Raw genomic sequence first — 172,831 nt, 5'->3', positions numbered from 1 at the left:
CAGGACCGCCGCGCTTGCGGCACGGGCGGTCCGTGCCAGCCGATCACCCGATGCGGTGCTCGCCCCGGATCCAGCGCGCGTCCTCGCTGGTGGTGCGCAGGACCGCCGCGCTTGCGGCACGGGCGGTCCGTGCCAGCCGATCACCCGATGCGGTGCTCGCCCCGGATCCAGCGCACCGTGCCGGACGAAGCCCGCATCACCACGCTCTCGGTCGTGAGGATGGTCTCGCCGGTCGGCTTGCGGCGGCGCTTGACACCCTGGAGCAGCGAGCCGTCGGTGACGCCGGTGGCCGCGAAGATGCAGTCGCCCCTGGCGAGGTCCTCGAGCTTGTAGATGCGGTTGAGGTCCTCGATGCCCCACTTGGCGGCGCGGGCCTTCTCGTCATCGTTGCGGAACACCAGCCGGCCGTTGAATTGCCCGCCCACGCAGCGCAGCGCTGCCGCGGCGAGCACGCCTTCGGGCGCGCCGCCCTGGCCCATGTACATGTCGACGCTGGTCTCCTCGTCGGTGACCGCGATCACGCCCGCCACGTCCCCGTCGCCGATCAGCACCACCCCGCAGCCCAGGCCGCGCAGTTCGGCGATGAGTTCGGCATGGCGCGGGCGGTCGAGCACGCAGACGTTGATCTGCGAGGGATCGACGCCCTTCGCCGCCGCCACCGCGCGCACGTTCTCGGACGGGCTCTTGGCGAGATCGATGATGCCTTCGGGATAGCCGGGGCCGACCGCGAGCTTGTCCATGTAGACGTCGGGGGCGTTGAGCAGGCAGCCCTCCTCCGCGGCCGCCAGCACCGCGAGCGCGTTGGGCCCGGCCTTGGCGGTGATGGTGGTGCCTTCGAGCGGGTCGAGGGCGATGTCGATCTTCGGCCCCTTGCCCATGCCGACCTTCTCGCCGATGAACAGCATCGGCGCCTCGTCGCGCTCGCCCTCGCCGATCACCACGGTGCCGTCGATGTAGAGGTTGTCGAAGGCGCGGCGCATGGCTTCGACCGCCGCGGCGTCCGCCGCCTTCTCGTCACCGCGGCCGACCATCGTCGCCGCCGCGACCGCCGCCGCTTCGGTCACGCGCACCATCTCGAGCACCAGGACGCGCTGGATGGCGTTCTCGGTGGCGGCTTGTGCGGTCATGGCAAGGCCGGTATCGGTCGGTGAGTTCATGGGAAATTCAGCCCCCTGTTGGTCTGGTGCAGCGCCCGGCCACGGCCGGTGATGAGAATGCCCCGGCGCATAAGCGGATGGAGACCGGTTTGTCGAGCAAAGCCATGCCTCACCTGCCGGGTTTTCGTCACACCCTGCCCGCTGTCGCCCTGGGAATTGCCGCCATCGCCCTGACCCCGCTTGCCGCGCAGCAGGCCGCGCCTGGCGCCTCGCCGACGCCGGGTCCCACGCCGACCCCCACCCCCACCGCCACCGCCGCGCCGACCCCGACGGGGCCGATCAACCTTGTCGTCAGCCGCCCGCGCGGCGAGGTCAACAAGGCGCAGCAGGAGCAGTGCCGCCGCGAGGGCGAGGCCGGCACGATCAGCGGCGAGATCGTGGTCTGTGCCGAGACCACCAAGGACGACGAACGCGCGCTGACCGGCACCCGCGCCGAGACGCAGAAGCGCTATGCGCAGGAGACGATGAACAAGGGCAAGCCCCCTGCCCCCGACCTGTTCGGCATCCCCGACAACGGCAAGGGCATCGGCTTCGGAAAGGCCCCGCCGCCTGCAATCACCGTCGATTTCGCCGCGCTTCCGACCGCGCCGGCCGGCTCCGATGCAGACCGCATCGCGCGCGGGCTCGCCCCGCTGGGCCAGGAAGAGGAACTGACCGAGGAGCAGGAGCGCGCGCGGCGCGAGGCGGCCGGGATCACCACCACCACCCCGCCACGCCCGGCCGGCAAGAAGAAGAAGGGCCGCTAGCGCGCCATGCACGGGATCGGGCGCGCCGCCGCCGCCTTGCTTGCGGGCTTCGCTGCGGCCAGCACGGGCCTAGGCCAGGAGCTTGGCCCCTCCCGCCTGCCGCCGCCGCGCGCACCTGCCGCCCTTCCGGCGAACCCCGTGCCGGCGCGCGTGCCGATCGATCTCGGCCCCGATGCGCCCGCCGCCGCGCCGCCGGAGAAGATCGACATCCTCGCCCCCGCCCCCACCAGCGAGGCGGCGAGCGAGGCCGTGCTCAAGGAATGCGAGGACCAGCGCGAGGCCGGGGTGGTGGCGGGCGAGATCGTGGTGTGCCGCGAGCTCGCGGTGCCGACCGACCAGCTCTACAGCGGCAGCCGCGAGGCGTGGCTCAAGGACTATGCCGAGCGCACCCAGAACGCGGGCACCCTGCCGCCGCCCGACGTTGCCGGACCGGGCATCTTCCGCGGCCCCGCGACGGTCAGCGGCCTGTGCTTCATCCCGCCCTGCCCCAAGGACGCGGCGCTGATCGTCGACGTGGCGGCGATTCCCCCGCCGCCCGCAGGCTCCGACGCCGAACGCGTGGCGCAGGGCCTCGCCCCGGTAGAGGGTGACGCCGCGCCCCTCGACGACGAGGCCAAGCGGCGGATCGCCGCGCAGCTGGGACTGCCGGAGGCGGCGAAGGAATAGGCCTTCCTCCCCCCTCCCCTCGGGGAGGGGCCGGGGGTGGGGGCTCTGCCCTGCCGAGCGCCGTTGCACCCATTCCCAACCCCCTCCCTCAGGGGAAGGGGCTTTCCATTAAAGCGGCAGGATCGGCAGCACCAGCGGGGCCGAGGTGAGGCTGTCCGAACCCTCGAGCAGTTCGAGCGCCTTGGCGACGCATTGCTCCGGGCCCTCGTGAGTGACCATCGCCACCATCACCTCGCCGCCGCCCTCGGCGCGGCCGCGCTGGATGAGGCTTTCGATCGAGACGTCCCCGTCGCGCATAGCCGCGGTGATCTCGGCGAGCACGCCGGGGCGGTCCTTGACCATGAAGCGCAGATAGGTGCGCTCGGTGCGGTGGCCGGGCTCGGCCGGGGGCAGCGCGGCGAGATGGGCGACCGGGATCGAGAAGGGCGCGCCCACCTCGTCGCGGGCGATGTCGATGAGGTCGGCGGCGACCGCGCTCGCCGTCGGCCCGTCGCCAGCGCCCGCGCCCTGGAACAGCAGGCGGCCGGAGAAATTGCCCTCGGCGACCACCGCGTTGGTCGGCCCTTCGACCGCGCTCAGCGGATGGCCGCGCGCGACGAGGCAGGGGCGCACGCGCTGGAGCAGGCGGGGGCCTTCGGGGGTGTCCTCGACATCCGCCTCGCCGATCAGGCGGATGACGTAGCCCAGGGCATCGGCCTGCGCGATGTCGGCGGCGCGGACCTGCGTGATCCCGCTCACCCGCACGCCCGCAAAGTCGATCCGCGTGCCGAAGCCGATCGCCGCGAGGATCGCGAGCTTCTGCCCGGCATCCACGCCCTCGATGTCGAAGGCCGGGTCCGCCTCGGCAAAGCCGCGCGCCTGGGCGTCGGCGAGAACGTCGGCAAAGTCGGCGCCGGTGCGCTCCATGGTGGAGAGGATGTAGTTGCAGGTGCCGTTGAGAATGCCGTAGACCCGGGTCAGCGCATTGGCGCTGGTGCCTTCGCGCAGGCCCTTGATGACCGGGATGCCGCCCGCCACCGCGGCCTCGAACTTCAGGGGCGCATTGTGGTCTTCCGCGATCTCGGCGAGCGCGAGGCCGTGGGTGGCGATCATCGCCTTGTTGGCGGTGACGAGGCCCTTCCCGCCCGACAGCGCCGCGCGGCTGAGGGCGAGCGCCGGGCCGTCCGACCCGCCGACCAGTTCCACCACCACGTCGACATCGCCGCGCCGGGCGAGCGCGGTCATGTCGTCCTCCCAGGCGAAGCGGGCGATGTCGACGCCGCGATCCTTGCCGCGGTCGCGGGCGCTGACGGCGACCACCTCGATCGGCCGCCCGGCGCGCGCGGCGACGAGGGCGGCGTTGGTATCGAGCAGGCGGATCACGCCCGCGCCGACCGTGCCGAGCCCGGCGATGGCTATTCGAAGCGGTGCAGCGGTGTCGGTCAAGCGGGCCTCCCTTGCGCAGGTCCGCCGGCGCTTAACCGTGCCGGGCGCGCGGTCAAGCGTGGATCGCCCGCGTCAGCCCGGCGTGATGCGCCGCTCGCACGGGCCCAGCGCCTCGCGCACGAAGGCATAGTCGCTGGCCGCGAGCCGCCGTTCGTCAGGATTGCGCGACAGGTTGGCACTGCTCGGCAGCTGCGCGGGCAGAGCGCAGGCGAGGCGATACCAGCGCAGCGTGTCGCGCTGCGGGGGCACGGCGGCCGAATCGATGATCTCGCCCCACGACACGCCCCATTGCGGGCGCTGCCCCGGGCGGCGCAGCACGGTGATCGAGACCGGCGAGCGGTTTTCGGTTGCAAGGAAGATCTGCGTCTCCGATTCGCCCGTCAAGGTGCCCGGCACCGCCAGCGCCTCGCTCACCCGGGTGATGCGCGGCGGCACTTCGGGGGCGTAGATCTCGGTGAGGATCGGCCGCAGCCGTGCTTCGAGCTCCGGCGTGAAGGCAAGCTGCGCGGTGGGCGAGATGAGCTGCACCTCGCCGGGCTTCCCCGGCACCGGCCGCGCGAACAGCACCATCTCGCGCTTGGTCAGCTTGGGGACCTTGCCCTTCGCATCGAGCGGCACGTCGACCAGATAGGCGAAGCTCGCCGGCACCGCGCTGCGCCCGGCGATCACCGCGACGGTCTGCGCCTCGATGTAGAGCCGCGCGAATCCCTGCGCGAGGCCCGGCGAACGGTCCGCCTTCAGGGCGCTCTGACGGCGAATCTGTGCGCGGATCACCAGCGGCGCGGCATCCGAAAGGGTTGCAAGATCCGCAAAGGTGGGCCCGGCAGGGCCGGTCGCGGCCGGAACCGCCGGAGCCTGCGCAGCCGCCGTCACCGGTGCCAGCAGGAGTCCGCCGAACGCAGCAGCACGAACCTTCAGAGATTTGAAATTGGACATTAATTCCTCTTTAACCTGTGTTCGGGGCGCGGCCCTCAGGGCGGCTACGTAGGCGGGGGCTTTAGCAAACCTGCTTGAACATGGCTCGCAGTGAATCCGGTCTGAACCGCAAAAGCGTTTGATCGGCTAGGGGATGCCCGTTAAAGCCCGGAGGACTGAACGCGCGGGACTGGGGACATTGCCGCGGGATCAGTTCAGGTTGCGTGCTGGGCCTGCGTGTCCAGAACGTGCCAGCCGGAGATCACACGGGCCGTGCAGCGAACGCCGGCCCGTTTGCTCGTAACCGGCGTGGGAGGACCGAAATGACCGGGATCCGCTCGCCAGCCGCTTTCAAACGGCCGGGGGGTGGGGAATGTGCCGACCCTAGATCGGCGAGTATTTGGAGAGAAAGCGCTGGATGTCCTACGCTAGCCAACAACAAGGATTGACCGGGCCCAAGCTAGTCGCAATGATAATCGCGCTGTCGATTGTCGGACTGGTTGGCGCGGGCATGGTCATCTATCTGGCCGTCGACGCCGTGAAGAAGACGATCGAACGGGTCACCACCGTCGACGTGACGGAAGAGCCGCCGCCGCCCCCACCCGAAGAACCGCCGCCGCCCGAAGAGCAGCCGAGGCCCACTTCGCCCCCGCCGCCGGTCGCGCCGCCGCCGCCGTTCAACATCGCGCAGAATCCGCCCGAGATCGTGACCGTGCAGACCCCGCCGCCCCCGGCGCCGGTCTTCCGCGAGGCGACCACCGCGCCGGCCGCGCCTCCCGGACCGCCGACCCCGCCGAAGGTTTCGAAGGCGCGCGGCGTCCAGCCCAAGGGCCAGCGCCAGTGGGCCGCGCGCATCCAGGAAAACTATCCGCGGCGTGCCGCGCAGGAAGAGATCGAGGGCACCGTCGGCGTGCGCGTCACCGTCACGGCCGACGGCCGGGCGACCGCCTGCTCGGTGACCTCCTCGAGCGGTTCGTCGATCCTCGACCAGGCCGCCTGCACCGATCTCGAGCGCTACGGCCGTTTCGAACCTGCGCTGAACGATGATGGCGCACCGATCAGCGCCAGCTGGTCCACGCGGATTACCTACAAGCTGAACTGATCAACCGGCCTGCGGCACCGGGACATCCCGGGGCGCCGGCTGCACCAAGACCCATTCTTTCAAGAGGACTTTCGCAATGACCCTTACCCTTCTTGCCGCCGCCGGTGGCGCCGCTCCGGAAAGCGAATTCGGCTTCATCCAGGCGATGGAACAGGGCGGCCCGGTCGCCTGGACCATCCTGGCGATCATGGTCATCATGTCGGTCGGCTCGTTCTACATCCTGTTCACCAAGCTGTTCGAACAGAACAAGGTGCTCGGCCAGTACAAGAACGTGCAGACCCAGTTCTGGCGCGCCTCGAGCCTCAAGGAAGGCGCGACCAAGCTGGAGAAGGACAGCCCGTGGCGCCAGCTCGCCGACGACGCCGTCAAGGCCCAGGAAGACCACGGCAAGATGACCGACGCCCTCGAATCGCATGACTACATGCACGGTTCGCTCCAGCGTTCGGAAGATTCGATCAACGCCGTGCTCAACGGCGGCCTCGCCTTCCTCGCGACCGTCGGTGCGACCGCGCCGTTCGTCGGTCTGCTCGGCACCGTGATCGGGATCTACCGCGCGCTGATCAACATCGGCATCGCCGGCAACGCCTCGATCGACAAGGTCGCCGGCCCGGTCGGTGAAGCGCTGATCATGACCGCGATCGGTCTGCTCGTCGCGGTGCCTGCGGTGTTCGCGTTCAACTGGCTCCAGGGCCGCAACCGCAAGATCGCGGCGCTGCTGAGCACCTTCTCGACCGACCTGCTCGCCTACATGAACTCGAACGGCGCGGTGAAGCCGGCGGTGACCGCTGCGGCTCCGGCGGCCAAGCCCGCTGCCAAGCCGGCCGCCGCTCCGGCCCCGAAGGCCTGATCGCCACAGCCGCACATCCGCGGGGGCGGCTCCGCAAGGAACCGCTCCCGCCGCTGACCGGAACGCCCACCCGTGGGGCACCGGCCCGGCAACAGACGTCAATGTTTTGACAGGCTAGGAATTCACAATGGCGATTTCTACGGGAGGTGGGGCCGATACCCCGATGTCCGACATCAACACCACGCCGCTGGTGGACGTGATGCTGGTGCTCCTGATCATCTTCCTCATCGCGGTTCCGGTGGCGATCCAGACGATCGAGAAGCTGCGCATCCCCGTCTTCGAATCCGTCGAATCGAAGGACAAGGTGGAGAACCTGCTGCTCACCGTCAGCACCACCGACGCGGGCGGCCGCAGCGCGGGCGAACCGGGCTTCGAGGGTGCCTCGCGCGACGGCGAATGCCGGGTCTACATCAACAACATCACTCCGGTGACGGCGGACGAACTCGAAGAGCAGGCGTTCAAGCGCCTCGACGCGATCGTCCAGCGTGCCGGCGGCCCCGAGGCGCTGCTGGCCGACCCCGAGAAGATCCCGCAGGTCCACATCCGCGGCGACGCCAATGCCCCGTGGAAGTGCGTGGCAGGGTCGATCTACCGGGCCCAGCGTGCCGGCTATCCGATCGTCGGGTTCATCTCGAACCCGGTCGACCCGAACTGACGCCCCCAGGCCACTTTTGAGGAGTAACTGACATGGGTATGTCTGGAGGCAAGCTCGACGGCGAGCCGATGATGGAAATGAACATGACGCCGCTGATCGACGTCCTGCTCGTTCTGCTGATCATGTTCATCATCACCATCCCCGTCGCGACGCACTCGGTCGACATCGACCTGCCGCAACCGAACCCGAACCCGCCGCCGGTCACGATCGAGCCGACCAAGAACAAGCTCGTGTTGACCGCGCAGGAGCAGATCCTGTGGAACGGCCAGCCGATCACCGAGGGCGACCTCGTCACGATCCTGCAGAACACGCTGAACGTGCAGCCCGAGCCCGAACTCCAGTTCGAGCCCGAGCCGCAGGCGAGCTACGACCTGTCGGCCAAGGTGCTGCAGATCATCAAGGCGTCGGGCGTGACCAAGTTCGGTTTCGTCGGCAACGACAAGTATCGCGACTTCGGGAAGTGATCCCCGGGCCACCCGGCCCGACGCATCAGGAAAGGGCGCCGCGAGGGATCGCGGCGCCCTTTTTCTTTGGGTGGTCTCAAGGGGTGCCAGACCCCCTCCAGACCCCGGTCAGACCCCCTCCAGCCTCGCCTTGCTGCCCCCTTGCTGCCGGTTTGCGGGGCGTTTGCGCGGTGTTTCACGTGAAACATCGCTGCCGGGGCGTCAGTCCCCTTCCCACGCCTCGTCCGGACGCATCGCCGCGGCGATCAGCCCCTCGGCCTCGAGCAGCAATTCATCGTCCACCGCCCCCTGCGGCACCGCCTCGCGCCCGATCATCGTCATCACCGGCACCGCCAGCGGGGAAACCCGATCGAGGGTCACGTGAACCAGCTCGCGCTCGGACCGCTCCAACAGCTCGGCGATGCGCCCGACATCGGTCATCCGCGACCGGGCATCGGCCCAGGCGGCCTCGATAAGCACATGATCGGGCTCGTATTTCCTGAGGACGTCGTAGATCAGATCGGTCGAGAAGGTGACCTGCTTGCCGGTCTTCTTCTGCCCGGGATGCTGCCGCTCGACGAGGCCCGAGATCACCGCCACCTCGCGGAAGGCGCGGCGCAGCAGGTAGCTTTCGGTCACCCACTCGGTGAACTCGTGGGTGAGAATATCGGGCGATAACAAGGGGGCAGGATCGGTGACCGGCTTCAGCCCCCACACCGCCAGCGTGTAATCGTTGGCGACGAAACCGCCCGGCAGCAGCCCCCGATCCTCCATCCGCCGGGTGATGAGCATCCCGAGGCTCTGGTTCGCGTTCCAACCCTCGAAGGTGTAATAGGCGGTGTAGTGCTTGCCGCCGTGCGGGAAGCTTTCGACCAGCAGCTCGCCGGGTGAAGGAAGCTGCGAGCGGTGATCCTGCATTTCCAGCCACTCGCGCACGTCGTCGGGAAAGCGCCCCCACCCCGCGCGGTCGGCGAGCATGGCCTGCACGCGGGTGGCGAGGTGCGTCGTCAGCGGCAGGCGGAGGCCGCCGTAGGAGGGGATGGTGGCGCTCTTCTTCGCCGCGCGGACGGTCACGTCCATGTCCTTCACCCCTTCGACCTCGAGGCTCATGCCCGCGAAGAAGAAGGTGTCGCCGGGGGAAAGCTGGGCGGCAAAGCGTTCCTCGACCTTGCCGAGACTGCGGCCGTTCCTGAAGCGCACGGTCAGCATCTCGGAATCGACGATGATCCCCGCATTCATCCGGTGCCGCTGCGCCTGGCTCGGGTGCGAGAGGCGCCAAGTCCCTGACTTGTCACGCACAATCCGCTTGAAACGGTCATAGGCCTTGAGCGCATAGCCGCCGTCGGCGACGAAGTTCAGCACGCGCTGGAACGTCGTCTCGTCCACCCAGCTATAGGCGAGCGCGCCCCGCACCTCGGCAAGCAGCGCGTCCTCCTGGAACGGCCCAGCGCAGGCGCAGGCCATGACGTGCTGGGCGAGCACGTCGAGGCTTCCCGGGCGGAACGGCTCACCGTCGCGCTGGCCCTCGTCGACCGCGTCCTTGGCGGCCATCGCCTCGAGGAACTCGAAGCGGTTCCCCGGCACCAGCACCGCGCGGCTCGGCACGTCGAGGCGGTGCCCGGCGCGCCCGATCCTTTGCAGGAGCCGCGAGGAACCCTTGGGCGCTCCCATCTGCACCACGAGGTCGATATCGCCCCAGTCGATCCCGAGATCGAGGCTTGCGGTGCACACCAGCGCGCGCAATTCGCCGCGCGCCATCGCCTCCTCGACCTTGCGCCGCGCCTCGGTGGAGAGCGAGCCATGGTGGATACCGATGGGGAGGTGATCCTCGTTCACGTCCCAGAGGCACTGGAAAATGAACTCGGCGAGGAAGCGGGTGTTGGTGAAGACCAGCGTGGTGCGGTTGGCCAGAATCGCCTGGTAGAGCTGCGGGACGGCCCAGCGCCCTGCGTGCCCGCCCCAGGGGATGCGCTCCTCGATGGGCAGCAGGATCTCGACCTCGGGCTCGGCGCCGACCTCGCCGAGGACGAGGTCCGCGGCGACGATCTCGCCGGTGTCGCCCGCTTGCGGGGCGAGCCACTCCTGGAAGTCGCGCGGGTTCGCGAGGGTCGCCGACAGCGCCGCGCGGGTGGCGCCGGGCGCGAGTGTCTGGAGCCGCGCCATCGAGAGCGCGAGGAGATCGCCCCTCTTGTCGGTGGCAAAGGCGTGAACCTCGTCGATGACGATGCGCCTGAGGCCGGCGAACAGATCGGCGCTCTCAGGGTAGGAGAGCAGCAGCGAGAGGCTCTCGGGCGTGGTCAGCAGGATGTGCGGCGGCCGTTCGCGCTGGCGCTTCTTGCGATCGGACGGCGTATCGCCGCTGCGCGTTTCGACCCTGACGGCAAGACCCATCTCCGCGATCGGCGTCAGCAGGTTGCGCTTCACGTCCTGCGCCAGCGCCTTCAATGGCGATACGTAGAGCGTGTGCAGGCCCTCCCCCGGCGGCGTGTCGCCGGCGAAGTCGCACAGGGTCGGCAGGAAGCCGGCAAGCGTCTTGCCCGCACCCGTATCGGCGACCAGCAGCGCGTGGCGGCCCGCGCGCGCCTTCTCCAGCATCTCCAGCTGGTGCCGCCGCACCCGCCAGCCGCGGGTCTCGAACCAGACGGCGATCGCGGGCGGGAGCGGGGGGACGGGGTCTGCGGTGCTCACCCCCGCCATGTGGCCCCTCCGCCCCGTCCCGACAAGCGGCCGGTCAGTGCCCGACGCTCTCGCCGCGCTCGAGGCCCGAAGCAGCGAGCTGCGCATCGATCTGAGCGAGCAGGCGCTCGAGGCCCTCCTCGCTGTCGCTTTCGGCGCGGGCGACCAGCACGTCCTGCGTGTTCGAGGCGCGCAGCAGCCACCAGCCGTCGGCGGTGTTCACGCGCACGCCGTCGGTGGTGTTGACGCTCTCGACCTCGGGGCCGGGGCTCGTGGACAGGCGCCCGGCGATCTCCTCCATCGCGGCGAACTTGCGGGCTTCGTCGACCTGGAAGCGCATTTCGGGGGTGTTGAGCATCTGCGGCATCGCATCGCGCAATTGGGTCACCGAGCGGCCCAGCCGAGCGGTCGCGGCGAGCAGGCGAATCCCGGCATAGAGCGCATCGTCGAACCCGTAGTAATCGTCGGCGAAGAACACGTGGCCGCTCATCTCGCCGGCCAGAGGCGCGGCAGTTTCCTTCATTTTGGACTTGATGAGCGAGTGGCCGGTCTTCCACATCAGCGGGCTGCCGCCGAGCTCTGCGACGCGGTCGAACAGCGCGCGGCTGGCCTTAACATCGGCGATAACCGTCGCGCCGGGGCGGGTTTTGAGGGCGTCCTCGGCATAGATCATCAGCAGCTGATCGCCCCAGATCACCCGGCCCTCGCCATCGATGGCACCGATGCGGTCTCCATCCCCGTCGAAAGCCACTCCGAAATCGAGTTTCTTTGCCGCGACGAGCGCACGCAGATCGGCAAGGTTCGCCTCGACTGTCGGATCAGGATGGTGGTTGGGAAAATGACCGTCGACTTCGGTAAAGAGCAGATGGTGTTCGCCGGGCAGCCTCGCGGCCAGCGCCTCGAGCGCGGGGCCGGCGGCGCCGTTCCCGGCATCCCAGCCGACCCGGAGACCCTTGAGCTTGGCGGGCTCGATCCCAGCCAGCCCCTGGAGCAGACGCTCGACATACTCGCTCAGGATGTCGCGCGAGGTCACCGTCCCGGCACCGCTGGCGAACGCCCCGTCTGCTGCCAGTTTCCCGAGCTTCTGGATATCGGCGCCGAAGAACGGACGCCCCAGAAATACCATCTTGAAGCCATTGTAATTGGGGGGATTGTGGCTGCCAGTTATCTGAATGCCGCCATCCACCTCTTCGCTTGAGGCTTCCGCGTAATAGAGCATCGGGGTTGCCCCCAGCCCGATCCGCACCACATCGCAGCCGCTGGTGGTAAGCCCTTCGACCAGCGCGTGCTCGAGCATGGGCGAGCTGACCCGCCCGTCATAGCCCACCGCCACGGTCTTGCCCCCCGCCTCCTGCAGCAGCGTCCCGAACGCGCGGCCGATCGCGCGAGCATCATCGGCGCCGAGCGTCTCGCCGATGATGCCGCGAATGTCGTATTCGCGAAGGACGGTCGGGTCGAACTGGTGTTGCATGACGTCAGGATCTCCTTGGCGCGTCGGACCACGCTCGCAGGACGCAATCGCGGGGCGGCGGGCAAGGACCGGGGGGCGGCTGATGGCCCGTCCGAGGCAGGCATCCTGCTGCGTCCGATCCGTGGTCGCCGCCCTTGCGACAAACGCTTGGCGCAGGTTTGTGTCAATCCCGGGATGTTGGCAGCGGCGGCACTAGGCCCCGGTTCGGTCCCGCTGTGCGGGCAGTTCGTCGAGCAGCAGATCACGGGCGGCATTCGCCTCCTGCATCGCCGAGTTCGATCCACCCTTGTCCGGGTGCACGCGCGCGGTGAGCCGGCGGTGGGCGGCGATGATTTCCTCGCGCCCCGCACCGGCCTCGACCCCGAGCAGGTGCCGCGCGCGCTGGACGGCCCGCGGGCGGGCCGGCGAGACGAGAAAGTCCCACGGCAAGCGTCCCACGGCCCAGCGGCAGAACAGGCTGAGCAGCACCACCACGATCACCGCTTTCAGCATCAGGCGAGCTCCAGCTCGCCGCCGCGGGTGAACTCCGGCAAGGCGAGGGCCTTGACCAGCGCGCGCAGCTCTTGCCGGGCGACGAGATGGCTGGTGCCGAGCTCGCCCAGGTGCCCCTTGTCGAGCAGCGTCAGGCCCGAGGGGAACAGCTCGCGGTAGATGACGCGCTCGGACAGGCCTTGCGTCACGCGGAAGCCGACGCGCTTCGACATCTCGCCCAGCGCCTTGTGCAGCCGCGCCTGGTTGCGCGCCTCGACATGGCCGGTGCGGTTCCGAACCACGATCCAGTCCATCTCGGGCCGCTGCTGCTCGATGGTCATCCGGCTGCGCTTCATCCGCGCTTCCCAGATCAGCTCGGCGAAAAAGGACAGCTTTCTGACCTTGAAGGTTTCGGGATCCACCTGCCCGATCAGGTCGAAGTCGACGAAGCTGTCGTTCATCGGCGTGACCAGCGTGTCGGCGTGCTCGACAGCGATGCGCGCGAAGGGATCGTCGCGGCCCGGGTTGTCGACGATCAGGAAGTCGCAATTGGCTTCGAGCCGGCGGATCATGCCGAGCAGGTCGCCGGTGGTGCTGCCGCGGAACACCTCGCAATCGGGCGTCGGCAGCGTCAGCCCGCGCTTCTCGAGGGTGCCCAGGCGGTTCTCGATGTAGCGGTGGGTGGTGCGCTGGCGCGGATCGAGATCGATGCAGGACACCCGCGCCCCTAGGTAGGACAGCGCGACGGCGACGTGCACCGCCGTGGTCGACTTGCCGGTGCCGCCCTTCTCGTTGGCGAACACGATCCGGTGCGCGTGGCTCTTGCGCGAAGGACGGGGCTCGGAAGGCTTGGCAGCGCGCTCGGCGGGCGACATGGCGGGTCTCTCGTTGGGGCACGGGCGGCGCCGGCACCCGGGCGGCTTGAAATGGGACAGTCAGCGCCGCTAGGGCGTCCTTAACGGTTTATCCTTGGAGGCGCGAGCGTGCAAACGGTCAACACCCTGCATATGTTGAGAACCGCTTTGGCACAATTGCGGGCCAGCCCCGGGACGAGGATCGCGCTCGTGCCGACGATGGGCGCACTCCACGAGGGGCATCTGACCCTGGTCCGCGAGGCCCGCAAGGCGGCCGATCACGTGGTCGCCTCGATCTTCGTCAACCCTCGGCAGTTCGGTCCGAACGAGGATCTGGACGCCTACCCCCGCCAGCTTGCCGAGGACGCCGCGATGCTCGCCGCGCAAGGCGCGGCGCTGTTGTGGGCGCCGAGAGTGGAGGTCATGTATCCTGCCGGCTTCGCCACCAACGTGAGCGTCGCCGGGGTCAGCGATGGCCTGTGCGGCGCGGCGCGCCCCGGGCACTTCGACGGCGTGGCTACGGTGGTGTTGAAGCTCTTCAACCAGGTCGCCCCCGACATGGCGTTCTTCGGCGAGAAGGACTTCCAGCAGCTCGCCGTGATCCGGGCGATGGCGCGCGATCTCGACCTTGCCCGGCCACACGTCGACGCCATCATCGGCGTGCCGACCGTACGCGAGGCGGACGGGCTCGCGATGTCGAGCCGCAACCGCTACCTGTCAGGCGAACAGCGCGCCGCTGCCGCCGCGCTGCCGCACGCCATGCGTAAAGCGATCGCCGCGATCGAGGGGGGCACCGACCCGCGCGCGGCTCTGTCCGGGCTCGAAGCCGAGCTCGTCGCCGCAGGCTTCACGAGCGTCGATTACGCCGCCCTGGTCGACAGCCGATCGCTCGCGCCGCTGCAGGCGCTCGGCAGCGCGCCCGCCCGGCTGCTGGTGGCGGCGAGGATCGGCGGGACGCGGCTGATCGACAACATGGCGGTCGGCGAAGCCTGACCCCGCGCGCTGCTGCGAAGCAGGCCCGGGTTGCCTGGGCACCTGCCGCGTAACGGTTGACGCGCGCCCCTGCCTGATGGCATTGGCGCCCCTGACCCGAGCGGGTATAGCTTAGTGGTAAAGCTCCAGCCTTCCAAGCTGGCTATGCGGGTTCGATTCCCGCTACCCGCTCCAGCCCTCCTCAACACCCTGAAAAACATCGTAAAACTGCCTCTGGGCAGGCGAAATCGCGCGTGTGCAGCACAGGGGTGTCATACAATCGTGACGCCGATTCACGGATAACGCTCTCAGATCGTTCAAAAAATCGTCGCGCGGACTGTCATACACGACTGCCATACAACCCGCCTGCGCGGGGCGTTTGGCTGAGGGGCGCAATCTACCAGTTTCGGGTGAGGGTTCCTGCCGATCTGCGGGATGCTCTCGGGTGCGTTCACGTGGACCGTTCCCTGAGGACGGACAGCAGATCGTTGGCGGTCAGGTTGAGCCGCAAGGTCGCTGCTGAGGTAGATGCAATCTTCGAGGCAAAGCGTCTTGAGATCGGCTTGGCGGTAGAAGGTCGGTTGCTCTCCTCGCCCTCAGTGCCCGCGACAGTTGAGAAGACGATCAAGCCACGATCTGAAAAAGCGTCCGCCGAGACGATCGGTCCATCGCTCTCGCAGGTCTACGACCGTTATCTCGCCGATCCGACCAAACGACGATCAGCGCGGACAATGCTGGCGCACCAGACCACGCGCCGCGTGGTGGAGGACGTGCTCGGAGCCGAGACACCGATTGCGGACATCACGCGGGACCAGTGCCGCGACCTGCTCGAAACCCTGCGCTGGCTGCCCGTCAATTTGAGTAAGAAGTTTGGTGATGTTCGTGTCCGTGACGCGGCAAAAGCCGCGAAAGCCGACCATTTAATCCGCACCATCAACGGCACCAATCTCAATGCCTACATGGCGCGCTTCGCGACCATGATGAACTGGGCGGTCGCTGAGGAACTCATCGGACGCAACCCCGCGCGCGGGCTTCAGATCGCTGAGGCCGTGCACCCTCAAGATCGTCGTAAGCCGTTCGAGCTTTGGCAGCTACAGCGCATCTTCAACGCTCCGATCTATACGGGCTGCAAAGACGAGCAGAACGGCTATTCCATAGTTGGCTCTCACATCGCTGTCGGCGCGAGGTTCTGGGTTCCGCTGATCTGCCTGTTCTCGGGTATGCGCCTCAATGAGGCTTGTCAGTTGGATGTCCAAGACGTGAGAGAGATTGAGGGCGTTCTATGTTTTGTCATCAGCGCGAAGAGCCTCGTCGGCACGCGTGACAAATCTCTCAAGACCAAATCGAGCGAGCGGATTGTCCCCGCGCATCCTGAACTACTGGCTACTGGGCTCACCGCATTCGTGGAAAGGAAGCGAGGCGAAGGTGCGGTGAAGCTCTTCGACGACCTTCCTCTCGGGAAGCGGGGCTTTCGATCCGTCGCCTTCTCCCGCTGGTTTACGAGGTTCTTAGTAAGCATCGAAGCATCGTCGGACCTGACCTGCTTCCACTCATTCCGTCACGGCTTTCGGGATGCGTGCCGAAATGCCCAGATCGACCGAGACATCGCGCTGCGCCTCGGAGGTTGGATCACAGGCGGTTCCCACAGCGAAACTGCCGATGATTATGGGTCTGGCTACCGCCCACAGTTGTTGTTCGAGGCGATCTCATTGATCGACTATCAGGGTTTGAATCTTTCGCATCTCCAGCATCCGAGAAACAGAGCGGATTAGCATCTGATCGCATGCTTCAATTTTCGCCGCTCAACACGTATTTCTCAGTCAGCCCTTTTCGATTGAAGAGTTCTTCTTGCTTTCGGGCCGAAACGAGCAGGCTATCGATCTCGCTATCGGGATCGTCCCACATCGGATGAGAGAAGAGACGCCTCAGACAAGTCCGCACGATATCGAGACGATCTTGGGCGATTTCGGGACGATAGAGTAGATGCTCTCGCTCCTCGCTCGTCATGCAGTGGAGAGCAAAATAGAGGACGCTCTTCAGGTATGGCGACCTTGTGAGCACCGAGCCCTTATGCCAAATACGTCGCGCCTTCAGTTGCTGGTTGCTCAAGGTCTTCCCCTTCGCATGAGGCACCCAGTTTTCGATCTGAGTCTCCTCAATCACGATTTTGAGAACAGCAGCGAAGTTAGCGGACTCTGCGTTGCGGAAATCCTTCTCGGAAGTGAACCTTGCTGTCGATGGCTCAAGGTAGAGACATGATCGAAAGATAGTATTTCCAAGAAGGTCCATTGTCATCGGGAATGAAGCGTCCTTCGACGCTGCCGCGACATATTCCTTTAGTTCAGAGCTTTCCAAGGCTGCCACTTTGATCGTGCTGCGAAGCATTTCCTTCGCTTGTGCTGATGGCATAGATTTAACCGTTGAGAGGAAGCGAAGGAACCTCTCCTCAGTATGGTCCTCAGGAGGCGTTTCAGCGATGAACTCGTCGAGCATCTCCTTGTATATTACTGACAAACGATCGAGCAGCGTAGAGGTGTAAAATGGAACTTGCTTCAGCTTGGAATGAGCTTCGAGATTGGTGATCATCAAGCCGTCAAACAGCTTCTTGGCGCGCTCTGGCTCATCGGGAGATACGTATACCTTGATGTCGATCTCAGTCTGATTGTTCAACACCTGAGCAGCGAGCTTGTGCTGGCCATCAAACAGCTTGAGCTTGGTGCCCAGCAACCTCCCAATCGAAGGAGCAAGCTGAGGGTGCGACTTTAGATGATCGCGGATCGCTATCAGTCGCTTGTAGTCGATAACACGCGGTTGCAGACCTTCTTGGTCGTCGTTCTCTAACCACCGAACGGGGATGCGCCCATAGAAGTAAGGCACATCAAGGATGGCGTCGTGGTAGAGTGGGAAAGTCACTTTCTTTGACCCATCTTCCACCGAAACTTCAGTGCCATTAATAGTTGCAGCCGTAGATTGCTTCTGAATGTCCTTAAGCTCGAATATGTCCTGAAGGCGGATGTTGTTTTTCCGCTCCTCGAATAAGCGCTCAAGCTTCAGGTTGTCGCGAACGTCATAGAGGCTTTCTGCCGCTTTGCGGCGGTTCAGCTTTTTTATAACCATGCGCATGTTCGCAAGACTGGTCTCGCCGTCTTTCGAGTAGGGATGAATGTGGTCGTATTCGACCTCATCTTCATCACCTATAATCTGCCCCGAGATGAAGCAGCGCAGCACGCCCTCGCTATCAACCTGCTGCTTTCTAACTTCGAGCTTCTCACTGTCGGTGAGCAAACGCCTCATCCTAATTTCCCCCAATCTCGCGGGTTCGAAAGCACAGCCTTCGCCCATTTCACATCTGACGGCCAAAGCCCAATTATTCAACAGCGTTTAGAGCAGGCTGTTGCCGCCAAATTATCGTGAAATCACTAAGTTGCAGGAACCTAAACGAGGCCGAGCAAGCGATGCGAAGCTGCTTTTGCCTTCTATGCCCTCTACCGCCAAGCCGATCTCAAGACGCTTTGCCTCGAAGATTGCATCTACCTCAGCAGCGACCTTGCGGCTCAACCTGACCGCCAACGATCTGCTGTCCGTCCTCAGGGAACGGTCCACGTGAACGCACCCGAGAGCATCCCGCAGATCGGCAGGAACCCTCACCCGAAACTGGTAGATTGCGCCCCTCAGCCAAACGCCCCGCGCAGGCGGGTTGTATGGCAGTCGTGTATGACAGTCCGCGCGACGATTTTTTGAACGATCTGAGAGCGTTATCCGTGAATCGGCGTCACGATTGTATGACACCCCTGTGCTGCACACGCGCGATTTCGCCTGCCCAGAGGCAGTTTTACGATGTTTTTCAGGGTGTTGAGGAGGGCTGGAGCGGGTAGCGGGAGATTGCGCAGTTGCTGGGTTGGATTCCCGATCTGGGTGACGGTTTTCCGCCGTTTCTGGATGATCTGAGTGTGGCGACGGTAGCGGGAACCGAACCGCCGCCATTTTGCTCACCGAGGCAGCAGTCTCGTTCAACGGTCTTTGATCATCCGCACGATCCGTCGATGCATTTACCGAGCATGGCGCGATCATCTCGTATGATTGTTCACCGTCAGCGGTGACGATCTGGGGAGCGTGCTTGTCGATCATGGGTTGAGTGTCGCACAGGCGCTTGAGGCGTCAACGAAGTTCGACCGATGATTGAGGCACGCTGGGGGATCGACGAGGATGGTCATGCTGCCAGTGCTCGGTAGACCGATGCGCGACCGATCTTCATGGTCTTGGCGATGTCGGTGGGACGCATGCCCTCGGCGTGCAGTTCCTTGACCTTGTAGAAGTCGATAGTCGCAGGCTTGCCTTTGTAAGCATTGCGGAGCTTCGCAGCTTCGATCCCACGCCGCTGCCGTGCCTTGATGAAGTGCTTCTCCATCATGCCGATCATGCCGAACAAGGTGAGCATCACCTCCGCCATCATGTCGGTGCCGTCGAACACGATCTTGGGATCGTCGATCTTGAGGATCGCACCACGTTCGACGACGCGCTTGGCGATGGTCAGGAGATCGCCAGTGTCTCGGGCCAGACGGTCGGGGTGCAAAGCCAGAAGTTCGTCACCCTGTTCGAGCAGACGGATCGCGGCTTCAAGCTGGTCACGACCGTTGAGGGATGATCCGTTGCCAGTGTCGCAGAACACCACCACCGCACCGAGCTTCTCAAGCTTGGCTTTCTGGCTCTCGATATCCTGCCCCTGATCCGAACTGATCCGTGCGTAACCCAGCGTCTTGCCCATTCAGTCTCCGTGTGTCTCGTATGGTCCTAAGACCTTCTCACAGAACTGTATTTTGGCAAGAAAAACCACCCATATGAGACGCGCATGATGTCTCAGCAGATGTCCCGTTGAAGGTTACCCATATGGACGCGGGTCGGCGCATCAGTGCCTGACGCGAAAAAGAACGGCGTCTTCGAGTTCTTCGAACTCAAAGACTGCTGACGCGCCTCTGGCAACCTGTCGCCATTTCCCTTCGCAGTTGTCTCGGCACCATATGCGTGCGTCATCGCCAAGCTGTTCAGGGCATTCGTCATGCCTGATGTAGAGGGTCACGGATGTCACAGGCGAGAAGGCATGGCTGTAGCGGGAGGCGATACGTTCGCAGAGGGCGGCGATAGGGTGGCGTGTCATCCTGTATTTAGCCAGCGCGCCCAATCCGCGCCCAGCTTCGCATGATCATGACTGTCCGATACTTGGGTTCGGTCAGGTGCTGGCCTTTTTTCTCACCTCGGATGCCGCAGCTTCGAAGGCATCTTCCACCGACAAGCCATCTACGAGCAATTCGATGATGAGTTCGCGGTGAGCGTCGATTCCCTTGGGTAGGGCGGCACGATGCTGCTGGTAGTGTGCGGACATAAGATTCTTCGCCTCGTCACGTTTCCGCTTTGGACGCGAACGGGCCGCTGCTTCCTTCCGCAGACCATCGATGTGCAGGTCGAACTCCTCGGACACGGTGCCCCAATCGAACGCGGCCACCTGTTCGCGGACGTGAACGGGATCAGCGCCGAACGCAGAACCGACCTCGCCCGTGTCAGCATTCACCACCAAACTGGTGAGGTCTGGCAGGGCATGCTCATTCAGGAACATCCGCACAACATCGAGCCTGCGACCGAGTGAGATCGGTATGGCCCGCAGGACAGCTTCGTTCTCGGGGAACCGCCTTTGTGCCTCAGCGAGAAGCTGGCCATAGGTCAACTTTCTCGGCGGCGACTGTCGCGCGCATTCCACCATGACGGGATACAGCGCCGACGCGATGGCAAGATCGGTTTCGGTGACGTTCAACGGGTGGTCTCCTGAGCAATCACCTTGTCATCCTCCCAATCTGTGAGGATCGTTTGCAAATGGAGGCTTGCCATATTCTGCACGGAACTCGGCCAATAGCTGCGCCTCATAAGCGAGTGGATCGATCTCGGGGGTCGGCTTCCAAGCTACCAGCAGCCGCGAAGATTCCTCCAACTGCCAGATCAGCCGACCGCCCCAGTGGCCAATCTTGTGGCCAGCGCCGAACTTTGCGAACTCTTTGAGGCGGCGACGGATGCTGTTGGCCTTGCCGATGTAGACGATCTCAGCACCCTCGACCCAGTTGGCCTGAAGCTCGCCAATGCTGATAGTTGGATCGCGATCTTTGAACCAGCCCCCGCAACTCTTCGTCAGAAAGGTTGGAGCGCAGACTTCAGCGCGAGCCACGACATAGACGCCGCCGACATCGGGGCAAGGATCGGTGCTTCGCAGGATCGCAAACGTCACCCAACCCGAGAATCCATTTGCCGTCAGATTGGCTCGCGTGAAGGTGATTGCCATTTCACTCCTTCCCCGACAGCATCCGCGCGGCAATCGACTGCAAAGCGATATCAGGCGGTCCATCGTCTCGCACGATGCCATCAGCCGTAGGCCTGAACAGAGCGCCGAGAATGATCTGCTTGTCGGCATCTGACGCCGCCCCCTTCTCGGTAAGGGCGAGGTAGGTCTTGATCATAGTGGCTCGCTCATCCGCATCAGTCTTGAGGTGGTGCTGACTGAGGTAAAGCTTTGTGAGAAGACGCCCGATCCAAAAGCCAATCGTGGACAGAACAGCGAGACCCGCTGAGATGAGCACGTAGAGCGCCACGGGTTCATTCTCTGCATCGTGGACGGAGACAACGAGGCACCCCGCCGAAACAAATGCGGCGAGAAGCAAAAGCGTTAGCCCGATGAAGTAGTTGCGCAGGTTCTCGTAAGCCGTGGCTTTCTGCGTCGAATGATCGGTGCTCTTTCCCGTCCAGTAGTCCACGGGCGCGCGAAGCTGCATGAACTGCGAGTAGGTGTTTTCCGTGTTTCGGATGCTTGCCACGGCATCGTCCGCCCGCTTGCTCCATAAGCGGCCTGACTCATTCCATCGGTCGCGACTATGCCTCAGAACCCGCATCCCAAGACCTCTGGCTCTTCCCAAGAGGGCGTGCCAGTCGTCTTCGCTCTCCGCTTGAAACGCTTGGACGCTCTGCATCGCAGACCGAAGGGAATTGCGATAATTGGCCCGCTCTTGCCTAAGACGCGTCTCAAGCGAAGCCGCCTCTCGAAAATCGGGGAAGGCGGTCAACATCACACCGCGTAAGGCGACGGGAGACCTCACCTGTTCGAGAGAAATCCGACTGGTCGCGAAAGCGGCGGCCCAAGCGGCTTCGGCCTCCCCGACTTGCGACCGAATATCCAGAATGAGTGCCCCTACCTCGCCCTCGTGATGCGGAAGGCTGCCTGAAATGAGATCACTGACGATCTGGTGCGCTTCACCGATATTGCTGCCTCGGTTCTGACGCTCGATGGCGGTGCTTATCATCGAAGACCACTGATCTCTGATGCTTCGCCCCGCTCCGTTGGGGTTCGTGTGATCGCCGCCAAGCCACTCCCAGTAAGACGCCTCCTTCCGAAGAAGCGCGATCAGATCATCCCAGTTCTCGAAGGAATAGGATGGTCCGCCGTGAGCGATCTCGAACTGCATCAGTCTTGCCCCTGCTATTTCCTCCCAAGTGTGGGCTATGGCTTTGATTTCCGCAATCTTCGGCAAAACAGCATTCCACGGCTTGGCGCTGTGCGAGACGTAGCTTACTCATCGGCCCATGAACCCCGTCGAGATCGAAGAAGCCGTCACCCAACTCGCCTCGGAGCCGTTTGATCGGGCCGAGTTCCCGTTCCAGTTCCTCACCGCTTTCGGGAACAAGAAGACCACCATCGACCGCCTTCGGAAGGGCAACACCAACCAGTCCGATCTCAGCGGCGGCGTGCTCCAGCGCAGCAACATCCACATCGCCACCTGCGCCCCCGGCGCGGCGGGCGAGACGCTGACTGCCCTGCGCACCAGCCCCAAGACCGCCACCAACAAGGTCAAGTTCATCCTCGCCACGGACGGCGTGGAGTTTCAGGCGGAAGACCTCAACACGGGCGAAACCGTCGCCTGCGACTACCCCGATTTCCCCGACCACTTCGGTTTCTTCCTGCCGCTGGCGGGCATCACCACGGTCGAGCAAATCCGCGAAAGCTCGTTCGATATCCGCGCGACCAGTCGCCTCAATCGCCTCTATATGACGCTGTTGCAGGACAACCCTGACTGGGCGAAGGCTGAGCGCCGCACCGACATGAACCACTTCATGGCGCGGCTGATCTTCTGCTTCTTCGCCGAGGATACCGACATCTTCCACCCCAGCTATCGCTTCACCGCGACGGTCGAGAAGATGAGCGCGGGCGGCGCGGACAACACCGCCGATGTAATCCGCGAACTGTTCCGCGCGATGAACACGCCCCTCGCTAAGCGTGGGGAAGAAGGCATTGCCCGCTGGGCCGATGGCTTCCCCTACGTGAACGGCAATCTGTTCTCGGGCGGGCTCGATGTCCCGCGTTTCAGCAAGATCGCCCGATCCTACCTCATCCATATCGGCAACCTCGACTGGACCAAGATCAACCCCGACATATTCGGGTCGATGATTCAGGCCGTCGCCGATGATGAGGAGCGCGGCGCACTTGGCATGCATTACACCAGCGTGCCGAACATCCTGAAGGTGCTGAACCCTCTGTTCCTCGACGATCTGCGCGCCAAGCTTGAGGAGGCAGGCGACAACTCCCGTAAGCTCCTCAACCTGCGCAACCGCATGGCGAAGATCAGGGTCTTCGACCCCGCCTGCGGCAGCGGCAACTTCCTCGTCATCGCCTACAAGGAAATGCGGGCGATTGAGGCGGAGATCAACAAACGGCGCGGCGAACCCGACCGCAAGACCGAGATTCCGCTGACCAACTTTCGCGGGATCGAACTGCGCGATTTTCCTGCCGAGATCGCTCGTCTCGCGCTCATCATCGCCGAGTATCAATGCGATGTGCTCTATCGCGGGCAGCAGTTCGCGCTGGCCGAGTTCCTCCCACTGAACAACGAGAATTGGATTTTTGCGGGGAACGCGCTTCGGATCGATTGGCTCGACTTGATGGATGCCCACGGGGGCGGCGTAAAATTACGAGCCGACGACCTTTTCGGCACCCCACTTGATCAGCCCGAAATCGATTTTGAGAGCGAAGACGGTGAGTTCTATATCTGCGGCAACCCTCCTTATCTCGGTCGCAAATATCAATCGGCGGATCAGAAGGCTGAACTGCAAGACGTATTCGCTGGAAGAACCAAGGACACTCTCTCGCTCGATTACGTTGCTGGTTGGTTCATCAAGGCCGCAGACTTCATCACGAAGACTGGCTCGGATGCGGCGTTTGTTTCCACAAACTCGATTTGCCAAGGTGTTCAGGTGGCAAGCCTTTGGCCAACGATTTTCCGCACGGGAGCAATCATCAGGTTCGCCTTGCCGTCATTTAAATGGTCGAATCTTGCCAGTCATAATGCTGGCGTAACAGTCTCCATCGTCGGGCTTACTGGCAAGTCGAACCCGAAGCGGCTGTTGTATGTTGTGGACGATAGCGGCGGGGACTCACAGGTCGTCCGCAAGGAGGTCGAGAGCATCAATGGCTACCTTGTGGCGGGCGCGGATGTCGTAGTTACTGCACGCCCGAAAGCTCCTGATGATCGGTCTCCGATGCAGTTCGGCAACCACCCGTATTATGCCAACGATTTGATGCTTCAAAAGCAGGAAGCCCGAAAGCTGGTCGAGACTGACGGGCAGGTGGAGCCCTTCATTCGCCCCATCTATGGGTCGCAGGAACTTATCGCGGGAGTGCCTCGATACTGCATTTGGATTAGACCAGAAGAGCTTTCGGTTGCTCAGAGCATTCCAAGCCTCGCGAAACGCATCGCCGCCGTAAGAGAGGCTCGATTGGAGAAAACCAACGACGCTCAGGCGCAAAAACTGGTCTCGGCTCCCTTCCGCTTCCGCGATCAATATGAGGCGAAGCAATCACTCTTGGTGGTGCCGATCGTTAGTTCTGAGAACCGCCCATACCTGCCCGTGGACTATGTAACTCGCCGCGCCGTCGTCCATAACAAGGCGTTCGCGATCTACGACGCCCCCCTCTGGAACATGGCCCTGATTGCATCTCGCCTGCATTGGGTCTGGATCGGGACGGTTTGCGTTCGGATGAGAACTGACTTCTCATACTCGAACACGCTCGGTTGGAACACCTTCCCGCTCCCCAAGCTGACCGAGCGGAACAAGGCCGACCTCACCCGCTGCGCCGAGAACATCCTGCTCGCTCGCGAGGCGCATTTCCCCGCCACCATCGCCGATCTCTACGATCCCGAGGCCATGCCCGAAGACCTCCGCCGCGCTCACGAGGAGAACGACGAAACCCTCGAACGCATCTACATCGGACGCCGCTTCCGCAACGACACCGAACGCCTCGAAAAGCTGTTCGAACTCTACACCAAGATGACGGGCAAGAAGGCGGCATGAGCAAGCCTGATCGCGTCTTCTTGCAGATGTGGGGGCCGACGCGTGAGCACCTGATTGCAAGCCACGAGTTTTATGTGGGAGAGGCCAAGCAGCGCCTGCTCGACCCGTTTACCGACGAAAGCATGGCGGAAGATGCCAATGCGTTCGCCGAGGCTTGGTTGGCTCGCATACCTTTCGACCCTGATCGCGATGACCCCACTGGCCACTATGAGCAATCATGGGATGAGAGTGTCAGCTTCTATCAGAGGCTCGCTGATCTGAGGGACACCACGCGGTTGAGCATCATCGCAGGCATGTTCCACGAGTGGGAAAAGCAGGTGCGAGACTGGCTTGGTCGTGAGCTTGGCCACCACGGGTTCGGCAAGCATGCTCATGGGGCAGTCTGGTCGGCGACTCTCGATGATCTATTCGATCTCTTCGAGGCTTGCGGTTGGAATGTGCGAACGCTCGGTTTTTTCGCGCAGCTACACCGCTGCCAACTGGTCACCAACGTCTACAAGCATGGCAATGGCCGCTCGTTCGAAGCCCTGAAAGCGGTCGCGCCCGATCTGATCGGCAATACCGATGGCCTTCCAGCGTTCTTCGTTTCGGCATTGGACTACTCGTCCCTGTCCGTCAGTGACGATGATCTGGCGCGTTTTGCAGAAGCCATCACCTCGTTCTGGCGCGAACTGCCCGAGAATATCTTTTTCTCTCAGGTAAAAGAGGTGCCAAAGTGGCTCGAACGCGCGCTCCGAAAGGAACGCGAGGAGAAGCGATGATGCTAACGGACGTCGATAGGCGAGGCGCAGGATGAGCGATGCGATCATCGGCTTCGCAGGCGTGCTGATCGGCGTCATTGCCACCATCGGCAAAGACGCGGTTTCCCATTGGATTGGAAAACGCAATTCTGGGCGATACGCTGCCGTTCGCATTGTTTGCATTCTCGACCAATATGTCGAGAAATGCGTCGAGGTCGTAGCTGATGATGGCACGGCGGAAGGCAGGCCAGCGGGCAGAACCGAAAGCGGCGAAGAATATTACTGCGCACAGGTCGATTCACCCGAGCCGCCAACCTTTCCCGATGACGTCGAATGGACTAGCATCAGTCCCGAACTCATGTATCGCATACTTGCTTTACCCAATCTGGCGCTTGGGACCGAGAGGTTCGTCAAAGCAGAATCCGAACATTCTTTCCCTCCCGACCATAGCGAGTTCTTCCAAGCGCGCTGGGAAGGCTACGCCGACCTAGGTCTTGAAGCGCTCGAAATTATCGCGGCGCTGAGGCGCAAGTTCGGTTTGCCCAAGCCCTCTATTGCGATGGGCAATCTTGATTGGGATGCGGCGAGATTTCTTCGGCAAAAGAAGGACGAAGTGCAGCGCTTGAGAGAGGCTGAGCGGACCGCCAACAGTGCTTTTCTGGCCGAGATGATTGAGAAGACAGAAAGCCAATGACCACATCAAAGCCCCTCCCCGCCGTCTCATTCCAGACTGCTCGCACTGGCGCGTCCACCAACGCGAACGAGATGGGCATGCGCCCGATGCAGGAGCGCGCCTACGCCAAGCGCGGCGAGCAGTATCTGCTGATTAAGTCGCCCCCAGCCTCGGGCAAGTCTCGGGCGCTAATGTTCATCGCGCTCGACAAGCTCCACAATCAGGGGCTTCAGCAGGCGATTATCGTCGTTCCTGAGAAGTCGATTGGTGGCTCATTCATGGATGAGCCACTCTCGAAGTTCGGGTTCTGGGCGGATTGGGAGGTTCGCCCGAAGTGGAATCTCTGCAATGCGGCAGGGCCAGATGAGGAGCGGGCTGATCCGTCCAAGATCAAGGCCGTGGGCCAATTCCTCGCCAGCGAGGACAAGGCGCTGGTCTGCACGCACGCGACCTTCCGCTTCGCCGTAGAGCAGCTTGGGATCGAAGCGTTCGACAACCGCCTGATCGCGGTGGACGAGTTCCATCACGTGTCCGCCAGCGTGGACAACCGCCTCGGCAGTCAACTTGCCCAGTTCATCCGCCGTGACAAGGCGCACATCGTCGCGATGACAGGGAGCTACTTCCGTGGGGATGCGGTTCCCGTCCTGACCCCCGAGGACGAGGCGAAGTTCGAGACCGTCACCTACACTTACTACGAGCAGTTGAACGGCTACGAGCACCTCAAGGCGCTCAACATCGGCTATTTCTTCTACACGGGCCGCTACCTCAACGCGATTGAGGCTGTGCTCGACCCTGCCAAGAAGACCATCGTTCACATCCCCTCGGTGAACTCGCGCGAGAGCACCAAGATCGGCAAGGCGACCGAGGTCGAACACATCATGGAAGCCTTGGGTGAATGGCAGGGTGCCGATCCCCAGACAGGGTTCCACCTTGTGAAGTTGGCGGACGGTCGGATCATCAAGATCGCCGACCTCGTTGATGACAGCGATCCCGCACGGCGCGGCAAGGTGCTCGCGGCGCTGAAAGACCCCGCGCAGCGCAACAACCGCGACCACGTGGACATCATCATCGCGCTCGGCATGGCGAAGGAAGGCTTTGACTGGATTTGGTGTGAGCACGCCCTGACGGTCGGCTATCGATCCAGCCTTACCGAGATCATTCAGATCATCGGGCGCGCCACTCGGGACGCGCCCGGGAAAGAGAGCGCCACCTTCACCAACCTGATTGCCGAACCAGATGCGTCGGAAGCGGCGGTGGTCGGTGCGATCAACGACACGCTCAAGGCCATCGCTGCGAGTTTGCTGATGGAGCAAGTTCTCGCCCCGCGCTTCACCTTCACGCCGAAGGACAGCGGTCCGCTCGAAGATTTCGACTACGGCCCCTCAGGCTATCGGGAAGGCGAGACCAACGTTGGCGTCCGTGAAGATACGGGCCAGCTTCACTTCGAGATCAAGGGGCTGGTCGAGCCCAAGAGCGACGAGGCCCAGCGCATCTGCAAGGAAGACCTCAACGAGGTGATCACGCAGTTCGTGCAGGACAAGACGGCCATGGAGAAGGGCCTCTTTGACGGCACGCAGGCTGGCGGTGAGACGTTGGCGCAGGAGCTTACCCAAGTGCGCATGGGGAAGATTGTCCGTGACCGTTACCCTGAGTTGAGCACGGAAGATCAGGAAGCCATCCGCCAGCACGCTATCGCTGCGCTCAACCTCACTCAGAAGGCCAAGGAAATCGCCATCGGCATCGACGCTGCCAAGGGCGAGGACGAGAAGGTCAACACTGCGCTGATTGACGGCGTTCGCAAGTTTGCGATGGATGTCCGCGATCTCGACATTGATCTCATCGACAGCATCAATCCGTTCGAGGCGGCTTATGCGATCTTGGCAAAGTCGATGAACGAGACCGTCCTCAAGCAGGTTCAGTCGGTAATCTCGGCGAAGAAGGTCAAGATTTCGCCTGAGGAGGCTCGCGACCTCGCCGAGCGTGCGCTGAAGTTCAAGAAAGAACGAGGAAGGCTGCCCGACATCACCTCGCCCGACGCTTGGGAAAAGCGCATGGCGGAAGGGGTTGCGGCATTGGCTCGTTACCGTGCACAGGCGGCTAATGGCTGAACTGTCTGATGATGAACTGCTCGCCGAACTCGGCGTCGAGATCGAGCAACCGAAGGCGCGCACCTACACGTCACAACAAGAACGGATCATCGCTGGGTTCGAGGATATCGTCCGCTTCTATGAGGAGCATGGCCGAGCCCCACTGCATGGTGAAGACCGTGACATCTTCGAGCGGCTCTACGCCGTGCGGCTCGACCGTCTGCGAGAGCTTGAGGAATGCCGCGAGCTTCTCAGTGCTTTGGACAAGCACGGGCTGCTGACGGGCAGGCAGGCAGAGGATCAGGTTTCCCCGTCCGAGATTGATGACGATGCGCTCCTCGCCGAGCTTGGCATCGAACCGACTGCCGAGGATGACATCCGCGTTCTCCGCCATGTGCCCAGCGCTGAGGAGCGCCGCGCAGCGGAGGAGATCGCCAACCGCAAAAAGTGCGAGGACTTCGCCAAGTTCAAGCCGCTGTTCGAGCAGGTTCAGCGCGACCTCGATAGCGGTGCGCGCGAGACGCGGCGGTTTGTAAGGGATGCTGGGTTCCTCAAGGCCGATATCACCAAAGGCCAGTTCTTCATCCTCGGTGGGCAGATCGCCTACATCGCCGAGGTGGGAGAGACCTTCAAAGCACCCAATGGCGAATCCGACGCCCGCCTCCGTGTCATCTACGCCAATGGCACCGAGAGCGACCTGCTTCGGCGTTCGATGCAGCGCGCCCTCTACAAGGATGATGCGGGCAGGCGAATTACCGAGGTCGAGGCTGGCCCGCTGTTCGCCGCCGACCCAGAAGAGGGCGATCTCGAAAGCGGCACGATCTATGTCCTGCGGAGCAAGTCCGACCATCCGATGGTCGCGCAGAACCGTCACCTCATTCACAAGATCGGCGTGACGGGCGGCTCAGTTGAGACCCGCATCGCTGGTGCCGACAAGTCAGCTACCTACCTGCTGGCAGGGGTCGAAGTCGTTGCGACCTACAAGCTCTTCAACATCAATCGCGTGCAGCTTGAGGGCCTGATCCACAAGGTCTTCACAGGGGCAGCGCTCGATCTCACGATCCCAGATCGGTTCGGCAATCCAGTGAAGCCGCGCGAGTGGTTCCTCGTGCCACTGAGCGTTATCGACGAAGCGGTTGAGCGCATCCGCGACGGCTCGATCACGCGCTACCGCTACGAACCGACCGAAGCGCGGCTCATTGAAGGCTGAGGCGCGCGGAGCCAGAGCGAGTAAGGGGAGGATCGAATGCCTACGCGCCACATCCGCAAGTTTGTCGGAGAACTGACCGAAGAGAACTTCGAGCGAGTAGCGTCAGTGATCTTTGAGGACGCCATCGTGGGCCTCGACTTGCTGATCGATCGCGACTTGTTCGACGATGATCGGAAAGAGTGCGCACCCAAAGCCTCGGCTTACGATGGAAAAATCATCCTATCGCGATCTACTCTGGAAGAGGGCGGAATCGAGATAAACATCAACGAGGCGTTCAGCCCGCAATGGGGCACCTATCGTGTGGATGGAATCTTCTCGGTCAAGTCTGGCGGTATGTTCCAAGGAATTGTCTGTGTGGGGCTGATCCCCACAGATGAGGCGCTGGTTCGATTGAATCCAGAGGTCAGGATCATCAACATCAAGCTTTAAGATGCCTCAGAAGCTCGCCAAGTCGGGATGCACGTAGTCGATCTCATACTTGGAGCAACCAGCCCAGACTTCCATCGTAGCGTCATCGATCAAGCACTCGATTCCCAACTGGCGGCAAACTTCGCCCTTCCAATAAAGGTAGCGATCGCTGCCGCTGAGCCCGAGGACGAAAGCCTCATAGACTTCATCGGGCACACCATGGACGCCCCGAAACTGGAACGGAAGTAGCCGACAGCCCGCTCGTCCGAGGTCATGCCAAATGCGGTCGAGGAGCCGACCCGTGCGAAAGGTCACGATGTGATGGGTTTGGCAATGACGATTCTCGTGGATGTAGTCCCAGAACTGCTGAGACCGCTCATGACCATGGAGGGTCATATCGAAGTCCCATCCAAGCGCGCGGTATTGAGTGATGTCGTCCATCACCTGCATATCTCATGAAATCGAAATCTGTCGAGATTTTGCTTGCGCTCCGAATCATCTGAGGTGCGCACGTCGAGCACTCATAGAGTTCCTAAGCGCTGAAGCGTTATCTTGCCATTGAAGGCTTCGCCTTCGGCGAGCCCCAGCCTGCATATTGGTCTCAGGCAGAGCCTTCGCCCAATATTTGGCTGAGGTCCGTCGATTTGTTTTGATTTTAACTTTCTCGACATCTCACAGGTAGAGCGCGCATATCTCTATCCCCCCTCCACCAGATGAGCGGAACCATGAAACACAGGTTCAGAATCGCTGATTTGGTGGAGGGGAGAAGATCGCGTCCTCATCTCACGAGGCATCGGCGGCTCGAACTTCGGCGGCTTTCCGCGTTTACCGCGTAGCAGGTGGTCGCCCAAAACCCTGCATTGCCGCCGTCTCCAGATCATTCCTGATCTCGACGGTTATCGCCCCTCGACAGGGCGAAGCACTCTCGGTCGGCACGTTCGATGCATAAACCTCCGAGAGCCAGTGGTTGTGATGACGCACAGAGCCACTGTCTTTGTGGAGCTTTGTTTATTGCGGCACTCCCGACCGCTCGCTGCTCTCGCGTTTCCTCCTGACACACAGCCCCCCTTTTGGGGCGCTTACCAAGTGCCAGACGTAGGTATCGGCGGGGGCAACTGCCGAATTAAACCCCTGAGCTATATGACAAATCTGGTTATACCAGCAGCGGCTGACCGCTGCCAATATTTATCTTCGCCGAAAATGGCCGCTCTGCGACTTGGGTGCTCGCCCATGCAGCCTGTCGCATCATCGCTGAACGGGAAGATTCCCGTTCGGAATCAGTCGATCACGAGGTGTGGCGTCCAAGGTGACGGGCTTGGCGAAGAACAGCCGCGCGGCTACTGTCGCAATCTACTCAGGGGGATCGAATGTCCACACCGCTGCGCCAGCTACTCGAAGAGTCCCGCATCTCGTCGAAGTCAGAACGCGAAAAGGGCCTTTACCTCGACGCGCGGCTCTCCCTGCCGCAGCTTGGCGATCTCTAATGAGCAACGTCAACATCAAGCGGTTGGTCGAGAACATTCGTTCAGGCACTAACAGCTACACTCCGCTGGTCGAACTCGTCGTCAACGGCATTCAGGCGGTCGAACAGAAGAAAGAGGGGCACGGACTCGTTGAGATCGAGGTGCTCCGCAACGGTCAGGCAGACCTGACTGACCGCATGGAAGACGTGGACGGCTTCATCGTTAGGGACAACGGGATCGGGTTCACCCAGCGCAACCGCGATGCCTTTGACACGCTCTACACTGATCTGAAAGCGCAGGAGGGAGGCAAGGGCTTCGGACGCTTCACCTGCCTAAAATACTTCGAGCGGCTGAATGTCGTCAGCACGTATGAGACGGATGGGGCCGTCCGCCAGCGAACATTCTCAATGGGACTGGGCAACGACATCATTGTCGATGAGGTGGACACGCAGTCAGATTCCAGCAGCACGGGCTCCGCCGTTGAGATATCTGGCGTGAAGTCGGTCAAGTTCCCCGACAAGGGACTGGAAGTGATCAGTCGCGTCCTTGTCGAACGCCTGCTCCCCTACTTCGTGGACACCTCATGCCCTCGCATCGTCATCCGCGATGCTGGCACATCGGCACCGCCTCTGCCGCTTAACGATTATCTGAGCAGCGAAGCATCCCAGATCGTTGAGCTTCCCGTCCCCGATCCGACGTTCACATTTCCTTCGACGGATGGAGCGAAGACCTTCAGGGTTCGAATCTTCAAGTTCTTCGCTCCGAGGGCAAGCCGCAGCAAGGTGAGCTTGGTCGCCCATCGCCGCGAGGTTACCGAGAACCAATTGCAGAATTATATTCCTGAGTTTTCGGAAGAGTTCTACGAGCCAGACGCTGATGAAGGCGCGACGAAGGGGCGCAACTTTGTCATCAAAGTCTATGTCTTCGGCGACTACCTAAACGACAACGTGTCCCTTGAACGGGGCGAGTTCCGTTTTCAGGCTGACTCCGATCTCTTCAACGGCATTTCGCAAAGCCAAATCGAACAGCGGGCCGCAGAGATCGCCCAGTCGGTTGTCGGCGATGAGATCGCCGCTCGCCGCAAGCGCAAGCAAGCCAAGATAATCGATTATGTCGAGACGCAGGCTCCGTGGCATCGAACGCTCAGCAGGGAGACCGATTTCAGCGCGCTCCCGATGAACCCCACTCCTCGGGACATTGAGCTTACCCTACAAAGAGCGAAGTTCGAGAAGGAGGTTTCGACAAGAGATCGCGTGTCCGCAATCCTGAGCGCCGACGAGAGCAGCGACCTCGATGATCAGGTTGCAGCGGTCGTGGCGAGCATATCGGAGACCAGCAAGAGCGAGCTAATCCACTATGTCTCCCTACGGCGATGCGTTTTGGACCTGTTCGCGCGCGCATTGGAAGTCGGAGAAGATGGAAGATATCGATCCGAAGGCGATGTGCACGACATCATCATCCAGAGGCGGTCCGACAGCGACGAGTTGGACTTCGACTCACACAATCTCTGGATGCTCGACGAGAGACTGAACTTCGCGTCCTATGTGATCTCGGACAAGCCCGCCGAAGCTTCGAGCTTGGATCGCACCGACGTTACGATCTTCAATCGACCCGTGGTCTTTCGGGGTGAGAATGAAGCCAGCAACCCTGTTACGATCTTCGAGTTCAAGAAACCGCAACGCGATGATTTCGTGAACGCCTCCTCGAAGGAAGACCCGATTGAGCAGATCGTTCGCTATGTGAATCTGATCCGCGATGGCGCTGTCCGCAGCAGGGCAGGGCGGAACATCAATGTTGGCGAGACAACGCCATTTTACGGCTACGTAGTCTGTGATCTGACGCCCAAGGTGCAAAAGTGGCTTGAATACACGAAGAACTTCACGCCGATGGCAGATCGGCAGGGTTGGTATGACTGGAGGAAGAACATCAACCTGTATATCGAGGTGATCAGTTGGGATAAGCTCCTGAAGGACGCCCAGATGCGCAACGCGATATTCTTCGAAAAGCTCAAGATCGGCTGAGCAGCGATCGATCCTGCGTGGTGTGCTCTGCGCTTCAGCCGCCCGCTCCGAGGCCCGATACTCGCCGACCCGCGTCCATATGGGTAACCTTCAACGGGACATCTGCTGAGACATCATGCGCGTCTCATATGGGTGGTTTTTCTTGCCAAAATACAGTTCTGTGAGAAGGTCTTAGGACCATACGAGACACACGGAGACTGAATGGGCAAGACGCTGGGTTACGCACGGATCAGTTCGGATCAGGGGCAGGATATCGAGAGCCAGAAAGCCAAGCTTGAGAAGCTCGGTGCGGTGGTGGTGTTCTGCGACACTGGCAACGGATCATCACTCAACGGTCGTGACCAGCTTGAAGCCGCTATCCGTCTGCTCGAACAGGGTGACGAACTTCTGGCTTTGCACCCCGACCGTTTGGCCCGTGACACTGGCGATCTCCTGACCATCGCCAAGCGCGTCGTCGAACGTGGTGCGATCCTCAAGATCGACGATCCCAAGATCGTGTTCGACGGCACCGACATGATGGCGGAGGTGATGCTCACCTTGTTCGGCATGATCGGCATGATGGAGAAGCACTTCATCAAGGCACGGCAGCGGCGTGGGATCGAAGCTGCGAAGCTCCGCAATGCCTATCGCGGCAAGCCTGCGACTATCGACTTCCACAAGGTCAAGGAACTGCACGCTGAGGGAATGCGCCCTACCGACATCGCCAAGACCATGAAGATCGGTCGCGCTTCAGTCTACCGAGCACTGGCAGCATGACCATCTTCGTCGATCCCCCAGCGTGCCTCAATCATCGGTCGAACTTCGTTGACGCCTCAAGCGCCTGTGCGACACTCAACCCATGATCGACAAGCACGCTCCCCAAATCGTCACCGCTGACGGTGAACAATCATCCGAGATGATCGCGCCATGCTCGGTAAATGCATCGACGGATCGTGCGGATGATCAAAGACCGTTGAACGAGACTGCTGCCTCGGGGAGCAAAATGGCGGCGGTTCGGTTCCCGCTACCGTCGCCACACTCAGATCATCCAGAAACGGCGGAAAACCGTCACCCAGATCGGGAATCCAACCCAGCAACTGCGCAATCTCCCGCTACCCGCTCCAGCCCTCCCTTCCTGAACAGCCCTCGGAAGCCTCAAAAACCCTTCAAAATCGCAGGGAATTGCGATTTCGTCAGCCATCGACCGTTGGTCGCATGGATTGTTTGCGCGGTGCGCAACACGGCGCCCCAATCAGCTTGGCCAGAACGGTTGCCCCCCCCCCGGACTCGGTCTTCCCGACCAGGGCCATGAAGGTCTGATGCGACCGACAGGCTTTTGGGATCGCCGATCGGCCACCCTTGTGGCCGAAGCTGGGTGGATTCGCGAAAGTCCGTCCCTGAGAGGCTGCAGCAGGTGTGTTGCCTCCGCTCGCTGTCTGGCAAACAACAGATCGCCTAGAAATCCGCCGACAGCGACAGGTTGAACCTGCGCGAGGGGATGAATTGGAAGCCCCCGCCGCCGGTGACGTTCCAGCCGAAGGTGTTGGTCAGGTTGGCGATCTGCGCGCGCAGCACTGCGGGCGTGCGGCCCAGCTTGAAGCGGTAGCGTGTGCCGAGGTCGATGATCGCGCGCTCGGGGATGAACAGGCTGTTGTCGATCCGCGCCGCGCGCGCGCCCGTGTAGTTGATCCCGAGATCCACCGACAGGGCGTCGAAAGCGGGCGGCTGATAATCGACCCTAAGGTCGAGCGTCGTCCCCACCCGGCCCAGCGGCCGCTCGCCGAGGCGCCCCTGCTCGACCGCCGCGCCTGTCACGCGCGGACGCATCAGGACCGCACCTGCCACGAGATTGAGGCCTGCCACTGGCCTCGCGGTCAGCGAAATTTCCGCGCCCTGGTGCTTCACGTCGCCGAGCACCCGGAAGACATTGTCGCTGTCGAGCTCGAAATAGGGGCGGCGCACGTCGAACAGCCCGGCGATGAGCTTGACGTCCTCCGCCAGCGTCCAGCGCACCCCGGCCTCGACCTGCCGGGTGCGCAAGGCGGGCAAGGTCAGGTTGGCATTCGCCGCAAAAGAGGGCGCGGTGCCGCTTTCCTCGAGACCCCGGGTGGTGGCGGCGTAAAGGGCGATGCCGTCGATCGCGGTGATCGCGGCCGAGGCGTTCCAAAGGATCGGGCTGTCGGCATTGGCGGTGGGCGCCAAGCCGGGCGCGCGCACTTCCTTGCGGTAGCGGGTCTTCTGCACCCCAAGGTTGATCTCGCCCAGCCCCTGCCACTGCATCCCATAGCCGAGCGCCCCCGTCTCCTGCCGGATCTCGTCGCGGGTCAGTGCGCCGAAGGTGATTTCGGGCTCGGGCACCGGATCGGCGACGTCGATCATCCCGGGGCCAAGACTGCGGAAGGCGAAGCCCCCAAGATCGTCATCAACCCGTCGGAACCGCGCAGAGGCCAGCACGCGGTGCCGACGCGGACCCTCGGTGAACTCGCGCTCGACCAAGAGCTCTCCGGAATAGGATTGCGAGACCTGATCGCGGCCCAGCAGCACCTGCCGCTCGGTGCTGCCGTCGGTCTGGGTGCTGGCAAAGAAATTGGCCCCGAACTGGTCGATGGTGAAGCGCGAGGAGAACAGCCCCAGCCCGATCCGCCACGGCCCGCGCGCGACCTTCGCCATGCCGCCGAAATTCTGCGAGTGGCCCGCCCAATCGGCCCAGTCCTGCCCGTAGAAGCGGTTGCGGGCGATGCGGCGGGGGAGGAAGGCCCCGGCGGTGAAGATCACCGGCGTCGTCTCCTCGTCGAAATAGTCGTAGCGGCTGAAGAACCCGGTCAGTTCCACGCCCTCGGCAGGGCGCCAGCGCGCGACCCCTCCATAGCGCACGAACCAGAAATTGGCCGCGTCGGGATAGACGAACTCCTCCACGCCAGCGCCGATGTTAAGATCGAGGCTGGCGCTGAGCGGAAGTGCGGCATCGACCGTGGCAAAGGGCGCGAAGAAATCGCCGAAGCCGGTGCGGGCGCTGACCACCGGTTTCTCGCCAACGCGCCGCAGGGCGAAGTCGACGATGCCGGTCGGGGCGGGGAAGGGGTAGCCTAGCGCGGAGATGCCGACTTGGATCGTCGATCCCGCGCGCACTGCATCGCTGAAGGCAGCCTGGGAATCGAAGTAGAGCCCCTCGATCCGCACGTTCTGCGCCGCGAAGGCGGAAAAGCCGCGCACATTGCCGCCGCTGTAGAGCCCGATCGTCTCGTCCCCGACGCTGGTGCCGAAGGCGTCGGAGGCCTGGGTGATGACGTTCTCTTCCGAGCGGTTGACCAGCGCAATGTTTGCGCCGGCGTCACGCTCCTGAGCGGTTGCCGCAACCGGTTCCTCCGAGGCGGGCGGATCGCCCTCCTGCGCGACCGCCGGACGGAGCGGGGCCAGCAGCAGCGCCGATGCCAGCAGCACCGCGTTTCGCATTTGCCCCGTCGTCACGCGAGCTTGAGGCGCGCAAAGCGCCGACCTGCCAGCAGCATCAGACCGGCGGCAAGCGCGGCGAGGGTCGCGATCGCGCTCCAGGGCATCACGCGCTCGGGCGACCAGGCGAAGCGCGGCATCTGCCCTGTGTCCGCGGCCCCGATGATGGCGCCGCGCTCCACGAACCCGCCGCCGAACCGGCGCAGCGCGGCGCGGTATTCCTCGCTCGCCGCCCGGAAGGCTTGCCCGGCGGCGGGATCGGTGCCAGCCACCTGATCCAGCGCGCCTTTGGCCACCAGCGCCGGCGAGGCCCACGAGAGCGCCTCGGCAAAGCGTTGTTGGGCGGCGAGTTGCTCGGTGAAGCGCCGGTCGATGGGCGCCGTCGCCGCCTCGACCTTCTGCGCCACATCCCAGGTCTTGCGGATCGAGGCGAGGCGGCCCTCGAATTCGCCTGATGCGATCTCGGGATGATCGTTCTCGTAGGCCTCGGTCGAGGCGACCTCGGCGGCGCGGGCCGCGGCGATCTGCTCGAAGCGCGAAGGGGGTGGGTAGCTCGCCTGCACGATGGCCGAGAAGGCGGCGGGCAGCACCAGCGTGACGAGTGCCCACAGCGCGACCAGCGCGAAGGCGGCGGTCTCGGCGCCGACCTTGAGAGAGTTGATCCACGCCCCGCAGGCGGCCCATAGCAGCAGGAACAGGGCCGCCACCAGCAGCCACACGCCGGCCGCCTGCCAGCGGCCCGGCACATCCGGCCCGCTCGCCAGCATAACCAGCACCGCCGCCGCGATCATCAGCATCACCAGCGCAAGGCGCGGGAGGATGCGTGCGATCACCAGACGGACCGGATCGCCCGCCTGCGCCACGATCAGCCGCGCCATGCCGCTGTCGCGGTCGGCGGCGAACAGGCCGTAGGTGAGGCCGATCAGCACCAGCGGCGCAAGCACCACCACCACGAAACCAAGGTCGATCCCGCCGCGCACCAGCAGCTCCGGGTTGTCGAGCCCGCTGCGCTGGAACAGCGTGTCGCGGCCGGTGCGCATGGTGACCGTGGTCGCATAGGGATCGAGCGCCGCGCGCCCGACGCTCAGATCGGAAAGGAGGGGAAGCGGAGCAATCAGCACCTGGCGCAGGCGATAGGGGGTGAGGATCGCCTCCTCGGGAGGAAGCTCGGCATCGGCCAACCGCTCGCGCAGTTGCTCGGCCGCCTCGCTCTGGCGGAGTTGGGCGGCGGCCCGACCGTCGATCTGGCCCTGCATCAGCGCCGCGCCCGACAAGGAGGCCAGCACCAGCGCGCCCGCCAGCACCGCCAGCAGGGCGAGCGCCGCACGGTCGCGCAGCATCATGCGCAGCTCGAGCGCGATCATGCCCAGCACGCTATTGCCCCGCACCGTTCAGCCGCCGCGCCGAGCGCAGCACCAGAACCATCGCCCCTGCGAGCCAGACGAGCAGGATCAGCGCCTCGCGCCACAACCCGGCCAGCGTCTCGCCCAGCGAGGGCGGGGCGAAGGCGAAATCCTCGACCTCGGACCACAGCTTCGGATCGGCGAGATAGTCGAAATCGGCTCCGGCGCCGTTGCGGATCAGATCGGTGTTGAGCTGTGTCACCACCGCGCGGCGGCGGCTTTCGGCCTGCTCCTGAAAGGCGATCTGATGCGGCATGTCGGTGCCGCTCAGCGCCATCGAGATGTTCTGCAAGGCGGGGAGCGGGGAGACGAGGCTTGCCCAGCGCAGCACCGCACGCTGGGCATCGTAGACGGCGAAGAGCGCACGGAACCTCTCGTCATAGACCTTGTTACCGAGCCGCTCGTCCTCCTCGAGCTGGAGACCGCCGAAGCTGACCGGCAGGTCCTCGATCCGGCTGACCCCGTATTGCGCCATCACCTTGGCCGCGAAGGCATCCATCCCCTCGGCAAAGGGGCTGGGATAGGCCGCCTTGGCCGCGGCGACATCGGCCCAGAACTCCTCGCCGGTGGGTGCAGGAGCGGCGTAGTCGGCGAGCGACGCGGCGGCGCGGGGGGTCAGCACGATGGCGAAGAGCCACAGCCCGGCAAGCACCATCAGCGCCTGCCCCGAGGAGCGCGCGTGCAGCGACACCGTCACCGCGATCGCCGCCACGATCGCGAGGAACGCGGCATAAGCAAGGAGCCAAACGCCGAGCCGCGCCGGATCGATGTGACCCGCCCCCGCTGCGGCGATCACCCCGACGAGGCTGATCGCGCCGCCCAGCGCCAGCGTCACCGCGCCCACCGAAGCGAGCTTGGCCCAAACGAGGCTCGCCGCGCCGACTCCGCTCGCCAGCATAAGCCGCAGCGTTCCCCGCTCCCGCTCGCGCGCGACGCAGCTGGCGGCTATGACGGCGACGAGCAGCGGCATCAGCACCTGCAGCACCCAGGCGAGGCTGAAGTCCCCGCTCGGCAGGAGAACGGCCTGGTCGTCGATTGGCCGGGCGACTGCGGGGTTGCGGTTATGCGCCTCCATCCACACCGCGCTGCCCGAAAAGGCCGCGATGCCGGGGTCAAGCACGGCCTCAGCGGTAAGCGGCTTGAAGGCCCATTTCGAGAAATGCGCCGCGCTGTGGGGATTGCGCGCGCCCTGTCCTTCCCATGTGGCGCGGTCGGCGGCAATGGTGGCGGCGCGGTCCGCTTCATGGGCGCCGATGCGGGCATAAGCGGTCAACAGCGCGGTAATGGCCAGCGCAAGCACCAGCAATGCCATGACAACCACCCGTCGATCCCGCCGCAGCTCGCGCAGGTCCTTGGCGATGATCGCGGCGGTGATGCTCATGCCGCGCGCTCGGCCATGTGGGTAAGGTAGATCGCCTCGAGCTCGCTGGCGGAAAGCGTTGCAGGGTCGATCATGGCGAGCAGCTGCCCGTGACGCATGATGCCGATGCGGGTCGCGACGTCCTTGGCGCGGAAGATATCGTGGGTGGAGATCAGCAGCGCCGTCCCGCCCGCCGCAGTCTCGCGCAGCACGGCCACCAGATCATTGGCCGCCGCCGGATCGAGGCCGGAGAGCGGCTCGTCGAGGAGGATAGCTTTGGCCCGTTTCATGAGGGCAATCGCAAGGCCCAGCTTCTGGCGCATCCCCTTCGAATAGGTGCCTGCGGGGCGATCGATGGCGCCGTCGGGGAAGCGCAGCCGCGCCAGGATCGCATCGCGCATCGCACGGTCCACCCGCTCACCCGCCAGCTGGGCGAAGAAATCGAGGTTCTCCGCGCCGGTCAGCGTCGGATAGAGCGCGACGACCTCGGCCACATAGCCAAGCTTGCGCCGCGCAGCAGCAGGATCGCGGGCGACCTCCACGCCGTCCACCAGCGCCGCGCCTGCCGAAGGCTCGAGGAACCCGAGGAACAGGTTGATCGTCGTTGTCTTGCCTGCTCCGTTGGCCCCCAGCAGGCACACCGTCTCACCGGCCGCGACCTGAAGGTCGAGGCTGTCGAGCGCGACAGCATCGCCGAACCGCTTGGTCAGGCCCTTCGCTTCCAGCACCGGGGGCTGCATCGCGATCAGAGGGCCGCGAACAGTGTGAGCTGCACCTGCCGCCGCTCGCCGAAGAACACGGCGCGGAAATCCCCGTCGGTAATGTAGGTCTTGTCAAACGCGTTCTTGACCTTGAGCGAGGTGTGGCCGACATCGCGATTGTTGCTCGCCCGCGCCCTGGCATCGAGATGGGTGTAGCCTTCCTGGACGATCAGCGCCTCGCCGGTCTGACCGCTCAGCTCGATTTCGGTCCTGCGGTGCCGCGCATCGAAGCCCGATCGGCCCGAAACCTCGGCGTGCACCGCGGGCACGTAACGCAGGATTTCCTCGACGCTGGTGACGTTCTGACACTCAAGCGTCTCTTGCGTGATGACGGTGATATTCTGCGGAGTTCCAGCCAGCGGCACGTCCAGCTTGGCGACGGCCGTCGCGGTGACGACGATCTCTTCCGTTCTCTCTGCAATGCTTTGGTTTCCTGCATGCGCCAGCAGCGCATCCGGCAAGGTCGGCACGGCGGCAGCCGAGAGAATGTTATTCATGTCGTTCAGCACGCCCTGCCGTGTTTTTCTACTCACACAGAATATGTGATAACATCACATACGGCAATGCTGATGTTCGCAATCCTGCGTCGCTGCGACGAAAGGCCGCGCCATGTTCGATCCCGAGGCGCAGATCCTGCTCGCGCTGCTGAGCGCCGGGGCGATGCTGTCCGCCGCCTGGCTGGTGCTGCACGTGCGCGACGTCGCGCTGCTGCTGCGCCCGGTCTTCCCGCGGCTGGCGCCCGGGACGGGGCGGTGTCGGGCGAGCTTCCGGGCGCTTTGCGCGGGGCTCACAGTCCTCGGCTACAGCCTCGTCGGCCAGGTATGGGCGATCGCCCGCGCGGCGGGGCCTGACACGCGAAAGGGGGCAGCCGGCCCGTGACCGACTGCCCCTCCTGCGACCCTCCCTGAGCGACTTGCGTCAGAAGCTCAGGCGCACGCTCGCGCGGAAATTACGCCCGATGAGCGGCACGAAGTCCTTGGTGAAGCTCGCGTGGCGGCGGCCGTTGACGTCGAAGATGTTGTCGGCCGCGACCTGCACGGTGACATTGCGGTTGTCCTTCAGCGGACGCCACGCGACCATCGCGTTGACCAGCGCGAAGCTGTCGGTCGGCGTCTCGAAGGTCGTCACGCGGTCCTGTTCGGCAAACCACTGCACTTCGCCGCGCACGTCGAAGGCGTCGGTCTGCGCCTCGAGCGCGCCGAGCAGGCTCAGCGGCGGGATGCGCGGCACGGCGGTGCCGTCGGCCAGTTCGGCCTCGACATAGGAGGCGCGCAGGTCGCTCAGCAGACGGAAGCTGCCGGTGTCGACCAGCGGGTAGCTGAGTTCCGCCTCGACGCCCCAGAAGTCGGCGTCCTGCTGGAGGTACTGGAAGACCGGCAGGTCGTCCTCTTCCTCGCCGGTTTCTTCGAGGAAGATATAGTTGTCGAACCACTGGCGGTAGGCGGTGAGGTTGAAGGTGCCGGCGCCGATCTTGCCGCGGGCATAGGCCTCGAGGCCCCAGGCGCGTTCGGTCCTGAGGTTTGCATCGCCGATCTCGAAGGCCTGCGTCGCGATGTGCGGGCCGTCGGAGAACAGCTCCTCGGCGCTCGGCGCGCGGGCGACCCGCGAGCCGTTGACGCCGATCCGCACGCCCTCGATGCCTTCATAGACGACGCCGAGCGCACCCGAGAAGGTGTCGAAATCACGCTCGATGCCGAGAGTCTGGGCCTTGACCTTGGTGAACTCGCCGCGCGCGGCCGCCTCGATCTGGACCGGACCGGTGCCGAATTCCTGGAGAGTGAAGACCGCGACCTGGTCGGTGAGGTTCGGCGGGACATAGGCTTCCTCGCCGACGGCGAAGAAGTCGCGGTGCATGTACTGCACCCCTGTCGCGCCGCGCAGGACGCCGCCGGTGTTCTGCACCAGCTCGAGGCGGCCCTCAATGCTCTTGCTGTCGAACACCGTGCCGACTTCGCCCGGGCCTTCGAATTCGGTGTGGGTGTAGTCCGAGTAACCGACGCGCATCTTCAGCCGCTCGAAGGCGCCCTCGCCGAGGTAGACGTCACCCTTGAAGTCGGCGCGGAACTGCTTGAGGTCGATGCGGACGTTCTCCTCGCCCTTCTCCTCCTCCTCCTCGCCTTCGCCGCCATGCTCGTGCTTGAGGCCGGGGCGCTTGATGACGCCGTAATTGGTGTCGTACCAGCCGATCGCCGCGCCGAAGGTGCTCTCGCCCAGCACGAGGCCGAGGCCTGCGTTGACCGTCCAGCTCTCAACGTCGCTGTTGGGGATGAAGCCGCTCTGGCTGGCATCTTCCAGCAGATCGGCGGCTTCCTCGCGCTCGCCCTTCAGCCGCTTCTCGTTGGCTTCCTCGATCAGTTCGTCACGCAGCGGGCGGGCCAGCTGGAGGCCGCCGATCTCGGCATTGCCGGTCTTGCGGTAAGAGCCGTCGACGTGGAACACGAGGTTGTTGGTCAGGCCGACATCGAGCGAGGCCGCGCCGGTGCGCAGATCGGTCGCGCTGTCCACGCCCGCGAAGGCATCGAGGTGGAAGGCCTCGTCGGGCATGCGGGTGGGGATGCGCTTGTCGATCACGTTGACCGCGCCGCCGATCGCCTGGCTGCCGTAGAGCAGCACGGCCGGGCCGCGCAGCACCTCGACGCGCTCGACGGTGATCGGCTCGATGGTGGTGGCGTGGTCGACCGAGGTGTTCGAGACGTCGGCCGTGCCAACGCCGTCGACGAGCACGCGCACGCGCTCGCCCTGCTGGCCGCGCAGCACCGGACGCGAGGAGCCGGGGGCGAAGCTGGTCGCCGAGACGCCCGGTATCTTGGTGAGAAGCTCGCCGATCTGGCCGGTCACCGCGTCGCGCTGGATCTGGGCGATGTCGACGACGCTGGTCCCGGCGAGCACGTCTAGCTCGCGCAGGCCCGAGGCGCTGACGATGATGTTGCCGACGGGCTGGTCGTCGCTGTTGTGGAGGTCGTCCTCCACCCGCTGCGCGGCGGGCGTGCCGGTGGGTGCCGTCTGCTGCTGTGCAGCGGCGGCGGAGGCGAGAGTGGTGCCGCACACGGTCGCCAGGGCGAGGCGCGAGGCGGCAAGGGCAAGCTTGCGGTCGATCATAATGGAGGGGATCCGTTGCCTAATGTGATAACGTATCATGCGCCTAGCGCCGGGCGCAGTCGGATGGCAAGCGGAAATTGTATGACAGTCGACGAGCACCGACAGACGACATGAACGTCGTGCATTCGTGCAGAGGAACGGCTGCATCGCATCCGGCCGCAACGGCATCCGTCTGGAAGGAAACTGGAGCGGGCGAAGGGATTCGAACCCTCGACCCCAACCTTGGCAAGGTTGTGCTCTACCCCTGAGCTACGCCCGCTCACTGGCGCTGACAGGAACCGCCCGAAAGCGTCTTTCCCGCCGGAGAGGCGGCGCGATTAGCAGCGCCTGCCGGAGCCTGCAAGGACAAAAATCGCCCACATTTGGGCTTGATCGACCGGGACCGAGAGGCCAGCACATCGCGGCGCTTCACATCCGCGCCGCGCGCCCCACATGGGGGCCGGACCGGCGCGCGCGGCGCGCGAGGCACAGCAGGAGCATCGACCTTGGCCAGCATGGGATTGAGCATCGAGGAACAGAAGGCGGTCGACCGCTTCCGCAAGGCGGTGGTGGAGCCTTCGCAGGGCAAGCTCGTCATCCTCGATTTCTGGGCCGAGTGGTGCGGGCCGTGCAAGGCGCTCACCCCGGTGCTCGAGAAGGTGGCCGCGGAGTATGCCGACAAGGGTGTGTTGCTCGCCAAGATCAATGTCGACGAGGAACAGTTCATCGCCGCGCAGTTCCAGGTGCGCTCGATCCCCACGGTCTACGCGATGTTCCAGGGCCAGCCGGTCGCCGATCTCACCAACGCCCGCAGCGAATCGCAGCTGAAGGCGGTGCTCGACCAGCTGCTCGCGCAGCTTCCGGTGCAGGGCGGCGCGGCAGAGGGCGCTCCGCCGCAAGGACCCTCTCCCGAAGAGCTCGCGCAGTTCGTCAAGATGGGCGAGGAGGCGCTGGCCGCAGGCGACGCGCAGCGCGCCGCGAGCATCTTCGCGCAGATCACCGAATTCGCCGAAGACAACGCGCCTGCCCACGCCGGGCTGGTCCGTGCGCTGGTGCAGATGGGCGAGATCGAGCAGGCGCAGCAGGTCATGCAGGTGGTCGATAGCGATCCCCGCCTCGCCGCCGATCCCGCTGTCGGCCCGGCACGAAGCGCGCTGGAGCTCGCCGGGACGCGCGTCGACGACGGCGAACTCGCCCGGCTGCGGACGGCCGCCGAGGCCGCACCCGCCGACATGGACGCGCAATTCGCCTATGCCGAAGCGGCCTTTGCGGCAGGCGAGCGCGATGCCGCCGCCGACACCCTGCTCGCGATGATTGCCGCCGACCGCGAATGGAACGAGGGTGCCGCCCGCGCGAAGCTGCTCAAGATCTTCGAGGCGACCGGGCTGGAGGACGCGTGGGTGGTCGGCGTCCGCCGCCGCCTGTCGCGCGTATTGTTCGGATGACGATGACCCGGCGCCTCTCGATCTTTCCTCTGACCGGCGCGGTGCTGTTTCCCGGAATGCAGCTGCCGCTCCACATCTTCGAGCCGCGCTACCGTGCGCTGGTCGGCGATGCGCTGATCCGCGACCGGCAGATCGCGATGATCCAGCCACAGCGCCCGGTGGAGGGCGCACCGCTCTACACGGTCGGCTGTGTGGGACGGATCGGCGAGATCCAGGCGATGGACGACGGGCGGTACAACCTCATCCTCGAAGGCACCGCGCGGTTCCGGCTGGTGCGCGAGCTGGAGGTGACCACCGCCTTCCGCCAGATCGAGGCGGAAATCTGGGCGGAGGACGAGGACGAGACCCTCACCCATGCCCAGCGCGGCGGGTTCGAGCGCGAGGCGCGGGCCTTCGCGGATTCGCAGGGTTACAGCGTCGACTGGGACTCGGTCGGCCGCCTCGACGATCGCTCGCTGATCAACGGCGTCTCGCAGATCGCGCCCTTCGACCCGGCGAGCAAGCAGGCTTTGCTCGAGGCGCGCACGCTGACCGACCGGTGCGAGCTGCTCGTCCAGCTGATGCAATTCTACGGCCGCCACGACGGCGGCGAGGAAATCGTCACGCTGCAATAGGGCGAGGCTAGGCCGTGGCCTTCTGGCGAACGGCCAGATTGCGCAACGCCGCGGCCAGCGCGACGGGGTCGACCGGCTTGGTCAGCATCGGCGCGAGCAGTTCGGGCGCAATCTGGAGCGCGGGTTCGGCGTAGCCGGTGCAGTAGACGAACGGCACCCCGGCATTCCGCAGCGCCTCGGCCACCGGGGCGCTGCCCGAACCGGCGATGTTCACGTCGATTATCGCGAAGTCGGGCGTCTCGTCGCGGATTAGGCCGAGCGCCGCCGCCACGGTGTTCGCCGGCCCGAGGATGTCGCATCCGAGGTCGCGCACCGCGTCCATCAGGGTCAGCGCAATCAGCGCCTCGTCCTCGAGGATCAGCACCCGCTTGCCTTCCAGCGCGACCTCGCCGTCGGCATCGAAGGTCGGCCGGACCAGCGCGGCGGGATCGGCTTGGGGGGGTGCATCCCCCGCCACGTTACCCAGAACCGGGAAGGTGATCCGGCAGGCAAGTCCCGTCGCCGCCCAGTCGATATCGATTTCGCCGTCCAACTGGTGCTCGATCGCGCCCCGGATCGCTGTGGAACCGAAGCCGGGCGAGGCCGGAGGTTGAACCGGGGGGCCACCCGTCTCGCGCCAGTTCAAGACCAGGTTGGGGCCGTTCCCCTCCTCGACGCGGTGCCACGATACGGCAAGCCGCCCCTCCTCCACCGACAAGGCGCCGTACACCGCCGCGTTGATGGCCAGCTCGTGCAGAGCCATGGCGAGAGCCTGCGCGGCGTTCGGCACGAGCATCACCGCCGGCCCGTCGAGGGCCACCCGCTCGGAATTGTCCCGGGCGAAGGGGGCGATCTCCTCGCGCAGCAAGGTGTCGATGTCGACCCCCTGCCAGCGGTTCGCGGCGAGCAGCGTATGCGCCCGGGCGAGCGCCTCGATGCGCCCGCTGACCGCAGCCTTGAAGGCCTTCACGTCCTCGACCTTGGTGAGCCGCACCAGCGAGAGCACCACACCCAAGAGGTTCTTGGCGCGGTGATCCACCTCGTCCGCAAGGAAGCGCAGCCGCTCCTCTGCCATGCGCCGGTCCGTGACATCGAGCGAGATGCCCATGATACCCTGCGGCTGGCCTGCCGCATCGAAGAAGGGCGTCTTGACTGCCAGCCAGTGCGACATTTCCCCATTGGGAAGCACGAGCTTTTCCTCGATCTGGCGCATTTCGCCGGCCGCGATGATGGCTTGATCGTTGGCCATGATAGTGCGTGCCACTTCCTTGTCGGCGAGCACCTCCAGGTCATCGCGGCCGAGGAAGAACTCCGGATTGTGGCCCACCGCGCTCGCGAAGATTGGGTTTCCGAGCAGGTAGCGGCCCTCCAGATCCTTGGCGAAAGCCGCGCCGGGCAGGCTCTCGAAGAAGGTATGGAGCAGGGAGTTCGCACGATCACGCTCGTTCTCAGCGGTGCGGATGGGGGTCGCGTCGAAGTTGATGCCAAGCAGCCGTGCCGGCCGACCGGACGCGTCGCGCAGCAATTCGGCGCGGCCTGCCAGCCAGATGATCGCACCATCTTTCCGCCGGAAGCGGAAATCGATGTCGAGGCGGTCGAGACCGCGTCGCGCATCCTCGAAGCATTGGCGCGCGCGCTCCCGGTCCTGTTCGACGATGCACGCCATGAAGGCTTGCACCGAGGGGACTTGATCGACGCCGATCCCGGTCACCTCGCGGAAGGACGGTGACCACCACAGGCTGCCGGTCCTGAGGTCGAGATCCCAGATGCCGATCCGCCCGACGCTCTGGGACAGGTTGAGGCGTGCCTCGCTTTCGCGCAGGGCACCGAGCGTCCGGCGTAGCCATTGGGCCACGAAGATGTTGATTGCATTGCTCAGCAAGAACAGCACGAAGCTGATCGCGGCCGGTCCGGACTTCGACCATTGGCCGATCGGCTCGACCCAGAAATAGACGGCGGCCGCGCTGCTCAACGCCAGCGACAGGATACCGGCCCCGGTCCCACCGAACAAGGTGCACACCAAAACGACCGGGAAGAAGATAGCGTAGGGCACGATGCCGGTGCCCAAGTCGTCAAGGGCCATGCGGAGCAGGATCGCGCCAACGGTGACCAGGATGGTGACCGAGAAGACGGTCAGAGGGGAATGCCGACCGTGAAGCGCAAATCGCTCGTCGATGCCCGAATAGAAGTAAGGCACGGGCGCAGCCACATCATCGGGTTGGCGGGGATCGCCTCCGGACGCCGGCGCTGCGCCCAGCCCGGAAGACTGCGAGGTTTTGTCCAAGACGTCCTCTTTTCGAGACTCGTGGTCAGGAATGAGGCCACTCGATTGCGATTACGCCCCCTTGGCGGCACATCATTTGGTAAATTGATCCGCCACTCCCTAATCTATGTTGCCAAACTGGCGCCACTCGTCGCACAAGGCGGTCCAAGGTCGGCGGAATGCCTTTGGATGATGCGCAATTTGCGGCTATCGCCAAGCCCGAGGGCCGTCCGGGCGCTGGCTAAGGTGCGGGGAGATCAGAGTAGCATTCGAGGAGCTTGGGATATCCTCAGGCTTGTCCTCCTTGTGGCCGGCTCCAGAGAGTCGGCAGCAGGGCATTTTCGCGTCTTGCGCAGGCCGCATCCTGGCAGGCGTCCAGCAATCCCGAGCGGCCCTCGGCAAGGAGTAGAGCGATGGAAAGCCATGTCGTCGCATATGGGGAATATATGCCGCACGGGATGTGCCTTCTGTGGGAGCCGTGGCTGGTCTTGCTGTGGGCCGGTTCCGACTTCCTGATCTTCCTGTCCTACACCGCCATTCCCTTTGCGCTGTTCCTGGTGCTGCGCCGCCGCACGGAAGTGCCGCAGGCGCCGCTGATCGCGCTGTTCGCCGCCTTCATCCTGCTGTGCGGCATAACCCACCTGTTGATGATCGTGACGCTCTGGGTGCCGATCTATCCCTTCGTGGGATGGGTGAAGCTCGCCACCGGCCTCGTCTCCATGGCGACGGCGATCATGCTGTTCCGGCTGGTTCCGGCGCTCGTGCGCCTGCCGTCGCCTGCCGCGCTCGCAATCGCCAATCGCGATCTTCAAGGAGAGATTGCCGCGCACCAGGCGACGCTCGCCTCGCTCGATCAGCAGGTGCGCGAGCGCACCGCAGCGCTCGAAGCGGCGACCACCGCGCTGGCCGTTCAAGCGCGCGAGGCGGTGCACCGCAGCAGCAACCTGCTGGCGGTGGTCCACACCCTGGCGGTGCAATCCGCCAAAGGCGCCGGCAGCCTCGATGCCTTCCTCCCGCCCTTCCTCGGCCGGTTGCGCGCGCTGGCCGATGCGACCCGCGCCATTGCCAGCGAGGAGCAGATCGCCGCGCCTCTCGAGAAGGTCGTGGCAGCCGGACTGCGGGTGCTGCAGGAGACCTACGGCGGCCGGGTGAGCGCCTCGGGCCCGGCGCTCTCGGTCAATCCGACCGCTGCCCAGCACATCAGCCTTGCGCTGCACGAACTTGCTACCAACACTCTGAAATATGGCCTCGGTGCCGCAGAGTTGGGCGAGGTCGAGGTGCGCTGGACCGTCGACGGCGGAGAATTCGTCTTTGCATGGCGCGAGCATCCCGTCGCCCCGGGCACCGACGCGAACCCGGCTGTGGCGGGGTTCGGTACCATGCTGCTCACTGCGATCGTCCCCTCGACGCTCGGCGGCACCGCGACGCGCACCATCGAGGACGGTGCGCTGGTCTATCGGCTCACCGCCCCCCTCGCCACGATCATCGCACGCCGGCATATCGAGGACGACACGAGCCTCGCCGAAAGGATCATCGCGACAAGCTTCAGCGGTTGAGCCAAGCGGAGCGGGGGCGGCAGATCCGGTGATCGGAACGGCGCCGCCATGCTGCGCCGGGCGGGGCTACTAACTCCAGCCCTGTTCGCGCAAGCTCGCCAGCATGGCGCGACTGACGGGGACGGTAAGCCCGCCTTGAAGGGTCAGTGCGGCCTTCCCCTCGCGCCGCGCCAGCGCCTCCACGGCGCCGCGTGCCGCCCACCAGCTGCGATGCACCCGCGCGCCTGCCGCCTCGGGCAGCAACGCGCAGGCATCGGTCATGCGCATCAGCACCAAATCGCTCCCGGCCTCGGTGTGGACGCGCAGGTAATGGTCTTCGGCCTCGATCGCGATGAGCCGCGCCTGCCTGAGGCGGACGGGGAGCTTCTCGGCAATCAGCTCGGGCAGGACGGGGAGCTTTGGCTCTGTAGCGGGAGCGGCTTCGGGTTCCGGCGCGCTGATCTGAGCGGCGGCGGGCACTTCCGGTCCGAACGCATGAGGCGGCTCTGCCTCGGGGGACGCGGCCAGGAAATTGATCGTGGTCAGCACCAGCGCCACCATCAGCACCGTCAGGCCGAAGAAGGCGACCACTCCCGGCGTGATCGCGCCGATCCCGAAGAACAGCGCGGTCGCGACGATCACCATGAAGGTGTGCGGCACCGACACCAGCAGCGCGACCACCAGGATCTCGATCCAGCGCCTTCCCGCGAGCCCGCCCCAGGCGCTCACCGCCGTCTGCACAGCGATGCCGAGCAGCGAGCCGGGCAGGATCACGCTCGCCCAGTAAAGGAGCCGATAGCCGAAGGCCGCCTGCCCCGTGTTCATCGCGCCGAGCACCGCCAGCACCACCGCCGCGGCCAGCCCGATTCCCAGACCGCGCAGCGCGCGGGCACGCAGCGGATGTGCATTTGGCGAAGCGTGAAATGCAGGCAGGTTCATCTCGCGTATCCGGCGCCGCAGCTTGCGAAAGTTGGCGCGACGCCGCGCCTTAGCGAGGGCATCGGGGGTCTCGCAAGGCCCGCTTCGAGAGGGCCGAGATCAAGGAGAACCGACCAATGACTTTCCGCCTCGTTACCCCGCTTCTGCTCGCCGCCGCCGCGCTGCCGCTGGGCGGGTGTGCGATCTCGATCAACGACCCTGGCGCCCCCTCGACGTCGATCGCACGGGGCTCGGCCGCAAACCTGGCGATCCGCTTCGAAGGGATCGAGACCCCCAAGGGCCAGATCATGCTGAGCGTCTTCGACAATGCCGCGGCGCACGACCAGAACGGCGCTCCGGTGCGCGTCGCCGCGGTTCCGGTCGATGGCACGACGGCCATCGCCAGCTTCGAGGGCCTCGCGCCGGGCGATTATGCGGTGAAGGCGTTCCACGACATCGACGGCGACGGCAAGATGGGCACCAACCCTTTCGGCATGCCGATCGAGCCCTATGCCTTCTCGAACAACGCCAAGGTGCAGGGCGGCCCGCCGCGCTGGGAGGCGGCGCGTTTCCCCGTCGCCGCCGGGGCGAACACCATCAGCATCGCCATCAAGTAAGGGAGACAGGGACCATGCTCGACCGCCGAGAACTGCTCTGCCGGGGGATGCTTGCCGCCGGGGCCGCTGCGATGCCGCAGATGCTCGCCGCGCAGATGAAGCCCGCCGCAGACTGGACGCTGGGCCTAACCGACGTGATGGACGACATCGCCCCGCAGCCGCTCACCCGGCTCCACGGCAAGGCGCCCGCGCTCGCCGGCACGCTCTACCGCAACGGCCCGGCGCGCTTCCGGCGCGGGGCGAGCAGCGTCTCGCACTGGTTCGACGGCGACGGGCTGGTGCGCGCGTGGCGGATCAGGGGTGACAACGCGAGTCTCGCCGCGCGCTTCGTCGACACGCCCAAGCGGCGGATCGAGGAGCGGCTCGGCGCCATCGTCCAGCCCGGCTTCGGCACCCCCGCGCGCGCCGGCAGCGAGCTCGGCGGACCGGACGATGCCAACGCCGCCAACACCCACGTGATCGCCGCGGGCGGCCAGCTACTCGCGCTGTGGGAGGCGGGATCGCCTTTCGCGCTCGACCCCGAAACGCTGGCGACGCGCGGGCCCGTTACGTTCCGCGCGGACCTCGCGCAGATGCCCTTCCTCGCCCATCCCCGCATCGAACCTTCGGGCCGAATCTGGAACATCGGATCGGGCGGCGATCATGCCTTCATCTGGCGCTTGTCGCCAACGGGCCAGTTCGAGGCGGGCGAGACCGTCCGCCTGCCAATGGCGAGCTACATGCACGATTTCACCGCCACCGCGCGGCACCTCGTCATCCTCTGCCAGCCCTGGGTGCAGACCTCTCCCAGCGTGCCCTATATCCGGAGCCTCGCTTGGCAGCCCGAGCGCGGCAGCCGCGTGCTCGTAATTGATAAGGACGACCTTTCGAAGCGCCGCGAATACGAACTGCCGCCGCTGTTCTTCTTCCATCTTGGCGATGCTTGGGAGGAGGCGGACGGCACGATCCGCTTCGACGGGTGCTTCCACAAGGACCCGGTCTTCCCGATCCTCGGCGCGTCGGCGTTGGTCGAGGGGCGGCACGAGCATGGCGAGATGCCCGCGCTCACCCTCGTCACGCTGCGCCCCGATGGCCGGGCGGAGCTGGCCGAAGCCGGGATCACCGCCGAATTCCCCCGCGCCGCCCCGGAAATCGCCGGGCTGCCGCGGAGCCAGACGGTCTTCGTCGGTGACTATGGCAACGACCGGCCCTTCGCGCGCGTCGTCGGCATCTGGGACTGGAACAAGGGCCGCTCCGACCGCTTCGACTTCGGGCCGCAGCAGCTGGTCGAGGAGTTCGTGCCCGTCGGCGACCACCTGATCGGCACGACGCTCAATCTCGCCGCGCGCGCAAGCGAGCTGCACGTCTTCGACGCCCGCCGCATCGCCGATGGCCCCGTCGTGTCGTGGCGCAGCGATGTGGCGCTGCCGCTGACCTTCCACGGCAGCTGGGTGGCGACCTGAACGAGAGGGGATCTGACCACACGAGAGCGCCAGTTCGACCCTTCATCATCCCGGTCTCGCCTGCCTTAGCCGATAGAAGATCCCGCTTTCATCGTATCCGGTCAGTTCAAGCACGCCGCTCACTGTGAACACGCGCGTCTCGCTAGTGGGGAAAGCGGTATCGGCGTAGACGTCGATGAACTGGTTGGGCGCGGCGTGGAAGTGGAAGGGGCAGCCGGGCGGATAGCCGAGCAGCACGAAGCGCTTTTGCGTGCGTCCGGCGCTGAGCGGCATCATCCAGCCTGCGACGGTGATCCGCTTGCCGGCCAATGCCTTCACCTGCGGCGTGAATTTCGGCTTGGAGACGATGTAGCCCTGTGCATCCTTACGGGTGGTTTCGCCGGTGGATTCGAGGACTTTCCATGAGACACCTCCCTTGGGCGTGGCGGCTGGCTTCCAGATGTCCTCGACCGCACGGCCGGATTTGTAGTCGGGGGCCTGCGCGGCGCTGTATGTCTGCCGGGCTTCCTGGATGACTGCTGCATCGCGCTTGGTCCCTTGGACGGCGGCGGTGATCGCCTGCGCGACATTGACACTGATCACGGTGGCAAGGATCAGCATGGTCGCCTTCCAGCTCATCTCCGCAAGCTCCTCTCTGGTCATCGTCAGCTGGCCCGCGCGAGCACGCGGGCGGGATCGAGGTTGTAGACGCGCAGTGCCGGGACCAGCGCAGCCAGTGCGCCGATGCCGATTACGCCTGCGACCAGCGCCACCTCGCCCGGCAGCACGCGCCAGGGCGAAAGGCCGAGCTCCGCAAAGGTCGGGAAGCTCGCCCGCGCGACCATGAGGAGCGTGTGTGCGCCTGCCCAACCAGCCAGCGCCCCTAACAGCGCCGTGACGACACCTTCGAGCATCACCGTGCCGAACACCTGGTAGCGGCTTGCCCCCATCACACGCAGCAGCGCCAGATCGCCCTCGCGGCTGCGCACCATGCCGACCAGCGCGACCAGGATCGCAAGGCCGCCGGTGGCTGCGAGGAGCCAGGCGAAGATGCGGATCCCCTCGATACTCGCGCCGACGAGGTCGAGCAGGCGCGCGGTCTCGGTCGCGGGAACGGCGGCCTGCAGCGCGCTCTGACGGTTGATCATGGCAGGGATGCGCAGGGCACCGGCTGCGCTACGATAGGTGACAAGCAGGGCGGTGTATTCAGGCTCCAGACCTTGCGCGCCGGTCTGCGCCTGAAGCGGAGCTGCCGATCCCTCTTCATGCTCATGCGCGTGGCCTGCCGCGTCCTCATGGCCGGACACGCCTACGTGCGCGTGCGCACCGATCCCGTGCACCGCCCACACGCTTTCGACCGGGGTCAGGATCAGGCGATCGGCCACACCGCCGGTGGGCGCGAGGATACCGACGACCACGAAGGGCGCATGGTCATGGCCCTGCGCGCCGTCCTCGTCTTCGCCCAGCCCGTGGCTGCCGACGAATTTCTGGCCCAGGCCCGCTCCGGTTGCGCGCGCGACCTCGGCCCCGATGACGGCATCCATCGGATCAGCGAAAGCGCGGCCTTGGGACAGCTTGGTGCCGTAAAGCTGGCCGAAGCCAGCATCCGTGCCCACGATCCGGTAGCCGCGGAAATTGTCGCCGAGCGCCAGCGGTATGACCTGCGCCACCGCAGGATCGCGTTCCAGCAGGGTGCGGGCTGACAGGGGAATGTTGCCGGTCGGCTGATCGATGTGGAACACGCTCGACAGGATCAGCTGGAGCGGCGAGCCTTTGGCCCCAACCACCAGATCGATCCCGCGCGCGTCCCGATCGAAGCGCTCGCTGGCCTGCGTGCCGAGTAACAGCAAGAGCACCAGCATCGCCACCGCGATCGCGATCAGCAGGACATTGAGCGCCGTCGTCAGCGGTCGGTCGCGCAGATAGGCGAGCGCAAGGGAGATCATGCGGTCAATCTACCCTCGTCCAAGGTGAGGGTGCGCGCAAAGTGAGGGCGCAAGCGTTCATCATGGGTCGCGACCAGCAGCGCCGCGCCCGTTTCCTGCGCCAGTTCGCCGAGCAACCCGGCGACCGCGGCGGCGTTGGCGGCATCGAGTGCGGACGTCGGCTCGTCCGCGATCAGGATTGCCGGGCGTACCACAAGCGCGCGGGCGATGGCGGCGCGCTGCGCCTCACCCTGGCTCAGTTCGTGCGGGCGGGCATGAGCGCGGTGGGCGATACCGAGGCGGCCCATAAGCGCATCGATCCGCGCCGGATCGCTGCCGCCCGTCTGGAGCTTCTGCGCAAGCGCAAGATTGGCCCGCAACGAGAGGGCCGAGACGAGCCGAAGCGATTGGAACACGATCCCGAAATGCCGCCGCCGCACTCCGTCGTCGATCGGTGCATCGCCCAACGTCACGCGCCCGCTGTCTGGCCGCTGCAAGCCGCATAGCAGGTTGAGGAGCGTCGACTTGCCCGATCCCGAAGGACCGAGCAGCAGCGCCCGTTCGCCGGCCGCGAGGGTGAAGGACACGCTCGCCAGCACCGAGCGGCCACCATAGCTCTTGCAGAGGTCGCTTGCCGTCAGGTGCATCGTCAGTGCGGATGGGCCTTGCGCAGCCGGCGCCAGTGCGCGGCGAGCAGCAGCAGCGTGCCGGCGACCGTCAGCGCGACCTCGCCCGCTTCGCTGGCGATGAAAAGGCCGCCGATCAGCGCTACGAATGCGGAGATGACGAGCAGGCTTTGCGCAGCCCCCGGTTGTCCGCGCAGCAGAACCGGTCCGCTGACCAGCAGCACGGGGGCAATCAGCGCGGCGTGCACCCATGCGTTCTCGCGCAGGCCCTCCGGCAAAGTCGCGAGGATAGCGATCGGAAGGCTCGCCAGCAGCCATGGCAGGGCAAGGCAGTGCAGCAGACACAGCACCGAAAGGCTCATCCCCAAGCGGTGCCATGGGGCCTCGTGATTGGCGCTGGCTGCTGATCCTGACATACGTTGCCCCTATTGCGTGATGTTACAACATTACTTAAATGCTGATCGCGTCACCGCAAGCCCCCAGTCAAGGATTCGCCCGATGAACGCCACGCCTGACCGCCGCCTGCCAGTCACCGTGCTCTCCGGCTTCCTCGGGGCGGGGAAGACCACGCTGCTCAACCACATCCTCGCCAATCGCGAGGGCAAGCGGGTGGCGGTGATCGTCAACGACATGAGCGAGGTGAATATCGACGCCGATCTGGTTCGCGGCGGCGAGGCGGCTTTGAGCCGCGCCGAGGAAAGCCTCGTGGAGATGACCAATGGCTGCATCTGCTGCACGTTGCGCGACGATCTGCTGAAGGAAGTGCGCAAGCTCGCCGAGGAAGGGCGGTTCGACTACCTCGTGATCGAGAGCACCGGTATTTCCGAACCCCTGCCGGTCGCCGCGACCTTCTCGTTCCGCGACGAAAATGACGAATGTCTGGGCGATGTCGCGCGGCTCGATACGATGGTGACGGTGGTCGATGCGCTCAACCTGCTGGCTGATTATTCGAGCACCGATCTGCTCTCTGCACGCGGCGAGACGGCGGGAGAAGGCGATGACCGCAGCCTTGTCGGCCTGCTCGTCGAACAGATCGAATTCGCCGATGTGGTGATCGTCAACAAGGCCTCAGCCGTCAGCCCCGAACAGCTGGCGACGGTCAAGCAGGTGGTCGCCTCGCTGAATGCCGATGCCCGCATCATCGACGCCGATTTCGGCAAGGTCGCGCTCGACACCATCATGGGCACCGGCCTCTATGACGAAGAGCGGTCCGAACAGCACCCGCTGTGGATGAAGGAGCTTTACGACTACGCCAGCCACCGCCCCGAAAGCGAGGAGTATGGCGTCGAAAGTTTCGTCTACCGCGCCCGCCGCCCGTTCCACCCGGCGTCGTTCTACCGCTTCCTGACGGGGGATGCGCTCGACAAGGTGATCCGCGCCAAGGGGCATTTCTGGCTTGCCACCCGCACTGATTTCCTCGGCGAGCTGGCGGTTGCGGGCCACCAGAAGACCGTCAGCCGCATGGGCCGCTGGTGGGCCGCCGTGCCCAAGAACCGCTGGCCCGATGACGGCACATTCGAGGAATTCGTCATCCGCCACTGGGACGCGGTGTGGGGCGACCGGCGGCAGGAACTGGTGTTCATCGGCATCGGGCTCGACAAGGCGGCCATCACCAAGGCGCTCGACGCCTGCCTTGTCCCCACCGACGAATTCGCTCCCGAAAAGTGGGAGCGGCTCAACGATCCCTTCCCCGCTTGGGGCGAAGCGCAAACGAGCCTCGAGCCGGCCGAATAAGCACCGCTGCCGCCTCCTCCCCCGCGCTGAATGATGGGACGGCGATCCACCTGCCTGTGTCGCCTTAGCCTATGCTGCGAGGCTGGTGATGTGCGAAGCTTGCGGCTCGATCGAAACGATCGAGGGCAGCAAGGTGGCTGAGGCACTCGAACAGCAAGGCTGGGCCGCGCACTTTGGTTCACGGCGCAAGGTGATCGAGGTGGCCGGGCTTTGCCAGTCCTGCGACGAGCTCGCCGTCCGTTTCCGAACGGCGGTCGCTAGGTGATCCTACGCTTCGACGGCGAAGGTCAGCTCGGCGTGCTCCTCAAGCCGCTTGACGAGGTCCTCGCCGAGGAACGCCCCCGGCGTGCCGATCCCGCCCGGCTTGGTGCAGGAGAGGAGCGCGATGCCCGTCTCCGAGAGCATCCGGCTGGTCGAGCCGTAGCCCGGATCGTAGCGGCCCTTGACGCCGTATTGCAGGCGCTGGCCGTCGTCCATGTCGGCGACGAACACGACGTCATAGAAGCCGTTCTCGCGCTCCTCCTTGCTGGGGCCCTCGCCCGGCTTGGGCGGCTTTGCGCCGAAAGGGTTCTTCATGAACTCGAGCGCCGCCTGCGCCGCCGCCTTGCCCGCCTCGCCGGGGCTGGTCAGCATCATCTCGTCATACTGGAAATCGGTGCCGTAGGGATGGCCGAGCAGGAAGTTGGTGCGGTGGACGTTCTTGGTGTTGATCGGCGCCATGACGAAGGGCGCGGACCATTTGCCGAGATCGTCCTCATAGGACGGGATCATGCCCGAGGGCTGATCCGGCCCCTCGAAGCCCGGGGTGAGCGCGAAGGGGTTCCGCAGCACGTTGATGAGCGAGACGTCCTTCGCCGCCGCCTTCATCGTCGCTCCGAGGCTCGCCGCCGTCCCGCCCGAGAACGTGCCCTGCATCGCCCGCACGCGGCCCCTGATGCGGGGCGCGGGCTTGCCGAAACGCTCGACGCAGGCCTTCTGGGTCATCATCACGCCGAGATCGAAGGGGATGGAATCGAACCCGCTCGAAAAGCAGATGCGCGCGCCCGAGGCCTCGGCGGCGGCCTGGTGCTCCGCAATCTTGGCCGCCATCCACGCGGGCTCGCCGCACAGGTCGGCATAGTCGGTGTCGGTCGCCACGCAGGCCGCGACCAGTTTGTCCCCGTAGAGCTGGTAGGGGCCGACGGTGGTGAGGACCACGCGGGTGCGCGCGCACATCGCCTCGAGATCGGCAGCATCGTCAGCATTGGCGACGACAAGCGGCGTGTTCGCAGGCGCGCCGATCAGATCGCGCACTTCCTCGAGCTTGGCGAGGCTGCGACCCGCCATCGCCCACTTCGGCCCGTCGTCCCGCGCACCGTAATGCTGCGCCAGATATTCGGCGACCAGCCGCCCGGTGTAGCCCGTGGCGCCATAGACGATGACGTCGAATTCGCGGGTGCTCATGATCCAGTCTCCGTTCGCCCCGAGCTTGTCGAAGGGCTGCTTCTCTTGTTCGCCGTTGAAGAGGAAAAACGGTGCTTCGACAAGCTCAGCACGAACGGAAGTCGGCTACAGCCGCGGCAGCGTGACCCCGCGCTGGCCCATGTATTTGCCCGCGCGGTCCTTGTAGCTGGTCTCGCAGCGCTCGTTGCCCTGAAGGAACAGGAACTGGCACGCGCCCTCGTTGGCGTAGATTTTCGCGGGCAACGGCGTGGTGTTGCTGAATTCCAGCGTCACATGGCCCTCCCAGCCCGGCTCCAGTGGGGTCACGTTGACGATGATCCCGCAGCGCGCATAGGTCGATTTGCCGAGGCAGATCACCAGCACGTCTTCCGGCACCCGGAAATATTCCACCGTGCGGGCGAGCGCGAAGGAGTTGGGGGGGATCACGCAGACATCGGTCTCGCGGTCGACGAAGCTGTTCGCTGCGAAGTCCTTGGGGTCCACCACCGCCGAATCGACATTGGTGAAGATCTTGAACTCGGGCGCCACGCGCGCGTCGTAGCCGTAGGACGAGAGGCCATAGGAGATCACCCCGTCGCGCCGCTGCGCCTCGACGAAGGGCTCGATCATGCCATGCTCGAGCGCTTGGGTGCGGATCCATTTGTCGGAGAGAATCGCCATGCCAGAGGGATTCCCGATGGCGGGCGCCGGAGCAAGGGCAAGGCCCGTTCTATCCCCCTTCGCCTCACCGGCACTTGAGCCGGATAACCTCCCAATCCAATTGGCTCGGGTGGCCGCCGACGCGGCGCACTTCGGCATCGACGCATTTCTCGGCGGTTGAGCGTGTGTCGAGCGACGCTCCGCGAACCCGGCGATCGAAATCAATCACGTCCTGCAAGTCCTGCGCGGTAAGATCGTGCGCCGCGAGACGACCGGCGCGCAGCGCCTCGTAATGCGCCCGCGCACGCAGGATGCGCGCCTGGTAGGGGTCGGACACCTCGTGGGGAGCAGGCTTGGCGCGCATCTCGACTTGGGCCGTGGCTCCGCTGGCCGGCAGCGCCAGCAGGCAGGGCAGCATCATCCGCACGGGCGATAGCTTCATCACGGCTCTCCTCGCGATGCACGATCCGCCCCGGAAGCTGACCCCATCCTGAACTCGGCCCAGACCGGCAGATGATCCGACGCGTTGGCGGCCAGCGCGCTCCTGTGGACGCCGCAGTCCGTCGGGGTCAAACGCTCGCAATGCATGATCCGGTCGAGCCGCCCCAATGGGCGCCGACTCGGGAAGCTCGGCCCCGGATCGAGCAGCGCGAAGTGCTTGCCGAATTCGCGGAAGCAGCCGGCGACAGAGCGCCATTCGTTGAGGTCGCCCATCAGCACCGTCGCCCGCTCGGCCCGCGCGGTCGCGGCGAGCGCGGCGATGGCGCGCGCCTGGCGCACGCGCCACAGGCCGGAGAGGTCGAGGTGCATCCCGAACACGCACAGCTGCGCGCCGCCCACATCGAGCGTGGCCGTCACCACCCCGCGCGGCTCGAGGCAGGGGATGTGGAGGATATCGTGGCTTTCCACCGCGATCCCGCGCCGCACGAGGATCGCATTGCCGTGCCAGCCCATCGAATCGTGCTGCACATCGAGAGGGACGGGCTCGTAATCGGTGTGCCCCTCGATCAGGAACCGCGGGAGCACGCTGGCGCGGGTGCCGAACCGCAAGTCCGCCTCCTGCAGGCACACCACGTCCGCATCCACCTCGTTCAGCACGTTGAGGATGCGCGCCGGATCGCGGCGGCGGTCGGTGCCCACGCCCTTGTGGATGTTGTAGCTGGCGACCTTGAGGGTCCGGCGCGGCGAGGTTTGATCGGGCATGGCCCGCCAGGATAGCCGCCACCGTTCTAATTCGATAGAGGCGCGCGCGCGGCTCGTCGTAACCGAGCGGCATGACGTATGGCGCGCGGGTCTTCTGGTCCTTCGATGGCGGCGCCCGGGGTGACTGGGCGGTGACCGGGATGACCACACTGGCGGGCGAAAGCCTGCCGCCGGTTGCAGGCCTCTCGGTGCGGCAGGGCGGCGGCTGGTTGGAGGCGCCCGCACCCGTCTGGTCCCTCTGCGGCGTTGCCAGCCACCTGCGCTACACCTTGCGCGACGAGTTCAGCGCCCTTACCGCGCGCGGCAGCCCGTTGGGCCGGGCCGAGGCACGGCGGGCGGCGTTGATCCCGATCAGCAAGAGCGAGGCGTGGTGGGCGCTCGCGCAGGACGAGCGGCGGCGCATCTACGAGGAGCAGTCGCGCCACACCAGCATCGGGATGGAATACCTCCCCCGGATCGCCCGACGCCTCCACCACGGCCGCGATCTCGGCGAGCCCTTCGACTTCCTGACGTGGTTCGAATTCGCGCCCGACCATGAGCCCCTGTTCGACGAGCTGCTCGCGCGGCTTCGGGCGAGCGAGGAGTGGACCTACGTGACGCGCGAGATCGACATTCGGCTGACGAAGCGTTCGTAAGACCTCGCCCGACGGCGCGGCTCAGAGCGGGCGCACCCCGAGCCGGGGATTGAGCGCGGCGATGTGGTTCAGCCACTTCTTCGGCCGTCGCAGCATATCGGCGGGGTAGTCCACCTTCAGCCCCAGCAGTTCCGCCATCCGCCCGACGAAGTGGATGCAGTTGCGGGTATCGAGGTCGTAATGCCTGCCCGGTGCGCTGCGCCACGCCTCGACCTCGGCGACGATCCGGCGATACTGCGCGTCGGTGAGCGTCAGGGTGAAATGCCGGTTGGTGCGCCTGATCTGCTCGGGCTTTTCGGTGAAAACGATGTGCTCCACCGGCCCGCGCAGCACAGCTGGACTGACCGAGCGGGCGGAAAAGCCGTAGTTCTCGTTCACCACCGCGCCCGTCTCCTCCAGCGTGCCGTCCAGCACGATGAAGGTGTGCGGGTAGCGGCCGAACATCACCGAGCCGTTGAAGCTGTGGAAGTGAATCCGCACCTCGCCCAGCACCGGCCCGGGCAGGGCCAGCGCCAGCACGAGGACAAGGCGCTTCAGCAGGCCGAGCATGGGCAGCGGCTCAGCTTGCCAGCAGGGTGGCGTTGCCGCCTGCCGCGGTGGTATCGATGGTGGTCACCCGCTCGGTCGCGAAGCGGGCAAGGTAGTGCGGGCCGCCCGCCTTGGGCCCGGTGCCCGACAGGCCCTCGCCGCCGAAGGGCTGGCTCTCCACCACCGCGCCGATCTGGTTGCGGTTGACGTAGAAATTGCCGACCCGCGCGTGTGCCTGCACATAGCGCCGCGTCTCGGCGATGCGGCTGTGGAGCCCGAGGGTGAGGCCAAAGCCGGTCGCGTTGATGTCCGCCACCACCTGCGGCAGCTCGCCCGCGCGGAAGCGGACGATGTGGAGCACCGGGCCGAAGTTCTCTTCCTTCAGCACGGACAGGGACGGCACCTCGATGATCGTCGGCGCGACGAAGCTGCCCTTCCCGCACGCCTCGGGCAGCGGCAGGCGGGCGACGGGGAAGCCCTTTGCCTCGCAGTCGGCGACGTGCGCCTCGAGACGCTCGCGCGCCGCCGCGTCGATCACCGGGCCGACATCGGTCGCGAGGTCGGAAGGATCGCCCACGGTGAGCGCCTCGAAACCGCCCCGGATCATCTCCAGCATGGCGTCGGCGACGTCCTCCTGAAGATAGAGCACCCTGAGCGCCGAGCAGCGCTGCCCGGCGCTCTGAAAGGCGCTGCCGACCACGTCGCGGACCACCTGTTCGGGAAGCGCCGAGGAATCCACGATCATCGCGTTCTGCCCGCCGGTCTCGGCGATCAGCGTGGCGATCGGCCCGTCTCGGCTCGCCAGCGCGCGGTTGATGGCGCGGGCGGTGGCGGTCGATCCGGTGAAGGCGACCCCGGCGAGGCGCGGATCGGCGGTCAGCGCCGCGCCAACCTCGGTGCCGCCGGGGATCAATTGCAGGACCTCGGGGGGGATGCCCGCCTCATGACACAGCTTGATGGCGAGCGCCGCGATCAGCGGGGTCTGCGGCGCGGGCTTGGCGAGCACGGCATTGCCGGCCGCGATTGCCGCCGCCGCCATGCCGATGAAGATCGCGAGCGGGAAGTTCCACGGCGCGATGGTGACGAAGACGCCGCGTCCGTGGAGCGCGAGGGTGTTCTCCTCGCCGGTCGGTCCGGGCAGGACGATCGGCGCGGCAAACTGGCGGCGCGCCTCGGAAGCGTAGTAGCGCAGGAAGTCGACCGCTTCGCGCACCTCCAGCACGGAATCGAGCAGCGTCTTGCCCGCCTCGCGCTGGCAGAGGCTCAGGAACTCCGCTGTGTGCGCCTCGAAGAGGTTGGCGACCTCCTCCAGCAAGAGGGCCCGCTTTTCGCCGCCGAGGGCATCCCAGCCGGGCTGGATCTCGGCGGCGCGGGCAAAGGCGGCGTCGATCTCATCGGCAGTGGCTTCGCGCACCGTGCCCACGGTGCGGGCGCGGTCGTGCGGGGAGGCGACCTTCGCTGCCGTGCCGGACCCTCCGAAGGTTGGCACGGCCTCCCACTGGCGGTTTTCGAGCGCCTTCAGTTCGGCCAGCAGCGGCCCCAGCACCAGCGGGTCGGAAAGATCCACCCCGGCGCTGTTCTGCCGCGCGCCGAAGATTGCCGCCGGCAGCGGGATCGCCGGGTTGCGGCGCGGGTCCATCGCCGCGAGCTCCGCCACCGGATCGCCGACCAGTTCCTCCGCCGGAATGTCGGCATCGCCCATCCGGTTGACGAAGCTGGTGTTCGCCCCGTTCTCGAGCAGGCGCCGCACGAGGTAGGCGAGCAGCTCCTTGTGCCCGCCGACGGGCGCGTAGATCCTGACCGGCGTGCGCTGGTTGCCTTCCAGGACGTGAAGTGCGTCGTAGACCTCCTCGCCCATGCCGTGGAGCCTTTGAAACTCGAAAGGCTTGCCCCCGGCGAGGTGCTTGATCGCCCCAATCGTGTAGGCGTTGTGCGTCGCGAAGGCGGGGCGGATCACGTCGGCGTGCTCGAACAGCCGGGCGGCGCAGGCGAGGTAGCTGACGTCGGTCGCGACCTTGCGGGTGAACACCGGGTAGTCGGTGTAGCCGCCCACCTGCGCGAGCTTCACCTCGCTGTCCCAGTAGGCGCCCTTGACGAGGCGCACAAAGAGCTTCCTCCCGTGCCGCCGCGCGAGCTTGCCCGCCCAGTCGCACACCCACAGCCCGCGCTTGGAATAGGCCTGGATGGCGAGGCCGAAGCCCTCCCAGCGGCTGCCGTCGGGGCGGCGGAACAGCGCGTCGTCGGCGACCAGTTCCTCGATAATGTCGAGGGAGAGCTCGAGCCGCTCGGCCTCCTCGGCGTCGATGGTGAAGTGGATATCGGCATCGCGAGCGCGCAGCGCGAGCGCCCTCACCATCGGCACCATCGCCGCCCTCGCCTTGTCGGCATGGAAAAAGTCGTACTTGGGGTGCAGCGCCGAGAGCTTCACCGAGATCCCCGGCGAACCTGCCACCCCCGCCCCCGCCTCGCGCGCCAACCGGTCGAGCGCGCGCTCGTAGGCCTGCCGGTACTTCTCGGCATCGGCGAAGGTCATCGCCGCCTCGCCGAGCATGTCGAAGGAGTGGGTGATCCCCCGCGCCCGCTCCGGCGCGGCGCGCTTCAGCGCCTCGTCGATGGTGCGGCCGAACACGAACTGGCCGCCCAAGATCTTCATCGCCTGGCCCGTCGCGGTGCGAATCACGGGCTCGCCCAGGCGGTTCATCGCCCGCTTGAAGGCGCTCCCCAGCCCCTTCTGCCGCGCGTCAGGCGGATCCAGCACCTCGCCCGTCAGCATCAGCGAGAAGGTCGCGGCGTTGACGAAGGTCGAAGAACTCTCGCCGAGGTGCTCGCCCCAGTCGATCTGCCCGATCTTGTCCTTGATCAGCGCATCGGCCGTCGCCGCATCGGGCACGCGCAGCAGCGCCTCGGCGAGGCACATCAGGGCGATGCCCTCCTCGGTGTCGAGGCCGTATTGCTGGAGGAAAGCGTCGATCCCGCTCGCCTTCTTGGCCCGCGCGCCCTCGATGAGGTCGATCGCCAGTCGCGCCGCCGCCTCGTGGACGCGCGCCGCGGGCGCCGCCTGGGCGAGCCGCTCGGCGATGCAGGCCTCCTCGTCCTGGCGATAGGCGCGCCTCAGGTCGGTGCGGTCGATCGCGGCGGGAGCGGCGGCGGAGAAGTCGGCCATCTGGTTTCACCTGAAACGATTCGAGGGTCTGAAGGCGGCGCTCTGAACCCACCGAGGCTGCGCTTCAAGCGCCCACTTTGCAATGCGCGTCCTTGACCCGCGCGGCGCCCTGCCGTTAGCCTTGCCGCGTCGCGACCATCGGGAGGCTTCACACCATATGCGGATGTTCTGCTTCCACTGCCGCGACGGCGAGGACGGCGGGCGCCTGCGCGCGATCCACAGGCCTGCCCATCTCGAATTCGTTCACGCCAATGCCGAGCATTTCGTGATCGTCGGCCCGCTGAAGCGCGCGGATGGCCTGATCATCGGCTCGCTGCTGATCGTGAAGGCCGAGGACGAGGCGGCGGCGCGCGCGATCCTTGCCGAGGACCCCTACCTCACCGGCGGGGTGTGGCAGCTGATCCGGGTGGACGAATTCTCGCCCCTGCTCGGCGACTGGGCCTGACCCGGAAGCCCCCCGCGAAGCCGCAGGCGAGCGCCCCCTCCCTCACCGCGAAGCCGTCAGGCGAGCGCATCCTCGGGCTGCGCGCCGCCGTTGGCCCGGTTCCACCTCACCGACGACCAGAAGGCGAGCCCGATCAGCACCGCGCCGATCAGCCCGGTGATGACCTCCGAAATGTGCATGAAGGTGTTGAGGTACATGATCACCGCGAGCGCGAGGATCGCGTAGAAGGCGCCGTGCTCGAGATAGCGGTATTCGCTCATCGTCCCCTTGTTGACGAGGAAGATCGTCATCGAGCGAACGAACATCGCGCCGATGCCGAGGCCGATGGCGATGACGATCAGGTTGTTGGTGAGCGCGAAGGCGCCGATCACCCCGTCGAAGCTAAAGCTCGCATCGAGCACCTCGAGATAGAGGAATGCGCCGAAGCCCGCCTTGGCAACGTCGCCGGTGGTGGGCGTCGGCGGTTCGAGCAGGTGGTTGACGATCTCGACCGCGAGATAGGTCAGGAGGCCCGCGATGGCGGCGATAAGGAAGGTCAGCGCCTCCTCCGCAGGGAGCACGCTCGACACCGCCCAAGTGCCGGCGAGCACCACACCGATGGCGATGGCCTCGATATTGGCGACCTTGGACAGCGGCCGCTCGATCGCCTCGATCCAGTTCACCTCCTTCTCGGCGTCGAAGAAATACTTCAAGCCGACCATGCCGAGGAACGCCCCGCCGAAGCCCATCAGGCCGACATGGGCCTCGCTGACGATACGCTGATATTCGGCCGGCTTGCCAAGCGCGAGCTCGATCGCCTCGATGGGGCCGATTTGGGCTGCGACCATGACAATCACGAGCGGGAAGACGATCCGCATCCCGAACACCGCAATGGCGATCCCCCAGGTGAGGAAGCGGTGCTGCCAGACCGGGTCCATGTCCTTGAGAATCGAGGCGTTGACCGCGGCATTGTCGAAGGACAGCGACACCTCGAGCACGGCGAGCACCGCGCAGATCCACAGGATGCCGAGCATCCCGTCAAGGGTGCCGGTCAGCTCCCAACCGTACCAGCCGCCGATCGCGAGGCCCGCGAGGGTGAAAAGCAGCGAGCCGCCGAAATGCTTGAGCATGGATGATCCTGTGTGAATGACCGCGCGCTCATAAAGCGCCGCGGAGCCGCCCGCTAGAGGCCGAAGCTGCCCTTGAGGCCGTCGATCACATATTGTGCGGCGAGCGCTGCCAGCAGCACGCCGAGCAGCCGGGTGATGACCGCCTCGACCTTGTCGCCCGCGAGCCGGATCAGCGGCCCCGCCGCGAGCAGCGCGGCCGCCGTGATCGCCAGCACCGCAGCGAGCGCGGCGAGCACCTGACTCATCGCCGCCCAGTCCCCGCCCGCCTCGTTCATCAGCAGCATCACTGCCGCGATCGCGCCCGGCCCCGCCAGCATCGGCATCGCCATCGGGAAGACCGAGACGTCTTCGATCTCGGGCGTTGCGGCGACCTTCTCGGCACGTTCCTCGCGGCGCTGGGTGCGCTTCTCGAAGACCATGTCGAAGGCGATGAAGAACAGCATAAGCCCGCCCGCGATGCGGAACGAGTTCAGCTCGATATGGAGCGCGCCCAGCAGTTCCTTCCCGAACAGCGCGAAGACCAGGAGGATCGCCGAGGCGATCCCGGTCGCGCGCAGCGCCATGCTACGCGCCTGCTCGCGGGAAGCGCCCTTGGTGAGCCCGGCATAGATCGGCGCGCACCCGGGTGGGTCGATCACCACGAACAGGGTGACGAAGGCAGACAGGAAGGTCTCGGTGAGGGCCATGTGGCGGCGCCCCTCACATCATTTGGGGTCCGGGGCAAGGCTTTGTTCCAACGGCGTGGTCCAGCGGCCCTCATAGAAGTAGTCGGCGGCGATGAAGCGCGTGCCGTCGGCCTTGTGCTGCCAGCGCCAGCGCAGCGTGCCGTCGCGCGAGAGGCCCCCGCCCTCGGTGCCGTCCGCGCCGATGGGCAGCGCGGGCGGTGGGGCGACGGGGACGCCGGCGCGCGGGCAGGACGCGATCAGGCCCTGCACCGCGTCGATGGCGGTGACGATGATGTCGCCCTCCTCGATCCGCTCCCTGGGCGGCGGCTGCGGGTTGTCGTCCCCGCCGGCATCGAAAATGTAGCGATAGTCGCCATTCGCCTGCCGCTCCCAGACCGTGGCGAAATTGCCGACCGTGCCGTCAGGGTTGCGGAAGCGTCCCTTGCTGACCGCAAGCGAACCGTCGCAGCTCATCACCACGACGCGCGGGCTCCATTGGACGGCCTGCGGCGGATCGGTTTGCGTGGCGAGCCACGGCAGGATCGCGAAGGGGCCGCTCCCGCCGTGCAGCATCGCACCCGGCGCGGCAAATTCGCGGAAGGCGGTCCACTGCCCGCGCTCGCGTGCGGCGCGGCTGAAGGCAAGTTCGGCGGCGACGATGGTGCTCGGCTGCGCCGCCCCCGGCGCGCGGGCGAGCGCGCGGTCGATCATCGCCACCTGCCGTTTGGTCGGCTTGGGCTGCCCGCCGCTTCCGGTGCAGGCGGCGAGCGCGAGGGTGCTGGCGAGGATCAGCGCGGGGGCGAGGATGCGCATGGAATGCTCCGGGGCTGGCGACAGGGAATGCCGGTCTGGCGCAAAGCGCAGGCCACGACAACAGGTTCCGGATTGGCGCGGAGCCTTGCGGACGCCATGATCGGTGCGAGCCGCCGGGCGGCGCAACGGCGATGAAATCGAGAGGACGCGAACCATGGACGTATCGAAGCTGATGTTCCGCGAAGGCCTGATGGCGGGCGAGCGCATTCTCGTCACCGGCGGCGGCACCGGGCTCGGGCGGGAGATGGCCGAGGCCTTCCTGAAGCTCGGCGCGACCGTCTACATCTGCGGCCGCCGTCAGGGGAAGCTCGACGAGACGGCTGAGGAACTGACGAAGCTGCACGGCGGCAAGATCGTGGGCCACGCCTGCGATATTCGCGATCCGGACGCGATCCATGCGATGGTCGACAGCATCTGGGCCGATGGCGGCGCGCTCACCGGTGTGGTCAACAATGCCGCCGGCAACTTCATAAGCCGCACCGAGGACCTTTCGGTGAACGGCTTCAACGCCATCGCCGACATCGTGATGCGTGGCACCTTCTACGTGACGCTCGACATCGGCAAGCGGCTGATCGCGGAGAAGAAGCGGGCGAGCTTCCTCTCGATCCTCACAACCTGGGTGTGGTCGGGCAGCGCCTTCGTGGTGCCCTCGGCGATGAGCAAGACCGCGATCAACGCCATGACCCAGAGCCTCGCGGCCGAATGGGGCCGTTACGGGCTGCGCTTCAACGCCATAGCCCCGGGCCTCTTCCCGACCAAGGGGATGAGCGCGCGATTGAACCCGGCCGGCTCGGGCGGCAATTCGAACAATGCCATGAACCCGCTGGGCCGCGCGGGCGAGATGCACGAGCTTGCGAACCTTGCGGTGTTCCTGATGGGACCGGGCGCGGAATACGTGAACGGCCAGACCATCGCCATCGACGGCGCGGGCTATCAGGCGACCGGCGGGACCTTCTACCCGATGCTCCATTCCCTGGGCGATGCCGAATGGGAGCAGATGCGCAGCCTGATCAAGAGCACCAACGCAAAGGACAAGGCGGAGAGAACCGTCGGTTAAGGCGTCAGGTGACAGCGGCGCGGCGGTTGAATTCGGGGCGCTGCCACTCGCCGCTCGCCAGTACCTCGGCGAGGTGGCGGGCGGCGGCGGCCATGTCGGCGAAGGTGAGGTAGGCAGGCGCGAAGCCGAGCCTCAGGATGTCGGGAGCGCGGAAGTCGCCGATCACGCCGCGCGCGATCAGGGCCTGGCAGATGCCGTAGGCCTCGGGGTGGCGGAAGGAGAGCTGGCTGCCGCGCGCGTCGCTGCGGGCCGGGCTGACCAGCTCAAGCGCGACGCCGTGATGACCGAGGCAGGCGAGGAAGAACTGCGAGAGCGCCTGCGACTTCTCGTAGAGCCGCGCGACGCCGATCTCGGCGATCAGGTCGACCCCGATCTCGAGCGCCGCGAGCCCGAGGATGGGGGGCGTGCCGCATTGCATCCGCTCGATGCCGGGTGCGCCTGCATAGTCGTCGGAGAAGGCGAAGGGCGCGGCATGGCCGAACCACCCGGTAAGCGGCTGCTGGAGGTGCGCATGGTGCCGCTCGGCGACGAAGGCGAAGGCGGGCGCGCCCGGCCCGCCGCACAGGTACTTGTAGCCGCAGCCGACCGCGAAGTCCGCTTCAACCCCGTTGAGGTCGATCGGCACCGCCCCGGTCGAATGCGAGAGGTCCCACAGCACCAGCGCCCCTGCCGCGTGCGCCGCGCGGGTGAGCGCCGCCATGTCGTGCATCGCGCCGGTCTTGTAATGGACATGGGTCAGCAGCAGCAGCGCGACGTCCTCGTCCAGCGCCTCGGCCAGCCGCTCGCGCTCGGCCAGCCGCCGGGTGGCGAGGCCCTGCGCCTCGAGCCCGGCGATCATGTAGAGGTCGGTCGGGAAGTTGCCCGGCTCCGACAGCACGACCTTCCGCCCCGGTCGCATCGCAAGCGCGGCCGCGATCAGCTTGAAGAGGTTCACGCTGGTCGAATCGCAGGCGATCACCTCATGCGGGCCTGCGCCGATCAGCGGGGCGATCTTGGCGCCGATCCGGGCCGGCGCCTCGAACCAGCCGGCATCGTTCCAGGAGCGGATCAGACCCTCTCCCCACTGCCTTTCAAGCACCCCGCAGACCCCCTCCAGCGTGGCCCTCGGCAGCGCCCCGAGCGAGTTACCGTCGAGGTAGACCGCCCCTTGCGGCAGGGTAAAACGCTCCCGGTAGCCCGAAAGCGGGTCCGCCGCATCGAACTCGGCGGCGCGGCTTTCGGGGGTCATATCGCGGTCCTGACGCTGAGCAGCTCGGGGAAGAAGACCTGTCTCATTACCCCTGCAAGATAGGGCACCCCGGCGGTCCCCCCGGTGCCGCGCTTGAAGCCGATGATCCGTTCCACGGTCTTGAGGTGCCCGAAGCGCCAGCGTTGGAAGTGGTATTCGAGGTCGACGAGCTTCTCCGCCAGTTCATACAGGTCCCAGTGGCTCTGGGGGTCGCGGTAGATCGCCGCCCAGGCCGCCTCGACGCTGGCGTCCGGCGTGTGGGGAGCCGCGAGGTCGCGCTCCAGCACGCCGGCGTCGATGGCGAAGCCGCGCCGCGCCAGCAGGCGGATCGCCGCGTCATATAGGCTCGCCCGCCCCGCTTCCGCTTCCAGCCGACCGGCCCAGTCGGCGTTGGACTTGTGGAGGCGAACGTGCCGCCCGTCGCGCCCGCCAAGCATGAACTCCATCATCCGGTACTGCGCCGACTGGAACCCGCTCGACGGGCCGAGATGCGGGCGGACCGCCGAGTAGTCGTGCGGCGTCATGGTGCTCAGCACGTCCCAGCTCTGGATCAGCTGCTGCTGCGCCCGCGCCACCCGCGCAAGCATCTTGAAGGCGGGACGCAGGTCGTCCGCCTCGATGCACGCGCGCGCCGCGGTCAGCTCGTGGAGGCACAGCTTGAGCCACAGCTCGCTCGCCTGGTGCACGATGATGAACAGAAGCTCGTCATGCGCTCCCGATGCGGGATGCTGTGCTTCGAGAATCCGGCCAAGATCGAGATAGCTCGCATAGGTGACGTCGGCGCTCATGCACCGACCCTAGCGCGCTGCGCCCGGTGAGGAAACTACCCCTCGATGACCCGTGTCTCGGGGTGGTGAGCGTCGAGGTGCCGGAGCAGGATCTTGAGGTTCTTGGTGTTGGAGCGATACAGCACGTCGGCCGCGTCGCCGATCAGGGGGATCGCGCCGATCGCGGTGTCGAAGAGGACGTTGGCACCCATCCGCGCAAGCTTCCACTTCGGCAACCCGAGATTGCGCGCCTCCCACAGGATATAGGCCCCCATCGCGGCGGCCAGCACGTCGCCGAGCACCGGAACCAGCCCGAGCACCGCGTCGAGCCCGACCGGCATCCTGATCCCGGGGATGACGAGACTGCGCTCCAGCAGCCTTTCCATCGCGATCACACGGGCGCGGACCGATGCGGCATCGGTGCCGATCGGAATGGCGAAGCCCATCGGCTGGGCGCGGCGGAGGCGGGGCGTTTCCATGCGCTTCATGTGGTGGGCTGGGAGAGCGGGAACAAGGGGTGCACACCCCAGGCGTTCGGAAGGTAGTTGCGGATCGAACCGCGCACCAGCGACCAGCGCACGGGCGCGCCCAAGGGGATGTAGACATCGCTCTCGACGAGCGCCGCATGGGCCTCGACCAGCAGCCGGTCGCGCGCCGCGGAGTCGCGCTCGGTCAGCGACTGGCGGACCAGCGCATCGGCCTGCGGCACGCACAGGCCCTGCCCGAGGCTGCACGCGAACTGGTTGAGGTACCAGCGCGGCGAGGCATAGCGGGCGAGCGTGTCGCGCAGCTCGAGATCGGCGCCCTCGCCCCGCCCGGCGCGGCGCACGCCCACACCGATCGCGCCCCAGTCCTCGGCAAGGCGGCGCAGCAGGATATCGCTGCCGGGGCCGCTCGGCAGGGCGATCCTGACGATCGCCTCGCGTCCCGGCCCGGCCCAGCCCCGGATCCGCGCGGCCGCGGTCTGCCGGCGCGCTTCGAGCGAGGCGCCGTTCCAGCGGTCCTCGGGATAGGGTGCTTCGGGCCACGCTTCGGGCGGGACGATCCAGCTGCTCTCGCGCCAGCCGCTGATGCGGAACGCCTGGATGAGGGCGCCGCGGTCGATCGCCATCGACAGCGCCTCGCGCCGCGCCGGGTCGGCGAGCAGCCCGGTCTCGCGGCGCACCGCGAGGCCGAGCAGGCCAACGGCGGGATCGACCTGGATCGTCCCGCGCGACAGGGGCCCGGCCTCGGCCTGCGGGAAATCGATGAGCGACCCCCCGAGCACGAGGTCGACATCCCCGCGCGAGAAGGCCGCGACGGCATCCTCGGTCCGGAGGGCGCGGACCAGCACCGGCCGCGCCAGCTCCTGCCAGTCCTCGCGCGCCGGCAGACCGCGTGCTTCGGGGGGCAGGGCAGAGAGGCGCACGCTCGCCGCCTTCCTGTCCCGCACCAGCGTCATCGGACCAAGGCCGCTGCCGTTCCTGACGATCCCCAGTTCGGGCTGAGCCAGCAGCCGCAGGAAATCCGGCATCGGCGTATCGAGCCGCACCTCGATCACCCGTCCCGTCATGGCGCGAATGTCGCGCACTGCCGCGAGGTCGAGCCCGAGCGAGGTGCCGCGCAGCGCCGCGATCGCGTCGCGCAGCTGCTGCCGCACCTCGGCGGCAGTGAGCGACCCCTCTTCACGCTCGTCAGCGTCGCGCAAGCGGAAGATGTAGCTGAGGCCGTCGTCGGTGACGATCCAGCGTTCGGCCATGCCCGGCACGACCTGCCCGGCCTGATCGAGCGCAACCAGTCCCTCTCGGGTTGCAGCGCGGATCTGCTGGGCTTGCGGCCCAAGGCGCACGCCTTGCTGGAAGAGACTTGCCTCGGAGCCGATCACCGCGACCATCACCGGCCCGCCGCCGTCCGAAGGGCCGCAGGCCGGCAATGCCAGGACGGCGAGCAGAGGCAGCCAGAATCGCATCGCGTTCAACCTCTAGCAGGTCGCGATGCGGCGGTCAGCTTGCTGCGGCGGCGCGTGGCGGACAACGCGCGATACGGGGATCAGATCTTGCGCAGCTGGGTCCAATGCGGCGGGGGCGGAGCCTTGTGTGCCCAGGATCGCGCCTGGACGACCCCGAGCGCTTCGTCGCCCGACTGGATCGGGCGGCGGGCCTTTTGCGAATCGATTTCCTCGTCGAAGGCCACGCCGAAGCGGTTGTCCTGCACCCAGGCGACCGTTCCCTCGACCGTGCCGATGTTGCGCAGGTCGACCGACACGCGGTGGCCCCGCTGAACCCGCAGCTGACCTTCGCCCATCATGCCCCCGTCCGACAGGTTGCGGACGCGGACCCGGTTGACCTCGGAGCCCTGCTCGACGCGGATGTCAGCCAGCAGAAACAGGCTGTCGCGTGCGACGCTGCGTGTTTCAACCCCTGTCATGCGCGGAATGCCTCCTTTGCGACGTCATCTGCCGGTCTTGCCACGACACGCCAGACCTTACGCCTTTCGTGCCCTGACGACCATGCCCAAACTGAGGTAAACGAGCGGTAAAGGAGTATTACGGGGCGCGCGGCTTGTGCAGCCTTGTCCCAGCGCGGCACAATTCGCCGCGCCACACTGCGGTTCAATCGTCGCGGGAGACCTTTTCGCGGCGTTCGTGGGCTTCCTGCGCCTCGACGGTCATGGTGGCGACGGGGCGGGCGATCAGGCGCCGCAGGCCGATCGGGTCGCCGGTCACCTCGCAATAGCCGTATTCGCCCGAATCGATGCGCCGCAGCGCCGCGTCGATCTTGGAGACCAGCTTGCGCTGCCGGTCGCGGGTGCGCAGTTCGATGCCCCAGTCGGTCTCGCTCGAGGCGCGGTCGGTTAGATCCGCCTCGCGGATCGGGCCGTCCTGGAGCGATTGCAGGGTCTGCCCGGCGGCGGAATGGATCGACCTTTTCCATTCGATCAGCAGCATCCGGAAATAGGCCTGCTGGCGCTCGCTCATGTACTCCTCGTCGTCGCTCGGGACGTAGTCCGGCGCCAGCAATCGCTTGGCTTTTTCAAGGATATCGATGTCGTCAGACGCGAAGGTTGGCATCGAGCTCTCTCATCCCATGAGCCGCCGGGAAAACCGTCGCGTCCTGATGCCTGAATGTTTTCATTGGCTCACTTGGTCCCAGCAAGCGGAAAGCAATGCGCCGCCTATAGGCAAGGCCCCGGGGGCGCACAAGCGGGTTTGGCCGCCGGTCCACCGCATTCGCGGCAGGGTTAACGCGTTAACCAATTCTTGACCATGAATGCCGCAATCCTTCGCAGACGGACGGCACGCCGGGGGGCGGCCGGGTGAACGAGGGGACTGACGATGACCATCATGACGATCGCTGCGAGCCAGCCGAATGTTTCACGTGAAACACGCCTCGACGGGGTGCTTGGGGCATGGCTGGCCGAGGCTGGCAGGGGTCTGCCGGGGGCCTGCTACGACCTTGGCGTGGCTTTCTCGACGGGTAGCAACGGCGCGCCCTGCGATCTCATCGAGGCGCACAAGTGGTTCAACCTCGCCGCCGCGCGCGGCCACGAGGAAGCCGCCAACTGCCGCGCCGACATCGCCGAGGAAATGACCGCACGCGAGATCGCCGAGGCCCAGCGCCGCGCCCGCCAGTGGCTCGCCGAGGGCCGCCTGAGCGCCGCCTGATCTAGCCTTTCCTGAACGGGGTGCGGCTGCCGAGATAGAGCTGGTCGCTCGCCACGCCCGCGCGTTCGCGATCGAGGAAGTCCGCCACCGCCGCGCGGAAACCCGGATCGGCGATCCAGTGCGCCGACCAGGTCCGCACCGGCTCATAACCCCGGGCGAGCTTGTGCCCGCCCTGCGCCCCCGCCTCGACCTTGGCGAGACCCCGCTCGATGGCGATGTCGATCGCCTGATAGTAACACAGCTCGAAGTGCAGGAAGCGCACCTCGCGGGTGCAGCCCCAATACCTGCCGTAGAGCGCATCCCTGCCGACGAAGTTGAGCGCCCCGGCAATCGGCTCACCCCCGTCATAGGCAAGGATCAGCACGATCCGATCCCCCATCCGCTCGCCCAGCAGGCTGAAGGCCGCGCGCGTGAGGTAGGGGCTCCCCCATTTCCTCGCCCCGGTGTCCTGATAGAACACCCAGAAGGCGTCCCAGTGCTCCTCGCGGATATCGCTGCCGGTCAAGTGGCGGATGGTGAGGCCCTCCACCGCCGCCGCGCGCTCTTTCCGAAGGTCCTTGCGCTTGCGCGACGATAGCGCCCCGAGAAAGTCCTCGAAGCTGCCGTAATCGCGATTGAACCAGTGGAACTGGATATCGGCGCGGGGCATCCACCCGCCCGCCTCGAACAGCGGGAGCTGCGCGGGGTCGATGAAGGTCGCGTGCGCGCCAGAAAGCTTGTTCTGCACGCACACCGCCTCGGCGCCCTTCAGCAGATGCGGCGCGAGGCTCTCGTCCGAGAGCAGCAGGCGCGGCCCCGTCGCGGGCGTGAAGGGCGCGGCGATCTGGAGCTTGGGGTAGTAGCGCCCGCCTGCGCGGTGCCAGGCATCGGCCCAGCTATGGTCGAAGACATATTCGCCCTGGCTATGCCCCTTGGCGTAGGACGGCATGGCGGCGAGCAGGGTGCCGCCCTCGGCGGTGATGGCGATCGGCGCGGGCTCCCAGCCGGTCCCGGGGCCGACGCTCCCCGAATCCTCCATCGCGGTGAGGAATTCGTGGGAAACGAAGGGATTGTCGTTCCCGCCCAGCGCGTTCCACTCGCCCGCGTCGAAGGCGCCGACCGAATCTGCGATGCGAACGGTCAGCTCCGGCCCGCTCACGCCAGCCCTTCCCCTTCGGCAATCAGCGCATCGGCATGGGCGAGCCCGATGGCGCGCGTCCCCGGCGAGCGGACGGTCCAGGTCAGCAACGGGCGGCCCCCGGCGCGCCATGCCGCCGCTTCGGGGCGGGCAAGATCGCGCACGTCGATGGCGAGGAAATCGGGCTGCGCGGCGGCGAGCGCCGCAGGATCGCGCCAAACCCCTTCGAAGCCGTTCTCGTAGGAATCCGTGCCGACCAGCCCGCGGCAGATGCCCGGTGCTTCGGCCGCGAACCATTCCGGCACACGCGGATCAAAGCTCATCACCGCAGCGGCACCTTCGTAGCTGTCGAGCAGCCATGCGACCGAGGCGCAGGTCCACTCCACCTCATAGCCGGGCAGCGACTTGATTTCGATCAGCAGCGGCGCGCGCCCGGCGACGACTTCGAGGAACCGTGCAAGCTTCACCGGGTGCTGGTCGGTGCCGAGCAGGCGGAGTTGTTCCAACGCCTCGGCGCTCATATCTCCGGTCGCGCCCGCCTCGCCCGTCAGCCGCTCCAGCTCCCAGTCGTGGAAGACCATCGGGTGATCGTCCCGGCTGCGCTGGATGTCGCACTCGATCCCCATCCCGCGCGCGATCGCACCCTCGGCCGCGGCGAGCGAGTTTTCGGGCACGCCCGGCCCATGCAATCCGCGGTGGGCAAACTCCCACTGCGTCAGCCAAGCGGGAGCGGGCCTTGCGGTCATGCCTTCAGGGCGACGATCGCATCGACCTCGACGGCGGCGTTCAATGGCAGCGCCGCGACGCCCACCGCCGCGCGGGCGTGCTGGCCGGCCCCGCCGAACACCTTTTCCATCAGGTCCGAGGCGCCGTTGGCGACCTTGGGGTGGTCATAGAAGTCGGGGGTGGACGAGACGAAGGCGCCGAGCTTCACGATCCGCGCCACCGAATCGAGCAGCCCGGCGGCTTCGAGCTGGGCAAGGATCATCAGCCCGCAGGCGCGTGCAGCAACCTGCCCCTCTTCCAGCGTGACATCCTTGCCGAGCGTCCCGGTGATGACCTTGCCGTCCGAAAAGGCGATCTGGCCCGAAACGAAAGCCATCCCGCCGCTCACCACGACCGGCACGTAGCTGGCGACGGGTGCGGCGGGCTTCGGCAGGGTGATGCCGAGTTCGGCAAGGCGGGCGGTGTAGCTCATCGGTTCAGTCCTCCAGTTGTTCGAGCAGCCACGGCAGCGCCTCGTCCCAGCGGTCGATCCGCGAATGGGCGTGGCCTGCCTTGTGGGCGCAATCGATGGCGTGGGCGATCATCGGCTCGCCGCACAGGTGAAGCCGGGTCACATCGGGCACGATCTCGGCCACCGAGGCATGGTGCTGGGCGAGATCGTCGATGAACAGCGCGCGCGTCGGCGCATATTCGTCGATGATCGCCTTCAGCGCCGGGCCCTTGGGGCCCTGATTGGTGAACACCCGGGCGTTGATCCCGACCTTGGCGAGCTGCGCGGCGCGCGCGTCGCGGTGGTGATCGGTGAGGTTGGTGAGGATCACGACGTCAGCCTTCTCGGCCAGCGTGTTGATCCCCTCGACCGCGCCGGCGATGGGCGCCTGCGAATCCATCTCGGTGTCGAAGAAGCTGCGCAGCATCCGCCAGATATCGGGCGGGGCGAGCAGCTCGCCGCTCTCCTGCCAGCGCAGCGCCTCGGCGAAATTGTGGCCTTCGAGGTGGAAGCTGACGCCCTGCGAGGTCTCGAGCCAGTTCTTGAAGGGCGCGACCATGTGCAGCAGCACCTCGTCGCAGTCGGAGATGATGAGGGGGCGGGTCATGCGGTCAGGGCGTCCTTGGCGGCGACCAGTTCCTCGGGGGTGACGGCGAGGGCTTCTGCGGCGCGGATGAGATCGGGTTCATGGTTGGCGAGGAATTCGAGCGCCGAGGCGAGGATCAGCGGATCGCCGAGCCCGGCTCGCAGGGAATCGGGATCGAGGCCGGTGAGTTCAAGATACCGCTGCGCGCGATCCTCGCATTGCAGCGCCCAGCCGAGCGCCGCGAGCGCGAGGCTTTCCGGGTTCTGCGGCGCGGATCGGGGGCGAAGCGGGATTGTCCTGTCCTTCACGAGGGTCTAGTGCAGCCGTGGGTGGCGAACGGGGCGTTCAGTGACAAAGCGGATCATGGTTGTCGAGGACAATGACCTCAACCGGAAATTGTTCTGCGACGTGCTCAAGGCGAACGGCTTCGAGGTGGAGCCGGTGGCGGAAGGCGACAAGGTGCTCGACACCGCGCGCGCGGTGACGCCCGATCTCATCATCATGGATATCCAGCTCGGCGGCGTCTCGGGCGTCGACCTGATCGAGGCGGCCAAGCGCGACCGGCGGCTGGCGGGGATTCCCGTGCTGGCGGTGACCGCCTTCGCCGCCAAGGGCGACGAGGAGCGCATCCGTGCGGCGGGGGCGGAAGGGTATCTCTCCAAGCCGGTCTCGATCGGCCCCTTCATGAACGCGGTGAACGCGCTGGTCTGACCCAGCCCCGTGCCGCCGGCACCGGGCGAAAGCTTGACAAGCTGCATCATCCGCCGCTTTGCAGCCGTATCCCTCTCGTGCTGCAACAAGGCCCCCGCCCATGACCCCCGCCGACGTCGACGCCCGCATCCGTGATCTGGTCGCGCCCTTCAACAAGAAGGGCATCGCCATCGAGGACAGCACCACCTTCGCCGGTGATCTCGAGTTCGACAGCCTCACCGTGATGGATTTCGTGGCAGAGATCGAGGACGCCTTCGACGTCATCATCTCGATGAACCAGCAGGCCGAGATCGAAAACTGGGGCCAGCTCGTCGCGGCAGTCCACAAGCTGCAGGATAGCTGATAAGGGCTTCCTCCATGACCGAGACTCTCGCCCCCGTGCAGCCCGTCGACCTGCTCGCCAAGTTCGATCCGATCATCCAGACCCGCGAGCAGCTGCTGGCGGCCGGGGTGGAGGATCCCTTCAACCTCGTCATGGAGCAGGTGCTCTCGCCCACCCGCGCGATCTGCAACGGGCGCGACACGATCCTGCTCGGCACCTACAACTACATGGGGATGACCTTCGACCCCGACGTGATCGCGGCGGGCAAGCAGGCGATGGAGGATTTCGGCGCGGGCACGACCGGCAGCCGGGTCCTCAACGGCACCTTCCGCGACCATCGCGATGTGGAAGCGGCGCTGCGCGAATTCTACGCGATGGACCACGCGATGGTCTTCTCGACCGGCTATCAGGCGAATCTCGGGGTGATCTCCACCCTCGCCGGCAAGGGCGACTACATCATCCTCGACATCGACAGCCACGCCTCGATCTATGATGGCTGCGCGATGGGCCGCGCCGAAGTCGTGCCCTTCAAGCACAACGACGTCGAGGCGCTGGAAAAGCGGTTGAAGCGCATCCCCGAAGGCGCGGGCAAGCTGGTGGTGCTCGAGGGCGTCTATTCGATGATGGGCGATGTCGCGCCGCTGAAGGAGATGGTCCGCATCGCCAAGGAAAACGGCGCGATGGTGCTGGTCGACGAAGCGCATTCGATGGGCTTCATCGGCGAACACGGCCGCGGCGTCGCCGAGGATCAGGGCGTGATTGACGACGTCGATTTCATCATCGGCACCTTCTCCAAGAGCGTCGGCACGGTCGGCGGCTTCTGCGTCTCCAACCACCCGAAGTTCGAGGTGCTGCGCCTCGTCTGCCGCCCCTACGTGTTCACCGCCGCCCTGCCGCCGAGCGTGATGGCGAGCTCGGCCACCTCGATCCGCAAGCTGATGCACGGCGGCAACAAGCGCGCGCACCTGTGGGAAAACAGCCGCACCCTGCACAAGGGCCTCATCGATCTCGGCTTCAAGCTCGGCACAGAAACCCCGCAGAGCGCGATCATCGCCGTCATCATGCCCGACCTCGAGAAGGGCGCGATGATGTGGGAGGCGCTGCTGAAGGAGGGCCTCTACGTCAACCTCGCCCGGCCCCCGGCGACCCCTGCGGGCATGACCCTGCTGCGCTGCTCGCTGTGCGCGGAGCATTCGGCCGAACAGGTGCAGACCATCCTCGGGATGTTCGAGCGCGCCGGAAAGGCGATCGGGATCATCTGAGACGCTCCCCCTCCCCTCGGGGAGGGGGATGGGGGGTGGGGGCTCCGCACCCTCAGTTGATCGTCACGATGCGGTCAACGGCGCGCCATTCCTGCGGGCCGATCAGGTGCTTGTGCGCAACCCGAACCGAATGCAGCACCGCATCGATCTCGCGCCGCCAGAAGCCGAGGAAGCGGTCGAGCTCGGGAAATTGCGGGGCGACGTCGTATTGCTGCATCACGAACTGCTGCAGCAGGTTGCGGTGATCGGGCATCCAGTAGTGGATCTCGACCGTCGACAGGCCGTAGCCTGCCATCTGGGCCATGAACGCGCGGTCCGTCATCACTCCTCCTCGCATCGCCTGAAGAAAAGCTTTGCCAGGAGAATCGCACGAATCGGTTTATCGTCAATAGGTATTCGGCAATAATCTTGCGGCGAGGCGTGTGATCCCTCGCGCCATCAAGCCCGCACGCTGGTCGCGTTGACGCAAGGGTCGGACTTGTCCTCGCCGCTGCCGAATTGTGCCAGCACGAGCACGCCGCCGATCACCAGCGCCACGAACGCGGCGGTGACGAGGCCGAGATAGCGATCGATGAAGGTCTTGATCGGCGCGCCGAACACCCGGAACAGCACGCCCACCGTGAAGAAGATCATGCCTCGCCCGGCGAGGCTCGCGAGCGTGAAGGTCACGAGGTTCATCCCGACGAAGCCGGCGGTGATGGTCAGGAGCTTGAAGGGCACCGGGGTCGCCCCGGCGATGATGATCGCCTCCCAGTCGTATTCCCTGAGATAGCAGGCCGCCACAGGGAAGCGCTCGGTGAGGCCAATCGCGGCGAGGATCGTGCGGCCGACCGTGTCGTAAAGCGCCGCGCCGATCAGGTAGCCGAACAGACCGCCCGCCACCGAGGCGAGCGTGGCGATGATTCCAAAGCGCATCGCCTTTTTCGGCTCGGCGAGGCACATCAGGCCGAGCAGGGGATGCGGCGGGACGGGAAAGAAGCTCGCTTCGATGAAACAGAAGAACGCGAGCCAGGCCTGCGCGTGGGGGTGCGCAGCCTTGTCCATCGTCCAGTCGTAGAGAAGGCGCAGCCAGCGCATACCCGAGATCCCCTTCGCGGCGGTTGGCGGCCCTTAGGCGAGGCGCGGATGACGGGCAAGCGGGACCGCATAACCGATCTGGTTAATTTAGCTTGACATCGTTACGCTGTTTGGTTAGGACCAGGCATCCTCGAAAAACTGCGAGTCGCCGAAAGGGCGGCGCCCCACCCGGAGCGCCGCCCTTTTCCGCATTCGTCACCCGGAGCGGTCGCCATGAGCCAAGCAATGCCGTCCGCTGCTGGCGACGATCCCGCCAGGCTGGTCGCCGGGCGGCACTGGCGCAAGCGGTTCCTGGAGGCGCTGGCGGCCACCTCGAGCGTCGCCGCCGCCGCCGCCGCAGCGAAGGTGACCCCGGCCCGGGCGCAGGCCGCGCGCCGGAAGGAACCCGATTTTGCCCGCGCCTGGCAGGCGGCGGTGGCCGACAGCTACCTCAACCTCGAACTCGAGGTGATCCGCCGCCTGCGCGAAGGCGATCTCGTGACCGCCAACGGCGACAGGTTCGATTTCGCCAATGCGATCCGCCTCATCGCAGCGCGCCGCGAGGGTTCCGCACGCCGCGCGGACAGCGATGTGCCCAACGTCAGCATCGCCGAGGTGCGCGCCTCGATCGACCGCAAGGTCGAGGACATCCGCAAGCGCATCGCGCGGCAAAAGGCTGCGGCCGAGGGCAGGGCCGGATGAGCGGGCCCTACGAAGACCTGATGCAGGACGACAGTCCGGAGGGCGAACAGGCCCGCTCGATGCTGAGCAAGGAAATGGACCAGACCGAGCGGAACGGCCACGGCTACGTCTGGCCATTCACCGCCCGGCCCCAACAGCTCCCGCCGCCCGGCGACTGGCGCATCTGGATGATCATGGCCGGGCGCGGCTTCGGCAAGACCCGCTCGGGCGCCGAATGGGTGCGGATGATCGCCGACGCGAACCCCGATGCGCGCATCGCGCTGGTCTCGGCCTCGCTCGCCGAGGCGCGCGCGGTGATGGTCGAGGGCGACAGCGGGTTGCTGGCGATCTGCCGTCCCGGACACAAGCCGGTCTTCGAGCCCTCGCTGCACCGCATCCGCTTCGAAAGCGGTGCGCAGGCCCAGCTGTTCTCGGCCGCCGAGCCTGAAGCCCTGCGCGGGCCGCAGCACAGCCATGCTTGCCGGCCAGGCCCAGAAGGAATTCACCCTCAACGAGGCGCTGAGCCTTGTCGATGCCCTGTACCCGCAGTCGGTCGTCGGTTCGCAGCCCGCGCCCCCGGCCACCCCTGCCGAAGGCGCCTGCTACAGGATCACGGCGCCGGCCACCGGTGCGTGGGCGGATCATGCCGACCATGTCGCGGTGCTGATCGGCGGCGCGTGGCATTTCGTGGCGCCCGTGCAGGGCATGGCGATCTTCGACCGGGCCGCCGACCACTTGCTGGTCTTCCGGTCCGGGTGGAAGAGCGCGCAGGCACCCGGGCTGCCTTCCGGGGGGGGCGTCACCGATGCCGAGGCCCGTGCCGCGATCGTCGCCCTCGTCGACGCCCTGCGCGCGGTCGGCATTCTGGCAACAGCCACCCCTTGATCGCAAGCGTGGCTGTTTTCCGAGCGTTTCCGGCGTCGATTTTTTCGCCGGCAGCGTCCAATCGCGACATTCCTGCAACACCCCGCAGCCATTGACGGCTTGCCTCGCGCATGGGGAAAAGATAGAGACGCCCGGTGCCTCAAGTCTAATGCAAAGGGGAAATTTGGATATGCGCAAACTCGTCATTGGAATGGCGATGGCTTCGACGGCGCTTGCCACACCCGCCATGGCCCGCGACGGCCAGTGGTACATCCAGGGTGAAGGCGGCGTCATGATCGTCGAAGACCAGGATCTGGACGTCAACGGCGTCGCGGACAACGCTACGGTCAACTACGGCACCGGCTACGATTTCGGCGGCATCGTCGGCTACGACTTCGGTGCCTTCCGTCTGGAAACCGAAGCCAGCTACCGTTCGGCCCGGGTTGACGATATCGCTGCCGGGACGCAGGGCCTCCAGATTGACCCGATCGGTCAGCCCGGCGGTCGCAACGGTCGTCTCACCAACGCCACGGCCCCGTCGCTCGGCGGCGTGAACGCGCTGAGCTTCATGCTCAACGGCATGTTCGACTTCGGTCCGGATGATGGCCTGCAGGGCTTTGCCGGCGGTGGTGTCGGTGTTGCCCGCGTCGACATGGACGCCAACTTCGACCGTCGCGGTCCCGGCGCTTACAACGATTCGGACACCGGGTTCGCCTGGCAGCTGATCGCCGGCATCCGCGCGCCGATCTCCGATTCGGTCGATATCGGCTTGAAGTACCGCTACTTCAACGTGCCGGACGTGAACCTGATCGACTCGATCGGCCGTCGCATCGACACCGATCTGACCACGCACTCTCTGCTGGGCACGATCACCTACAACTTCGGTGGCAAGGAAGCGCCGCCTCCCCCGCCGCCTCCGCCGCCGCCGCCTCCCCCGCCGCCGCCGCCTCCCCCGCCGCCGCCGCCGCCTCCGAAGGTTGCTTGCAACACCGGCCCGTACATCGTGTTCTTCGACTTCGACAAGTCGGACATCACGGCCGAAGCTGCCCGCATCCTCGACAGCGCCGCGACGGCTTACGCGAACTGCGGCACCGCCAACGTCATGCTGGCCGGTCACACCGACCGCGCGGGCACGCCGAAGTACAACCTCGGCCTCGCCCAGCGTCGTGCCGACTCGGTCAAGTCGTACCTCGTCGGCCGCGGCGTTCCGGCTGCGCGCATGACCACCCAGGCCTTCGGCGAATCGCAGCCGCGGGTCCCGACCGCCGACGGTGTGCGCGAAGCGCAGAACCGCCGCGTGGAAGTGACCTACGGTCCGGGTTCGGGCATGTAAGCCACAGTTCCTTCGGGAATAAGCGAAAGGGGCCGGAGCGATCCGGCCCCTTTTTCTATGCTCGCGGCGGGCACAGCGCGGCCGATCCGATCCGATCTGCTCGTCCAGCAGCAGCGCCTTCACCAGCGTGAGCGCGCAGGGCTCGACGGGTTGGGATCAGGAGGGGGGATGAGCCGCCCGCGCCGCAACAGAGGAGCACAGCGCGACAACGCAGCCCGCACCGGCGAAGGCCAAGGATGCATTTTTGGAAACGCGTCCTCGAGGCGCCACGCAGCCGCTTGCTCCACCCAGCCCTAGCACCGCCTGCCGGGCAAGGTGCGGGTCATCAGCCCTTCAGGACCGCCGCCTCGGCCCGCTGCGCGATGGTCGCCTCGGCCTGCGGCAGGGCGCGGTAGGCCCAGATCAGCAGGGCCAGCGAGATCGGGGCGACCCCGATCAGCGACAACACCCCGATCCGCAGGCTCCCGCTCAGGTCGGACACCGCCCCGACCATGAACGGCCCGAGCCCCAGCCCCACGAGCGTCGTCGCGAGAAAGAATGAAGCTGTCGCCGTGCCGCGCATCTGGGGCAACACCAGGTCCTGCGTGGTCGCCGCCGCAGCGCCGAGCGCGGTCGCCGCGAACATCCCGGCCAGAAAGCTCATGACATAGAACACCACGGCGCTTTCAGTCGTGAAGCCGATCCAGATCGGAATCACGGGCGCAAGAATACCGAACATCACCACCAGGATCCGTCCCGAGGGATTGCGCGCGCGGAGCCAGTCGGACAGGCGTCCGCCGAGGATCACCCCGAGAAAGCCGGATGCCGCGCCGCACCCGCCAAGGACGAAGGCCAGCTCGCCCTTGGGAAGCCCCAGCATGATCTCCCCGTACGTCGGGGACCAGAACGCGAGCGCATAGGCGCCGAGCGACACCAGCCCGTATCCCAATGCCGTGCAGATGAACGCCGGCGTGCCCCAGATCAGCTGGAAGGTTGCCGGGTCGTTGCGCCTCAGGGTCGAAGCCCAGGAGAACACCGCATAATAGCCGAAAGCGATCGCTGCCCATTGGGGGACGTTCTTGGTCAGCCTGATCATCACCAGCGCAAAAGCGGTCATGGCAGCGGCCATCACGAGGTTGATGAGCACCGCCATCACGCCGCGCCGCCACGCGTGGAACAGCGTGAACGGCGGCAGCAGCATGGACAGATCGATCAGGAAATCGAGCAGCGGGTGCCGCTCGCCGGCTGCCGCCTTTGCGTCACGCGCAGGTTCGCGCAGGCTCGCCACCCACAGCGCCAGCAGCACGCCCGGCAGGCCGACGGCAAGGAAGGCCGCCTGCCAGCCGACCAGCCCGCCGATGCCGCCCTCGGGGTAGGCCGCATCCCAGACCTGCGAAATCTTGGCCCCGATCAGCAGCGACACGCCTCCGCCGAGATAAAGTCCCGAGGAATAGATCGCGAGCGCGGTCGCACGCTGCCGAGCGGGGAAGTAGTCCGAGATCAGCGAATAGGCCGTCGGGCTCGCGGTCGCCTCCCCCACGCCCACGCCCATGCGCGCCAGCGACAGGGTCGTGAAGTTGCGCGCGAACCCTGACAGCGCGGTCATCGTCGACCACAGCATCAGCCCGAACGTCAGCAGGCGCACCCGGTGCCAGCGGTCCGCCAGCCGCCCGAGCGGCACGCCGAACAAGGCGTAGAAGACCGCAAACGCCGCGCCCCCGAGGAATCCCAGGTCGCTGTCGTCCAGTCCGAGATCGCGCTTGATGTCGACCGCGAGGATGGCGAGGATCTGGCGATCGATGAAGTTGAGGATATAGACCACCACCAGCACGCCCAGCACATACCAGCTGTAGCCCGACGCCGGTTTCTCGCGCGCCGCCTCAGGTGCGGTGATGTCCTCGCTCAATGCCGATCCCCTATCCCGTTCGCTTGCGACCCTCACCGGCCGCCTGGCCCGTCAGGCCTTGTAGGGCGTGCTATCGGCAATCCCCGCCTCGGCAAAACCCTTTTTCCTGAGGCGGCAGGAATCGCACAGCCCGCAGGCCATCCCGTCGGGCGTCGGGTCGTAGCAGGACCAGCTCCACGCCGGATCGAGGCCGAGCCGCGCGCATTCGCGGGCAATGTCGGCCTTGGTCATGTGCTGGAGCGGCGCGTGGATGGTGAAGGGCGCGCCCTCCACCCCCGCCTTCGTGCCGAGCCGCGCGGTCTCGGCGAAGCTGGCGATGAATTCCGGACGGCAATCGGGGTAGCCCGAATAGTCGAGCGCGTTGACCCCGATGAACACGTCGCGCGCGCCGGCGGCTTCCGCGCAGGCCGTGGTCAGCGCGAGGAAGACGAGATTGCGCGCGGGCACATAGGTGACCGGGATATCCTCGCCCACGCCGCCCTTGGGCACGGCGATCGCGTCGGTCAGGGCCGATCCGCCGAATGCCCGCAAGTCGAGCGCGATGCGGGTGTGCCGGGCGAGGCCCAGCCGTTCGGCGATGCGCGCGGCGGATTCGAGCTCGCGCTTGTGGCGCTGCCCGTAGTCCACCGTCAGCGCGTGGACCGTGAAGCCGGCCTCCTGCGCGAGCGCCGCCGTCACCATCGAATCCAGCCCGCCCGACAGCAGGACCACCGCCAGCGGTGTTTCAGACGTCATGCGAGAAGCGCTCATGGCGCGGCCCTACCACGGGTTCGCGCGAAGGCAATCGCCGCCGCAGCTCAGCACCCGCCGGTGCGACGCCCCTCGGCGGTGATCTCGAAGGGCGTGCCGTTGTGGATGCCCTGGCTTTCCATCTGGACGAGCGCGCCGGTCTCCTTGCGGATGCTGGTGCGGGCATAGCCGTTGCCCGGGCAGGTGTACTGCACCGTCACCCGCGCCGCCCCGTCTTCCACCACGAACTGGCTGCACCCGCTCTCGCGGTGCACGAGCTGGATCAGCTCGGCGCCCGAGCGGACGCAGATCTTGCGCTCCGGCGCGCCGCCGCGCTGCTTGATCGTCCATTCGCCCTTGGACAGCGTGCCGAGCATCTCGAGCCCCTCGCCCTGGGCGAGCCCCGGCACCGCAAGGAACAGCGCGCCCCCGGCCGCAACTGCGGTGAGGGTCAGCACCCGCTTCAGGCTGTCCGTTCGCTTGGTCATTCCCGTCCTTTTGCCCGTATCTTCGCCGGGCGGATTGCACAAATTGGTCATTGTCGCGCCGTGGGGCACTTTTTCGGCCTTCGCGATCAGATCGCGAGCGCGAATGTGCGCGAACAGAAAGCGCAGTCGACGGCGATGATCCCGTCTTCCCCGCGCATTTCCGCCTGTTCATCCGCAGGGAAGCGGGCGATGATCGCCTCGTAATGCGCGGCGGAGCAACGGCAGCCGCGGCTGAGCGCGGCGCCGGGCTGGACGCGCACCTCCTCCTCCTCGTGGAACAACCGCCAGGCGATCGCTTCCAGCGACAGGCGCGGGTCGAGCAGTTCGTCGTGGCCGATGGTGCCGCCGAGGATCGCAACGTGCTCCCAATCGGGATGGTCCATGCGCACGTGGAGGCGCTCGCGGCCCTCCTCGCCATCGGGAAGGTGCTGGATCAGGAGGCCCGCCGCGATGCGCCCGCCCGCGCCCGAGCGGCTGGCGACGCGGATCAGCGTCGGGATCTGCTCCGATTGGCTGAAATAGCTCTCGCAGGCCGCGGCAAGGCTGTCGCCCTCGAGCGGCACGATGCCCTGATAGCGCTGGCGCCCCTCGGTCTCGAAGGTGATCGCGAGGTAGCCCTCGCCGAACAGCGCGGCGAGGCCGGGGTTGGCGCCCAGCTTCGCCAGCCGCTCCGCATCGAAATCGGCATAGCCGCGCACCGCGCCGGCGCGATAATCGCACACCAGCAGGCTGACGATCCCGCCCTGGGTCTGCGCCTGCAAGGTCATCTGCGCGTGCTCGCCCTTGAGCAGCCCGCCCATCAACGCGCCCAGCACCAACGCCTCGCTGAGGAGATGCGTGATCGGGGCGGGATAATTGTGCGCCGAGAGCACCTCCTCGAGCACACCCTCCATGCGCACGATGCGCCCGCGCGCATTGCGGCCCGGCAGGGTGAAGCCCAGCAGGGTGTCGGAGAAGGTTTCGGCGGTGGTGGCGGTGGCGGTGTCGGTCATTGCCAGGCCATATGGGGAGCCTTCGTGTCAGGCGAAAGACCCCCCGGGCGCGCCAGTCACTCGCCGAGCAACCCGAAAGCCCAGAGCAGCACCGATTTCTGCGCGTGGATGCGATTCTCCGCCTCGTCGAACACGACCGACTGCGGACCCTCGAACACCTCCTCGCTGACTTCCTCGCCGACATGGGCGGGGAGGCAATGGAGGAAGAGGGCATCGGGCTTGGCCTCGCCCATCAGCGCGGCGTTGACCTGATAGGGCGCCATCGCCGCGAGCTTTTCCTCGGCGTGGGCCTGACCCATCGAGACCCAGGTGTCGGTGACGATCACGTCCGCCCCGCGCGCCGCCGCCGCGGCATCTTGCGTCAACGTCACCTGCGCGCCGCGCTCGCGGGCGAGCGCGACGATCGCCGGATCGGGTTCGTAGCCCTGCGGCACCGCCACGCGGACGTTGAACTTCATCAGCCCCGCCGCCTCGAGGATCGAGTGCAGCACGTTGTTCCCGTCCCCGAACCACGCGACCTCGAGGCCGGGCAGCGCCTTGCCCTGCTCGATCACCGTCAGCAGGTCGGCGACGATCTGGCAGGGGTGCGAGAGATCGGTGAGGCCGTTGATGACCGGCACGCTGGCGTGGGCCGCCATTTCCTCGATCTTGGCGTGATCGTCGGTGCGCAGCATGATACCGTCGACCATCCGGCTCAGCACGCGGGCGGTGTCGGCGATGCTTTCCCCCCGCCCGAGCTGGCTCGATGCGGAGTCCAGCAGCAGCACCGAGCCGCCCAGCTGGCGCATCGCGATGTCGAAGCTGACACGGGTGCGGGTCGAGTTCTTCTCGAACACCAGCGCCAGCACGCGGCCCTTGAGCGGCGCGTCCGGATCGGGCGCGCCCTTCGGCAGATGGCTGCGCGCCGCCTTGCGATCGATCGCGTCACCCACCATCGCCGCGATGGCATCGCCCCCGGCATCGCCGAGATCGAGGAAGTGGCGGATCGCCCCCTTGCCCCCGCTCATGCCGCCTCCGGCACCTTGAAGCTCGCCGCGCCTGCGGAAAGCTTGTCGAAGAATTCGTCCATCTCCGCATCGCCGATTACCAGCGGCGGGAGGATGCGCAGCGTATTGTCGCCCGCCGCCACGGTCAGCAGCTGGTGGTTGTCGCGCAGGTGGACGTAGAAGGGGCGGCTCTCCATCCTCATCTTGAGCCCGAGCATCAGGCCCATGCCCCGCACCAGCTCGAAGAGCTCGGGATAGTTGCCGATGAACTGTTCGAGCCGGGCGCGCAGGCGTTCGCCCTTCTCGCGCACGGACGAGAGGAACTCGTCGTTGGCGACCGCTTCCATCACCGCCATGCCCGCCGCCATGGCGAGCGGATTGCCACCATAGGTCGAGCCATGCGTGCCGAAGGTCATGCCGCGCGCGGCCTTCTCGGTGGCGATGCAGGCGCCGAGCGGGAAGCCGCCGCCGATGCCCTTGGCGGTGGCGAGGATGTCGGGGACGATGCCGTACTGCTCGTAGGCGTAGAAGGTGCCGGTGCGCGCGACGCCGCACTGCACCTCGTCGAGGATCAGCATGATCCCGTGCTCGTCGCACAGGTCGCGCAGGCCCTGCATGAATTCGGGCGAGGCCGGGCGGATGCCGCCCTCGCCCTGGATCGGCTCCACCATGATGCCGGCGGTGTTAGGCCCGATCAGCGACTTGGCCGCTTCCAGATCGTCGAACGGCGCATATTTGAACCCATTGAGCAGCGGCGAGAAACCGTGGTGCATCTTCTCCTGGTTCGACGCGCTGATCGTCGCCATCGTGCGGCCATGGAAGGCGTTGTGGAAGGTGATGATCTCGAAGCGGTTTGTGTCGCCCCCTTCCGCGTTCTGGTGATAGGCGCGCGCGGTCTTGATCGCGCATTCGCACGCCTCGGCGCCCGAGTTGGTGAAGAACACCGTGTCGCCGAAGGTCACGTCGACCAGCCATTGCGCCAGTTTCTCGCCCTGCGGGCTGCCGTAGAGGTTGGAGACGTGCATCAGCGTCGCCGCCTGTTGCTGGATCGCGCCGATCAGCCCCGCGTGCGAATGGCCGAGCAGGTTGACCGCGATGCCGCTTGCGAAATCGAGGTAGCGGGTGCCGTTCTCGTCGATCAGGTGGCAGTGCTCGCCTCGCACCGGCCGCACACCGCTGCGCGGGTAGACGGGCATGAGCGCTGGTGTCGACATAAGCTGTGTCCTGATTGGTCGTTGGTGGATGGGAGAAACGCAAATGGCGGCCCTGAACCAGAGCCGCCATCCGCTTTACCGTTTATTCTACCGCTGCCCTTGGGTCAAACCGCGGGGAGCGGATTGCGGCCGGGTCAGCTTTCGATCGGAGCCAGATTGACGGCGGAGTACTTTCCGCGTCGGTCGACCTCGAGATCGAATTCGTAGCGCTCGCCCTCGTTGATGCCGGCAAGTCCCGACCGCTCGACCGCGCTGATGTGCACGAAGGCGTCCGGCTGGCCGTCGTCGCGGACGAGGAAGCCGAAGCCCTTCATCGCATTGAAGAACTTGACCGTGCCCTTGGCGCGCTCCCCGGTCAGCTCGCGCTGCGGGGCGGCAGGCTTGGCCGCCACGGCGATCACGTCGCCCACCACCTGGAGGTCCTGCGCCGACACCTTGCCGCCGCGGTCCACGAGGTTGTACTGGAGCTCCTGCCCCTCGGCGAGGCCTTCGAGGCCGGCACGCTCGACCGCGCTGATGTGGACGAACACGTCCTCACCGCCGCCTTCCTGCTGGATGAAGCCGAAGCCCTTCTGAGTGTTGAAGAACTTCACGGTGCCCTTGCCGGTGCCGACGATCTGGGCGGGCATACGGCTGAAACCGCCACCCCCGCCGCCGCCGCTGCGCGGGCCGCCGCCGAAGCCGCCACCCCCGCCGCGCGGGCCACCGCCGCCGCCGCCGTAGCGATCGCCGCCACCGCCGCCGAACCGGTCGCCGCCGCCGCCGAAGCGGTCACCACCCCCGAAACGGTCTCCGCCGAAATCGCGGGGCGGGAAACCGTCATTCCCGCCGCCGAACGGATCGAAGCCATCTTCGCCGAAACCGTCGCGCTTGTCGCGGCCGCGCCGGCGTCCCCTATCGTAACCCATAGATCAAAACGTACCTTGCCACACTGCCCTACTCCATTGCGCCGATGTCGTGGACAGTGAGCCGCACCGGACGCAGACGCGCCGACCCTGTGGTCCGGCAACGCACGTGAGACAAGGTATAGCGCACAAAAGCTTGCTTTGCGAACGAAATCACCCGCCATGCAAAGCCCTGTGCAATCCGCCCGCGCAGGGTGCTTGTATGCCCGGGCGCCATTGGGCATGAAGCCTGCCAGAGGAAGAGGGGAGCCACGAGAGGCCATGAGCGATTTTCGCCGCCTGACGGAAAATGTACTGGTAAGCCCGCAGCTTGCGCTCGGCGATATCGCCGAGGCCGCGGCGCTCGGTGTCACCACGATCGTCAACAACCGCCCTGACGGCGAGGATCCCGACGCGCCGCAGGGCGACGAGATCGCCGATGCCGCAGCGGCTGCCGGGCTCAATTACGTCGCGATCCCCGTCGGCCATGCCGGGTTCAGCGAACCGCAGGTCGATGCGATGATCGAGGCGCTCGACCAGGCCGAGGGGGCGATTCTCGCCTATTGCCGCTCGGGCACCCGCTCCACGCTGCTGTGGGCGCTGGCGAGCGCCAAGCAGGGCGTGGACCCCGAAACCATCGCCCGCACCGCAGGCCAGGCGGGCTACGACGTCAGCCCGATTCGCAGCCTGATCGACGTCCTCGCTGCGCGCTGAGATGTCGCCGCTGGCGGTCCAGACCGGCGCGTCTCTGCTCGCGATCTTCGCGCTCGCGGGGCTCGCCTGGTGGCTGAAGCTCGGCGGCGATCCGCGGCTCGAAAACGAGTTCGGCGTGCGCCGCGCCGCAGGCGAGGTCGAGGACGGCTTCGCGCCTGCCTGCATCGCCTGCGACGCGGATGGCGTCGGCGCTTTGGCTCGCGATGCGGGCGGGCGGATCATGCTCATCAAGCGCCACGGCAACCGCTTTGCCGGCCGGGTGCTCGGCCCGAATGCGCGCGCGCGGCTGGAAGAGACGCCTGACGGGCACCGCCTCGTCGTCGATCCGGGAGAGGCGCGCTTCGGCACCGTCGCCCTCGCCATCCCCGACCCGCAGGCTTGGGCGGACGCCATCGATGGGGTAAGAGGCCGGCAGGATGCCTGACTTCAATCCGACCCAATATGCTGTGCCGCTGTTCGTGGTGGCGGTGCTCGCCGAGATGATCTGGGCGAAGCTGCGCGCGCCCGAGGCTTACGAGCCGAAGGACACGCTGGTCAGCCTCATGTTCGGCCTGGGATCGACCGTGGCGGGCGCGCTGCTCGGCGGATTTGCGCTCGCACTGTTCATCAAGACCTACGAATACCGCATCTTCGATTTCGGCCCGGAGTGGTGGACCGTCTGGTGGGCTTGGCCGGTCTGCTTCGTGCTGGACGATCTCAAGTATTACTGGGTTCACCGCGCGGGGCACCGCATCCGCTGGATGTGGGCGAGCCACGTGAACCACCATTCGAGCCAGCACTACAACCTCTCCACCGCCTTGAGGCAGACGTGGACCGGGATGTTCACCTTTGGCTTCCTCTTCGCGGTGCCGCTGGTGCTCTTGGGCTTCCACCCGGCGATGATCGCGATCTGCGGCGGGTTCAACCTCATCTACCAGTTCTGGATCCACACCGAGGCGATTCGAAGGATGCCGGCGTAGTTCGAGGCGGTGATGAACACGCCCTCGCACCACCGCGTCCACCATGCGACGAACCCGCGCTATCTCGACACCAATTACGCGGGAGTCTTCATCGTCTGGGACCGGATGTTCGGCACCTTCACGCCCGAGGTCGACGACGAGCCGATCCGCTACGGAATCGTCAAGCAGCTCGGCAGCTTCAACCTCCTGTGGGCGGTGTTCCACGAGTGGGCGGGCATGCTGACCGACATCGCCCGTGCACCGTGGCGGCACAAGCTGTCCTACCTCCTGCGCGAGCCCGGCTGGAGCCATGACGGCAGCCGCGAGACCAGCGACATGATCCGCGCCCGTTGGCAGCGGCGGATCGGCACGGCTGCACCTGCCACCCCATCAGTGGCGGATCGAAACCCGATTGCGGGCAGCGCGGAAGCTGCTTAAGTCTCCCCCCAGAGGGAGAGATCATGGAAAGTTTCGACTACATCGTCATCGGCGGTGGGAGCGCGGGCAGCGCCGTCACCGGAAGGCTCGCGGTGGACGGCACGCGGCGCGTCTGCCTCATCGAGGCGGGCGGGCACAACAACACCGTGTGGGTCAAGACGCCGGGCTTCATGCCCTTCATCCCCGATGCCTCGAACTACCGCTACGAGACGGTCCCGCAGAAGGGCCTGAAAGGCCGCACCGGCTACCAGCCGCGCGGAAGGGGCCTCGGCGGCTCGTCGGCAATCAACGCGATGGTCTATATCCGCGGCAACCGCTGGGATTACGACAACTGGGCCGCCGAAGGCTGCACCGGCTGGGCCTATGACGACGTGCTCCCCTACTTCAAGCGCGCCGAGGCGAACGAGCGCGGGGGCGATGATTACCACGGCGCGGGCGGCCCCTTGTTCGTCGAGGATCAGAAGCACGCCAACCCCGCGAGCCGCGCCTTCGTGGAAGCGGCCGCCGCGCTTCAGCTGCGCACCAATCCCGATTTCAACGGCGCGCGCCAGGACGGCTTCGGCCTCTACCAGGTGACCCAGCGCAAGGGCGAACGCTGGTCGGCGGCGCGCGCCTACGTGGAGCCGGTCCGCGATCAGGGCAATGTCTCGGTGCGCACCAACACGCTGGTCGAGAAGCTGGTGATCGAGGCGGGGCGCGTCACCGGCGTGCAGATCCGCCGCAAGGGCAAGCGCGAGACGCTGCTGGCGCGCCGCGGGGTGATCCTTTCGGCTGGCGCCTTCAACTCCCCCCAGATCCTGATGCTGTCCGGCATCGGCCCGGCCGAGCACCTCAAGGCGCACGGCATCGACGTGGTGCTCGACCGGCCGGCGGTGGGCGGCAACCTCCAGGACCATATCGACTACGTCTCTGGCTGGGAGACGGAGAGCAACGTGCTGATGGGCCAGTCCCTGAAGGGCACGCTGACGATGCTCGCCGCGATGGTCGAGCACCGCCGCAGCCGCACCGGGGTGATGACCACCTGCTACGCGGAAGCCGGGGGCTTCTGGACCGTCATGCCCGATAGTCCCGCCCCCGACATCCAGTGGCATTTCGTCCCCGCCGTGCTCGAGGATCACGGGCGCGAGAAGGTGAAGGCGCACGGCTTCTCGCTCCACGCCTGCGTGCTGCGACCCGAGAGCCGGGGCACGGTGAGGCTGGCCAGCAACGACGCGGCTGCGGCGCCGGTGATCGATCCCAACTTCCTTGATGACGAGCGCGACATGGCGTGCCTTCGCGCAGGCGTGCGCCTATCGCACCGCATCGCCGAGGCGCCGCCGCTGATGGCCTACGGGCCGAAGGATCGCCATCCGGTCGACCTCACCGACGACGCGGCGCTCGACGATTTGATCCGGGCCCGCGCGGACACGGTCTATCACCCGGTCGGCACCTGCCGCATGGGCGCGGACAAGGATGCGGTGGTCGATCCGACGCTGCGGCTCAACGGGCTTGAGGGGCTGTGGGTGGCGGACGCGAGCATCATGCCCAAGCTGGTCAGCGGCAACACCAACGCGCCGAGCATCATGATCGGCGAGCGCTGCGCGGACTTCGTGATGGCGGCGGAGAGGACTTAAACCCGGCCTGATGATAAAGCGCTGATATCGGCCCGCCAACGGACGGGCCGCGAGGCCACGCGGCCGAGCCGCAGGTGCCCCGAAGCGCAGCGAAGGGAACGGCACCGAGGACGACCCCGCGGAGGCGGGGTCGCAACAAAAAAAGGCCGGAGAGCTTTCGCTACTCCGGCCGTGCCTAGTCTGTTCGTTCGCAGGAGGAACGGGGTGAGGCGGGGGGAGGGGAGAGGGAGAGAGAGACCTCCCCCCGCCAAGCTTGGTGGGTGCGCGTCTAGTTGTAGGCGCGCTCCCCGTGTTCGGAGATGTCGAGGCCGTTGGTTTCGGCTTCGGCGTCGGGACGCAGGCCGATGGTGACCTTGAGGATCAGGAACAGCGCGGCCGAGACGACGCCGGTCCACAGGATCGTGGTGCCGACCGCCCAGCACTGGGTGATCACCTGACCGACGAGGTCGTACTCGCCCGCCTTGGCGACCGGCGCGGTGTAGTCGATCCAGCCTTGGCCGCCGAGCGCCGGGTCGGCGACGATGCCGGTCCCGATCGCGCCGACGATCCCGCCCACGGCGTGGATGCCGAAAACGTCGAGGCTGTCGTCGTAGTTCAGCTTGTTCTTCACCGTGGTGACGAAGAAGTAGCAGATGACCGAAGCCACAGCGCCGAGGATGATCGCGGTGCCGGGGTGGGCAAAGCCCGCCGCCGGGGTGATGGCCACGAGGCCGGCCACCACACCCGAGACACCGCCCAGCAGCGAGGGCTTCTTGTGGGTGATCTGTTCGATGATCGCCCAGGTCGCACCCGCTGCCGCGGTGGCAACGAAGGTGTTGATGAAGGCGAGCGCGGCGAAGGCGTTGGATTCGAGCGCCGAGCCGGCGTTGAACCCGAACCAGCCAATCCACAGCAGGCTGGCGCCGATCATGGTCATCACCAGGCTGTGCGGGGGCATCGGCTCCTTCTTGTAGCCGATGCGCGGGCCGATGATGAGGCAGCCGATCAGACCGGCGATGCCTGCATTGATGTGCACCACGGTGCCGCCGGCGAAGTCGAGCGCGCCCCAGCCCCACAGCAGACCGGTGTCGGTCGGCGCGGCGTGGAGGAAGTCCGGACCGGCCCAGTACCACACCATGTGCGCGATCGGGAAATAGGCGAGCGTCATCCACGCGACCACGAAGATGATCAGCGGGGTGAACTTCACGCGCTCTGCAAAGGCGCCCACGATCAGCGCCGGGGTGATGCAGGCGAAGGTCATCTGGAACATCACGAAGACCAGCTCGGGGAGATAAACCCCGTTCGAGAAGGTCGCGGCGAGGCTGGTGACGCTCACGCCCTTGAGGAAGGCCTTGTCGAGCCCGCCGAACAGCGCCGGGAAGGGCGTGCCGGTCGAGGTGAAGGCCATCGAGTAGCCCCACCCGAACCACACCAGCGCGGCAACGCAGACGATGGTGAGCACCTGCATCAGCACGCTTAGCATGTTCTTCGCGCGCACCAGACCGCCGTAGAACAGCGCGAGTGCGGGCACGCTCATCAGCAGCACAAAAGCGGTCGAAACCATCATCCAGGCGACATCGCCCTTGTTGACCATCTCGGCGGTGGGAACGAACGGCGCGGGTGCCGCCGCGGGCGCGGCGAGGGCCGGTGCGGCGAGCAGCGCCGCCCCGGTCGCGGCCACCGCAAGATTGGAGAGAATGCGCTTCATTGCTTTGGGCCCCCTTACAGCGCGGTTTCGCCGGACTCGCCGGTGCGGATGCGGGTCGCCGAGGCAAGATCGAGCACGAAGATCTTGCCGTCGCCGATGGCTCCGGTGTTGGCGGTCTGCTGGATGGTTTCGACGACCTGCGCGGCGATCTCGTCGCTGGCGGCGATCTCGAGCTTCACCTTGGGAAGCATGTTGGTGGAGTATTCCGCGCCGCGGTATATTTCGGTCTGGCCCTTCTGGCGGCCGAAGCCCTTGACCTCGGTGACGGTCATCCCGGCGATGCCGATCCCGCTCAGGGCTTCACGCACGGAATCGAGCTTGAAGGGTTTGATGATGGCGATGATGAATTTCATCTGTGGCCCCTGTTGCACCGGTTTGTCCCGGCTGCAGACATCACAGCAACAAGCGTGCCAACCGGATGTAACCGAACTGACGCAATGGAATCAGCGCGCTTCTTCGCACCTGCGGAAGAACACGTGCCTACAAATTCATCATCTGCTTAATTCATGTGCAGGATCGGCCCGAATTGCGTCATTCACCCGTGATGAAACGGTCCGTGGCGCGGGTCGGCAGTCCGTCGATGCTGCGGGTGCGAGCAGCGGTCTTGGCCTCCCACTGTGCCGGATCGGACTGGCGATGCGCCTTCTTCAAGGTCTCGCGTTCACCCTCCAGCGTCATGAACGGCACGCCCCAGCCGCAAGAGGACTGGACGCTCTCGACCGCGATATCGAAGATCTGGCGGGTGCCGGGCATCAGGGTGAAATGCGCGGCCAGATCGCTCCAGTCGGGGTCCTGCGGCAGCACCGGCCGCCCGCGCCCGTAGAGGCGGAGGATCAGGGCAGGCTGCTGGAAGTTGCAGAACATCACCGTGATGCGCCCCCCATTTTCATTGGCATCAGCCGCGAGGTGCGCGTGCGTCTCGTTGCCCGATCCGCCAAGGTCGAGATAGGCGACCCGGGTGGGCGAGAGCACGCGGAAGGCGTCGTAGCCCTTGGGGCTGAGGTTGATCCGCGCGCCCTCGGCGGCGGTCGCTACGAAGAACACCGGCTGGGCGGCGATCATGGCGATGTGCTTTTGGTCAAGCGCCTCGAAGAAATCCGCCATGCCTGCCCCTCCCCCTTTGCAGCCCTTCCTACAAGAAATCGCGCAAGGTCGCGATGAAACGGTCGAACTGGTCGTGGTGGAGCCAGTGACCCGCCTTCTCGAACTCGATCACCCGCGCGGTGTTGAAGTGGGCGATGCGGCCGTCCTTCTCCGGGTTCGAGGCCCACGAATCCGCGCCGTAGAGCAGCAGCGTCGGACAGGTGATCGCGCCCCACAGCTGCTCGATGAACTCATCGCCGATATCCTCGACCGGCCAGACGTTGAGGTGTGGATCGAACTTCCAGCTGTAGGTGCCGTCCTCGTTGCGGTTGACGCCGTGGACGGTGAGATGGCGCGCCTGTTCCTCGGTGAGGTAGGCGTTCTCCTCGATCATGCGGGCGAAGGCGGCCTCAATGCTCTCGTATTTGCGCGGGGAGCGCCCGGCGGCCTTGCGCTTCTTCTCGATCCATTCGGCGAGGCGTTCCGGGTAAGGCTGGCTGCGCTGCTTCTCGCGCCATTCGGGCGAGGGGCCGAGGCCCTCGATCGCCACCAGCTTGGTCACCATGTCCGGGAAGGCCCCGGCATAGCGCAGCGCGACATTCCCGCCCATCGAATGCGCCACCATCCGCACCGGGCCGACGCCCAATTGGTGGATCAGCTGCGCAAGGTCATAGACCATGTCGGCGGCGGTATAGACCCCGTCCGAGACCCAGTCGCTGTCGCCGTGACCGCGATGGTCCATGGCGATGACGTGGTAATCCGCGCGGAGCGCCTCGGCGGTCCAGTCCCAGGAGCGCGCATGATCGCGGCCGCCATGCACCAGCACCAGCGGCGGCTTCCCCCGCCCGCCCCAGTCGAGGTAGTTCAGCCGAAGGCGCTGCGAGATGAAGGTCTGCGAGGTCGGGGCGGCGGTGTGCATGGGGGATGCTTTGGCCAAACTGCGGGGTTTGGGCAAGTCACCCGCGCTCCCGTTCGTGTCGAGCGCAGTCGAGACACCCCGAACAAGCCTCTCGACTTCGCTCGAGGCGAACGGGGGCGGGTTCTACCTTTCCTTCGTCGCCGAGAAGGTCAGCTCGGGGTTCTTCTCGACCTGATAGCTCACGTCCCACGGGCTCTTGGCCATGAACACGAGGTCGCCGTCGCGGTCCTTGGCGAGGTTGGCGCGGTTGAAGCTGGCGAAATCGTCGAGCGCCTTGGCGTCACCCTTGATCCAGCGCGCGGTGGCGAAGGGCGAGGGTTCAAGCACCGCCTCGACCTTGTACTCGGCCTCGAGCCGGCTGATCAGCACCTCGAGCTGGAGCTGGCCGACCACGCCTACGATATGGGCCGAGCCGATCTCGGGGTAGAACACCTGGATCACGCCCTCTTCGGAAAGGTCGTCGAGCGCCTTCCTCAGCTGCTTGGTCTTGGTCGGGTCCTTGAGCTGGACGCGGCGGAGGATTTCGGGCGCGAAGTTGGGCAGGCCCGTGAAGCGCACCTGATTGCGCTCGGACAGGGTGTCGCCCACGCGCAGGGTGCCGTGGTTGGGGATGCCGATGATGTCGCCGGCTTCCGCCGTGTCGGCCAGCTCGCGATCCTGCGCGAAGAACAGGATCGGCGAGTGCACCGCGATCGGCTTGCCGAGGCCGCTCGGCGTCAGCTTCATGCCCCGTTTGAAGGTGCCCGAGACCTGCCGCATGAAGGCGATCCGGTCGCGGTGGTTGGGGTCCATGTTGGCCTGCACCTTGAAGATGAAGCCGGTGACTTCGTCGCGGTCAGGGCTGATCTGCTCCTCGCCCGCAGGCTGGGGGCGCGGCGGCGGGGCCCAGCGGGCGATGGCGTCGATCAGCTCGGCCACCCCGAAGTTCTTGAGCGCCGATCCGAAGAATACCGGGGTCAGGTCGCCATTCCGGTAGGCGTCCAGATCGAAGGCGGGATAGCCCTCGCGCACCAGTTCGATCTCTTCGGCGAGGTCGGCGGGAAGTTCCCCCACCGGCTCGCGCTTGCCGAGGTATTCGCGGCTGTCCCCCTCGGGCCGGGCGACGGTGTCGGTGGCGAAGTCGAGCACCCCGGTGAACAGCCCGCCCATCCCCAAGGGCGCGCTCTGCGGGCTGACGTCCAAGGCCAGCGCATCGGCGACCTCGTCTAGGATTTCGAACAGCGAACGGCCCTCACGGTCGACCTTGTTGACGAAGGTGATGATGGGGACGTTGCGCAGCCGGCAGACCTCGAACAGCTTCTTCGTCTGGCTTTCGATCCCCTTGGCGACGTCGATCACCATCACTGCCGAATCCACCGCCGTCAGGGTGCGGTAGGTGTCTTCGGAAAAATCTTCGTGGCCCGGCGTGTCGAGCAGGTTGAAGGTGATCCCGTCCTTCTCGAAGGTCATCACGCTGGAGGTGACCGAGATCCCGCGCTGCTGCTCGATCTTCATCCAGTCCGACCGCGCCCGCCGCGCCGCCCCGCGCGCCTTGACCTCGCCCGCAAGGTGGATCGCCCCGCCCTGCAGCAGCAGCTTCTCGGTCAGCGTGGTCTTGCCCGCGTCAGGGTGCGAGATGATCGCGAAGGTGCGGCGGGTCTGAGCGGGGGAGGCTGTCATGGGGCCGCGCGCATAGCGGGGTTTGCACAAACCGTCCATGCAAAGGCGAATAGGCGTGCGTTTACGAGCGTTTACGACTGGGTAAAGCCTTTCTGCCATCATGCCGCTGACGACAATGCGTCAAGGGGAGCGCAGCCGATGGAACCAATTTCACTCGCAATCCGCATCGCCATGATGTCGGCCGTGCCGCTCGGCGGCGTGCTGTGGCTCGGCATGGGCTCGGGCGCGCAATATTACGAGGTCGCGCCCACGCAGGCGCGCGCGGCGATCAGCAGCGCCTATCTGCCCACCCACGTTCTCGGCACGTATGTGAAGGGCAGCCGCGTGACCCGGCCCGACAACGAGACGGTCGTGACCGCGCTGATCGGCGAGGGCGGCGTCGAGCTGATGCGCTTCGTCACCAAGGTCGAGCCCGACGGCACGGGCTCCTCGGTGACCACCACCGTCGAACCGCCGGTCGGCAAGAATGCCGAGCGCGCCAGCAAGGCGATGAAGTCGCACGGCTACATCATGGCGCTGATGGACAAGGTTGCGCAGGAACACGTCGATGCCGCGATCGAGAAGCGGCCTTTCAACATGATGGCCCTCAATCCCGCCGGCGAAGCGGCGGCCAGTGCCATCCCCGGCATGAAGGAGCAGATCGCCGAGGCCAACGAAACGGCGGCGATGTTCTCGCGGATGGAGCAGGAGGAGCGCCGTTTCAGCACCTCGTCGCAGGCCGGCGGCTGGGGCTCGAACACGCCCAAGAGCACGAGCACCATGAGCACCGGCGCACCCCGCAAGAGCGGCGGCTGGGGTCCGGATGCCTCGCAAAACAGCGGTGGTTGGGGCGCGAATACGCCGAGGAGCGACGACTGGGGCAACTAAGGCGCTGCGCCGCGCGGGTCTCGGGATCAGCCTTCCCGCGCCACCCGGAAACCCGCGAAATCCTGGTTGACCGGCATCAGCTCGATCCGGTTGATGTTGAGGTGCGGCGGGAGGGCGGCGATCCAGCCGATGGTGTCGGCGATATCTGCGGCGGTCATCGGGTTCATGCCGCGATAGAGGTCGTCCGAGGCCTGCTGGCTGCCGGTGCGCACCAGCGTGAACTCGGTCTCGACCATCCCGGGCTCGATGCTGGTCACGCGCACGCCGGTGCCATGAAGGTCCGCGCGCAGGGCGAGCGTGAAGTGGTTCACAAAGGCCTTGGAGCCAGCGTAGACGTTGCCGCCCGGGTAGATGTAGTTCCCCGCCACCGAGCCGATGGCGATGATCGCGCCCTTGCGCTCGATCAGCTGGGGCAGCAGCTTGCGGGTCACCGTCACCATCGCGGTCACGTTGGTGTCGATCATCGTCTGCCAGTTGGCGAGATCGGCATTCTGCGCGGCGGAAAGCCCTTGGGCAAGGCCGGCATTGTTCACCAGCAGATCGAGATCGCGGAACACCTCGGGCAGGTTCGCCAGTGCGGCATCGAGCGCGGCGGTGTCGCGCACGTCGAAGCAGGCGGTGTGAACCTTGTCCGGCCCAAGCTCCGCCACCAGCGCATCGAGCCGTTCCTGCCGCCGCCCGGTGGCGACGCAGCGCCAGCCGTCCGCGACGAGGCGGCGGACGGTGGCAAGGCCGATGCCGGCGGTGGCGCCGGTGACGAAGGCGGTCTTGCTCATCCCCGCAGCTCCCCGCCCAGCTTGGCCGCGGCGGCGACGACCTTCTCGGCGATGGCCTTGAGGTCGGCGTCCTTGAAGCTCGCCTCGCCCGGCTGGAGGGTGACTTCGACCGCGACGGACTTCTTGCCCTCGGGAACGCCCTGCCCGGCGAAGACGTCGAAGACGCGAACGCCGGTAATCGCCACCTTGTCCGCGCCCTGAACGCTGCGCACGAGGTCGCCCGCCGCCAGCGTCGCCGGAACGAGGAAGGCAAAGTCGCGGGTCACGGCCTGCAAGGCGGGCGGGGTAAAGCCGGGGCGCGCGAAGGCGGCGTTCTTCTTCGGCGGGATCGCGTCGAGGAACAGTTCCACGGCGGCGATCGGCCCGTCGGCGTCAAAGGCCTTGAGGGTCGAGGGATGCACCATCCCGAAGCGCGCCAGCACCACCTTGGGGCCGAGGCGCAGGGTGGCCGATTGGCCGGGGTGGAACTGCGGTCCCGCTTCCCCCATCACCATCAGGTTGGCCACGGGAGCGCCAGCCGCCTCGAGCAGCTGAAGCGCGAGCGCCTTGGCGTCATAGGCGTCGAAGGCCTGCGCCTTGCCACTCTGCCACCCGCGCGGGGTCTTCTCGCCCGCGAGCACGATGCCGAGGGTCGGCTTCTCGTCGCTGAGCCCGTTCGCACCCCGGAAGTAACGCCGCCCGATCTCGAATAGGCGTGAGCCGGGCGCGCCGCGATCGGCATTGCGCTTGGCCGCCATCAGCAGGCCGGGGAGCAGCGAGGGGCGCATCGCCTTCATGTCCTCGCTGATCGGGTTGGCGAGGACCCAGAGGGGCTGGTCGGACGCGAAATGCTCCGCCGCCCAGGTGGGCAGGAAGGACCACGTCACCGCTTCGTTGAGCCCGCTCGCGGCGGCGGCGCGGCGCAGGCCCCGTTCCAGCCTCTGCTGCGGCGTGGCGGTGGGGCGCGCGACGCCCTCCACGCGGGGGAGCGCGACACTGGCGACCTTGTCGAGGCCGTGGATGCGCACGACCTCCTCGACGAGGTCGGCCGGGCCTTCGATGTCGTGGCGGCGCAGCGGGCAGGTGACCTGCCAGCCCTCGCCCACGGTGAAGCCGAGGCTCTCGAGGATGCGCTTCTGCTCGCCCTCGGGCACCTCCACCCCGCCGAGGCGGGTGGTGAGGCCGGGGTCGAAGGCGACGACCTTCGCCTGCGACGGCGGCGAACCGGCGCGCACCGCCTCGCTGGGCTGGCCGCCTGCAAGCTCGACGATGAGGCCGGTGAGGAGGTCAAGCCCGGCGTCGAGGAACTCGGGGTCCACGCCGCGCTCGAAACGGGTGCGGGCATCGCTGGACAAGCCCAGCTTGCGCCCGGTCGCGCCGATGCGGGCGGGGTCGAAATAGGCGATTTCGAGCAGCACGTCGGTCGTGCCCTCCGACACGCCCGAATGCTCGCCGCCCATGATCCCGGCGATGTCGTGGACCTGGGTGTCGTCGGCGATCACGACCATCTCGGGATCGAGCCGGTAGGTCTTTTCGTTGAGCGCCAGCACTTCTTCGCCGTCCTGCGCGCGCCGCGCCACCACCGCACCTTGCAGCTTGGCAAGGTCATAGGCGTGCGCCGGACGCCCGAAGCCGAGCATCAGGTAGTTGGTGAGGTCGACCAGCAGCGAGATCGGGCGCTGCCCTGCGCTCTTGAGGCGCTGCTGGAGCCACTCGGGCGAGGGGCCATTGCGCACGCCCTTCACGACGCGGCCATAGAAGGCCGGGCAGCCTTGCGCGTCGTCGGTGCGGATTTCGACCGGGCAGGCACCGCTCGCGGTGAAGGCGGGCATGGCAATCGGCTTCAGCGTCCCCAGGCCTTTGGCGGCCAGATCGCGGGCGATGCCGTAGACGCCCATGCAATCCGGGCGATTGGGGGTCACGGCGACCTCGATCACCGGATCGCTGCCGTGATAGTCCGAGAACGCCGTTCCGACCGGCGCGTCGTCGGGCAGTTCGATGATGCCGTCGTGATCCTCGCCCAGTTCGAGCTCGCGGGTCGAACACATCATGCCGTTCGATTCGACACCGCGGATCGCGCTCTTCCTCAGCACCATGCCGTTGGCGGGGACGACCGCGCCGGGGAGCCCCAGCACGCCCTTCATCCCGGCCCGCGCATTGGGCGCGCCGCACACGACCTGCAGTGGCTGGCCCTCGCCCGTGTCGACGGTCAGCACCTGGAGCTTGTCGGCATCGGGGTGGCGCGCGGCGGTCAGCACGTGAGCGATGCGGAAGCCGGCGAGCTTTTCCGCCGGGTCTTCGACGCCTTCGACCTCGAGGCCGATGGCGTTCAATGCATCGCAGATCTCCGAAACGGTGGCGGTGGTCTCAAGGTGGTCCTTGAGCCAGGTCAGCGAGAACTTCATCGGGCAACCTCCGCCTTGCGAGCACCGGCCTCCGTTCGCCTCGAGTGAAGTCGAGAGGCCCGGGCGGTGCACAAGCGTGTCTCGACTTCGCTCGACACGAACGGGGTGTGCAGCAGGACGATCATGCGCGGGCTCCCACGCCGGCGGACAGGGTCGGCTGGTCGAAGGGCGAGAAGCCATAATGCTGCAGCCAGCGCGGATCGCCGTCGAAGAAGGCGCGCAGGTCGTTCATCCCGTATTTGAGCATCGCGATGCGGTCGATCCCGAGGCCGAAGGCGAAACCCTGCCACTCGGCGGGATCGAGACCCCCGGCGGCGAGCACACGCGGGTTCATCATCCCGCTGCCGCCCAACTCCATCCATGCATGGCCCGGCGCATCGCCGTGCCCGCCGACGACGCGGCGGCCGCCCTCGTTCGAATAGCCGACATCGACTTCGACGCTCGGTTCGGTGAAGGGGAAGTAGGAGGGGCGCAGGCGCAGGACGATGTCCTCGCGCTCGAAGAAGGCCTTGAAGAAGGTCTCCAGCGTCCACTTGAGGTGGCCGAGGTGGATGCCCTTGTCGATCACCATGCCCTCGACCTGGTGGAACATCGGGGTGTGGGTCGCGTCGCTGTCCGAGCGGTACACGCGGCCCGGAGCGATCACGCGGATCGGCGCGCCCTGCTGGATCATGGCGCGGACCTGCACCGGCGAGGTGTGGGTGCGCAGGAGGATGTCCTTCCCGTCAGTGGTCTTATCGGGGAAATAGAACGTGTCATGCATCGCCCGCGCCGGGTGGGTCTCGTCCATGTTGAGCGCGGTGAAGTTGTGCCAGTCGTCCTCGATTTCGGGCCCGGTGGCGACCGCGAAGCCCAAGTCGGCGAAGATTTCGGCCAGTTCGTCCATCACCTGACTGACGGGGTGCACCGAACCCTTGGGCGCGGCGACGGCAGGCAGGGTAAGATCGACCGTCTCGCGCGCCAGCTGCTCTTCGAGCGCCGCGGCCTCGAGCGCGGCCTTCTTCGCCTCCAGCGCCTCGGCAATGCGGGCGCGGGCGGACTGGATCGCGGGGGCCGCCGCCGTGCGCTCCTCGGGGCTCATCCCGCCCAGGGTCTTCAGTTCAAGGCTCACCCAGCCCTTCTTGCCGAGGGTTTCGAGCCGCTCGGCCTCGAGTGCGTCGAGGCTTGATGCTGCGGCGATCGCGGCCAGCGCGGCCTCGGTCCGGGATGTGATGTCGGTCATGAAAACAGGGTGCTCTGCGCGAGGATTTTGCCGCCGCCCGCTAGCGGCAATTCGCCCGCATTGCAAAGGGAGAGGACGCCGCTGCGCCGCCGCACGGACCGAAGCAGGTCGGGGGCCGGGGCGGGGCGGGGCTGCTCCACAAGGCGCAGCAATGGAAAGGGCGGGCTCCCCGTGGGGAACCCGCCCTCGATCCGTGCCAGGCCGGAGCCCTGCGGCTTGCGCCGGCAGAGCGGCCCCCGCCGGCGTCAGGCCGGCAAAGCAGCTTTCGCCTGGGCGATCACGGCCTTGAAGGCGCCGCCTTCGTTCATCGCGAGATCGGCCATCGCCTTGCGATCGAGTTCGATGCCGGCGAGCTTGATGCCGTGCATGAACTGCGAATAGGTCAGGCCTTCCATGCGAACCGCAGCGTTGATGCGCTGGATCCACAGAGCGCGGAAGGTCCGCTTCTTCACCTTGCGGTCGCGGTAGGCATATTGCCCGGCCTTCTCGACCGCCTGACGGGCGATGCGGATGGTGTTCTTGCGGCGACCGCGATAGCCCTTGGCCTGGTCCAGAATCCGCTTGTGCTTGGCGCGGGTGGTAACACCCCTTTTGACGCGTGCCATATCAGTATATCCTTTTCTTGGTTCAGGGTGCCAAGCCTGCCCTCGCCCCCGCCCTTCCGCCCTTGATGCTACTTCCGTAAGGCCGGAAGGGCGGGCGCGATGGCAGTCGAGGCGGCGTCAGCCCCTCAGATCAATCCAGCCCGTAGGGCGCCCACTTCTTGATCGTCGGCGTATCGTTGGCCGACAGGACCGAGGTGCCGCGGTTGGTGCGGATATACTTGGCGTTGTGGCTGATCAGGCGGTGACGCTTGCCAGCGACGCCGTGCTTGACCTTGCCGGTGGCGGTGATCTTGAAGCGCTTCTTCACACCGCTCTTGGTCTTGAGCTTGGGCATTTTCATCTCCTGCATGAGACACGTCGGAACCGGCCATGGCAGCCCTTGTCGCCAGGCTGGCTGATTGATTCGTGTCGGTGAAGTGCGCGCGCTTAGGCGCATGGGCGGCGAAAGGCAAGGGGAACGGGGTGCGAGCGGCGGCAGGCGGCGGATCGGGACGTAACGATCATGACACGCTTCGGGCCGACATCACGCCATCCGCCGGCGCCCATCGTGATCTCTATGCGTGGGCGTCCTGATCGAGAATGCCCATCACGACCGGGATGGCACGAAATCCCTCGTCGGTGACTGTGTATTTCAGCATCGGCATTTGCGGGAAATCGAGGTCATGGTCCTCCACCATCCAGCCATGCTTGCCGATGCATTCCCAGAACTTCGCGTTCGGGCTTCCGGCTACCGTCACGCCGGAGGCTGCGTCATTCTCCAGCATCAAAGCCAGAATTGAGCGGTCACCCGGCGACAAGTTCCTGTAGGTCGCCTCCACATCGCGATCGTTAGCCAAAGCGGAAGCAACCTTGTCGAAGATCGTCATCTGTCACCTGCCAGAAAAGTTTCCATCATCTCGATATGGCGGGGCGCGAGCTGTATCTTTTCGAGGAAGCCACTGCGCGGCTCCGGCGTGGGCAAGATGTCGTCCGGACAGTCGCTGAAGCCGATGTGATCGGCATAGGTAAGCGCAAGCCACGGATCGGGTCCGCTCGTCTTGAGGTACGCAGCCAACCGAAACCCCTCCACCACGATGTAGCCCGGGACAGCCCCGTCCTTTGCCCACCAGAACATGGCGCGGCGGCCCGTGGGACGAAGCCATTCGGCAAGCGTCGGCACAGCCAGAAGCGCATGGCTGGGAGCGATGGCCCAGCGGCGATCTTCCGGTTCGATGGATGTGAGCCAATCGTATGAAGGCCAAAGTCCGATTGCGGCACTGAAGGGGCAATGTCCGCCCTCGTGCCCATCGGGTCGTTTCACGTTGAACCGATCATCCAGGGATTCTTCCGGGAATGACGTCATTTCCCAGTAAAGGTTGCTGAGCCCGAGCAAGCCTCTGCGCTCGAGGAAGACAACGTGCCGCGCAATCATCGCGCAGGTGGGATCGGGATAACCGCGATGGCGCGCCATCGCCTCCGCGTAGGTCGCGACCTGATCCATCCCGACTTCGACCAATTCTTCAACCGGAGGCGGCCGCCGTCCATAAGGTGTCCCGGGACGGATCGCGTTCACATCGATCGTGTCCGGATTTGGGGAAGTGCGCTTTCCGAAGAGGCGTCTGCCGAGAAACGAAGGATTCAATTTCCACCTGTGCCACAGTCCCGATACCGATGGGGAGCTACGCGATATTCGTTAAATTTCGGCACGATGCGCGGCATTTACGCGGCGCCATCAGGGATGGCGTCTGTGCCGGCTGCGCGCGTCATGCCAGGGCCCTTGCGCGTCGGGGAGAGCCGAACTTTCGACGAACCGCTCTCCTTCCCGGGCAATGGCCGCAACCGCGCCATTGCCGATCGCGCCAATCGGGCTAAGGGTGCGCGCATGACCGCTTCTGCCACGCCCCGTCCGAACACCCGCGCGCCGCAGGGCGGCTTCTTGCGCTTCGTGCGCTCGGCGGCGATCTTCTTCCGGGGCTTTGTCGAGAACCCGGCGATGGTCGCCTCGGTGGTGCCCTCCTCGCAGGCGACCATCGACGCGATGCTGGCCAAGGTCGACTGGGAGCGGTGCCGGCTTTTCGTGGAATACGGCCCAGGGGTGGGCACTTTCACGACCCGCATCCTCGAATGCCTGCCAGCGGACGGCAAGCTGCTGGCGATCGACACCAACCCGCGGTTCGTGGACTTCCTGAAGAAGACCATCGACGACCCCCGGCTGGAGGTGGTGCTCGGCTCGGCGACCGACGTCGAGAGCTTCGTGCGCGCGAGCGGAAGGGGCCGCGCCGACTACGTGATCTCGGGCCTGCCGTTCTCGGCGCTCCCGCCCGCTACGGCCGAGCAGATCGTCGATGCGACCTATGCCGTGCTGCGCGATGGCGGGGCCTTCATGACCTACCAGTTCCGCCCTGCCGCTCGCGATCTGACGGCGGCGCGGTTCGAGGCGATGGACACCGGCCTCGCCCTCTTCAACGTGCCCCCCTGCGTGCTCGCCTGGGGCTGGAAGCGCGAGGCGCTCGCCGCGCGCGAGGCGGCGGAGTAGCGGCGCACAGGGCCCGGTTGACAGGCGCCCGCCGCTCGCCCGATAGGATCGGGCGCTGAACGATCAAGCAACAGCGGGACCGACATGGCTGTGGGATATCTGGTGCTGGCACTGGTGCTGGCGCTGACGCTCAACGCGGGCGCGCGATGGGTGCGTGTCGCGGGAACCCTGATCGCGGCGCTTGGCCTCACCATGATGACCTGGTCGATCATCCTCGCCGATCTCGACGGGACCTTCGCGGCGATCCGGCCTGATGCGCCGCTGATCGCGCGCGCCACGCCCGTGATCCTCAACGGGCAGGCGGTGATTGCCGCTGCCGCGATCCTGTTCCTGCTGTGGTCCGCCTGGATGCAGGCGCGCCGCCCGGTGCGAGACCCCTTGCCGCTGCGCAACACGCCCGCGCAATTCGGCGCGGCCTCGCGCGGGTTTCACTGGGTGATCGCGGTGATGGTGCTGTGCTGCGTGCCGATCGGCCTGTTCATGTCGATCCTGCCGGAGGGCTTTGCCGGGCGCGAGGATTTCGTCGCCGCGCATCAGTCGCTGGGCCTCAGCGTGCTGGTGCTGGCGGCGGCGCGGCTCGCGTGGCTTGCGGCGAGCCCTGCGCCGGACCCGCTGAGCCGGCCCGGCACCTTCGAACATCGCCTCGCGCGGCTGGTCCACCTGGCGCTCTACGCCGCGATGATCGCCTTTCCGGTGAGCGGATATCTGATCGATCAGGGCAAGAGCGTCGCCTTCTACGGCTGGAAGGTGCCGCGCCCCGCCGTGCCCGCGCTCGCCGAGGCGGCGCTGCTGGTCCACGCCTGGGTGCTGCCGGCGGTGTTTTACGCGACGTTCGCTGCCCATCTCGCGGCGGTGCTGAAGCGGCACTTCGGGATGCGCGACCGGCAAGCGGTGCGGCGGATGCTGCGCTGACGCCTCAGCCCATCGCCTCGAGCACGTCCTCGAGCCGCGCCGGATCGCCCAATGCGATCACCGTGCCGTCGCTCCCTGCATCGAGAGGGTTGCCCTGCCAGTCGGCCATCATGCCGCCCGCGCCCTCCACCACCGGCACCAATGCGGCGTAATCGTGGAGCTTGAGCCCCGCCTCGATCACGATGTCGATGTGGCCCGAGGCGACGAGGCCGTAATTGTAGCAATCCCCGCCGAACACGATCTTCTTTTCGGCGACGCTCTTGGCCACCGACATGAAGGCGTCGGCCTCCTGGTTCGTGAAGAGGTGCGGGCTGGTGGTGGCGAGCACCGCGTCGGCGAGATCCTTCAAGGGCCGGCAGGCGGCGGGCTTGCCGCCAAACAGCGTCGGCTGGCCGATCCGTCCCACCCAGCGTTCCCCCGCGATCGGCTGGTCGATGATGCCGAGCACCGGCCAGCCATCCTGAAGCAGGGCGATGAGCGTGCCGAAGATCGGGCGCCCGGCGATGAAGCTGGTGGTGCCGTCGATCGGATCGAGCACCCACTGGCGGCCTGCGCCCTCGTTGCGGGTGCCGTATTCCTCGCCGATAATGCCGTCGCGCGGGAATTCCGCCTCGATCAGCCTGCGCATCGCCGCCTCCGCCGCGCGGTCGGCTTCGGTGACATAGGAGCGGTCGGCCTTGCGCTCCTCGCTCCACTGCCCCCGGAACAGCGGGCGGATCGCGTCCCCCGCCAGATCGGCAAGGCGCAGGGCAAGGGCGAGGTCTTTGTCGGTCATGTCAGGGCTCCGTTCGCCTCGAGCGACGTCGAGAGGCTGGTGCGGCTCGCAGGAGTGTCTCGACTTCGCTCGACACGAACGGCCACGGGCTTACGCCCTATTCCAATAGTCGAAGGCTTCGCGCTGTCGAGCCTCGGTGTAGCGCTTCGCCTCGGCACCCTCCCACGCCAGAGGCAGATCGGCGTGAATGCCGGTGCGGGCGACGAACCAGCCCTGTCCCGGCAACCCGTCCGACTGGCGCACCACCAGCACCGCAAGGCCCGGCTCCCCGCAGGCGCGGCCATCCTCGTCGATCCGGTCGAGCACCTTGCACAGCTGGCGCATCAGCGGGCGGGTGAAGGCGTGGCCGAGGATGCCGAGCAGCGCGCCATAGGTGAAGGTCTGCCGCGCACGGGCGGCTTCGATCAGCAAAGCGCGGACTTCGGCGGGGTCGAACATCAAGAACCGACCGCCTCGCGCGACGTCGAGAGGCCGGTCAGGGTTGTCTCGACTTCGCTCGACACGAACGGCGCTGGCTCAGTCGAACAGGCTCGAAACCGAGCTCTCGTCCGCGATCCGGCGGATCGCCTCGCCCACCAGCGGGGCGATGGGGAGCACGCGGATGCGGCTCGATTGCTCGGTCGCCTCGGTCGGGCGGATCGAATCCGTGATGACCAGCTCCTTGAGGCTCGACCCGTCGATGCGCGCCACCGCGCCGCCCGACAGCACCCCGTGGGTGATATAGGCCGCGACCGACTTCGCCCCGCCCTCGAGCAGCGCCTCGGCGGCGTTGACCAGCGTGCCGCCCGAATCCACGATGTCGTCGATGAGGATGCAATGCCGCCCGGCGACGTCGCCGATGATGTTCATCACCTCGCTCTCGCCCGGACGATCACGGCGCTTGTCGACGATCGCGAGCGGCGCGTTGTCGAGGCGCTTGGCGAGCGCGCGGGCGCGCACCACGCCGCCGACGTCGGGGGAGACGACCATCAGCGACTGGTCGCCGTAGCGCGCCTGGATGTCGGCGGCCATCACCGGCGCGGCGTAGAGATTGTCGGTCGGGATGTCGAAGAAGCCCTGGATCTGTCCTGCGTGGAGGTCCACCGCCAGCACCCGGTCAGCCCCCGCCTCGGTGATGAGGTTGGCGACGAGCTTCGCCGAGATCGGCGTCCTCGGCCCGGGCTTCCGGTCCTGCCGGGCATAGCCGAAATAGGGCACCACCGCGGTGATCCGCTTGGCCGAGGCGCGGCGCAGCGCATCGATGCAGATCAGGAGCTCCATGAGGTTGTCGTTTGCCGGGAAGTTGGTCGGCTGGACGACGAACACGTCCTCCCCGCGCACGTTCTCGTGGATCTCGACGAACACCTCCTCGTCCGAGAAGCGCCGCACGCTTGCGTCGGTCAACGGAATCTCGAGATAGGCCGCAATCGCCCGGGCGAGCGGCAGGTTCGAATTGCCGGACATGATCTTCATGGAAACGCGAATCCCCCGGGTATGCGTGACCAGCCCCGCCTAGCGCGGCGTCATGGAATTGCAACGCGTGAGGGAGGGATTGTCGCCAGGCGAAAGTGCCGTGGTGCGGGCATGTCCGCTTTCGGGCAATTGCAGCGCGGGCGCTGTTGGCCGGTTGTGGGTGGATTGCTGCCAATCAGATCTTCTTAGTCGACGGGTGGAGGAAACCGTAAGCTACCGACGCAGCCGTCCAGCCGACCAAAAACGACATCTCAATCACTGTTCCCTGAGCGTAGTTTATTAGGCTGTATAGTCCTATCCCCCCGCCCCAGAACAAAAGTGCTGTGAGAAATCGTTTCTCCATTCCCCGGTGCTCTATCATAGAGGTAGAACCGATAAAAATATGCGAGTGGTTGCGATGGTCCGCAACGGGGTCGCTTCCCGAACGGTAGCGATTTTCCCTAAACCCGCGAAAGCAGACGCTTACGCGCTACGCCTCCAGTTCGACGTCCCAATACAGCCAGTCGCGCCACGTTTCGTGGAGGTAGCCCGGCGGGAACAGGCGTCCGTGCTGCTGCAATTGCCAGCTGGTCGGGCGGATCGGGGCCTGGTGGACCGGCATCCCCGCCTGCTTGGGGGTGCGGCCGCCCTTCTTCATGTTGCACGGCGCGCAGGCGGTGATGATGTTCTCCCACGTGGTGCGCCCGCCCAGCCGGCGCGGAGTCACGTGATCGAAGGTGAGGTGCTCGCCGCTGCCGCAATACTGGCACTGGAAGCGGTCGCGCAGGAACACGTTGAAGCGGGTGAAGGCCGGGAATTCGGAGTGCTTCACATATTGGCGGAGCGCGATGACGCTCGGAATCTTCATGTCGAAGCTGGGCGAGTGCACCTCGCGGTCGTAGCTCGCGACGATGTCCACCCGGTCGAGGAACACTGCCTTGATCGCGGTCTGCCACGGCCACAGGCTGAGCGGGTAGTAGGACAGCGGGGTGTAATCGGCGTTGAGCACCAGCGCCGGGCAGGCGGACAGGTTGCGGGTCGGGTCTTCGTCGACCCCCCGGAACCGGGCAACCTTCTCGATCAGTTCGGCGTTGAACACAGGCCGTGTCCTCCCTGATTGACCACCATCCTGACCTTGCACGGCAAAGAGTCAAACCCGTGACAGGGCGCATATCCACAGGGAGAGGCTGTGGAGAGCCTGTGGATAGCGCAATGATCGGTCGTGTGGCATGGCCGCCGCGATGGACCGCCCCGCGCCTGACGTGACCCGCTTCGCGCCCAGCCCCAACGGGCACCTGCATTTGGGCCACGCGTTCTCGGCGATCGTGGCCCACGATCTGGCGGCGGCGCGCGGGGGCCGGTTCCTGCTCCGGATCGAGGATATCGACGGGCCGCGCTCGCGCCCGGAACTGGCGGAGGAATTCCGCGCCGATCTCGCCTGGCTGGGGCTCGCCTTCGAGGAGGTGCCCGCCCAGTCCACCCGCCTCGCCGCCTATGCCGCCGCCGCCGAGCGCCTCAAGGCGCGCGGGCTGCTCTACCCCTGCACCTGCACCCGCTCCGAGATCGCAGCAGCGGGCGCTCTCGAAGGCTCGGAGGGCCTGATCTACCCCGGCACCTGCAAACGCCGCCCGCCCGACCCCGCGCGCGCGGCGGCATGGCGGCTCGATGCAGAAAAGGCGCTGGCGGAAACCGGGCCACTGGTGTGGGAGGATGCGCTTGCGGGGCCGCAAGCCGTCGACCTTGCGGGGCTCGGCGACGTCGTGCTGGTGAGGAAGGACCTGCCCGCCTCCTACCACCTTGCCGTCACGCTCGACGATGCCGCGGACGGGGTGACGCTGGTCACGCGCGGCGCGGACCTGTTTGCCGCGACCCATGTGCACCGCACGCTTCAGGCGCTGCTCGGCCTCCCCGTGCCGCGCTGGCACCACCATCCGCTGCTGCTGGACGCGCAGGGGGAGAAGCTCGCCAAGCGCCGCGGATCCCCCGCTCTGGCCACCCGCCGCGCCGCCGGAGAGGACGGGGCGATGCTCGCACGGCAACTCAGGTTGCAACAATTGGTGCTTGGAACCTGAGCCGCGCGCGTCCATCTAGCGTTTCATGACCACCGTCCTCGTCATCGTCCTCGTCGTCCTCATGGGCCTCACCGCATTCTCGCTGATCCGCGGGGTGATCGCCTTCCTCAGGACGACCAAGATCGACCTCGAGACCGGCGAGGGCACCACGGCGACTGATATGCAGCTCGCCCAGAACAAGGCGATGTTCGCGCGGATCAAGTATCAGGGGCTCGCCATCGTGGTGGTGGCGGTCATCCTCGCGCTCGCGCGCTAGACGCCTCCGCCCCGAGCGGGCATAGGGCCGCCATGGTCAAGCTCAACCGGATCTACACCCGCACCGGCGACGACGGCACCACGGGCCTCGTCGACGGGTCGCGCTGCCCCAAGCATTCCGCCCGCATCGCCGCGATGGGCAAGGTCGACGAGGCGAACAGCGCGATCGGCCTCGCCGCCGTCAAGATGACCGGCGCACCCGGGGCCGAGATCGCGCGCATCCAGAACGACCTCTTCGATCTCGGCGCGGACCTTGCCACCCCGGGGGAGGACTTCACCCCGTCCGAGATGGTGCTGCGGATCGTCCCCGCGCAGGCCGAGTGGCTCGAGGCGCGGATCGACACGCTGAACGAGCAGCTCGAACCGCTCACCAGCTTCATCCTCCCCGGCGGCAGCGAGCTTGCCGCGCGGCTCCACGTCGCCCGCGCCACCACCCGCGCGGCGGAACGCGCGATGGTCGCGCTCGCCGCCGAGGATGCGGTCAATCCGGCGGCGCTCGCCTATATCAACCGCCTTTCGGACTACCTCTTCGTCCTCGCCCGGGTGGTGAACGACAACGGGCGGATGGACGTGAAGTGGGTGCCGGGTGCCAGCCGCTAGGCCATTGACCCGCTAGCCAGCCGCGATTTCCCTCGCTAGGGCAGCGCTTTTGCTGCACCTGCGAAGGAACCAACGCCCATGCGCAACATCGCCGTGATCGGAGCCGGACAGATGGGGACCGGCATCGCCCAGACCTGCGCCGGGCAGGGCCTCAAGGTCATGCTCACCGATGTCGACCTCGCCCGCGCCGAGGCCGGCAAGGCAGCGATCGAGAAGGCGCTGGTGAAGCTGATGGGCCGCGGAAAGATCGAGGCGGCCGAGGCGGAAAGCCTGCTCGCCCGCATCACCCCGGTCGCCGATTACGCGCCTTTCGCCGAAGCCGACCTCATCATTGAGGCCGCGACCGAGCGCGAGGAGATCAAGAACGCGATCTTCGCCAAGGCGGGCGAAGTGCTGCACGCAGACGCGATCATGGCGTCGAACACCTCCTCGATCCCGATCACCCGTATGGCGAACCATTCGCCCGATCCAGCGCGCTTCATCGGCCTCCACTTCTTCAACCCGGTGCCGGTCATGGGCCTCATCGAGGTGATCCCCGGCCTCGCCACTGCGCCTGCGACCACCGACCGCACCACCGCCTTCGCGCGCAGCCTCGGCAAGGAAGTGGTCCTCAGCCAGGACGAGCCCGGCTTCGTCGTCAACCGCATCCTCCTGCCGATGATCAACGAGGCGGTGTTCGTGCTCGGCCAGTCGACGGCGGGCATCGAGGACATCGACAAGGGCTGCCGCCTCGGCCTCAATCACCCGATGGGGCCGCTGCAACTGGCCGATTTCGTCGGGCTCGACACCTGCCTCGACATCATGAACGTGCTCTACACCACCACCCGCGACAGCAAGTATCGCGCCGCCCCGCTGCTGGTGAAGTATGTCGAGGCCGGGTGGCTGGGCCGCAAGACCGGGCGCGGCTTCTACGACTACACGGGCGAGGCGCCGGTCCCGACGCGCTAAGGCCGGGCGCAAGCGCGGCGCGGCTGGTCGCAGGGCCTGCAACATTGATCCTCCCTGCCCGGTTAGACGGGCGAAGGAGAATCCCCATGAGCGCACCCGAAGACAAGATTCCCGGCCACCCCGAGGGCCTCGCCCACGAGACCCGCAACCGCGAGCAGGACGACGAAGGCACGCAGGCGCAGGACGTCGCCGAAGACGCGCGCCGCGAGGACAGCCGCACCTCGAGCCCGCTCGAGAGCACCAAGCCTGCCAACGACGACTACGACCCCGCGCCGGACAGCAAGGGCGACCTCATCGACGAGATGAACCGCATGGAGGGCGAAGGCCGCATCGACATGTCGGCCTTCGCGGGCGAGCCCAACCATGACGACGAGCCCGGCATCTATGGCGGCGAGACCACCGACGATGACGACGCCGAGTGGCTCACCGCCGACGGCGAGGAGTTGAACGAGGAAGAGGATGCCCTCGAAGACGACGACGAGGATGCGGACGAACGCGCCGGGCTCGACGCGCTTCTCGCCGATGTGGAATTGCCCGAGGAGGACGAGGACGACGAGGACGCGTGACCCGCGCGCCCCAAGCGGTTTCCGACCAGCCTAGTTGACGATCACGGCCCCCGGCGCCAGCGGCGCGTTCATCGCCGACACCGCGCCCCCGTTCGCCGTGCCGGACGACGGCGGCTTCGGCGCAAAGCCGGGAGAGACATCCTGGAAGGGATTGGTCGGCGGATCTTCGGACGAGCCGCCGCCGCGGTTGTTGTTCTGAGAGGCCGAAGGACCCGGCGAATCGTACCAGCCGGACACCTGCTTCTTTTCGGTAGCGGGGGCGGCTTCCGTGGCCTCTTCCGTCGGCGCTTCGATCGCCGGCGCGGCGTCGGCCGGGCGGCTGCCGAAGCGGCTGGCGAGTTTGGGGAGCATCCCGCTGTCGTCCGACGTGCCGACCATCGACACGGCGCCGATCAACGTGACGGCGGCGAAGGCCAGCGCGGCCTTGCTGTTCTCGAACAGGGTTCTCGACATGGGCCCTGCCTAGCCCGAACGCGGTTAAGCCTTGGTTGAAATGTCAGCGGGCGGCTTTCGGCAGGGCGCGCTTCCATTCGTAGAGCAGGTCCAATGCCTCGCGCGGGGTCAGTGCGTCGAGATCGGCGGCGCGCAGGGCCTCGGCCAGCTGCGCCTCGGGGCCTTGCGGCTCTGGCTCGGCGCGCTGGAGGTTGGCGAACAGCGGCAGATCGCCGAGCCCTGCCGCGATCCCCCCGGTCGCCTCGCGCTGCGCCTCGAGCTTGGCGAGCACCGCCTTGGCCCGGGCGACGACATTGGCGGGCACCCCGGCGAGCCGTGCGACGGCGAGGCCGTAGGAGCGGTCCGCGGGGCCATCGGCAAGCTCGTGGAGCAGCACCAGATCGCCCTGCCACTCGCGCGCGCGGACGTGGTGGAGCGAGAGCGCCTCGCAGGTCTCGGCCAGCCGCGCGAGCTCGTGATAATGCGTGGCGAACAGGCAGCGGCACTTGATCTGCGTGTGGACAGCCTCGGCCACCGCCCAGGCGAGCGCGAGGCCGTCATAGGTCGATGTGCCGCGCCCCACTTCGTCGAGGATCACGAAGCTGCGGGAGGTCGCCTGCGCAAGGATCGCGGCGGTCTCGACCATCTCGACCATGAAGGTCGAACGCCCCCGCGCGAGGTTGTCGGCGGCGCCCACGCGGCTGAACAGGCGGTCGACGAGGCCGATGCGGGCGGCTGACGCAGGCACGAAGCACCCGGCCTGCGCGAGCAGCACGATCAAGGCGTTCTGCCGCAGGAAGGTCGACTTGCCCCCCATGTTCGGGCCGCCGATCAGCCACAGCCGGTCGTCGCCGTTCAGCCCGCAGTCGTTGGCGACAAAGCGCTCCCCGGTCTTGGCGAGCGCGGCCTCCACCACCGGGTGGCGCCCGCCGGTGATGGTGAGGCAGGGCTCGTCCAGCACCTCGGGGCGGCACCAGTCGCCCTCCGCCGCGCGCTCGGCATTGCCCGCGCCGACATCGAGGCGGGCGAGCGCGGCGGCGGTCGCGGCGATGCTCTCGCGCGCGGCGCATACTTCCGCCACCAGGCCCAAGAAATGCGCTTCCTCGCAGGCGAGCGCGTGGCCCCCGGCCTCGGCGATGCGGCTCGCTTCCTCGTGGAGCTTCAAGGAGTTGAAGCGCACCGCCCCCGCCATCGTCTGGCGGTGGGTGAACCCGCTGTCCGCTGCCATCAGCGGATCGGCATGGCGCGCGGGCACCTCGATGAAGTAGCCGAGCACCCCGTTGTGGCGGATCTTGAGCGTCGCGATCCCGGTCTCCTCGCGGTAGCGCGCCTCCATCGCGGCGATGGCGCGGCGCGCGTCGCCCGAGGTGGCACGCAGCTCGTCGAGGCCCGCGTCATAGCCGTCGGCGATGAACCCGCCGCTGGAGCGTTCGGTCGGCGGGGTGGGCACCAGCGCCCGCGAGAGATGGTCCGTCAGCGCGCCGTGGCCGGTCAGCCGGGCGATGATGCTTTCCAGCAGCGCGGGCCGGTCGGGCGCGCCCGCAAGCCAGTGGTGCAGCCGCGCCGCCTCGCTGAGGCCATCGCGCAGCTGGCCGAGATCGCGCGGGGAGCCCCGCCCCGCCACCACACGGCCCAGAGCGCGGCCAAGATCGGGCACGCCGCGCAGGGCATCGCGCAAGCTCGCCCGCTCGATGGGCCGGTCCCGCCAGAACTGCACCAGCGCCAGCCGCGCCTCGATGGCGCCCGCATCCAGGAGGGGCGCCGAGAGGTCCTCCGCCAAAGCCCTCGAGCCCGCGCCGGTGACGCAGCGGTCGACCGCGCCGATCAGGCTCCCGGCGCGCCCGCCTTGCGCCGCCTCCAGGATCTCGAGGCTCGCCCGGGTCGCGGCGTCCATCGCCATCGTGCCGCCGGTCTCGCGCAGCATGGGGGGCAGCAGCAGCGGCAGGCTCCCGCGTCCGACATGATCGAGATAGGCGACGAGGCCGCCGGCGGCCGCCAGCATGGCCCGCGTGAAGGCGCCGAAGGCATCGAGCGTCGCGACCCCGTGGACCTGCTTCAACCGCTCCGCCCCGGCGTCGCTCGCGAAGGTCGAGCGCGGGCGCAGGATCGCCTCCTCGGGGCCGTGCGGCCAGTCCTCCGGCACCACCACCTCGCTGGGGCCGAGCCGCGCCAAGGACGCGCCGAGCAGTTCGGCCGGGCACTCCTCCAGCACCATCGCGCCGGTCGAGACGTCCACGGCGGCGATCCCCACCGCGCCCCTGAGCTCCGCCAGCGCCACCAGCACGTTCGCGCGCCGGGGCTCGAGCAGCGCCTCCTCGGTCAGCGTCCCCGCCGTCACCAGCCGCACGATCGCGCGGCCCACCAGCACCTTGGACGATGGCAGCCCCTCGCGCTTGGCGCGCGCCTTGGCTTCCTCGGGCGTTTCGACCTGCTCGGCGATGGCGACCCGCTCGCCCGCCTTGATGAGCCGCGCGAGGTAGCTCTCCGCCGAATGCACCGGCACCCCGCACATCGGGATCGCCTGCCCGCCATGCTCCCCGCGCGTGGTCAGCGCGATGTCGAGGATCGCCGCTGCCCTCCGCGCGTCCTCGAAGAACAGCTCGAAGAAATCGCCCATGCGGTAGAACAGCAGCGCATCGCCCGCCTCTTCCCGAAGGCGCAGATATTGCGCCATCATCGGGGTGGGTTTGGGATCGTCGAGCGCGGCCATCGCTCCCGCCTACCCCCATGCGGCCCGATTCGGGAACGCCCGCGCAGACCGCTTTCCCCGAACCTCGCGCGCGCCGGGCATTTCCGCCTATCGCATCCCCGCCGGCGGCGCTAAGCGGAACGCGACTTTCGGGTATGCAAAGGACTTGCCACCATGGCCGAGGAATCCAAGGGCGGCTTCACCGCGCGCGAGGCGCTGTTCTATCACGAGACGATCCGCCCGGGTAAGCTCGAGATCAACGCCACCAAGCCGCTGACCTCGCAGCGCGACCTCAGCCTCGCCTATTCGCCCGGCGTCGCCGTGCCGGTGGAAGCGATCGCCGCCGATCCGGCGCTCGCCGCGCGCTACACCACGCGCTCCAACATGGTGGCGGTGATCTCCAACGGCACCGCGATCCTCGGCCTCGGCAACTTGGGCGCGCTGGCGGCGAAGCCGGTGATGGAAGGCAAGGCGGTGCTGTTCAAGCGCTTCGCCGACGTCGATTCCATCGACATCGAACTCGCCACCGAAGACCCGGAGGCCTTCATCAACGCCGTCGCGCTGATGGAGCCGAGCTTCGGCGGCATCAACCTGGAAGACATCAAGGCGCCCGAGTGCTTCATTATCGAGGCCGCCCTCCGGGAACGCATGAAGATCCCGGTGATGCACGACGACCAGCACGGCACCGCGATCATCACCGCAGCCGGCCTGCTCAACGCCTGCCACCTGACGGGCCGCGACATCCGCGACGTCAAGGTGGTGGTCAACGGCGCGGGCGCGGCCGCCATCGCCTGCACCGCGCTCATCAAGGCGATGGGCGTGCGCCACGACAACGTCATCATGTGCGACCGCTCCGGGCCTTTGACGCCGGGCCGCGCCGAGATGGACCAGTGGAAGAGCGCCCACGCCGTCGCCACCTCCGCCACCAGCCTCGAGGAGGCGCTGGTGGGCGCCGACATCTTCCTCGGCCTCTCCGCCGCGGGCGCGCTGAAGCCCCAGTGGGTCGAGAAGATGGCCGACAAGCCGATCATCTTCGCGATGGCGAACCCCGTGCCCGAAATCATGCCCGACGAGGCCAAGGCGGTCCGCCCCGACGCGATCATCGCCACCGGCCGCTCGGACTTCCCCAACCAGGTCAACAACGTGCTGGGCTTCCCCTTCATCTTCCGCGGCGCGCTGGACGTGCAGGCGACCACCATCAACGAGGAGATGAAGATCGCCGCCGCCGAGGCGATCGCCGGGCTCGCCCGCCAGCAGGTGCCCGAGGAAGTGGCGCTCGCCTATGGCAAGAACCAGAAGTTCGGCACCGACTACATCATCCCCGCCCCCTTCGATCCCCGGCTGATCGAGGTGGTGTCCTCGGCGGTCGCCAAGGCGGCGATGGATTCGGGCGTGGCGCAGGCGCGGATCGAGGATTTCGACGCCTACCGCCTCCACCTCCGCTCGCGCCTCAATCCCACGACCTCGGTGCTCTCGGGCGTCTACGAGGTCGCGCGCAGCAATCCCAAGCGCATGGTCTTCGCGGAAGCCGAGGAGGAGGTGGTGCTGCGCGCCGCGATCCAGTACCGCGATTTCGGCTACGGCACGCCGATCCTGGTGGGCCGCACCAAGGCGGTGCTCGACAAGCTGCACCAGCTCTCGGTCGGCGATCCGGGCAGCTTCGAGATCCAGAACTCGGCCGACAGCGAGCACGTGCCGGCGATGGTCGCCTATCTCTACAAGCGATTGCAGCGGCGCGGCTTCACCGAGCGCGACGTGCGGCGCATGGTCAACCAGGACCGCAACGTCTTCGCCTCGCTGCTGGTCGCGCTGGGGCACGGCGACGGGATGATCACCGGCATGACCCGCACCTTCGCGCAGACCGTGCGCGAGGTGACGCTGGTGCTCGATGCCAAGGAGGGCGCGCTGCCTTTCGGCATCCACATGATGATCGGCAAGAACCACACCACCTTCCTCGCCGACACCACCATGAACGAGCGCCCCAACGCCGAGGCGCTCGCCCATATCGCCAAGGAGACCGCCGCCGTCGCCCGGCGCATGGGGCACGAACCGCGCGTGGCGTTTCTCAGCTATTCGACCTTCGGCAACCCCTCCGGCCAGTGGCTCGACAACATCCGCGCGGCGGTGGCGATCCTCGACCGCGAGGACCCGGGCTTCGAATACGAGGGCGAGATGGCCCCCGACGCGGCGCTGAACCCGAAGGTGATGGCGCTCTATCCCTTCAGCCGCCTGTCCGGCCCGGCCAACGTGCTGGTGATGCCGGGGCTGCAATCGGCGAACCTTTCGGCCAAGCTACTGCGCGAACTGGGCAGCAACGCCACCATCGGGCCGATGATGATCGGGATGGCAAAGCCCGTGCAGATCGTGCCGATGACCGCGAGCGTGCCCGACGTGCTGACGCTCGCCGTGCTGGCGAGCGCGGGCGTGGTGGGGTGAGGCGATGATCCCCTGCCAGAGGGATCGCTTCGCGATTCCCGAAGGGGTGCATTATCTCAACTGCGCCTACATGGCGCCGCTCAGCCACGACGTCATCGCCGCGATGGATGCCGGCGCGCGGGCCAAGGCGAGCCCGTGGCGCTACCGCCCGGCGGACTTCTTCACCGTGTCGGAAAGTTTCCGCGAGAAGGCGGCGCGGATTGCGGGCGTTGCGGCGGATTGCATCGCCATCGTTCCCTCGGCGAGCTACGGCCTCGCGGTTGCGGCGGCCAACGTGCCGCTCGCGCGCGGGCAGGAGGTGGTGACGCTCGCCGGGCAATTCCCCTCCAACGTCTATGTCTGGCAGGAGCTTGTCTCGCGCGTCGGCGCTTCGGTCCGCGCGGTCGAACGCCCCTCGCAGAGCTGCTGGAGCGAGGCGGTGCTCGAAACGATTCACCCCGACACCGGCATCGTCGCCGTGCCGCACTGCCACTGGGCGGATGGGCGGGTGGTCGATCTGGTGGCGGTCGGCGCGAAGTGCCGGGAGGTGGGCGCGGCGCTGGTGCTCGACCTCACCCAATCGCTGGGCGCGATGCCGATCGATCTTGCTGCGGTCGATCCCGATTTCGCGGTCGCGGCCCGTTACAAGTGGCTGATGGGGCCCTACGGGACGGGGATGCTCTACGTCGCGCCCCGTCATCACGGAGGCACGCCCATCGAGCACAACTGGATCAATCGCGCGGGCTCGGAGGATTTTGCGCGGCTGGTGGATTATCGTGCGGATTTCCAGCCCGGCGCGCGGCGCTTCGACATGGGCGAGAAGGCCAACCCGCCGCTGCTGATGGGCGCCGGCGCGGGCCTCGATTTCCTGCTGACCTTCGGGGTCGAGGCCATTGCCGCGAGCCTCGCCGCGCAGACCGAGGCGCTCGCCGCCCGCGCCGCCGCGCTGGGGCTGGAGGCGGCGCCGGTGGGCACGCGCGCCCCGCATTTCCTGTCACTGGGCTTCCCGGCGGGCGTGCCCGAGGGCCTGACCGAAAGCCTGGCCGCGCGCGAGATCCATGTCTCGCTGCGCGGAACCTCGCTGCGTGTGACCCCGCACCTCTACAACGACGCGGCCGATGCAGAGGCGCTGATCGCAGCCCTGGGCTAGACAGGGTCCAAGCAGGGCCAGAGGGGACCTCGACTCCCTCCAGCTCCCCTCCAGACCCCCGCCAGACCCCCGCCAGCCTGCGGTTGCGGGGATGTTTCACGTGAAACATCGCCTGCCGGATCAGGCCTCGGCGGCGGCCGGGTTGACCTCGCCCGATGCAATGCCGGTCATGTGCTGGTCGCCGCTGCGGGTATCCTCGAGGCACTTGGCGAGCACGCCCGCATCCTCCTCCAGCCCCAGCCGCCGGGCGAATGCGGCGGCGGTGCCGTAGCCCGAGATGCCGTAGTGGGTCATGCGCTGGTACTGGGCGATGATCGAGGCATCGCGCACGTCCTCGTCGCTGAAATCGGCCTCGACGCCATGCGCCCGGGCCTCGGCGACGAGGCCTTCCATGCCCTTGCAATGTTCGCCGCGCGGGTTGGCATTGTGCTTCTCTATCAGGGACTTGAGCTGGTCCATGCCGTCCTGGACCCCGTCCGCGCCCGCTTCGAGGGCGTCCTTCAACTGCTCGGAACTGGCGGCCCTGGCGAGCTCGTTCGTGACCTGCAACGCCTAGCGATTGGCGCTGTAGAGGTCCTGGAGCTGGTCGATGTAGAGGTCCTTCAGGGTGCTGATCGTCATGGCAGGCGTCTCCGGTTCGGGGTTCTTGGGCGGCATGATGGCGCGGGCGCGCTGGCCATGCCCCCTCATGGGTGGGTAAGCTCGGCCGCGATCCGACGAGGCGCGGGTGCGGTGCGGCGGGATGTTGGAAGAGGTGGCGGCGATGCGGGCGGTGCGGGCGGCTGTGTCCTACTGGGCGATGATCTTCGCGCTCGGCTTCGTGCTCGGCACGGCGCGGGTGCTGTGGATCGCGCCTGCGCTCGGACTCGTCCCGGCGACCCTGCTGGAGCTGCCGGTGATGCTCGGGGCGAGCTGGTGGGCGAGCGGATTTCTGCTGCGGCGCCATGGGGTTAGCGCCGCGGGCGAGGCGCTGGCGATGGGCGTGCTCGCCTTCGCCCTGCTGCTGGCGGCGGAGTGCGGGCTGGCGGGCGTGCTGAGCGGGGAAAGCCCGGCGCAATGGCTCGCCGGCCTCGCGCAGCCCCATGCCGCGCTGGGCCTTGCCGGGCAGGTGGTCTTCGCGCTCATCCCGTGGTGGCGGTCGCGGCGCTAGTCGGCAAGGGTGGGCCAGCCGTCCTCCCACACCAGCCTCGCGACGCGCATCACCCGGCGGGTGCCCGCCTCGTCCTCGGGCCGGCTGCGCGGGTTGGATGCGTCCACGGCGTGGTAGAGGATGAAGGATTGCCCCTCCCGCTCCACAACCGCGTTGTGCCCCGGTGCGATCCAGCCGGGCGAGGCTTCGAGGATCACGCCGCCGTTCCCGGGCTTCACCTCGAAGGGCCCCGTGGCGCTGCGCGAGCGGGCGACCATCGTGGCGTAATGCGCCTTGGGCCCGCAGCAATTGTCGCCCGAGAAGAACAGGTAATACCAGCCCTGGCGATAGGTCATCCATGCCCCCTCGACCAGCCGCCGGTAGTTCGCCGGATCCTCGGTCGCCACAGGCGCAACGAGGTCGACCGGCGCCGAGCCGGGGGCGAAGGCAAGGCCATCGGCGCGCATTTCCTGCACCTTGATCGGCCCGAAGCCCGAGCCCCAGTAGAGGAGGCGCTTGCCGGTCGCCGGGTCGTCGAACAGCATCGGGTCGATGTTGACGAAGCCCGGCCCGCACAGCAGCGGCTGGCCGCTGTCGGTGAAGGGCCCCTCCGGCCGGTCGGCGGTGGCGACGGCGAGGCACAGTCCCTGTTCCGGGTCCGCCAGCGCCGAGTCGGGCTTGGCCGAATAGTAGAGGAGATAGCGCCGCCCGACCTCGGCGACGTGCGGGGCCCAGAAATCCTGCGTGCGGCTCGCCCAGATGGGCTTTACGGGAAGCGCGTCGCCGAGATGCTCCCATCGCGCGAGGTCGGCCGAGCGGGCCATCTGGATGTTGGCCATCGTTCCCGCGACCATGCCCTGTGTCGCATAGGCATAGGTGGTGCCATCGGCGATGCGGATCGCCGCCGGGTCAGGGAAGTCGGCGTCGATCGCGATGGCGGGCAAGGTGCGAGGGGCACCGACCTGCGTCGTCGCGCAGCCAGCGAGCAGCAAGGAGGCAAGGGCAAGCGGACAGCGGATCACGCCGGAAGCGCTAGCACGCGCCGGACCGCTCCGGGGATCACCTATGTGAGGGGGCGATCAGCGCCGTCGGAAGCGAAAGTACCACACCTCGTGGCCGTACACGGTCCGCGCCTTGTGTTCGTAACGGGTCTCGGGCCAACCGGAGGGGCGGACCTGCCAGTTCTCCGGTGTCTCGACCACCCAGTCGAATAGGTCGGTGTGGCGCTGCATCACCATCAGCGCGTGGCGCAGATAGACTGCGTGATCGGTGCCGAAGCGGAACTCGCCGCCGGGCTTCAGCTTCTCCGCGAAAAGCCGCACCGGCCCATCGTTCATCATCCGGCGCTTGGCATGGCGCGCCTTGGGCCAGGGATCCGGGTGGAGCAGGTAGAGCAGCGTCAGCGCCCCGTCCGGCACGCGCTGGAGCACCTCGAGCGCGTCCCCGTGGTGCAGTCGTATATTGGCGAGGCGCTGGTCGGCGACGTGGGTGAGTGCCTGCGCGACGCCGTTGACGAAGGGCTCGGCGCCGATGAAGCCGTGATCGGGCAGAAGATCGGCACGGTAGGCGAGGTGCTCACCGCCGCCGAAGCCGATCTCGAAGTGCAGGGGGCGATTGTCGCCGAACAGCGCCTGCGCAGTCACCGGACCCTCGGCGGGGACGGCGATCTGCGGCAGGAGGGTGTCGACCAACCCCTGCTGATACTTGCGCAGCTTCTTGCCGACGCTGCGGCCGTAAAGCCGCGCAAGCGTGGTCGGGTCGCCTTCCTTGTATGCCGTCATGGAGCGGGCGCTTGGCACCGCCCCTGACGCCGGTCAAGCGAGGGGAGCGTCAACTCTCGAGCGACTTGGCCTTGGCCTCGGCCCACTTCTTCCCGGGATCGCCGCCCCACAGGAGCCAGGCGATCCACCCGGCGCTGGGGTCCTTGTCCGAACCCCATTCGTGGGTCTTGGTCTCCTTGTCGACCGCATGGCGCGCGAAGTAGCTTGTCATCGCCTTGACGTCGGCCTCGCTCACGTCCTCGCGGTTGGCGAGTTGGTGTGCGCGTTTGACGCCAACCTCGGTCCCGCCGCGCCCGAACTTCTCGCGCAGGCGCAGGCCGCGCCTGGCGGCGGCGGCCATGGCCTGCGTGGGGGTGAAGGTCTGCTCCTCGGCCACGGGCTCAGGCCTTCTTCAGCGCGCTGGGCTTGTGCGCGGCCTGCTTGCCCTCGTCGGTCTCGACCAGGAACTGCGGGTCGTCCTTGGAGGCGGCGACCTTGTGGCCCTTGATCGAGGTTTCGCTGGTGAGCTTCTTCACCACCTTGCCGTGCGCGGTGCCGCCGTGGCTCGACCACGTCACCTTGTCGCCTGCCTTGAGATTGTCCGCCATCTGTCGTGCTCCTCTTGTCTCGGAGATGATGCAACAGGGGCGAGCCGAGGCGCGTTCCCCGGCTTGCCGCGAGCCGGGCGGCGGGCGCGCCGAACGGTCGCGGCGGATGATCGATGAAGGGCCTGTGTCGATCAGGGCTTCGCGGCGCGCGCCGCACCGATTAAGCCGGGGTCGACATCCCGCAAGAACAAGAGGTTCGCTCGTGCTCGCCACCCTCGCCGCCGCGCTCCTGGCCTCCGCTGCGCCGCAGACCTCCCCCGCCGAAACCGCGCCGGCGCCCGAAGCTGCGCACGACTGGTCCGCGCTGGCGGTGGCCGATGTCGAGGCGGCCTATGCGGAAACGAAGGCGAACCACCCGGGGATGTTCGATTCCGTCAACCCCGCGTTTCCGCAGCTGCTCGAGACCGCCCGTAGCGAGGCGCTCGCGCTTGCCCGCCGGGCGAGCACGCCCGGCGGCTTCGCGGCGAGCCTCGCGCGGTTCACCGCCGTGCTCAATGACGGCCACGCCGGCGCCTATGACGTGCTGCCGGACCGCCACGAGCCGCCGGTTCGCTGGCCCGGCTTCGTGGCCGCATGGCGCGGCGATGCGATGTATGTCCACCGCGCGCGGGAGGGCGGCCCGCCGGCGGGGAGCCGCATCGAGAGCTGCGACGGACGGCCGGTGACGGACCTCGTCCGAACCAATGTGTTCGATTGGCGCAGCGGCGTCGGCGTCCCGGGCGACTGGTGGTCGAGCGCGCGGCGGGTGTTCGTGGACGACGGCAACCCCTTCGTCGCCCTGCCACAGACCTGCCGTTTCGTGAAAGGCCGCGCTGCGCAGGACCGGGCGCTCGCCTGGAGCCCGCTGCCCGGCGACTACCAGCAATGGCGCAACGCCGCGATCAATGGCGACCTGCTGCCGATCGGCCTTGCCGAGCGCGCGCAGGGGATCAACTGGATCGCCATGCCCGACTTCTCGCCCGACGAAGCGGGCGTGGCGGCCTACCAGACGCTGTTCGCCGATATCGAGGCCAAGGCCGGGGCCTTGCGCCGCGGGCGCGCGGTGGTGCTGGACCTGCGGCACAACAATGGCGGCTCCTCGCTGTGGAGCCGCCGCATCGCGGAACTCCTGTGGGGCAAGCCTGCTGTGGAGGCGGCCCGGCGGGAGGCCTCCGCCAAGACGAGGGTGCTGTGGCGCCCTACGCCCGGCAACCTCGCCGAGGTGCGCCGCTTCGGCGATCTCATCCGCGCGCAGGGTGACGCCGCCACCGCCGCGATCGTCGATGCCTTTGTTCCGATGTTCGAAGCAGCCGTGGCACGGGGGGACACCTGGCTCGAAGAGCCCGACGCGCCCGAGCTGCCCGGCCAGAGCACCGGCGACGCCGTGCCGTTGCTGACGGTGCCGGTCTACGTCGTTGTGCCGGGACAATGCGCCAGCGCGTGCCTCGACGCGATCGACGTCTTCAAGCTGTTCCCGAGCACCAGGCTGATCGGCGCCCCCTCGAGCGCCGACTCCACCTACATGGAAGTGCGCAGCCCCGAACTGCCCTCAGGCATGGCCCGCGCGATCATCCCGATGAAAGTCTATGTCGATCGCCCGCGCGGCAATGGCGTGTTCTACGAACCCGACATCGTAATGCGCGACTTCGACTGGTCGACGGGGAATTTCCTCAAGCGGATCGAGGAAGACCTCGCCCAGCGCTGAGCCGCTACGTCACGCGGACGGACGGTGCGACGACCCGGCCCGATGGGCCGCGAGCGCACGGCGCGAGCCGCAGGCGATCCTTCGCGCAGCGACGGAGACTCGCCGGAGGACGAGGGCCCGGATAGGCCCTCGCAACAGGATTACGCGGCTTCGACCTCGGTCTCGCTGTCGCGCAGCACGTAGCCGCGGCCCCACACGGTCTCGATGTAGTTGTCCCCGCCGCAAGCCAGCGAGAGCTTCTTGCGCAGCTTGCAGATGAACACGTCGATGATCTTGAGCTCGGGCTCGTCCATCCCGCCGTAGAGGTGGTTCAAGAACATTTCCTTGGTGAGCGTTGTGCCCTTGCGGAGCGAGAGCAGCTCCAGCATCGCGTATTCCTTGCCGGTGAGATGCACGCGGGCACCGTCGACCTCGACCGTCTTGGCGTCGAGGTTCACCGCAAGCTTGCCGGTGCGGATCACCGACTGCGAATGGCCCTTCGAACGGCGCACCACGGCATAGATGCGGGCGACCAGTTCCTCGCGGTGGAAGGGCTTCGTCACGTAATCGTCAGCGCCGAACCCGAAGCTGCGGATTTTCGAATCCATCTCGGAAATGCCCGAAAGGATCAGCACCGGCGTCTGCACCTTGGCGACGCGCAGCTTCTTGAGCACGTCGTAGCCGTGCATGTCGGGCAGGTTCAGGTCGAGCAGGATGATGTCGTAATCGTAGAGCTTGCCGAGGTCCAAGCCCTCTTCCCCCAGGTCGGTCGAATAGACGTTGAAGCCTTCGGTGGTGAGCATCAGCTCGATAGCCTTGGCAGTGGTCGGTTCGTCTTCGATCAGCAGAACGCGCATCGCTGGTACCCCTGTCTTCCCCGTCGTAACCTCCGCTTAGGAGAGGTTGTCGCCTGTTAACCACGCCACTTCTCACCAAAAAAGGTTAATAAGACGTTTAGAGCGTTAACGTTTTGAGGTGAGTCTTTCGCGCCACACCCTTTGACGGTGTGATTGCGTAGGCATCATAGGCGTTTACCTTCGCCCCGTCGCCTAGGGGAAAGCGCTAGGAAACGCTGGCGAGCCGCTTGGCCCGTCGGCGCTCGGCGCTGGAGCCGAGGCCGATCGCCTCGCGGTATTTGGCCACGGTCCGCCGCGCAAGATCGAAGCCCTCCTTCTGGAGCATTTCGGCAAGCTGCTGATCGGACAGGATATTCTTGGGCCCTTCGGCATCGATCAAGGCCTTGATCCGCGCCTTGATCGCCGCGCTCGACGCGCCGCCCTCGCCATCGCCGCCCTCGCCGATCCGGGCGACGCCGCTGGTGAAGAAATATTTCAGTTCGAAGGTCCCGCGCTCGCACCACAGGTACTTGTTGCTGGTGACGCGGCTGACCGTGCTCTCGTGCATCCCGATCTGCTCGGCCACTTCGCGCAAGGTCAGCGGGCGCAGTTCGGCGACGCCGCGGCGGAAGAAGCCGTCCTGCTGCTTCACGATCTCGGCAGCGGTCTTGAGGATGGTCTTCTGCCGCTGGTCCAATGCGCGAATCAGCCAGTGCGCGTCGGCGAGCTTCTCCTTGAGCCACCCTTGCGATTCGCGGCTGGTCGCCCCGGCGTTGAGTTCGAGATAATAGCCCCGGTTGACGATCAGCTTGGGGAGCGTCTCCTCGTTCAACGCGATGTCCCACCCTGCATTGGCATTCGCGGTGACGAGGATGTCGGGCACCACCGCTCCCGCATCCGAGGGCGCGAAGGCGAGGCCGGGGCGCGGGTTGTAGCCGCGCAGCTCGCGCAGCATGTCGGCGAAGTCCTCGTCATCGACCCGGCACAACCGCTTCAGCCGCTCGATCTCGCCGCGCGCGACCAGTTCGAGGTTGGCGATCAACGCTGCCATGCAGGGATCATAGCGGTCCGCCTCGCGCGCCTGGATGGCGATGCATTCGGCAAGGCTGCGCGCGCCGACGCCCGAGGGGTCGAGCGACTGCACCAGATCGAGCCCGGCTTCGGCCTCGTAGAGTTCTACGCCGAGGTCTTCCGCGACTTCCTCGAGCGTCGCGGCGAGATACCCCGCATCGTCGAGCAGGCCGATGATATGGCGGGCGATGAAGGCGGTGCGCGGATCGTCGGTGAGCGCGCCGACTTGCGCTTCAAGGTGCTCGGCGAGCGTCACCTCGGCGGCGCGCAGTTGCTCCCAGTCGGGTAACTCGGCGTCGCCCGCCGAGCCGGCCGCCGCGCCCCATTCCGCGTCGCGCATCGGTGCAGCGCCGTCGCCGGTGTCGAAATCGCGGTCCACCGAGGCGAGGTCGAGCGGCGCGTCGCCCTCGCCTCCGCCAGCGAGCATCAGCTGGTCGGCGGTCGCCTCCTCGCCTCCAGGGGCGGCGATCTCGATCCGCTCGGGCTCGGCGCCGGGATCGGCAGGCCCGCCGGTGTCGAGCAGCGGGTTGGCCTCTAGCGCCTCGGAAATGAAGGTCTCGATCTCGAGATTGGAGGCCGCCAGCAGCTTGATCGCCTGCTGCAACTGCGGCGTCATCACCAGCGATTGCGTCTGCCGAAGGTCAAGGCGGGGGCCGAGCGCCATCGCTGCCGAACCCGCTAGAGGGTGAAGCTCTCACCGAGGTAGAGCCGCCGCACGTTCTCGTCGGCGACGAGTTCCTGCGGGGAACCGGCGAACAGCACCTGCCCGCCGTAGATGATGCAGGCGCGGTCGACGATGTCGAGCGTTTCGCGCACGTTGTGGTCGGTGATCAGCACCCCGATCCCGCGCTGCTTGAGGTCTTTGACGAGATCGCGGATGTCGCTGATCGAGAGCGGGTCGATGCCCGCGAAGGGCTCGTCCAGCAGCATGATCGAAGGCTTCGCCGCCAGCGCGCGGGCGATCTCGCAGCGGCGACGCTCACCCCCGGAGAGCGCCATGGCGGGCGATTCGCGCAGGCGGGTGAGGCCGAATTCGGAGAGCAGGCGCTCCAGTTCGGAGGCGCGGGTCGCCTTGTCGGGCTCGACCAGTTCGAGCACGCAGGCGATGTTCTGTTCCACGGTCATGCCGCGGAAGATGCTCGTCTCCTGCGGGAGGTAGCCGAGGCCAAGGATCGCGCGGCGATACATCGGCAGCTTGGTCACATCCTCGCCGTCCATCAGGATGCGGCCCGAATCCGGCTTCACCAGCCCCATGATCGAATAGAAGCAGGTCGTCTTGCCTGCCCCGTTCGGCCCGAGCAGGCCGAGCACCTCGCCCTTCGCCACCGTCAGCGAGATGTCGGAGAGCACCGCGCGCTTGTCGTAGCTCTTGGCGATCGAGATCACCTCGAGCCCGCTGCCGAGCGGCTGAGGGGCGGCGGCGGTGGCCGGATCGGTGAGGGTTGCGGTGCTCATGGCGATCCGTCTTTAGCACCCCCGGGCCGACAGAAAAGGGTGCGCGCGCGTTTGGCAGGATTTTTGCTTAGTCCGCGCGGCGGATCGGACGACCGGCGCGAGGTCCTGCCGCAAGCCTGCGATTCGAACGACTTGCACCCTACAGCTTGCAGCCGGCGCAACAAACCATCGGCGCAGCGCGAATTGTTGCAACTTTGCGCCGCCTTTGCGATACTGTCTGCCAGATGAACAAGCCCGGGGAGGCGCAGCCATGGTGAAATCCGACAATCGGGCCGCAGCGCTACCCGCGTCCCGCGCCCGCGATTGGCGCAAGGCGATGAGCGATCATGTCGCCTATGGCCTGCTGGTCTACACGGGCCTGCAGATCTTCCTGACGATCAAGGCGCTGTCGGAGGGCTCGTCGAGCGTCCTTCCCTATCTTGCATTGATCGTCCTCGTCGCCGGGATCATTCCGGTGTGCCGCTGGTTCGAGAAGCGCTGGGCGGACCTCGACGATGCACAGGCTGTCGACCCCGCCAATGCAGCCGCCTTCCGCCGCGATGCGATCCTGCTCTGGAGCCTCGCGATCGGCCTGCCGGTGGTGCTCACCCTGCTGTTCAAGGCGGTGCTGCGGGCCTTCTGAGGCCATCGCCGCAACCTCCCCATCGCGGCTGCGACGGGGAGGCACGGTTCCTCACTTGTCGGTCCGATAGCGCTCGATCGCCTCGAGGGTGATCTGCCGCGCTTCGGCAGCATTGCCCCAGGTACCGACGCGCACCCACTTCTCGGTCTCAAGATCCTTGTAGTGGGTGAAGAAGTGCTCGATTTGCTGGCAGATGATCGAGGGCAGGTCGCTCGTCTCGACCACGTCGGCGTAATAGGGGAACATCTCGTTCACCGGCACGCAGACCAGCTTCTCGTCGCCGCCCTGTTCGTCCTCGAGGTTGAGCACGCCGATCGGGCGCGCGCGCACCACGCAGCCGGGGATGAAGGGGGAGCGCGAGATCACCAGCGCATCGAGCGGGTCGCCGTCGGGCGAAAGGGTGTGGGGCACGAAGCCGTAATTGGCCGGATAGCGCATCGGGGTGTGCAGAATGCGGTCGACGAACAGCGCGCCGCTTTCCTTGTCGAACTCGTACTTCACCGGCTCCCCGCCGGTCGGCACCTCGATGATCACGTTGAGATCGTCGGGCGGGTTCACCCCGGTGGGGATCTTGTCGATGCGCATGGTGGTTTCCTGTTGGCTGGCCGGGCGTCTTCGCCTGCGGCGGGAAAGGCGTGAGGTGCGACTTGCGCGCCGCCCTTAATGCGTGCCGCAGGATTGCGAAAGGGGCTGCGTGGCCTTAACTGCGCGGCCCATGAGCAGGAAGACACCCCAGGCGATCCGCGGCACCCAGGACATCTTCGGCGCCGATGCCGAGGCCTTCGCCTTCGTGGTCGAAACTTTCGAGCGCGTGCGCCGCCTCTATCGCTTCCGCCGGGTGGAAATGCCGGTGTTCGAGAAGACCGAGGTGTTCGCGCGCTCCTTGGGCGAGACGACCGATGTGGTCTCCAAGGAAATGTACTCCTTCGACGACCGCGGCGGCGAGAGCCTGACCCTGCGCCCCGAATTCACCGCCGGGATCGCCCGCGCCTTCCTCACCAACGGCTGGCAGCAATATGCGCCGCTGAAGGTCGCCACCCACGGCCCGCTGTTCCGCTACGAGCGCCCGCAGAAGGGCCGCTACCGCCAATTCCACCAGATCGACGCCGAGGTGATCGGCGCGGGCGAGCCGCAGGCTGATGTCGAGCTGCTGGCGATGGCGGATCAGCTGCTGCGCGAGCTGGGCATCCACGACGTCACCCTGCACCTCAACACTTTGGGCGATGCGGAGAGCCGCGAGGCGTGGCGGGCGGCGCTGATCGACTACTTCCGGGCGGTGAAGGATCAGCTCTCCGAGGAATCTCAGGAGCGGCTGGAGAAGAACCCGCTGCGGATCCTCGATTCCAAGGACCCGAGGGACAAGCCCTTCCTCGCCGATGCGCCCAAGATCGACGCCTTCCTGTCTGAGGAGGCGAGCGCCTTCTTCGCCGCCGTGACCAGCGGGCTGGATGCGGCGGGCGTGAAGTGGGTGCGCGCCGAAAGCCTCGTGCGCGGCCTCGATTACTATCGCCACACCGCGTTCGAGTTCATCCCCGACGAGGGCAGCGCCTCGGCCGCCGCGCTGGGCTCGCAGAGCACGGTGCTGGGCGGCGGGCGCTATGACGGGCTGATGGAGTCGCTAGGCGGCGCGCCGACGCCCGCGGTCGGCTGGGCCGCGGGGATCGAGCGGTTGGCGATGCTGGTGGGGGAGAGAGCCGAGCCTAAGGCTGATGTTGCAATCGTGGCCGAGGACGATGCCAGTATGCTTGTCGCCATCGCTGCGCAAATGGGCCTTCGCGCTAAGGGACTGACCTGCGATGCGTTCCTGTCTGGCAGCCCGAGGAAGCGCTTTGACAAGGCGGTGAAATCGGGCGCGAAGGCCATCTTGGCCTACCAGATGGTCGATGGGAAGGTGACAGGCCGGGTCAAATCTGAAGACGAGGCTCTCGGAATCCAGCTTCTCCAATTTGAGCACCAAACCAGCCTTTAGCGTCGCCCCGGACTTGACCCGGGGCTGGGCTTCCTTTTCCTCCGCCCGCCATTAGAAAGCCAAGGCCCGCATCAAGTGCGGGCCGACGATAGTAGAAACCAGAAATGCAAATCCCCCCCGAACGCCTCGACCAGATCGCGCACCGCTTTGCGGAGCTGGAAGCGCGCATGGCGTCCGGCACGCTCGAGGGCGAGGCCTTTGTCCGCGCCTCCCGCGATTATGCCGAGCTGGAACCCGTCGCCAAGATCGCCGCCGAGGTGAAGGCCGCGCGTGAGGAGATGGACGGCCTCACCGAAATGCTCGCCGATCCCGAGATGAAGGCCATGGCCGAGGAGGAACTCGCCGCCCTCAAGGCCACCCTTCCCGATCTCGAACGCCGTCTCGCGATCGCGCTGCTGCCGCGCGACGGCGCCGATGCCAAGCCCGCGATGCTCGAAATCCGCGCGGGCACCGGGGGCGACGAGGCTGCGCTCTTCGCTGCCGATCTCTACCGGATGTACGAAAAATACGCCGCCGAACAGGGCTGGCGCGTCGAGCCGGTCAGCATCGCCGCCTCCGACATTGGCGGCTTTAAGGAGGTGATCGCCAACGTCACCGGCACGGGCGTCTTCGCCAAGCTGAAGTTCGAGAGCGGCGTCCACCGCGTCCAGCGGGTGCCCGTGACCGAGAGCGGCGGGCGCATCCACACCTCGGCGGCGACCGTGGCGGTGCTGGCCGAGCCGGACGAAGTCGACATCCAGATCGAGGAGAAGGACCTGAAGATCGACGTCTACCGCGCGAGCGGCGCCGGAGGGCAGCACGTCAACACCACGGATTCGGCGGTGCGCATCACCCACCTGCCGACCGGCACGGTCGTCACCTGCCAGGACGGCCGCAGCCAGCACAAGAACAAGGAAAAGGCGATGCAGGTGCTGCGCACGCGGCTCTACGACGCGCAGCGCGAGGCCACCCAGGGCGCCGAGGCCGAGGCGCGGCGCGCGATGGTCGGCAGCGGGGATCGCTCGGAGCGGATACGCACCTACAACTTCCCCCAGGGGCGCGTCACCGATCACCGCATCGGGCTGACGCTGCACAAGCTGGAAGAGGTGCTCGCCGGGCCGGGTCTCGGCGAGCTAGTCGATGCCCTGATCGCCGAGGACGAGGGCAAGCGGCTGGCGGCACTGGCGGAGTGATGATCCTCCACCACCCCCGTTCGCCTCGAGCGAAGTCGAGAGGCCTGTGTGCGGTGTCTCGACTTCGCTCGACACGAACGGGGATGGGGGGGCACGTCGCCGGGTGCGAGCGATGACCGTCGCCGAAGCCCTGCGCGCCGCTGCCGAGCGCCTTGCCGCCACGAGCGACACCGCGCGGCTCGATGCGGAATTGTTGATGGCGCACGCGCTCGGCCTCACCCGCTCGGCCATGCTGTTGAAGGCGATGCAGGGTCCCGCGCCGCCGGGCTTCGCGGCGCTGGTGGAGCGGCGCATGGGCCAAGAACCGGTCGCCTACATTATCGAGGAGGCCGAGTTTTACGGGCTCACCCTCAGGGTAACCCCCGATACCCTGATCCCGCGCGGCGACAGCGAGACGCTGGTGGAAGCGGCGCTCGATCATGCCGGGCCGAAAGGGCGCGCGCTCGATCTGGGGACGGGCACGGGCGCGCTGCTGCTGGCGGTGCTGGCGAACCGCGACGGCTGGCAGGGGCTCGGCATCGACGCCTCGCCCGGCGCGCTGGCGGTCGCCGCAGGGAACGCCGCCGCGCTTGGCCTTGCCGCTCGGTCGGCCTGGCACCGGCGCGACTGGGGCACCCCTGGCTGGGCCGACGATCTGGGCACCTTCGACCTCATCCTGTGCAACCCGCCCTATGTGGAACACGACGCCGCGCTCGACCCTCAGGTGCGCGACTTCGAGCCTGCCAGCGCGCTGTTCGCGGGGCCCGAGGGGCTCGACGATTACCGCCTGCTGGTCCCGCAGTTGCGCACACTGATGAACCCCGGCGCCCTCGCCATCCTCGAGATCGGGGCGAATCAGGCCGAGGCGGTCGGCGCCCTCGCCCGCGCGTCCGGGTTTGCCACCCGGCTCCGCCGCGATCTGGCTGGGCGGCCCCGCGCGCTCGCCCTCGCGTGAGAGAAAAGCGCAGCCAAGGCTTGGCAAACCGGTTTCGCATCGCTACGTCCATGTCAGGCCAGACGGATTGCGAAGGGCGCAAACCGCTGCGCCAAGCTCCTAAACTCAGCTGATACGGCCGTCAGGGCAAGCCCCCGGCTGCGGAAGCGCGGAGCGCGCACCACGTCCCGGGACGGTCGGGCTCGTGGCGCATGGGCAAGGGGTCTGTGGACCGCGCGGGCAGTGAGTGAATTCGCGCCAGGTCACTGATAAGGAACAACTTCCTTGAATAACAATCGCAACAACCGGCGTCGTGGCCGTGGCAACCGCAACCAGGGCGGCAACGGCGCACAGCTGAACCGCATCGACAGCCGGGCGCGCGGCAATGCCCCGCAGATGCTCGACAAGTACAAGAAGCTCGCCCAGGACGCCCAGCACAACGGCGACCGGGTGCAGATGGAGTACTACCTCCAGTTCGCCGACCACTACTTCCGCGTGATCGCCGACAACAAGGCCCGTCAGGACGAACAGCGCGGCGGCGGCCAGCGCCGCAATGACGAGCGCGAGGTCGACGATTTCGAGGACGATTTCGACTTCGGCCGCCGCAGCGACGCGCCGGCCCGCTCGGTTTACGAGCAGCAGGACTCCGCGCCCGCTCCCGAGGTGCTCGAAGGCGAGCCCGGGCAGGAGGGCGAACCCTTCCTCGCCGAGGATCGCGGCAACGAGCGCTCGGACGAGCGCCCGCGCGGCCAGCGCCGCCAGCATCAGCAGCGCAAGCCTCGCGAAGCCCGCGAGGGCGGCCATCGCGATGGCGATCGTAACGGGCCGCGCAGCGAGAAGCGCGGCGACCGTCCGGAGCGCGCCGAGAAGGCCGAGCGCCCTGCCGATCATGCCGAACCCAAGCCGGCGCGCACCCGCAAGCCGCGCAAGAGCGCCGACGACGGCGAGCGCTCGGCAGGTCAGGGCGGCATCGACAGCTCGATCCTCCCGCCCTCGATCCGCGGTGACGACGCGGGGTCGGGCGAAACCGGCGGCGCGCTCGAAACCGTCGAGTAAACCGCATGACCGGGCGGCCACAGCAGGCCGGTGCCGCGCTCGCGGCGCTGGCGCAGCGTCGCCCGGGCCTCGCCGCCATTCTGCTCGGGCTGCTCGGCGCCTGCGCCTACCCGCCGCTGCACCTCTGGCCGCTGGGCCTTGCCGCGCTCGCGGGCTTCGCGTGGCTCGTCCACACGGCCCCGACCTGGCGTAGCGCGGCATGGCGCGGCTGGCTGTTCGGCTGGGCGCACCTCAGCCTCGCCAACAACTGGATCGCGACCGCCTTCACCCACCAGGCGAAGATGCCCGAGGCGCTCGGCTGGGCCGCGGTGCCGCTGCTGTGCGTCTACCTCGCGGTCTATCCCGCCCTTGCCGCGCTCGCCGCGCACCTCCTCGCCAGGCGGCGCCCGCTGTGGGCCTTCGGGCTGGTGCTCGCGGGCGCATGGACCGTCACCGAGTGGCTGCGCGGCTGGGTGTTCACCGGCTATCCCTGGCCGCCGGTCGGGCTGATGCTGCTGGGCGGGTGGGAGCGGCCCGGCCTCGCCACGTTCCTGCCCTGGCTGGGGACCTATGCCTTCTCCGGCCTGACCGTGCTGATCGCCGCGCTGATCCTCGATAGCGCGCTGCGGCGGAACTGGGCCGGCGTGGTCCTACCGGTCGCCTACCTCGTCTTCGCCATGAGCGTCATGAGCGCCCCTCCCGCGCCCGACTCCCCGCGGCGCTATACCCTCGTCCAGCCCTATCTCCCGCAGGCCGAGCTCAACGACCCCTCCAAGTACGAGGAGCAGTTCGCGCGCCTCGCTCGCCTTACCGCACCGGGCCGTGACCAGTCGCGCATCGTGCTGTGGCCCGAGAGCGCCATCCCCGATCTGCTCGAGGACGGCTACCCGGCGCCCTATTACGACGATGCGACCGCCGAGGGCGATCCGGTTTTCGCCCGGCGCCGCATCGGCATGGTGATCGGGCCGCGCTCGACGCTGCTGACCGGGGTCGTGAACCTCAACTTCAAGGAGCGTCCGGGCCGCATTCCCGAGCTCGTCAGCGCGCGCAATTCGGTGATGGGGCTCGACGGCGCCGGGCGGATCGTCGCCGGCTACGACAAGGCGCATCTCGTGCCTTACGGCGAATACCTGCCGATGCGACCGCTGCTCGAACCGCTCGGCCTGCAACGGCTGGTGGCGGGAAGCATCGACTATGTCCCGGGGCCCGGCCCGCGCACCCTCGACCTCGGGGCGCAGGGCAAGGTGGGGGTGCAGATCTGCTACGAGATCGTCTTCCCGGGCGAGGTCACAACCATCGCGAATCGCCCCGACTACCTCTTCAACCCCTCGAACGACGGCTGGTTCGGCGCCTGGGGCTCGCCGCAATTCGTCGGTCAGGCGCGGATGCGCGCGATCGAGGAGGGGCTGCCGGTGATCCGCTCGACCACCACCGGGATCAGCGTGGTGATCGACGCAGGCGGCGTGGTGCGCGAGGCGATCGGCACGGGCAAGGCCGGGTCGGTGAGCGGGCTGGTGCCTGCCGCCAAGCCGCCCACGCTCTTCGCCCGCTTCGGCAATGCCCTGGCGCTCGGCTGGGCAGGCCTGTTCGTGATCCTCGGCCTGGGCCAGAAATGGTTTGGGCCGAGAGTGCTTGCACTCCCCCGCCCGCGCGGCTAGTGCGGGGCGCCAGAGGCGAGACATAAAGGTTTCCTTATATCTCTATAAGGTGCCCCATCCCGCTGCCGAACCGCACTATCAGCCCCCGGGGGACCCATGCGCCACGACTATCTTTTCACATCCGAAAGCGTTTCCGAAGGCCACCCGGACAAGGTTGCCGACCAGATCTCGGACGCGATCGTCGACCTGTTCCTCTCCAAGGACCCCGAGGCGCGCATCGCCTGCGAAACCCTGACCACCACCCAGCTCGTGGTGCTGGCCGGCGAGATCCGCTGCAAGGGCATCTACGAGAATGGCGCATGGGCCGAAGGCGCGCAGGACGAGATCGAGAAGACCGTCCGTGAAACCGTGAAGCGCATCGGCTACGAACAGGACGGCTTCCACTGGGAGAAGTTCGAATTCATCAATCGCCTGCACGGCCAGTCGGCGCACATCGCGCAGGGCGTGGACGCCGGCGAGAACAAGGATGAAGGCGCGGGCGACCAGGGGATCATGTTCGGCTACGCCACCGACGAGACCCCGGGCCTGATGCCGGCGACGCTCTACTACAGCCACAAGATTCTCGAGCGCATGGCCGCCGACCGCCACTCGGGCGCGGCGCCCTTCCTCGAGCCCGACGCCAAGAGCCAGGTGACCCTACGCTACGAAGGCTCGGTGCCGGTTGCGGCCACCGCCGTCGTCGTCTCGACACAGCACAAGGCGGGTTATGACGAGAACGATCCGGCCAAGCAGGCCGAGCTCGAGTCTTACGTCAAGGGCGTGATCGCCGACGTGATCCCGGCAAACCTCCTCGGCGAGACCGAATACTTCATCAACCCCACCGGCAGCTTCGAGATCGGCGGGCCCGACGGTGACGCGGGCCTGACGGGCCGCAAGATCATCGTTGACACCTACGGCGGCGCGGCCCCGCACGGCGGCGGCGCGTTCAGCGGCAAGGACCCGACCAAGGTCGACCGCAGCGCGGCCTACATCACCCGCTACCTCGCCAAGAACGTGGTCGCGGCGGGCCTCGCGACGCGCTGCACCATCCAGATCGCATACGCGATCGGCGTGTCGAAGCCGCTGTCGCTTTATGTCGACACGCACGAGACCGGCACCGTCGGCGACGACAAGATCGAGCAGGCGATCCTCGGCATCGCCAAGCTGGGCGGCCTGACCCCGCGCTCGATCCGCACCCACCTCGGGCTCAACAAGCCGATCTACCGGCCGACGGCGGCCTACGGCCACTTCGGCCGCGACGCGGACGGCGACTTCTTCCCGTGGGAGCGCCTCGACCTCGTCGACGATCTTAAGGCTGCGCTGGGCTAAGCGCCCGGTTCGTGCCCACCCCTAACCCCTCCCGCAAGCGGGAGGGGGACTGGTTGGCGCTAATCCTCCCCTCCCGCTTGCGGGAGGGGCCGGGGGTGGGCCTGCGCCGACCCCTAGAAACCCCCTACGCCACTGCGGCAGATGCGCTAGACATCGCCCCGTGACCGCGCACCCCGCCCCCCACCGCATCCTCGCGCTCGACGCGCTGCGCGGGATCGCCGTTATTGGCATTGTCGGCATGAACGTGATTGCCTTCGCGATGCCGGGGCCGGCCTACTACAACCCGCTCGCGTTCGGCGGCGTCGGCCCGCCCGATTACTGGGTGTGGCTCGGCAGCTTCGTGTTCGTCGAGGACAAGTTCCGCACGCTGTTCGCTATGCTGTTCGGCGCGGGGTGCCTGAGCCTGATCGAGCGATCGGGCGAGACCCCGTGGCGGGCGCATTACGCGCGCATGATCGTGCTGTTCGCCCTCGGTCTCGCCCATGCGATCCTGCTTGCCAGCAATGATGTGCTGCGCGCCTATGCGCTGGCCGGGCTGTTCCTGCCGCTGCTGGCGGGGCTTTCCGCCCGCGCGCTGGTCACGGTGTCGCTGGGGCTGCTCGGGGTGCACGTGTTCCTCGGCTTCGGGCTGCTCGGGCCGTCGCTTGTGGCATGGGCGCGGGGGCAAGAAGGATCGGAGATGGTGCTCTGGGCCGAGCGCCAGTTCGGGCGTGATCCCGCCGCGATCACCGCGCTGCTGGAACAGGGGCGCGAAGGATTGGGCGAGCGCGTGCTGCGCCGCAGCCTCGGCATTCCGGCGCAGATGACCGCGCTGGTCGCCGCGCTGCCGCTCAATCTCTCCGCCATCGCACTGGGCATGGGGCTGTGGCGTGGCGGGATGCTGAAGGGCGAGTGGCGCACCTTCCGGTTGCAGCGCGTCGCGGGGCTCGCCGCGCTGGTGGCGCTGCCTGCGTTGCTGGTGCTGGCAGGCTGGCTGGTGAGCGCGGGCTTCCCCGGCGCGCTGGTCGGCCCGGTGACGCTGCTGCTTTCCGCCCCCTTCGACATGGCGCTGGCCTTGAGTTACGCCGCGCTCGCGATGGCCTTCTTCGGCGGCGAAAGCGCGGCGGTGGCACGGCTGGCGAGCGTCGGGCGGCTGTCGCTCACCAACTACCTGATGACGAGCGTGATCCTGTCGGCGATCTTCGCTAGCTGGGGCCTGGGCCTGTTCGGCGAGATCACGCGCTGGCAGGCCTTCGCCGTGGGCCTGATTCCGGTCGCGGCGATGCTGGCCTGGTCGCCGCTGTGGGTCGCCAAGGCAGGACAGGGCCCGTTCGAGCGGCTGTGGCGGGGGCTTTCGCGAGGTCTTGGCTACACGCTCCGGCGGTGAGAGGTCCGCTCGGATGACCCGCCGGCCCCCCTTTAGCCGTGCTCCCCATGGATCGGCGAGGGGCGGTCCAGTGCCAGCTCCGCATCCGAGAAGATGAAGGGGCTGCGCACCCCTGCCATCCCGCCGAGCTCGATGCGCATCCCGCGCGCAACGATCTGCGGATCGGCGAAGACCTCGTCCAGCCGGTTGATCGGGCCTGCCGGGACGCCAGCGGCATGGCAGGCATCGAGCAGCCCCTCTTTGGTCCACCCTGCCGTGGCCTCGGCGATTGCGGCATCCAGAGCGGCGGCGTTGGCGGTGCGGTCGCCATTGGCGGCAAAGCGCGGGTCGGTGGCGAGATGCTCGAGCCCGAGCACCGCCATCAGCTTGTGGAACAGCCCGTCATTGGCGGGCGCGAGGATCACATGCCCGTCGCTCACCGCGAAGACCCCGTATGGCGCGACCTGCGCGTGGGCGTTGCCCATCCGCGGGGGGTTGTGGCCGGTGGTGAAGAAGTATGTCGCCTGGTTGGCGAGGAGGCCCACCGAGCAATCGAGCAGGCTCATGTCGACCTGCTGGCCGCGCCCGGTGCGCGCGCGCATCAAGAGCGCCGCCTGCACGCCGTTGGCGGCCCACACGCCGGTGGCGAGGTCGCTGATCGAGATGCCCATCTTGACCGGGTGGCCTTGCGGCTCGCCGGTGAGCGACATCAGCCCGCTCATCCCTTGCGCGACGAAATCATACCCCGCCTCGTGCGCCCGCGGTCCGGTCTGGCCGAAGCCGGTGATCGAGCAGTAGACGAGCCGGGGATTGGCGGCCGAGAGGCTGGCATAGTCGAGCCCGAACCTCGCGAGACTGCCGGTCTTGAAGTTCTCGATCAACACGTCCGCCCCGGCGCACAGGCCCTTCACCCGCGCCAGATCGTCGGCGTCGGCGAAGTCGGCGATGATCGAGCGCTTGCCGCGGTTGCAGGCGTGGTAATAGGCGGCCTCGCGGTGGACGCGGCCTTCGGCGTCGGTCCGCTCGACCCAGGGCGGGCCCCACAACCGGGTGCCGTCGCCTTCCGGGCTCTCCACCTTGATCACATCCGCGCCGAGGTCAGCGAGAATCTGGCCGCAGAACGGCCCCGCCAGCACCCGCGCCAGTTCCACCACCTTGAGGCCGGCAAGCGGCGCGTTCGGGTTGCGGGGTTCGGCCAGCCACATCACTATTCGCCCATCCGCGCCTTGAGGAAGGCGACCGAGTCAGCCAGGATCGCCCCCTTGCCGCGAAACGGCACGGACAGCGCCATCACGATCTCCTCGTGATCGAGCGGGCCGTAGTTTTTGACCTCGACCGGGGCGCCCAAACCCGCCAGCCTTGCGCCGAGGTTGTTCGCATTGCGCGGGCGCACGGTCTCGTCGCCGTCCGAAGTGACCAGCAGCGAGGGCGGCGCATCCTTGCGGGCGAAGGCGATCGGCTGCGTCTCCTCCGGACGCGGCCATGCGCTGAAGGCGGCGATGGCACGGTCGGAGGTGAAGGGGTGGAAGTCGTACGGGCCGGACAGTCCCACGCCCGCCTTGATGAAGCCGGGCGGGACGCCGGCCGCCGCCAGTCGCTTGGCATCGAGCGCCAGCATGACCGCCTGATAGGCCCCTGCGGAATGGCCCATCACCGCCACCCGTTCCGGATCGCCACCGTGCTGCGCGATGTTCGCCTGCACCCAGGCGACCGCCTCGGCCCCGTCATCGAGGAAGGCAGGGAAGTGCACCTGCGGCACCTTGCGGTAATCGGGGATCACCACCAGGAACCCCGCCTTGGCCAGCGCCCGTCCGGCAAAGGCATAGGATGTGCGGTCACCCTTGGCCCAACCGCCGCCATACCAGAAGATCACCACCGGCAGCGGCGCCGCGCTCTGGTCGTTGGGCGCCCAGATATCGAGGCTCTGTCCGTGGCTGCCGAAAGGCACGCCCTCCGCCGCCGGGTATGAGCCCTCGCGCCCACCCGCCAGCCGGTCGTAATGCGACAGCAGTCGCGGCGGGGAGATGAAGGCCAGCATCCCGCCGATCACCCCTGCCAGCGCAAGAACGCCGAGCGCCGCCGCACGCAGCATCACACCACGTAATGCGCGGTGGTGGTGGCGGCGATGTCCTCTGCGGTGACGCCCGGCGCCATTTCGATCAGCCGGAAAGGCTCGCCCTTGGCCCCTCGCTGGAAGACCGCGAGGTTGGTGATCACCATGTCGACCACGCCCGCGCCGGTCAGCGGCAGGGTGCACTGGGGGATCAACTTGGGACTGCCGTCCTTGGCGGTGTGGTCCATCACCACGATGATCTTCTTGACCCCGGCGACAAGGTCCATCGCCCCGCCCATGCCCTTGATCATCTTGCCTGGGATCATCCAGTTGGCGATGTCGCCGTTCTCGGCCACCTCCATCGCGCCCAGCACGGTGAGGTCGATATGCCCGCCGCGGATCATAGCGAAACTGGTCGCGCTGTCGAAATAGGCCGAGTGCGGCAGCTCGGAGATGGTCTGCTTGCCGGCATTGATGAGGTCGGCATCGACCTCGTCCTCATAGGGGAACGGCCCGATCCCGAGCATTCCGTTCTCGCTCTGGAGCGTAACCAGCATCCCTTCGGGGATGTGGTTGGCGACCAGCGTCGGGATGCCGATGCCGAGGTTGACGTAGTAGCCGTCCTTCAGTTCGCGGGCGGCGCGCGCCGCCATCTCGTCGCGGGTCCAGCCGGTGGGAAGCGTGGTCATGCCTGTGTCGTGTCCTCAGTTGCCGACAAGCGGTTCGACGATGAACCACCCGTCGCCGATCAGTCCTTCGAGCGCCACCCCCGCCTCGGGCTTGCGCAGATACTTGAAGCGCGCGTCGAAATCGGGCCGCTCGTCCCCGGCGATGGCGACGATGCAGGCAAAGCCGCCGAGGCTGGACTTGCGCTGGTCCTTAGTGTCGCCCTCGTCGCGGCGCAGCGAGATGATGTCCTGCCCGCGCGGGTCGAGCCCGGATTGCTCGAGCGCGGTGCGAAGGGCCCCTGATCGGTCGGTGGACAGGTCGGAGATCCAGGTGAGCTCCACCCCGGCCGCGCGCAGTTCGCCAAGGCCGGCCGCGAGGGCGGGCGCCCTCACCGGAACGGGCGGAGGCGCAAATACGCCGCCTTGCGGATCGAGATCGATCACCGCGACAAGCTGCTCGCCCACCGCACAGCGGCGGCGCCGGCCGTCGAGCGCGATCGGGTCAGACAACAGGGCCGAAGGTAGAGCGGCGCCCGCCTTGGCATCGCGCGCCGCCATCAGCGTAAAGCGCAGGAAGCGTGCGAAGCCTGGCGGGGGAGGCACAGGCTGGTCTTGCGAGGCGTTCTGCGCCGCAGGGACGGCCGCATCGACAGGGACAGCGGCAGGAGGCGTCGCTGCGGGCGTGCGGCTGCGCTCCTCGCGCGACGGCCTTGAGGGCTCGGGCGAGGGCGCGGCAGCAAGGGACGCCCCAACGCTTCGGGGAGGTGCCTCGACCGAGACCGGGGCGGTCTCGCCCGCCACCGCCGGGATGATCCCAGCACAACCGGGCAGCACCGCGCTGGCAAGCGCCAGCAGCGAGGCAAGCGCCGGGGTGCTCCGCCAGATCACGCCGCTTCCCGCGTGCGGACGGTGCGGAACTCGATCTTCTTGTCGTAAGGGCTGCCGAGCACGATGCGGTTCACGAACACCCCGGGGAGGTGGATCTGGTCAGGATCGAGGCTGCCAGCTGGCACCACTTCCTCGACCTCGGCGACGCAGACCTTCCCGCAGGTCGCGGCCGGCAGGTTGAAGTTGCGCGCGGTCTTGCGAAAGATCAGGTTGCCGGTCTCGTCGGCCTTCCAGGCCTTGACGATCGACAGGTCGGCGAAGATCCCGTGTTCGAGGATGTAGGTCTGCATCACCCCGTCGCGATCGGGGAAGTCCTTGTGCTCCTTGCCCTTGGCGACCTCGGTGCCGACGCCGGTGCGGGTGTAGAAGCCGGGGATGCCCGCGCCCCCGGCGCGCATCCGTTCGGCCAGCGTGCCTTGGGGGCAGAATTCGACCTCGAGCTCGCCGGCGAGATACTGCCGCTCGAACTCCTTGTTCTCGCCCACGTAGGAGGAGATCATCTTCCGCACCTGCCGGGTGCGCAGCAGCTTGCCGATGCCCTCGTTGTCGATCCCGGCGTTGTTGCTGGCGAAGGTGAGGTTCTTGACGCCCGAATCGCGAATCGCATCGAGCAAGCGCTCGGGCAGGCCGCACAGTCCGAAGCCGCCGGCGGCGATCAGCATATCGTCGCGCAGCACACCGGCAAGCGCGCTGGCGGCGTCGGGGTAGAGCTTGGTCATCGGGCCTCCCTGCCTCGTCTCGCATCGCGGAGATGGAACCCCGCCCGGCGGGATCGGCTCGCTGATTAGTGCGTTACGCCGCGGCTGTCGACATCATGAAGGCGCACGAGTCGAATCACCTTTCATGTTGCGTCGCAAAACCGTCATAGAGTCTCATTTCTGCCCAAGAGGCGAGCGTTTGCCGTCATTTTGGGCAGGTGATTTGCAAGTTTGTGCATAAAATAGTGCTGATCCCCGCGATGTTTGCGTAATTCGCAACCAAAGTCGCTCGTTTCGCACTTGCACAATCGATCGATCTGGGCCATTTGGGACGTGCCTTTCAGGCATCCTCTCCCAAACTTTCCAAGCCCGGCACCTTGTGCCGGGCTTTTTTTCTGTGCCGCGCCCGACGCACGCCCCGGCCCTTGCGCCGCCGCGCGATTGCATTCGCCCGGCCTGGTTCCTAGCTATCGCTCTCGAAAAAACGAATGAGCAGGGACCCGCCCATGGCCGATGCCGCCACCGAAATGCCGATTCGCACCGCGCGCCTCCAGGTCGCACCCGCGCGCCAGGAGGAATCGGGGGCCGGCATCGCCCGCATCCCGCGCACCGCCTTCCAGAAACTCGGCATCACCGAGGGCGACGTGGTCGAGATCCGCGGCAAGCGCACCACCGCCGCGATCGCCATGGCCGCCTACCCGGAGGACGACGCGCTCGATGTGGTGCGGTTGGACGGCCTCCAGCGCGCCAATGCCGAAGCCGGGTCGGGCGAGCACGTCGAGATCGCGCGCGGCGAATCGCGCCCTGCGACCCGCGTGGTGTTCGCCCCGGCCCAGCGCGAGATGCGCCTTCAGGGGCCCACCCAGGCCTTGAAGCGCAACTTCTTCCGCCGACCTCTCGTGGCGGGTGACGTGGTCGCCACCACCGGCCAGCAGCCCGTGCAGAACATGCCCGCGGACGTGCGCCAGCTGCTGCGCGCCCCCGCCTATGCCCTCACCCAGATCCGCCTTACCGTCGCCTCGACCAGCCCCAAGGGCCTCGTCCACATCGACGAGAACACCGAGGTCGAGCTGCGCGCCGAGTTCGAGGAACCGCGCGATGGCCGCGCCGTCGTCAACTACGACGACGTGGGCGGCATGGAGGAGACGATCCGCGCCCTGCGCGAGATGGTCGAATTGCCGCTGCGCTACCCTGAGCTGTTCATCCGCCTCGGGGTCGAGCCGCCCAAGGGCGTGCTGCTCCACGGCCCGCCGGGCACGGGCAAGACCCGGCTGGCGCAGGCCGTCGCCAACGAGAGCGACGCGGAATTCTTCATCATCAACGGGCCGGAAATCATGGGTTCCGGCTATGGCGAAAGCGAAAAGCGCCTACGGGAAGTGTTCGAGGAAGCGGCCCGCGCGGCGCCCGCGATCATCTTCATCGACGAGATCGATTCGATCGCGCCCAAGCGCACCCAGGTCCCCGGAGAGGCGGAAAAGCGCCTCGTCGCCCAGCTCCTCACCCTGATGGACGGACTGGAGAAGCGCGCCAACATCGTCGTCATCGCCGCCACCAACCGCCCCGATGCCATCGACGAGGCGCTGCGCCGCCCCGGCCGCTTCGACCGCGAGATCGTGATCGGCGTCCCCGACCAGCGCGGGCGGCGCGAGATCCTCAGCATTCACACCCGCGGGATGCCGCTCGAAAGCGCTGTCGACCTCGACGAACTCGCCCGCGTCACCCACGGCTTCGTCGGCGCCGACATCGCCGCGCTCGCCCGCGAGGCCGCCATCGAGGCGGTGCGCCGGATCATGCCGCGCCTCGATCTCGACGAACGCACCATCCCGCCCGAGGTGCTCGAAGATCTGTGCGTCACCCGCGACGATTTCCTCAGCGCACTGAAGCGCGTCCAGCCCTCGGCTATGCGCGAGGTGATGGTGCAGGTGCCCAATGTCGGCTGGGACGATATCGGCGGTGCGGGCGAGGCGACCGACCGGCTGCGCGAGGGCATCGAACTCCCGCTCAAGAACCCCGACGCCTTCCGCCGCCTCGGCATCCGTCCCGCCAAGGGCTTCCTGCTCTATGGCCCGCCCGGCACCGGCAAGACCCTGCTCGCCAAGGCCGTCGCCAAGGAGGCCGAGGCCAACTTCATCTCGATGAAGTCCTCGGACCTCCTCTCCAAGTGGTATGGCGAGAGCGAGCAGCAGATCGCCCGCCTCTTCGCCCGCGCCCGCGCCGTCGCGCCTTGCGTGGTGTTCATCGACGAGATCGATTCGCTGGTCCCCGCGCGCGGCTCCGGCCAGGGCGAGCCGCAGGTGACGGGCCGCGTGGTCAACACCATCCTTGCCGAGATGGACGGGCTCGAGGAGCTGCAATCGGTGGTGGTGATCGGCGCGACCAACCGCCCGACGCTGGTCGATCCGGCGCTGCTTCGCCCGGGCCGGTTCGACGAGCTGGTCTATGTCGGCACCCCCGACAAGGCGGGCCGCGAGCACATCCTCGGCATTCACACCGCCAAGATGCCGCTCGCGGACGACGTCGATCTTGCCGCGATCGCGGCGGAGACCGAGCGCTTCACCGGCGCCGATCTCGAGGACGTGGTGCGCCGTGCCGGCCTTGCCGCGCTGCGCCGGGTGGGCGGCGAGGTCTCCGCGGTCGAGCGGCGCGATTTCGAGGCGGCGCTCAGGGATTCGCGGGCGACCGTCACGCCGGAGATGGAGAACGAATACCAGCAGATGCGCGGCGAGCTGAAGAAGCGCGCGGCGGCCGTGCAGCCGATCGGCTTCCTCTCGCCCGATATGCTCACGCCGACGCGGGAGAGGAAGCACGACTGACGCGGGCCAATGTTTCACGTGAAACATTCTGAATGACGTCATCCCGGCGAAAGCCGGGATCTAGGGCGAAATCGCGCTGAATTCGCCGTTCGAGGACGGGTCTGGAAGGGGTCGAAACCCGGGCAAGCAGGGGGCTAAGGCGGGGCTACGCCGCCCTCGGCCCCAGCTTTCGCCGGGTGACGATTGCGGCTAGTGCGCCGCGTCCCAGCTCAGCCCCGTCCCGATCTCGATGCCGAGCGGCACCGTCAGCTCGACCGTCGGCAGCGCGGCCTCGGCCATCACCTGCCGGATGATCGGCGTCGCGGCCTCCACTCGCTCTTCGGGCAGTTCGAACACCAACTCGTCGTGCACCTGCAGCAGCATCCGCACGTCGGTGAGCCCCGCCTCGGCCAGCGCCGGGAGCATCCGGGCCATCGCACGCTTGATGATGTCGGCGCTGGTGCCCTGGATCGGCGCGTTGATCGCGGCGCGCTCGCTCCCCTGCCGCTCGGCCTGGTTCTTCGCGTTGATGCGCGGGAACCACGTCTTGCGGCCGAACAGGGTTTCCGAATAGCCGCGCGCCCGGACGCTCTCCAAAGTCTCGTGGATATAGCGCTGGATGCCGGGGAAGCGCTGGAAATAGGTGTCGATCATCGCCTGCGCCTCCTCGGGCGATACCTCCAGCCGCCCGGCGAGGCCCCAGCGGCTGATGCCGTAGAGGATCGCGAAGTTGATCGTCTTGGCCCGGCCGCGCGTGTCGCGGTCGACGTGCCCGAACATCTCGGCCGCGGTGCGGGCGTGGATGTCCTCGCCGGCGGCGAAGGCCTCCTTCAAGGCGGGCACATCGGCCATGTGCGCCGCCAGCCGCAGCTCTATCTGCGAATAGTCCGCCGCGAGCAGCACGTTGCCCGCCTCCGGCACGAAGGCCTCGCGGATCTGGCGGCCGATCGCGGTGCGGATCGGGATGTTCTGCAAGTTGGGGTCGGTGGACGAGAGCCGCCCCGTCTGCGCGCCCACGAGGCTGTAGCTGGTGTGGACGCGGCCCGTCTCCGGGTTGATCGCCTGCTGGAGCGCGTCGGTGTAGGTCGACTTCAGCTTTGCAAGCTGGCGCCACTCCAGCACCTTCCTCGCAATCGGCGCGCCCTCGACGGCCAGCTTCTCGAGCACCGAGACGTCGGTCGAATACTGCCCCGTCTTGCCCTTCTTGCCGCCCTTGTAGCCGAGCTTGTCGAACAGGATCTCGCCCAATTGCTTGGGGCTGCCGACGGTGAACTCCTGCCCGGCGAGGCCGTGAATTTCGCCTTCCAGCCGCCCGATCTCGACCGAGAATTCCTCCGACAAACGCGCCAGCCGGCCTGAGTCCACCTTGATCCCCTCGCGCTCCATGCGTGCGACCACCGGGATCAGCGGGCGGTCGACCCGCTCGTAGATGCGGCTGCCGCCCTCGACCGACAGGCGCGGCTTGAGCATCGCGTGGAGCCGCCAGGTGATGTCGGCGTCTTCGGCGGCGTAGTGCGTGGCGCGGTCGATTGGCACCTCGTTGAAGCCGATTGCCTTCTTGCCGGTGCCGCACAGGTCCTTGAAGGCGATGGCGTTGTGATCGAGGTGGCGCTGGCATAGCTCGTCCATGCCGTGCCCGCCGCCGATGCCCTCCTCGCCGCGACCGGCGTCGAGGTTGAAGCTGATCACCATCGTGTCGTCGATGGGGGCGACGTCGATGCCGACACGGGCAAGGATGTTGAGATCATACTTGCCATTGTGGAAGACCTTGAGGACCGCCGCGTCCTCGAGCAGCGGCTTCAGCGCGGCGATGGCGTCGTTCATCGGCACCTGCTGCGGCCTTTCGGCGAACATATCCGTGCCGCCGTGGGCGAGCGGGATGTAGCAGGCATCGTTCGGGCCCAGGGCAAGGCTCACCCCCACGAGCCCTGCGCGCATCGGATCGAGACTCGTCGTCTCGGTATCGACCGCCACCATCTGCGCCGCGCGGGCGCGGGCGATCCACGCTTCCAGCCGCTCCATCGTCTGCACCGTTTCGTAGGCGGCGTGGTCGATCTTGGGGAAGTCCGGGAGCGGCTGGCGATTGCCCTCGCCCTCGCCCGTCGGCTTGGCGGCGGGGGTGCTGGGCTTGGCCGGGTTCAGCTCGGTCGGGCGCGCGGGGCTGCCGTGACCCGCATCCAGCCGGCGTAGCAGCGAGGTGAAGCCGTGGAAGGTGAGGAACTGCGCAAGCGGCTCCGGCGGGACGGGGCCGAGCACCATTTCCTCGAGCGCCTGGGGCAACGCGCAATCCTCCTTCAAGGTGACGAGCACCTTGGAAAGCTCGGCATCGCCGCGCCCCTCGATCAGGCGCTCTTTCAGCTTGGAGGGCTTCATGTCCTGCGCCGCATCGAGCGCGGCGGTCAGCGAGCCGTGCTCGGCGATCAGCTTGCTCGCGGTCTTGGGGCCGATGCCGAAGATGCCGGGCACGTTGTCCACGCTGTCGCCCATCAGCGCCAGCACGTCGCCGACCAGCTCGGGGCCGACGCCGAACTTCTCCTCGACCTCCGGAAGCCAGATGCGCTGGTTCTTCATCGTGTCGAGCATGTCGATGCGCGCGCCTGCCTGTTCGCCGACGAGCTGCATCAGGTCCTTGTCGGACGAGACGATGGTCACATCCCAGCCGCGCCGCTGCGCCTCGCGCGCGTAGGAGGCGATGAGGTCGTCCGCCTCAAGCCCCGGCACCTCGATGCACGGCAGGCTGAAGGCACGGGTGGCGTCGCGGATCAGCGGGAACTGCGGAACGAGATCCTCGGGCGGCTCGGGGCGGTTGGCCTTGTAGTGCTCGTAGATGTCGTTGCGGAAGGACACGGAGCCCGCGTCGAGGATGACCGCGAGGTGCGTCGGCCCGTCGGCCGCGTCGAGATCGGCGGCGAGCTTCCACAGCATCGTCGTGTAGCCGTAGACCGCGCCGACCGGGGTGCCTTCCGGGTTGGTCAGCGGCGGCAGCCGGTGATAGGCGCGGAAGATGTAGGAGGAGCCATCGACGAGATAGAGGTGGTGCTTTTCGGCCATGCCGCCTGCTAGCAGGCGCGCGGGGCGGCGGGTAGGGGTTTGGCTTTGCGCCGTAAGGCTGCGACGAAGCGGGCGCCAAATGTGGCGAAAATGAGGCGAAATCGCGTATAGCTGCGGCAATCGCCTTGTCCTGTGCGGCCCACGCTCCTAGGTTTGGTGCTGCGCCGGGCCGATCACGGGCCCGGACGATCCGCAGGACAGAGGGACACAACAACCATGCGCAAGATCATCCTCGCCGCCGCCATCGCCACCTCGGCGCTCGGCCTCGCGGCGTGCAGCAATTCGACCGAGGAAAAGAGTGAAGAGGCCGTCGACGCGATGGCCGCCGACGCCGAAGCCAATGCCGACAACGCCGGCGAGGCGATCGAGGAGACCGCCACCCAGAGCGCCCAGACCGTCGAGGCGGCGGCCGACGAGGCAGCCGATGCCGCGGTGCGCACCACCGACGACATCGCCAACGACGCGGCGAGCGTCGCCGAGCGGGCGGAGCAGGAAGCGGCCGAGTAAGGCAACCGCTCCGCTTCAGGAAACGCGGAGGGCGGCTCCCTTGCGGGGCCGCCCTCTTTGCTGCCTCCCGTCAGGCATTTGACTGGTAGGGCGGGTTATCCGCCATTGCCGTAAGGCGCGTTCGCCCAGTTGCGCACCGGGTTCTGCTGCGCGCGCACCGCGAAACCATCGTAGAGCGCGCGGGCGATGGCGGCGATCCGATCGTCGCGCGCCTGCTTGGTGCCCTGCCCCGTGACGTAGATCGCCACCGCGATCACCCGCCCATCGGGACATTCGATCAGGCCGACGTCACTCGCGGTGTTGCTGAGGGTGCCGGTCTTGTGGCTGACGCGCGCTTCGAGAGGAATGCTCGCCGGGATGCGGCGCTTGCCGGTGACGGTGCGGCTCATCGCCGAGAGGATCACCTGGCGGCTCGAATCCGACAGGAACTCGCCCTTGTAGAGCCCCGCCAGCAGGCGAACCATCGCGCGCGGGGTCGCGGCATCGCGGGTGTCGACATAGGTCGCCGGGTTATACTGCCCGTCGTCGCGCACCAGCGTGGCGATGTCGCGGTCGATCGACCAATTGCCGATCCCCTTGCGGCGCATGAAATCGTTGACGGCGGCAGGGCCCCCGACCGCCGCGAGCAGCGCGTCGGTGGCGGGGTTCGAGGAGCGGGTGATCATGATCTCGATGAGGTCGATCGCCGGCATATACTGCCCGGGGCGCACCGGCGCCTTGGGCGATGAATACTTGGCCGAGGCGACCGGCATCATCAGCGGGAATTCGGAGGACAGGGTAAACCTGCCGCGTTCGACCATCTCCAGATAGGTCGCGGCGACCGCGATCTTGCTGGTCGAGGCCATCGGGAACAGCTGGTCGCCCAAGACCATCACTTCCTCGCCTGTGGCAAGGTCGACCGCCGCGACGCCGATCCGGCCCAGGGCAGGGTTGGCGAGTTCGGCGATCCGCTGCTGGAAGCTCGAGGCATAGACCGCATCGTAGGATTGCGGCGCGCGCGGCTGGGTGCCGAAGGTGCTGTCGAAGGTCGCCTGGAGATCGTTGTCCCGCGCCGCAGCCGGGGCGGCAATCGCCGACAAGGCGGCAGCAAGGCCAGTGAGGGCGGCGAAAAAGCGTGGGGATGCCATGTCGCTAAAGCTACTCCAGCAGGGTTGCGGCGGGCTTAACGTCGATCTTATGACTGCACGGCCGGGCGCTGCAAGGCCTCCGTTCGGCGCGTGCGGCGAACGGAGCCCGTGCTGCGTCCGACTCGGCAAAATGTGCGGCGAGTCGCGGGAACGCCCTTGCTCGGGCGCTGTCGCCGGTTCGTCGAAACGGCTCTTGGCAGGTCAAGGGCGCACTTGACTGCCGGGCCCGGGCGGGCAGTCTGGGCGTCAACTTCGATCCAAGGGGACTGACATGACCGACACCGCCTCGCGCACGCCCGCCGTGCGCGCCGCCTTTGCCGCCGCCCTGCTCTTGTCCGGCTCGGGCCTCGCCCATGCCCAGAGCGCGCAGATCGTCCAGCCGGGCGCGCCGGGGCAGGCGAGCAAGACCCTCACCGCAACCGAAGCGACCAAGCTCGCCAAGGCCAGCTACACCCCCGAGGACGCGGCGTTCATGCAGCACATGATCGTCCACCACGGGCAGGCGCTCGACATGGCGCGGCTCGCCAAGGATCGGACCAACAATGCCGATCTCCTCACCATCGCCGGCCGCATCGATTCGAGCCAGGCCGACGAGATCACCTTCATGCAGACCTGGCTGAAGGAGCGCGGCGAGCCGACCGAGGACCCGAAGATGGCCGGTCACAGCGAACACATGCATCACATGATGAAGGGCATGGCGAGCCCCGAGCAGATGAAGGCGCTTGGCCAGGCGAAGGGCGCGGAGTTCGATCGCCTGTTCCTCACCCTGATGATCGCCCACCACGAGGGCGCGCTCGACATGGTCAAGAAGCTGCTCGACGAGGACGGCACCGCCGCCGATCCGGTGCTGTTCCAGTTCGTCGGCGACATCGAGAGCGAACAGAAGGCCGAGATCGGCAAGATGGACAAGCTGCTCGCCGGCCTCTCGCGCGATCCGCGCGTGGGCCTCGCTGCCGGCTTCGACAAGGCGGGCGAGGCGATCTGGAACCTCACCAAGATCGCGAGCCTGCCCAAGCCGGCCGGCTTCTTCAACCCCGACAACCCCGCCGACCTGCGCCCGCCGGTCGCGCCCAAGAAGGACGCCAAGAAGGACGAGACCGCCAAGCCCGCCGAAGCCGCGCCTGCCGCTGCGCCTGCCGTCGCTGCGGCCACGCCGGCCCCCGCCGCCGCCACGCCCGAGCGCGAGGAGGAGGACAGCCTCACCGAATTCGCCGAGCGTTCCCCGCTGCTCGATTTCGCCAACACCGACCTTGCCTTCTTCGGCGACGTGATGGTGGCGGGCTCCTACCACGGCTTCAACATCTACCAGCTGGGCGCGGACGGCGTGCCGAGCCTCAAGAGCAGCGTCGTGTGCCCCGGCGGGCAGGGCGATGTCTCGGTGGTCGGCAACCTCCTCGTCATGAGCGTCGAGCAGACCCGCGGCCGCACCGATTGCGGGCTCACCGGCGCGCCGGGCAAGGTCAATCCGGAGCGCTTCCGGGGCCTGCGCATCTTCGACATCTCCGATCTCGCCGCGCCGCGCCAGGTCGGCCAGGTGCAGACCTGCCGGGGGAGCCACACCCACTCGATCGTCAGCGCCGACCCCACCCGTCTCGTGATCTACAATTCGGGCACGGCCGGCATCCGCGACGAGAAGGAACTGGCCGGCTGCATCGGCGGCACGCCGGGCGACACCCGCACCGCGCTGTTCTCGATCGACGTGATCGAGGTGCCCGTCGCCGATCCCTCCAAGGCGCGCATCGTCAAGTCCCCGCGCGTCTTCGCCGACGAGACCACCGGGGAGATCGCCGGCCTGTGGAAGGGCGGCGACCACGGTGAGGGCACGCAGGACACCTCGCGCACCGACCAGTGCCACGACATCACCGTCTTCCCGGCGCTGAAGCTGGCGGCAGGCGCGTGCTCGGGCAACGGCATCCTGTTCGACATTGCGGACCCGCTCAACCCGAAGCGCCTCGACGTCGTCACCGACACCGGGTTCGCCTACTGGCACTCGGCGACCTTCAACAATGACGGCACCAAGGTGATCTTCACCGACGAATGGGGCGGCGGCGGGCGGCCGCGCTGCAAGGCGTCAGACCCCAAGACCTGGGGCGCCAACGCGATCTACGACATCGTGGATGGCAAGCTCGTCTTCCGCGCGCACTACAAGATGCCGGCAGCCCAGACCGACAAGGAGAACTGCGTCGCGCACAACGGCTCGATCATCCCCGTGCCCGGCCGCGACATCTTTGCGCAGGCCTGGTACCAGGGCGGCCTTTCGGTGATGGACTTCACCGACAGCGCCAACCCCAAGGAGATCGCCTTCTTCGACCGCGGGCCGGTGGACGCCAAGCAGATGATCGTCGGCGGCTACTGGTCGACCTACTGGTACAAGGGCCGCATCTACGGCACCGAGATCACCCGCGGCATCGATGTCTTCGCGCTGAAGCCCAGCGAGTTCCTCACCAAGGCGGAAATCGCCGCCGCCGAACGCGCGAAATACGAGGACAACCGCTTCAACCCGCAAACCCAGACCCGCGTGACCTGGGATGCAGGGGTGGTCAAGGCGGCAAAGGACAGCCGCAAGGGCGGTTGAGGCGCTTCGAGGGGCGCGCCTAGCTCCCCTCGTAATGCAGGGTCCCGCTGGCAAAGGCGCGCGAGCCCTGTTCGATGAACGCGGCGACGGCGCGCTGCTTGTCGCCGGTCTCGAACAGGATCGGCGCGCCTGCGCGCAGCGCCTCGTCGCCGGCGGCGATGGCGGCGCGGCCGGCGGCATTGATCACCGACTTGGTGACCGCGTGCGCCGCCGTCGGCCCCTGTGCCAGCCGCTGCGCATAGGCGCGCGCCTTTTCGTCGAGCGCCGCATCGGGGACCACCATGTTGACGATGTTCCACCGCTCCAGCGTGGCCGCGTCGTAGCGCCGCGCCTCGAACACCATCTGCTTGGCCCGTGCGACGCCGGCACGCGCGGCGATGCGCTGCGCGCCGCCGGCGAGCGTGGTGGTGCCGATCATCGCCTCGATCTGCCCGATCTGCGCACCTTCGGCGACGATCGCGATGTCGTGGGCGAGCATCAGCTCCATCCCCGCCGCGATGGCAAGGCCCTGCACCGCGACCACGGTGGGGATCGGCAGGGCTTCGATCATCTCGATAAGGTTGAGCACGTCGGCCACCAGGCCTGCTCCGCTGCGCCGATTCTTCCCGACGAAGACGCTGACGTCGGCCCCGGCACAGAAATTCGCCCCTTCGGCGCGGGTGAGGAGCGCACGATAATCCCCCGTCGCCACATCGTGCAGCGCATCGCGCAGATCGCGGCCAAGCTGCGCCGAGAAGGCATTCACCGGAGGGTTGCGCAGGGTGATGACGGCAAGGTCGCCGTCGCGTTCGAGGGTGAGGGTCTGCATGGCTGTCTCCCGGTTTGGTTCTTTGAGGCAACCAAGCATTTTTGGTTCCTTGAAGCAACAAAAAGCTGGACGGCCGGACCGCGCGCCGGCGGTGCTGATTGCCTCGGCCCGGCATCCTGCCTATCCTTGCCGGGATGACCCGAACCTCGCTCAAGGACTATCGCTGCTCGATCGCGCAGTTCGCCGAGATCCTCGGGGACAAGTGGGCGCTGCTGATCGTGCGCGACGCCTTTACCGGCGCGCGCAGCTTCTCGCAGTTCGCGCGCAGTCTGGGGATCGCCAACAACGTGCTGGCCGAAAGGCTGCGCCATCTCGTCGATCACGGAATCCTGCTGCGCGAGCCGGTGCGGCCCGGGGTCGACCGGTTCCACTACCGCCTCAGCCCCGCAGGCGAGGCGCTGTTTCCCGTCACCGCGGCGATGATGCAGTGGGGCGACCGGTGGATCTTCGCGAGCGAGGGCGAGCCGGTGGCGGTGGTCGACCGCGAAACCCTCGCTCCGGTCCAGCCGGTCGCGGTGATCGCGGCCGACGGGCGGGTGCTGGGGCCCGGTGACGTCGAATACCGACGCGGCCCCGGCTGGCGCGCGCCGCCCCGCGCCTAAAGCGGTTTTCTTCTCGCCGGTGTCCGAGGCCCCGCCTGCGTGACGAGCACAGGCATGGCGCGCCCTCCCGGCTTGCCGCCGACGCGCCGGCCGAGCGGCCGCGCGGCTCAGGGCTTGGCGAGTTCGGCCCTGACCCCCGGCCAGCGGTTGTCCGCCGAAGCCGTGCCGTTGATGGTGAAGTGCGGCGTGCCGGGGATTTTCTTCGCGCCCCAGGCATCGTTGGCCTGCGCGATCAGGACGTCCTGCTCGGCCTTGTCGGCGAGACAGGCCGTCGCCTTCGCCTCGGTGACGCCGAGCGGCGCGACCACGCCGAGGAGGCCGCTGCCCTTGGCGACCATCAGCCGCGCCGCGCCCGGGGCGGCGGCGGCGAGCGCCTTCTCGTTGGCTGCGACGTAGGACTGCGCCTTGCCCATCCACGCCCCTTGCGCGGCATAGATCGCCTTGGTCGCGGGCAGGAACGTCGCCGGCCCCGCGCAGCGCGCCAGCATTGCGGCGGTCAGATCGACCGGATCGCGCAGCGCGTGACGGAACTCGAGCCGCACCTTGCCCGCGCCGATCTGCGCGTCGAGCTCGCTGGCGGCCTCTACCGAGAACTCGGCGCAATGCCCGCAGGTGTAGCTCGCATATTCGACCAGCGTCTTGGGTGCCTTGGGATTGCCGACGAGGATCGCGCCGTCGGCGGAGCGGGTCGCGGTTTTCGACCAGTCGGCCGCCGGAGGGGCGGCGGCAGCGAGCAGGATCGCGCCGAGGGCGAGGAGGGGCCTGTGCATGACAATCTCCGGCCGGACTCCTGTGGCTCTCGCGGCCAGCCGGCGGCAGCGCAATAGGCCAAGGCGCGCGCGCTGCAAAGCCCGCGCATGGCGCGCGATCGCCTTGCCGCTAGTCCCGCCGCGAGAGGATCGTCACCGAATCGTTCGACGCATCGCGCTCGTAGCGCAGCAGCATATGCTCGAAGCCGTGCGAGCGCAGCAGCGCAAGCACGTCGTCGAGCGCATATTCGTTCATCTGCATGACCGGGGCATCGACGGACCGGCGCTCGAGCAGGTTCATGAGCGGCTGACCGCCCGGCACCGCGTGGCGGATGCGATAGCGCAGCTCGTCCCACCAGCCATGGTTGCGCCTGGTGGAGACCTGCACGCAGCACGCCCCGCCGCTGCGGACCCGCGCTAGCAGGCGCGCAAGGATCGCCATGCCCCGGGCGACGGGGATGTGCTGGAGCACAATCACGCTGTTGACGAAGTCGAAGGCACCCTCGACCTGCGACAATGTGTCGTCGGAGGGCAGGTAGGCGATGTTGCGTCCCGCGCTGTTGCGACGCGCCTCCTCAAGCATCCCCTCGGAGATATCGAGCCCGACGACCGATTCGAAGTGATCGGAAAGAGGGATGGTCAGCCGTCCCACGCCGCAGCCGAAGTCCAGCGCCCGGCCGCGCGGCAGGGGGCCGAAGCACCGCTCGAACTCGGCGAGCCAATGGTCGACAAAGGCCTTTCCGTCCGCAAAGAAGGTCTCGCGGTGCGCAGCGATGCTGTCCCTGCGGAAGCGCGGGTCGGTGAGGACGCCGTAATAGGGATCGCGCTCACCCCAAAGGCGCCAGTTGTCGTCGCTGTCGGCCATGAGCCGCTCTATACAGCCGGTCACCCATGCTGCCAGCGCAATTGCGATGTCAGGCGCGGCGGGCGAATGCCATGCGCCGCAGCATCGCGCCGGGCGACCAGGCGGGGGGATGGATGCCCGGCGTCTCGGTGCAGCGGGCATACATCTGTGCGGCGATCACCCGGATGAAGGGCTCCGCGTCCAGTTCGAGCAGGGTGCAGATCGTGCGGGTGAACCCGAAGACGAAGGGCTTGCCGGGCAGGCTGGCGAAATCGCCGGCTTCGATGCATCGCACGTAACGCTCCGGAATGCGCGTGATCTGCGCGACCCGGAGCGTCGACAGGCGGCGCCGCCTGCGACCCTTGGCGATGGCCTCGCCCACCGCAGCCAGCGGCGGCAACACGGCGGTCCCTTTGTTCTGTTTCATGGTGCGATCCGAAGGGGAGCAGCATCCCGCCTCTGCAATCGTTTGATTCACCATGTCGGGCAATGTCGGCAGCCCAATGTGGGCCAAGAGCACCTTTGCGTGCGCCGATGAGTCGGGAATCTTCTCCAGGTAGCCATCGAGGTCCCTGAGCTTGCGCACGAGAAAATTGCGGATGTCCCGGGTGTAGTCATCCGGCCCGACCTGTGCGGGGAAGAAGACGCCGCGTCCCGACCGCTTCAGGTAGCCGCGCTCGACGAGGCCCATGACCCGGCGGCGGGTGGTCTCGCGGCTCATGCCGAGGCTGGTGTGGATGAACTTGAGGCTGACCGAAGGCCGCGCCTCGTCCGGGATCGCGCGCTCTTCCCCGCCGAAGGTGCGGGTTGCGAAGGGGTCCCGCCGAAGATCACGGGTGCTTTCCGAGGCGACGACGCAGATGATCGCGACCTCCTCGACCGTCAGGTGGTTCTGATGAACCCCGAACCGCAAGAATTCACTGAACAATTCGATGAAGAACGACGCGACATACCGCGAAGCGACTGCGCCCGACATTCAAGAACCCCCATGCGATCCCCCTGCACGCATGATCGCGCGTCCGGCCGATAGCCGGCAAGAGTGGCATGGTTAACGAATGTAATGAAGCGGGGCGACCCACTGTGGGCGAAACCTCGTGACCTACTGGTGCTGCTGGGGAGGATTGAACTCCCGACCTCACCCTTACCAAGGGTGCGCTCTACCACTGAGCTACAGCAGCGCCGGTATGGGCGCGCGCTATTGTCGCGCGTCCCCTCATTGTCAAGCGGACTTGATGAAGGCGCGGCATATCGGCAAGGCGTTACGCATGGGTGAAGCGCCTCGCAAGAATCTGTCCCGCGAAGAGCGGCTGGCGGCCCGGCTGCGCGACAACCTGCGCCGCCGCAAGGCGCAGGCCCGCGCGGTGGCGGCGCTGGCGGGCGATTCGCACGATGCGCAGGCCCTTCCCAATCCCGCGCCGGAAAGCTAACGCCGCCGCTCCATTCCCCAGAGGACCAGGCCGCCCCCGCCGCAGGCCGGCAATCCGGAGACACCATGCCCAAGCTCATCCTCGTCCGCCACGGCCAGAGCCAGTGGAACCTCGAAAACCGCTTCACCGGGTGGTGGGACGTCGATCTTACCGATAAGGGGGTTGCCGAGGCGAGCGCGGCGGGCGCGCTGATGCGCGAAAAGGGCGTGCTGCCCTCCTATGCCTTCACCTCCTTGCAGACCCGCGCGATCAAGACGCTGCACCTCGCGCTGGAAGCGGCCGGGCGCCTGTGGATCCCCGAGGTCAAGGACTGGCGCCTGAACGAGCGGCACTACGGCGGCCTCACCGGGCTCGACAAGGCCGAGACCGCCGCGAAGCACGGCGACGAGCAGGTCAAGATCTGGCGCCGCTCCTTCGACATCCCGCCGCCGGTGCTGGAAGCGGGGAGCGCATTCGATCTCGCGGCGGACGCGCGCTATGCCGGGATCGCGATCCCATCGACGGAAAGCCTCAAGCTCACCATCGAGCGGGTGCTGCCCTACTGGGAGAGCGCGATCCTGCCCGTGCTCGCGGCCGGCGAGACGGTGATCATCGCCGCGCACGGCAATAGCTTGCGCGCGCTGGTCAAGCACCTCTCGGGCATTTCCGACGCGGACATCACCGATCTCGAGATTCCCACCGGCCAGCCGATCATCTACGACTTCGACGGCGGCGCCGTGACGGGCGAGCGGTATTACCTGAAGGACGCATGATGGACACCATCGGGGGCAAGGTCGCAATCGTGATGGGCAGCCAGTCGGACTGGCCGACCATGCAATGCGCCGCCGAGGTGCTGGACGAGCTCGAGGTCGCCTACGAGGCGCGGATCGTCTCGGCGCACCGCACCCCCGACAGGATGGTGGCCTTCGCCAAGGGGGCCGAGGGCGAGGGGTTCTCGGTGATCATCGCGGGCGCGGGCGGGGCGGCGCACCTCCCCGGCATGATCGCCAGCATGACGCACCTGCCGGTGCTGGGCGTGCCGGTGCAGTCCAGGGCCTTGAGCGGCATGGATAGCCTGCTCTCGATCGTGCAGATGCCCGGCGGCGTGCCCGTCGGCACGCTCGCGATCGGCGAGGCGGGGGCGAAGAACGCAGGCCTGCTGGCGGCGTCGATTCTGGCGCTGTCGGACGAGGACCTCTCCGAGCGCCTCCAGGACTGGCGCGCGGCCAAGACCGCCGCGGTCGGCGAGGTGCCGGAGGGCTGACGGCGATTTTCCGTTCGGGCTGAGCTTGTCGAAGCCCTGCACTTTTCTCTATGCCCCCGCCGAAGAAGAAGAACGGCCCTTCGACGAGCTCAGGGCGAACGGGGTAGAAACGAGGATATGCTTCCACCCGGCTCCACCATCGGCATCCTGGGCGGCGGACAGCTCGGCCGGATGATGGCCATGGCCGCGCTGCAACTCGGCTACCGGGTGATCGGCTACGCGCCCGAGGGCGACAATGTCGCGGCCGATGCGTGTTCCGCTTTCCTCACCGCCGAGTGGGACGACGCGGACGCCCTCGCCCGCTTCGCGGCGGCTTGCGACGTCGTGACGTGGGAGTTCGAGAACGTCCCCGTCGCCGCCGTCGAAGCCTTGCCCTCCCGCCTGCTGGCCTGCCCCAAGGCCGCGCTCGAGGTTGCGCAGGACCGGCTTGCCGAAAAGCGCTTCGCCCTCGCGCACGGCGGCACGCCCGCGCCCTTCGCCCCGGTCGGCAGCGAGGCGGAGTTCCCCGAGGCGGTGGCGCGGATCGGCACGCCCGGCATCCTCAAGACTGCGCGCGAGGGCTATGATGGCAAGGGCCAGTGGCGGGTCGGCTCGGCGCTCGAGGCGAGCGGCATCCGCTTCCCCGGCGTCCCCTGCATCTACGAGGGCTTCATCACCTACGAGACCGAATTCTCGGTGATCCTGGTGCGGTGCAAGGACGGGCAGACGCGCTTCTGGGATTCGACGGCGAACCTGCACGAGGGCGGGATGCTCGCCCGCTCGATCCTGCCGGCGGGCGCGCTGGTCGAGGCGCAGGTGCCTGCCGCCCGCGACCTTGCGGCAAGGGTGGCCGAGGCATTGGGCTATGTCGGCGTGCTTACGCTCGAATTCTTCGCCACCCGTGACGGGCCGGTATTCAACGAGATGGCACCCCGGGTCCACAACTCGGGCCACTGGACGATCGAGGGCGCGGCCACCAGCCAGTTCGAGAACCACATCCGCGCGATCTGCGGCTTGCCGCTGGGGGGGACGAAGACCCGCTTCGAGGCGATCGAGATGCGCAACATTGTCGGCGAGGAGGCACTGGCCGCCCACGCCATGCTCGCCGAGCCGGGCGAGCCGCACCTCCACCTCTACGGCAAGGCCGAGGCGCGCGAGGGCCGCAAGATGGGCCACGTCACCCGCGTCGGGCACGCGCTCCCATGAGCCGCGACATCGTGCTGATCTACGCCCGCGCCGCCAATGGCGCGATCGGCTTGGCCGGCGACCTGCCATGGCGGCTGCCGGCGGACCTGCGGCATTTCAAGGCGCTGACCCTCGGCAAGCCGATGATCATGGGCCGCAGGACCTTCGAGAGCCTGCCGGGCCTGCTACCGGGACGGCGCCATATCGTCCTCACCCGCGACGCCGGATGGCACACCGAGGGGGCCGAGGTCGCCGCAACGCCCGAGGCGGCGCTCGCGCTGGCAGGCGAGGAAACCGTCATGGTGATCGGCGGGGCGGCGGTGTTCGCAACCTTCCTCCCGCTCGCCACCGGCGTCGAACTCACTCAGATCCACGCCGATTACGAAGGCGACACCTTCGTGCCGGCACTCGGCCCCGAATGGGTGGAGACCGCAAGCGAGGACCATGCGGCCGATGGGCCCTACCCGGCCTTTTCCTTCGTCACCTACCGCAGGGACGCCGCCTGATGCGCTGGCTCGATCACCGCGATCCCGTCCCCGAGGCGCTGCGCGGCGCGGTCATCGCGCTCGGCAATTTCGACGGGTTCCACCGCGGGCATCAGGCCGTCGCGGGCGAGGCGATCGCTTGGGCGCACGACGAGGGCCGCCCCTCGATCATCGCCACCTTCGATCCCCACCCGGTGAGCGTCTTCAAGCCCGAACTCCCGCCCTTCCGGCTGACGACGCTGGAGCAGCGCCAGGAGCTCTATCTCGCCGCAGGGGCGACGGCGATGCTGGTGTTCCACTTCGACCGGGACCTTGCCGGCACGAGCGCGGAGGACTTCATCCGGGAGATCCTCGTGAGCCGTTTCGGCGCGCACGGGGTGGTGACCGGCGGGGACTTCACCTTCGGGCGCGGCGCCAAGGGCAATGTCGAACTGCTGCGCACGCTCGGCGGCGAGCTGGGCTTGCATTCGCGCGTGGTCGAGGCCGTGGCTTCGGATGGCGAGGTGGTCTCCTCCAGCCGCATCCGCGAGGCCCTTCGCAATGGCGACCCGCAGGAGGCCGCGCGCCTCCTCACCCGCCCCTTCGCGATCCGCGGCATCGTCGAGCACGGCGACAAGCGCGGGCGCACGATCGGCTACCCCACCGCCAACCTCGGGGTCGAGAACTACATCCGCCCCAAATACGGCATCTACGCCGTGACAGGCCGCATCCTCGCCACTGGCGAGGTCCTGCAAGGCGCGGCCAATATCGGCATCCGCCCGCAGTTCGAGCCGCCCAAGGAGCTGCTCGAGCCCTATTTCTTCGATTTCTCCGGCGATCTTTATGGGCAGGAGATCGAGATCGCCTTCCACCACTACCTGCGCGGAGAGGCGAAGTTCGACAGCCTCGATGCCCTGATCGAACAGATGGACAAGGACTGCGCTGAAGCTCGGCGGCTCCTTTCCTCGTCATTGCGAGCGTAGCGCGGCAATCCAGGGCGGCACGCGCACACTCTGGATTGCCGCGCGGCTTCGCCGCTCGCAATGACGAGTCTTTGCACTGACGGTACTTGCGGCTAAGGCCCCGCGCACCATGAGCGACGACAGCACGCAGCGCGATTACCGGGACACCGTCTTCCTGCCGAAGACCGATTTCCCCATGAAGGCCGGCCTTCCGCAGAAGGAGCCGGGCATCGCCGCGCGCTGGGAGCAGGAGGGCCTCTACGATCAGCTTCGCAGCAGCCGCCGGGGGCGGGAGAAGTTCATCCTCCACGACGGCCCGCCCTACGCCAACGGCGACATGCATATCGGCCACGCGCTCAATCACATCCTCAAGGACATGGTCTGCCGCACGCAGAACCTGATCGGCAAAGACGCGCCTTACGTGCCCGGCTGGGACTGCCACGGCCTGCCCATCGAGTGGAAGGTCGAGGAGCAGTACCGCAAGGACAAGAAGGCCAAGCCCGTCCTCACCGGTGCCGGGCGTGACGAGGCGGCGGTGAAAGCCTTCCGCGACGAGTGCCGCGCCTACGCCCAACAATGGGTCGACGTGCAGCGCGGGCAATTGAAGCGCCTCGGCATCATGGGCGATTGGGACCACCCCTACCTCACCATGCAGAAGGAGAGCGAGGCGGTGATCGTCGCCGAGCTGCTCAAGCTGGCCGAGGCGGGGAACCTCTATCGCGGCTCCAAGCCGGTGATGTGGTCCCCGGTCGAACAGACCGCGCTGGCCGAGGCGGAGGTCGAATACGAGGACATCACCTCGACCCAGATCGATGTGGCGTTCGAGATCGTCGAAAGCCCGATCCCCGAACTGGTCGGCGCCCACGCGGTAATCTGGACGACGACGCCGTGGACGATCCCGGTGAACCAGGCTTTGGCCTATGGGCCTGAGGTTGATTATGTCGTGGCCCGCGTGACCAAGGTCGGTCTCGATGGCGTCGAGGACCCTGATAGCGCATGGCTTGGTAAGCGCTTTCTCGTGGCAAAGGCACTGGAGCCCGCGCTTCGTGATCGGGTCGTAAGCCAGATGCAGCGCGACCTTGGCGCAATGAACTTCCCCGACATGCGCTGGGACATTGAGCGCGAAATCAAGGGATCGGCGCTGGCTGGCACCAAGGCCCGCCATCCGATGCATTCCCTTGGCGGTTTCTTCGAAACTGCGCGCCCTCTGCTCCCCGGCGACTTCGTCACCACCGAAAGCGGCACGGGCCTCGTCCACATGGCGCCCGATCACGGCGAGGACGACTTCGAGCTGTGCAAGGCCAACGGCATCAACCCCGTCTTCGCCGTGACGGACGACGGCAAGTATCGCGATGACTGGCTCTGGCTCGGCGGAATGGGGAGCGTCATCAACCCCAAATTCAATGCGCCTGACGGGCCGATCTGTAGCCGTTTGAAAGAAAAAGGCGCGCTGCTTGCCGCTTGCGACAACTACCAGCACTCCTACCCGCATTCGTGGCGCTCCAAGGCCAAGGTGATCTTCCGCTGCACGCCGCAATGGTTCGTGCCGATGGACAAGCCCTTGCCGGGTGTCTCGACTACGCTCGACACGAACGGAGTTGAGAACACCACCCCCCAGCCGTTCGCGTCGAGCGAAGTCGAGACGCTGCGCAGCACCGCCCTCGCCGAAATCGCCCGCGTCCAGTTCACCCCCGGCAAGGGCCGCAACCGCATCGGCGCGATGGTGGAGGGGCGGCCCGACTGGGTGCTCTCCCGCCAGCGCGCTTGGGGCGTGCCGATCACGCTGTTCGTGCGGCCTGACGGCTCGTATTTGCAAGACGCCGAAGTGAACGCCCGCATCGTCGCGGCCGTGAACGCGGAAGGCATGGACGCGTGGAACAGCGCCAACAAGGCCGCGTTCCTCGGCCCGGACCACGACCCTGCCGAGTTCGAGATGGTCACCGACATCCTCGACGTGTGGTTCGATTCGGGCTGCACCCACGCCTTCACACTCGAAAGCGGGCGCTGGCCGGACTTGCGCTGGCCCGCCGACCTCTATCTCGAAGGATCGGACCAGCATCGCGGCTGGTTCCAGTCCTCGCTGCTGCAATCCTGCGCCACCCGCGGCCGGGCGCCCTATGACCAGATCCTCACCCACGGCTTCACCATGGACGCCAAGGGCAAGAAGATGTCCAAGAGCCTCGGCAACACGGTCGATCCGCTCAAGGTGATGGAGACCTACGGCGCGGACATCATCCGGCTGTGGGCGCTCTCGGTCGACTTCACCGAGGATCACCGCATCGGCGATGAAATCCTGAAGGGCGTGGGCGACCAGTATCGCAAGCTGCGCAACACCTTCCGCTACCTCTTGGGCGCGCTCGACGGGTTCGGCGAGGCCGAGCGGGTGACCTACGCCGCGATGCCCGAGCTGGAACGGTACGTGCTGGACAAGCTGTTCCGGCTCGACGTGACCCTGCACGCCGCGATCGACGCCTACGACTTCAACGAATATGTCCGCGCGCTGGTCGACTTCTGCAACGAGGACCTCTCGGCCTTCTTCTTCGATATCCGCAAGGACGCGCTCTATTGCGACGATCCGGCGGATTCGCGGCGCATGGCTTATCGCACGGTGCTCGACATCCTGTTCGAGCGGCTGATCCGCTACGCCGCTCCGGTGCTGGTGTTCACCGCCGAGGAAGTCTGGACGAGCCGCTATCCGAGCGCGGGCAGCGTCCACCTGCTCGAACTCGACGAGGCGCCGAACGACTGGCAGGACGGCGACCTCGCCTACAAGTGGGACAGCCTCCGAGCCCTGCGTGACAGCGTGAACGAGGCCATCGAGCCCCTGCGCCGCGACAAGACGATCCGCTCGAGCCTCGAGGCGGAGGTCGAAGTGCCTGCCGCCGCCGTCCCCGAAGGGGTCAGCGACCAGGGCCTCGCCGAGCTGTTCATTACCGCGACAGTCACCCGGGGGCAGGGCGACGGCGTGACCGTCGCCAAGACCCACCACCACAAGTGCGGCCGCTGCTGGCGGCTCCTGCCCGACGTGGCGGAGGACGGCGCGCTGTGCGGTCGCTGCACGACGGTGGTGGCGGGCATGGACGCGGACGCGGCGGCATGAGCGGCCTTGTCACCCGCAACCGGCTGATCGGCCTCGCGCTCGCCGCGCTGGTGGCGATCCTCGACCAGGCGGTGAAGCTCTGGGTCGTCGGTCCGCTGGCGCTGCGGCAGGTAGGGCAGATCGAACTGCTGCCGTTCTTCGACCTCACCTATGCCGAGAACCGCGGCGTCTCGCTGGGGATGCTCCAGGCGAGCAACATGGAGATGCGCTGGGGGCTGGTGGCGCTGACTGCAGGCATCGCCCTCGTCGTGCTGGTATGGATGCTGCGCGAGCGCAAGCTCGGCGACATTGCGGGCCTCGCGCTGATCCTCGGCGGGGCGCTCGGCAACATCAAGGACCGCTTCGAGCTGGGCTACGTGATCGATTATGCCGACTTCCATATCGGCACCTTCCGCCCCTTCCTGATCTTCAACATCGCCGATGCCGCCATCACCATCGGCGTCCTCATAATCCTTGCCCGCAGCCTGCTGGTGCGCGACAAGGGCGCAATCGAGACCGGGGACACGCCCCGTGGAGAACAACACAATGCGTAAGACTGCACCCCTGATCTTGGCTGTCGGCGCCTCGGCGATGCTTGCTGCCTGTGGCGGCGGCGGCGGGGTGTTCAACCGCGCCCGGCCCGACGAGTTCGCGGTGCAGCGCCAGGCGCCGCTGGTGGTGCCGCCCGATTTCAGCCTCACCCCGCCCGCCCCCGGCGCCCCGCGCCCGACCGAGGGCAGCGCATCCGAACAGGCGCTCGAGGCGCTGTTCGGCGGCCCTGCACCCCGCAGCAAGGTGGAAACGAGCGCGCTCGACCGCGCGGGCCGCGCCGATCCGAGCATCCGCTCGGTGGTCGGCGACACCGGCACCAACACCGTCGCCAAGGGCCGCGTCACCCGCGACATCATCGCCGCCCCCGAGGGCGACGGGCAGTCGGCGGCCACCGTCATCCCCAGCGCCTGACAGCGCTGATCCCGTTCGGGGTCAATCCTCCGCGCGGCTAACCAGCAGCTTGTCGATGCGGCGGCCGTCCATGTCGACGACCTCGAAGCGCCAGCCCTGATCGGTGAAGTGCTCGCCTTCGTGCGGCAGCTTCTTCATCACCGACAGGGCATAACCCGCCGCCGTGCCGAATTCGCGGTCCTCGCCATATTCGAGCCCCAGCCGGTCGGCGAGCGCATCGGCCGAGAGCGAGCCCGAGACCAGCAGCGAGCCGTCCTCGCGTTCGACCACCGAGGGCAGATCGCCGTCGTCGCTGTCGCTCGCGAAGTTGCCGACGATCGCGGTGAGCAGGTCGACGGGGGTGACGATCCCCTCGAAATGCCCGTATTCGTCGTGGACCACCGCCATCGCCACCTCGGCGGACTGGAGCACACGGAGCGCGTCCATCGCGTCGAGCTGGTCGGGCACCACCTCGACCTTGCGCATCATGTCGCGCAAGGACACCGCGCGGCCCGCGACCATTTCGGCCAGCACGTCGCGCACCTTCACCGCGCCCAGGATCGTGTCGGGCGATCCGTCGGCGACCGGGAGCAGCGAGTGGGTGCTGCCCTCGATCCGCTCGCGGATGCCCTGGGCATCGGCATCGGCGGCGATCCAGTCGACCTCGGTGCGCGGGGTCATCATCTCGCGCACGGGCCGCTCGGCAAGGCGCACGACGCCGGTGAGGATCTGCCGCTGCTCCGCCTCGATCACGCCCGACCGGGTCGCCTCGGCGAAGATCATGCGCAGTTCCTCGGCCGTGACGCGGCCCTCGTCGCCGCTGCGGATGCCGAACAGGCGGATGATCGCGGCGGAGCTCGAATCCAGCACCCACACCAGCGGTGCCGCGGCCCTGGCCAGGAAGGCCATCGGGCGCGCCATCACCAGCGAGACCGGCACCGCCGCCTGAAGCGCAAGCTGCTTGGGCACGAGTTCGCCGACGATGAGGCTGAGATAGGTGGTGAAGGCGATCACCACCGCAAAGCCCGCTTCCGGCGCATATTCGGCCGGCACGCCCATCGCGGCCAGCCGCTCGCCCACCGGCCCGCCCAGGCTCGCGCCCGAATAGGCGCCGGCGATGATGCCGATGAGGGTGATGCCGATCTGCACGGTCGACAGGAACTTGCCCGGCTCAGCCGCCAGGCGAATGGCGATGCGCGCAGCTGCAGAGCCCGCCTCGGCACGGGTCTCGAGCGTGCTGGTCTTGGCCGAGACGATCGCCAGTTCGGACATGGCGAAGACGCCATTCAGAAAAACGAGCGCGACGATGATCGCAAGGTCGGGCCAGGGGAAAGGTGTCACGCGCACGGCGCTAGCACAATCCGCCCCGCTTGCCATCCAATCCGTCAGGCGATGGAACATCTGCGGGGCCCGATCACTAGTGCGTTCATCTGCGGTGAAGGTCACAACCGTAACAGCAGGATCATCATCGACCCGTGCTTCACCGCGACTTCGAAAGGCGGTATCGTGGCGCGGGAATGAAGGGAGACAATTTATGACCGTTTCACGGATTCTGCTGTCGGGCACGGCGGCACTGGCTCTGCTCGGCACCAGCGCCTGCGTCACCGATCCCAATACCGGCGAACGCAAGGTCTCGCGCACCGCGATCGGCACCGGGCTCGGGGGCACGCTCGGCTACCTGCTCGGCGGCGCGATCGGCGGCGACACCGGCCGCATCATCGGCGCGGGCATCGGCGGCTCGGCGGGCGCGATCTTCGGCAAGCAGTACGACGACCAGATCAAGACGCTGCGCGAGCAGACCGCCGGCAGCGGGGTCGATGTCGAGGAGATCGGCAACCAGGACGCGATCCTCGTGCGGCTGCCCGACGGCGTGACCTTCGCGACCGGCTCGGCGGCGATCAACCCCGGCTTCTACGACACGCTCAACAACGTCGCCCAGACGCTGGTGCAGTATCCGAACAGCCTGATCGACGTCTACGGCTTCACCGACACCACCGGCGCGCCGGCGACGAACCAGCGGCTGTCCGAGCAGCGCGCGCAGGCGGTGGCCGATTACCTCGCCGCGCGCGGCGTCGCCCGGGCCCGCATGGCGACCCGCGGCTATGGCGAGCAGTACGACTACCTCCGGGTCAAGACCGGCGACAACGTCAACGAGCCGCTGAACCGCCGCGTCGAGATCAAGATCATCCCGGTCAGCCAGGACGACGTGAACGCCGCGCGCGCCAACCGCTGAACGGTCTTGTGATCACGAGGAACGGGCTGCCTTCGCGGGCGGCCCGTTTCGCGTTTCAGCGCAGTGCCTTCGCCCGTTCGGCAAGGCGCGCCACGGCCTCGGCGTGAATCGCAGGCGAGCACACCAGCACGCCGAAGTCGCGCGGATCGTGCTTGTTGTAGGCGAGCGGGCGGCCAAAGGCATCGGTGACTTCCGCCCCTGCCTCGCGCGCGATCAGGGTCGCGGCGGCGATGTCCCATTCGTAGCCCCAGCGCAGCGTCGCCACGAGATCGGCGCGGTCGACAGCGACCATCGCGATCCTCAGCGCGATCGAATTGGGCTGCTCCACCGCGACGAGATCGCTGTCGTCCTTCGGCAGGGCATAGGTCGGCACCCGCGCGCCGGCGAACTCGGTGCGCTGGCTGGCGCGTATGGCGGCACCGTTCAGCGTCGCCCCCTGCCCGGCGACCGCGAGCCACTCCTCGCCCCGCGCGGGCGCGGCGAGCATCCCGATCAGCGGACGCCCCGCGCTCACCAGCGCGACCGACACCGCCCAGCCATCACGCCCGCGCACGAAGTCGCGGGTGCCGTCGATCGGATCGACCAGCCAGATCAGCCCGCTCTGCGTGCGCGCCTTGTCGTCGGCGGTTTCCTCGGAAAGCCAGGCGGCGGACGGCAGCAGGCGGCCGAGCTCGCGCTTCAGGAAGCGGTCGACCTCGAGATCGGCCGCGCTCACCGGATTGCCGGGCGTCTTGTCCCAGCTTTCGAGCGCGTGCCCCGCGCCCGGCCAGCGCGAATGGGCGATGCGGCCCGCCTCGCGGACGATGGCCTCCAGGTGGTTCCTGTCAATCATGGGAGGCTTGCTGTTGCGCCTGCACAGGGCACTTTTCAAGAGGGGCGATCCGTGCTTAGGCCCCCCGCAGACAAACCCCTCCCCAGGATTTGCGAAGAAGGGATCGATACGCCATGAACGTCCACGAATATCAGGCCAAGGAACTGCTGGCGAAGCACGGGATCGCGGTCCCCGCAGGCCACGCCGCCCTCAGCGTCGAGGAAGCGGTGGAAGCCGCCAAGAAGCTGCCCGGGCCGCTTTATGTCGTGAAGGCGCAGATCCACGCGGGCGGGCGCGGCAAGGGCAAGTTCAAGGAGCTGGGCGCGGATGCCAAGGGCGGCGTGCGGCTCGCCAAGAGCCTTGAGGAAGTGGAAGCCCACGCCAAGGAAATGCTCGGCAACACGCTGGTGACGGTGCAGACGGGCGAAGCGGGCAAGCAGGTCAACCGCCTCTACATCACCGATGGCGTCGACATCGCCAAGGAATACTACCTCTCGCTGCTGGTCGACCGTGCCACCGGCCGCGTCGCTTTCGTCGTCTCGACCGAAGGCGGGATGGACATCGAGACCGTGGCGCATGACACGCCCGAGCTGATCACCACCTTCAGCATCGACCCCGCACAGGGCTTCCAGCCGCACCACGGCCGCGCGGTGGCCTTCGCGCTGAAGCTTCAGGGCGACCTCAACAAGCAGGCGCAACGCCTCGCCAAGCAGCTCTACGACGCCTTCCTCGCCACCGATTGCGAGATGCTCGAAATCAACCCCCTGGTCGAAAGCGAAGACGGCAAGCTGCTGGTGCTCGACGCCAAGATGAGCTTCGACGGCAACGCCCTCTACCGCCACCCCGATATCGAAGCCCTGCGCGACGAGACCGAGGAAGACCCGGCGGAAGTCGAAGCCAGCGAATATGATCTCGCTTACATCAAGCTCGACGGCAACATCGGCTGCATGGTCAACGGCGCAGGGCTCGCGATGGCGACGATGGACATCATCAAGCTGAACGGCGCCTTCCCGGCGAACTTCCTCGACGTGGGCGGCGGCGCCACCACCGAGAAGGTGACGGCGGCCTTCAAGATCATCCTCAAGGACCCGGCGGTGGAAGGCATCCTCGTCAACATCTTCGGCGGCATCATGAAGTGCGACGTGATCGCCAACGGGATCGTTCAGGCGGCCAAGGACGTGAACCTCCAGGTGCCGCTGGTGGTGCGCCTCGAGGGCACCAACGTGGCCGAGGGCAAGGCGATCCTCGCCAATTCGGGCCTCGCGATCGTGCCTGCCGACAACCTCGGCGATGCGGCGCAGAAGATCGTCGCGGAAGTGAAGAAGGCCGCCTGATCGGGGGCTTTCGTTCACTTGGTTCATACGGTGCGCGGGTTGGTTCGTATCAACTTCGCGCATTCCAACAGCGGCCCGCCTCGCTTGACGTTTACGTAAACGCAAGCTAGGCGGGCGGCCAAGGCGCTGGATGGCGCTCACGTGATTCTTTGAGAGGAAGGACAAGCCCCATGAAGATCCTCGTCCCCGTCAAGCGGGTGATCGATTACAACGTCAAGCCGCGGGTCAAGGCCGACGGCACCGGCGTCGATCTTGCCAACGTCAAGATGAGCATGAATCCGTTCGACGAGATCGCGGTCGAGGAAGCCATCCGCCTCAAGGAAAAGGGCGCCGCGACCGAGATCGTCGCCGTCAGCATCGGCCCGGCCAAGGCGCAGGAAACCCTGCGAACCGCGCTCGCCATGGGCGCCGACCGCGCGATCCTGGTGGAGACCGAGGAAGAGGTCGAGCCGCTGGCGGTCGCCAAGATCTTGAAGGCCATCGCCGATGAGGAACAGCCGGGCCTCGTGATCCTCGGCAAGCAGTCGATCTCGGATGACAGCAACCAGACCGGCCAGATGCTCGCAGCCCTGATGGGCCGTCCGCAGGGCACCTTCGCCAACACCGTCGAAGTCGAGGGCGACAGCGTGACCGTGAAGCGCGAAGTCGATGGCGGTCTCCAGACCGTGAAGCTCGCGCTGCCCGCGATCGTCACCACCGACCTGCGATTGAACGAGCCGCGCTACGCCTCGCTGCCGAACATCATGAAGGCGAAGTCGAAGCCGCTCGCGACCAAGACCGCCGCCGATTACGGCGTCGACCTTGCCCCGCGGTTGAAGACGCTGAAGGTCGCGGAGCCCGCCGTGCGCCAGGCCGGCGTGAAGGTCGCCGACGTTGCCGAACTGGTCGGCAAGCTCAAGACCCTCGGCATCGCGTAAGGATCAACCCCGCCCCCGTTCGTGTCGAGCGGAGGGCGCAGCCCGCAGTCGAGACAGGCTTCTCGACTTCGCTCGAAGCGAACGGGTTTCCAATGAGAGGTAAGTTCAATGAAGACTCTGGTTCTCGTCGAACATGACAACACCAAGCTGCAGGACGCGACCCTCGCCGTGGTCACCGCCGCGAGCAAGCTCGGCGAAGTGCACCTGCTGGTCGCCGGCCACAATTGCGGCAGCGTGGCCGAAGCGGCCGCCAAGATCGCGGGCGTGGGCAAGGTCCACGTTGCGGACGACGCGGCCTATGCCAACGGCCTTGCCGAAAACGTCGCCCCGCTCGCAGCCAGCCTGATGGCCGATCACGATGCCTTCCTCGCCGCCGCGACCACGCAGGGCAAGAACGTCGCCCCGCGCGTTGCGGCGCACCTCGACGTGATGCAGGTTTCCGAGATCCTCTCGGTCGAAGGCCCCAAGACCTTCACCCGCCCGATCTATGCCGGCAACGCCATCGCCACGGTCGAATCGACCGATGCCAA

169 protein-coding genes, 3 tRNA genes and 2 pseudogenes (1 of these 174 running past the window's edge) are annotated in these 172,831 nt (G+C 67.0%); 76 read left to right on the top strand and 98 right to left on the bottom strand.

What is annotated here, in order from left to right:
- Positions 1-140: 140 nt before the first annotated feature.
- The gene (glpX, locus tag OPU67_RS01125) at positions 141-1,157 is read right to left on the bottom strand and encodes a class II fructose-bisphosphatase (RefSeq protein WP_420708931.1); all 1,017 of its coding nucleotides are present in this window, start codon (positions 1,155-1,157) and stop codon (positions 141-143) included.
- Positions 1,158-1,261: 104 nt separating this feature from the next.
- Here glpX and OPU67_RS01120 point away from each other — a divergent pair, with 104 nt between their 5' ends.
- Complete coding sequence (locus OPU67_RS01120; RefSeq protein ID WP_267616893.1) at positions 1,262-1,903, top strand: hypothetical protein; 642 nt, start codon at positions 1,262-1,264, stop codon at positions 1,901-1,903.
- A gap of 6 nt (positions 1,904-1,909) precedes the next feature.
- Positions 1,910-2,569, top strand: coding sequence for a hypothetical protein (locus tag OPU67_RS01115; RefSeq protein WP_267616892.1), 660 nt, complete (start codon positions 1,910-1,912; stop codon positions 2,567-2,569).
- Between the two features lie 108 nt (positions 2,570-2,677).
- On the opposite strand, the gene OPU67_RS01110 is transcribed toward OPU67_RS01115, so the two are convergent.
- Positions 2,678-3,994 (bottom strand): homoserine dehydrogenase, encoded by a 1,317-nt coding sequence (locus tag OPU67_RS01110; protein WP_267616891.1) that lies wholly within the window; start codon positions 3,992-3,994, stop codon positions 2,678-2,680.
- Between the two features lie 72 nt (positions 3,995-4,066).
- Positions 4,067-4,930: a hypothetical protein gene (locus tag OPU67_RS01105; RefSeq protein ID WP_267616890.1), complete on the bottom strand. Its 864-nt coding sequence runs from the start codon at positions 4,928-4,930 to the stop codon at positions 4,067-4,069.
- Positions 4,931-5,327: 397 nt separating this feature from the next.
- Between OPU67_RS01105 and OPU67_RS01100 the strand changes: the two genes are divergently transcribed.
- The 4 genes from OPU67_RS01100 (at position 5,328) to OPU67_RS01085 (ending at position 7,977) form a co-directional block, all read left to right on the top strand.
- Complete coding sequence (locus tag OPU67_RS01100; RefSeq protein WP_267616889.1) at positions 5,328-6,011, top strand: energy transducer TonB; 684 nt, start codon at positions 5,328-5,330, stop codon at positions 6,009-6,011.
- Between the two features lie 76 nt (positions 6,012-6,087).
- On the top strand, positions 6,088-6,858 hold the full coding sequence (locus tag OPU67_RS01095) for a MotA/TolQ/ExbB proton channel family protein (RefSeq protein ID WP_267616888.1): 771 nt from the start codon (positions 6,088-6,090) through the stop codon (positions 6,856-6,858).
- A 127-nt stretch (positions 6,859-6,985) separates the two neighbouring features.
- Entirely contained in the window at positions 6,986-7,513 is a 528-nt protein-coding gene (locus OPU67_RS01090; RefSeq protein ID WP_267616887.1) for an ExbD/TolR family protein, read from the top strand.
- Between the two features lie 32 nt (positions 7,514-7,545).
- Positions 7,546-7,977, top strand: coding sequence for an ExbD/TolR family protein (locus OPU67_RS01085; protein ID WP_267616886.1), 432 nt, complete (start codon positions 7,546-7,548; stop codon positions 7,975-7,977).
- Between the two features lie 201 nt (positions 7,978-8,178).
- Here OPU67_RS01085 and OPU67_RS01080 read toward each other — a convergent pair whose 3' ends face one another.
- The 4 genes from OPU67_RS01080 to OPU67_RS01065 form a co-directional block, all read right to left on the bottom strand.
- Entirely contained in the window at positions 8,179-10,653 is a 2,475-nt protein-coding gene (locus OPU67_RS01080; RefSeq protein WP_267616885.1) for a ligase-associated DNA damage response DEXH box helicase, read from the bottom strand.
- A gap of 34 nt (positions 10,654-10,687) precedes the next feature.
- The gene (gene pgmG / locus OPU67_RS01075) at positions 10,688-12,103 is read right to left on the bottom strand and encodes a phosphoglucomutase/phosphomannomutase PgmG (RefSeq protein ID WP_267616884.1); all 1,416 of its coding nucleotides are present in this window, start codon (positions 12,101-12,103) and stop codon (positions 10,688-10,690) included.
- Between the two features lie 192 nt (positions 12,104-12,295).
- Positions 12,296-12,595 carry a J domain-containing protein gene (locus OPU67_RS01070; RefSeq protein ID WP_267616883.1) on the bottom strand — a complete coding sequence of 100 codons (300 nt, stop codon included), beginning with the start codon at positions 12,593-12,595 and terminating at the stop codon, positions 12,296-12,298.
- The gene (locus OPU67_RS01065; protein WP_267616882.1) at positions 12,595-13,449 is read right to left on the bottom strand and encodes a division plane positioning ATPase MipZ; all 855 of its coding nucleotides are present in this window, start codon (positions 13,447-13,449) and stop codon (positions 12,595-12,597) included. Before OPU67_RS01065 ends, OPU67_RS01070 begins: the two co-directional genes overlap by 1 nt.
- A 108-nt stretch (positions 13,450-13,557) precedes the next feature.
- On the opposite strand from OPU67_RS01065, the gene panC reads away from it, so the two are divergent.
- From panC to OPU67_RS01050, 3 genes are all read left to right on the top strand, one after another.
- Complete coding sequence (gene panC, locus OPU67_RS01060) at positions 13,558-14,421, top strand: pantoate--beta-alanine ligase (RefSeq protein WP_267616880.1); 864 nt, start codon at positions 13,558-13,560, stop codon at positions 14,419-14,421.
- 100 nt (positions 14,422-14,521) lie between these two features.
- Positions 14,522-14,595, top strand: a tRNA-Gly gene (locus OPU67_RS01055).
- A 59-nt stretch (positions 14,596-14,654) separates the two neighbouring features.
- On the top strand, positions 14,655-16,172 hold the full coding sequence (locus OPU67_RS01050) for a site-specific integrase (protein ID WP_324255314.1): 1,518 nt from the start codon (positions 14,655-14,657) through the stop codon (positions 16,170-16,172).
- 16 nt (positions 16,173-16,188) lie between these two features.
- On the opposite strand, the gene OPU67_RS01045 is transcribed toward OPU67_RS01050, so the two are convergent.
- The 6 genes from OPU67_RS01045 to OPU67_RS01025 form a co-directional block, all read right to left on the bottom strand.
- On the bottom strand, positions 16,189-17,694 hold the full coding sequence (locus tag OPU67_RS01045) for an HNH endonuclease signature motif containing protein (RefSeq protein ID WP_267616878.1): 1,506 nt from the start codon (positions 17,692-17,694) through the stop codon (positions 16,189-16,191).
- Positions 17,695-17,805: 111 nt separating this feature from the next.
- Positions 17,806-18,384, bottom strand: coding sequence for a DUF6538 domain-containing protein (locus OPU67_RS16360; RefSeq protein WP_420708932.1), 579 nt, complete (start codon positions 18,382-18,384; stop codon positions 17,806-17,808).
- 226 nt (positions 18,385-18,610) lie between these two features.
- A complete protein-coding gene (locus tag OPU67_RS01040) occupies positions 18,611-19,165 on the bottom strand; it encodes a recombinase family protein (RefSeq protein ID WP_267616877.1) in 555 nt (184 codons plus the stop codon).
- Between the two features lie 462 nt (positions 19,166-19,627).
- Positions 19,628-20,206: a hypothetical protein gene (locus OPU67_RS01035; protein ID WP_267616876.1), complete on the bottom strand. Its 579-nt coding sequence runs from the start codon at positions 20,204-20,206 to the stop codon at positions 19,628-19,630.
- Positions 20,207-20,233: 27 nt separating this feature from the next.
- The gene (locus OPU67_RS01030; protein ID WP_267616875.1) at positions 20,234-20,725 is read right to left on the bottom strand and encodes a GIY-YIG nuclease family protein; all 492 of its coding nucleotides are present in this window, start codon (positions 20,723-20,725) and stop codon (positions 20,234-20,236) included.
- Position 20,726: 1 nt separating this feature from the next.
- The gene (locus OPU67_RS01025; protein WP_267616874.1) at positions 20,727-21,899 is read right to left on the bottom strand and encodes a DUF6161 domain-containing protein; all 1,173 of its coding nucleotides are present in this window, start codon (positions 21,897-21,899) and stop codon (positions 20,727-20,729) included.
- Between the two features lie 118 nt (positions 21,900-22,017).
- On the opposite strand from OPU67_RS01025, the gene OPU67_RS01020 reads away from it, so the two are divergent.
- Genes OPU67_RS01020 through OPU67_RS00995 form a run of 6 tightly spaced genes read left to right on the top strand, consistent with a single transcriptional unit; the run spans position 22,018 to position 29,919 of the window.
- A complete protein-coding gene (locus OPU67_RS01020) occupies positions 22,018-24,780 on the top strand; it encodes a class I SAM-dependent DNA methyltransferase (RefSeq protein ID WP_267616873.1) in 2,763 nt (920 codons plus the stop codon).
- The gene (locus OPU67_RS01015; RefSeq protein ID WP_267616872.1) at positions 24,777-25,541 is read left to right on the top strand and encodes a hypothetical protein; all 765 of its coding nucleotides are present in this window, start codon (positions 24,777-24,779) and stop codon (positions 25,539-25,541) included. The genes OPU67_RS01020 and OPU67_RS01015 overlap by 4 nt, the downstream gene beginning before the upstream one ends.
- 31 nt (positions 25,542-25,572) lie before the next feature.
- Complete coding sequence (locus OPU67_RS01010) at positions 25,573-26,214, top strand: hypothetical protein (RefSeq protein ID WP_267616871.1); 642 nt, start codon at positions 25,573-25,575, stop codon at positions 26,212-26,214.
- The gene (locus OPU67_RS01005) at positions 26,211-28,301 is read left to right on the top strand and encodes a DEAD/DEAH box helicase (protein ID WP_267616870.1); all 2,091 of its coding nucleotides are present in this window, start codon (positions 26,211-26,213) and stop codon (positions 28,299-28,301) included. Before OPU67_RS01010 ends, OPU67_RS01005 begins: the two co-directional genes overlap by 4 nt.
- Complete coding sequence (locus OPU67_RS01000; RefSeq protein WP_267616869.1) at positions 28,294-29,490, top strand: GIY-YIG nuclease family protein; 1,197 nt, start codon at positions 28,294-28,296, stop codon at positions 29,488-29,490. Before OPU67_RS01005 ends, OPU67_RS01000 begins: the two co-directional genes overlap by 8 nt.
- A 36-nt stretch (positions 29,491-29,526) precedes the next feature.
- Positions 29,527-29,919 (top strand): hypothetical protein, encoded by a 393-nt coding sequence (locus OPU67_RS00995; protein WP_267616868.1) that lies wholly within the window; start codon positions 29,527-29,529, stop codon positions 29,917-29,919.
- A gap of 6 nt (positions 29,920-29,925) precedes the next feature.
- On the opposite strand, the gene OPU67_RS00990 is transcribed toward OPU67_RS00995, so the two are convergent.
- Positions 29,926-30,339 (bottom strand): hypothetical protein, encoded by a 414-nt coding sequence (locus OPU67_RS00990; RefSeq protein ID WP_267616867.1) that lies wholly within the window; start codon positions 30,337-30,339, stop codon positions 29,926-29,928.
- 1,042 nt (positions 30,340-31,381) lie between these two features.
- Between OPU67_RS00990 and OPU67_RS00985 the strand changes: the two genes are divergently transcribed.
- A complete protein-coding gene (locus OPU67_RS00985; protein WP_267616866.1) occupies positions 31,382-33,382 on the top strand; it encodes an ATP-binding protein in 2,001 nt (666 codons plus the stop codon).
- A gap of 201 nt (positions 33,383-33,583) precedes the next feature.
- A complete protein-coding gene (locus OPU67_RS00980; protein ID WP_267616865.1) occupies positions 33,584-34,138 on the top strand; it encodes a recombinase family protein in 555 nt (184 codons plus the stop codon).
- Positions 34,139-34,816: 678 nt separating this feature from the next.
- Here OPU67_RS00980 and OPU67_RS00975 read toward each other — a convergent pair.
- From OPU67_RS00975 to OPU67_RS00955, 5 genes are read right to left on the bottom strand one after another with little or no spacing between them, the layout of a single operon-like run.
- On the bottom strand, positions 34,817-36,814 hold the full coding sequence (locus tag OPU67_RS00975; RefSeq protein ID WP_267616864.1) for a TonB-dependent receptor: 1,998 nt from the start codon (positions 36,812-36,814) through the stop codon (positions 34,817-34,819).
- Between the two features lie 11 nt (positions 36,815-36,825).
- A complete protein-coding gene (locus OPU67_RS00970; protein ID WP_267616901.1) occupies positions 36,826-38,175 on the bottom strand; it encodes a DUF3526 domain-containing protein in 1,350 nt (449 codons plus the stop codon).
- A 10-nt stretch (positions 38,176-38,185) separates the two neighbouring features.
- Complete coding sequence (locus tag OPU67_RS00965; RefSeq protein ID WP_267616863.1) at positions 38,186-39,595, bottom strand: DUF3526 domain-containing protein; 1,410 nt, start codon at positions 39,593-39,595, stop codon at positions 38,186-38,188.
- Complete coding sequence (locus OPU67_RS00960) at positions 39,592-40,314, bottom strand: ABC transporter ATP-binding protein (RefSeq protein WP_267616862.1); 723 nt, start codon at positions 40,312-40,314, stop codon at positions 39,592-39,594. The genes OPU67_RS00965 and OPU67_RS00960 overlap by 4 nt, the downstream gene beginning before the upstream one ends.
- Before the next feature lie 5 nt (positions 40,315-40,319).
- Positions 40,320-40,844, bottom strand: a complete 525-nt coding sequence (locus OPU67_RS00955; RefSeq protein WP_267616861.1) for a TonB-dependent receptor plug domain-containing protein — start codon at positions 40,842-40,844, stop codon at positions 40,320-40,322.
- Between the two features lie 100 nt (positions 40,845-40,944).
- Between OPU67_RS00955 and OPU67_RS00950 the strand changes: the two genes are divergently transcribed.
- Complete coding sequence (locus tag OPU67_RS00950; RefSeq protein ID WP_267616859.1) at positions 40,945-41,214, top strand: hypothetical protein; 270 nt, start codon at positions 40,945-40,947, stop codon at positions 41,212-41,214.
- Between the two features lie 39 nt (positions 41,215-41,253).
- Here OPU67_RS00950 and OPU67_RS00945 read toward each other — a convergent pair whose 3' ends face one another.
- Both OPU67_RS00945 and OPU67_RS00940 read right to left on the bottom strand, forming a co-directional pair.
- On the bottom strand, positions 41,254-43,434 hold the full coding sequence (locus OPU67_RS00945) for a TonB-dependent receptor (RefSeq protein WP_267616858.1): 2,181 nt from the start codon (positions 43,432-43,434) through the stop codon (positions 41,254-41,256).
- A gap of 184 nt (positions 43,435-43,618) precedes the next feature.
- Positions 43,619-43,693: transfer RNA gene (locus OPU67_RS00940), tRNA-Gly, on the bottom strand.
- A gap of 235 nt (positions 43,694-43,928) precedes the next feature.
- Between OPU67_RS00940 and OPU67_RS00935 the strand changes: the two genes are divergently transcribed.
- Both OPU67_RS00935 and OPU67_RS00930 read left to right on the top strand, forming a co-directional pair.
- A complete protein-coding gene (locus OPU67_RS00935) occupies positions 43,929-44,858 on the top strand; it encodes a tetratricopeptide repeat protein (protein ID WP_267616857.1) in 930 nt (309 codons plus the stop codon).
- A 2-nt stretch (positions 44,859-44,860) separates the two neighbouring features.
- On the top strand, positions 44,861-45,472 hold the full coding sequence (locus tag OPU67_RS00930; RefSeq protein ID WP_267616899.1) for an LON peptidase substrate-binding domain-containing protein: 612 nt from the start codon (positions 44,861-44,863) through the stop codon (positions 45,470-45,472).
- A gap of 7 nt (positions 45,473-45,479) precedes the next feature.
- Here the strand turns inward: OPU67_RS00930 and OPU67_RS00925 are convergent, their stop codons facing one another.
- Positions 45,480-47,660, bottom strand: coding sequence for a PAS domain S-box protein (locus OPU67_RS00925; protein ID WP_267616855.1), 2,181 nt, complete (start codon positions 47,658-47,660; stop codon positions 45,480-45,482).
- A 467-nt stretch (positions 47,661-48,127) separates the two neighbouring features.
- Here OPU67_RS00925 and OPU67_RS00920 point away from each other — a divergent pair, with 467 nt between their 5' ends.
- A complete protein-coding gene (locus tag OPU67_RS00920) occupies positions 48,128-49,270 on the top strand; it encodes a sensor histidine kinase (RefSeq protein WP_267616854.1) in 1,143 nt (380 codons plus the stop codon).
- 69 nt (positions 49,271-49,339) lie between these two features.
- Here OPU67_RS00920 and OPU67_RS00915 read toward each other — a convergent pair whose 3' ends face one another.
- Positions 49,340-50,188 (bottom strand): LytTR family DNA-binding domain-containing protein, encoded by an 849-nt coding sequence (locus OPU67_RS00915; RefSeq protein WP_267616853.1) that lies wholly within the window; start codon positions 50,186-50,188, stop codon positions 49,340-49,342.
- Between the two features lie 116 nt (positions 50,189-50,304).
- On the opposite strand from OPU67_RS00915, the gene OPU67_RS00910 reads away from it, so the two are divergent.
- Both OPU67_RS00910 and OPU67_RS00905 read left to right on the top strand, forming a co-directional pair.
- A complete protein-coding gene (locus OPU67_RS00910; RefSeq protein ID WP_267616851.1) occupies positions 50,305-50,784 on the top strand; it encodes a DUF2141 domain-containing protein in 480 nt (159 codons plus the stop codon).
- Positions 50,785-50,798: 14 nt separating this feature from the next.
- Positions 50,799-52,226: a carotenoid oxygenase family protein gene (locus tag OPU67_RS00905; RefSeq protein WP_267616849.1), complete on the top strand. Its 1,428-nt coding sequence runs from the start codon at positions 50,799-50,801 to the stop codon at positions 52,224-52,226.
- Positions 52,227-52,271: 45 nt separating this feature from the next.
- Here OPU67_RS00905 and OPU67_RS00900 read toward each other — a convergent pair whose 3' ends face one another.
- From OPU67_RS00900 to OPU67_RS00885, 4 genes are read right to left on the bottom strand one after another with little or no spacing between them, the layout of a single operon-like run.
- Positions 52,272-52,844, bottom strand: a complete 573-nt coding sequence (locus OPU67_RS00900) for a DUF3299 domain-containing protein (protein ID WP_267616848.1) — start codon at positions 52,842-52,844, stop codon at positions 52,272-52,274.
- A 26-nt stretch (positions 52,845-52,870) separates the two neighbouring features.
- Positions 52,871-54,151 (bottom strand): ABC transporter permease, encoded by a 1,281-nt coding sequence (locus tag OPU67_RS00895; RefSeq protein ID WP_267616847.1) that lies wholly within the window; start codon positions 54,149-54,151, stop codon positions 52,871-52,873.
- A complete protein-coding gene (locus tag OPU67_RS00890) occupies positions 54,148-54,777 on the bottom strand; it encodes an ABC transporter ATP-binding protein (RefSeq protein WP_267616845.1) in 630 nt (209 codons plus the stop codon). The genes OPU67_RS00895 and OPU67_RS00890 overlap by 4 nt, the downstream gene beginning before the upstream one ends.
- Positions 54,778-54,779: 2 nt before the next feature.
- Positions 54,780-55,118 (bottom strand): MerC domain-containing protein, encoded by a 339-nt coding sequence (locus OPU67_RS00885; protein WP_267616844.1) that lies wholly within the window; start codon positions 55,116-55,118, stop codon positions 54,780-54,782.
- Positions 55,119-55,254: 136 nt separating this feature from the next.
- On the opposite strand from OPU67_RS00885, the gene OPU67_RS00880 reads away from it, so the two are divergent.
- On the top strand, positions 55,255-56,490 hold the full coding sequence (locus tag OPU67_RS00880; RefSeq protein WP_267616842.1) for a GTP-binding protein: 1,236 nt from the start codon (positions 55,255-55,257) through the stop codon (positions 56,488-56,490).
- A gap of 267 nt (positions 56,491-56,757) precedes the next feature.
- Here OPU67_RS00880 and OPU67_RS00875 read toward each other — a convergent pair whose 3' ends face one another.
- The 4 genes from OPU67_RS00875 to OPU67_RS00860 form a co-directional block, all read right to left on the bottom strand.
- Positions 56,758-57,933: a saccharopine dehydrogenase family protein gene (locus OPU67_RS00875; RefSeq protein WP_267616841.1), complete on the bottom strand. Its 1,176-nt coding sequence runs from the start codon at positions 57,931-57,933 to the stop codon at positions 56,758-56,760.
- A gap of 105 nt (positions 57,934-58,038) precedes the next feature.
- The gene (dcd, locus tag OPU67_RS00870) at positions 58,039-58,593 is read right to left on the bottom strand and encodes a dCTP deaminase (RefSeq protein ID WP_267616839.1); all 555 of its coding nucleotides are present in this window, start codon (positions 58,591-58,593) and stop codon (positions 58,039-58,041) included.
- 64 nt (positions 58,594-58,657) lie between these two features.
- Positions 58,658-59,014 (bottom strand): hypothetical protein, encoded by a 357-nt coding sequence (locus tag OPU67_RS00865; protein ID WP_267616838.1) that lies wholly within the window; start codon positions 59,012-59,014, stop codon positions 58,658-58,660.
- Entirely contained in the window at positions 59,014-59,775 is a 762-nt protein-coding gene (locus tag OPU67_RS00860; protein WP_267616836.1) for an endonuclease/exonuclease/phosphatase family protein, read from the bottom strand. The genes OPU67_RS00865 and OPU67_RS00860 overlap by 1 nt, the downstream gene beginning before the upstream one ends.
- A gap of 71 nt (positions 59,776-59,846) precedes the next feature.
- On the opposite strand from OPU67_RS00860, the gene OPU67_RS00855 reads away from it, so the two are divergent.
- Positions 59,847-60,410, top strand: coding sequence for a chlorite dismutase family protein (locus OPU67_RS00855; RefSeq protein WP_267616835.1), 564 nt, complete (start codon positions 59,847-59,849; stop codon positions 60,408-60,410).
- Positions 60,411-60,431: 21 nt separating this feature from the next.
- Here the strand turns inward: OPU67_RS00855 and OPU67_RS00850 are convergent, their stop codons facing one another.
- Positions 60,432-60,959: a hypothetical protein gene (locus OPU67_RS00850; RefSeq protein WP_267616834.1), complete on the bottom strand. Its 528-nt coding sequence runs from the start codon at positions 60,957-60,959 to the stop codon at positions 60,432-60,434.
- A gap of 10 nt (positions 60,960-60,969) precedes the next feature.
- The gene (gene putA, locus OPU67_RS00845) at positions 60,970-64,101 is read right to left on the bottom strand and encodes a bifunctional proline dehydrogenase/L-glutamate gamma-semialdehyde dehydrogenase PutA (protein ID WP_267616832.1); all 3,132 of its coding nucleotides are present in this window, start codon (positions 64,099-64,101) and stop codon (positions 60,970-60,972) included.
- Between the two features lie 157 nt (positions 64,102-64,258).
- Between putA and OPU67_RS00840 the strand changes: the two genes are divergently transcribed.
- Positions 64,259-64,546 carry a YciI family protein gene (locus OPU67_RS00840; protein WP_267616830.1) on the top strand — a complete coding sequence of 96 codons (288 nt, stop codon included), beginning with the start codon at positions 64,259-64,261 and terminating at the stop codon, positions 64,544-64,546.
- Between the two features lie 56 nt (positions 64,547-64,602).
- Here OPU67_RS00840 and OPU67_RS00835 read toward each other — a convergent pair whose 3' ends face one another.
- The 3 genes from OPU67_RS00835 to OPU67_RS00825 are packed head-to-tail and all read right to left on the bottom strand — an operon-like array spanning position 64,603 to position 67,133.
- A complete protein-coding gene (locus OPU67_RS00835; RefSeq protein WP_267616829.1) occupies positions 64,603-65,655 on the bottom strand; it encodes a DUF475 domain-containing protein in 1,053 nt (350 codons plus the stop codon).
- A 53-nt stretch (positions 65,656-65,708) separates the two neighbouring features.
- Entirely contained in the window at positions 65,709-66,341 is a 633-nt protein-coding gene (locus tag OPU67_RS00830; RefSeq protein ID WP_267616827.1) for a MarC family protein, read from the bottom strand.
- 18 nt (positions 66,342-66,359) lie between these two features.
- On the bottom strand, positions 66,360-67,133 hold the full coding sequence (locus OPU67_RS00825; protein WP_267616825.1) for a hypothetical protein: 774 nt from the start codon (positions 67,131-67,133) through the stop codon (positions 66,360-66,362).
- Between the two features lie 154 nt (positions 67,134-67,287).
- Here OPU67_RS00825 and OPU67_RS00820 point away from each other — a divergent pair, with 154 nt between their 5' ends.
- A complete protein-coding gene (locus OPU67_RS00820) occupies positions 67,288-68,190 on the top strand; it encodes an SDR family oxidoreductase (RefSeq protein ID WP_267616823.1) in 903 nt (300 codons plus the stop codon).
- Positions 68,191-68,194: 4 nt separating this feature from the next.
- On the opposite strand, the gene kynU is transcribed toward OPU67_RS00820, so the two are convergent.
- From kynU to dksA, 6 genes are all read right to left on the bottom strand, one after another.
- The gene (gene kynU, locus OPU67_RS00815; RefSeq protein ID WP_267616822.1) at positions 68,195-69,418 is read right to left on the bottom strand and encodes a kynureninase; all 1,224 of its coding nucleotides are present in this window, start codon (positions 69,416-69,418) and stop codon (positions 68,195-68,197) included.
- Positions 69,415-70,206 carry a tryptophan 2,3-dioxygenase gene (locus tag OPU67_RS00810; protein ID WP_267616820.1) on the bottom strand — a complete coding sequence of 264 codons (792 nt, stop codon included), beginning with the start codon at positions 70,204-70,206 and terminating at the stop codon, positions 69,415-69,417. The genes kynU and OPU67_RS00810 overlap by 4 nt, the downstream gene beginning before the upstream one ends.
- Before the next feature lie 35 nt (positions 70,207-70,241).
- Positions 70,242-70,664 (bottom strand): DUF4112 domain-containing protein, encoded by a 423-nt coding sequence (locus tag OPU67_RS00805; RefSeq protein ID WP_267616818.1) that lies wholly within the window; start codon positions 70,662-70,664, stop codon positions 70,242-70,244.
- A 5-nt stretch (positions 70,665-70,669) separates the two neighbouring features.
- Positions 70,670-72,133: an ABC transporter substrate-binding protein gene (locus OPU67_RS00800; protein ID WP_267616817.1), complete on the bottom strand. Its 1,464-nt coding sequence runs from the start codon at positions 72,131-72,133 to the stop codon at positions 70,670-70,672.
- 80 nt (positions 72,134-72,213) lie between these two features.
- Positions 72,214-72,591, bottom strand: coding sequence for a PilZ domain-containing protein (locus OPU67_RS00795; protein WP_267616816.1), 378 nt, complete (start codon positions 72,589-72,591; stop codon positions 72,214-72,216).
- 184 nt (positions 72,592-72,775) lie between these two features.
- Positions 72,776-73,234, bottom strand: a complete 459-nt coding sequence (gene dksA / locus OPU67_RS00790; RefSeq protein WP_267616815.1) for an RNA polymerase-binding protein DksA — start codon at positions 73,232-73,234, stop codon at positions 72,776-72,778.
- A gap of 264 nt (positions 73,235-73,498) precedes the next feature.
- On the opposite strand from dksA, the gene OPU67_RS00785 reads away from it, so the two are divergent.
- Positions 73,499-73,828, top strand: a complete 330-nt coding sequence (locus OPU67_RS00785; RefSeq protein WP_267616814.1) for an SEL1-like repeat protein — start codon at positions 73,499-73,501, stop codon at positions 73,826-73,828.
- Position 73,829: 1 nt separating this feature from the next.
- Here OPU67_RS00785 and OPU67_RS00780 read toward each other — a convergent pair whose 3' ends face one another.
- Genes OPU67_RS00780 through OPU67_RS00760 form a run of 5 tightly spaced genes read right to left on the bottom strand, consistent with a single transcriptional unit; the run spans position 73,830 to position 77,055 of the window.
- Entirely contained in the window at positions 73,830-74,966 is a 1,137-nt protein-coding gene (locus OPU67_RS00780; protein WP_267616812.1) for a GNAT family N-acetyltransferase, read from the bottom strand.
- Positions 74,963-75,691 (bottom strand): glycerophosphodiester phosphodiesterase family protein, encoded by a 729-nt coding sequence (locus OPU67_RS00775; protein ID WP_267616810.1) that lies wholly within the window; start codon positions 75,689-75,691, stop codon positions 74,963-74,965. Before OPU67_RS00775 ends, OPU67_RS00780 begins: the two co-directional genes overlap by 4 nt.
- Positions 75,688-76,143: a RidA family protein gene (locus OPU67_RS00770; RefSeq protein ID WP_267616809.1), complete on the bottom strand. Its 456-nt coding sequence runs from the start codon at positions 76,141-76,143 to the stop codon at positions 75,688-75,690. The genes OPU67_RS00775 and OPU67_RS00770 overlap by 4 nt, the downstream gene beginning before the upstream one ends.
- 4 nt (positions 76,144-76,147) lie before the next feature.
- Entirely contained in the window at positions 76,148-76,768 is a 621-nt protein-coding gene (locus OPU67_RS00765) for an HAD family hydrolase (RefSeq protein ID WP_267616808.1), read from the bottom strand.
- The gene (locus OPU67_RS00760) at positions 76,765-77,055 is read right to left on the bottom strand and encodes a DUF3572 family protein (protein WP_267616807.1); all 291 of its coding nucleotides are present in this window, start codon (positions 77,053-77,055) and stop codon (positions 76,765-76,767) included. Before OPU67_RS00760 ends, OPU67_RS00765 begins: the two co-directional genes overlap by 4 nt.
- Before the next feature lie 40 nt (positions 77,056-77,095).
- Between OPU67_RS00760 and OPU67_RS00755 the strand changes: the two genes are divergently transcribed.
- From OPU67_RS00755 to spt, 3 genes are all read left to right on the top strand, one after another.
- Entirely contained in the window at positions 77,096-77,458 is a 363-nt protein-coding gene (locus OPU67_RS00755; RefSeq protein WP_267616806.1) for a response regulator, read from the top strand.
- Between the two features lie 100 nt (positions 77,459-77,558).
- Positions 77,559-77,801, top strand: a complete 243-nt coding sequence (locus tag OPU67_RS00750; RefSeq protein ID WP_267616805.1) for an acyl carrier protein — start codon at positions 77,559-77,561, stop codon at positions 77,799-77,801.
- 14 nt (positions 77,802-77,815) lie between these two features.
- Positions 77,816-79,042, top strand: a complete 1,227-nt coding sequence (spt, locus tag OPU67_RS00745; protein WP_267616804.1) for a serine palmitoyltransferase — start codon at positions 77,816-77,818, stop codon at positions 79,040-79,042.
- A 52-nt stretch (positions 79,043-79,094) separates the two neighbouring features.
- Here the strand turns inward: spt and OPU67_RS00740 are convergent, their stop codons facing one another.
- Positions 79,095-79,364 carry an usg protein gene (locus OPU67_RS00740; protein ID WP_267616803.1) on the bottom strand — a complete coding sequence of 90 codons (270 nt, stop codon included), beginning with the start codon at positions 79,362-79,364 and terminating at the stop codon, positions 79,095-79,097.
- A 116-nt stretch (positions 79,365-79,480) separates the two neighbouring features.
- Positions 79,481-80,119, bottom strand: coding sequence for a YqaA family protein (locus OPU67_RS00735; RefSeq protein WP_267616802.1), 639 nt, complete (start codon positions 80,117-80,119; stop codon positions 79,481-79,483).
- Between the two features lie 213 nt (positions 80,120-80,332).
- Between OPU67_RS00735 and OPU67_RS00730 the strand changes: the two genes are divergently transcribed.
- From OPU67_RS00730 to OPU67_RS00715, 4 genes and pseudogenes are all read left to right on the top strand, one after another.
- The gene (locus OPU67_RS00730) at positions 80,333-80,800 is read left to right on the top strand and encodes a hypothetical protein (protein ID WP_267616801.1); all 468 of its coding nucleotides are present in this window, start codon (positions 80,333-80,335) and stop codon (positions 80,798-80,800) included.
- A gap of 59 nt (positions 80,801-80,859) precedes the next feature.
- Positions 80,860-81,258, top strand: a pseudogene (locus tag OPU67_RS00725) (terminase large subunit domain-containing protein); the annotation flags it as partial.
- Entirely contained in the window at positions 81,254-81,664 is a 411-nt protein-coding gene (locus tag OPU67_RS00720) for a DUF2793 domain-containing protein (RefSeq protein ID WP_267616800.1), read from the top strand. The pseudogene OPU67_RS00725 and the gene OPU67_RS00720, both read left to right, overlap by 5 nt.
- 169 nt (positions 81,665-81,833) lie before the next feature.
- The gene (locus OPU67_RS00715; protein ID WP_267616799.1) at positions 81,834-82,976 is read left to right on the top strand and encodes an OmpA family protein; all 1,143 of its coding nucleotides are present in this window, start codon (positions 81,834-81,836) and stop codon (positions 82,974-82,976) included.
- Between the two features lie 325 nt (positions 82,977-83,301).
- Here the strand turns inward: OPU67_RS00715 and OPU67_RS00710 are convergent, their stop codons facing one another.
- The 7 genes from OPU67_RS00710 to OPU67_RS16330 form a co-directional block, all read right to left on the bottom strand.
- On the bottom strand, positions 83,302-84,861 hold the full coding sequence (locus OPU67_RS00710; RefSeq protein ID WP_267616798.1) for a spinster family MFS transporter: 1,560 nt from the start codon (positions 84,859-84,861) through the stop codon (positions 83,302-83,304).
- 51 nt (positions 84,862-84,912) lie between these two features.
- Positions 84,913-85,611, bottom strand: a complete 699-nt coding sequence (gene queC, locus OPU67_RS00705; protein WP_267616796.1) for a 7-cyano-7-deazaguanine synthase QueC — start codon at positions 85,609-85,611, stop codon at positions 84,913-84,915.
- Between the two features lie 47 nt (positions 85,612-85,658).
- Entirely contained in the window at positions 85,659-86,078 is a 420-nt protein-coding gene (locus tag OPU67_RS00700) for a DUF3617 domain-containing protein (RefSeq protein WP_267616795.1), read from the bottom strand.
- A gap of 86 nt (positions 86,079-86,164) precedes the next feature.
- On the bottom strand, positions 86,165-87,070 hold the full coding sequence (locus OPU67_RS00695) for an Hsp33 family molecular chaperone HslO (RefSeq protein WP_267616793.1): 906 nt from the start codon (positions 87,068-87,070) through the stop codon (positions 86,165-86,167).
- Positions 87,071-87,126: 56 nt separating this feature from the next.
- Entirely contained in the window at positions 87,127-88,077 is a 951-nt protein-coding gene (gene argF, locus OPU67_RS00690; RefSeq protein WP_267616792.1) for an ornithine carbamoyltransferase, read from the bottom strand.
- Positions 88,074-89,270, bottom strand: a complete 1,197-nt coding sequence (locus OPU67_RS00685) for an aspartate aminotransferase family protein (RefSeq protein WP_267616791.1) — start codon at positions 89,268-89,270, stop codon at positions 88,074-88,076. Before OPU67_RS00685 ends, argF begins: the two co-directional genes overlap by 4 nt.
- A 134-nt stretch (positions 89,271-89,404) precedes the next feature.
- The gene (locus OPU67_RS16330) at positions 89,405-90,178 is read right to left on the bottom strand and encodes a cold-shock protein (RefSeq protein ID WP_324255313.1); all 774 of its coding nucleotides are present in this window, start codon (positions 90,176-90,178) and stop codon (positions 89,405-89,407) included.
- Positions 90,179-90,436: 258 nt separating this feature from the next.
- Here OPU67_RS16330 and OPU67_RS00670 point away from each other — a divergent pair, with 258 nt between their 5' ends.
- The 4 genes and pseudogenes from OPU67_RS00670 (at position 90,437) to OPU67_RS00655 (ending at position 93,857) form a co-directional block, all read left to right on the top strand.
- Positions 90,437-90,868, top strand: a complete 432-nt coding sequence (locus OPU67_RS00670) for a TIGR01244 family sulfur transferase (protein ID WP_267616788.1) — start codon at positions 90,437-90,439, stop codon at positions 90,866-90,868.
- A gap of 1 nt (position 90,869) precedes the next feature.
- A complete protein-coding gene (locus tag OPU67_RS00665) occupies positions 90,870-91,292 on the top strand; it encodes a hypothetical protein (RefSeq protein WP_267616787.1) in 423 nt (140 codons plus the stop codon).
- A pseudogene (locus OPU67_RS00660) lies at positions 91,285-92,244 on the top strand (sterol desaturase family protein). Before OPU67_RS00665 ends, OPU67_RS00660 begins: the two are co-directional and overlap by 8 nt.
- A gap of 23 nt (positions 92,245-92,267) precedes the next feature.
- On the top strand, positions 92,268-93,857 hold the full coding sequence (locus tag OPU67_RS00655; protein WP_267616785.1) for a GMC family oxidoreductase: 1,590 nt from the start codon (positions 92,268-92,270) through the stop codon (positions 93,855-93,857).
- 268 nt (positions 93,858-94,125) lie between these two features.
- Here OPU67_RS00655 and OPU67_RS00650 read toward each other — a convergent pair whose 3' ends face one another.
- The 5 genes from OPU67_RS00650 to OPU67_RS00630 form a co-directional block, all read right to left on the bottom strand.
- On the bottom strand, positions 94,126-95,544 hold the full coding sequence (locus OPU67_RS00650) for an ammonium transporter (protein WP_267616784.1): 1,419 nt from the start codon (positions 95,542-95,544) through the stop codon (positions 94,126-94,128).
- A 14-nt stretch (positions 95,545-95,558) separates the two neighbouring features.
- Positions 95,559-95,897, bottom strand: a complete 339-nt coding sequence (locus OPU67_RS00645; RefSeq protein ID WP_267616783.1) for a P-II family nitrogen regulator — start codon at positions 95,895-95,897, stop codon at positions 95,559-95,561.
- Between the two features lie 178 nt (positions 95,898-96,075).
- A complete protein-coding gene (locus OPU67_RS00640) occupies positions 96,076-96,648 on the bottom strand; it encodes a pyridoxamine 5'-phosphate oxidase family protein (protein WP_267616782.1) in 573 nt (190 codons plus the stop codon).
- Positions 96,649-96,676: 28 nt separating this feature from the next.
- The gene (locus OPU67_RS00635; RefSeq protein ID WP_267616780.1) at positions 96,677-97,546 is read right to left on the bottom strand and encodes an alpha/beta fold hydrolase; all 870 of its coding nucleotides are present in this window, start codon (positions 97,544-97,546) and stop codon (positions 96,677-96,679) included.
- A gap of 123 nt (positions 97,547-97,669) precedes the next feature.
- Positions 97,670-99,205: a peptide chain release factor 3 gene (locus OPU67_RS00630; protein ID WP_267616779.1), complete on the bottom strand. Its 1,536-nt coding sequence runs from the start codon at positions 99,203-99,205 to the stop codon at positions 97,670-97,672.
- A gap of 138 nt (positions 99,206-99,343) precedes the next feature.
- Between OPU67_RS00630 and OPU67_RS00625 the strand changes: the two genes are divergently transcribed.
- Positions 99,344-100,072: a hypothetical protein gene (locus OPU67_RS00625; protein WP_267616778.1), complete on the top strand. Its 729-nt coding sequence runs from the start codon at positions 99,344-99,346 to the stop codon at positions 100,070-100,072.
- Between the two features lie 26 nt (positions 100,073-100,098).
- Here the strand turns inward: OPU67_RS00625 and OPU67_RS00620 are convergent, their stop codons facing one another.
- The 7 genes from OPU67_RS00620 to OPU67_RS00590 all read right to left on the bottom strand — a co-directional run bounded on the left by OPU67_RS00620 (position 100,099) and on the right by OPU67_RS00590 (position 106,539).
- Positions 100,099-100,848, bottom strand: a complete 750-nt coding sequence (locus tag OPU67_RS00620) for an SDR family NAD(P)-dependent oxidoreductase (protein ID WP_267616776.1) — start codon at positions 100,846-100,848, stop codon at positions 100,099-100,101.
- Entirely contained in the window at positions 100,845-103,232 is a 2,388-nt protein-coding gene (pheT, locus tag OPU67_RS00615; protein ID WP_267616774.1) for a phenylalanine--tRNA ligase subunit beta, read from the bottom strand. The genes OPU67_RS00620 and pheT overlap by 4 nt, the downstream gene beginning before the upstream one ends.
- A gap of 121 nt (positions 103,233-103,353) precedes the next feature.
- Positions 103,354-104,454, bottom strand: coding sequence for a phenylalanine--tRNA ligase subunit alpha (gene pheS, locus OPU67_RS00610; RefSeq protein WP_267616772.1), 1,101 nt, complete (start codon positions 104,452-104,454; stop codon positions 103,354-103,356).
- Positions 104,455-104,699: 245 nt separating this feature from the next.
- Positions 104,700-105,059, bottom strand: coding sequence for a 50S ribosomal protein L20 (gene rplT / locus OPU67_RS00605; RefSeq protein ID WP_066531814.1), 360 nt, complete (start codon positions 105,057-105,059; stop codon positions 104,700-104,702).
- A gap of 130 nt (positions 105,060-105,189) precedes the next feature.
- Complete coding sequence (rpmI, locus tag OPU67_RS00600; protein WP_026092007.1) at positions 105,190-105,393, bottom strand: 50S ribosomal protein L35; 204 nt, start codon at positions 105,391-105,393, stop codon at positions 105,190-105,192.
- 220 nt (positions 105,394-105,613) lie between these two features.
- Positions 105,614-105,925, bottom strand: coding sequence for a hypothetical protein (locus OPU67_RS00595; protein WP_267616764.1), 312 nt, complete (start codon positions 105,923-105,925; stop codon positions 105,614-105,616).
- Entirely contained in the window at positions 105,922-106,539 is a 618-nt protein-coding gene (locus OPU67_RS00590) for a hypothetical protein (protein WP_267616762.1), read from the bottom strand. Before OPU67_RS00590 ends, OPU67_RS00595 begins: the two co-directional genes overlap by 4 nt.
- A 381-nt stretch (positions 106,540-106,920) precedes the next feature.
- Here OPU67_RS00590 and OPU67_RS00585 point away from each other — a divergent pair, with 381 nt between their 5' ends.
- Together OPU67_RS00585 and OPU67_RS00580 are read left to right on the top strand one after the other, a co-directional pair.
- Positions 106,921-107,574, top strand: coding sequence for a class I SAM-dependent methyltransferase (locus OPU67_RS00585; RefSeq protein WP_267616760.1), 654 nt, complete (start codon positions 106,921-106,923; stop codon positions 107,572-107,574).
- A gap of 84 nt (positions 107,575-107,658) precedes the next feature.
- The gene (locus OPU67_RS00580; protein WP_267616758.1) at positions 107,659-108,486 is read left to right on the top strand and encodes a cytochrome b; all 828 of its coding nucleotides are present in this window, start codon (positions 107,659-107,661) and stop codon (positions 108,484-108,486) included.
- Between the two features lie 4 nt (positions 108,487-108,490).
- Here the strand turns inward: OPU67_RS00580 and hisN are convergent, their stop codons facing one another.
- The 4 genes from hisN to OPU67_RS00560 form a co-directional block, all read right to left on the bottom strand.
- Positions 108,491-109,261, bottom strand: coding sequence for a histidinol-phosphatase (gene hisN, locus OPU67_RS00575; RefSeq protein WP_267616757.1), 771 nt, complete (start codon positions 109,259-109,261; stop codon positions 108,491-108,493).
- Between the two features lie 90 nt (positions 109,262-109,351).
- A complete protein-coding gene (locus OPU67_RS00570; RefSeq protein ID WP_267616756.1) occupies positions 109,352-109,699 on the bottom strand; it encodes a ribose-phosphate pyrophosphokinase in 348 nt (115 codons plus the stop codon).
- A gap of 78 nt (positions 109,700-109,777) precedes the next feature.
- The gene (locus tag OPU67_RS00565) at positions 109,778-110,713 is read right to left on the bottom strand and encodes a ribose-phosphate pyrophosphokinase (protein WP_267616755.1); all 936 of its coding nucleotides are present in this window, start codon (positions 110,711-110,713) and stop codon (positions 109,778-109,780) included.
- Positions 110,714-111,182: 469 nt separating this feature from the next.
- Positions 111,183-111,791, bottom strand: coding sequence for an HNH endonuclease (locus OPU67_RS00560; protein WP_267616754.1), 609 nt, complete (start codon positions 111,789-111,791; stop codon positions 111,183-111,185).
- A 130-nt stretch (positions 111,792-111,921) separates the two neighbouring features.
- On the opposite strand from OPU67_RS00560, the gene gluQRS reads away from it, so the two are divergent.
- The 5 genes from gluQRS (at position 111,922) to OPU67_RS16325 (ending at position 115,133) form a co-directional block, all read left to right on the top strand.
- The gene (gene gluQRS / locus OPU67_RS00555; RefSeq protein WP_267616753.1) at positions 111,922-112,764 is read left to right on the top strand and encodes a tRNA glutamyl-Q(34) synthetase GluQRS; all 843 of its coding nucleotides are present in this window, start codon (positions 111,922-111,924) and stop codon (positions 112,762-112,764) included.
- Between the two features lie 25 nt (positions 112,765-112,789).
- A complete protein-coding gene (locus OPU67_RS00550) occupies positions 112,790-113,020 on the top strand; it encodes a hypothetical protein (RefSeq protein ID WP_267616752.1) in 231 nt (76 codons plus the stop codon).
- A 32-nt stretch (positions 113,021-113,052) separates the two neighbouring features.
- Positions 113,053-113,619 (top strand): cob(I)yrinic acid a,c-diamide adenosyltransferase, encoded by a 567-nt coding sequence (locus OPU67_RS00545; RefSeq protein ID WP_267616751.1) that lies wholly within the window; start codon positions 113,053-113,055, stop codon positions 113,617-113,619.
- Between the two features lie 78 nt (positions 113,620-113,697).
- On the top strand, positions 113,698-114,567 hold the full coding sequence (locus tag OPU67_RS00540; protein WP_267616750.1) for a 3-hydroxyacyl-CoA dehydrogenase NAD-binding domain-containing protein: 870 nt from the start codon (positions 113,698-113,700) through the stop codon (positions 114,565-114,567).
- 86 nt (positions 114,568-114,653) lie between these two features.
- Positions 114,654-115,133 (top strand): hypothetical protein, encoded by a 480-nt coding sequence (locus tag OPU67_RS16325; RefSeq protein WP_324255312.1) that lies wholly within the window; start codon positions 114,654-114,656, stop codon positions 115,131-115,133.
- A 30-nt stretch (positions 115,134-115,163) separates the two neighbouring features.
- On the opposite strand, the gene OPU67_RS00530 is transcribed toward OPU67_RS16325, so the two are convergent.
- The gene (locus OPU67_RS00530; RefSeq protein WP_267616748.1) at positions 115,164-115,586 is read right to left on the bottom strand and encodes a hypothetical protein; all 423 of its coding nucleotides are present in this window, start codon (positions 115,584-115,586) and stop codon (positions 115,164-115,166) included.
- 43 nt (positions 115,587-115,629) lie between these two features.
- Positions 115,630-118,275: a DNA mismatch repair protein MutS gene (gene mutS / locus OPU67_RS00525; RefSeq protein WP_267616746.1), complete on the bottom strand. Its 2,646-nt coding sequence runs from the start codon at positions 118,273-118,275 to the stop codon at positions 115,630-115,632.
- A gap of 153 nt (positions 118,276-118,428) precedes the next feature.
- On the opposite strand from mutS, the gene OPU67_RS00520 reads away from it, so the two are divergent.
- Entirely contained in the window at positions 118,429-120,690 is a 2,262-nt protein-coding gene (locus OPU67_RS00520; protein WP_267616745.1) for an NADP-dependent malic enzyme, read from the top strand.
- A 4-nt stretch (positions 120,691-120,694) separates the two neighbouring features.
- A complete protein-coding gene (locus OPU67_RS00515) occupies positions 120,695-121,819 on the top strand; it encodes an aminotransferase class V-fold PLP-dependent enzyme (protein ID WP_267616743.1) in 1,125 nt (374 codons plus the stop codon).
- A 120-nt stretch (positions 121,820-121,939) separates the two neighbouring features.
- Here OPU67_RS00515 and OPU67_RS00510 read toward each other — a convergent pair whose 3' ends face one another.
- Both OPU67_RS00510 and OPU67_RS00505 read right to left on the bottom strand, forming a co-directional pair.
- Entirely contained in the window at positions 121,940-122,368 is a 429-nt protein-coding gene (locus OPU67_RS00510) for a DUF892 family protein (protein WP_267616740.1), read from the bottom strand.
- 3 nt (positions 122,369-122,371) lie between these two features.
- Positions 122,372-122,509, bottom strand: a complete 138-nt coding sequence (locus OPU67_RS00505; RefSeq protein WP_267616739.1) for a hypothetical protein — start codon at positions 122,507-122,509, stop codon at positions 122,372-122,374.
- A 52-nt stretch (positions 122,510-122,561) separates the two neighbouring features.
- Between OPU67_RS00505 and OPU67_RS00500 the strand changes: the two genes are divergently transcribed.
- Positions 122,562-122,969 (top strand): hypothetical protein, encoded by a 408-nt coding sequence (locus tag OPU67_RS00500; RefSeq protein WP_267616737.1) that lies wholly within the window; start codon positions 122,562-122,564, stop codon positions 122,967-122,969.
- Here the strand turns inward: OPU67_RS00500 and OPU67_RS00495 are convergent.
- Genes OPU67_RS00495 through OPU67_RS00480 form a run of 4 tightly spaced genes read right to left on the bottom strand, consistent with a single transcriptional unit; the run spans position 122,966 to position 125,316 of the window.
- Positions 122,966-123,970 (bottom strand): glycoside hydrolase family 43 protein, encoded by a 1,005-nt coding sequence (locus tag OPU67_RS00495; RefSeq protein ID WP_267616735.1) that lies wholly within the window; start codon positions 123,968-123,970, stop codon positions 122,966-122,968. The genes OPU67_RS00500 and OPU67_RS00495 overlap by 4 nt on opposite strands.
- Before the next feature lie 57 nt (positions 123,971-124,027).
- Positions 124,028-124,729 (bottom strand): tRNA (guanine(46)-N(7))-methyltransferase TrmB, encoded by a 702-nt coding sequence (gene trmB, locus OPU67_RS00490; protein WP_267616734.1) that lies wholly within the window; start codon positions 124,727-124,729, stop codon positions 124,028-124,030.
- Positions 124,730-124,778: 49 nt separating this feature from the next.
- Positions 124,779-125,105 (bottom strand): hypothetical protein, encoded by a 327-nt coding sequence (locus tag OPU67_RS00485; protein ID WP_267616733.1) that lies wholly within the window; start codon positions 125,103-125,105, stop codon positions 124,779-124,781.
- Between the two features lie 4 nt (positions 125,106-125,109).
- Positions 125,110-125,316, bottom strand: coding sequence for a DUF2945 domain-containing protein (locus OPU67_RS00480; RefSeq protein ID WP_267616732.1), 207 nt, complete (start codon positions 125,314-125,316; stop codon positions 125,110-125,112).
- Positions 125,317-125,518: 202 nt separating this feature from the next.
- Between OPU67_RS00480 and OPU67_RS00475 the strand changes: the two genes are divergently transcribed.
- Positions 125,519-127,000 (top strand): S41 family peptidase, encoded by a 1,482-nt coding sequence (locus OPU67_RS00475; RefSeq protein WP_267616730.1) that lies wholly within the window; start codon positions 125,519-125,521, stop codon positions 126,998-127,000.
- Positions 127,001-127,140: 140 nt separating this feature from the next.
- Here OPU67_RS00475 and ctrA read toward each other — a convergent pair whose 3' ends face one another.
- From ctrA to lptB, 3 genes are all read right to left on the bottom strand, one after another.
- Positions 127,141-127,836: a response regulator transcription factor CtrA gene (gene ctrA / locus OPU67_RS00470; protein ID WP_017665026.1), complete on the bottom strand. Its 696-nt coding sequence runs from the start codon at positions 127,834-127,836 to the stop codon at positions 127,141-127,143.
- A 205-nt stretch (positions 127,837-128,041) separates the two neighbouring features.
- On the bottom strand, positions 128,042-129,550 hold the full coding sequence (gene rpoN, locus OPU67_RS00465) for an RNA polymerase factor sigma-54 (RefSeq protein ID WP_267616727.1): 1,509 nt from the start codon (positions 129,548-129,550) through the stop codon (positions 128,042-128,044).
- 14 nt (positions 129,551-129,564) lie between these two features.
- The gene (gene lptB, locus OPU67_RS00460; RefSeq protein WP_267616725.1) at positions 129,565-130,341 is read right to left on the bottom strand and encodes an LPS export ABC transporter ATP-binding protein; all 777 of its coding nucleotides are present in this window, start codon (positions 130,339-130,341) and stop codon (positions 129,565-129,567) included.
- 316 nt (positions 130,342-130,657) lie between these two features.
- Here lptB and OPU67_RS00455 point away from each other — a divergent pair, with 316 nt between their 5' ends.
- A complete protein-coding gene (locus OPU67_RS00455; RefSeq protein ID WP_324255311.1) occupies positions 130,658-130,963 on the top strand; it encodes a hypothetical protein in 306 nt (101 codons plus the stop codon).
- 51 nt (positions 130,964-131,014) lie between these two features.
- Here OPU67_RS00455 and ppa read toward each other — a convergent pair whose 3' ends face one another.
- A complete protein-coding gene (gene ppa / locus OPU67_RS00450) occupies positions 131,015-131,548 on the bottom strand; it encodes an inorganic diphosphatase (protein ID WP_267616723.1) in 534 nt (177 codons plus the stop codon).
- A 130-nt stretch (positions 131,549-131,678) separates the two neighbouring features.
- Between ppa and hisS the strand changes: the two genes are divergently transcribed.
- From hisS to OPU67_RS00415, 7 genes are all read left to right on the top strand, one after another.
- A complete protein-coding gene (hisS, locus tag OPU67_RS00445) occupies positions 131,679-132,932 on the top strand; it encodes a histidine--tRNA ligase (RefSeq protein ID WP_267616721.1) in 1,254 nt (417 codons plus the stop codon).
- Positions 132,933-133,036: 104 nt separating this feature from the next.
- Entirely contained in the window at positions 133,037-134,104 is a 1,068-nt protein-coding gene (gene prfA / locus OPU67_RS00440; protein WP_267616719.1) for a peptide chain release factor 1, read from the top strand.
- Positions 134,105-134,216: 112 nt separating this feature from the next.
- Positions 134,217-135,038, top strand: coding sequence for a peptide chain release factor N(5)-glutamine methyltransferase (prmC, locus tag OPU67_RS00435; protein WP_267616718.1), 822 nt, complete (start codon positions 134,217-134,219; stop codon positions 135,036-135,038).
- 264 nt (positions 135,039-135,302) lie between these two features.
- Positions 135,303-136,073 carry a DUF4167 domain-containing protein gene (locus OPU67_RS00430; RefSeq protein ID WP_267616716.1) on the top strand — a complete coding sequence of 257 codons (771 nt, stop codon included), beginning with the start codon at positions 135,303-135,305 and terminating at the stop codon, positions 136,071-136,073.
- A 5-nt stretch (positions 136,074-136,078) separates the two neighbouring features.
- The gene (lnt, locus tag OPU67_RS00425) at positions 136,079-137,710 is read left to right on the top strand and encodes an apolipoprotein N-acyltransferase (RefSeq protein WP_267616714.1); all 1,632 of its coding nucleotides are present in this window, start codon (positions 136,079-136,081) and stop codon (positions 137,708-137,710) included.
- A 96-nt stretch (positions 137,711-137,806) separates the two neighbouring features.
- A complete protein-coding gene (gene metK, locus OPU67_RS00420; RefSeq protein ID WP_267616713.1) occupies positions 137,807-139,018 on the top strand; it encodes a methionine adenosyltransferase in 1,212 nt (403 codons plus the stop codon).
- A 160-nt stretch (positions 139,019-139,178) separates the two neighbouring features.
- Positions 139,179-140,384 carry a DUF418 domain-containing protein gene (locus OPU67_RS00415; RefSeq protein WP_267616711.1) on the top strand — a complete coding sequence of 402 codons (1,206 nt, stop codon included), beginning with the start codon at positions 139,179-139,181 and terminating at the stop codon, positions 140,382-140,384.
- A 32-nt stretch (positions 140,385-140,416) separates the two neighbouring features.
- Here the strand turns inward: OPU67_RS00415 and OPU67_RS00410 are convergent, their stop codons facing one another.
- From OPU67_RS00410 to OPU67_RS00390, 5 genes are read right to left on the bottom strand one after another with little or no spacing between them, the layout of a single operon-like run.
- Positions 140,417-141,568 (bottom strand): CaiB/BaiF CoA transferase family protein, encoded by a 1,152-nt coding sequence (locus OPU67_RS00410; protein WP_267616710.1) that lies wholly within the window; start codon positions 141,566-141,568, stop codon positions 140,417-140,419.
- A gap of 2 nt (positions 141,569-141,570) precedes the next feature.
- Positions 141,571-142,455 carry an alpha/beta hydrolase gene (locus OPU67_RS00405; protein WP_267616709.1) on the bottom strand — a complete coding sequence of 295 codons (885 nt, stop codon included), beginning with the start codon at positions 142,453-142,455 and terminating at the stop codon, positions 141,571-141,573.
- The gene (locus OPU67_RS00400; protein WP_267616707.1) at positions 142,455-143,105 is read right to left on the bottom strand and encodes a CoA transferase subunit B; all 651 of its coding nucleotides are present in this window, start codon (positions 143,103-143,105) and stop codon (positions 142,455-142,457) included. Before OPU67_RS00400 ends, OPU67_RS00405 begins: the two co-directional genes overlap by 1 nt.
- A gap of 15 nt (positions 143,106-143,120) precedes the next feature.
- The gene (locus tag OPU67_RS00395) at positions 143,121-143,972 is read right to left on the bottom strand and encodes a hypothetical protein (RefSeq protein ID WP_267616705.1); all 852 of its coding nucleotides are present in this window, start codon (positions 143,970-143,972) and stop codon (positions 143,121-143,123) included.
- On the bottom strand, positions 143,969-144,691 hold the full coding sequence (locus tag OPU67_RS00390; RefSeq protein WP_267616704.1) for a CoA transferase subunit A: 723 nt from the start codon (positions 144,689-144,691) through the stop codon (positions 143,969-143,971). The genes OPU67_RS00395 and OPU67_RS00390 overlap by 4 nt, the downstream gene beginning before the upstream one ends.
- A gap of 485 nt (positions 144,692-145,176) precedes the next feature.
- On the opposite strand from OPU67_RS00390, the gene OPU67_RS00385 reads away from it, so the two are divergent.
- Complete coding sequence (locus tag OPU67_RS00385; RefSeq protein ID WP_267616702.1) at positions 145,177-147,483, top strand: CDC48 family AAA ATPase; 2,307 nt, start codon at positions 145,177-145,179, stop codon at positions 147,481-147,483.
- A gap of 189 nt (positions 147,484-147,672) precedes the next feature.
- On the opposite strand, the gene polA is transcribed toward OPU67_RS00385, so the two are convergent.
- The gene (polA, locus tag OPU67_RS00380) at positions 147,673-150,513 is read right to left on the bottom strand and encodes a DNA polymerase I (protein ID WP_267616701.1); all 2,841 of its coding nucleotides are present in this window, start codon (positions 150,511-150,513) and stop codon (positions 147,673-147,675) included.
- Between the two features lie 216 nt (positions 150,514-150,729).
- On the opposite strand from polA, the gene OPU67_RS00375 reads away from it, so the two are divergent.
- Positions 150,730-151,020 carry a hypothetical protein gene (locus OPU67_RS00375; protein ID WP_267616700.1) on the top strand — a complete coding sequence of 97 codons (291 nt, stop codon included), beginning with the start codon at positions 150,730-150,732 and terminating at the stop codon, positions 151,018-151,020.
- 95 nt (positions 151,021-151,115) lie between these two features.
- Here the strand turns inward: OPU67_RS00375 and OPU67_RS00370 are convergent, their stop codons facing one another.
- Positions 151,116-152,147 (bottom strand): serine hydrolase, encoded by a 1,032-nt coding sequence (locus OPU67_RS00370; protein ID WP_267616698.1) that lies wholly within the window; start codon positions 152,145-152,147, stop codon positions 151,116-151,118.
- A gap of 271 nt (positions 152,148-152,418) precedes the next feature.
- Here OPU67_RS00370 and OPU67_RS00365 point away from each other — a divergent pair, with 271 nt between their 5' ends.
- Complete coding sequence (locus OPU67_RS00365; protein ID WP_267616696.1) at positions 152,419-154,722, top strand: DUF305 domain-containing protein; 2,304 nt, start codon at positions 152,419-152,421, stop codon at positions 154,720-154,722.
- Between the two features lie 19 nt (positions 154,723-154,741).
- Here the strand turns inward: OPU67_RS00365 and OPU67_RS00360 are convergent, their stop codons facing one another.
- Entirely contained in the window at positions 154,742-155,530 is a 789-nt protein-coding gene (locus tag OPU67_RS00360) for an enoyl-CoA hydratase/isomerase family protein (RefSeq protein ID WP_267616695.1), read from the bottom strand.
- Positions 155,531-155,664: 134 nt separating this feature from the next.
- On the opposite strand from OPU67_RS00360, the gene OPU67_RS00355 reads away from it, so the two are divergent.
- Complete coding sequence (locus OPU67_RS00355; RefSeq protein WP_267616693.1) at positions 155,665-156,132, top strand: winged helix-turn-helix transcriptional regulator; 468 nt, start codon at positions 155,665-155,667, stop codon at positions 156,130-156,132.
- A 107-nt stretch (positions 156,133-156,239) separates the two neighbouring features.
- Here the strand turns inward: OPU67_RS00355 and OPU67_RS00350 are convergent, their stop codons facing one another.
- The 4 genes from OPU67_RS00350 to OPU67_RS00335 all read right to left on the bottom strand — a co-directional run bounded on the left by OPU67_RS00350 (position 156,240) and on the right by OPU67_RS00335 (position 158,903).
- A complete protein-coding gene (locus tag OPU67_RS00350; RefSeq protein WP_267616692.1) occupies positions 156,240-156,902 on the bottom strand; it encodes a DsbA family protein in 663 nt (220 codons plus the stop codon).
- 109 nt (positions 156,903-157,011) lie between these two features.
- A complete protein-coding gene (locus tag OPU67_RS00345) occupies positions 157,012-157,770 on the bottom strand; it encodes a class I SAM-dependent methyltransferase (protein WP_267616690.1) in 759 nt (252 codons plus the stop codon).
- Between the two features lie 25 nt (positions 157,771-157,795).
- Complete coding sequence (locus tag OPU67_RS00340) at positions 157,796-158,701, bottom strand: helix-turn-helix domain-containing protein (RefSeq protein WP_267616688.1); 906 nt, start codon at positions 158,699-158,701, stop codon at positions 157,796-157,798.
- 127 nt (positions 158,702-158,828) lie between these two features.
- Positions 158,829-158,903 (bottom strand) — tRNA-Thr (locus tag OPU67_RS00335).
- An 87-nt stretch (positions 158,904-158,990) separates the two neighbouring features.
- Between OPU67_RS00335 and OPU67_RS00330 the strand changes: the two genes are divergently transcribed.
- From OPU67_RS00330 to OPU67_RS00290, 9 genes are all read left to right on the top strand, one after another.
- Positions 158,991-159,152 carry a hypothetical protein gene (locus OPU67_RS00330; RefSeq protein WP_267616687.1) on the top strand — a complete coding sequence of 54 codons (162 nt, stop codon included), beginning with the start codon at positions 158,991-158,993 and terminating at the stop codon, positions 159,150-159,152.
- A 65-nt stretch (positions 159,153-159,217) separates the two neighbouring features.
- On the top strand, positions 159,218-159,904 hold the full coding sequence (gene gpmA, locus OPU67_RS00325) for a 2,3-diphosphoglycerate-dependent phosphoglycerate mutase (RefSeq protein ID WP_267616685.1): 687 nt from the start codon (positions 159,218-159,220) through the stop codon (positions 159,902-159,904).
- Positions 159,904-160,395, top strand: a complete 492-nt coding sequence (gene purE, locus OPU67_RS00320; protein WP_267616896.1) for a 5-(carboxyamino)imidazole ribonucleotide mutase — start codon at positions 159,904-159,906, stop codon at positions 160,393-160,395. Before gpmA ends, purE begins: the two co-directional genes overlap by 1 nt.
- Before the next feature lie 117 nt (positions 160,396-160,512).
- A complete protein-coding gene (locus OPU67_RS00315) occupies positions 160,513-161,580 on the top strand; it encodes a 5-(carboxyamino)imidazole ribonucleotide synthase (protein ID WP_267616684.1) in 1,068 nt (355 codons plus the stop codon).
- On the top strand, positions 161,577-162,065 hold the full coding sequence (locus OPU67_RS00310) for a dihydrofolate reductase (RefSeq protein ID WP_267616683.1): 489 nt from the start codon (positions 161,577-161,579) through the stop codon (positions 162,063-162,065). Before OPU67_RS00315 ends, OPU67_RS00310 begins: the two co-directional genes overlap by 4 nt.
- Positions 162,065-163,006 carry a bifunctional riboflavin kinase/FAD synthetase gene (locus OPU67_RS00305; protein ID WP_267616681.1) on the top strand — a complete coding sequence of 314 codons (942 nt, stop codon included), beginning with the start codon at positions 162,065-162,067 and terminating at the stop codon, positions 163,004-163,006. The genes OPU67_RS00310 and OPU67_RS00305 overlap by 1 nt, the downstream gene beginning before the upstream one ends.
- A 109-nt stretch (positions 163,007-163,115) precedes the next feature.
- The gene (gene ileS, locus OPU67_RS00300; RefSeq protein WP_267616680.1) at positions 163,116-166,085 is read left to right on the top strand and encodes an isoleucine--tRNA ligase; all 2,970 of its coding nucleotides are present in this window, start codon (positions 163,116-163,118) and stop codon (positions 166,083-166,085) included.
- On the top strand, positions 166,082-166,618 hold the full coding sequence (gene lspA, locus OPU67_RS00295) for a signal peptidase II (RefSeq protein WP_267616679.1): 537 nt from the start codon (positions 166,082-166,084) through the stop codon (positions 166,616-166,618). The genes ileS and lspA overlap by 4 nt, the downstream gene beginning before the upstream one ends.
- Positions 166,611-167,027, top strand: coding sequence for a DUF3035 domain-containing protein (locus OPU67_RS00290; RefSeq protein ID WP_267616678.1), 417 nt, complete (start codon positions 166,611-166,613; stop codon positions 167,025-167,027). The genes lspA and OPU67_RS00290 overlap by 8 nt, the downstream gene beginning before the upstream one ends.
- Before the next feature lie 21 nt (positions 167,028-167,048).
- On the opposite strand, the gene OPU67_RS00285 is transcribed toward OPU67_RS00290, so the two are convergent.
- The gene (locus OPU67_RS00285) at positions 167,049-168,347 is read right to left on the bottom strand and encodes a hemolysin family protein (RefSeq protein WP_267616676.1); all 1,299 of its coding nucleotides are present in this window, start codon (positions 168,345-168,347) and stop codon (positions 167,049-167,051) included.
- Between the two features lie 193 nt (positions 168,348-168,540).
- Here OPU67_RS00285 and OPU67_RS00280 point away from each other — a divergent pair, with 193 nt between their 5' ends.
- Positions 168,541-169,239: an OmpA family protein gene (locus OPU67_RS00280; RefSeq protein ID WP_267616674.1), complete on the top strand. Its 699-nt coding sequence runs from the start codon at positions 168,541-168,543 to the stop codon at positions 169,237-169,239.
- 55 nt (positions 169,240-169,294) lie between these two features.
- On the opposite strand, the gene OPU67_RS00275 is transcribed toward OPU67_RS00280, so the two are convergent.
- Complete coding sequence (locus tag OPU67_RS00275) at positions 169,295-170,071, bottom strand: 3'(2'),5'-bisphosphate nucleotidase CysQ (RefSeq protein WP_267616672.1); 777 nt, start codon at positions 170,069-170,071, stop codon at positions 169,295-169,297.
- A gap of 113 nt (positions 170,072-170,184) precedes the next feature.
- Between OPU67_RS00275 and sucC the strand changes: the two genes are divergently transcribed.
- From sucC to OPU67_RS00260, 3 genes are all read left to right on the top strand, one after another.
- Positions 170,185-171,384, top strand: a complete 1,200-nt coding sequence (gene sucC, locus OPU67_RS00270) for an ADP-forming succinate--CoA ligase subunit beta (RefSeq protein ID WP_267616670.1) — start codon at positions 170,185-170,187, stop codon at positions 171,382-171,384.
- Between the two features lie 170 nt (positions 171,385-171,554).
- A complete protein-coding gene (locus tag OPU67_RS00265) occupies positions 171,555-172,301 on the top strand; it encodes an electron transfer flavoprotein subunit beta/FixA family protein (RefSeq protein ID WP_267616668.1) in 747 nt (248 codons plus the stop codon).
- 108 nt (positions 172,302-172,409) lie between these two features.
- Positions 172,410-172,831, top strand: partial view of an electron transfer flavoprotein subunit alpha/FixB family protein gene (locus OPU67_RS00260; protein ID WP_267616667.1) — the start only. 508 nt of this gene lie beyond the right edge of the window; 422 of the gene's 930 nt are visible here — the first part of the coding sequence; it begins with the start codon at positions 172,410-172,412; its stop codon lies beyond the right edge, outside the window.

Origin of the sequence: Erythrobacter sp. WG (assembly GCF_026586795.1) — a bacterium.
Classification (GTDB): domain Bacteria; phylum Pseudomonadota; class Alphaproteobacteria; order Sphingomonadales; family Sphingomonadaceae; genus Erythrobacter.
The sequence above is the reverse complement of the archived record's forward strand: the minus strand, read 5'-3'. Positions and strand labels throughout refer to the sequence as shown.

Excerpts from the sequence above, each read along its gene's own strand:
- lnt (WP_267616714.1), top strand. The coding sequence starts at position 136,079 with ATGACCGGGCGGCCACAGCAGGCCGGTGCCGCGCTCGCGGCGCTGGCG.
- OPU67_RS00820 (WP_267616823.1), top strand. The coding sequence starts at position 67,288 with ATGGACGTATCGAAGCTGATGTTCCGCGAAGGCCTGATGGCGGGCGAG.
- OPU67_RS00900 (WP_267616848.1), bottom strand. The coding sequence starts at position 52,844 with ATGAGCTGGAAGGCGACCATGCTGATCCTTGCCACCGTGATCAGTGTC.
- OPU67_RS00740 (WP_267616803.1), bottom strand. The coding sequence starts at position 79,364 with ATGACGGACCGCGCGTTCATGGCCCAGATGGCAGGCTACGGCCTGTCG.
- purE (WP_267616896.1), top strand. The coding sequence starts at position 159,904 with ATGGACACCATCGGGGGCAAGGTCGCAATCGTGATGGGCAGCCAGTCG.
- OPU67_RS00765 (WP_267616808.1), bottom strand. The coding sequence starts at position 76,768 with ATGACCCGCCCCCTCATCATCTCCGACTGCGACGAGGTGCTGCTGCAC.
- OPU67_RS01090 (WP_267616887.1), top strand. The coding sequence starts at position 6,986 with ATGGCGATTTCTACGGGAGGTGGGGCCGATACCCCGATGTCCGACATC.
- OPU67_RS00785 (WP_267616814.1), top strand. The coding sequence starts at position 73,499 with ATGACCATCATGACGATCGCTGCGAGCCAGCCGAATGTTTCACGTGAA.
- OPU67_RS00305 (WP_267616681.1), top strand. The coding sequence starts at position 162,065 with ATGCGCTGGCTCGATCACCGCGATCCCGTCCCCGAGGCGCTGCGCGGC.
- rpoN (WP_267616727.1), bottom strand. The coding sequence starts at position 129,550 with ATGGCGCTCGGCCCCCGCCTTGACCTTCGGCAGACGCAATCGCTGGTG.
- OPU67_RS00670 (WP_267616788.1), top strand. The coding sequence starts at position 90,437 with ATGAGCGATTTTCGCCGCCTGACGGAAAATGTACTGGTAAGCCCGCAG.
- mutS (WP_267616746.1), bottom strand. The coding sequence starts at position 118,275 with ATGGCCGCGCTCGACGATCCCAAACCCACCCCGATGATGGCGCAATAT.
- OPU67_RS00840 (WP_267616830.1), top strand. The coding sequence starts at position 64,259 with ATGCGGATGTTCTGCTTCCACTGCCGCGACGGCGAGGACGGCGGGCGC.
- OPU67_RS00970 (WP_267616901.1), bottom strand. The coding sequence starts at position 38,175 with ATGATCGCGCTCGAGCTGCGCATGATGCTGCGCGACCGTGCGGCGCTC.
- OPU67_RS00860 (WP_267616836.1), bottom strand. The coding sequence starts at position 59,775 with ATGCCCGATCAAACCTCGCCGCGCCGGACCCTCAAGGTCGCCAGCTAC.
- OPU67_RS00950 (WP_267616859.1), top strand. The coding sequence starts at position 40,945 with ATGTTCGATCCCGAGGCGCAGATCCTGCTCGCGCTGCTGAGCGCCGGG.
- sucC (WP_267616670.1), top strand. The coding sequence starts at position 170,185 with ATGAACGTCCACGAATATCAGGCCAAGGAACTGCTGGCGAAGCACGGG.
- OPU67_RS01000 (WP_267616869.1), top strand. The coding sequence starts at position 28,294 with ATGGCTGAACTGTCTGATGATGAACTGCTCGCCGAACTCGGCGTCGAG.
- OPU67_RS00935 (WP_267616857.1), top strand. The coding sequence starts at position 43,929 with ATGGGATTGAGCATCGAGGAACAGAAGGCGGTCGACCGCTTCCGCAAG.
- OPU67_RS00945 (WP_267616858.1), bottom strand. The coding sequence starts at position 43,434 with ATGATCGACCGCAAGCTTGCCCTTGCCGCCTCGCGCCTCGCCCTGGCG.
- OPU67_RS01045 (WP_267616878.1), bottom strand. The coding sequence starts at position 17,694 with ATGAGGCGTTTGCTCACCGACAGTGAGAAGCTCGAAGTTAGAAAGCAG.
- OPU67_RS00930 (WP_267616899.1), top strand. The coding sequence starts at position 44,861 with ATGACCCGGCGCCTCTCGATCTTTCCTCTGACCGGCGCGGTGCTGTTT.
- OPU67_RS00530 (WP_267616748.1), bottom strand. The coding sequence starts at position 115,586 with ATGTCGAGAACCCTGTTCGAGAACAGCAAGGCCGCGCTGGCCTTCGCC.
- OPU67_RS00655 (WP_267616785.1), top strand. The coding sequence starts at position 92,268 with ATGGAAAGTTTCGACTACATCGTCATCGGCGGTGGGAGCGCGGGCAGC.
- OPU67_RS16325 (WP_324255312.1), top strand. The coding sequence starts at position 114,654 with ATGAGCGCACCCGAAGACAAGATTCCCGGCCACCCCGAGGGCCTCGCC.
- OPU67_RS00645 (WP_267616783.1), bottom strand. The coding sequence starts at position 95,897 with ATGAAATTCATCATCGCCATCATCAAACCCTTCAAGCTCGATTCCGTG.
- OPU67_RS01100 (WP_267616889.1), top strand. The coding sequence starts at position 5,328 with ATGTCCTACGCTAGCCAACAACAAGGATTGACCGGGCCCAAGCTAGTC.
- OPU67_RS00570 (WP_267616756.1), bottom strand. The coding sequence starts at position 109,699 with ATGTTCGACCCCGCCGAAGTCCGCGCTTTGCTGATCGAAGCCGCCCGT.
- OPU67_RS00500 (WP_267616737.1), top strand. The coding sequence starts at position 122,562 with ATGTTGGAAGAGGTGGCGGCGATGCGGGCGGTGCGGGCGGCTGTGTCC.
- OPU67_RS00800 (WP_267616817.1), bottom strand. The coding sequence starts at position 72,133 with ATGCGATTCTGGCTGCCTCTGCTCGCCGTCCTGGCATTGCCGGCCTGC.
- OPU67_RS00920 (WP_267616854.1), top strand. The coding sequence starts at position 48,128 with ATGGAAAGCCATGTCGTCGCATATGGGGAATATATGCCGCACGGGATG.
- OPU67_RS00890 (WP_267616845.1), bottom strand. The coding sequence starts at position 54,777 with ATGCACCTGACGGCAAGCGACCTCTGCAAGAGCTATGGTGGCCGCTCG.
- OPU67_RS00795 (WP_267616816.1), bottom strand. The coding sequence starts at position 72,591 with ATGACAGGGGTTGAAACACGCAGCGTCGCACGCGACAGCCTGTTTCTG.
- OPU67_RS00630 (WP_267616779.1), bottom strand. The coding sequence starts at position 99,205 with ATGACAGCCTCCCCCGCTCAGACCCGCCGCACCTTCGCGATCATCTCG.
- OPU67_RS00315 (WP_267616684.1), top strand. The coding sequence starts at position 160,513 with ATGCTTCCACCCGGCTCCACCATCGGCATCCTGGGCGGCGGACAGCTC.
- OPU67_RS00565 (WP_267616755.1), bottom strand. The coding sequence starts at position 110,713 with ATGAAGATCATGTCCGGCAATTCGAACCTGCCGCTCGCCCGGGCGATT.
- OPU67_RS16330 (WP_324255313.1), bottom strand. The coding sequence starts at position 90,178 with ATGGGTTACGATAGGGGACGCCGGCGCGGCCGCGACAAGCGCGACGGT.
- OPU67_RS00340 (WP_267616688.1), bottom strand. The coding sequence starts at position 158,701 with ATGTCGGGCGCAGTCGCTTCGCGGTATGTCGCGTCGTTCTTCATCGAA.
- OPU67_RS00720 (WP_267616800.1), top strand. The coding sequence starts at position 81,254 with ATGCTTGCCGGCCAGGCCCAGAAGGAATTCACCCTCAACGAGGCGCTG.
- OPU67_RS00595 (WP_267616764.1), bottom strand. The coding sequence starts at position 105,925 with ATGACGATCTTCGACAAGGTTGCTTCCGCTTTGGCTAACGATCGCGAT.
- OPU67_RS00620 (WP_267616776.1), bottom strand. The coding sequence starts at position 100,848 with ATGAGCAAGACCGCCTTCGTCACCGGCGCCACCGCCGGCATCGGCCTT.
- OPU67_RS16360 (WP_420708932.1), bottom strand. The coding sequence starts at position 18,384 with ATGGCGGCGGTTCGGTTCCCGCTACCGTCGCCACACTCAGATCATCCA.
- OPU67_RS01015 (WP_267616872.1), top strand. The coding sequence starts at position 24,777 with ATGAGCAAGCCTGATCGCGTCTTCTTGCAGATGTGGGGGCCGACGCGT.
- lptB (WP_267616725.1), bottom strand. The coding sequence starts at position 130,341 with ATGAGCACCGCAACCCTCACCGATCCGGCCACCGCCGCCGCCCCTCAG.
- OPU67_RS00875 (WP_267616841.1), bottom strand. The coding sequence starts at position 57,933 with ATGAGCACCCGCGAATTCGACGTCATCGTCTATGGCGCCACGGGCTAC.
- OPU67_RS00810 (WP_267616820.1), bottom strand. The coding sequence starts at position 70,206 with ATGAGCGCCGACGTCACCTATGCGAGCTATCTCGATCTTGGCCGGATT.
- hisN (WP_267616757.1), bottom strand. The coding sequence starts at position 109,261 with ATGACCGACAAAGACCTCGCCCTTGCCCTGCGCCTTGCCGATCTGGCG.
- ppa (WP_267616723.1), bottom strand. The coding sequence starts at position 131,548 with ATGCGCATCGACAAGATCCCCACCGGGGTGAACCCGCCCGACGATCTC.
- OPU67_RS00895 (WP_267616847.1), bottom strand. The coding sequence starts at position 54,151 with ATGATCTCCCTTGCGCTCGCCTATCTGCGCGACCGACCGCTGACGACG.
- OPU67_RS01020 (WP_267616873.1), top strand. The coding sequence starts at position 22,018 with ATGAACCCCGTCGAGATCGAAGAAGCCGTCACCCAACTCGCCTCGGAG.
- OPU67_RS00350 (WP_267616692.1), bottom strand. The coding sequence starts at position 156,902 with ATGCACAGGCCCCTCCTCGCCCTCGGCGCGATCCTGCTCGCTGCCGCC.
- glpX (WP_420708931.1), bottom strand. The coding sequence starts at position 1,157 with ATGAACTCACCGACCGATACCGGCCTTGCCATGACCGCACAAGCCGCC.
- OPU67_RS00280 (WP_267616674.1), top strand. The coding sequence starts at position 168,541 with ATGACCGTTTCACGGATTCTGCTGTCGGGCACGGCGGCACTGGCTCTG.
- OPU67_RS00685 (WP_267616791.1), bottom strand. The coding sequence starts at position 89,270 with ATGTCGACACCAGCGCTCATGCCCGTCTACCCGCGCAGCGGTGTGCGG.
- OPU67_RS00830 (WP_267616827.1), bottom strand. The coding sequence starts at position 66,341 with ATGGCCCTCACCGAGACCTTCCTGTCTGCCTTCGTCACCCTGTTCGTG.
- OPU67_RS00695 (WP_267616793.1), bottom strand. The coding sequence starts at position 87,070 with ATGACCGACACCGCCACCGCCACCACCGCCGAAACCTTCTCCGACACC.
- rpmI (WP_026092007.1), bottom strand. The coding sequence starts at position 105,393 with ATGCCCAAGCTCAAGACCAAGAGCGGTGTGAAGAAGCGCTTCAAGATC.
- OPU67_RS00905 (WP_267616849.1), top strand. The coding sequence starts at position 50,799 with ATGCTCGACCGCCGAGAACTGCTCTGCCGGGGGATGCTTGCCGCCGGG.
- OPU67_RS00505 (WP_267616739.1), bottom strand. The coding sequence starts at position 122,509 with ATGAGGGGGCATGGCCAGCGCGCCCGCGCCATCATGCCGCCCAAGAAC.
- argF (WP_267616792.1), bottom strand. The coding sequence starts at position 88,077 with ATGAGCGGGGGCAAGGGGGCGATCCGCCACTTCCTCGATCTCGGCGAT.
- pheT (WP_267616774.1), bottom strand. The coding sequence starts at position 103,232 with ATGAAGTTCTCGCTGACCTGGCTCAAGGACCACCTTGAGACCACCGCC.
- polA (WP_267616701.1), bottom strand. The coding sequence starts at position 150,513 with ATGGCCGAAAAGCACCACCTCTATCTCGTCGATGGCTCCTCCTACATC.
- lspA (WP_267616679.1), top strand. The coding sequence starts at position 166,082 with ATGAGCGGCCTTGTCACCCGCAACCGGCTGATCGGCCTCGCGCTCGCC.
- OPU67_RS00365 (WP_267616696.1), top strand. The coding sequence starts at position 152,419 with ATGACCGACACCGCCTCGCGCACGCCCGCCGTGCGCGCCGCCTTTGCC.
- OPU67_RS01040 (WP_267616877.1), bottom strand. The coding sequence starts at position 19,165 with ATGGGCAAGACGCTGGGTTACGCACGGATCAGTTCGGATCAGGGGCAG.
- OPU67_RS00370 (WP_267616698.1), bottom strand. The coding sequence starts at position 152,147 with ATGGCATCCCCACGCTTTTTCGCCGCCCTCACTGGCCTTGCTGCCGCC.
- OPU67_RS00410 (WP_267616710.1), bottom strand. The coding sequence starts at position 141,568 with ATGTGGCTGGCCGAACCCCGCAACCCGAACGCGCCGCTTGCCGGCCTC.
- prmC (WP_267616718.1), top strand. The coding sequence starts at position 134,217 with ATGACCGTCGCCGAAGCCCTGCGCGCCGCTGCCGAGCGCCTTGCCGCC.
- pheS (WP_267616772.1), bottom strand. The coding sequence starts at position 104,454 with ATGACCGACATCACATCCCGGACCGAGGCCGCGCTGGCCGCGATCGCC.
- OPU67_RS00735 (WP_267616802.1), bottom strand. The coding sequence starts at position 80,119 with ATGCGCTGGCTGCGCCTTCTCTACGACTGGACGATGGACAAGGCTGCG.
- OPU67_RS00640 (WP_267616782.1), bottom strand. The coding sequence starts at position 96,648 with ATGGCGGATTTCTTCGAGGCGCTTGACCAAAAGCACATCGCCATGATC.
- OPU67_RS01030 (WP_267616875.1), bottom strand. The coding sequence starts at position 20,725 with ATGGCAATCACCTTCACGCGAGCCAATCTGACGGCAAATGGATTCTCG.
- OPU67_RS00590 (WP_267616762.1), bottom strand. The coding sequence starts at position 106,539 with ATGGATCAGGTCGCGACCTACGCGGAGGCGATGGCGCGCCATCGCGGT.
- ileS (WP_267616680.1), top strand. The coding sequence starts at position 163,116 with ATGAGCGACGACAGCACGCAGCGCGATTACCGGGACACCGTCTTCCTG.
- OPU67_RS00550 (WP_267616752.1), top strand. The coding sequence starts at position 112,790 with ATGACCACCGTCCTCGTCATCGTCCTCGTCGTCCTCATGGGCCTCACC.
- OPU67_RS00665 (WP_267616787.1), top strand. The coding sequence starts at position 90,870 with ATGTCGCCGCTGGCGGTCCAGACCGGCGCGTCTCTGCTCGCGATCTTC.
- OPU67_RS00730 (WP_267616801.1), top strand. The coding sequence starts at position 80,333 with ATGAGCCAAGCAATGCCGTCCGCTGCTGGCGACGATCCCGCCAGGCTG.
- OPU67_RS00390 (WP_267616704.1), bottom strand. The coding sequence starts at position 144,691 with ATGACCAAGCTCTACCCCGACGCCGCCAGCGCGCTTGCCGGTGTGCTG.
- OPU67_RS01115 (WP_267616892.1), top strand. The coding sequence starts at position 1,910 with ATGCACGGGATCGGGCGCGCCGCCGCCGCCTTGCTTGCGGGCTTCGCT.
- OPU67_RS00265 (WP_267616668.1), top strand. The coding sequence starts at position 171,555 with ATGAAGATCCTCGTCCCCGTCAAGCGGGTGATCGATTACAACGTCAAG.
- OPU67_RS00625 (WP_267616778.1), top strand. The coding sequence starts at position 99,344 with ATGGAACCAATTTCACTCGCAATCCGCATCGCCATGATGTCGGCCGTG.
- dcd (WP_267616839.1), bottom strand. The coding sequence starts at position 58,593 with ATGGCGATTCTCTCCGACAAATGGATCCGCACCCAAGCGCTCGAGCAT.
- OPU67_RS01065 (WP_267616882.1), bottom strand. The coding sequence starts at position 13,449 with ATGTCGCCCGCCGAGCGCGCTGCCAAGCCTTCCGAGCCCCGTCCTTCG.
- OPU67_RS00960 (WP_267616862.1), bottom strand. The coding sequence starts at position 40,314 with ATGCAGCCCCCGGTGCTGGAAGCGAAGGGCCTGACCAAGCGGTTCGGC.
- OPU67_RS00965 (WP_267616863.1), bottom strand. The coding sequence starts at position 39,595 with ATGAGCATCACCGCCGCGATCATCGCCAAGGACCTGCGCGAGCTGCGG.
- OPU67_RS00540 (WP_267616750.1), top strand. The coding sequence starts at position 113,698 with ATGCGCAACATCGCCGTGATCGGAGCCGGACAGATGGGGACCGGCATC.
- OPU67_RS00990 (WP_267616867.1), bottom strand. The coding sequence starts at position 30,339 with ATGGACGACATCACTCAATACCGCGCGCTTGGATGGGACTTCGATATG.
- hisS (WP_267616721.1), top strand. The coding sequence starts at position 131,679 with ATGAGCAGGAAGACACCCCAGGCGATCCGCGGCACCCAGGACATCTTC.
- OPU67_RS00700 (WP_267616795.1), bottom strand. The coding sequence starts at position 86,078 with ATGACCAAGCGAACGGACAGCCTGAAGCGGGTGCTGACCCTCACCGCA.
- OPU67_RS00385 (WP_267616702.1), top strand. The coding sequence starts at position 145,177 with ATGGCCGATGCCGCCACCGAAATGCCGATTCGCACCGCGCGCCTCCAG.
- OPU67_RS00985 (WP_267616866.1), top strand. The coding sequence starts at position 31,382 with ATGAGCAACGTCAACATCAAGCGGTTGGTCGAGAACATTCGTTCAGGC.
- OPU67_RS00865 (WP_267616838.1), bottom strand. The coding sequence starts at position 59,014 with ATGAAGCTATCGCCCGTGCGGATGATGCTGCCCTGCCTGCTGGCGCTG.
- OPU67_RS00545 (WP_267616751.1), top strand. The coding sequence starts at position 113,053 with ATGGTCAAGCTCAACCGGATCTACACCCGCACCGGCGACGACGGCACC.
- trmB (WP_267616734.1), bottom strand. The coding sequence starts at position 124,729 with ATGACGGCATACAAGGAAGGCGACCCGACCACGCTTGCGCGGCTTTAC.
- OPU67_RS00775 (WP_267616810.1), bottom strand. The coding sequence starts at position 75,691 with ATGACCGCAAGGCCCGCTCCCGCTTGGCTGACGCAGTGGGAGTTTGCC.
- pgmG (WP_267616884.1), bottom strand. The coding sequence starts at position 12,103 with ATGCAACACCAGTTCGACCCGACCGTCCTTCGCGAATACGACATTCGC.
- OPU67_RS00330 (WP_267616687.1), top strand. The coding sequence starts at position 158,991 with ATGGGTGAAGCGCCTCGCAAGAATCTGTCCCGCGAAGAGCGGCTGGCG.
- kynU (WP_267616822.1), bottom strand. The coding sequence starts at position 69,418 with ATGACCCCCGAAAGCCGCGCCGCCGAGTTCGATGCGGCGGACCCGCTT.
- OPU67_RS00825 (WP_267616825.1), bottom strand. The coding sequence starts at position 67,133 with ATGCGCATCCTCGCCCCCGCGCTGATCCTCGCCAGCACCCTCGCGCTC.
- spt (WP_267616804.1), top strand. The coding sequence starts at position 77,816 with ATGACCGAGACTCTCGCCCCCGTGCAGCCCGTCGACCTGCTCGCCAAG.
- OPU67_RS00835 (WP_267616829.1), bottom strand. The coding sequence starts at position 65,655 with ATGCTCAAGCATTTCGGCGGCTCGCTGCTTTTCACCCTCGCGGGCCTC.
- OPU67_RS00915 (WP_267616853.1), bottom strand. The coding sequence starts at position 50,188 with ATGAACCTGCCTGCATTTCACGCTTCGCCAAATGCACATCCGCTGCGT.
- OPU67_RS00805 (WP_267616818.1), bottom strand. The coding sequence starts at position 70,664 with ATGGAAACGCCCCGCCTCCGCCGCGCCCAGCCGATGGGCTTCGCCATT.
- gpmA (WP_267616685.1), top strand. The coding sequence starts at position 159,218 with ATGCCCAAGCTCATCCTCGTCCGCCACGGCCAGAGCCAGTGGAACCTC.
- OPU67_RS01025 (WP_267616874.1), bottom strand. The coding sequence starts at position 21,899 with ATGCAGTTCGAGATCGCTCACGGCGGACCATCCTATTCCTTCGAGAAC.
- OPU67_RS01080 (WP_267616885.1), bottom strand. The coding sequence starts at position 10,653 with ATGGCGGGGGTGAGCACCGCAGACCCCGTCCCCCCGCTCCCGCCCGCG.
- OPU67_RS00405 (WP_267616709.1), bottom strand. The coding sequence starts at position 142,455 with ATGCTGCGTGCGGCGGCGCTCGGCGTTCTTGCGCTGGCAGGGGTGATC.
- dksA (WP_267616815.1), bottom strand. The coding sequence starts at position 73,234 with ATGCCAACCTTCGCGTCTGACGACATCGATATCCTTGAAAAAGCCAAG.
- OPU67_RS00995 (WP_267616868.1), top strand. The coding sequence starts at position 29,527 with ATGCCTACGCGCCACATCCGCAAGTTTGTCGGAGAACTGACCGAAGAG.
- putA (WP_267616832.1), bottom strand. The coding sequence starts at position 64,101 with ATGGCCGACTTCTCCGCCGCCGCTCCCGCCGCGATCGACCGCACCGAC.
- OPU67_RS00880 (WP_267616842.1), top strand. The coding sequence starts at position 55,255 with ATGAACGCCACGCCTGACCGCCGCCTGCCAGTCACCGTGCTCTCCGGC.
- OPU67_RS00515 (WP_267616743.1), top strand. The coding sequence starts at position 120,695 with ATGATCCCCTGCCAGAGGGATCGCTTCGCGATTCCCGAAGGGGTGCAT.
- OPU67_RS00275 (WP_267616672.1), bottom strand. The coding sequence starts at position 170,071 with ATGATTGACAGGAACCACCTGGAGGCCATCGTCCGCGAGGCGGGCCGC.
- OPU67_RS00635 (WP_267616780.1), bottom strand. The coding sequence starts at position 97,546 with ATGCACACCGCCGCCCCGACCTCGCAGACCTTCATCTCGCAGCGCCTT.
- OPU67_RS00520 (WP_267616745.1), top strand. The coding sequence starts at position 118,429 with ATGGCCGAGGAATCCAAGGGCGGCTTCACCGCGCGCGAGGCGCTGTTC.
- OPU67_RS00585 (WP_267616760.1), top strand. The coding sequence starts at position 106,921 with ATGACCGCTTCTGCCACGCCCCGTCCGAACACCCGCGCGCCGCAGGGC.
- OPU67_RS00850 (WP_267616834.1), bottom strand. The coding sequence starts at position 60,959 with ATGCTCGGCCTGCTGAAGCGCCTTGTCCTCGTGCTGGCGCTGGCCCTG.
- rplT (WP_066531814.1), bottom strand. The coding sequence starts at position 105,059 with ATGGCACGCGTCAAAAGGGGTGTTACCACCCGCGCCAAGCACAAGCGG.
- prfA (WP_267616719.1), top strand. The coding sequence starts at position 133,037 with ATGCAAATCCCCCCCGAACGCCTCGACCAGATCGCGCACCGCTTTGCG.
- OPU67_RS00360 (WP_267616695.1), bottom strand. The coding sequence starts at position 155,530 with ATGCAGACCCTCACCCTCGAACGCGACGGCGACCTTGCCGTCATCACC.
- OPU67_RS00355 (WP_267616693.1), top strand. The coding sequence starts at position 155,665 with ATGACCCGAACCTCGCTCAAGGACTATCGCTGCTCGATCGCGCAGTTC.
- OPU67_RS01005 (WP_267616870.1), top strand. The coding sequence starts at position 26,211 with ATGACCACATCAAAGCCCCTCCCCGCCGTCTCATTCCAGACTGCTCGC.
- OPU67_RS00290 (WP_267616678.1), top strand. The coding sequence starts at position 166,611 with ATGCGTAAGACTGCACCCCTGATCTTGGCTGTCGGCGCCTCGGCGATG.
- OPU67_RS00885 (WP_267616844.1), bottom strand. The coding sequence starts at position 55,118 with ATGAGCCTTTCGGTGCTGTGTCTGCTGCACTGCCTTGCCCTGCCATGG.
- OPU67_RS00310 (WP_267616683.1), top strand. The coding sequence starts at position 161,577 with ATGAGCCGCGACATCGTGCTGATCTACGCCCGCGCCGCCAATGGCGCG.
- OPU67_RS00770 (WP_267616809.1), bottom strand. The coding sequence starts at position 76,143 with ATGAGCTACACCGCCCGCCTTGCCGAACTCGGCATCACCCTGCCGAAG.
- OPU67_RS01095 (WP_267616888.1), top strand. The coding sequence starts at position 6,088 with ATGACCCTTACCCTTCTTGCCGCCGCCGGTGGCGCCGCTCCGGAAAGC.
- OPU67_RS00400 (WP_267616707.1), bottom strand. The coding sequence starts at position 143,105 with ATGACCACGCTTCCCACCGGCTGGACCCGCGACGAGATGGCGGCGCGC.
- OPU67_RS00855 (WP_267616835.1), top strand. The coding sequence starts at position 59,847 with ATGACGTATGGCGCGCGGGTCTTCTGGTCCTTCGATGGCGGCGCCCGG.
- OPU67_RS00750 (WP_267616805.1), top strand. The coding sequence starts at position 77,559 with ATGACCCCCGCCGACGTCGACGCCCGCATCCGTGATCTGGTCGCGCCC.
- OPU67_RS00375 (WP_267616700.1), top strand. The coding sequence starts at position 150,730 with ATGCGCAAGATCATCCTCGCCGCCGCCATCGCCACCTCGGCGCTCGGC.
- OPU67_RS01120 (WP_267616893.1), top strand. The coding sequence starts at position 1,262 with ATGCCTCACCTGCCGGGTTTTCGTCACACCCTGCCCGCTGTCGCCCTG.
- OPU67_RS00455 (WP_324255311.1), top strand. The coding sequence starts at position 130,658 with ATGAGCGATCATGTCGCCTATGGCCTGCTGGTCTACACGGGCCTGCAG.
- OPU67_RS00715 (WP_267616799.1), top strand. The coding sequence starts at position 81,834 with ATGCGCAAACTCGTCATTGGAATGGCGATGGCTTCGACGGCGCTTGCC.
- OPU67_RS00910 (WP_267616851.1), top strand. The coding sequence starts at position 50,305 with ATGACTTTCCGCCTCGTTACCCCGCTTCTGCTCGCCGCCGCCGCGCTG.
- OPU67_RS00580 (WP_267616758.1), top strand. The coding sequence starts at position 107,659 with ATGGCTGTGGGATATCTGGTGCTGGCACTGGTGCTGGCGCTGACGCTC.
- metK (WP_267616713.1), top strand. The coding sequence starts at position 137,807 with ATGCGCCACGACTATCTTTTCACATCCGAAAGCGTTTCCGAAGGCCAC.
- queC (WP_267616796.1), bottom strand. The coding sequence starts at position 85,611 with ATGAGCGCTTCTCGCATGACGTCTGAAACACCGCTGGCGGTGGTCCTG.
- OPU67_RS01070 (WP_267616883.1), bottom strand. The coding sequence starts at position 12,595 with ATGCTGAAAGCGGTGATCGTGGTGGTGCTGCTCAGCCTGTTCTGCCGC.
- OPU67_RS01010 (WP_267616871.1), top strand. The coding sequence starts at position 25,573 with ATGAGCGATGCGATCATCGGCTTCGCAGGCGTGCTGATCGGCGTCATT.
- gluQRS (WP_267616753.1), top strand. The coding sequence starts at position 111,922 with ATGGCCGCCGCGATGGACCGCCCCGCGCCTGACGTGACCCGCTTCGCG.
- ctrA (WP_017665026.1), bottom strand. The coding sequence starts at position 127,836 with ATGCGCGTTCTGCTGATCGAAGACGAACCGACCACTGCCAAGGCTATC.
- OPU67_RS01085 (WP_267616886.1), top strand. The coding sequence starts at position 7,546 with ATGGGTATGTCTGGAGGCAAGCTCGACGGCGAGCCGATGATGGAAATG.
- OPU67_RS01105 (WP_267616890.1), bottom strand. The coding sequence starts at position 4,930 with ATGTCCAATTTCAAATCTCTGAAGGTTCGTGCTGCTGCGTTCGGCGGA.
- OPU67_RS00980 (WP_267616865.1), top strand. The coding sequence starts at position 33,584 with ATGGGCAAGACGCTGGGTTACGCACGGATCAGTTCGGATCAGGGGCAG.
- OPU67_RS00480 (WP_267616732.1), bottom strand. The coding sequence starts at position 125,316 with ATGGCGGACAATCTCAAGGCAGGCGACAAGGTGACGTGGTCGAGCCAC.
- OPU67_RS00650 (WP_267616784.1), bottom strand. The coding sequence starts at position 95,544 with ATGAAGCGCATTCTCTCCAATCTTGCGGTGGCCGCGACCGGGGCGGCG.
- OPU67_RS00975 (WP_267616864.1), bottom strand. The coding sequence starts at position 36,814 with ATGCGAAACGCGGTGCTGCTGGCATCGGCGCTGCTGCTGGCCCCGCTC.